223 protein-coding genes, 1 pseudogene and 1 riboswitch (2 of these 225 running past the window's edge) are annotated in these 225,658 nt (G+C 59.7%); of the genes and pseudogenes, 154 read left to right on the forward strand and 70 right to left on the reverse strand.

What is annotated here, in order from left to right:
- From M5G20_RS10585 to M5G20_RS10630, 10 genes are all read left to right on the forward strand, one after another.
- On the forward strand, nt 1-373 hold the end of the coding sequence (locus M5G20_RS10585) for an NAD(P)H-dependent glycerol-3-phosphate dehydrogenase (RefSeq protein ID WP_273919091.1). 653 nt of this gene lie to the left of the window's left edge; the window shows 373 of its 1,026 coding nt (coding positions 654-1,026); the start codon falls outside the window, past its left edge; it ends in the stop codon at nt 371-373.
- A gap of 30 nt (nt 374-403) precedes the next feature.
- Nucleotides 404-751: a DUF4389 domain-containing protein gene (locus M5G20_RS10590; RefSeq protein ID WP_056853113.1), complete on the forward strand. Its 348-nt coding sequence runs from the start codon at nt 404-406 to the stop codon at nt 749-751.
- Nucleotides 748-1,203, forward strand: a complete 456-nt coding sequence (sixA, locus tag M5G20_RS10595) for a phosphohistidine phosphatase SixA (RefSeq protein ID WP_273919092.1) — start codon at nt 748-750, stop codon at nt 1,201-1,203. The genes M5G20_RS10590 and sixA overlap by 4 nt, the downstream gene beginning before the upstream one ends.
- Nucleotides 1,204-1,373: 170 nt before the next feature.
- Complete coding sequence (locus tag M5G20_RS10600; protein ID WP_273919093.1) at nt 1,374-3,029, forward strand: AMP-binding protein; 1,656 nt, start codon at nt 1,374-1,376, stop codon at nt 3,027-3,029.
- A gap of 31 nt (nt 3,030-3,060) precedes the next feature.
- A complete protein-coding gene (locus tag M5G20_RS10605) occupies nt 3,061-3,504 on the forward strand; it encodes a hotdog fold thioesterase (protein ID WP_273919094.1) in 444 nt (147 codons plus the stop codon).
- Nucleotides 3,505-3,701: 197 nt separating this feature from the next.
- On the forward strand, nt 3,702-4,505 hold the full coding sequence (locus M5G20_RS10610; protein ID WP_273919095.1) for an alpha/beta fold hydrolase: 804 nt from the start codon (nt 3,702-3,704) through the stop codon (nt 4,503-4,505).
- Nucleotides 4,502-5,356 carry an alpha/beta hydrolase gene (locus M5G20_RS10615; RefSeq protein WP_273919096.1) on the forward strand — a complete coding sequence of 285 codons (855 nt, stop codon included), beginning with the start codon at nt 4,502-4,504 and terminating at the stop codon, nt 5,354-5,356. Before M5G20_RS10610 ends, M5G20_RS10615 begins: the two co-directional genes overlap by 4 nt.
- 50 nt (nt 5,357-5,406) lie before the next feature.
- The gene (locus tag M5G20_RS10620; protein ID WP_273919097.1) at nt 5,407-6,066 is read left to right on the forward strand and encodes a glutathione S-transferase family protein; all 660 of its coding nucleotides are present in this window, start codon (nt 5,407-5,409) and stop codon (nt 6,064-6,066) included.
- Nucleotides 6,067-6,074: 8 nt separating this feature from the next.
- Nucleotides 6,075-6,881: a DUF4892 domain-containing protein gene (locus M5G20_RS10625; protein ID WP_273919098.1), complete on the forward strand. Its 807-nt coding sequence runs from the start codon at nt 6,075-6,077 to the stop codon at nt 6,879-6,881.
- Nucleotides 6,882-6,949: 68 nt separating this feature from the next.
- Complete coding sequence (locus M5G20_RS10630) at nt 6,950-8,002, forward strand: AI-2E family transporter (protein ID WP_273919099.1); 1,053 nt, start codon at nt 6,950-6,952, stop codon at nt 8,000-8,002.
- Nucleotides 8,003-8,136: 134 nt separating this feature from the next.
- Here M5G20_RS10630 and M5G20_RS10635 read toward each other — a convergent pair whose 3' ends face one another.
- On the reverse strand, nt 8,137-9,453 hold the full coding sequence (locus tag M5G20_RS10635) for a putative porin (RefSeq protein WP_273919100.1): 1,317 nt from the start codon (nt 9,451-9,453) through the stop codon (nt 8,137-8,139).
- A 283-nt stretch (nt 9,454-9,736) separates the two neighbouring features.
- Here M5G20_RS10635 and M5G20_RS10640 point away from each other — a divergent pair, with 283 nt between their 5' ends.
- Nucleotides 9,737-10,861, forward strand: a complete 1,125-nt coding sequence (locus M5G20_RS10640; protein ID WP_273919101.1) for a GNAT family N-acetyltransferase — start codon at nt 9,737-9,739, stop codon at nt 10,859-10,861.
- 16 nt (nt 10,862-10,877) lie between these two features.
- Here M5G20_RS10640 and aqpZ read toward each other — a convergent pair whose 3' ends face one another.
- From aqpZ to M5G20_RS10665, 5 genes are all read right to left on the reverse strand, one after another.
- Nucleotides 10,878-11,576, reverse strand: a complete 699-nt coding sequence (aqpZ, locus tag M5G20_RS10645) for an aquaporin Z (RefSeq protein WP_273919102.1) — start codon at nt 11,574-11,576, stop codon at nt 10,878-10,880.
- Nucleotides 11,577-11,847: 271 nt separating this feature from the next.
- On the reverse strand, nt 11,848-13,680 hold the full coding sequence (locus tag M5G20_RS10650; protein WP_273919103.1) for an ABC transporter ATP-binding protein: 1,833 nt from the start codon (nt 13,678-13,680) through the stop codon (nt 11,848-11,850).
- Between the two features lie 92 nt (nt 13,681-13,772).
- A complete protein-coding gene (locus tag M5G20_RS10655; RefSeq protein WP_150734969.1) occupies nt 13,773-14,330 on the reverse strand; it encodes a peptidylprolyl isomerase in 558 nt (185 codons plus the stop codon).
- 3 nt (nt 14,331-14,333) lie between these two features.
- Nucleotides 14,334-15,137: an alpha/beta fold hydrolase gene (locus M5G20_RS10660; protein WP_273919104.1), complete on the reverse strand. Its 804-nt coding sequence runs from the start codon at nt 15,135-15,137 to the stop codon at nt 14,334-14,336.
- Between the two features lie 14 nt (nt 15,138-15,151).
- Complete coding sequence (locus M5G20_RS10665) at nt 15,152-16,075, reverse strand: LysR family transcriptional regulator (RefSeq protein ID WP_150734967.1); 924 nt, start codon at nt 16,073-16,075, stop codon at nt 15,152-15,154.
- Between the two features lie 50 nt (nt 16,076-16,125).
- Between M5G20_RS10665 and M5G20_RS10670 the strand changes: the two genes are divergently transcribed.
- The 3 genes from M5G20_RS10670 to M5G20_RS10680 all read left to right on the forward strand — a co-directional run bounded on the left by M5G20_RS10670 (nt 16,126) and on the right by M5G20_RS10680 (nt 18,299).
- A complete protein-coding gene (locus tag M5G20_RS10670; RefSeq protein ID WP_273919105.1) occupies nt 16,126-16,440 on the forward strand; it encodes a 3-phosphoglycerate kinase in 315 nt (104 codons plus the stop codon).
- Between the two features lie 149 nt (nt 16,441-16,589).
- Entirely contained in the window at nt 16,590-17,189 is a 600-nt protein-coding gene (locus M5G20_RS10675) for an FMN-dependent NADH-azoreductase (RefSeq protein WP_075948805.1), read from the forward strand.
- A gap of 243 nt (nt 17,190-17,432) precedes the next feature.
- Nucleotides 17,433-18,299, forward strand: coding sequence for a carboxylate/amino acid/amine transporter (locus M5G20_RS10680; protein WP_273919106.1), 867 nt, complete (start codon nt 17,433-17,435; stop codon nt 18,297-18,299).
- A 51-nt stretch (nt 18,300-18,350) separates the two neighbouring features.
- Here M5G20_RS10680 and M5G20_RS10685 read toward each other — a convergent pair whose 3' ends face one another.
- Complete coding sequence (locus M5G20_RS10685) at nt 18,351-19,238, reverse strand: LysR family transcriptional regulator (RefSeq protein WP_273919107.1); 888 nt, start codon at nt 19,236-19,238, stop codon at nt 18,351-18,353.
- Nucleotides 19,239-19,396: 158 nt separating this feature from the next.
- Here M5G20_RS10685 and M5G20_RS10690 point away from each other — a divergent pair, with 158 nt between their 5' ends.
- Nucleotides 19,397-20,041, forward strand: coding sequence for a hydrolase (locus tag M5G20_RS10690; RefSeq protein ID WP_150734964.1), 645 nt, complete (start codon nt 19,397-19,399; stop codon nt 20,039-20,041).
- Nucleotides 20,042-20,171: 130 nt separating this feature from the next.
- Here M5G20_RS10690 and M5G20_RS10695 read toward each other — a convergent pair whose 3' ends face one another.
- The gene (locus M5G20_RS10695; protein ID WP_273919108.1) at nt 20,172-21,470 is read right to left on the reverse strand and encodes a mechanosensitive ion channel family protein; all 1,299 of its coding nucleotides are present in this window, start codon (nt 21,468-21,470) and stop codon (nt 20,172-20,174) included.
- A gap of 192 nt (nt 21,471-21,662) precedes the next feature.
- Between M5G20_RS10695 and M5G20_RS10700 the strand changes: the two genes are divergently transcribed.
- A complete protein-coding gene (locus M5G20_RS10700) occupies nt 21,663-23,003 on the forward strand; it encodes a DEAD/DEAH box helicase (RefSeq protein WP_273919109.1) in 1,341 nt (446 codons plus the stop codon).
- A 67-nt stretch (nt 23,004-23,070) separates the two neighbouring features.
- Here the strand turns inward: M5G20_RS10700 and M5G20_RS10705 are convergent, their stop codons facing one another.
- Together M5G20_RS10705 and M5G20_RS10710 are read right to left on the reverse strand one after the other, a co-directional pair.
- Complete coding sequence (locus tag M5G20_RS10705) at nt 23,071-23,346, reverse strand: hypothetical protein (RefSeq protein ID WP_273919110.1); 276 nt, start codon at nt 23,344-23,346, stop codon at nt 23,071-23,073.
- Nucleotides 23,347-23,421: 75 nt separating this feature from the next.
- The gene (locus M5G20_RS10710; RefSeq protein ID WP_273919111.1) at nt 23,422-24,156 is read right to left on the reverse strand and encodes a DUF899 domain-containing protein; all 735 of its coding nucleotides are present in this window, start codon (nt 24,154-24,156) and stop codon (nt 23,422-23,424) included.
- Nucleotides 24,157-24,329: 173 nt separating this feature from the next.
- On the opposite strand from M5G20_RS10710, the gene M5G20_RS10715 reads away from it, so the two are divergent.
- On the forward strand, nt 24,330-24,719 hold the full coding sequence (locus M5G20_RS10715) for a transcriptional regulator (protein WP_273919112.1): 390 nt from the start codon (nt 24,330-24,332) through the stop codon (nt 24,717-24,719).
- 91 nt (nt 24,720-24,810) lie between these two features.
- On the opposite strand, the gene M5G20_RS10720 is transcribed toward M5G20_RS10715, so the two are convergent.
- From M5G20_RS10720 to M5G20_RS10730, 3 genes are all read right to left on the reverse strand, one after another.
- Nucleotides 24,811-25,671: a DUF6279 family lipoprotein gene (locus M5G20_RS10720; RefSeq protein WP_273919113.1), complete on the reverse strand. Its 861-nt coding sequence runs from the start codon at nt 25,669-25,671 to the stop codon at nt 24,811-24,813.
- Between the two features lie 77 nt (nt 25,672-25,748).
- Entirely contained in the window at nt 25,749-26,471 is a 723-nt protein-coding gene (locus tag M5G20_RS10725) for a TorF family putative porin (RefSeq protein WP_273919114.1), read from the reverse strand.
- Between the two features lie 205 nt (nt 26,472-26,676).
- Nucleotides 26,677-26,865, reverse strand: coding sequence for a hypothetical protein (locus M5G20_RS10730; RefSeq protein WP_172668627.1), 189 nt, complete (start codon nt 26,863-26,865; stop codon nt 26,677-26,679).
- A gap of 349 nt (nt 26,866-27,214) precedes the next feature.
- Between M5G20_RS10730 and M5G20_RS10735 the strand changes: the two genes are divergently transcribed.
- The 5 genes from M5G20_RS10735 to M5G20_RS10755 all read left to right on the forward strand — a co-directional run bounded on the left by M5G20_RS10735 (nt 27,215) and on the right by M5G20_RS10755 (nt 32,203).
- Entirely contained in the window at nt 27,215-28,051 is an 837-nt protein-coding gene (locus M5G20_RS10735; RefSeq protein WP_273919115.1) for a CvfB family protein, read from the forward strand.
- Between the two features lie 354 nt (nt 28,052-28,405).
- Nucleotides 28,406-29,851 carry an NCS1 family nucleobase:cation symporter-1 gene (locus tag M5G20_RS10740; protein ID WP_273919116.1) on the forward strand — a complete coding sequence of 482 codons (1,446 nt, stop codon included), beginning with the start codon at nt 28,406-28,408 and terminating at the stop codon, nt 29,849-29,851.
- 165 nt (nt 29,852-30,016) lie between these two features.
- Nucleotides 30,017-30,949, forward strand: a complete 933-nt coding sequence (locus M5G20_RS10745) for a DMT family transporter (protein WP_273919117.1) — start codon at nt 30,017-30,019, stop codon at nt 30,947-30,949.
- A gap of 92 nt (nt 30,950-31,041) precedes the next feature.
- Nucleotides 31,042-31,935 carry a putrescine utilization regulator PtrR gene (gene ptrR / locus M5G20_RS10750; protein ID WP_273919118.1) on the forward strand — a complete coding sequence of 298 codons (894 nt, stop codon included), beginning with the start codon at nt 31,042-31,044 and terminating at the stop codon, nt 31,933-31,935.
- Between the two features lie 139 nt (nt 31,936-32,074).
- Nucleotides 32,075-32,203, forward strand: a complete 129-nt coding sequence (locus M5G20_RS10755; RefSeq protein ID WP_007914492.1) for a PA1414 family protein — start codon at nt 32,075-32,077, stop codon at nt 32,201-32,203.
- A gap of 138 nt (nt 32,204-32,341) precedes the next feature.
- Here M5G20_RS10755 and M5G20_RS10760 read toward each other — a convergent pair whose 3' ends face one another.
- From M5G20_RS10760 to speB, 5 genes are all read right to left on the reverse strand, one after another.
- Nucleotides 32,342-32,593, reverse strand: a complete 252-nt coding sequence (locus M5G20_RS10760; protein WP_273919119.1) for an acyl carrier protein — start codon at nt 32,591-32,593, stop codon at nt 32,342-32,344.
- A 197-nt stretch (nt 32,594-32,790) separates the two neighbouring features.
- The gene (locus M5G20_RS10765) at nt 32,791-34,170 is read right to left on the reverse strand and encodes a sodium:solute symporter (protein WP_273919120.1); all 1,380 of its coding nucleotides are present in this window, start codon (nt 34,168-34,170) and stop codon (nt 32,791-32,793) included.
- Nucleotides 34,171-34,212: 42 nt separating this feature from the next.
- Entirely contained in the window at nt 34,213-35,724 is a 1,512-nt protein-coding gene (locus tag M5G20_RS10770) for a purine-cytosine permease family protein (RefSeq protein ID WP_273919121.1), read from the reverse strand.
- A gap of 54 nt (nt 35,725-35,778) precedes the next feature.
- On the reverse strand, nt 35,779-36,201 hold the full coding sequence (locus tag M5G20_RS10775; RefSeq protein ID WP_273919122.1) for a YybH family protein: 423 nt from the start codon (nt 36,199-36,201) through the stop codon (nt 35,779-35,781).
- A gap of 9 nt (nt 36,202-36,210) precedes the next feature.
- Nucleotides 36,211-37,161, reverse strand: coding sequence for an agmatinase (speB, locus tag M5G20_RS10780; RefSeq protein WP_056853080.1), 951 nt, complete (start codon nt 37,159-37,161; stop codon nt 36,211-36,213).
- Nucleotides 37,162-37,509: 348 nt separating this feature from the next.
- On the opposite strand from speB, the gene M5G20_RS10785 reads away from it, so the two are divergent.
- Nucleotides 37,510-38,403, forward strand: coding sequence for a LysR family transcriptional regulator (locus M5G20_RS10785; RefSeq protein ID WP_273919123.1), 894 nt, complete (start codon nt 37,510-37,512; stop codon nt 38,401-38,403).
- 5 nt (nt 38,404-38,408) lie between these two features.
- Nucleotides 38,409-39,005, forward strand: coding sequence for a tRNA-uridine aminocarboxypropyltransferase (locus M5G20_RS10790; RefSeq protein WP_273919124.1), 597 nt, complete (start codon nt 38,409-38,411; stop codon nt 39,003-39,005).
- A gap of 139 nt (nt 39,006-39,144) precedes the next feature.
- Here the strand turns inward: M5G20_RS10790 and M5G20_RS10795 are convergent, their stop codons facing one another.
- From M5G20_RS10795 to M5G20_RS10805, 3 genes are read right to left on the reverse strand one after another with little or no spacing between them, the layout of a single operon-like run.
- On the reverse strand, nt 39,145-40,509 hold the full coding sequence (locus tag M5G20_RS10795; RefSeq protein WP_273919125.1) for an HlyD family type I secretion periplasmic adaptor subunit: 1,365 nt from the start codon (nt 40,507-40,509) through the stop codon (nt 39,145-39,147).
- A gap of 9 nt (nt 40,510-40,518) precedes the next feature.
- A complete protein-coding gene (locus M5G20_RS10800; protein ID WP_273919126.1) occupies nt 40,519-42,678 on the reverse strand; it encodes a type I secretion system permease/ATPase in 2,160 nt (719 codons plus the stop codon).
- 18 nt (nt 42,679-42,696) lie between these two features.
- Complete coding sequence (locus M5G20_RS10805) at nt 42,697-44,055, reverse strand: TolC family outer membrane protein (protein ID WP_273919127.1); 1,359 nt, start codon at nt 44,053-44,055, stop codon at nt 42,697-42,699.
- Between the two features lie 595 nt (nt 44,056-44,650).
- Here M5G20_RS10805 and M5G20_RS10810 point away from each other — a divergent pair.
- Nucleotides 44,651-50,332 carry a retention module-containing protein gene (locus tag M5G20_RS10810; protein WP_273919128.1) on the forward strand — a complete coding sequence of 1,894 codons (5,682 nt, stop codon included), beginning with the start codon at nt 44,651-44,653 and terminating at the stop codon, nt 50,330-50,332.
- A gap of 187 nt (nt 50,333-50,519) precedes the next feature.
- On the opposite strand, the gene lapD is transcribed toward M5G20_RS10810, so the two are convergent.
- The 4 genes from lapD to M5G20_RS10830 form a co-directional block, all read right to left on the reverse strand.
- Nucleotides 50,520-52,460 (reverse strand): cyclic di-GMP receptor LapD, encoded by a 1,941-nt coding sequence (gene lapD / locus M5G20_RS10815; protein WP_273919129.1) that lies wholly within the window; start codon nt 52,458-52,460, stop codon nt 50,520-50,522.
- Nucleotides 52,461-52,482: 22 nt separating this feature from the next.
- Nucleotides 52,483-53,190: a cysteine protease LapG gene (gene lapG, locus M5G20_RS10820; RefSeq protein WP_273919130.1), complete on the reverse strand. Its 708-nt coding sequence runs from the start codon at nt 53,188-53,190 to the stop codon at nt 52,483-52,485.
- A gap of 659 nt (nt 53,191-53,849) precedes the next feature.
- A complete protein-coding gene (locus M5G20_RS10825) occupies nt 53,850-54,245 on the reverse strand; it encodes a YbaN family protein (RefSeq protein WP_273919131.1) in 396 nt (131 codons plus the stop codon).
- 10 nt (nt 54,246-54,255) lie between these two features.
- Nucleotides 54,256-54,843: a UPF0149 family protein gene (locus tag M5G20_RS10830; RefSeq protein ID WP_212626806.1), complete on the reverse strand. Its 588-nt coding sequence runs from the start codon at nt 54,841-54,843 to the stop codon at nt 54,256-54,258.
- 323 nt (nt 54,844-55,166) lie between these two features.
- Here M5G20_RS10830 and recQ point away from each other — a divergent pair, with 323 nt between their 5' ends.
- The 4 genes from recQ (at nt 55,167) to M5G20_RS10850 (ending at nt 60,001) form a co-directional block, all read left to right on the forward strand.
- Nucleotides 55,167-57,293, forward strand: a complete 2,127-nt coding sequence (gene recQ, locus M5G20_RS10835; RefSeq protein WP_273919132.1) for a DNA helicase RecQ — start codon at nt 55,167-55,169, stop codon at nt 57,291-57,293.
- 119 nt (nt 57,294-57,412) lie between these two features.
- The gene (locus M5G20_RS10840) at nt 57,413-57,847 is read left to right on the forward strand and encodes a MarR family transcriptional regulator (protein WP_150734939.1); all 435 of its coding nucleotides are present in this window, start codon (nt 57,413-57,415) and stop codon (nt 57,845-57,847) included.
- Nucleotides 57,848-57,974: 127 nt separating this feature from the next.
- Complete coding sequence (locus tag M5G20_RS10845) at nt 57,975-59,642, forward strand: FimV/HubP family polar landmark protein (protein ID WP_273919133.1); 1,668 nt, start codon at nt 57,975-57,977, stop codon at nt 59,640-59,642.
- 71 nt (nt 59,643-59,713) lie between these two features.
- On the forward strand, nt 59,714-60,001 hold the full coding sequence (locus M5G20_RS10850; RefSeq protein WP_150734937.1) for a SelT/SelW/SelH family protein: 288 nt from the start codon (nt 59,714-59,716) through the stop codon (nt 59,999-60,001).
- On the opposite strand, the gene M5G20_RS10855 is transcribed toward M5G20_RS10850, so the two are convergent.
- Both M5G20_RS10855 and M5G20_RS10860 read right to left on the reverse strand, forming a co-directional pair.
- On the reverse strand, nt 59,995-60,888 hold the full coding sequence (locus tag M5G20_RS10855; RefSeq protein ID WP_273919134.1) for a DMT family transporter: 894 nt from the start codon (nt 60,886-60,888) through the stop codon (nt 59,995-59,997). The two genes, M5G20_RS10850 and M5G20_RS10855, sit on opposite strands and share 7 nt — an antisense overlap.
- Before the next feature lie 115 nt (nt 60,889-61,003).
- Nucleotides 61,004-61,762 carry a helix-turn-helix transcriptional regulator gene (locus M5G20_RS10860; protein WP_273919135.1) on the reverse strand — a complete coding sequence of 253 codons (759 nt, stop codon included), beginning with the start codon at nt 61,760-61,762 and terminating at the stop codon, nt 61,004-61,006.
- Nucleotides 61,763-61,897: 135 nt separating this feature from the next.
- Between M5G20_RS10860 and M5G20_RS10865 the strand changes: the two genes are divergently transcribed.
- Complete coding sequence (locus tag M5G20_RS10865) at nt 61,898-62,713, forward strand: UDP-2,3-diacylglucosamine diphosphatase (protein WP_273919136.1); 816 nt, start codon at nt 61,898-61,900, stop codon at nt 62,711-62,713.
- Between the two features lie 125 nt (nt 62,714-62,838).
- Here the strand turns inward: M5G20_RS10865 and M5G20_RS10870 are convergent, their stop codons facing one another.
- Nucleotides 62,839-63,429: an HD domain-containing protein gene (locus M5G20_RS10870; RefSeq protein ID WP_273919137.1), complete on the reverse strand. Its 591-nt coding sequence runs from the start codon at nt 63,427-63,429 to the stop codon at nt 62,839-62,841.
- A gap of 18 nt (nt 63,430-63,447) precedes the next feature.
- Nucleotides 63,448-63,759 carry a DUF962 domain-containing protein gene (locus M5G20_RS10875; RefSeq protein WP_075948932.1) on the reverse strand — a complete coding sequence of 104 codons (312 nt, stop codon included), beginning with the start codon at nt 63,757-63,759 and terminating at the stop codon, nt 63,448-63,450.
- A gap of 159 nt (nt 63,760-63,918) precedes the next feature.
- Between M5G20_RS10875 and M5G20_RS10880 the strand changes: the two genes are divergently transcribed.
- Complete coding sequence (locus tag M5G20_RS10880; RefSeq protein ID WP_273919138.1) at nt 63,919-64,980, forward strand: AraC family transcriptional regulator; 1,062 nt, start codon at nt 63,919-63,921, stop codon at nt 64,978-64,980.
- On the opposite strand, the gene M5G20_RS10885 is transcribed toward M5G20_RS10880, so the two are convergent.
- On the reverse strand, nt 64,937-66,391 hold the full coding sequence (locus M5G20_RS10885; RefSeq protein WP_273919139.1) for a TrkH family potassium uptake protein: 1,455 nt from the start codon (nt 66,389-66,391) through the stop codon (nt 64,937-64,939). The two genes, M5G20_RS10880 and M5G20_RS10885, sit on opposite strands and share 44 nt — an antisense overlap.
- A gap of 121 nt (nt 66,392-66,512) precedes the next feature.
- On the opposite strand from M5G20_RS10885, the gene M5G20_RS10890 reads away from it, so the two are divergent.
- Nucleotides 66,513-67,079 carry an NAD(P)H nitroreductase gene (locus M5G20_RS10890; RefSeq protein WP_273919140.1) on the forward strand — a complete coding sequence of 189 codons (567 nt, stop codon included), beginning with the start codon at nt 66,513-66,515 and terminating at the stop codon, nt 67,077-67,079.
- 50 nt (nt 67,080-67,129) lie between these two features.
- On the opposite strand, the gene M5G20_RS10895 is transcribed toward M5G20_RS10890, so the two are convergent.
- From M5G20_RS10895 to M5G20_RS10920, 6 genes are all read right to left on the reverse strand, one after another.
- Nucleotides 67,130-68,467 (reverse strand): sensor histidine kinase, encoded by a 1,338-nt coding sequence (locus M5G20_RS10895; protein WP_273919141.1) that lies wholly within the window; start codon nt 68,465-68,467, stop codon nt 67,130-67,132.
- A gap of 174 nt (nt 68,468-68,641) precedes the next feature.
- Nucleotides 68,642-69,091, reverse strand: a complete 450-nt coding sequence (locus M5G20_RS10900; RefSeq protein ID WP_273919142.1) for a Spy/CpxP family protein refolding chaperone — start codon at nt 69,089-69,091, stop codon at nt 68,642-68,644.
- Between the two features lie 263 nt (nt 69,092-69,354).
- Nucleotides 69,355-70,032: a response regulator transcription factor gene (locus M5G20_RS10905; protein ID WP_056853056.1), complete on the reverse strand. Its 678-nt coding sequence runs from the start codon at nt 70,030-70,032 to the stop codon at nt 69,355-69,357.
- Between the two features lie 7 nt (nt 70,033-70,039).
- Nucleotides 70,040-70,453, reverse strand: coding sequence for a translation initiation factor 2 (locus tag M5G20_RS10910; RefSeq protein WP_273919143.1), 414 nt, complete (start codon nt 70,451-70,453; stop codon nt 70,040-70,042).
- Between the two features lie 109 nt (nt 70,454-70,562).
- On the reverse strand, nt 70,563-70,862 hold the full coding sequence (locus tag M5G20_RS10915) for a YciI family protein (protein ID WP_273919144.1): 300 nt from the start codon (nt 70,860-70,862) through the stop codon (nt 70,563-70,565).
- A 1-nt stretch (nt 70,863) separates the two neighbouring features.
- A complete protein-coding gene (locus M5G20_RS10920) occupies nt 70,864-71,460 on the reverse strand; it encodes a septation protein A (protein WP_273919145.1) in 597 nt (198 codons plus the stop codon).
- 87 nt (nt 71,461-71,547) lie between these two features.
- Here M5G20_RS10920 and M5G20_RS10925 point away from each other — a divergent pair, with 87 nt between their 5' ends.
- The 7 genes from M5G20_RS10925 to arfB all read left to right on the forward strand — a co-directional run bounded on the left by M5G20_RS10925 (nt 71,548) and on the right by arfB (nt 79,157).
- Nucleotides 71,548-72,411: a PHP domain-containing protein gene (locus M5G20_RS10925; RefSeq protein ID WP_273919146.1), complete on the forward strand. Its 864-nt coding sequence runs from the start codon at nt 71,548-71,550 to the stop codon at nt 72,409-72,411.
- A 13-nt stretch (nt 72,412-72,424) separates the two neighbouring features.
- On the forward strand, nt 72,425-73,054 hold the full coding sequence (locus M5G20_RS10930) for an L-threonylcarbamoyladenylate synthase (RefSeq protein WP_150735022.1): 630 nt from the start codon (nt 72,425-72,427) through the stop codon (nt 73,052-73,054).
- A 120-nt stretch (nt 73,055-73,174) separates the two neighbouring features.
- Complete coding sequence (locus tag M5G20_RS10935) at nt 73,175-73,873, forward strand: segregation and condensation protein A (RefSeq protein ID WP_173668881.1); 699 nt, start codon at nt 73,175-73,177, stop codon at nt 73,871-73,873.
- A gap of 11 nt (nt 73,874-73,884) precedes the next feature.
- The gene (gene scpB / locus M5G20_RS10940) at nt 73,885-74,862 is read left to right on the forward strand and encodes an SMC-Scp complex subunit ScpB (protein ID WP_212626816.1); all 978 of its coding nucleotides are present in this window, start codon (nt 73,885-73,887) and stop codon (nt 74,860-74,862) included.
- A 257-nt stretch (nt 74,863-75,119) separates the two neighbouring features.
- Entirely contained in the window at nt 75,120-76,337 is a 1,218-nt protein-coding gene (gene rluB / locus M5G20_RS10945; protein ID WP_273919147.1) for a 23S rRNA pseudouridine(2605) synthase RluB, read from the forward strand.
- Between the two features lie 850 nt (nt 76,338-77,187).
- The gene (locus tag M5G20_RS10950; protein WP_273919148.1) at nt 77,188-78,600 is read left to right on the forward strand and encodes an amino acid permease; all 1,413 of its coding nucleotides are present in this window, start codon (nt 77,188-77,190) and stop codon (nt 78,598-78,600) included.
- 143 nt (nt 78,601-78,743) lie between these two features.
- The gene (arfB, locus tag M5G20_RS10955; protein WP_273919149.1) at nt 78,744-79,157 is read left to right on the forward strand and encodes an alternative ribosome rescue aminoacyl-tRNA hydrolase ArfB; all 414 of its coding nucleotides are present in this window, start codon (nt 78,744-78,746) and stop codon (nt 79,155-79,157) included.
- Here the strand turns inward: arfB and M5G20_RS10960 are convergent.
- The 6 genes from M5G20_RS10960 to phhA all read right to left on the reverse strand — a co-directional run bounded on the left by M5G20_RS10960 (nt 79,154) and on the right by phhA (nt 83,562).
- Nucleotides 79,154-80,353: an MFS transporter gene (locus tag M5G20_RS10960; RefSeq protein ID WP_273919150.1), complete on the reverse strand. Its 1,200-nt coding sequence runs from the start codon at nt 80,351-80,353 to the stop codon at nt 79,154-79,156. The two genes, arfB and M5G20_RS10960, sit on opposite strands and share 4 nt — an antisense overlap.
- Before the next feature lie 99 nt (nt 80,354-80,452).
- Nucleotides 80,453-80,638: a hypothetical protein gene (locus tag M5G20_RS10965; RefSeq protein WP_273919151.1), complete on the reverse strand. Its 186-nt coding sequence runs from the start codon at nt 80,636-80,638 to the stop codon at nt 80,453-80,455.
- Between the two features lie 73 nt (nt 80,639-80,711).
- Nucleotides 80,712-80,843 carry a hypothetical protein gene (locus M5G20_RS10970; RefSeq protein WP_263597132.1) on the reverse strand — a complete coding sequence of 44 codons (132 nt, stop codon included), beginning with the start codon at nt 80,841-80,843 and terminating at the stop codon, nt 80,712-80,714.
- Nucleotides 80,844-81,116: 273 nt separating this feature from the next.
- Complete coding sequence (locus M5G20_RS10975; RefSeq protein ID WP_273919152.1) at nt 81,117-82,310, reverse strand: amino acid aminotransferase; 1,194 nt, start codon at nt 82,308-82,310, stop codon at nt 81,117-81,119.
- Nucleotides 82,310-82,666, reverse strand: a complete 357-nt coding sequence (locus tag M5G20_RS10980) for a 4a-hydroxytetrahydrobiopterin dehydratase (RefSeq protein WP_056853042.1) — start codon at nt 82,664-82,666, stop codon at nt 82,310-82,312. The genes M5G20_RS10975 and M5G20_RS10980 overlap by 1 nt, the downstream gene beginning before the upstream one ends.
- Before the next feature lie 104 nt (nt 82,667-82,770).
- On the reverse strand, nt 82,771-83,562 hold the full coding sequence (phhA, locus tag M5G20_RS10985) for a phenylalanine 4-monooxygenase (protein WP_075948913.1): 792 nt from the start codon (nt 83,560-83,562) through the stop codon (nt 82,771-82,773).
- Between the two features lie 368 nt (nt 83,563-83,930).
- Between phhA and M5G20_RS10990 the strand changes: the two genes are divergently transcribed.
- The 35 genes from M5G20_RS10990 to flhB all read left to right on the forward strand — a co-directional run bounded on the left by M5G20_RS10990 (nt 83,931) and on the right by flhB (nt 119,674).
- Entirely contained in the window at nt 83,931-85,490 is a 1,560-nt protein-coding gene (locus M5G20_RS10990) for a sigma-54-dependent transcriptional regulator (RefSeq protein ID WP_150734918.1), read from the forward strand.
- A 250-nt stretch (nt 85,491-85,740) separates the two neighbouring features.
- The gene (locus M5G20_RS10995; protein WP_150734917.1) at nt 85,741-86,481 is read left to right on the forward strand and encodes a flagellar basal body rod protein FlgF; all 741 of its coding nucleotides are present in this window, start codon (nt 85,741-85,743) and stop codon (nt 86,479-86,481) included.
- Between the two features lie 45 nt (nt 86,482-86,526).
- On the forward strand, nt 86,527-87,312 hold the full coding sequence (gene flgG, locus M5G20_RS11000) for a flagellar basal-body rod protein FlgG (RefSeq protein WP_008055493.1): 786 nt from the start codon (nt 86,527-86,529) through the stop codon (nt 87,310-87,312).
- Nucleotides 87,313-87,365: 53 nt separating this feature from the next.
- Complete coding sequence (flgH, locus tag M5G20_RS11005) at nt 87,366-88,061, forward strand: flagellar basal body L-ring protein FlgH (protein ID WP_075948910.1); 696 nt, start codon at nt 87,366-87,368, stop codon at nt 88,059-88,061.
- Between the two features lie 18 nt (nt 88,062-88,079).
- Entirely contained in the window at nt 88,080-89,189 is a 1,110-nt protein-coding gene (locus tag M5G20_RS11010) for a flagellar basal body P-ring protein FlgI (RefSeq protein WP_273919153.1), read from the forward strand.
- Between the two features lie 13 nt (nt 89,190-89,202).
- Entirely contained in the window at nt 89,203-90,492 is a 1,290-nt protein-coding gene (gene flgJ, locus M5G20_RS11015; RefSeq protein ID WP_273919154.1) for a flagellar assembly peptidoglycan hydrolase FlgJ, read from the forward strand.
- Nucleotides 90,493-90,516: 24 nt separating this feature from the next.
- Nucleotides 90,517-92,529: a flagellar hook-associated protein FlgK gene (flgK, locus tag M5G20_RS11020; RefSeq protein ID WP_273919155.1), complete on the forward strand. Its 2,013-nt coding sequence runs from the start codon at nt 90,517-90,519 to the stop codon at nt 92,527-92,529.
- A gap of 13 nt (nt 92,530-92,542) precedes the next feature.
- Nucleotides 92,543-94,135, forward strand: coding sequence for a flagellar hook-associated protein 3 (locus tag M5G20_RS11025; protein ID WP_273919156.1), 1,593 nt, complete (start codon nt 92,543-92,545; stop codon nt 94,133-94,135).
- 300 nt (nt 94,136-94,435) lie between these two features.
- On the forward strand, nt 94,436-95,365 hold the full coding sequence (locus M5G20_RS11030; RefSeq protein ID WP_075948905.1) for a ketoacyl-ACP synthase III: 930 nt from the start codon (nt 94,436-94,438) through the stop codon (nt 95,363-95,365).
- A 249-nt stretch (nt 95,366-95,614) separates the two neighbouring features.
- A complete protein-coding gene (locus tag M5G20_RS11035) occupies nt 95,615-97,060 on the forward strand; it encodes a flagellin N-terminal helical domain-containing protein (RefSeq protein WP_273919157.1) in 1,446 nt (481 codons plus the stop codon).
- A gap of 74 nt (nt 97,061-97,134) precedes the next feature.
- Complete coding sequence (locus M5G20_RS11040; RefSeq protein ID WP_273919158.1) at nt 97,135-97,485, forward strand: flagellar protein FlaG; 351 nt, start codon at nt 97,135-97,137, stop codon at nt 97,483-97,485.
- A gap of 81 nt (nt 97,486-97,566) precedes the next feature.
- Nucleotides 97,567-98,952 (forward strand): flagellar filament capping protein FliD, encoded by a 1,386-nt coding sequence (gene fliD / locus M5G20_RS11045; RefSeq protein WP_273919159.1) that lies wholly within the window; start codon nt 97,567-97,569, stop codon nt 98,950-98,952.
- Nucleotides 98,953-99,105: 153 nt separating this feature from the next.
- Nucleotides 99,106-99,495: a flagellar export chaperone FliS gene (gene fliS / locus M5G20_RS11050; protein WP_273919160.1), complete on the forward strand. Its 390-nt coding sequence runs from the start codon at nt 99,106-99,108 to the stop codon at nt 99,493-99,495.
- A 24-nt stretch (nt 99,496-99,519) separates the two neighbouring features.
- Entirely contained in the window at nt 99,520-99,816 is a 297-nt protein-coding gene (gene fliT, locus M5G20_RS11055; RefSeq protein ID WP_075948900.1) for a flagellar protein FliT, read from the forward strand.
- Between the two features lie 172 nt (nt 99,817-99,988).
- The gene (locus M5G20_RS11060) at nt 99,989-101,464 is read left to right on the forward strand and encodes a sigma-54 dependent transcriptional regulator (RefSeq protein ID WP_150704809.1); all 1,476 of its coding nucleotides are present in this window, start codon (nt 99,989-99,991) and stop codon (nt 101,462-101,464) included.
- A 128-nt stretch (nt 101,465-101,592) separates the two neighbouring features.
- Nucleotides 101,593-102,798: a sensor histidine kinase gene (locus tag M5G20_RS11065; RefSeq protein WP_273919267.1), complete on the forward strand. Its 1,206-nt coding sequence runs from the start codon at nt 101,593-101,595 to the stop codon at nt 102,796-102,798.
- A gap of 5 nt (nt 102,799-102,803) precedes the next feature.
- Nucleotides 102,804-104,195 carry a sigma-54-dependent transcriptional regulator gene (locus M5G20_RS11070; RefSeq protein WP_273919161.1) on the forward strand — a complete coding sequence of 464 codons (1,392 nt, stop codon included), beginning with the start codon at nt 102,804-102,806 and terminating at the stop codon, nt 104,193-104,195.
- Between the two features lie 141 nt (nt 104,196-104,336).
- The gene (fliE, locus tag M5G20_RS11075) at nt 104,337-104,666 is read left to right on the forward strand and encodes a flagellar hook-basal body complex protein FliE (protein WP_056853024.1); all 330 of its coding nucleotides are present in this window, start codon (nt 104,337-104,339) and stop codon (nt 104,664-104,666) included.
- A 15-nt stretch (nt 104,667-104,681) separates the two neighbouring features.
- Nucleotides 104,682-106,469 (forward strand): flagellar basal-body MS-ring/collar protein FliF, encoded by a 1,788-nt coding sequence (gene fliF, locus M5G20_RS11080; protein WP_273919162.1) that lies wholly within the window; start codon nt 104,682-104,684, stop codon nt 106,467-106,469.
- Nucleotides 106,462-107,481, forward strand: coding sequence for a flagellar motor switch protein FliG (gene fliG / locus M5G20_RS11085; protein WP_007983391.1), 1,020 nt, complete (start codon nt 106,462-106,464; stop codon nt 107,479-107,481). Before fliF ends, fliG begins: the two co-directional genes overlap by 8 nt.
- A 4-nt stretch (nt 107,482-107,485) precedes the next feature.
- Nucleotides 107,486-108,283 carry a flagellar assembly protein FliH gene (gene fliH, locus M5G20_RS11090; RefSeq protein WP_273919163.1) on the forward strand — a complete coding sequence of 266 codons (798 nt, stop codon included), beginning with the start codon at nt 107,486-107,488 and terminating at the stop codon, nt 108,281-108,283.
- Entirely contained in the window at nt 108,273-109,631 is a 1,359-nt protein-coding gene (gene fliI, locus M5G20_RS11095; protein ID WP_075948893.1) for a flagellar protein export ATPase FliI, read from the forward strand. Before fliH ends, fliI begins: the two co-directional genes overlap by 11 nt.
- A gap of 6 nt (nt 109,632-109,637) precedes the next feature.
- On the forward strand, nt 109,638-110,087 hold the full coding sequence (gene fliJ / locus M5G20_RS11100) for a flagellar export protein FliJ (protein WP_273919164.1): 450 nt from the start codon (nt 109,638-109,640) through the stop codon (nt 110,085-110,087).
- 155 nt (nt 110,088-110,242) lie between these two features.
- The gene (locus M5G20_RS11105; protein WP_273919165.1) at nt 110,243-110,542 is read left to right on the forward strand and encodes an STAS domain-containing protein; all 300 of its coding nucleotides are present in this window, start codon (nt 110,243-110,245) and stop codon (nt 110,540-110,542) included.
- A gap of 5 nt (nt 110,543-110,547) precedes the next feature.
- Nucleotides 110,548-112,254, forward strand: a complete 1,707-nt coding sequence (locus tag M5G20_RS11110) for an ATP-binding SpoIIE family protein phosphatase (RefSeq protein ID WP_273919166.1) — start codon at nt 110,548-110,550, stop codon at nt 112,252-112,254.
- A 30-nt stretch (nt 112,255-112,284) separates the two neighbouring features.
- Nucleotides 112,285-112,635: an Hpt domain-containing protein gene (locus M5G20_RS11115; protein WP_273919167.1), complete on the forward strand. Its 351-nt coding sequence runs from the start codon at nt 112,285-112,287 to the stop codon at nt 112,633-112,635.
- Between the two features lie 101 nt (nt 112,636-112,736).
- Nucleotides 112,737-114,092 carry a flagellar hook-length control protein FliK gene (locus tag M5G20_RS11120; RefSeq protein WP_273919168.1) on the forward strand — a complete coding sequence of 452 codons (1,356 nt, stop codon included), beginning with the start codon at nt 112,737-112,739 and terminating at the stop codon, nt 114,090-114,092.
- Nucleotides 114,093-114,265: 173 nt separating this feature from the next.
- The gene (fliL, locus tag M5G20_RS11125) at nt 114,266-114,766 is read left to right on the forward strand and encodes a flagellar basal body-associated protein FliL (protein WP_273919169.1); all 501 of its coding nucleotides are present in this window, start codon (nt 114,266-114,268) and stop codon (nt 114,764-114,766) included.
- A gap of 9 nt (nt 114,767-114,775) precedes the next feature.
- Nucleotides 114,776-115,744, forward strand: a complete 969-nt coding sequence (fliM, locus tag M5G20_RS11130) for a flagellar motor switch protein FliM (RefSeq protein WP_075948887.1) — start codon at nt 114,776-114,778, stop codon at nt 115,742-115,744.
- Between the two features lie 68 nt (nt 115,745-115,812).
- The gene (fliN, locus tag M5G20_RS11135) at nt 115,813-116,271 is read left to right on the forward strand and encodes a flagellar motor switch protein FliN (RefSeq protein WP_273919170.1); all 459 of its coding nucleotides are present in this window, start codon (nt 115,813-115,815) and stop codon (nt 116,269-116,271) included.
- On the forward strand, nt 116,272-116,718 hold the full coding sequence (gene fliO / locus M5G20_RS11140; protein WP_273919171.1) for a flagellar biosynthetic protein FliO: 447 nt from the start codon (nt 116,272-116,274) through the stop codon (nt 116,716-116,718). It abuts the gene before it with no gap.
- Entirely contained in the window at nt 116,718-117,476 is a 759-nt protein-coding gene (gene fliP / locus M5G20_RS11145; protein ID WP_273919172.1) for a flagellar type III secretion system pore protein FliP, read from the forward strand. Before fliO ends, fliP begins: the two co-directional genes overlap by 1 nt.
- Nucleotides 117,473-117,742, forward strand: a complete 270-nt coding sequence (gene fliQ / locus M5G20_RS11150) for a flagellar biosynthesis protein FliQ (RefSeq protein ID WP_008058625.1) — start codon at nt 117,473-117,475, stop codon at nt 117,740-117,742. The genes fliP and fliQ overlap by 4 nt, the downstream gene beginning before the upstream one ends.
- Before the next feature lie 3 nt (nt 117,743-117,745).
- The gene (fliR, locus tag M5G20_RS11155) at nt 117,746-118,531 is read left to right on the forward strand and encodes a flagellar biosynthetic protein FliR (protein ID WP_150734894.1); all 786 of its coding nucleotides are present in this window, start codon (nt 117,746-117,748) and stop codon (nt 118,529-118,531) included.
- A gap of 3 nt (nt 118,532-118,534) precedes the next feature.
- Nucleotides 118,535-119,674, forward strand: coding sequence for a flagellar biosynthesis protein FlhB (flhB, locus tag M5G20_RS11160; RefSeq protein WP_273919173.1), 1,140 nt, complete (start codon nt 118,535-118,537; stop codon nt 119,672-119,674).
- Here the strand turns inward: flhB and M5G20_RS11165 are convergent.
- Entirely contained in the window at nt 119,671-120,750 is a 1,080-nt protein-coding gene (locus M5G20_RS11165) for an RHS repeat-associated core domain-containing protein (protein ID WP_273919174.1), read from the reverse strand. The two genes, flhB and M5G20_RS11165, sit on opposite strands and share 4 nt — an antisense overlap.
- A 360-nt stretch (nt 120,751-121,110) precedes the next feature.
- Here M5G20_RS11165 and flhA point away from each other — a divergent pair, with 360 nt between their 5' ends.
- From flhA to M5G20_RS11235, 14 genes are all read left to right on the forward strand, one after another.
- Nucleotides 121,111-123,240: a flagellar biosynthesis protein FlhA gene (gene flhA / locus M5G20_RS11170; RefSeq protein WP_273919175.1), complete on the forward strand. Its 2,130-nt coding sequence runs from the start codon at nt 121,111-121,113 to the stop codon at nt 123,238-123,240.
- Nucleotides 123,241-123,251: 11 nt separating this feature from the next.
- The gene (gene flhF / locus M5G20_RS11175; RefSeq protein WP_150734889.1) at nt 123,252-124,577 is read left to right on the forward strand and encodes a flagellar biosynthesis protein FlhF; all 1,326 of its coding nucleotides are present in this window, start codon (nt 123,252-123,254) and stop codon (nt 124,575-124,577) included.
- A 116-nt stretch (nt 124,578-124,693) separates the two neighbouring features.
- Nucleotides 124,694-125,524, forward strand: coding sequence for a flagellar synthesis regulator FleN (gene fleN / locus M5G20_RS11180; protein WP_008001746.1), 831 nt, complete (start codon nt 124,694-124,696; stop codon nt 125,522-125,524).
- Nucleotides 125,521-126,261, forward strand: coding sequence for an RNA polymerase sigma factor FliA (gene fliA / locus M5G20_RS11185; protein ID WP_085716996.1), 741 nt, complete (start codon nt 125,521-125,523; stop codon nt 126,259-126,261). Before fleN ends, fliA begins: the two co-directional genes overlap by 4 nt.
- Before the next feature lie 166 nt (nt 126,262-126,427).
- Nucleotides 126,428-126,799, forward strand: a complete 372-nt coding sequence (locus M5G20_RS11190) for a chemotaxis response regulator CheY (RefSeq protein ID WP_003183998.1) — start codon at nt 126,428-126,430, stop codon at nt 126,797-126,799.
- A 19-nt stretch (nt 126,800-126,818) separates the two neighbouring features.
- Nucleotides 126,819-127,607, forward strand: coding sequence for a protein phosphatase CheZ (locus M5G20_RS11195; RefSeq protein WP_075948879.1), 789 nt, complete (start codon nt 126,819-126,821; stop codon nt 127,605-127,607).
- 54 nt (nt 127,608-127,661) lie between these two features.
- Nucleotides 127,662-129,932, forward strand: coding sequence for a chemotaxis protein CheA (locus M5G20_RS11200; RefSeq protein ID WP_273919176.1), 2,271 nt, complete (start codon nt 127,662-127,664; stop codon nt 129,930-129,932).
- A gap of 49 nt (nt 129,933-129,981) precedes the next feature.
- Nucleotides 129,982-131,112 carry a protein-glutamate methylesterase/protein-glutamine glutaminase gene (locus tag M5G20_RS11205; protein ID WP_273919177.1) on the forward strand — a complete coding sequence of 377 codons (1,131 nt, stop codon included), beginning with the start codon at nt 129,982-129,984 and terminating at the stop codon, nt 131,110-131,112.
- Entirely contained in the window at nt 131,112-131,852 is a 741-nt protein-coding gene (locus M5G20_RS11210; protein ID WP_273919178.1) for a flagellar motor protein, read from the forward strand. The genes M5G20_RS11205 and M5G20_RS11210 overlap by 1 nt, the downstream gene beginning before the upstream one ends.
- A gap of 12 nt (nt 131,853-131,864) precedes the next feature.
- A complete protein-coding gene (gene motD, locus M5G20_RS11215; protein ID WP_273919179.1) occupies nt 131,865-132,755 on the forward strand; it encodes a flagellar motor protein MotD in 891 nt (296 codons plus the stop codon).
- 40 nt (nt 132,756-132,795) lie between these two features.
- The gene (locus M5G20_RS11220; RefSeq protein WP_056853002.1) at nt 132,796-133,584 is read left to right on the forward strand and encodes a ParA family protein; all 789 of its coding nucleotides are present in this window, start codon (nt 132,796-132,798) and stop codon (nt 133,582-133,584) included.
- A gap of 5 nt (nt 133,585-133,589) precedes the next feature.
- Nucleotides 133,590-134,540 carry a CheW domain-containing protein gene (locus M5G20_RS11225; protein WP_273919180.1) on the forward strand — a complete coding sequence of 317 codons (951 nt, stop codon included), beginning with the start codon at nt 133,590-133,592 and terminating at the stop codon, nt 134,538-134,540.
- Nucleotides 134,541-134,581: 41 nt separating this feature from the next.
- Nucleotides 134,582-135,067, forward strand: coding sequence for a chemotaxis protein CheW (locus M5G20_RS11230; protein WP_007980742.1), 486 nt, complete (start codon nt 134,582-134,584; stop codon nt 135,065-135,067).
- A complete protein-coding gene (locus M5G20_RS11235; RefSeq protein ID WP_273919181.1) occupies nt 135,068-135,460 on the forward strand; it encodes a DUF2802 domain-containing protein in 393 nt (130 codons plus the stop codon).
- 133 nt (nt 135,461-135,593) lie between these two features.
- Here M5G20_RS11235 and M5G20_RS11240 read toward each other — a convergent pair.
- Nucleotides 135,594-135,716, reverse strand: a pseudogene (locus M5G20_RS11240) (EscU/YscU/HrcU family type III secretion system export apparatus switch protein); the annotation flags it as partial.
- A gap of 318 nt (nt 135,717-136,034) precedes the next feature.
- On the opposite strand from M5G20_RS11240, the gene M5G20_RS11245 reads away from it, so the two are divergent.
- The 6 genes from M5G20_RS11245 to M5G20_RS11270 are packed head-to-tail and all read left to right on the forward strand — an operon-like array spanning nt 136,035 to nt 144,371.
- Complete coding sequence (locus M5G20_RS11245) at nt 136,035-136,289, forward strand: PAAR domain-containing protein (protein WP_075948943.1); 255 nt, start codon at nt 136,035-136,037, stop codon at nt 136,287-136,289.
- A 9-nt stretch (nt 136,290-136,298) separates the two neighbouring features.
- Nucleotides 136,299-137,378, forward strand: a complete 1,080-nt coding sequence (locus M5G20_RS11250) for a hypothetical protein (RefSeq protein ID WP_273919182.1) — start codon at nt 136,299-136,301, stop codon at nt 137,376-137,378.
- A gap of 35 nt (nt 137,379-137,413) precedes the next feature.
- The gene (locus M5G20_RS11255) at nt 137,414-140,290 is read left to right on the forward strand and encodes a type VI secretion system Vgr family protein (protein WP_273919183.1); all 2,877 of its coding nucleotides are present in this window, start codon (nt 137,414-137,416) and stop codon (nt 140,288-140,290) included.
- Between the two features lie 2 nt (nt 140,291-140,292).
- Nucleotides 140,293-142,254, forward strand: coding sequence for a phospholipase D-like domain-containing protein (locus M5G20_RS11260; RefSeq protein ID WP_273919184.1), 1,962 nt, complete (start codon nt 140,293-140,295; stop codon nt 142,252-142,254).
- A gap of 3 nt (nt 142,255-142,257) precedes the next feature.
- Nucleotides 142,258-143,286 (forward strand): SEL1-like repeat protein, encoded by a 1,029-nt coding sequence (locus tag M5G20_RS11265; protein WP_273919185.1) that lies wholly within the window; start codon nt 142,258-142,260, stop codon nt 143,284-143,286.
- Nucleotides 143,287-143,306: 20 nt separating this feature from the next.
- Nucleotides 143,307-144,371, forward strand: a complete 1,065-nt coding sequence (locus M5G20_RS11270; protein WP_443218300.1) for an SEL1-like repeat protein — start codon at nt 143,307-143,309, stop codon at nt 144,369-144,371.
- A gap of 44 nt (nt 144,372-144,415) precedes the next feature.
- On the opposite strand, the gene M5G20_RS11275 is transcribed toward M5G20_RS11270, so the two are convergent.
- Together M5G20_RS11275 and fliK are read right to left on the reverse strand one after the other, a co-directional pair.
- Nucleotides 144,416-144,745: an EscU/YscU/HrcU family type III secretion system export apparatus switch protein gene (locus tag M5G20_RS11275; protein ID WP_273919187.1), complete on the reverse strand. Its 330-nt coding sequence runs from the start codon at nt 144,743-144,745 to the stop codon at nt 144,416-144,418.
- Entirely contained in the window at nt 144,742-146,316 is a 1,575-nt protein-coding gene (gene fliK / locus M5G20_RS11280; RefSeq protein WP_273919188.1) for a flagellar hook-length control protein FliK, read from the reverse strand. The genes M5G20_RS11275 and fliK overlap by 4 nt, the downstream gene beginning before the upstream one ends.
- A 198-nt stretch (nt 146,317-146,514) precedes the next feature.
- Here fliK and ccmA point away from each other — a divergent pair, with 198 nt between their 5' ends.
- The 23 genes from ccmA to phnP all read left to right on the forward strand — a co-directional run bounded on the left by ccmA (nt 146,515) and on the right by phnP (nt 164,613).
- On the forward strand, nt 146,515-147,150 hold the full coding sequence (ccmA, locus tag M5G20_RS11285; protein WP_273919189.1) for a cytochrome c biogenesis heme-transporting ATPase CcmA: 636 nt from the start codon (nt 146,515-146,517) through the stop codon (nt 147,148-147,150).
- Nucleotides 147,147-147,815 (forward strand): heme exporter protein CcmB, encoded by a 669-nt coding sequence (gene ccmB / locus M5G20_RS11290; RefSeq protein ID WP_007980754.1) that lies wholly within the window; start codon nt 147,147-147,149, stop codon nt 147,813-147,815. The genes ccmA and ccmB overlap by 4 nt, the downstream gene beginning before the upstream one ends.
- 78 nt (nt 147,816-147,893) lie before the next feature.
- Complete coding sequence (locus tag M5G20_RS11295; protein ID WP_212626847.1) at nt 147,894-148,649, forward strand: heme ABC transporter permease; 756 nt, start codon at nt 147,894-147,896, stop codon at nt 148,647-148,649.
- Nucleotides 148,646-148,822, forward strand: a complete 177-nt coding sequence (gene ccmD / locus M5G20_RS11300; protein ID WP_008055370.1) for a heme exporter protein CcmD — start codon at nt 148,646-148,648, stop codon at nt 148,820-148,822. Before M5G20_RS11295 ends, ccmD begins: the two co-directional genes overlap by 4 nt.
- Complete coding sequence (gene ccmE / locus M5G20_RS11305) at nt 148,819-149,274, forward strand: cytochrome c maturation protein CcmE (protein WP_273919190.1); 456 nt, start codon at nt 148,819-148,821, stop codon at nt 149,272-149,274. Before ccmD ends, ccmE begins: the two co-directional genes overlap by 4 nt.
- Before the next feature lie 3 nt (nt 149,275-149,277).
- A complete protein-coding gene (locus tag M5G20_RS11310) occupies nt 149,278-151,266 on the forward strand; it encodes a heme lyase CcmF/NrfE family subunit (RefSeq protein ID WP_273919191.1) in 1,989 nt (662 codons plus the stop codon).
- The gene (locus M5G20_RS11315; RefSeq protein WP_273919192.1) at nt 151,263-151,799 is read left to right on the forward strand and encodes a DsbE family thiol:disulfide interchange protein; all 537 of its coding nucleotides are present in this window, start codon (nt 151,263-151,265) and stop codon (nt 151,797-151,799) included. Before M5G20_RS11310 ends, M5G20_RS11315 begins: the two co-directional genes overlap by 4 nt.
- On the forward strand, nt 151,796-152,266 hold the full coding sequence (locus M5G20_RS11320) for a cytochrome c-type biogenesis protein (RefSeq protein ID WP_273919193.1): 471 nt from the start codon (nt 151,796-151,798) through the stop codon (nt 152,264-152,266). The genes M5G20_RS11315 and M5G20_RS11320 overlap by 4 nt, the downstream gene beginning before the upstream one ends.
- A complete protein-coding gene (ccmI, locus tag M5G20_RS11325; RefSeq protein ID WP_273919194.1) occupies nt 152,263-153,465 on the forward strand; it encodes a c-type cytochrome biogenesis protein CcmI in 1,203 nt (400 codons plus the stop codon). Before M5G20_RS11320 ends, ccmI begins: the two co-directional genes overlap by 4 nt.
- Before the next feature lie 13 nt (nt 153,466-153,478).
- Nucleotides 153,479-153,889, forward strand: a complete 411-nt coding sequence (locus M5G20_RS11330; protein ID WP_273919195.1) for a hypothetical protein — start codon at nt 153,479-153,481, stop codon at nt 153,887-153,889.
- A gap of 196 nt (nt 153,890-154,085) precedes the next feature.
- Nucleotides 154,086-154,919 (forward strand): phosphonate ABC transporter ATP-binding protein, encoded by an 834-nt coding sequence (gene phnC / locus M5G20_RS11335; protein ID WP_273919196.1) that lies wholly within the window; start codon nt 154,086-154,088, stop codon nt 154,917-154,919.
- 43 nt (nt 154,920-154,962) lie between these two features.
- Entirely contained in the window at nt 154,963-155,973 is a 1,011-nt protein-coding gene (gene phnD / locus M5G20_RS11340; protein ID WP_273919197.1) for a phosphonate ABC transporter substrate-binding protein, read from the forward strand.
- 132 nt (nt 155,974-156,105) lie between these two features.
- Complete coding sequence (gene phnE / locus M5G20_RS11345) at nt 156,106-156,888, forward strand: phosphonate ABC transporter, permease protein PhnE (RefSeq protein WP_212626853.1); 783 nt, start codon at nt 156,106-156,108, stop codon at nt 156,886-156,888.
- A 36-nt stretch (nt 156,889-156,924) separates the two neighbouring features.
- Complete coding sequence (gene phnF, locus M5G20_RS11350; RefSeq protein ID WP_273919198.1) at nt 156,925-157,629, forward strand: phosphonate metabolism transcriptional regulator PhnF; 705 nt, start codon at nt 156,925-156,927, stop codon at nt 157,627-157,629.
- A gap of 11 nt (nt 157,630-157,640) precedes the next feature.
- A complete protein-coding gene (gene phnG, locus M5G20_RS11355) occupies nt 157,641-158,090 on the forward strand; it encodes a phosphonate C-P lyase system protein PhnG (RefSeq protein ID WP_273919199.1) in 450 nt (149 codons plus the stop codon).
- A complete protein-coding gene (gene phnH / locus M5G20_RS11360) occupies nt 158,090-158,680 on the forward strand; it encodes a phosphonate C-P lyase system protein PhnH (RefSeq protein ID WP_212626856.1) in 591 nt (196 codons plus the stop codon). The genes phnG and phnH overlap by 1 nt, the downstream gene beginning before the upstream one ends.
- Nucleotides 158,680-159,756, forward strand: coding sequence for a carbon-phosphorus lyase complex subunit PhnI (locus M5G20_RS11365; RefSeq protein ID WP_273919200.1), 1,077 nt, complete (start codon nt 158,680-158,682; stop codon nt 159,754-159,756). The genes phnH and M5G20_RS11365 overlap by 1 nt, the downstream gene beginning before the upstream one ends.
- A complete protein-coding gene (locus M5G20_RS11370; protein WP_273919201.1) occupies nt 159,749-160,618 on the forward strand; it encodes an alpha-D-ribose 1-methylphosphonate 5-phosphate C-P-lyase PhnJ in 870 nt (289 codons plus the stop codon). The genes M5G20_RS11365 and M5G20_RS11370 overlap by 8 nt, the downstream gene beginning before the upstream one ends.
- Nucleotides 160,615-161,421: a phosphonate C-P lyase system protein PhnK gene (gene phnK / locus M5G20_RS11375; protein WP_273919202.1), complete on the forward strand. Its 807-nt coding sequence runs from the start codon at nt 160,615-160,617 to the stop codon at nt 161,419-161,421. Before M5G20_RS11370 ends, phnK begins: the two co-directional genes overlap by 4 nt.
- A gap of 28 nt (nt 161,422-161,449) precedes the next feature.
- Nucleotides 161,450-162,169 carry a phosphonate C-P lyase system protein PhnL gene (gene phnL / locus M5G20_RS11380; protein WP_273919203.1) on the forward strand — a complete coding sequence of 240 codons (720 nt, stop codon included), beginning with the start codon at nt 161,450-161,452 and terminating at the stop codon, nt 162,167-162,169.
- Nucleotides 162,159-163,304 carry an alpha-D-ribose 1-methylphosphonate 5-triphosphate diphosphatase gene (locus tag M5G20_RS11385; RefSeq protein ID WP_273919204.1) on the forward strand — a complete coding sequence of 382 codons (1,146 nt, stop codon included), beginning with the start codon at nt 162,159-162,161 and terminating at the stop codon, nt 163,302-163,304. The genes phnL and M5G20_RS11385 overlap by 11 nt, the downstream gene beginning before the upstream one ends.
- Nucleotides 163,304-163,873 carry a phosphonate metabolism protein/1,5-bisphosphokinase (PRPP-forming) PhnN gene (gene phnN / locus M5G20_RS11390; RefSeq protein ID WP_273919205.1) on the forward strand — a complete coding sequence of 190 codons (570 nt, stop codon included), beginning with the start codon at nt 163,304-163,306 and terminating at the stop codon, nt 163,871-163,873. Before M5G20_RS11385 ends, phnN begins: the two co-directional genes overlap by 1 nt.
- Nucleotides 163,864-164,613 (forward strand): phosphonate metabolism protein PhnP, encoded by a 750-nt coding sequence (gene phnP / locus M5G20_RS11395; RefSeq protein ID WP_273919206.1) that lies wholly within the window; start codon nt 163,864-163,866, stop codon nt 164,611-164,613. The genes phnN and phnP overlap by 10 nt, the downstream gene beginning before the upstream one ends.
- A gap of 18 nt (nt 164,614-164,631) precedes the next feature.
- Here the strand turns inward: phnP and M5G20_RS11400 are convergent, their stop codons facing one another.
- From M5G20_RS11400 to M5G20_RS11410, 3 genes are all read right to left on the reverse strand, one after another.
- The gene (locus M5G20_RS11400) at nt 164,632-165,084 is read right to left on the reverse strand and encodes a PIN domain-containing protein (RefSeq protein ID WP_273919207.1); all 453 of its coding nucleotides are present in this window, start codon (nt 165,082-165,084) and stop codon (nt 164,632-164,634) included.
- Nucleotides 165,081-165,548, reverse strand: a complete 468-nt coding sequence (locus M5G20_RS11405; protein WP_150734860.1) for a helix-turn-helix domain-containing protein — start codon at nt 165,546-165,548, stop codon at nt 165,081-165,083. Before M5G20_RS11405 ends, M5G20_RS11400 begins: the two co-directional genes overlap by 4 nt.
- Nucleotides 165,549-165,627: 79 nt before the next feature.
- Complete coding sequence (locus M5G20_RS11410) at nt 165,628-166,515, reverse strand: LysR family transcriptional regulator (protein WP_273919268.1); 888 nt, start codon at nt 166,513-166,515, stop codon at nt 165,628-165,630.
- 180 nt (nt 166,516-166,695) lie between these two features.
- Here M5G20_RS11410 and M5G20_RS11415 point away from each other — a divergent pair, with 180 nt between their 5' ends.
- Both M5G20_RS11415 and M5G20_RS11420 read left to right on the forward strand, forming a co-directional pair.
- On the forward strand, nt 166,696-166,908 hold the full coding sequence (locus M5G20_RS11415; RefSeq protein WP_273919208.1) for a type II toxin-antitoxin system HicA family toxin: 213 nt from the start codon (nt 166,696-166,698) through the stop codon (nt 166,906-166,908).
- On the forward strand, nt 166,908-167,312 hold the full coding sequence (locus tag M5G20_RS11420) for a type II toxin-antitoxin system HicB family antitoxin (protein ID WP_273919209.1): 405 nt from the start codon (nt 166,908-166,910) through the stop codon (nt 167,310-167,312). The genes M5G20_RS11415 and M5G20_RS11420 overlap by 1 nt, the downstream gene beginning before the upstream one ends.
- 78 nt (nt 167,313-167,390) lie before the next feature.
- Here the strand turns inward: M5G20_RS11420 and M5G20_RS11425 are convergent, their stop codons facing one another.
- The 9 genes from M5G20_RS11425 to gcl form a co-directional block, all read right to left on the reverse strand.
- Entirely contained in the window at nt 167,391-168,596 is a 1,206-nt protein-coding gene (locus tag M5G20_RS11425) for an MFS transporter (RefSeq protein WP_273919210.1), read from the reverse strand.
- Nucleotides 168,597-168,918: 322 nt separating this feature from the next.
- Nucleotides 168,919-169,914: a sulfate ABC transporter substrate-binding protein gene (locus M5G20_RS11430; protein WP_150734856.1), complete on the reverse strand. Its 996-nt coding sequence runs from the start codon at nt 169,912-169,914 to the stop codon at nt 168,919-168,921.
- A 93-nt stretch (nt 169,915-170,007) separates the two neighbouring features.
- Nucleotides 170,008-170,832, reverse strand: a complete 825-nt coding sequence (locus M5G20_RS11435) for an ion transporter (protein WP_075948489.1) — start codon at nt 170,830-170,832, stop codon at nt 170,008-170,010.
- Nucleotides 170,833-170,853: 21 nt separating this feature from the next.
- Nucleotides 170,854-171,768: an urea transporter gene (locus tag M5G20_RS11440; RefSeq protein ID WP_273919211.1), complete on the reverse strand. Its 915-nt coding sequence runs from the start codon at nt 171,766-171,768 to the stop codon at nt 170,854-170,856.
- 115 nt (nt 171,769-171,883) lie between these two features.
- Nucleotides 171,884-173,299, reverse strand: coding sequence for a pyruvate kinase (pyk, locus tag M5G20_RS11445; protein ID WP_273919212.1), 1,416 nt, complete (start codon nt 173,297-173,299; stop codon nt 171,884-171,886).
- On the reverse strand, nt 173,296-174,570 hold the full coding sequence (locus M5G20_RS11450; RefSeq protein WP_273919213.1) for a glycerate kinase type-2 family protein: 1,275 nt from the start codon (nt 174,568-174,570) through the stop codon (nt 173,296-173,298). Before M5G20_RS11450 ends, pyk begins: the two co-directional genes overlap by 4 nt.
- Nucleotides 174,571-174,748: 178 nt before the next feature.
- A complete protein-coding gene (locus M5G20_RS11455) occupies nt 174,749-175,636 on the reverse strand; it encodes a 2-hydroxy-3-oxopropionate reductase (protein ID WP_273919214.1) in 888 nt (295 codons plus the stop codon).
- Between the two features lie 199 nt (nt 175,637-175,835).
- Nucleotides 175,836-176,618 (reverse strand): hydroxypyruvate isomerase, encoded by a 783-nt coding sequence (gene hyi / locus M5G20_RS11460; protein ID WP_007971414.1) that lies wholly within the window; start codon nt 176,616-176,618, stop codon nt 175,836-175,838.
- 138 nt (nt 176,619-176,756) lie between these two features.
- Nucleotides 176,757-178,532 (reverse strand): glyoxylate carboligase, encoded by a 1,776-nt coding sequence (gcl, locus tag M5G20_RS11465; protein WP_150734850.1) that lies wholly within the window; start codon nt 178,530-178,532, stop codon nt 176,757-176,759.
- Between the two features lie 268 nt (nt 178,533-178,800).
- Between gcl and M5G20_RS11470 the strand changes: the two genes are divergently transcribed.
- Both M5G20_RS11470 and M5G20_RS11475 read left to right on the forward strand, forming a co-directional pair.
- Nucleotides 178,801-179,241 carry a GlcG/HbpS family heme-binding protein gene (locus M5G20_RS11470; RefSeq protein WP_075948483.1) on the forward strand — a complete coding sequence of 147 codons (441 nt, stop codon included), beginning with the start codon at nt 178,801-178,803 and terminating at the stop codon, nt 179,239-179,241.
- A 209-nt stretch (nt 179,242-179,450) separates the two neighbouring features.
- A complete protein-coding gene (locus M5G20_RS11475; protein ID WP_273919215.1) occupies nt 179,451-179,909 on the forward strand; it encodes an REP-associated tyrosine transposase in 459 nt (152 codons plus the stop codon).
- Between the two features lie 127 nt (nt 179,910-180,036).
- Here the strand turns inward: M5G20_RS11475 and M5G20_RS11480 are convergent, their stop codons facing one another.
- The gene (locus M5G20_RS11480; protein ID WP_150734848.1) at nt 180,037-180,642 is read right to left on the reverse strand and encodes a TetR/AcrR family transcriptional regulator; all 606 of its coding nucleotides are present in this window, start codon (nt 180,640-180,642) and stop codon (nt 180,037-180,039) included.
- A 134-nt stretch (nt 180,643-180,776) separates the two neighbouring features.
- Here M5G20_RS11480 and M5G20_RS11485 point away from each other — a divergent pair, with 134 nt between their 5' ends.
- Nucleotides 180,777-181,691, forward strand: coding sequence for a DUF808 domain-containing protein (locus M5G20_RS11485; RefSeq protein ID WP_273919216.1), 915 nt, complete (start codon nt 180,777-180,779; stop codon nt 181,689-181,691).
- A gap of 125 nt (nt 181,692-181,816) precedes the next feature.
- Here the strand turns inward: M5G20_RS11485 and M5G20_RS11490 are convergent, their stop codons facing one another.
- Both M5G20_RS11490 and M5G20_RS11495 read right to left on the reverse strand, forming a co-directional pair.
- The gene (locus M5G20_RS11490) at nt 181,817-182,605 is read right to left on the reverse strand and encodes an MlaA family lipoprotein (protein ID WP_273919217.1); all 789 of its coding nucleotides are present in this window, start codon (nt 182,603-182,605) and stop codon (nt 181,817-181,819) included.
- The gene (locus M5G20_RS11495) at nt 182,598-183,896 is read right to left on the reverse strand and encodes a serine/threonine protein kinase (RefSeq protein WP_273919218.1); all 1,299 of its coding nucleotides are present in this window, start codon (nt 183,894-183,896) and stop codon (nt 182,598-182,600) included. The genes M5G20_RS11490 and M5G20_RS11495 overlap by 8 nt, the downstream gene beginning before the upstream one ends.
- A 222-nt stretch (nt 183,897-184,118) precedes the next feature.
- Between M5G20_RS11495 and M5G20_RS11500 the strand changes: the two genes are divergently transcribed.
- The gene (locus tag M5G20_RS11500) at nt 184,119-184,487 is read left to right on the forward strand and encodes a hypothetical protein (RefSeq protein ID WP_273919219.1); all 369 of its coding nucleotides are present in this window, start codon (nt 184,119-184,121) and stop codon (nt 184,485-184,487) included.
- A gap of 124 nt (nt 184,488-184,611) precedes the next feature.
- Here M5G20_RS11500 and M5G20_RS11505 read toward each other — a convergent pair whose 3' ends face one another.
- Complete coding sequence (locus M5G20_RS11505; protein ID WP_273919220.1) at nt 184,612-186,207, reverse strand: glycoside hydrolase family 17 protein; 1,596 nt, start codon at nt 186,205-186,207, stop codon at nt 184,612-184,614.
- Nucleotides 186,208-186,301: 94 nt separating this feature from the next.
- Here M5G20_RS11505 and M5G20_RS11510 point away from each other — a divergent pair, with 94 nt between their 5' ends.
- The 4 genes from M5G20_RS11510 (at nt 186,302) to M5G20_RS11525 (ending at nt 189,567) form a co-directional block, all read left to right on the forward strand.
- Nucleotides 186,302-186,430: a hypothetical protein gene (locus M5G20_RS11510; RefSeq protein WP_273919221.1), complete on the forward strand. Its 129-nt coding sequence runs from the start codon at nt 186,302-186,304 to the stop codon at nt 186,428-186,430.
- A gap of 77 nt (nt 186,431-186,507) precedes the next feature.
- A complete protein-coding gene (locus M5G20_RS11515; protein ID WP_273919222.1) occupies nt 186,508-187,359 on the forward strand; it encodes a glycine betaine ABC transporter substrate-binding protein in 852 nt (283 codons plus the stop codon).
- Nucleotides 187,360-187,600: 241 nt separating this feature from the next.
- Nucleotides 187,601-187,912, forward strand: coding sequence for a DUF485 domain-containing protein (locus M5G20_RS11520; protein WP_056852967.1), 312 nt, complete (start codon nt 187,601-187,603; stop codon nt 187,910-187,912).
- Nucleotides 187,909-189,567, forward strand: a complete 1,659-nt coding sequence (locus M5G20_RS11525; protein WP_075948474.1) for a cation acetate symporter — start codon at nt 187,909-187,911, stop codon at nt 189,565-189,567. Before M5G20_RS11520 ends, M5G20_RS11525 begins: the two co-directional genes overlap by 4 nt.
- Before the next feature lie 405 nt (nt 189,568-189,972).
- On the opposite strand, the gene gltA is transcribed toward M5G20_RS11525, so the two are convergent.
- Entirely contained in the window at nt 189,973-191,262 is a 1,290-nt protein-coding gene (gltA, locus tag M5G20_RS11530; RefSeq protein WP_075948473.1) for a citrate synthase, read from the reverse strand.
- A gap of 363 nt (nt 191,263-191,625) precedes the next feature.
- On the opposite strand from gltA, the gene sdhC reads away from it, so the two are divergent.
- From sdhC to M5G20_RS11590, 12 genes are all read left to right on the forward strand, one after another.
- Nucleotides 191,626-192,000 (forward strand): succinate dehydrogenase, cytochrome b556 subunit, encoded by a 375-nt coding sequence (gene sdhC, locus M5G20_RS11535; RefSeq protein ID WP_273919223.1) that lies wholly within the window; start codon nt 191,626-191,628, stop codon nt 191,998-192,000.
- Complete coding sequence (sdhD, locus tag M5G20_RS11540) at nt 191,994-192,362, forward strand: succinate dehydrogenase, hydrophobic membrane anchor protein (protein WP_007977503.1); 369 nt, start codon at nt 191,994-191,996, stop codon at nt 192,360-192,362. Before sdhC ends, sdhD begins: the two co-directional genes overlap by 7 nt.
- Before the next feature lie 3 nt (nt 192,363-192,365).
- Nucleotides 192,366-194,138 carry a succinate dehydrogenase flavoprotein subunit gene (gene sdhA, locus M5G20_RS11545; protein ID WP_273919224.1) on the forward strand — a complete coding sequence of 591 codons (1,773 nt, stop codon included), beginning with the start codon at nt 192,366-192,368 and terminating at the stop codon, nt 194,136-194,138.
- A gap of 11 nt (nt 194,139-194,149) precedes the next feature.
- A complete protein-coding gene (locus M5G20_RS11550) occupies nt 194,150-194,854 on the forward strand; it encodes a succinate dehydrogenase iron-sulfur subunit (RefSeq protein ID WP_273919225.1) in 705 nt (234 codons plus the stop codon).
- Nucleotides 194,855-195,117: 263 nt separating this feature from the next.
- Nucleotides 195,118-197,949: a 2-oxoglutarate dehydrogenase E1 component gene (locus tag M5G20_RS11555; protein WP_273919226.1), complete on the forward strand. Its 2,832-nt coding sequence runs from the start codon at nt 195,118-195,120 to the stop codon at nt 197,947-197,949.
- Nucleotides 197,950-197,991: 42 nt separating this feature from the next.
- The gene (odhB, locus tag M5G20_RS11560) at nt 197,992-199,212 is read left to right on the forward strand and encodes a 2-oxoglutarate dehydrogenase complex dihydrolipoyllysine-residue succinyltransferase (protein WP_056852960.1); all 1,221 of its coding nucleotides are present in this window, start codon (nt 197,992-197,994) and stop codon (nt 199,210-199,212) included.
- Nucleotides 199,213-199,310: 98 nt separating this feature from the next.
- Complete coding sequence (lpdA, locus tag M5G20_RS11565) at nt 199,311-200,747, forward strand: dihydrolipoyl dehydrogenase (RefSeq protein ID WP_273919227.1); 1,437 nt, start codon at nt 199,311-199,313, stop codon at nt 200,745-200,747.
- Nucleotides 200,748-200,943: 196 nt separating this feature from the next.
- A complete protein-coding gene (gene sucC, locus M5G20_RS11570) occupies nt 200,944-202,110 on the forward strand; it encodes an ADP-forming succinate--CoA ligase subunit beta (RefSeq protein WP_007919879.1) in 1,167 nt (388 codons plus the stop codon).
- A complete protein-coding gene (gene sucD / locus M5G20_RS11575; RefSeq protein WP_003223019.1) occupies nt 202,110-202,991 on the forward strand; it encodes a succinate--CoA ligase subunit alpha in 882 nt (293 codons plus the stop codon). The genes sucC and sucD overlap by 1 nt, the downstream gene beginning before the upstream one ends.
- Before the next feature lie 366 nt (nt 202,992-203,357).
- Nucleotides 203,358-204,671, forward strand: coding sequence for a branched-chain amino acid transport system II carrier protein (gene brnQ / locus M5G20_RS11580; RefSeq protein ID WP_075948469.1), 1,314 nt, complete (start codon nt 203,358-203,360; stop codon nt 204,669-204,671).
- A 269-nt stretch (nt 204,672-204,940) separates the two neighbouring features.
- Nucleotides 204,941-205,678: a DUF599 domain-containing protein gene (locus tag M5G20_RS11585; protein WP_273919228.1), complete on the forward strand. Its 738-nt coding sequence runs from the start codon at nt 204,941-204,943 to the stop codon at nt 205,676-205,678.
- Nucleotides 205,678-206,079: an MAPEG family protein gene (locus M5G20_RS11590; RefSeq protein WP_273919229.1), complete on the forward strand. Its 402-nt coding sequence runs from the start codon at nt 205,678-205,680 to the stop codon at nt 206,077-206,079. Before M5G20_RS11585 ends, M5G20_RS11590 begins: the two co-directional genes overlap by 1 nt.
- A gap of 78 nt (nt 206,080-206,157) precedes the next feature.
- On the opposite strand, the gene M5G20_RS11595 is transcribed toward M5G20_RS11590, so the two are convergent.
- A complete protein-coding gene (locus M5G20_RS11595) occupies nt 206,158-206,403 on the reverse strand; it encodes a hypothetical protein (RefSeq protein ID WP_075948466.1) in 246 nt (81 codons plus the stop codon).
- A 161-nt stretch (nt 206,404-206,564) separates the two neighbouring features.
- On the opposite strand from M5G20_RS11595, the gene M5G20_RS11600 reads away from it, so the two are divergent.
- The 4 genes from M5G20_RS11600 (at nt 206,565) to M5G20_RS11615 (ending at nt 210,270) form a co-directional block, all read left to right on the forward strand.
- Nucleotides 206,565-207,041 carry a PaaI family thioesterase gene (locus tag M5G20_RS11600; protein WP_075948465.1) on the forward strand — a complete coding sequence of 159 codons (477 nt, stop codon included), beginning with the start codon at nt 206,565-206,567 and terminating at the stop codon, nt 207,039-207,041.
- Nucleotides 207,038-207,487, forward strand: a complete 450-nt coding sequence (locus tag M5G20_RS11605) for a PaaI family thioesterase (RefSeq protein ID WP_150734835.1) — start codon at nt 207,038-207,040, stop codon at nt 207,485-207,487. Before M5G20_RS11600 ends, M5G20_RS11605 begins: the two co-directional genes overlap by 4 nt.
- An 82-nt stretch (nt 207,488-207,569) precedes the next feature.
- Complete coding sequence (htpG, locus tag M5G20_RS11610; protein ID WP_273919230.1) at nt 207,570-209,474, forward strand: molecular chaperone HtpG; 1,905 nt, start codon at nt 207,570-207,572, stop codon at nt 209,472-209,474.
- 67 nt (nt 209,475-209,541) lie between these two features.
- Nucleotides 209,542-210,270, forward strand: coding sequence for a dienelactone hydrolase family protein (locus M5G20_RS11615; protein WP_273919231.1), 729 nt, complete (start codon nt 209,542-209,544; stop codon nt 210,268-210,270).
- 76 nt (nt 210,271-210,346) lie between these two features.
- Here the strand turns inward: M5G20_RS11615 and M5G20_RS11620 are convergent, their stop codons facing one another.
- From M5G20_RS11620 to purM, 5 genes are all read right to left on the reverse strand, one after another.
- The gene (locus M5G20_RS11620) at nt 210,347-211,207 is read right to left on the reverse strand and encodes a pirin family protein (RefSeq protein WP_273919232.1); all 861 of its coding nucleotides are present in this window, start codon (nt 211,205-211,207) and stop codon (nt 210,347-210,349) included.
- 62 nt (nt 211,208-211,269) lie between these two features.
- Nucleotides 211,270-211,686, reverse strand: a complete 417-nt coding sequence (locus M5G20_RS11625; protein WP_273919233.1) for an OsmC family protein — start codon at nt 211,684-211,686, stop codon at nt 211,270-211,272.
- A 145-nt stretch (nt 211,687-211,831) separates the two neighbouring features.
- Nucleotides 211,832-212,545 (reverse strand): DUF3108 domain-containing protein, encoded by a 714-nt coding sequence (locus M5G20_RS11630; RefSeq protein ID WP_273919234.1) that lies wholly within the window; start codon nt 212,543-212,545, stop codon nt 211,832-211,834.
- 8 nt (nt 212,546-212,553) lie between these two features.
- Complete coding sequence (purN, locus tag M5G20_RS11635) at nt 212,554-213,204, reverse strand: phosphoribosylglycinamide formyltransferase (protein ID WP_273919235.1); 651 nt, start codon at nt 213,202-213,204, stop codon at nt 212,554-212,556.
- The gene (gene purM, locus M5G20_RS11640; protein ID WP_008148639.1) at nt 213,204-214,262 is read right to left on the reverse strand and encodes a phosphoribosylformylglycinamidine cyclo-ligase; all 1,059 of its coding nucleotides are present in this window, start codon (nt 214,260-214,262) and stop codon (nt 213,204-213,206) included. The genes purN and purM overlap by 1 nt, the downstream gene beginning before the upstream one ends.
- Before the next feature lie 387 nt (nt 214,263-214,649).
- Here purM and M5G20_RS11645 point away from each other — a divergent pair, with 387 nt between their 5' ends.
- The 6 genes from M5G20_RS11645 to M5G20_RS11670 all read left to right on the forward strand — a co-directional run bounded on the left by M5G20_RS11645 (nt 214,650) and on the right by M5G20_RS11670 (nt 219,979).
- Nucleotides 214,650-215,711: a DUF2066 domain-containing protein gene (locus M5G20_RS11645; protein ID WP_273919236.1), complete on the forward strand. Its 1,062-nt coding sequence runs from the start codon at nt 214,650-214,652 to the stop codon at nt 215,709-215,711.
- Between the two features lie 36 nt (nt 215,712-215,747).
- A complete protein-coding gene (locus M5G20_RS11650; RefSeq protein ID WP_273919237.1) occupies nt 215,748-216,821 on the forward strand; it encodes an AI-2E family transporter in 1,074 nt (357 codons plus the stop codon).
- Nucleotides 216,822-217,040: 219 nt separating this feature from the next.
- A complete protein-coding gene (gene hda, locus M5G20_RS11655) occupies nt 217,041-217,745 on the forward strand; it encodes a DnaA regulatory inactivator Hda (protein ID WP_056852945.1) in 705 nt (234 codons plus the stop codon).
- A gap of 227 nt (nt 217,746-217,972) precedes the next feature.
- Nucleotides 217,973-218,605: a C40 family peptidase gene (locus M5G20_RS11660; protein WP_273919238.1), complete on the forward strand. Its 633-nt coding sequence runs from the start codon at nt 217,973-217,975 to the stop codon at nt 218,603-218,605.
- 165 nt (nt 218,606-218,770) lie between these two features.
- Nucleotides 218,771-219,307 carry a C40 family peptidase gene (locus M5G20_RS11665; protein WP_273919239.1) on the forward strand — a complete coding sequence of 179 codons (537 nt, stop codon included), beginning with the start codon at nt 218,771-218,773 and terminating at the stop codon, nt 219,305-219,307.
- Between the two features lie 18 nt (nt 219,308-219,325).
- Complete coding sequence (locus tag M5G20_RS11670) at nt 219,326-219,979, forward strand: O-methyltransferase (RefSeq protein WP_273919240.1); 654 nt, start codon at nt 219,326-219,328, stop codon at nt 219,977-219,979.
- 13 nt (nt 219,980-219,992) lie between these two features.
- Here M5G20_RS11670 and M5G20_RS11675 read toward each other — a convergent pair whose 3' ends face one another.
- Complete coding sequence (locus M5G20_RS11675; protein ID WP_273919241.1) at nt 219,993-221,306, reverse strand: PQQ-dependent sugar dehydrogenase; 1,314 nt, start codon at nt 221,304-221,306, stop codon at nt 219,993-219,995.
- A gap of 196 nt (nt 221,307-221,502) precedes the next feature.
- A riboswitch (cobalamin riboswitch) is annotated at nt 221,503-221,731 on the forward strand.
- 83 nt (nt 221,732-221,814) lie between these two features.
- Here M5G20_RS11675 and cobO point away from each other — a divergent pair.
- The 5 genes in view from cobO to cobD are tightly spaced (at most 10 nt apart) and all read left to right on the forward strand, a layout consistent with a single transcriptional unit that may run on beyond the window.
- On the forward strand, nt 221,815-222,426 hold the full coding sequence (gene cobO / locus M5G20_RS11680) for a cob(I)yrinic acid a,c-diamide adenosyltransferase (RefSeq protein ID WP_273919242.1): 612 nt from the start codon (nt 221,815-221,817) through the stop codon (nt 222,424-222,426).
- Nucleotides 222,427-222,436: 10 nt separating this feature from the next.
- Nucleotides 222,437-223,837 (forward strand): cobyrinate a,c-diamide synthase, encoded by a 1,401-nt coding sequence (locus M5G20_RS11685; protein ID WP_273919243.1) that lies wholly within the window; start codon nt 222,437-222,439, stop codon nt 223,835-223,837.
- A complete protein-coding gene (bluB, locus tag M5G20_RS11690; protein WP_273919244.1) occupies nt 223,834-224,484 on the forward strand; it encodes a 5,6-dimethylbenzimidazole synthase in 651 nt (216 codons plus the stop codon). Before M5G20_RS11685 ends, bluB begins: the two co-directional genes overlap by 4 nt.
- The gene (gene cbiB / locus M5G20_RS11695) at nt 224,481-225,389 is read left to right on the forward strand and encodes an adenosylcobinamide-phosphate synthase CbiB (RefSeq protein ID WP_273919245.1); all 909 of its coding nucleotides are present in this window, start codon (nt 224,481-224,483) and stop codon (nt 225,387-225,389) included. The genes bluB and cbiB overlap by 4 nt, the downstream gene beginning before the upstream one ends.
- Nucleotides 225,382-225,658: the start of a threonine-phosphate decarboxylase CobD gene (gene cobD / locus M5G20_RS11700; protein WP_273919246.1), read on the forward strand. The gene runs 716 nt beyond the window's last position; the window shows 277 of its 993 coding nt (coding positions 1-277); the start codon lies at nt 225,382-225,384; its stop codon lies off the right edge, out of view. The genes cbiB and cobD overlap by 8 nt, the downstream gene beginning before the upstream one ends.

The raw sequence follows: 225,658 nt of genomic DNA on the forward strand, positions 1-225,658 counted from the left end.
ACTGGCGGAAATGACCCGTTTCGCGGTGAATCAGGGCGCCAACCCGATGACTTTCCTCGGCCTGGCGGGCGTGGGCGATTTGATCGTGACCTGCTCGTCGCCAAAAAGCCGCAACTATCAGGTCGGCTTTGCCCTCGGTCAGGGCTTGAGCCTGGAAGAGGCGGTCAATCGACTGGGCGAAGTGGCCGAAGGCGTGAATACCCTCAAGGTGCTCAAGGCCAAGTCCCAGGAAGTGGGCGTGTACATGCCGCTGGTCGCCGGGTTGCATGCGATTCTCTTCGAAGGGCGCACGCTCGAACAGGTGATCGGATTGCTGATGCGCGGCGAGCCGAAAACCGATGTCGACTTTATTTCCACCAGCGGATTCAACTGAGCCCACCACCTAACCGGAACGGAGTGAGACATGAACGATCAGAAAGTTGAAGCCAAGTACGAATCCATTCTGCTGCGGGTGTTGTGGATGGTCGTTTTTGTGCTGGTCTGGCAAGTGGCGCAATTCATCCTTGGCGCCGTGGTGCTGGTGCAGTTGATCTATCGTTTGATTTACGGCGCGCCGAGCGCCAGTTTGATGAACTTCGGCGACAGTCTGAGCCAGTTCCTGGCGCAGATCGGTCGTTTCGGCAGTTTTCACAGCGACCAGAAGCCTTGGCCGTTCGCCGATTGGCCGACGCCGCGTACGCCGGAAGGTGAAGCGCCGCACGTCGTGGCGCCTGCTCCGCATCCGGCCCGAGATGAGGAACCCAAGCTATGAAACTCTGGGTATTGCGTCATGGTGAAGCCGTGCCACACGGCTCCCGCTCCCACGATTCGGAGCGGGAACTGACGGAGCACGGTCGACAGGAAGTGTTGAGCAGCGCTGCAAAGTTGATCGGACAACCGCTGACTGCCATTTACGCCAGCCCGTACCTGCGGGCACAGCAAACGGCGCAGCTGGTGCGCGAAGCATTGGGTTTCGAACCGGAAATCCGTACCGTCGAATGGCTGACCCCGGACACCGACCCGGACAAAGTGGCCGAGCAGATGGTTGCGGTAAGCGACGTGCTGCTGGTCAGCCACAACCCGCTGGTGGGGAATCTGCTGAGCTACCTGCAGCATGGCGCCGGGCATCCGCCGGAGAGGGTCAGCACCGCCGGGCTGGCAGAGCTCAGCGGTGGCGAACTGCTGGTCGGGTCAATGAAGCTCGACAGCATCAAGCATCCCTGAAAGCAACGGATCGCAACCTGCGACAGCTTCTACATTGGAGGGTGTGCCCTCAGTAGAGGGCTGCCGAAGGCTGCGATCCGTTGATCTGTTTTTTCCTTACAAATATTTAACCAAGCACTTGCTTGGTTGACTACGCTTGCTCCAGACCAAAAAAAACAGGAGCGAGTCGCATGTCTGCTGCCTTTCGTTTGCCGCTGGACGTTTTCTACGAGCGAGAGGCGCGTCATCCGCGCCAGCGCTTTTTGGTTCAGCCCATGGGTGGTGGGCAAGTCGAGACCCTGACCTGGGCTGACGTCGGTCATCAGGCCCGCTGTGCGGCACACTGGTTGCGAGCGCGGGAATTGCCTCAAGGCAGCCACATCGCCCTGATCTCGAAAAATTGCGCGCACTGGATCATTGCCGACCTCGCGATCTGGATGGCAGGCCATGTCTCGGTGCCGCTGTATCCGAACCTGACGGCCGAATCCGTGGCCCAGGTGCTGGAGCATTCTGAAGCGGCGCTGGCGTTCATTGGCAAACTCGACGACTGGCCCGGGATGTCGCGCGGGGTCAGCCCGGAACTGGTGACGATCAGCCTGCCGCTGCATCCGCCGGGCACCTTCGATTTCAGCTGGGCCGACCTGCAAGGCAGCTCGCCGATCCAGGACGACCCCAAGCCTGCCGCCGATCAACTCGCGACGATCATCTACACCTCCGGCACCACCGGCATGCCCAAAGGCGTGATGCACAGCTTCGGCAACCTGGGGTTCGCCACCACGCGCGGCACTTCGTTGTTTGGCCTTAACGAGTCGGACCGGCTGTTGTCCTACCTGCCGCTGTGCCATGTGGCCGAACGGATGTTCGTCGAACTGGCCTCTATTTATACCGGGCAAACCGTATTTTTTGCCGAGAGCCTCGACACCTTTCTCACCGACCTGAAACGTGCGCGGCCGACTGCGCTGTTTGGCGTTCCACGCATCTGGACCAAATTCCAGATGGGCGTGTACAGCAAGATCCCGGCAAAACGCCTCGATTTTTTGCTCGGTTTGCCGATTATCGGCAAGCGGGCAGGGCATAAGGTCCTCGCCGGGCTGGGGCTCGATGCGCTGCGCGTGGCCTTGTCCGGCGCGGCGCCGGTGCCTCTGACCTTACTGCTGTGGTACCGCAAACTGGGGCTGGACGTGCTGGAGGTCTACGGCATGACCGAAAGCTGTGGTTACTCGCACATCTGCCTGCCCGGCCAGAATAAACCCGGCTGGATCGGCAAGCCGTGCCCGGAGGTCGAAGTGCGCATTGAGGATTCAGGCGAGGTGCTGGTGCGCAGCGGCGCGACCATGCTCGGCTACTTCAAGGAGCCGCAGAAAACCGCTGACACCCTTACCGAGGACGGCTTTCTGCGTACCGGTGATAAAGGTGAAGAGGACGCCGAAGGCAACCTGCGCCTGACCGGGCGTCTCAAGGAAATCTTCAAGACCAGCAAGGGCAAATACGTGGCGCCGGCACCGATTGAAAATCGCCTGGCGGTGCATTCGCGCATTGAACAGGTGTGTGTGGTGGGGGATGGCTTGAGTGCGCCGTTGGGGCTGTGCGTGCTTTCGGCCGTCGGGCAACAGGAGGCGCGTGCAGGGCTGCATTCGAGCCTGGAAAAACTTCTCGAAGAGGTCAATGGCGCACTCGACAAGCACGAACGCTTGCGGCGTCTGGTGGTGGTCAAGGACAGCTGGGCGGTGGAAAACGGTTTTCTCACGCCGACCCTGAAGATCAAGCGCAACGTCATCGAAGCGGCTTACGGTGGGCACTTCGAAGAATGGAGCGAGCGCAGCGAAGCGGTGCTGTGGCAGGATTGAGTCACGAACAAAACCAATAAGGAAATCAGCGATGAGTCTGTGGCGCACCACCCCCAACATCGAACAGTTGAATGTAATCCAGAAAAACACCATCGGCGAAGTGCTGGACATCCGTTTCGAAGCCTTCGATGAAGAGTCGCTGACCGCGAGCATGGTCATCGACCACCGCACCCATCAGCCTTACGGTTTGCTGCACGGCGGTGCTTCGGTGGTGCTGGCCGAGTCCGTGGGCTCCATGGCCAGTTACTTGTGCATCGACGCCAGCAAGTTTTACTGCGTGGGCCTGGAAATCAACGCCAACCATTTGCGCGGCCTGCGCAGTGGGCGGGTGACGGCGGTGGCCAAGCCGATTCACATCGGGCGCACGACCCATGTCTGGGACATTCGGCTGACCAGTGATGAGGGCAAGGCCAGTTGCGTCTCGCGGTTGACCATGGCGGTGGTGCCGCTGGGTGAGAATCCGCCAGCGCGTTGAGCCATCTGTTGTGGCGAGGGAGCTTGCTCCCGTTGGGTCGCGAAGCGGCCCCAATCACCTTCACCCGGGCATCTGCTCGCTCGCCACAGGTTCATGGGTTTGACCGGACTGTCATCATTCCTGTCAGTTACGGTCATTGCCATTGGGTCCGCTCTTACGGACAATCAACACCTGTTCTCGCTCATGGATTTGCCGGTATGTCGCAACAGATATTTTTCGCCCACGCCAACGGGTTCCCTTCGGGCACCTACGGCAAACTGTTCGCGGCGCTGGCGCCCGAGTATCAGGTGACGCATCTGGAGCAGCACGCCCATGACCCGCGTTTTCCGGCGGACGACAACTGGTACAACCTGGTGGATGAGCTGATTCATCACCTCGAGCAGCAACCGGAACCGGTCTGGGGCGTCGGCCACTCGTTTGGTGGCGTACTGCACCAGCACGCCGCGCTGCGTTGTCCTCATTTCTATCGCGGGGTGGTGATGCTCGACTCACCCGTGCTGACCCGTACCGATCAATGGGTGATCCGCGCCGCCAAACGTTTCGGTTTCATCGATCGCCTGACCCCGGCCGGTCGCACCCTGGGGCGGCGCGAAGAATTCGCCGACCTGGACAGCGCCCGCCACTATTTCGCCGGTAAAACCTTGTTTCGCGGTTTCGACGCCGAATGTTTTGAAGCCTACCTGCAGCACGGTTTGCACAAGGTCGGAAACAAACTGCGCCTGCGGTTCGATCCTGCGACGGAAATCAGCATCTTCCGCGGGGTGCCACACACCAGCCCCGGCAGCACACGACAGTTGCAGGTGCCGCTGGCGGTGGTGCGCGGCCACAACAGCCGAGTGGTGATGCGCCATCACGTCAGTTCGGTCGGACGCCTGCCGCAGGGCGAAGTGCTGACCATGCCCGGTGGCCACATGTTTCCACTCGAGCGTCCGCAGGACACCGCCCGACTGCTGAAAAACCTGTTCAGCCGCTGGGACGCTCGCCAACAGGATTGCGCATGAGCAATGTCGTCGAAGAAGTCCGCCTGAGCCTGCCGCATATTGAGTTGGCGGCGCACCTTTTCGGCCCCGAAGACGGTTTGCCGGTGATTGCCCTGCATGGCTGGCTCGACAACGCCAACAGCTTCGCGCGCCTGGCGCCGAAGCTCAAAGGCTTGCGCATCATCGCGCTGGACATGGCCGGGCACGGTCATTCCGGGCATCGCCCGCCCGGCGCGGGTTACGCCATGTGGGACTATGCCCACGATGTGCTGCAAGTCGCCGAACAATTGGGCCTCAACCGCTTTGCGCTGCTGGGGCACTCCATGGGTGCGATCGCTTCCTTGATCATTGCCGGGTCGCTACCGGAACGTGTTACGCATCTGGCCCTGATCGATGGCGTCATTCCTCCTACAGACAAGGGCGAAAATGCTGCCGAACGCATGGGCATGGCCCTGCAAGCGCAGCTGGATCTGCGGGAAAAACGCAAACCGGTCTACGCTACCCTCGACCGCGCCGTCGAGGCTCGCATGAAAGGGCTGGTGGCGGTCAGCCGCGAAGCCGCCGAGCTGCTGGCACAACGTGGCTTGATGCCGGTGCCGGGCGGTTACACCTGGCGCACCGACAATCGCCTCACGCTGCCATCACCGCTGCGTCTTACGACCGAACAGGCGATGGCCTTCGTCCAGCGGCTCAGTTGTCCGGCAAAACTGGTGGTGGCTGCCGACGGTATGCTCGCCAGGCATCCTGAATTGCTGGAGCGTCTACCCTTTAGCCTTGAACAGCTGCCAGGCGGCCATCATTTGCACCTGAATGATGAGGCCGGTGCCGACCTTGTCGCAGACTGTTTCAATAGGTTCTTCGCCATTCCTTGACTTGCACCGGGCAACTGTCGAGGCTGGGCGGGTTGAAATGGGAGACAACCATGATAGATCTGTACACCGCTGCGACCCCGAATGGCCACAAGGTCTCTATCGTGCTCGAGGAACTCGGCCTGCCCTACACGGTGCATGCCCTGAGTTTCGACAAGAAGGAACAGAAGTCCGAGGACTTCCTCAAGATCAACCCCAATGGCCGGATTCCGGCAATTGTCGATCGCGCCAATGGCGATTTTGCCGTGTTCGAGTCCGGCGCCATCCTGATTTACCTCGCTGAAATGAGCGGCAAGTTGTTGCCAACCGACCCCAAGGGGCGTTCGGTGGTCATGCAGTGGCTGATGTTCCAGATGGGGGGCATCGGTCCGATGCAGGGCCAGGCCAACGTGTTTTTCCGTTATTTTCCGGAAAAACTCCAGGGTGCGATCGATCGCTACCAGCATGAAACCCGCCGCCTCTATGAAGTTCTCGACACGCGCCTGCAAGCCGTTGAGTTTCTGGCTGGCGAGTACAGCATCGCCGACATTGCGACCTTCCCGTGGGTACGTGGCTACGAGTGGTCGGGGGTATCGGTAGAGGGGCTGACGGCGTTGCAACGCTGGATGGCGACCATGGAAGCTCGTCCTGCGGTGCAGCGTGGCTTGCGGGTGCCGCAACGCGCCGATGAGGCGAGTGTCATCAAGGGTGCCCAGGCCATGCTGATCCGATGAGTCTATTCATGCGTTCCTTCAGTCTGCTGGCACTGTGCAGTTTCAGTCCCTTGTTGTTTGCCGCTGATGTGCCGGGAAGTCAGGATTTGCCGATCGTGCCGAGCATGGTCGATGCGCAGGTCGTCGACTATCGCCCTCCGGTCGAGATCGAGCGAATTTACCCGCTGGGGTCGATCCGCAAGATCAGCGGGCAGTTGCGTTTCGATGGCCAGGTCAGCGCCCGTGGCAATGCAACGTCGGTGACGTACGAGTTGCCACCGGAACATTCGTCCATCGAAGCATTCACGGCCGCTCGCGAAGCCTTGCAGAAACAGGACGCGCAGTTGCTGTTCTGGTGCCAGGCCCGTGATTGCGGCGAAAGCAGCCTGTGGGCCAACGAGGTGTTCGGCAACGCCAAGCTTTACGGTGCCGACAATGGGCAGGCTTATCTGCTGTTGCGCCTGGCGGCACCGAAAGACAACACCCTGGTGGCGCTCTACAGCATCACCCGCGGCAATCGCAAAGCCTACCTGCACGTCGAACAGTTTGAAGCCGCCGCGCCGCTGGGCGATTTGCTGCCGACCTCGGCGACCTTGCTGCGTGAACTCAAAAGCACCGGCGAACTCGACTTCCCCAAACTCACGGACGCACCGGATGACACCTGGCTGCGCTTGATCTCCCGCGGCCTGAACCTTGACACCACTTTGCGGGTCAGTGTTTCCGGGCCGACCGCCGAAGCCTGGCGGCAGGCGCTGATCGGTCAGGGCGTGCGTGCCGCGCGGCTGGAAACCGGCAGCGTCGAAGGCTCTGGCCTGCACATCCAGCTCTTGCGCTAGGCTTTACCCTGCGAACGCGTGCAGCGCGTTCGCCGACTCTTTTGCTGACTGTTTTTTCGAGACTTTAGATGATCAATAACGATCGGCTGTTGGTGCAGATCCTGCTCCTGGTGCTATTTGGCGCGAGCCTCTGGGTGATGGCGCCGTTCTGGTCGGCGTTATTCTGGGGCGCGGTGCTGGCGTTTGCCAGTTGGCCACTGATGCGCTTGTTGACCCGTTGGCTCAATGGTCGGGAATCCCTCGCGGCGGGGCTGTTGACCGTGGGCTGGATGGTGCTGGTGGCGGCGCCGTTGGTGTGGCTGGGTTTCAACCTGGCGGATCATGTGCGTGATGCCACGGCGTTCATCAAGGACGTACAGGTCGATGGCCTGCCGCAAGCGCCGGCCTGGCTGGGCGGCATTCCGCTGGTAGGCGGGCGTCTGGTGGGGATCTGGGACAGTATCGATCAGCAGGGCGCGGCCATGATGGCTTCGCTCAAGCCTTACTTCGGTCAGGTCGGCAACTGGCTGCTGGCGCGTAGCGCACAAATCGGCGGCGGCATTCTCGAACTGACCTTGAGTATTGTCTTCGTGTTCTTTTTCTACCGCGACGGGCCACGACTGGCGGCGTTTGTCCATGGCTTGCTGGAGCGCCTGATCGGCAAGCGCGCCGGATACTACATCGAATTGGTGGCGGGTACGGTGCAGCGGGTAGTGAACGGCGTGATCGGTACGGCCGCGGCCCAGGCCGTACTGGCACTGATCGGCTTCCTGATTGCCGGAGTGCCGGGGGCTTTGGTGCTCGGCATCGTCACGTTCATGCTCAGCCTGATCCCCATGGGGCCACCGCTGGTATGGATTCCGGCCACCGCCTGGCTGGCCTGGAAAGGCGAATACGGGATGGCGATTTTCCTCGGGATCTGGGGCACCTTCATCATCAGTGGCGTGGACAACGTGCTCAAGCCATACCTGATCAGTCGCGGCGGGAACTTGCCGCTGGTGATTGTGTTGCTAGGGGTGTTTGGCGGGTTGATTGCGTTTGGCTTCATCGGGCTCTTCATTGGTCCGACGTTGCTGGCGGTGGCGTACAGCCTGTTGACCGACTGGAGCAAAAGCCAGTCGCGGGTAGAGGATCGTCGCTGAATCGAGGCGATAGGGCGGGAGGTCAGTAAACAGACTCGCGCTGGTCCGGCGGACGGATGATGGGGACCGTCAGACCAACGCAAGGCTGAAAAAGCGTCTCGGGCTTCCTTGCCCGAGTCGTATGGCGGGGTGAATCAGAACTTCGCTTCAGCATCCAGTTGCAGGGTGTTGATGTCGGAGTCTTTGAGCGTGGCGTTGGTGTAGTCGGAGTTAGCCATGAAGTACGTCGCGCCGAGGTTGAAGTTCTTGTCCAGCTCGTAGCTCACTTTCAACTTGCTGCCACGCGAACCGGTGAAGCCGTTGGCGAAGTCGGAGTCGGTGAAAGCGCCAACCACGGAGTTACGCTGTACGTCGCGGTAGTTGTAGTCGATGGCAAAACCGTAGACCTTGGTCTTCACACCGGCCAGCCAGGCAGTATCCTGATCGTTGCTGGCGTCGTCGTTGTTGACGTACTGACCGTACAACGAGAGCGGCATTGGCAAGCCGCCGATATCGAGCTGACCAAAACCTTCGAACAGTTTGAACTGCTCGTTCGGGCTGTTGCCGTTGACGGCCAGTGCGGCCGGGATCGTGGTGCCGCCCGCGGTGATGTCGTCGTCGTTGTCGTAGCCGTAGACGCTGCCACCCAGGGTCAGTTTCAGGTTGTCGGTGATGCCGAAGCGCGCACCCAACTGGCCTGCGTACAGGCGCAGGTCGTGTTTGAATTGCACGCCGTCGCCGTCGACGTTGTCCTTGAGGGTGTAGTGACCGGCGCTACCGAACAGCTCGGTGCTGCCGCTCAGCGGGTACTTGTACGAGACCGACAGACCTTCAGGGCTGATATCGCCATCCCAGATCACGTCACCCATGCTCACCCATTGCTGTGGCATCTTGCCGCCAACGATGTGCAGGTTCTTGATGGCGTCAGGGTGGTAGTCGACGTAACCCTGGTCCAGCCAGATCTGCTTCTTGTCGAAGTAGTTGTCCAGGCTCTGGTTGGTGGAACGCGCGTCATCGTTGTTGCCGGTAGCGATGCGGATACCGGTGTCGACTTGCGGGTTGATTTGGGTGTAGGCACCCAGACGGGCACGAATACGCTGGCGGTCCTGGTCTTTGTTGTTCGAAACGCCGTCGTTGTGCACGTTTTCCTGACGGAAGCGCACGTCACCCTTGAATTGGGTCTTGGCAGCCCACGCCAGTTTCTGATCGAAAGAGCTCAGTTCGTTGGTTTTCTTCGCGGTGGCTGCGATCTGCTCGTTGGTCTCTTGCTGAGCCTGACGGGCGATTTGCTGTTCTTTCTGATCCCGGGCCAGTTCGGCTTGCAGTTCGCTGTACTGCGCGTTGGTAATCGAGCCGTTTGCCTTGAGCATGTCGAGCAGTTTGGCGTCGACTGCGGCACTGGCTGGAACACTCATGGCCAGCAACAGACCGCCACACAGGGCTGCCGCAGTTTTCGTGGAAGCAAGACGCATATCAATCTCCGAAGATGAGAGTGGATGGCTGAGCCATCCAGGGCACAACCGACCATTGATGGACGGAAAACAGTGGCCGGGTTAGAACCCGACGCTCTAAAAACAGGCGCCAGTATCGCGATGGTTTATTACAGGGCAGTGGCAATGTGATGTCATGTCGATGACGATACAAAGTCTTTGCGAACTATTGATTTAGAACGTTGTCGTCGAATTGATCGTGTGCAACGGAGGGCGATAGGCGATACTCGCGAAGCTTTCACGCCATCAATGAGTGAGATGTGTAATGCCGTTGCAACGCCTGGAAAGTCTGTCCGACATCGCCGCGCAAAGATGGGATGCGTTGGTGCCCGAGACACAGCCATTTCTATGCCACGCGTTCCTGAGTGCGCTGGAAGACAGCGGCAGCGTCGGGCCCCATTCCGGCTGGCAACCCGAGCATTTGCTGCACATCGAAGGTGATCGTCTGATCGCTGCCTTGCCCAGTTATCGCAAGTGGCATTCCTACGGCGAGTACGTGTTCGATCACGCCTGGGCGGACGCCTGCGAACGTGCCGGAATCGATTACTACCCCAAGCTTTTGACCGCCGTACCCTTCAGCCCGGTGAGTGGGCCGCGCTTGCTGGCCGCCCGCGTCGAGGACGGTTTCGAGCTACTGAAAAGCCTGCCGGGCTATCTTGAGATCGAACAGTTGTCCAGCGCTCACATCAACTTCACGGACCCTTTCACCGACGCCGCACTGGCCGGGCAGCCAGGCTGGCTGCAACGGGTCGGGTGCCAGTACCACTGGCAAAACCGCGGCTACCGGGACTTTCAGGATTTTCTTGATGCACTGAGCTCACGCAAGCGCAAACAGATGCGCAAGGAGCGGGAACAGGTGGCGGGGCAGGGGTTCGATTTCGAGTGGCTCGAAGGCCGGGAATTGACCGAGTCGTTGTGGGATTTCGTCTACGCCTGCTATGCCAATACCTACGCGGTGCGTCGGCAAAGGCCCTATCTGACACGAGCGTTTTTCAGTTTGTTGGCTGAGCGCATGCCGCAGTCCATACGCGTGGTGTTGGCCAGACAAGGCTCACGGCCGGTGGCGATGGCCTTCAGTCTGGTTGGGGGCGACAGTTTTTACGGGCGTTACTGGGGATGTCTGGCGGAGTTCGATCGCCTGCACTTCGAGACCTGTTTTTATCAAGGCATGGATTATGCGATTGCCCATGGCTTCCAGCGGTTCGATGCCGGCGCGCAGGGTGAGCACAAGTTGATTCGCGGGTTCGAGCCCGTCATCACGCACTCCTGGCATTACTTGCGTCATCCGGGATTGAAAGCGGCCGTGAAGGACTTTTTGCAGCAAGAGCGGATTGGGGTATTGGCCTACGCGGACGAGGCGAGGACGGCCTTGCCTTACCGGCAAGGCTGATCCTCGCGGTGCCCGGTCAGGTTTCTTCCTTGCCCAACCAGCGATAAAGCACACCACCGACGATTGCGCCGAGTAGCGGTGCCACCCAGAACATCCACAATTGCTGAATCGCCCAACCGCCGACGATCAGCGCCGGTCCGGTGCTGCGTGCCGGGTTGACCGAGGTATTGGTGACCGGGATCGAAATCAGGTGGATCAGGGTCAGGGCCAGGCCGATGGCGATCGGCGCAAGCCCCGCGGGCGCCCGTTTGTCGGTGGCGCCGAGGATGATCAGGATGAACATGGCGGTCATCACCAGCTCACAGACAAACCCCGCCGCCATCGAATAGCCGCCAGGGGAATGTTCGCCGAAGCCGTTGGACGCCAGGCCTCCCGCCAGCTCGAAACCGGGTTTGCCGCTGGCAATGAAGTACAGCAGGGCGGCTGCAATCACGCCGCCAATGACCTGCGCAATGATGTAGGCCGGCAGTTCCCTGGACGGGAAACGTCCGCCAACCACCAACCCCAATGACACCGCCGGGTTGAGGTGACAACCGGATATATGGCCAATGGCGAATGCCATGGTCAGTACCGTCAAGCCAAACGCCAGGGATACCCCCAGCAAACCGATACCGACATCCGGGAACGCAGCGGCCAGCACTGCACTGCCGCAACCACCCAACACCAGCCAGAAAGTACCTACCAACTCAGTCGCCGAACGTTTTAACAGAGACATAGGAGTGTGCCCTTTCGAGATTATGCAGCCTTGAGCATCCAGCCGATGGACTGCAGAACCATCTCCAGAACGTTGAAGTAAGTACAGCATGGTTTTTTCAGAATTCCAGCAGACATAAAAACCGCCAGCCTGCGTCGTTAACGGAGCCTGGCGGTTTTTTGGGTTTTTCAGGCATCACTCGACATCTGAAGCGAGCCTGCTCGCGATGACAGACGTATCTGTCGTCTGACTCACCGCTATCGCGAGCAAGGATCGGGTTTTGTTCAGGAGATCAATCAATCCCGACAAACCCACCCGTCTGATGCTGCCACAACCGCGCATACAACCCGCCCAACGCCAGCAATTCAGCATGGCTACCGGTTTCGGCGATCTTGCCGTTCTCCAGCACCACCAACCGGTCCATACGGGCAATGGTCGAGAGCCGGTGGGCGATGGCGATGACGGTTTTGCCCTGCATCAGGGTTTCGAGGCTCTCCTGGATGGCGGCTTCGACCTCCGAGTCCAGTGCCGATGTGGCTTCGTCCATGATCAGGATCGGCGCGTCCTTGAGCAAGACGCGAGCAATGGCGATCCGCTGACGCTGACCACCGGAGAGTTTCACCCCGCGCTCACCCACGTGGGCATCGAAACCGAGGCGGCCTTCAGCGTCCGACAGCGCCGGGATAAACCCGTCGGCCCGGGCCTTGTGTACCGCTTCCCAGAGTTCGGTATCGGTGGCGTCAGGTTTACCGTAAAGCAGATTGTCGCGGATCGAGCGGTGCAGCAGCGACGTGTCCTGGGTGATCATGCCGATCCGTTCGCGCAGGCTTTCCTGGCTGACATCGGCGATGTTCTGGCCGTCGATGAGAATCTTCCCGCCTTCGACGTCATAGAGACGCAACAGCAGATTGACCAGTGTTGATTTGCCGGCACCGGACGGTCCGATCAGGCCGATTTTCTCGCCGGGTTTGATCGTCAGGTTGAGCCCGCCGATGATCCCGCTCCGCTTGCCGTAGTGGAAGTCCACGTTCTCGAAACGCACTTCGCCCCTGGCCACGGCCAAGGGTTTGGCCTGGTCGCGGTCGGTGACGCTGACCGGTTGCGAGATACTCTGCAAACCGTCCTGGACCATGCCGATGTTTTCGAAAATACCGGTGACCACCCACATGATCCAGCCGGACATGTTGACGATACGGATCACCAGCCCGGTGGCCAGGGCGATGGCACCCACGCTGATCAACGACTGCGTCCACAGCCATAACGCGAGGCCGGTGGTACCAACGATCAACAGGCCGTTCATGCTGGTGATGACCACGTCCATGCTGGTGACCACACGGCCGGCCAACTGGGCTTTTTCGGTTTGTTCCTTGATCGCCTCGCGAGCGTATTGCTGTTCGAAGTTGGTGTGGGCAAACAGCTTCAGCGTGGTGATGTTCGTGTAGCCATCGACGATTCGCCCCATAAGCTTGGAGCGCGCATCGGAAGACACGACCGAGCGTTCCTTGACCCGTGGCACGAAGTAGTAAAGGGCGCTGATAAAGGCGACGATCCAGGTCAGCAACGGGATCATCAGGCGCCAGTCGGCTTCGGCGAACAGCACCAGTGAACTGATGGCGTAGATCAACACGTGCCAAAGCGCGTCCACCGCTTGCACGGCGGAGTCGCGCAGGGAGTTGCCGGTCTGCATGATGCGTTGGGCGATGCGCCCGGCAAAGTCGTTCTGGAAGAAATTCAGGCTCTGCTTGAGCACGTAACTGTGGTTTTGCCAGCGGATCAGGCTGGTCATGCTGGGGCTCAGCGTCTGGTGCACCAGCAAGTCATGCAGGCCGACGAACACCGGTCGCAGGATCAGCGCTACCACCACCATCCAGGTCAGTTCCAGACCGTGTTCCTTGAAGAAGTCAGCGTTGGGTGTGCCCTGGGCCAGATCGATGATGCGGCTCAGGTAACTGAACAGCGCCACTTCGATCAATGCGCCGAACAGGCCGACGATCAGCAGAGCGGCAAAACTCGGCCAGACCTGTTTGAGGTAATAGGTATAGAAGGGCAGAACGCGGTCCGGGGGGGCGGCTGTCGGAGGGTCGCGGAAGATGTCGATCAGTTTTTCAAAACGGCGATAAAGCATCGGTTATTTACCCGCGAACGGGCTCTCCTTCAACGGTTTTAGCGTTGCCGGCAGCACCGGCAACGGCTCGGACATCCTTGTCCAGCCTGGTTTCAGTCGATGCGTTTGGCCGACTTGATGAACACCGGGTCAGCCGGTACGTCTTTCATGCCGCTGCGAACGGTGGTTGGCGAATTGACAATGATGTCGACCACGTCCATGCCTTTGACCACTTTGCCGAACACTGCGTAGCCGTCACCCTGATCGAGGAAATCATTGTCCTTGACGTTGATGAAGAACTGGCTGGTGGCCGAATCCGGCACGGAGGTGCGGGCCATGGACAAGGTGCCACGAACGTTGACCAGGCCGTTGTTGTGCTCGTTCTTGATCGGCGCCTTGGTTTCTTTTTGCTGCATTTGTTGGGTAAACCCGCCGCCCTGGACCATGAAGCCCGGAATCACACGGTGGAAAATCGTGTTGTTGTAGAAGCCGCTGTCGACGTACTCAAGAAAGTTCTTGGTACTGATCGGGGCCTTGACCGGGTCCAGTTCGATTTCGATCTGGCCGTTGGTGGTTTCCAGCAAAACATGCGGCGCCTTGGCAGGCGTTGCGGCCATCAGGTTGGCGGCAAACAGAACGGAACCAGCGGCGAGGGCGATTTTTTTCAACATGGGTCAGTGATCCTGATGGGTGGTGTCGACTGCGGTGAGAAATTCGAGCAGCGTTTGATTGAAGCGTTCGGGTTGGTCCAGCGGGGTGGCGTGACGCGAATCGGCGATCACTGCCAGCCGCGCATCGGGCAGCAGTTTTACATAGTTTTCTTTCAGCGCGACCGGAGTGTAGTCGTGGTCGGCGGTGACGATGAGGGTTGGACAGGACACCTTCGACAGTCGTTCCTGTACACCCCAACCGACTATGGCATCGAAGCTGGCGAGATAAGCATGTTTGTCGTTTTTTGCCCAGCGTTCGGCCATTTTTTGTCGCAAATCTGCCTGCTCGGGTTTGGGGAACAGCTTGCCGCCCAGGGCTTTGCCGATGGTGCGCAGGCTGAGTACGCGCATCAGGCTCCAGCGCTTGAACCACTGCCAGTAATCATCGCGGCTACGCAGCTTGACCTCGGGCGCGCTATTGACGATGCACAGGCTTTTCAGCAGTTGTGGCTGATCGACACCGAGTTGAAAACCGATCATGCCACCCATCGATAGTCCCACATAATGTGTCGGGCCCAGGTTCAGATGCTCCATCAGCGCGACCAGGTCGGCACTGAAGCCGGCGATGCTGTAGCGCTCACGGGGTTTGTCGGAGCGCCCGTGGCCGCGCACATCCGGGACGATCACCCGGTAGCGGGCAGCCAGTGCGGGGATTTGTTTTTCCCAGTCCAGGGTGCTTGATCCCAGCCCGTGGACCAGCAGCAACGGCGTGCCGTGGCCGTATTCCTCATAGTGCAGGTTGCAACCTTCGTGTTCGAAATAGGCCATGCATACACTCCGTGTCAGGCTTGTTCAGGGGCGGCGAACGGTGCGTCCAGTGGTGCGGTGTCGAAGGTGCGCAGTAATTCGACAAGAATCTGCGTCGCGGGCCCGAGCGGTTTGTCCTTGTTCGAATACAGGTAAAAACTCGGGTTACGGCTGCCGCCCTGATCCAAAGGTAGCAGCTTGAGCGTGCCTTCCTTGAGTTCCCGTTCGATCATGTGCCGTGGCAACCAGGCGAACCCCAGACCGCTGCCGACGAACGTCGCTGCGGTGGCCAGGCTGCCGACGGTCCAGCGCTGTTCGGCGCCAAGCCAGCCGACGTCCCGTGGTTGCTGGCGACCGGAGTCGCGGATGACCACTTGCATGTGGCTTTCCAGATCCTGGAAATTCAGTTCGCGGTTGAGGCGATGCAGGGAATGTTCGGGGTGGGCGACCGCGACGAATTCGACCTCGCTCAATTCCGCCCCGAGGTAACCCGGAATGCTGAACCCGGTGATGGCCAGGTCGGCCACGCCTTCGAGCAGCACTTCCTCAACCCCCGACAATACTTCTTCGCGCAAGCGCACCCGGCAACCGCGGCTTTGCGGCATGAACGCGGTCAAGGCGCGGACGAGGCGGGCGCTCGGGTAGGCGGCGTCGACCACCAGGCGCACTTCAGCTTCCCAGCCTTGCTCCATGTGATGGGCCAGGTCTTCCAGTTGACTGGCCTGTTTCACCAGTTGCCGAGAGCGGCGCAGCAGCACGCCACCAGCTTCGGTCAGCACGGCTTTGCGCCCGTCGATGCGCAGCAAGGGCACGCCGAGCTGGTCCTGCATCCGCGCTACGGTGTAGCTGACAGACGATTGCGAGCGATGCAGCGCTTCGGCGGCCTGGGCGAAACCGCCGTGGTCGACCACGGCCTGAAGTGTTCGCCATTGATCAAGGGTCACGCGGGGCGCTTTCATGATGAGCTCCTCTTGTCCTAAGCTGGGCAGTTCTTATTGGAGACTGCTGAATGAAAAAAATGTGTTGTGTGCTGCTGGCGCTGCTGCCACTGACGGCGATGGCGTACCCGATCGATGTGAAAAAAGACCTCAACGGCCTGAAGATCGATTACGAAACCTTCGACACCGATAGCGATATCGGCTCCATTCGGGTGGCCAACTATGGCGACGTCGATGCGAGCTGCAAGGCGGTGTTCAGCAATGGCCCGGAAGCACCACGAACCCGCAAGATCGATGTACCGGCCGGCAAACACAAAAGCGCCACCGCCAAGTTCAACCGCAACATCATCAAGCTGCGTATCCAGTTGATTTGCACCCCGAAATAAAACAAACGGAGCAAACCTGACGGGCATGCTCCGCTTATAAACGAATTTATTGATGGGTTATAGCAATTATTTGCGCTTTTTCATCGATATGACTCTGTTTAACCTTCAGTCCATCGACTTACAGCATTCTCAGATGGAGCCTACATCCCATGTCCCGCGTTCTGATCATTGAAAGCAGTGCCCGTCAGCAAGACTCGGTTTCCCGTCAACTGACCCAGACCTTCATCAGCCAATGGAAAGCCGCTCACCCGAACGACCAGATCACCGTTCGTGACCTGGCCGTCAACCCGGTGCCGCATCTGGACATCAACCTGCTGGGTGGCTGGATGAAACCTGCCGAACAACGCAGTGACATCGAACAGGTTTCGCTGGAGCGCTCCAACCAGCTGACTGATGAACTGCTCGCCGCCGATGTGCTGGTCATGGCTGCACCGATGTACAACTTTGCCATTCCAAGCACCCTCAAAGCGTGGCTCGACCATGTGCTGCGTGCCGGTGTGACCTTCAAATACACCGAAACCGGCCCCCAAGGACTGCTCAGCGGCAAGCGCGCCTACGTCCTGACAGCCCGCGGCGGGATCTATGCCGGCAGCACGGCGGATCACCAGGAACCGTACCTGCGTCAGGTCATGGGTTTCATCGGGATTCACGACGTGACGTTCATTCACGCCGAAGGCATGAACCTGGGGGGCGACTTCCAGGAGAAAGGCCTGAACCAGGCCAATGCCAGACTTTCGCAAGTGGCCTGACCCGTTAATCGCCAGATAATCGCTGGATGGTCTAGTGACCTGGCGCACCCCTTCAAGCCTGTACGCGCATCGAACCTCCCTTTGCACTTATTGCTCCTGAGTGCAGTAGCCCGATTGAACGCTTTAGCGAGATCGGGCTTTTTTTTGCCTGCGATTTGGTGGGTGCACTCCTGCAGCGATCCGTGTGTCTCGCGATCACCGGCAAAACCCGTTATCGTCGCCGCCATTCAAAACGAGGCGAGCATGGGCTATCTACTTTTTGTCACGCTGATCCAGGCGTTTTCCTTCAGTTTGATCGGCGAATACCTGGCCGGACATGTCGACAGTTACTTCGCGGTGCTGGTACGCGTGGTGCTGGCGGGGCTGGTGTTCATTCCGCTGACGCGCTGGCGCTCGGTCGAGCCGGCGTTCATGCGCGGCATGTTGCTGATCGGCGCGCTGCAGTTCGGGGTGACCTACGTCTGCCTGTACCTGAGCTTTCGCGTGTTGACGGTACCGGAAGTGCTGCTATTCACCATCCTCACGCCGTTGCACGTGACCCTGATCGAAGATGCGCTGAACCGTCGCTTCAATCCGTGGGCGTTGGTCGCCGCACTGGTGGCGGTGGCAGGCGCGGCGGTGATTCGCTACGACCGGATCAATCCGGATTTCTTCATGGGTTTCCTGCTGCTGCAATTGGCCAACTTCACCTATGCCGCCGGGCAGGTGCTCTATAAGCATCTGGTCGCGCGACACCCCAGTGATTTGCCGCATTACCGACGCTTCGGTTACTTCTACCTCGGGGCCCTGGCCGTGGCATTGCCAGCATTTCTGCTGTTCGGCAAACAGAACTTCTGGCCAGAGGCACCGCTGCAATGGGGCGTGCTGTTGTTCCTCGGCCTTGTTTCGACCGCATTGGGGCTGTACTGGTGGAACAAAGGTGCTTGCCTGGTCAATGGCGGGACGCTGGCGGTGATGAACAACCTGCATGTGCCGGTGGGGTTACTGATCAACCTGCTGATCTGGAATCAGCATGAGGAGCTGGGAAGGTTGCTGCTCGGTGGCAGCGTGATTCTGATGGCGGTGTGGATCAGCCGATTGGGTATCCGCAAGCCATTGGCCGTCTACTAAACCCTGCAGGAGCGAGCTCGCTCCTGCAGGAAATTGGGTGATTTCAAAAAATCACTTTGGCGCCAGTTGTTCCAGTAGAAATTCAATAAATGCCCGGGTCTTTTGCGGCACCCGCCGCGCCGACGAATACACCGCATTGATGGTGATCGCCGGAGCCTGCCATTCGCACAGCACCGGGACCAGTCGCCCGGCTGCCAGCGCATCCTCAACGATGAAGTCGGGCAGCAAGGCGATGCCCATACCGGCTTCGGCGGCCTGGGCGAGCAGGTCGCCGTTGTTGGCGTGCAGGGGACCGGTGACGTTCACCCGCTGGGTTTCCTTGCCATTGCACAGTTGCAGGCTGACACCGCTCTGCAGATACCCGTAGTTCAGACATTGATGGGCGCGCAGCTCTTGCGGAGTGCGCGGCGTGCCCGCGCGCTCGAGATAAGCCGGGGACGCCACCATGATGCGCGGTGCGGGCGCCAGTTGCCGGGCGATCATCGTCGAGTCGGGCATGCTGGCGATGCGGATGGTCACGTCGAACCCGCCCCGCACGGGATCGACCTGCTGGTCGCTGAGCACCAGTTGCAGCTCAATATTCGGGTGCTGTTCATGAAACAGTGGAATCAACGGCCCCAACCGCCGAAGACCAAACGACATCGGCGCATTGACCCGCAACACACCGCGTAACTCGCCGATGCCGTCACGGGCGCGTTGCTCGGCTTCGTCGAGTGCCGCCAACACTTCACGTGCTGCGTCGAAATACTCGGCCCCGGCCTCGGTCAGGTGCAGGCTGCGGGTGGTGCGCTGCAGCAATTGCACACCGATGGCTTCTTCCAGTGCCTGAATCTGTTTACTGACTTTCGAGCGCGGCACATCCATGGCCCGGGCGGCTGCGGCGAAACCGTTCTCGCCCACCGTGACGACGAAGGCGCGCATGCATTCGATGCGGTCCATATTGTCCCTTTTTTAGAATCAATGATTCTCGATTTTAGGTAATTGTCCCTTTTATGCCTAGCCCCTAAAGTGACATCCAGGCCGACAACAACGCCGCTGAAGGCAAGGTCGACTCGGCCCACACCCATTCGAAGTATCGACATCAAAAGGAACGCGCCATGTCTATTCGTGAACTGCTCAACCCAACCAACTCCGCCCTGATCCTGATCGACCACCAGCCGCAAATGGCGTTCGGCGTTCAGTCCATCGACCGCCAGACGCTGAAGAACAACACCGTGGGCCTGGCCAAGGCGGCGAAGATCTTTAATGTGCCGACGATCTACACCTCGGTCGAAACCGAAAGCTTCAGCGGTTACATCTGGCCCGAGTTGCTGGCTGTGCACCCGGATCAACAGCCGATCGAGCGCACTTCGATGAACTCCTGGGAAGACAAGGCATTGGTCGACGCGGTGAAGGCCACCGGCCGCAAGAAGCTGATTATTGCCGCGCTGTGGACCGAGGTCTGCCTGACGTTCCCGGCACTGGAAGCTTTGGCTGAAGGCTATGAGGTGTACATCGTCACCGACGCCTCCGGCGGCACCACCAAGGAAGCGCACGACATGTCGGTGCAGCGAATGATTCAGGCCGGCGCGGTGCCGGTGACCTGGCAGCAAGTGTTGCTCGAATACCAGCGTGACTGGGCGCACAAGGACACTTACGAGGCGGTGATGGAACTGGTGCTGGAGCACAGCGGCGCGTATGGCATGGGCGTGGATTACGCCTACACCATGGTGCACAAGGCGCCGCAGCGGCAGGTGAAGTAACCCGCAATATCAGAAACGATGAAAATCCCTGTGGGAGCGAGCTTGCTCGCGATAGCCGACCATCAGACGACAATTTGTTGCCTGACACTCCCTCATCGCGAGCAAGCTCGCTCCCGCAATTTTTTGGCGGTTACATCAGACGTTTTTCGGGTTCTGGGATGTGGCTCGCACCAAGCACCGCCGGCAATAGCCCCGCACGCAAATCGGTACCACTCGGCTGCTGGTACAAGCTCAAGCCAAACTCCGGCAACACCGCCAGCAAGTAATCGAAAATATCCCCCTGAATCCGCTCGTAATCGGCCCACGCCGTGGTGCGGGTGAAGCAATAGATCTCCAATGGAATGCCCTGCGCGGAGGTTTGCATCTGCCGGACCATGCAGGTCATGTTCGGCTGGATCTCCGCGTGGCTTTTCAGGTAAGCCAGTGCATAGGCGCGGAACGTGCCGATGTTGGTCATGCGCCGACGGTTGGCCGACATGGCGGCGACGTTACCCTGGGCTTCGTTCCATGCCTTGAGTTCGGCTTGTTTGCGGGACATGTAGTCGGTCAGCAGATGAACCTGCGTCAGTTTCTGTTCTTCTTCATCGCGTAAAAAACGCACGCCGCTGGCGTCGATGAACAGACTGCGCTTGATCCGGCGGCCACCGGCGGCCTGCATGCCGCGCCAGTTCTTGAACGACTCGGACATCAGGCGCCAGGTCGGGATCGAGACGATGGTCTTATCAAAATTTTGCACCTTGACCGTATGCAACGTGATGTCCACCACATCGCCATCGGCGCCGACCTGGGGCATTTCGATCCAGTCGCCGACCCGCAGCATGTCGTTGCTGGTCAATTGCACACTGGCGACGAACGACAGCAGGGTGTCCTTGTAGACCAACAGAATCACTGCCGACATGGCGCCCAGACCCGACAGCAGCAACAGCGGCGAGCGGTCGATCAGCGTGGCGACGATGATGATCGCGCCAAACACGTACAAAACCATTTTCGTCAGTTGCACATAGCCCTTGATCGAGCGCGTGCGGGCATGTTCGGTACGGGCATAGATGTCCAGCAGCGCATTGAGCAGGGCGGTGACGGACAGCAGCAGGAACAGGAAGGTGAAGGCCAGTGCTACATTGCCGAGAAAATTCTGGGTGTTTTTACTCAGGTCCGGCACCAGGTTGAGACCGAACTGAATCACCAGTGAAGGCGTTATCTGCGCCAGGCGATGGAACACCTTGTTCTGGAGAAAATCGTTGATCCAGTGCAAGGCTGGTTGGCGACTGAGCATCTTGGCCGCGTGCAGAATCAGGTAGCGCGCCACCCGTCCGAGGAACAGGGCAATCGCCAGCAATAACAGCAGCGACAGGCTGGAATGCACCAGCGGGTGTTGATCGAGGGCGCCCCAAAGGTCCAGGAGGTTGATCCAGAGCTGTTTGATATCCATGGTCAAAAACGATTCTTCTGTTAGACGCGAAAGGCGATTAGAGCATTTAAGACGCTTTGTACTACGTTCGGGGACAAATCAGGCAACAAAAAAGCCACTGTTTACGGTCGATTGCATAAAGAAACTCGGCCTGAGCGCTCGAAACCGGTACCCTATGCAGCTGTTTTTTTGCATTTCTTCGAGGTAGCACCCGTGTTTTCCGAATTCGCCTTGCACGAACGCCTGCTCAAAGCCGTGGCCGAGCTTAAATTTGTCGAGCCAACGCCTGTGCAAGCAGCGGCCATTCCGCTGGCGCTCCAAGGGCGTGACCTGCGGGTGACAGCGCAAACCGGTAGCGGCAAGACCGCTGCATTCGTTTTGCCGATCCTCAATCGCCTGATCGGCCCGGCCAAGATCCGCGTCAGCATCAAGACCCTGATCCTGCTGCCGACCCGTGAACTGGCCCAGCAAACCCTGAAAGAAGTTGAACGCTTCTCGCAGTTCACCTTCATCAAGTCCGGCCTGATCACCGGCGGTGAAGATTTCAAGGTCCAGGCTGCCATGCTGCGCAAGGTGCCGGACATCCTGATCGGCACGCCGGGCCGGATGATCGAGCAACTGAACGCTGGCAACCTCGACTTGAAAGAAGTTGAGGTGCTGGTACTCGACGAAGCCGACCGTATGCTCGACATGGGCTTCGCCGACGACGTGCAGCGTCTGGTCGACGAGTGCACCAACCGTCAGCAGACCATGCTGTTCTCCGCCACCACCGGAGGTTCCGGCCTGCGCGAGATGATCGCCAAGGTCCTGAACAACCCTGAGCACTTGCAGCTCAACGCGGTCAGCCAGCTGAACGAAACCACCCGTCAGCAAATCATCACCGCTGACCACAACCAGCACAAAGAACAAATCGTTAACTGGCTGTTGGCCAACGAGACCTACCAGAAGGCCATCGTGTTCACCAACACCCGGGCCATGGCCGACCGCATCTACGGTCGTCTGGTGGCGCAAGAATACAAAGCGTTCGTGCTGCACGGCGAGAAAGACCAGAAGGATCGTAAACTGGCGATCGATCGCCTGAAGCAGGGCGGGGTGAAAATCCTCGTGGCCACCGACGTCGCCGCTCGCGGTCTGGACGTGGACGGGCTGGACCTGGTGATCAACTTCGACATGCCGCGCAGCGGCGACGAATACGTACACCGCATCGGTCGTACCGGTCGCGCCGGCAACGATGGCCTGGCCATCTCGCTGATCTGCCACGGCGACTGGAACCTGATGTCGAGCATCGAGCGCTACCTCAAGCAGAGCTTCGAGCGTCGCACCATCAAGGAAGTCAAAGGCACCTACGGCGGACCGAAAAAGGTCAAGGCTTCGGGCAAGGCCGTCGGCGTGAAGAAGAAAAAGACCGACGCCAAGGGCGACAAGAAAAAAGCCGCCGCCAAGACCCCGACCAAGCGCAAGAGCGCCAATCGGCCGAAAAGCGATTCACTGGTGAGCAAGGACGGCATGGCACCGCTCAAGCGTCGCAAGCCGGAAGCGCCGGCGGCTGAATAAGTCGTTTTAACCCGCTCATGAAAAACCCGGACATTCTCCGGGTTTTTTTAGATCAAAAGATCATGTCTTAACTCTCGGCTTTTTTCTGCGCCGATCCCAACTCCTTCAGACGCTGATCAATCAACTGGCACTTGTCCGGCAGATCTTTGGAAGCGGTCCCTAGATCCATCTTCTGCAACTCATCGTTGATCTCCTTTGCCTTGGCCGGATTCTGTTCGGTGAGTTTGGTGACTTCCTTGGCCAATTGTTCGCGTTTGGCCGTAGCCTCTTCGGGTGTACAGGCCCAGGCGGGCAGGGCGCAAGCGAGGGTGGCAGCGAGGGTGAGTTTGATCAGGGTTTTCATAGGTCAGGCCTCAGTTCCGGTTAAGGCGGGTTAACCGGTTGAGGCCTGAAAGATGAAAAAAGTTCAGGCGCATTTTCAGCCGCTGTGGCAGCAACTTGCCGGGGCAGTGTCGCCATACTTGTCGTGATGTTTCACCCACTCCATGATCTCCTCTTCGTTGCGCCCCTTGGGCGTCAAATCAAGGTAGTTGTAGGCACCTACCAACATGTCCAGGCCTCGGGCATAGGTTGAGTAGGTGTGAAAAATTTCGCCAGCATCGTTGCGATAAAACACGCTGAGGCCTGGGAGTTCTTCCTCGGAGCCGTCAGTTTTTTCGTAGTTGTAAGTCGCCTTTCCGGCGGCGACGTCTTCGGCTCTGGCCGAGACGCCAAAGTCGTAGTTGAAGTCGCAGCCTTCTGACGAAACCCAATCAAACTTCCAGCCCATGCGTCGCTTGAACGCCTGAAATTCGGCGAACGGTGCGTGGGACACCGCCACCACGGCCACGTCATGGTGGGCCAGGTGCAGGTTGGCGCCGTCGATGTGGTCGGACAGGAATGAGCAGCCAGGGCAACCTTCGTCCCAGCCGTCGGCAAACATGAAGTGGTAAATGACTAACTGGCTGTGGTCGCCAAACAGGTCAACGAGCTTCAGTTCGCCATTGGGGCCCTGAAAGTGGTAGTCCTTGTCGATTTTCACCCAAGGCAACGCGCGGCGTTCGGCGCTGAGTTTGTCTCGTTCGCGCGTGAAGGCTTTTTCGTGGGCCAGGTGCTGTTTGCGAGCGGCGAGCCATTCTTCCCGGGACACGACGGGATGATTCTGGACGTTCATGGTGATTTCTCCTGCGTGGGGCTTGGAGGTGGCTTACACAGCCTAGTCGTTCGGCTGGCCGGGAATTCGACATGCCGCCGGTCGGTCGCCGCGAAAAAATCGTGTGAACGGCCGTCGGGCTTACCGGTCACAACCTATGAAGGCCCCAACTCTCGGGCACCGGAGGTTGCAGGATGACGACTTACAACTGGGATTTGATTGAACGCCTGTTGCACGAAGTGCAGCGCGGTGAAGCCAGCTTTACCCCACGGCCCTATGCCGAGCAGTACGCGGCGGAAAAAGCGGCGGAAGGAGAGCAGACGGAGAACCTGGACCATCTGAAAGCGGTGGCGGGGGAGTACGAAAAGTTACTGCTGGAGCGGGGCTACATCGAGTCTCGGCCGCAAGAGCAGGGCGGCACCGGTTCCAATTACATCCTGACGCCCCGAGGCTCAAGTTTATTGAGCCTGATCGACAGCAGCATTCCAGGCAATGACCATCCGCGGCAGGTGCTGGACGAGCAAGAAGATGCGCTGGATGAGCTGACGTTCGACGAAGTGGCTTCAAAGGCGCAGATCGCCTGAACAAAAGATCGCAGCCTGCGCCAGCAACTGCAGCGTCACTCGCCCCCTGTACGTGTTGCCGCAGGCTGACATCTTTTGATCTTTATCCCCGCTACGCCGCTTTCAGGCATTTCAGATTGCTGAAATCCTTCTTCACCCCTTCAATCTTTGCCTGCAAACGCTGACGTTGCTCCGGTGTGCTTTCTGCCATCAGGTCAACGAACAGTGAACGCGCCTGGGCCTCGGTTTTGGCAAAGGCCTGACGATATTCCTGTGTCCATAAACGCTCTCGATCGACCAGAAGCGTCTCGATTCGCTGTGGGAATTCCGGACTCTGGCGTTGGGCCACCGCTGCGCTGAACTGCTTCTGCCAGTGAACGCGGTTGGCGATCCATTGCGTATTCTGGTCGCCCAAGGCTTTTGACCAGGCCGCTACCCGCTGACGTTGGGTCGGACTAAGCGGGCCGAGCCAGTCATTCAGGCGCTTTTCCATGCGGTCGCCACGTTCCTTGATCTGCTGATCGAGAGATGGTTTGAGGTATTGCTGATCACGCTTGCGCTGGTCCTTGGCGAACGCTTCGTTCATTTCCGCGACCTGTTGGTCATCCAGACCTTGCAGTAATTCCACGGCTGACGGAGTGATTTCCCGCGCCGTTTCGGCGATTGCCTGCCTGGCTTCGGTTGCACGGGCCTGCAGCGAGGCATCGGTGACCTGATGGCTGGCGACCATGCTTTGCAAACGGTCGAGCCAATCGAGATAGCCGGGCATTTGCGTGGTGCAGTGCCAGCTCAAGTGTTCCTTGAGACGTTCGTTGAACCAGCTTTTTTGCTCGCCGTTCATGTCTAGGTAGTCGCCGAGCGTCCAGGGAATGATCACGTCGAGATTGCGATAGGCCAGGCCCATGCGGCTGCACGCGCCGAGGGTGAGGCTGAACAAGAGCACAAAAGTGATGTATTTCAACCAGCGAGACATGGGCGAATCCTTGCGAAAGCCTGGCTTCGGGATCTGATTCTCATGTGAACGCAAGATGAGGCCGGCAGTTCAGCCAATCAATAGAAGCTGCGTTCGGCGCTGAGGGTGACGAGTCCGTCACATTGGCTGTTGTGCCCTGAATAGGCCGAACAATAGCTGCCGCTGAGGCTGGAGTCGCTGTAGATCAGATTAAGGTCGATGCCCATGAAAGGCCGGGACAGTTTCACCGACCAATCAGTGAAACTGCCTACGTAGCCACCGTCCACCGCCACCGGCGCATTCAACTGGTGGGTGGTGTACTTCATGCTGATTCCGATGCCGAAAGGCTGATTGCCGCTGAGGTCGGCGAACAGGGTGCTGTTCTGTTTATCCGGGTCGTTGCTCAAGGCAATGCCGAAACGACTGCCCAGCAAGGTCAAACCACCAAACAGTTCCTGGCTGTCGAGGGTATCCACTTCGGGGTAGCTGTAGTGAATGATCCCCACCTCGTAGCCCAAGGTTTGATCGAAAGGTTGTTTAAAACCTGCGTAGGAATCGATTTCGAGATTTTTCCCCGGGGTGATTCCCATGCTGGGTGACCACTGGCCGAAGTAGAAACCGCTGTCATGCGCCAGGTCCAGGCCAGCATGGAATGAACCGGCGGCGGAGGGTTTGACCAGGCCCTGGGCCATGCTGCGACTGGGGCTGGTGCCGAGCTTCAGGTCGAAATCCCCCAGCTCGCGCTGGAACACTTGTCCATGGGCGAAGGGGCAAGCCAATAGGCCGCCGAGCAGTAATGATAAACAGGAGGATTTGAGCATGCGTCACTCCATGAACAGCGAGTGCGGGCGGTTTGGCCTGCTGGAACGCTTGATCTAGACGCGTGCAAGCATACCGACGAATGACAGCCATCGAGGGCCGTTCGTCGAATTTTGAGATATTGGAGGTGTACGGGGAGGGGCAGCAGGGTTCCAGTCCAGGCGCTTCGAAGCTCAAAGCGCCCAGGGACCAGGTGACGCGTGGTTTTTACTTCTTGCCCAGCGTGATCTGCTTGGACGGGCCGAACGTCTGGCCGCTGACGCCTTTGGCAATTTGCTGGATTTCACCGCCGGATTTGAGGAATGCAGCGATCTGGCTGTTGATCGATTCGCTGGTTTCGACGGCTGGAGCTGGCTTTGCTTTGCTGTTGGATGCTTTTACGCGCATGGCGGCCATTAACCTGTAGAAAATTAACTTGGCCAGGCATCGTACAGGAAATACCCGCAATTTGCTTGGCAAATATCCTGTGCGGGATTCGGCGCAGGAGCAAAATAAATAGCCGGTTATTGTTAGTATATTTCCCGTAAGTCGCTGTTTTAAATAAAAACAGGTCTCTGAAAAAGCGCTTTATGCACTGCGCGGGCAGGCGCGAAAGTCGTCGGTTCGGTCAGACGAGCGGCCAGTTGTCAGCGCAAAACCCGGAAAAATTAAGGCCTGCGCAGGTTTTTATCCTGCCGCCAGACCAGCCACCGAACGTGGCCCGCAAAAACGGGTAGAATGCCGCCACGTAATGAGGGTATTGGACATGGCTTTAGTCGGGCGTTACAACAGTTTGCAAGTGGTTAAACACACTAACTTCGGTTTATATCTGGACGGTGGCGCGGACGGCGAGATTCTTTTGCCGAACCGTTATATTCCAAAAGATATTCCAAGCGAAGATGAAGACTGGCTCAACGTATTTGTATATTTGGACAGCGATGACAAACTCATCGCAACTACTGAAAAGCCGAAAGTTCAAGTCGGTGAATTTGCCAGTTTGAAAGTTGTGGAAGTCAACAGCATCGGTGTGTTCCTGGATTGGGGCCTGCCGAAGGATCTGTTGCTGCCGTATTCGGAAGAGAAACGCCAGATGACGGCTGGTGAATACGTCGTGGTGCATGTCTACCTCGACAAACACACCCGCCGTATAACCGCGACGGCGCGTCTGGACCGCTACCTGGACAAGACCCCGGCCAATTACACGCCGGGTCAGGAAGTTGACCTGCTGGTTGCCGAAGCCACCGATATGGGCTTCAAGGCAATCATCAACAACAAGCACTGGGGCCTGATCCACAAGAACGAAATATTCAAGTTCATGCGCGCCGGTAAAGAAGAGAAGGGCTTCATCAAGGAAGTTCGCACCGACGGCAAGATCAGCCTGAGCCTGCAACCGGTCGGCCAGGAAGCGGCCACCAGCCTGAACTCGAAGATCCTCGCCAAGTTGCGCGAAAACAACGGCACTCTGCCAGTCAGCGACAAGAGCGACCCGACTGTCATCAGCAGCCTGTTCGGGGTCAGTAAAGGTAACTTCAAGAAAGCCATCGGTGCGTTGTACAAGAATGGCCAGATTGTCATCCATCCCGATCGCATTGAACTGAGCTGATTTTGCAGTACAGCCAGCACACCTGAGTGCTGGCGCCGCTCCCACGAATTTGCTCAGCACCAGCCGGGACAATGTGGGAGCGAGCCTGCTCAATTGATTGTGCAGCAGTCACTCATCCTCCATGTATACAAAAACTGTGCACCGTTTATAAGCGCGGATGCCCTGTGGGTGGGCACAAATATCCCTCAATGCTCCCGGTTTGACCCTCGCTAAACCACCCGAAAGCCCCGATCCGTCACACCTTTCCTGCATATGGCACGCATTCTGCGTAGCGGCTCGTATACAAACCATGCCGACTCCCGTACGCAGTGTGCTTGTCACATCGACTCGGGGGCGCTTTCGAGGAGCTCCGCGATGACCGAGCAAATGCCCAACGGCTACAGCCCGCGCTTGTACAACCAGGACTTGGGACCGCTGCCGCAGAAATGGAATTGGTACAACATCTTTGCGTTCTGGATGAGCGACGTGCACAGCGTTGGCGGCTATGTGTTTGCGGCCAGCCTGTTTGCGCTGGGGCTGGCCAGTTGGCAGGTGTTGATCGCGTTGCTCGGCGGTATCTGTATCGTTCAGTTGATCGCCAATCTGGTGGCCCGACCCAGCCAGCAAGCGGCAGTGCCCTATCCGGTGATCTGTCGATTGGCTTTCGGCGTGTTCGGGGCGAATATTCCGGCGGTTATTCGCGGGTTGATTGCCGTGGCCTGGTACGGCATTCAGACGTACCTGGCGTCCAGTGCGCTGATTATCGTGGTGTTGCGCTTCTTCCCTTCGATGGCTGCCTACACCGAACCGCACTTCGCCGGTTTGTCCTACCTCGGCTGGTTCGGATTCCTCAGCCTTTGGTTTGTTCAGGCGCTGGTGTTCTGGGCCGGGATGGAGTCGATCCGTCGCTTCATCGACTGGGCCGGGCCGGTGGTGTACGGGGTCATGTTCATGCTGGCGGGGTGGATTGTCTGGCAGGCCGGGTGGAGCAACATCAGTTTCACCCTCGCGGAAAAATCCCTGTCGGGTTGGGAAGCCTTCGGACAAGTGATCGTGGCCATGGCCTTGGTGGTGTCGTACTTCTCAGGTCCGACCCTGAACTTCGGTGATTTCAGTCGTTACTGCCGGAGTATGAATGACGTGCGTCGCGGCAACTTCTGGGGCCTGCCGGTAAATTTTCTCGCGTTCTCCCTGGTGACCGTGGTGATAGTTTCCGGGACCTTGCCGGTGTTCGGTGAGATGCTTCACGACCCGATCGCCACCGTGGCGCGCATCGACAACAGTGTGGCCGTGTTGCTCGGCGCATTTGCCTTTGTCACTGCGACCATCGGCATCAACATCGTTGCCAACTTCGTTTCCCCGGCTTTCGATTTCGCCAACGTCGCCCCGAGCAAAATCAGCTGGCGCGCAGGCGGCATGATCGCGGCAGTGGCGTCGATCTTCATTACGCCATGGAACCTGTTCAACAACCCGGAAGTGATTCACTACACCCTCGATGTACTGGCGGCGTTCATCGGCCCGTTGTTCGGCATCCTGTTGGTGGATTACTACCTGATCAAAAAACAACAGATTGACGTCGATGCGCTGTTCAACGACGGCCCGAGTGGGCGCTATTACTACAGCGGCGGAGTCAACTGGACGGCGGTCAAGGCACTGGTTCCGGCCACGCTGATGGGGGTGGCGATTACCTTCACCCCGGTTCTGCAACCGATGGCCAATTTTGCCTGGTTCACCGGTTGTTTCCTCGGTGGCGTGCTGTTTTTCATTCTGGCCAGACGTGAACAAGCTCAGCAGCCCGTTGCGCTGGCCACGGCGGGATGACGCAACCCGCTACATAAAGGTCTGTGACAGGCGGCAATTTCTGGCCATCTGGTTAATAATCGACAGCATGAAAATTCGCCCCGACACCGCTTGGTCAACAAGCAGGCCGGGGTTTTGCTTTTACTGTCGAGCCACTGCCATGTTCTGTATTGACGAGGTTTCAAGGTGAGCGCCAGCCGGCGCAGCGCCGATCGATTTGCCCTGCAAGTGATGGTGGGGTTGTGCCTGGTCTGGGGTGTCCAGCAGGTGATGATCAAGTGGGCAGCGCCCGACATCGCGCCGGTCATGCAGGCGGCGGCACGGTCGGGCATTTCTGCATTGCTCGTAGGATTGTTGATCTGCTGGAAGGGCGGCTGGGATCAGGTCGGCGCTACGTGGCGAGGCGGGCTGTTGGCCGGTGCCTTGTTTGGCGTGGAGTTTTTCTTTATCTCCGAAGGCCTGCAACTGACCACGGCGGCGCACATGTCAGTGTTTCTCTATACCGCGCCGATTTTCACCGCGCTGGGCGTGCATTGGTTGCTGCCCAGTGAACGATTGAGACCGCTGCAATGGCTGGGGATTATCCTGGCGTTCATCGGGATCGGCATCGCGTTTGCCGGTGGGGTTTCCTGGGACAACCTTGACCGCCGCATGCTGCTCGGCGATGCACTGGGCGTGCTGGCGGGGGCGGCTTGGGGCGCGACGACCGTGGTGGTGCGCGCTTCGCGTTTGTCGGAGGCGCCGGTGACGCTGACATTGTTCTATCAGTTGATTGTCGGCTTCGTCGGCCTGGTATTGATCGCGCTGCTCAGCGGCCAGATCAGCCATGTCAGCCTGACCACCGTGGCGGTGGCCAGCGTGCTGTTTCAAGGCGTGGTGGTGTCGTTCTTCAGCTATCTGATCTGGTTCTGGCTGTTGCGCCGGTATCTGGCGGCAAACCTGGCGGTGTTTTCGTTCATGACGCCGCTGTTCGGTGTCACGTTCGGCGTGTTGCTGTTGGGTGAAGAACTGAGCCTGAACTTTATGATCGGCGCGGTGCTGGTGTTGCTGGGCATCACCTTTGTCAGCGCAGAGCAGTGGGTTCGCCGCCGGTTGCGCAAAGTACTGGGGCAAAGCTGAACAGGGCAGGTCGACGACCGTCAAGCCGGGAGTGATTGACTTTCTTTATCAAAGAACAATAGTGGGTGACTTGTTCTTATTTGGAGAAAGGTGTGGAATTCAGCCAATTGCGGATCTTCCAGGCGGTGGCGGAAGAAGGCTCCATCACCCGGGCCGCTGAACGCCTGCACCGGGTGCCATCCAACCTGTCGACACGGCTCAAGCAACTCGAAGAGCAACTTGGCGTTGAGTTGTTCGTGCGCGAGCGTCAGCGGTTGCAGTTGTCGCCTGCGGGAAAAGTCCTGCTGGACTACACCGCCAAACTGTTCGCCCTGCACAATGAAGCCAACGCGGCGGTGCAGGGGGGGCAACCGGCTGGCGAATTCGTGCTCGGCACCATGTACAGCACCGCCGCCATTCACCTGCCGGCGTTGTTGGCGCGCTACCACCGGCGGTATCCGGCGGTGAACCTGCAAGTGCAGTCCGGACCCAGCGGTGAACTGCTGGAAGGTTTGCTCACCGGCCGCCTCGATGCGGCGCTGGTGGACGGGCCGCCAGAGCTGGCCGTGATCGACGGCGTGCTGTTGTGCGAGGAGCGGCTGGTGCTCATCAGCGAGGCCGACCACCCGCCGGTGCTCAGTGCGCGGGACGTGGAAGGGCGTTCGGTGTTCACCTTTCGTCAGGGCTGCTCCTATCGGATGCGACTGGAATCCTGGTTCTCCCACGATCACGCGGTCATGGGCCGGGCGATGGAAATCGAGTCTTACCCGGGGATGCTCGCGTGTGTGATTGCCGGCTCCGGCGTGGCGTTGATGTCGGAGTCGATGCTCGCCAGCCTGCCGGGCCGCGAAAGTGTGGCGGTGCATCCATTACCCGAGCCTTTTGCCAGCGCAACCACCTGGCTGATGTGGCGCAAGGGCATGGTCGGGGCCAACCTGAACGCGTGGATCGAGGAACAGCGAGCGCTCTATCCGTCGGCGCAAAGCCAGGCCCGGGCGATAGCGTGATTTAATGGTGATCGATTGTGATCTATTCAGTAACAGATCATTGCCACTTTCGGCGAGCATTGCTCAGGACTTCGGACTATTATCAGTGCGAAGGGGCTACAGAATTTTGGCCGCTCGGCACTACCCTGAAGGGGGCATCATGAAAGAGAAAATCCAAAACTGGCTGCACGACCTGGGTGTCGCACTCGGTTTGATCGAACCGCCTCTGCAACCTGTGCCCATCCGTACAGATGACGAACAGCGCCGTCGCCAGCAGCGCCGTCGATAAGTCCATCAAGGGCTGAGAAGATCGCAGCCTTCGGCAGCGCCTACGGGTGCTGCACAGATGCTGCGATTGTCGGTGCACCAGCAGGTGCTGCCGCAGGCTGCGAGCCTGGCGGTCGAAAGGCTCACGCAGGGTGGCAGGTCAATGCCGCCCGATCTCCATCAAAAACCGACTCAAGTCATTTGCCGTCCTGGCGGTCTTGAGCATCCGGTCTTCTTCGGCAGTGAAGGCCGTCAAACCGAACTCGTCTTCCAGATGGAAGATCAGGTCCTCGATATCCGCTTTATCCAATCCCAATTGCACCAGACTGGTGTTGTCGTCGAAGTCGTCCCGACCTTCGAGCGAGCGGCTGATGAATCGATGCACGGCTGCACGTACGGCGGCTTTGTTCATGAGGGTTCTTCGAGGGCGAAAGGTTTGTCGTCCCTGTTGTCGGGTTCCTGCTATTGAGTACAGCAGGCTTCAGCCGGCAGACGTCGCCACTGGTCTTTCATGAGATGGATGGACGGCATTTTCTGCAGGCGAAAAAAAACGGGTGTGGCAACCGACGCCACACCCGTCGAAGAAAGCATCAAGTCGTTATGTTCAGATCAAACGGCGCTGGCCAGTGTCGCGGGGCGACGGGACAGCAGGCTGACCAGCACGAAGCTCACCAGGCTGACACCGAGGCTGAAGTAGATCGGCGAGTTGGCGTCCATGCCGTCCTTGAACATGAAGATCAGGGCGGTAACAAAGCCCATCGCCATGGCGGTGATTGCTCCGGCCGTGGTGGCGCGCTTCCAGAAGATTGCACCCATGAGCGGGATCAACATGCCGCCTACCAGCAGATTGTAGGCCAGCGTCAGTGCGCTGATGACGTCATTGACGACCAGAGCGATGCCCAGCACAACGAGGCCGGTCAGCAGGGTGAACAGGCGGTTGGTGCTGATGTTCGACTCTTTACCGCCGCGCAGTTTCGGCAGCAGGTCTTCGGTCAGGGTCGTGGACGCTGCCAGCAAGCCGGCGCTGGCGGTGGACATCATGGCCGCCAGTGCAGCAGCGATCACCAGGCCCCGAATGCCGTCTGGCAGCGAGACTTTGACGATAGCGGCGAAAGCGTTGTTGACGTTGTCCAGGTCCGGGATCAGCACGTGAGCAGCCATGCCGATCAGTGCGCAAACCAGACCGTAGATGATGCAGTAGATACCGGCTGAAGTACCGGCGTACTTCGCCACTTTTTCGCTCTTGGCGGTGAATACCCGTTGCCAGATGTCCTGACCGATCAAAATGCCGAAAAAGTAGATCATGAAGTAGGTGATGATGGTGTCCCAGCCAATGCTGGTGAAGTTGAAGCTGGCGGCCGGCAGTTGCGCGACCAGTTGGTCCCAGCCCCCCACGCGGTATAGACAGATCGGCAACAGCAGGAACATCAGGCCGACGGTCTGGATACCGAACTGCACGATATCGGTCAGGGTCAGCGACCACATGCCGCCGATGGTCGAATAGATGACGACGATCCCGCCACCCACCAGTATGGAGACCCAGAAAGGCAGATCGAACAGTACTTGCAATACGGTGCCGATGGCCAGGATTGAGACCACGCCGATCATCAGGGCGTAGGCCAGCATGATGGTCGCACTGGCGGTACGGGCCATTGGGTTATAGCGTTTTTCCAGCACCTGGGTGACGGTGAACACTTTCAGTTTGAGCAAGGGTTTGGCCAGGAACAGGTTCAGCGCGATGATCCCGCAACCCAGCGCGGCACAGAGCCAGAAACCGGAGATGCCGTGTACGTAGCCCAGACGCACGGTGCCCACAGTGGACGCGCCGCCGAGGACCGTGGCAGCCATGGTGCCCATGTACAGGGTCGGGCCGAGGTTTCGACCCGCAACCAGGTAGTCTTCATGGGTCTTGGCCTTGCGCATGCCGCAGTAGCCGAGTATCAGCATTGCGGCGGCGTAGATGAGTACGACGATTAAATCCAAAGCCATGATGGCGTGTCTCCGATTGTCTTTTTTATGTGAGGCTAAAAATCAGGCGACTTGCTGCATCGCCGGTTCAACGAGCGGGTCCGTGCTCTTGTTGCGTGAATCATTCGGGCCGAACACCGCGTTCGCTTCCGGGAACATCTTGAGCAACACCAGGTACATCACCGAGGCCAGGCCCAGGGTCACCGGCAAGCTGATGTCGATGCCATCGGCCAGGTTGCCCAGCGGGCCGACGAACTGCCCCGGCAAGTTGACGAAGCACAGGCCGATGGCCGCGCTCGGGATCCAGGCGCCCAAACCGCGCCAGTTCCAGCCGTGGGTGAACCAGTAGCGGCCACCTTTCTCGCCACGGGTAAACACTTGCAGGTCATCCGGGCAGTAGAAGCCGCGACGCACCAGCAGGCCGATGATCATGATCACCATCCATGGCGTGGTGCAGGTGATGATCAACACGGCGAAAGTCGACACGCTCTGCACCAGGTTCGCCGCAAAGCGACCGATGAAAATGAAGGCAATCGACATCACACCGATCAGCAGCGTGGCCTTGACCCGCGACAGCACCCGAGGAAACACGCTGGACATGTCCAGCCCGGTGCCATACAGCGAGGTGGTGCCGGTGGACATGCCACCGATCACCGCAATCAGGCACACCGGCAGGAAGAACCAGGTGGGCGAAACTGCCAGCAAGCCGCCGACATAGTTGTTGGCCGCAATGTAATCCGGTGCCTTGATCGCCACGATGGTCGCGGTGGCGAGGCCGAACAGGAACGGGATCAGCGTCGCCAGTTGCGCGGCAATCACCGAGACCATGATCCGGCCCTTCGGCGTTTCACGCGGGATGTAGCGCGACCAGTCGCCGAGGAACGCACCGAAGGAGATCGGGTTGCTCATGGCGACCAGTGCTGCGCCGATGAACGCCGCCCAGAAACCTGCCTGACCCATGGCCACGGTGCCGGCGTACTGACTGTCGAACGCCGGGGCGAAAGCGAAGATGCCCAGCAGGAACAGCAGGCTGGCCGCCCACACCGCGATGCGGTTGACCCACAACATGAAACGGAAACCGTAAATGCACACCGTCAGCACCAACAGTGCGAACAGACCGTAGGCCAGGCCCAGGGTCAGGTCGGTTTCCGGCAGGTCGATCAGGCGTTTGGCGCCGCCCACCAGTGCGTCGCCCGAACTCCAGACGGAGAGCGAGAAGAACGCGATAGCGGTCAATAACGACAGGAAAGAGCCGACGATCCGCCCGTGCACGCCAAAGTGTGCGCCGGAAGACACGGCATTGTTGGTGCCGTTGATCGGGCCGAACAGGCCCATCGGCGCGAGGATCAATGCACCAAGCACCACGCCCAGCACGATCGCCCAGACGCCGGCCTGAAAGGACAGGCCGAACAGTACCGGGAAGCTGCCGAGCACAGCGGTGGCAAAGGTATTGGCGCCGCCGAAGATCAAGCGAAACAGGTCGCTGGGCCGGGCGGTACGCTCATTGTCCGGAATCTGTTCGACCCCGTTTGTTTCGATGCTGCTAAGGCTTTTGTCGTTGTTGTTGTTATTCATGATCTGCTCCGATCATAAAGGCGCGCTCATCGTGTGTGAGCGTCACCTGTTTGGCTAAGGGGGTGGCAGCCCTTCCGGCATTGCGGACAAATGTTCGTGGCAGGCCAGCCATAGGCCTTGTTGTTCTTGGCCAGACGCTTGTTTCTTGAAAACAATCGTCTCGCGCTCCTGGCTGAAGTGTTGCTCCCCTTGCATGCGCAACTCGGTGGCCACGTCATGGATGAAAATCGCCACGTCACCCTGCAGGCTGACGAAGGCGTTGCTCGACGTGCACGACAGCACTTCGAAGCCATCCTCGGTACGCCAGCTGTCCCACAACGCCTGATAGGCATCGCGCGACAGCAGCGGTTGTTCGAGGGTGTAGAAGACGAAGCTGGCATCGACGCTGAACGCGCCGAAGTAGGCTTCGCGATCGTTACGGGCGAAGGCGGAGACCAGATCGGCAGCCGCTTTCAAAACCTGATCACGTTCGTTCATCACCGATCCTCAGCGATGGACCACGCCCGGCAGTACGCAGAGCATTTCGTACAGCAGGTTGGCGGCCAGCAGCGAGGTGTTACCGGTGGTGTCGTAAGCGGGCGAGACTTCTACCAGATCGCAACCGATCAGGTCGAGGCCTTGGCAGCCGCGAACGATCTCGATCGCCTGAATGGTCGTCAGACCACCGATTTCCGGGGTGCCGGTACCTGGCGCCCAGGCCGGGTCGATGCCGTCGATGTCGAAGCTCAGGTACACCGGGCCGCCACCGACTTTCTCGCGAACTTCGGCCATCAATGGCGCGAGGGATTTGTGCCAGCACTCTTCGGCCTGGACCACACGGAAGCCCTGGTTACGGCTCCAGTTGAAATCGTCAGCGGTGTAGCCCTGGGCGCGCAGACCGATTTGCACAACGCGGTCCGGGTCAATCAGGCCTTCTTCGACGGCGCGGCGGAAAGTGGTGCCGTGGGCGATTTTCTCGCCGAACATGTGATCGTTCACATCGGCGTGGGCGTCGATGTGCACCAGGCCGACCTTGCCGTGCTTTTTATGGATGGCACGCAGGATCGGCAGGGTGATGGTGTGGTCGCCACCCAGGGTCAGCGGGATTACGTCGTGTTCGAGGATGTTGTCGTAGGATTCTTCGATGATCCGTACGGCATCCAGCAGGTTGAACGTGTTGATCGCCACGTCGCCGATGTCGGCAACCGACAGCGAGTCGAACGGTGCGGCACCGGTGGCCATGTTGTACGGGCGGATCATCACCGATTCGGCGCGGATGTCACGCGGCCCGAAACGGGTGCCGGGGCGCAGCGAAGTGCCGATGTCCAGCGGCACGCCAACGAAGGCAGCGTCGAGGCCGGCAGCAGTAGGAACATGGGGGAGTCGCAGCATGGTGGCGATGCCGCCGAAGCGCGGCATTTCGTTGCCGCCCAGTGGTTGGTGAAGAATCTTGTCCACGGGTAGGGCCTCATCGTCGTTGTTTTATTTATTGGGTTACGCCGTTCACGGAAGGGACGGGCGAACCTTGTGGCGCCGATTCTGCGAAATGTAGTGGCCGGAAAGAATCGCTACGGGCAAATACTTAGTTCAGATTTTTCTAAACTAATGGCGAGCGCGGAGATAGACTTCGCGGCTTGAGAGATGCGTGGCGTGGGCGGGCCTTTCGCCAGCAAGCCGGCCCCTGCAGGTACAGCGATCAGGTCCGGAGCAACGCAAATCTGTAGGAGGCGGCTTGCTGGCGATCGGTTGCGCAGTAACCGCCCCTCAAGCAAAGCAGACTCAACTGACACTGTGTTCGGAGCCCTCATGGCCAACGCTTTACCCGACCTGAAACTATTGCGCATCTTCGTCAGCGTGGTGCGCCATCAGGGATTTGCCAACGCCCAGCAAGAGCTCAACCTCTCGACGTCGGCCATCAGCACCTACATGAGCCAGCTTGAATCGGCGCTGGGCCTGGTGCTCTGTCATCGCGGCCGGGGCGGTTTCAGCCTGACCAGCAAAGGCGAATTGTTCCATCAGGAAACCCTGCGCCTGCTGGGCGAGCTGGAAGGTTTCGAACAATACGCCGCCGCGCTCAAGGGCGAACTACGCGGCACGCTGAACCTCGGGGTGATCGACTCCACTGTCAGCGACAAGGCCTTGCCGTTCGCTGAAGCCATCGGCGCCTACAGCCAGGAACACCCGGCGGTGCACTTGCACCTCTCGGTCATGAGCCCTTATGAATTGCAGCTCGGCGTGCAGGACAACCGCCTCGACCTGGCCATTGGCGCGTTCTCCACGCGCATGAGCGGCCTGGTGTACATGCCGCTTTATCGCGAGCAGCACTGGCTGTATTGCAGCTCGCGGCATCCGCTGTTCAATGAGCGGCGCATCCCCGAGCAAGTCATCACCCAACAGCGCATGGTCGGTCGCGGCTACTGGAGCCAGGCCGAACTGGCCCGCCACGGCTTCAAGCACAGCGCCGCCACGGTGGAAAGTATGGAGGCGCAACTGATTTTGGTGCTGTCCGGCGCCTACATCGGCTACCTGCCGGAGCACTACGCCCAGGCCTGGGCCGACAAGGGCGATTTGCGCGTGTTGCTGCCGGCGACCTTCGGCTATCAGGCGCCATTCTCGATGATCGTGCGCCGGGGCCGCAGTCGAGAGCCGTTGATCCAGACTTTCCGCGATCTGCTCAAAGCACAACTGAATCAGGCGTAAAGACGATGTCCAGAATTCAATGCCCACGTTGCCTGCGTCCGCAAAGCCATTGCCTGTGCCCGCTGATTCCCAGCCTCGACAGCCGCACCCGGGTGCTGTTGTTGCAGCATCCGAGTGAAGTCAATCATGCGTTGAACACCGCACGACTGGCAGCGCTCGGGTTGCAGAAGGCCGAGCTGATCGTCGGTGAGGTGTTTGAGGATTTGCCGGCGCTGCTGAATCAGCCAGGTTATCGGGCGCGGCTGTTGTTTCCCGGCGAGGACGCGCAACCGATGCAGGCGTATACCGCCGCCGATGAGCCGCTGTTGCTGGTGGTCCCGGACGGCACCTGGCGCAAGGCGCGCAAGATGCTGCACCTCAATCCGCTGCTGGCGGCGCTGCCTCGGGTGACGCTGGCCGAGGGCGGCGTGTCCCGCTATCGACTGCGCAAGGCACCGGGACCGGGAGCATTGTCGACAGTAGAGGCAATTGCGCAGGCGTTGGAAACCCTCGAGGCACCGGCAACGTTTGCGCCGTTGCTGAAGCCGTTCGAGGCTTTGATCGAGGGGCAGATTGCGGCGATGGGGGAGGAAACTTTCCAGCGTAATCATGCTGACAGATGATCGTTGTATGCGCCGGCCTCTTCGCGAGCAGGCTCGCTCCCACTGTTGATTGGGTTCCTTAAGACGAAACGCGAACAACTGTGGGAGCGAGCCTGCTCGCGAAGGCGGCGGCTCAATCACCGAAGCTCTCAGGGCAAGACTACCTTTCCCGCATCGCCTCGGTCCTGGCTTTCAGTACCGGCTTCAGCAAGTAATCCAGCACGGTCTTTTCCCCGGTAATGATATCCACCGTCGCCACCATCCCAGGAATGATCAGCAGCGGTTTCACGTCCCCGCCCAGATGGTTTTTATCGGTGCGCACCTGGATCAGGTAGAAGCTGTTGCCCTTGTCATCGGTGATGGTGTCGGCGCCGATCAACTCCAGCTTCGCACTCAAGCCACCGTAGATTGTGTAGTCGTACGCGGTGAACTTGACCATGGCTTTCTGGCCCGGATGCAGGAACGCAACGTCCTGTGGCCGGACCTTGGCTTCGATCAGCAGGTTGTCTTCCAGCGGCACGATTTCCAGCATGTCGCTGCCGGGCTGGACCACGCCGCCGATGGTGTTGACCTTCAATACCTTGATGATGCCTTTGACCGGCGAGGTCACGGTGGTGCGGGTCACGCGGTCGTCGATGGCGATGCTCGATGCAGTGATTTTCGACAGGTCGGTGCGCTTCTCGTTGAGCTCCTTGGCCGCGTCCGAGCGGAAGGACTGTTCCGATTCGTCGATCTTGCTCCTGATCTCGGCAATCGCCGATTCCGCTCGGGGAATCGCCAGGGTCGTGGCGTTCAGCGAGCCACGGATTTCCACGGCGCTGCGCTTGAGTCGCAGGATCTCCACCGGCGACACGGCGCCGGTCTTGACCAGGGGCTCGGACATATTCATCTCCTGATTGACCAGCGCCAGGCTCGAGCTGTACTGACCGGCTTTCGAGCGGAATTCCGCCAGTTCCTGGGTTTTTTGCCTCAGTTGTTCTGACAGTGTGCGTTGCTCGCTGGCCAGTCGGCGTTGCCGTTGTTCGTACAAAGAGCGCTCGTCCTCGGCCACTTGCGGCGCCTTGGCGATCACTTCGTCCGACAGCTTGAAGGGGCGGCCTTCCGCTTCCGCCGACAGCCGTTCGACCTGCGCGGTCAGTGCATAACGATCGACTTCGCTTTCGCCCTTGTTCGACAGGTAGCGCGTGTCATCGAGACGCAGCAAGGTGTCGCCCTTGTTCACCATTTGCCCTTCGCGCACGAAGATCTCAGTGACGATGCCGCCCTCCAGGTTCTGGATCACCTGGACCTTGCTCGACGGTATCGCCTTGCCTTCGCCCATCGTCACTTCCTGCAACACCGCAAATTTGGCCCACACCAGCGCGCTGATCAGCAGCGCGGCCGCCAGCCACACGGTCACCCGCGACCAGCGCGGCGAGTCCTGCAACGAGGCGCCGGCGGTTTCCGGCATGAATTCAGCCTCGGCGCTTTTGCCGAAACTGTCGAAGTAGCCGCGATCTTTGGAAGAATCCGATGAAGCAGACATGGGCGACTCCTAGACCGCGGCAGAGCCGACGCGGCCCTTGCGCAATGCATCGATGACCGCTTCTTTCGGCCCGTCGGCGACGATCCGCCCGTTGTCGAGCACCACCAGCCGATCCACCAGGCTGAGCATCGATGTACGGTGTGTGACCAGCAGCACGGTTTTGCCCTGGACCCAGTTGTGGAGCTTTTGCCGCAGAACATCCTCGCTGCTGTTGTCCATGGCGCTGGTGGGTTCGTCGAGCAACATGATCGGCGGGTCGAGCAGCAGCGCCCGGGCCAGCAACACGGCCTGGCGTTGCCCGCCGGACAGTAGCTGTCCGCGCTCGCCGACGGGCCGGTCGAAGCCTTGCGGGTGTTGCCGGGCCAGTTCGGTGACGCCGGTGAGTTCGGCGACTTCGAGCATGCGGGCGTCGCTGATGTAGCGTGCGCCGAGGGTCAGGTTGTCGCGCAGGCTGCCGGCCAGCAGCGGCAAATCATGGGCGACATAACCGATCTGATGGCGCAGGTCGGCCACGTCCAGTTGCCGCAGGTCCAGGCCATCGAGCAGGAGCTGGCCTTCTTCCGGCTCATAAAAACCCATCACCAGTCGCCCCAGCGTGCTTTTGCCCGAACCGCTGCGGCCGATGATGCCGATGCGTTCGCCGGGTTTGACGCTGAAACTGATGTTGGCCAGCGCCGGCGCGGCCTGGCCGTTGTAGTGGAACGTCACGCCGACCACATCCAGTGCGCCTTGCAGTTGCGTGCGTTCGAGAGGCCGTTGCCGGGCATCGCGCTCCTGGGGCAGCGACATCAGTGCATCGGTACTTTTCATGGTCAATTGCGCTTGCTGGTAGCGGGTGATCAGCCCGGCGATTTGCCCCAGCGGTGCCAGCACGCGACTGCCGAGCATGTAGGTCGCCACCAGTGCGCCGACACTGAGGTTGCCGGCGATGATGCTGTAGACCCCGGCCACGATGGTGGCCATGCCGGAAAACTGCTGGATGAACAGCGTGCCGTTGGTGGCCAGTGCCGAGAGGTTGCGGGCATGGCTGTCGAGGCGGGTGAGGGCGCCGTGGGTGCTTTCCCATTTGTGCTGGCGCTCACTTTCGGCGCTGCATGCCTTGAGGGTTTCCAGGCCGCCGAGGGTTTCGATCAACAGCGCCTGGCGTTCGGCGCCGAGGCTCAAGCTTTTCTGCACGGTGTCACGCAGGCGTGACTGAATGATCATGGCGAAGATGATGGTGATCGGAAACGCCAGCAGCGGTATCACCACCAGCCAGCCGCCGAGCAGGCCGATCACCACCAGCATCAGCAATGCGAAGGGCAGGTCGATCAGGCTGGTCAGGGTCACGGCCGTGAGAAATTCCCGCAGGCCCTGGAAGTCATGGATGCTCTGGGCAAAGCCGCCGATGGTCGCTGGCCGCGCTTTCATCGCCATGCCGGTGATGCGCTCGAACAGGGTTGCCGAGAGAATCACATCGGTCTTCTTGCCGGCGGTGTCCAGCAAATGCACGCGCACCACCCGCAGCACCAGTTCGAAACCGGTGCCGATCAGCAGGCCGATGGACAACACCCACAAGGTCGAAGTGGCCTGGTTCGGCACTACGCGGTCGTAGGTCTGCATCACGAACAGCGGCACCATCAAGCCCAGCAGGTTGATCAGGAAGCTGGCGAGGATCGCATCGCTGTACAGCCATTTCGACAGTTTCAGGGTGTCGCGAAACCAGGCCTGTACCCGGGGCACCAGTGGCGAGCGCAGGTCTTCGAGTTCGTGCCGTGGCCGGGCGAACAAGGCCTGTCCGCTGTAATGTTCGGCCAGCTCTTGCGGGCTGATCCATTGTTCGCCGCCGTCGGCTTCGCTGGGCAGGATCAGCACCCGGCCGTCTTCGCCATAACGGCGCAGGACAGCGGTGCGTCCGTTGGTGAGCAGCAGCATCACCGGCAGGTTGAGCGGGGAGATGTCTTTCAGGTCGCGGCGCAGCAGGCGCGCCTGCAAGCCGGCCCGGGCTGCGGCGCGGGGCAGCAGGTCCAGGCTCAGGCGTTGGTGTGCCATTGGCAGCCCGGCACTCAGGCTGGCGCGACTGACCGTCGCGCCGTGGAGTTTGCAGAGGATCAGCAGACCATCCAGGAGCGGGTCATCGAAGCTCAGGCGCGGATCGACACCAGTGTTGCCGGGTTCCATGCTGGTCACATTGATTGCTCCCGTGCACTACTTCAATTCAGGCAGACGGGCTTGGCTTTTCACTTCGGTCTGGGCGATGGCATCGGCCGGTAGAACGACCCGCTGTTTGCTCAACAGCTGGCCCATGTTCGCCAGCACCCGGTACATCGAAAACTCTTCGGTGTAGCGCACTTCGGTGTAGCGGCGGTTGGCGTTGTAGAGCTCGTTTTCGCTGTCCAGCAGATCGAGCAGGGTGCGTTGGCCGAGGCCGAACTGATCCTGATACGCCACGCGTACGCGTTTGCTGGTGTCGGCGTATTCACGGGCGGTCGGGGTTTGCTTCTTGGCGTTGACCATGGCGTTCCAGGCCAGATTGATGTTTTCGTTGAGCTGGCGCAGGGCGTTGTTGCGAATATCCATCGCCTGATTGATCTTGTGCGCATCCGATTGCAGGCGCGCCTTGTCGCTGCCGCCGCGGAACAGGTTGTAGTTCATCACCACGCCGACCCGCCATTCGTTGTCATGGCCTTCTTCGCCCGCGATGTTGTTGTTCGCGCCCACTGCCGCCTCGGCGTCGAAGCGTGGATAGAACGGCGACTTGGCGACTTCGTACTGGCTCTCGGCCGATTGCACGTCGGCCTGGGCGGATTTCAGGTACGGGTTATTTTCCACCATGCTTTGCTGAGCTTCCTGCAGCGTGGCCGGCAGTTCGCCGCGGGTCGACGGCGGTGTTTCCAGCTCATCGGGCAGGCGTCCGACCACAGCAGCGAAGTTCGATTCGGCGTCCGCCAGGTCAACTTCGGCGGTGTCGAGGTTGTTCTCCGCCAATGCCCGACGCGCGGTGGACTGGTCGGCGTCAGCGTTGCTGCCGACGCCGCGCTCGGTGCGCAGGCCGATCTGATCGTTGACGCGCAAGTGAGCCTGCAGGTTGTTCTTGGCCAGCGTCACCAGTTCACGGCGCTTGAGCACTTCAAGGTAGACCTCGATGGTACGCAGGGCCAGATCCTGGGCGGTGCCCTGGGCGTAATAGGCTCGGGAGTTGACCACGCCTTTGGTGCGTTCGACTTCGTTGGCCGTGTTGAACCCGTCGAAGAGCATCTGCCGCAGACGCAGTTCCGACTGGGTGTAATTGAGGATTTCGGTGTGATGGTTACCGAACGCGCGGGTGTTGGTGTTATCGCTGTACCCGCGCCCGTACGCAGCATTCAAGTCCACCGATGGATAAAAGCCCCCCTTTGCGACCTTCACGTCTTCATCAGCCGACAAACGGCTGTCTACCCGCGACGCCAGTTCCGGGTGGGTGGCGATAGTGCTCTGGATGGCTTCGGTCAATGACATGGCGTGAGCTTGAGACGTGCAGGCCATGGCCAATAAAACTGCGCTGCAGAGGGGGGTTAAAAGGCGCATGGTGCATCTCCCTGGAGTCCTGATGGTTCTTTATCAGTCGCCAATTATTTGACGACATTTATAGGTAAACCGTTTCACGCGTTTTACAGAAGAGCTAAGAACATTCTGGAGAGAACCTAAGAAGTATTTCTCATAAAACTTATGCCAAAAAAAACTTATGCGCTCTGCCAAATCCAAGACATTGTTCAATTCGAAAGCCCTTGTTTTATGAGCTTTAGGGCGCTCATCGGGGGCTTGATGGAAAGTTCCAATCCACTTATCGACATGGGCGGAGAAGTGCTGGAGGGGAGGGATGCGGAGCGGTTTGGAGTGACGGTTTTCTGTCACTCGGCTGGTTCAAAACCGTTACGCAATGCTCACAGGGCGAACTGTTTTTGATCGGGATTCCGATGCCATTGATTGCAAAGGGATTTGAACTCGAAAACTTCACCATCGCCGGTGAGCAACACGCAGGGCGAGATCGTCGCCAGGGCCGTGGCTAACTCAGGTTGCGCCACTGACCGGTAGACGATCCGCCCGGCAGCCCGCTTGAGCCGTGTGCATGTTCTTCGCAACAAAAAGGTGCCGACAGCGGTTGGCAGCGGAGGAAATGCACATGGCTACGCTCATCGGTACTGTCAGCAAGATCATCGGTCAGGTGTTCGCGGTAGCGAGCGACGGCACGCGGCGTGTCCTGGTCGAGGGCGACCGGCTGTTCGCCGGTGATCAACTCAATACCGGAGCCGAAGGCGCGGTGGCGGTGCGTTTGCAAAATGGCCAGGAGCTAACCCTCGGCCGCGGCAGCAGCCTGCAAATGAACCCACAGTTGCTGGCCCATCAAACGCCTCACGTGAACACTGCCGAAGCGGTGACGCCCAGCCAGGCGCAACTGAGCGATGTCGAACAACTGCAAAAAGCCATTGCCGCCGGTGACGACCCGACACAAACCGCCGAAGCCACGGCGGCCGGGCCATCGACCGGCGCACCGGGTGGTGGGGCAGGGGGCGGGCACAGTTTCGTGATGCTCGAAGAAGTCGGTGGGCGCGTCGACCCGAACATCGGTTTTCCCACTGCCGGGTTCAATGGCATTCCCGAGTTTCCGGAAGAACGCCTCGCCGGCGATATTGATCCCGACGGTGATCCGGCGGCGGTGACTGCCCCCGTGCTGCCGCCCGTGCTGCCGCCAGTGGTTACCCCGCAGGTTCCCCCGGCGGCAGACAATCCGGTCACGCTCAACGGTCTGTCGGTGGAGGGCGGTGAACTGTCCGTCAAGGAGGCTAGCCTCGCCACTGGCTCGGCCAGCAATCCAGGTGCCCTGACACAGAACGGCACCTTCACCATTAACGCCCCCGACGGTTTGAGCAGCCTGAGCATCGGCGGGATCAACGTGATCAGCGGCGGTGTGGCCAGTGGTTTCCCGCAGTCGATTTCCACCCCGTTGGGCAGCACCCTGACCATCACCGGTTACAACCCGGTCACCGGCGTGGTGAGTTACAGCTACACCCTCAATGGCAGCGAAACCCACACCACCGGTGACGGCACCAGTCTCAGCGAACACTTCACCGTGGTGGCCAGTGACAGCGATGGCGACACCGCTACCGGGTCGCTGGACATCAACATCACCGACGATGTGCCCAAAGCCATCGACGACGATAACGGCGTGGCGTCGGAAACCCAGTTGACGCTCAACGGCAACGTGCTGACCAACGATGTGCAAGGCGCGGACCGTGTGCCGGTCGGTGAAAACTCCGGGCCGATCACCCCCGGCACGTTCATCGGTACCTATGGCACCCTGGTGCTGAATGCCAATGGCACTTACACCTACACCCTGAACACCAGCGACCCCGATTTCAAAGCCCTGAACGGCGGCGGCAACGGCACCGAGACGTTCACCTACACCCTGACCGATGCCGACGGCGACAGCAGCACCGCCAACCTGGTGCTGAACATCCACAACAACGATGATGGGGTGACGATCAACGGCCTCGACGTCGAGGGCGGTGAACTGACCGTCTACGAGAAAAACCTCACGGACGGCACCAGTCCCAACACTGCGGCGCTGACCCAAAATGGCACCTTCACCGTCACTGCACTCGATGGCCTGCAAACCCTGACCGTGGGTGGAATCACCGTGGTCAGCGGTGGCGTGGCCGTCGGTTTCCCGCAATCGATCACCACTCCATTGGGCAGCACCCTGACCATCACCGGGTTCAACCCGGAAACCGGCGTGGTCAGCTACAGCTACGCCCTGGTCGACAACGAAACCCATCCGGATGCCGAGGGCACCAACAGCATCACCGAGAACTTCAACGTCGTCGCGACCGACACCGATGGCAGCACCGCGTCCGGGCAGATCAACGTCAACATCGTCGATGACTTGCCAACCGCCAAGCCTGACGCGGACTCCGTACAGGAAGGCGGCACCGTCAGCGGCAACGTGCTGGACAACGACATCGGTGGCGCCGACGGTCTGGGCGCGGTGATCGGCGTGCGTGCCGGTGGCAATACCTCGACTCCGGCAGTCGGCGGTCTCAATACACAGATCAACGGCAACTACGGCTACCTGACCCTCGACGCCAATGGCAACGCGGTCTATCACAGCAACCCGAACGCCGTGAGCGGCCCGGGTGCAGTGGATGTGTTCACCTACACCGTGCGCGATGCCGATGGTGATCAAAGCACCACGACCATCACCATCGACGTCTACAACAGCTGCCTGCAAGCGGTGAGCGACAGCGACGTCACCGTCTACGAAAAAGCCCTCGACCTGAACAAGGATGGGCTGGATCTGGCGCCGGGCACAGTCGTTGGCAGTCAACCGGGCAGCACCGGTGAAACGGCGTCCGGCACCTTGGTCGGTTCGGTCAGCGGTGCCGTGGGGGCGATTACCTACGCACTGGTCGGCAGCGCTACCGGGGCTCACGGGCAAATTCAGCTCAATCCGAATGGCACCTACACCTACACGTTGACCTCGCCACCGAGCACCAATCCAAACGCCAACGATGGGCCAAACGTCACCCAGGAAACCTTCACCTACCAGGCCACTGATTCCCTCGGCAACGTGGTCACCAGCACCATCGTGGTCAACATCGTCGATGACGTGCCCACCGCGAAAGCCGATGTTGATTCGGTACAGGAAGGCGGCACCGTCAGCGGCAACGTGCTGGACAACGACATCGGCGGCGCCGACGGTCTGGGCGCTGTGATCGGCGTGCGTGCGGGCAGCAATACCTCGACCCCGGCAGTCGGCGGTCTCAACACGCAGATCAACGGCAACTACGGCTACCTGACCCTCGACGCCAATGGCAACGCGGTCTATCACAGCAACCCGAACACCGTCAGCGGCCCGGGTGCGGTGGATGTGTTCACCTACACCGTGCGCGATGCCGATGGCGATCAAAGCACCACGACCATCACCATCGACGTGTACAACAGCTGCCTGCAAGCGGTCAGCGACAGCGACGTCACCGTCTACGAAAAAGCCCTCGACCTGAACAAGGATGGGCTGGATCTGGCGGCTGGCAGCGTTACCGGCAGCGAACCGGGCAACACGGGTGAAACCGCGTCCGGCACGCTGGTCGGTTCGGTCAGCGGCGCTTCTGGCGCGATCACCTACACCCTGGTCGGCAATGCCAGCGGCACGTTCGGGCAAATCCTGCTCAACCCCAACGGCACTTACACCTACACCCTGACCTCGGCACCGAAAACTACCCCGGGCGCCAACGATGGCCCCAACACCCTGAGCGATACGTTTACCTACAAGGCTACCGATGCGCTGGGCAACACCACCACCAGCACCATCGTGGTCAACATTGTCGATGACGTGCCCAAGGCCGTGGCTTCGGAGCGTTCGGTGGCGGCGGTCGAGATCGACTCCAACCTGCTGCTGGTGATCGATGTGTCCGGCAGCATGGCTGACGCATCCGGTGTGCCAGGCCTGTCGCGGCTGGCGCTGGCCAAGCAGGCGATCAGTGCTCTGCTCGACAAGTACGACGACCTCGGCGACGTTAAAGTGCAGATCGTGACGTTCAGCAGCAATGCCACCGACAAGACGTCGGTGTGGGTCGACGTGGCGACCGCCAAGTCGATCGTCGCCGGCCTCACGGCGGGCGGCGGCACCAACTACGACGCGGCGGTGGACGTGGCGCAAGACGCGTTCAACACCAACGGCAAGCTGACAGGCGCACAGAACGTCGGCTACTTCTTCTCCGACGGTAAACCCAATGAAGGTTCGATCGGGACGCAAGACGAGGCGAACTGGAAAGAGTTCCTCACCGAGAATCAAATCAAGAACTACGCGATCGGCCTGGGCAAAAACGTCGACAATGATTCCCTCGATCCGCTGGCGTATGACGGCACCGGCACGGGCACCAATACCGGCGCCGTGATCGTGACTGACCTTGGCCAACTCAATTCAGTGCTCTCGGGCACGGTGATTGGCGCACCGGTCACCGGTTCGCTGCTGGGCGAGGGTGGGTCGTTCGGAGCGGATGGCGGCTTCATCAAAACCATCACCGTCGACGGCACCACCTACACCTACGATCCGAAAGGCAACAGCAACCAGGGTTCGCTGAACTTCAGCGGCGGCGCCAACCACGGCACGTTCAACACGACCAACAACACCCTGAGCATCGCCACCGATAACAAGGGCACGCTGGTGGTGAACCTCGACACCGGCGAATACAACTACGTGTCGCAGAAAACCACTTCGGTGGTGCTCACGGAAAACATCGGTTTCACGCTCAGCGACAACGACGGCGATCTCGCCAGCTCGACACTGGTGATCAAAGTCATCCCGAACGCCGCACCGGTGGCCACCGATGATCACATCATCACCAACGTGCTTTCGGGCAGCGTGACGGTGCCGGGTGAATTGCTGCTGGCCAACGATACCGACGCCGATGGCGATCCGCTCAAAGCCTCGCCAACCACGTTCAATACGGGCTGGATCGCCAAAGGTGCCGACTTCACCGGGACCGGCGCGATCGACTTCTCCGGCAACGGCGTCAAGCCAAGCAACCAGAGCCTGAGCAATGTGCGCGGCTCGTTCGCGGCCAATACGGCGTCCATGACGGCCCTGTTGGTGATCAGTGGTTACCTGGGCCCGGTTACTGCGGCCAACACCAACGATCAGGACCGTATCACCGTCAACCTCAAGCAAGGCGAAACCCTCAACCTCGACCACAACCTGGCCGCCGGCCATATCACCATGGAGTACTCCATCAACGGCGGTGCCTGGATCGCCCTCGCCGATGGCCAGACGATTACGGCGAACGCCGATGGCGTTTACCAGATTCATGTCACCAACATTGCCAACGTCGGTGGCGGCAGCGGTGCAGGCAAAGCGGAAGACTATCAGCTGACCATGAAGCTCGATTATTCCGGCGCCCACGACGTTACCCCGGATTACCACGGCACCTACACCGCCAGCGACAACCATGGCGGTAGCGACAGCGCCAACCTGAGCATCAGCTATCAGGACGGTCACACCCTCACCGGGACCGCGGGCAACGACACACTGGTGGCGGGCGCCGGTGACAACATCATCAATGCCGGTGACGGCAATGACGTGCTCACCGCGGGCAACGGTAACAACACGCTGCATGGCGATGCGGGCAATGACTTGTTGTTCAGCGGCGCGGGCAACGACGTGCTCGATGGCGGTATCGGCAACGACACCGCCAGCTTCGCCCATGCCACCGCCGGGGTGACGGTCAATCTCGGCCAGCTCGGGCCGCAGAACACCTTCGGCGCTGGCACCGACACCCTGACCGCCATCGAAAACCTGGTCGGTTCGGACTTCAACGACAACCTTACCGGCGACAACAACAGCAACATCATCACCGGCGGCCTGGGCAACGACATACTCAAGGGCGAGGGCGGCGATGACTTCCTGATCGGTGGCCTGGGCAACAACACCCTGACCGGCGGCAGCGGCGCGGACACCTTCCAGTGGCTCAAGGGCAACAGCGGCCACGATGTGATCACTGACTTTACGCCGGGCACCGACAAACTCGACCTGTCGCAACTGCTGCAAGGGGAAAACGGTACCGCCGCGTCGCTCGATGATTACCTGCACTTCACCGTCAGCGGCAGCGGCGCGTCACTGGTCACCAGCATCGACGTCAGCGGCATGGCCGGCGCGGCGCCAAACCAGACCATCGACCTGGCCGGCGTCGACCTGGCCAGCCATTACGGCGTCACACCGGGGGCGGGCGGGATGATTGCGGGGGCGGACACGGCGACCATCATCAACGGCATGCTCAATGATCATTCGTTGAAGGTGGATACTGTCTGATCTGAAAAGCGGGCTACTCGCAATTGCGTTGGATCAGTCAACTTCAACTGTTGAATGTGAAACCGCAATCGCGAGCAAGCTCACTCCCACAGGGTTTTCAGTGAACCGGGATTGGGTGTTCGCCGCGAATACCTGTGGGAGCGAGCTTGCTCGCGATGAACGATAACGCGGTGTATTGGAAAAAAACTCACATCGGCTCCGGCGGCCCGATCAATCGTCCCATCACGCCGAACACGCCCAACTCCCTGATCGCGTCCAGCTCACCCCGGGTCTCGACCATTTCCGCTATCAACGGCAGGTCAATGCTGTTGGTCGCGCGGAAAATCGCGTCGATAAACAGCCGTTTGTCCGGCTGCTCGTCAATGTGCCGGATATAGGTCCCGTCGATTTTCAGATACGCCAGGCCCAGCTGGGTCAGGTTGCCGATCTGGCTGAAGCTGCCGCCGAAATGCTGCAGGCCGATGCGGTAGCCGGTGTCGAGCAGGCTATGGCTCAATCGTTGAAGTTCGTCGGGAGGCGGCAGTTGGCGTTCGTCGATTTCCAGGGTCAGCAGCGGTGCCAGTTCCGGCAGTGATTCGAGCATGTCGAAGATCAATTTCAGTTGCGACTGGTCGCGCAAGGTAGCGCCGGACACACTCAAAGCGAGCGGCCGTCGATTGACCGCAAGGTAGTCGAAGGTCGCTTCGAGCATCGCCAGGTCTAATCGTGCCGACCAACCGAAACGCTCGATCCATGGCAAAAACTGTCCGGCAGCAATCGCCTGGCCCTGCGGGTCGAGCAGGCGAGCGACGACTTTGTGATGCAGCACCTCACGGGTGTCGGCGCATTGCACCACCGGTTGAAAGTACAGCTGCAATTTGCCTTGGGTCAGGGCGTCGTCGATCCAGGTGCGCCAGTCGTGATGGGATTGTTTCGGAGTGCTTTCGCCGTGGCTCACAAGCGCCCAAGGACGTTCGGGACGTTGGCGGGCTTCAGTCAGCGCCTGATCAAGGCGCAACAGCACATCGGTGGCGGCTTCGCCGGGGTGGTACGCGACGACACCCAGATGGGCGACGGGCATGCAATCGCTGGCACCGGTCAGGCGCAGGTTTTCCAGAGTGGCACTGATCTCGGAGGCCAGGCGCGTCGCCTCTTCGGTCCCCAGACCTGGTGTGAGCAGGCTGAACTCCCCCCCGCGATTGCGTGCGGCCAACCAGGTGCGTCGCTGCGGCAACCGCGTCAGGCGCTTGAGCAATTCAGCGACCGCGCCGATCAAGGCATCGGTACGCTGGCCGCCCAGACGTTGGTTGAGGCCGTTGAGGTCGTTGAGCCGCAGCATCAACAAATGACCCTCACAGCTTTGTTCGGCGACCAGCAAATGGTCAGCCAATTGTTCATCCAGCAAGCGCCGATTGGCCAGCCCCGTCAGGCTGTCCTGATAAGACTCGCTGCGCAGCTTCTCACTGCGCGCCGCCTCTTCGCTGAACAACGCCTTGAGCTTCTCGATCATCTGGTTCATCGCCAGTACTACACGTTTGAGCTCCGGCGTGCGTGGCAACTCAGGAAGGCTCAAGAACTCGCGTTTACTGATGGCTTCGGCCTGGCGGACCATGCTGTCGAGCGGACGAAGTTGGCGCCGCAACAGCCAGCCACCGAACACTGCACTGAGTAATCCGCACACCAGTAACCAAATCAGGCTGCCCAGGGTGCTGTCCCAGAGTTTGGCCAGGGCGAACTGCGGATTGCTCAGCACTTCGACCCGCGCCACCTGCTCCCAGCCGCGCATGATCAGCGCATCGCCGCCTTCATGACGCAGATTCACCAGGCTGACAAACCAGTCAGGCACACCCTTGATCTGCGTCGAGGCGCTGCGCTCTATCAGAACTTGCTGGTTATCGATGCTGATGATACGGATGTTGCTGAAATAACCGCTGTCGAAAATCGAACTGACCATCAACTCCATCATCGCCGGGTCATCGACTTGGGCAGTCAGCGATAAACCCAGGGCGGTGGCGGCATCCTGGGCGTGCGCGCGCAACTGGCCGAGGGTCTGCTCGCGGGAGCTTTCCAGGCCGACAAAAAAACTGCCGCTGAACGCCACCAGCAAAAACAGGCAGATGGCGAGAAACAATTGATTGCGCAGTTTCATGAATCGCTCCTTGCTGTAGCGACTAGCCCTCGCCCACGGCGAACCCTTCAGCTTTCATCTTTTGCAGAACGTCTTGCCAGCGCGAGAGTTTTTTTGAATCGCTGCTGCGTTGACCACCGTTTTTGCCCGGCAGATACAGGCCTTCGGCATTGAAGGCGTACACCGGCAACAGGTCTTTGCGCTGCGAGGCGGGGCGGATTTCGCCGATCAGATTGTCCAGCACCAGTGGTTCGGCGGTGGGGCTGCTGTAGAACGTCAGCACCATGTGTGCCTGGTTCTGAGCCAGTGCCTTGACGTAGGTGATGCGCAATTTTTCGCTGGGAATGCCGAGCTGGCGCAAGCTGAAATATTTTGCCAGCGCGTAGTCTTCACAGTCGGCGGCACCCTTGATCAGGGCCTCGACGGGCGTGGCCCAGTAATCGGTCTGGCGCCAGATGCGGGTGTCGTCCTGAAAATTCAGTTGCTGATTGAAGAAGCGATTGACCGCACTCAACTGCTCGCGCTCCGATGCGTCGCGTTCGCTCTGCAGCATCTGGCTCCAGGCTTCGATTCGCCCGCGCGCGGGGCCGAGGGTGCCGTAGCGCTTTTCGGCGATTTGCAGGATCTGCGCAAAATCCCAATTGGCCTGGACGCTGCTCAATCCTGCCAGCAGGAAAGCGGTCAGCAGCAGCCATCCGCCGAACCGAAGTCGGGGCGTTTGCCATCCTGGACTACGCGGACCGCGGGGCATGTCAGGCTGCTCGGGTGCAGATTGGTGAAGTCTAGGTGGTGTTTGTTGAAAGGTGGGGGCTGGTCGTCGGGTCGAGGCAGTCTGGTAGCCGACTTGTCTTTTTTATCCGTTGCTGCGGGTATGGCGGCTTATGGTTTCGGTGATGACGGCCTACCAGCCAACCAGTCTTTACCAGATACCCCCGATCCAACTGTAGGAGCCGGCTTGCTGGCGATGGCGGTGTTTCAGTCGACATCATCGCGGCTGACATACCGCCATCGCCAGCAAGCCGGCTCCTACAGGAAAGATGCGCACGAACCAGATAAACAGGCCGGCCGGCAGGCCGCCTCGCGGTGCGGTGGCGGTATTCGCCCCCTCGTGAGGCCGAGTGGAGGTTCTGCGCAGTGGGCAACCCGGCATGGATGCCGGGTTAGCCGCCCCCGGCCATGGATGGCCGATGGCGGCGGGCCCACGGAGCAGGACCGGAGCGAGGGCATGCCGAGCCACAGCGAGGCACCGAACGAAAGGGGCAAAAGCGCTTGGTTACTTGGCGCTCTTCCAAGTAACCCGCCGTAAGGGCGGAACCCTAGGTGGCCATAACCACAGCAACGGATATGTACACAAACCCAAACCCAAACCCAAACCCAAACCCAAACCCAAACCCAAACCCAAACCAGCCCTCAAATCTTACGCAAAGTCTTCTGCCTGAGAATATAGATCGTCACCAACACCGCACTCGTCAGCATGAACCCCCGGGCCCAAACCATCGGCACCAGATAGCAGGAAAACAGAATGCTCACCCACATCAACCCAATGGCATAAACCTTACCCTTGAGTGGAATGCCATTGCCTTCGAGGTAATCACGAATCCACGGCCCAAGCCGCGGATGATCCACCAGCCACTGATAAAAACGCGGAGAACTGCGGGCGAAACAGGCGGCCGCCAGCAACAGGAAAGGCGTCGTGGGCAATACCGGCAGGAAAATCCCGATCACCCCCAACGCTACGCTCAGCCAGCCGATGGCCAGCAGCACGTAGCGCAACATCAGGGAGCGGTTGCCTATGGGGTTGTCCATAGGCAGGACCTTAGTGGTGGCGTGGCTTGAGGATCGCCGGTTTCTCGTCTGGTGCGTTGCACAGCAGGTACAGCGCAGTCAGGGCTTCCGGGATCTGCACGATCATGTCGTCCATCAGGTTGGCGTCGGCGGCAATGTCGGAGAACTCCGGTTGCTCGTCGAACAGGCCCGAACCGACCATGATCGGCAGCAGCATTTCGCTGACTTCGTCTTCGGCGGTTTCGAACCAGGCTTCTTCGCGAAGGAACACGCCCTCCATGAAACCGATGCACCAGCCGCGCAGCTCGGAGTCGTCCGGGTCTTCGCCCAGGTCCAGGTCGCACGGCAACTCGAATTCTTCATCGGAGGCCAGTTGGCGAGCGATGTGGGCCTTGAGGCCGATCAGAGTGGCTTCGATCTCTTCGCGTTGAGCTTCGCTGCTGTAGTGCGGCTCTTCGGCGAAGAGGGCGTCGATCCATTCACGTTCGGGAACGTCTTCGGAACAGATCGACAGCGCGGTGAGGTAGCCGTGGGCGGCCACATAGTCCAGCGCCTCGTCATGCAGTTCATCGGCGTCGAGGAAGACTTGCAGGCGGGTTAGTTGCTCAGCGAAGGACATTAAAGGACTACCTTGGGGAATGTTCGATGCGGGAATTCTAGGCCTTCTTGAGCGCTTGGGCCAGCCGCGCAGCATATTTGCACGCCGCTTCTCCCTGTAGGCGATGCCGAACGCTGTTTCTGCAGGCGATCGTGTTGCTCCCTCTTATCAGCGGTGCCCTGCGCGAGGTAGGCCTCGGGTATACTCGCGCGTTTTGTGATGCCCTGCTGGTTTCACGGCTGAGATGTGAAGCGTCATGCAACGCGCACTTACGATTTGTCAGTGCAGCGTCGCGGGTTCTGAACCAGCCTTGCAGGGATGTTTCGGTGATTTTTGGAGTTTCTATGCTCGAGCAGGCTCAACGCGTCCTCAAGGACATCTTCGGCTACGACAGTTTTCGTGGCCGTCAGGGTGCAATCATTGAGCGCGTGGCCAGTGGCGGCGATGCCCTGGTGCTGATGCCTACCGGTGGCGGTAAATCCCTGTGCTTCCAGGTCCCGGCGCTGTTGCGCGAAGGCCTGGCGGTGGTGGTGTCGCCACTGATCGCGTTGATGGACGACCAAGTGGCGACCCTCGAAGAACTGGGGGTGGCCGCCGCAGCGTTGAACTCCACCCTCAGCGCCGAACAACAGCGAGACCTGGCGGCCCGAATCAAGCGCGGTGAAGTGAAAATGCTTTACCTCGCCCCGGAGCGCCTGGTGCAGCCGCGCATGTTGAACTTCCTGCAAGGGCTGAACATTGCCCTGTTCGCCATCGACGAAGCGCACTGCGTGTCGCAATGGGGGCATGATTTCCGTCCGGAATACCTGCAACTGGGGCAGTTGGCGGAAATGTTTCCCGACGTGCCGCGCATCGCCCTGACCGCCACGGCAGACAAGCGCACCCGGGAAGAAATCGTCACCCGCCTGCATCTGCAAAATGCCGAACGCTTCCTGTCGAGCTTCGACCGCCCGAACATTTTTTACCGCATCGTGCCCAAGGAACAGCCGCGCAAGCAGTTGCTGGCGTTCCTCGCCGAGCGCCGCAGTGATGCAGGCATCGTTTACTGCCTGTCACGGAAAAAGGTCGAGGAAGTGGCCGCGTTCCTCAGCGAACAAGGTTTCCCGGCGTTGCCGTACCACGCAGGCCTGCCCAACGATTTGCGCGCGCACAACCAGAAGCGCTTCCTCAACGAGGAAGGCCTGATCATGGTGGCCACCGTGGCGTTTGGCATGGGCATCGACAAACCCAACGTGCGCTTCGTCGCGCACCTGGATTTGCCGAAATCCCTGGAAGCCTACTACCAGGAAACCGGACGCGGCGGCCGTGACGGCTTGCCGGCGGACGCCTGGATGGCCTACGGCCTGCAAGATGTGGTGATGCTCAAGCAGATGCTGCAGAACTCCGAGGGGGACGAACGCCACAAGCGCCTGGAGCAGCACAAGCTCGACGCGATGCTGTCGCTGTGCGAAGAAACCCGCTGCCGCCGCCAGACTTTGCTGGCCTATTTCGATGAAGATATGCCCGAGCCGTGCGGCCATTGCGATAATTGCGTCGATGGCGTGCAGACCTGGGACGCTACGGAGCCGGCGCGTCAGGCGCTCTCGGCGATCTACCGCACCGGCCAGCGTTATGGCGTCGGGCATCTGGTGGATGTCCTGCTCGGCAAGGACAATGAAAAGGTCCGCAGCTTCGGCCATCAGCACCTGTCAGTGTTCGGCGTGGGCAAGGCGCGGGCCGAGGGCGAGTGGCGCTCGCTGTTCCGCCAGTTGGTGGCTCGCGGTCTGGCCGATGTTGACCATGAAGGCTATGGCGGCTTGCGTCTGAGTGACAGCTGCCGGCCGCTGCTCAAGGGTGAAGTGACCCTGGAACTGCGCCGCGACCTGAAGGCGCAAACCACCGCCAAGAGCAGCAAGAGCCAGGCGAGCCAGTTGGTGCGTGGCGAAGAACGCGAACAGTGGGAAGCGTTGCGTGCGCTGCGACGTAAACTCGCCGAAGAACATGGCGTGCCGCCGTACGTCATCTTCCCCGATTCGACCTTGCTGGAAATGCTGCGCAGCCAGCCGACTTCGCTGGCGGAAATGGCCACGGTCAGCGGTGTCGGCGCGCGCAAGCTGGAGCGTTATGGCGAAGCCTTCCTCGAAGTGCTCGGTGGCCAGGCCGAGGCGCCGAAGGTGGTGGCCGACGTACGCCACGAACTGATCACGCTGGCCCGCGCGGGCATGACGCCGGTGCAGATCGCCGGGCAACTGCAATGCTCGGAAAAGAACGTCTACACCATGCTTGCCGAAGCGATCGGCAAACAGCAGTTGTCACTGGAACAGGCGCTGGATCTGCCCGAAGAGTTGATGGGCGAAGTGCAGGACGCATTCCTCGACGGCGAGGGTGAGTTGCCGCCGGTCTCAGAGATTTCCGAACTGTTTGCAGGCCGAGTGCCGGAAGGGGTCTTGTACTGCGTTCGGGCTGCATTGCAGTCGGAATTCGAAATTTGAGTCATGGGTTCTACTGATGTAACGATTCACTACAGAACAAGCCTTGCCTACAGCCAAGGCTCATGCTTAGCTGACTAATAATTAGTATTTCTCTATTTCAGTCTAATCATGAGTGTTATATGCCGTTAACCGATCAACACCGCTTTGGCATGCAACTGGCCCAGATGTCGCGCGGCTGGCGTGCCGAACTGGACCGCCGTCTTGCCGGTCTCGGATTGTCCCAGGCGCGCTGGCTGGTGCTGTTGCACCTGGCACGCTTCGAACAAGCTCCGACCCAGCGTGAACTGGCACAAAGCGTGGGCGTGGAAGGGCCGACCCTGGCTCGTCTGCTCGACAGCCTGGAAAGCCAGGGGCTGGTTCAGCGTCAATCGGTGCTGGAAGATCGTCGGGCGAAAAAAATCGTCCTCTGCGCCCCGGCGCGCCCTCTGATCGATCAAATTGAAACCATTGCCACCCAACTGCGCCATGAGCTGTTCGAAGGTGTCGATGAGGCGGATTTGCGGATCTGCATGCGGGTTCACGGGCACATCCTGGCCAACCTTGAAAAGTCTTGAGGCACAACCTTTCGCCGGGTTTTTGAGATAGCGCGTCGAGCCGACTATAAGAACTACTGCGCAATATCGTGTTCGTACCGGATGTGCGAACGCGTGCAGATTGGTTTTGGTTAGTTAAGGGATGCTCATGCTAGAGAGTTGGCGAGTCGTTGTTCGGTATTGCGCCACGTGTTTGCTGGGCGGTGCCGCTGTCACTTGGTCGGCATTGGCGCCGGCACTGGGCCTGGGTGATATCACTTTGCATTCGGCGCTGAATCAGCCGCTGCGCGCCGAAATCGCTTTGGTCGATGCCGCTGGTCTGGAAGAGAGCGAACTGTCCGTCAGCCTGGCAACAGCCGACGAGTACAGTCGCGCAGGCGTCGACCGCGTGTTCTTCCTTAACGACTTGAAGTTCACGCCGATCCTGCGCGGCAAGCGCCATGTGATCCGGGTGACGTCCAGCAAACCCGTCAATGAACCTTTCCTGAATTTTCTTGTGCAGCTCAATCAGCCCAACGGACGTTTGCTGCGCGAGTACACCGTGCTGATTGATCCTCCGGGTACGCCGGGCATTGTCCCGATCGATGAAGAACCGGAGATCGAACGCAGCGCTTCTGCCTTTCCGAGTGTCCAGCCCGCCACCCCGGCTGCACCTGCGGCAAAGAAACCGGCACCCAAACCCGCCGTGGTCCCTGCCACTGACCCGCTGGCCGAGCAACTGGCCGCCAGCGTGCTGCAAGTCCAGCAATTGCAAGCCACCCTCGAAGAGCTCAACGGGAAGCTGCGAGCACAGGATGAGCAGATTGCCAGCGAGAAAAAGCAGGTCATCGAACTACAGACCCGATTGGCAGAGGTGCAAAACGCCGCAGCGGAGCCAGCGGCGCCGGCTGTGGTAGCGCCAGCGCCGATCGCGGTTGAGCAGCCCAGAACGAACTGGCTGTTGATTGGCGGATTGCTGGCGCTGGCGGGGTTGGTGTTGCTTGGCTGGTTCATGCGGCGAAGACAGCAATCGGCGCAGGCCCCAATCGAGACTTCGGCACCGCAGGCGCCGCTGCCGCCTCAGCCTGCGCAACCGCAGATCGCTGCAGCAGCGCTTTCATCGATTCCCGCCCACAGTGATGAACTGCCGGTCAGCGATGTGTTCGAGGAAGTGGCGGTCTATCTGGCCTATGGTCGATTTACCGAGGCTGTCGATTTGTTGCGAGAGGCGATGGCCAAAGAGCCGGAGCGTACTGATCTTGCCGTGCAATTGCTGGAAGTGCTCGGCAAACAGGGCGATGCCGCGGCCTACGATGCGCAGGAAGCCAAGCTGCGAGACGCCGGGTTCGATGGACAAAAGCTCCAGGACATCCGCGCTAGCCATCCAAAATTGAACCCCATTGCGCCGCCGCAGTCCGCTGTCGTCACGCCGCTGGTGACAGCGCCCCTGGATGAGTCCCCGTTGGACCCGGATGACCTGGCGATGGATTCGAACTGGGACTTGATCGAGCTCATCGACACGGCTGCGCCGCACGCGCCATTAACGAGCGATCCAGCATTGCCTGAACCCGAGATTGATTGGGAAATCGAACCTGCCTCGCAGTCTCTGGACGACAGTTTTCTCGACGAATTCCGCGAGCCAGACTCTTCGCTGGAGCTTGAGCCGCTCAACCTGGAACCGGTCGAACCCGACAATGCCGAAAAACTGGAGCAGGCCCAGACCTGCATCGATGACGGCGATCTCGACAGTGCCATCGCTCTGCTCAACGAATTACTCAGGGACGCCGAGGAACCGCTGAAACAGACGGCTCGCAGTCTGCTGGCCGGTATTCGCTGAAAATCCAAAGATCGCAAGCGATGAAGATGATTATGATAGCGGCGCCCGCTGACTCAAGAGATTTGCCTGTCATGACCGTTAGCAAACCGGAAATCATCATCACCTATTGCACCCAGTGCCAGTGGCTGTTGCGAGCCGCCTGGCTGGCGCAGGAACTGCTCAGTACCTTTGGCGACGACCTGGGCAAAGTGTCCCTGGTGCCCGGAACGGGCGGGGTCTTTCATGTTTTTTGTGACGATGTGCAGATCTGGGAGCGCAAGGCTGACGGTGGCTTCCCCGAGGCCAAGGTGCTCAAGCAGCGGGTCCGCGATCAGATTGATCCGGACCGCGACCTGGGGCACAACGACCGCACTCAGTGAGACGCCGCTTCCGCCGCTACGGCTTTCCTGCTTGAACCGCCAGAGAGCCTGCTCGACACCACAATCGCGACAATGATCAGCGCGCCGCCGAACAGCATGCGCAGGGTCGGGTTTTCATTGAACAGCAGCCAGGCCATGGTGATGCCATAAACCGGCTCGAGGGCAAAGACCACCGCAGCGGTCCGCGCCTTGATCACCGCCAGGCTGGCAACAAAAAGGCTGTGGGCGACACCGGTGCAGAACACACCGAGCAGGCCGATCCACAACCAGTCGATGGCGCGCACCTCGCTCAAGTGCGGCGCCGCCGCCGGCAGCAGGCACAAGCCGACCACCACGTTCTGACACAACGCTGCCTGCACCGGCGGGATGCGTGCCGAGCTTGCGCGATTGGTCAGGGATAAGAGGGAGAACAGCAGCCCCGAAAGCACCGACCACAGCAGGCCGGTCGTGGCGCCGCTGGCCAGATCGAACTCAGGCGTGACCAGCACCAGCCCGACGCTGACCAACGCCACCAGTACGATCTCATTGGCGCGGATTCGCTCACGGAAAATCAGCCCTTCGAGGATCACGGTAAAGGCCGGGAAACTGGCAAAGCCCAGAGTCGCGATGGCCACGCCGGCGACTTTCACGGAAATGAAGAAACTCACCCAGTGCCCGGCCAGCAACAAGCCGCTGAGCAACAGTCGACGCACATCCAGCGCCGCGAGTCGTTGCCAGCGGGTATTGCTGGCAAAACGGGCAAAAAATGCCAGTGCCAACACCGCGAACGCAGCCCGACCAAAGACGATGATCGCCGGTGACGCGGCGGCGAGTTTGCCGAACACACCGGTCAGGCCGAACATCAGAGCGCCAATGTGCAGGGCACCAAGGGCGGTACGGGGAGTCATGGCTATCCTTAAAAATATCAATCCGGTCGACAGCATGCCGAGCCTGCAGGCGCTGCCTTCGGCAGCTCTTGCATTGAACGCGCAAACCCCCGTCATGTCTGTCGTCGGACTATTGTTATTTGTCGCCAGCCTCGCGCCGCAGTTTTCCCGGTGATGTGCCGAACTCCCGTAGCACGGCGGCAGCAAAGGCACTTTGGGAACTGTAACCAACCCGCGCAGCAATCTCGCCGATGGGCAGGTCCGAACTGCGCAACAACGCGACAGCCTTGTGCAGGCGTCGACTGCGAATGTAGTCCATCGGCGTCTGACCGCATTCGGCGACGAACCGCGCATGCAGGCGAGCGCTGGAGAGACCGGCCACCCGGGCCAGGTCGGCGACTTGCAGCGGGTAGGCGGCGTACTGGTCAATGTGCGCATTCAGCGCGGCGTACGGAAGGCGCCGACCGCCGAGGCTATCCGGCCTGGCGTTGTTCAGGCTGGCCAGCAACAGCACCGCACCTTGTTGCGCAATCAGCGGATCATCCACCTGACTGTTGGCCAGCCAGCTGACCAATTGGCTTTGCCCGGCATCCAGCGACAAGCGGCCGGCGTTGTCGAGCAAGCGACGACTGGCTTCGGCATGCTCGCCCAGGGATTGGCCAATCCATTGATCGTCGGGTACGTCCAGGACCAGGCAGCGGCTGCCATTGGAACTACCGCAGGCGTGATGAAACCCGGACGGAATCACCACGAAGCTTTGCTGAACCACCTGACTGCCGCGCCCGTCGACTTCGAAATCCAGTGCGCCGGACAACCCGAACACCAATTGCGCGTGTTCGTGGCTGTGGACGATCAGGTCTTCGGTGTATTGGCGCAGGGTGAGGATCGGTCTCATCGCGGGTCTCCCGGTTCTGGGCGCCAGTCTACACCGGCACGGCTTGAGCGCGCTGTCACAAGACTGACTTGGCGCTGTCATGGGCCATTAACCCGACCGGCGCAAGCTTGCCAAAACTTGTCCTGAGGGTTGCCCATGACCAGCGCCGAGCTCGCCAAACCCAGCCGTAAGCAACGTGTCCGGACCTTGTGGATTTCCGACGTGCACTTGGGCACGCGCGATTGCCAGGCCGAGCATTTGTCACAGTTTCTCAAGGGCTATCACGCGGACAAGATTTACCTCGTCGGCGACATCATCGACGGCTGGAAACTGCGCGGCGGCATGTATTGGCCACAGGCGCACACCAATGTCATCCGCCGCCTGCTGACCATGAGCAAACGCGGGACCGAGGTGATTTATGTCACCGGCAACCACGACGAATTCCTGCGCCGCTATTCGAAACTGATTTTGGGCAACATCCAGTTGGTCGATGAAGCGGTGCATGTGACCGCCGATGGCCGACACCTGCTGGTGATCCACGGCGACCAGTTTGATGTGATTACCCGCTATCACCGCTGGCTGGCTTTTCTTGGCGACTCAGCCTACGAATTCACCCTGACCCTCAACCGCTGGCTCAACCATTGGCGCGCGCGTTACGGCTACGGCTACTGGTCGCTGTCGGCGTACCTCAAACACAAAGTGAAAACCGCCGTCAGCTTTATCAGCGACTTCGAGGAAGCCATCGCCCATGAATGCGTCAAGCGTGAGCTGCATGGCGTGGTGTGCGGGCACATTCACCATGCCGAGATCCGCAAGGTCGGCGAAGTGGATTACCTCAATTGCGGCGACTGGGTGGAGTCGTGCACGGCGCTGATCGAGCATTGGGACGGCACGATCGAGTTGTATCGCCTGGCGGATGCGCAGGCGCGTGAGGCGCAGTTGAAATCAGCCAAGGTCGCGGAACTGGCTTAAGGCTCAGAGGCGCCATCGCTAGCAGGCTCGCTCCTACAGTTGATCATTTTCTCCTGGAAGAACTCGGTCACATGTGGGAGCGAGCCTGCTCGCGATTGGACCGCGAAGCGGTCCCACCGGATCTGTCAGACCGGCGAATGCTCTTCCATCGCTGCTTTGTAAATCGAGTTTTTCGGCTGCGCAAACAACCGCTCCATCATCGGCTCGAAAAAGCTCAGCGGCAGCGTGTCATAGGACGGGTCGAACGCCGCAGCATCGTACTTGGCGCAAAATTCGATGGTCGCCTGGTACTGCGGGTGGTCGCGGAATTGCTCACGCAAATGCCGGTCCATGCCCAGGTGATGGAAGAAGTAGTAGCCCTGGAAAATCCCGTGTTTCTCTACCATCCACACATTCTCGGCGCTGACGAACGGCTTGAGGATCGCTGCGGCAATATCCGGGTGGTTATAGGAACCCAGGGTGTCGCCGATGTCGTGGAGCAGGGCGCACACCACATACTCTTCATCGCGGCCATCACGCCAGGCGCGGGTGGCGGTTTGCAGGGAGTGGGTCAGGCGATCCACCGGAAAACCGCCAAAATCACCTTCCAGTAACTTCAAGTGCGCCGTAATACGGGCCGGCAACTGGCGGGCGTAGGCACTGAAATCCGCGGCGATGATTGCCCAGTCTTCCTGGGTGCCGTCTTTCATGTGGGTAAAGCGAGCGTTGGCATTCATTGGCAATCCTCGGGTGATCTAGAACGGCACGCGTCCCAGGATCATGTCGCGATACATGACGAAATCACCGAGCAGGCTGTAGAAAGGGTGCTGAAACGTAGCGGGACGATTCTTCTCGAAGAAGAAATGCCCGACCCACGCAAAGGTGTATCCGGCCAACGGCAAGGCCCACAACAGCATCCACGCGCCTCGGCCGATGGTCAGCGCCAGAATGAAAATAACCAGTGTCGTGCCGATAAAGTGCAATCGTCGGCAGGTACTGTTGCTGTGTTCGCTGAGGTAATACGGGTAGAACTCAGCGAAGCTGTTGAAACGCTTGATGTTTTCCACGACTGCGATCTCTGTGGTTATTGTTCTGACTGCAAGTTGTTCTGCGGGTAGCTTATTTGAGTCTAGAGTGATCATTGGCATCAGCCAGTGACAATGGGCGCCACTTTAGTATCCTTCGGAAATGGGCCGTAGCACGTGGCCATCATGTAAGACACCGACATGAGCGAAAGAACGACTTCTGCAAGCTGGGCGATGGGGATTGTCAAAGCACTGGAAATGGACGGCCTGGATTGCCGGGTACTGTTCAAGCAGCTAGGGCTCGACTATGCGGCACTGGATGATCCGGATGCGCGCTTCCCGCAAGATTCCATGACGCGACTCTGGCAACGTGCGGTTGAGCTGTCCGGCAACCCGGCGATTGGCCTGAACATGGGCAAGGTGGTGCGACCCGCTCAGTTTCATGTGGCTGGCTACGCCTTGATGTCCAGCCAGACCCTGGCCGAAGGTTTCAAGCGCCTGGTGCGTTACCAGCGGATCATTGCCGAAAGCGCCGACCTGAGCTTTCGCCTGCTGGATGAGGGTTATGCGCTGATCCTGACGGTGCATGGCGACCATTTACCGCCGACCCGTCAAAGCGCGGAGGCCTCGCTGGCTTGCGCCCTGGCACTGTGCGGCTGGTTGACCGGGCGCACGCTGCACCCGCGCAAGGTGCTGGTGCAGGGCGATCAACCGGCCAATATCGAACCCTATAAACAAGCCTTCCATGCGCCGCTGGTATTCAACGCACCGTACGATGCGCTGATCTTCGAACGTGCGGACATGGAAGCGCCGCTGCCGACCGCCAATGAGGCCATGGCGTTGTTGCATGATCGTTTTGCCGGTGAATACCTGGCGCGGTTTTCCGAGAGTCGCGTCACCCACAAGGCGCGGCAGGTGCTGTGCCGATTGCTGCCCCAGGGCGAACCCAAGCGTGATGCCGTGGCGCAGACGCTGCACCTGTCGCAACGCACGCTGCAGCGACGCTTGCAGGAAGAGGGCACGAGTTTTCAGACGTTGCTCGACGACACCCGGCGCGAACTGGCCGAACAGTATTTGGCGCAACCCAGCATGACGTTGCTGGAAATTGCCTACCTGCTGGGCTTCGCCGACCCGAGCAATTTCTTCCGCGCCTTCCGCCGCTGGTTCGACGCCACGCCCGGGGAGTACCGGGCGCGGCTGCTGCAATCGCCAGCGATGGTCAATGGCGCCAGAACGCCGGAATACACAACACAAACACCGTAATGATCTCGAGCCGGCCAAGGAGCATGCCGAACGAGAGAATCCACTTGGCGGCGTCCGGCAGGGTGGCGAAGTTGCCTGCCGGGCCGATGGTCTCGCCCAGGCCGGGGCCAACGCCGGACACGGTGCTGGCGGCGCCGGTCAGGGCCGTCATCCAGTCCACGCCCAGCAGTGACAGCAACAGCGCGATCACGCAGATGGTAATGGCGAAGAAGAACGAGAAGGTCAGGATCGAACGGACGATTTCTTCGTCGAGCCGGTGACCGTTGTACTTCTGCTTGATCACCGCGCGCGGGTGAATCAGTTGGTTAAGGTTGGCCTTGAGCAGGATGTAGGCCACCTGGAAACGGAAAATCTTGATCCCGCCGGCGGTCGAGCCGGAGCAGCCGCCAACGAAGCCCAGATAGAAGAACAGCATCAGCGAGAAATTGCCCCACAGGCTGTAGTCCCCCAGCGCGAAGCCGGTGGTGGTCACCACCGATGTCACGTTCAGCGCCACATGCCGCAACGCTTCCAGCCAGTGCAGCTGGGTGGTCCACCAATACCAGGTGCCGAGCACCAGCCAGGTCACCAGCAACATGCCGAGCAAGCCTTGCACCTGCTGATCCTTGATCAGCGCCCGGCGGTTACCGCGCAGGGTCGCCACGTACAAGGTGAACGGCAGGCTGCCAAGAATCATGATGACGATCGCTACCCAGTGCACCGCCGGTTGCGTCCACTTGGCCAGGGATTGGTCCGAGGTGGAGAAACCGCCGGTGGAGATCGCTGACATCGCATGGTTGATCGCATCGAACGGACTCATCCCGGCCCACCAGAACGCCAGGCTGCCGAATATGGTAATGCCGACATAGGCTGCCACGATCAGGCGCGCCACCATGTGCGAGCGAGGCATGACTTTCTCGGAACGGTCCGACGACTCGGTCTGAAACAGGCGCATGCCACCGATACGCAGCAGCGGCAGAATCGCGACCGCCATGCCGATAAACCCGATGCCGCCGATCCAGTGCAGCAATGAGCGCCACATCAGGATGCCGGGGGACATGTCGTCCAGATGATTGAGCACCGTCGCCCCGGTGGCGGTGATGCCGGACATGCTTTCGAAGAACGAGTCGGTGTAGCTGATGTGCTGGGTCAACAAAAAGGGCAGCGCGGCAAAGATACAGACCAGCAGCCAGCTGCTGACGGTCAGCAGGTACATGTCCCGTGGCCGCAGGTGTACGTGTTCGGGGCGCCCGGGGATGACCAGGGCGAGGCCGGCGACAAAGGTGATCATGCTGGCCCAGAGGAACGACGGCAGGTCACCGGTGCGTTCGAAGATCACCAGCGTGGCCATGGGCACGACCATGGCGATGGCCAGGGTGATCAGGAAGATGCCGATGATGAAACCAATGAGACGTAAGGTCGGCAACGCCATGAAGTCCGCTCGGGCTGAAATAGGGAAGGGCGCCATTCTACCTGCGAGGCAGGGCATGTAAACCGCACTGCCAGAGTAGTTACCGCTAGAATAGCCGCACAATTTTTTTTGGAGGTGGCCGATGCAGGCTCTCGACGCTTTGCTCAACCGTGTTTCCGTTCCACGACTGCTTGATCCCGCGCCCACTGCCGAGCAGCGCGAAGTGTTGTTCGGCGCAGCCATGCGCGCACCGGACCATGGTCACTTGCAACCTTGGCGGTTCCTGACGGTAGAGGGCGCAGCGCGCGAGCAAATGGGCGAGTTGCTGGCAGAAGCCGCGAAGCTGCAGGACGGTGAAGTCACTGAGGCTGCCATCGACAAGGCCCGTAACGGCCCGTTACGCGCACCCTTGGTAGTTGTGGTGATCGCGCGTGTGCAAGAACACGTCAAGTATCCGAAGTCCGAGCAATTGCTGGCGGCGGGATGTGCGGCCCACGGGATTTTGCTGGCGGCTTACGCGCAAGGCATCGGCGCGGTCTGGCGCACCGGCGACCTGGCGTACTCGCCGCATGTGGCCAAGGGCCTTGGCCTGGCGGAAGGCGAAGAGGTGATTGCCTTCCTGTACCTCGGCACACCGCAGAAAGAACCGCGGGTGGCGGAGAAGGTGGATCTGGCCGAGTTCGTCAGCGCCTGGTCCGGTAAAGCCTGATACTGCAAAACCCGCAGGAGCAAGCTTGCTCCTACAGTAGTTGTGCGGTGTTACGCCATCGCCCCCGGCACCAACGGAAATTCCAGGCTGGCAATAAACCCGCCCTCCGGGTGATTGGCCAGTACCAGGCTGCCGCCATGGCGCTCCGCCGCACGTCGTGCGATGGCCAGGCCCAGGCCATGGCCGGCGGCTGTCTGGCCGGGGGCACGATAGAACGGTTCACCGAGCTGATTCAAATGCTCGGCGTTTACCCCCGGCCCGTGATCGCGCACGGTCACGACAATTTTCTCGCCGTTGCGCAGCGCCTGCATTTCAATCGGCAGCCCCCCTGACGGATTGAAGCGCTGGGCATTGCGCAGCAGGTTGTCCACGGCGCGCTCGATCATGGTCGGCCAGCCCGTGAGGTTCAACTGCGGTTCAGCCTCCAGATGGACGAGCTGGTCGGGCACACCCAGTTGAGCATCCTTTTGCAGGGCATGGAGCAGCGCATTGAGATCCACGTCTTCAGCGCTGGCGTTATCGGCATCGACGCGCGCCAATACCAGAATCTCGCTGATCAACGCTTCGAGCCGGTCGCATTCGCGGGTCAGGCGCGGCCAGAGCTTTTCCCGTTCTTCGGGCGTGGCCCGTTCGGCCAATGCCAGCGCAATGCGCAGGCGGGCGAGGGGCGAGCGCAGTTCGTGGGACACGTCACGCAGCAACTGCCGCTGACTGCCGATCAGGCTTTGCAGGCGGGCGCCCATGCGGTTGAAGTCATTGGCCAGCACGCCGAATTCATCACGGCGGTTGGCCAGTTTGACCAGGCTGTTCTGTTGATAGGTAGTTTGTCCCAGGTCATGCACGGCGCCGCGTAAACGACTGAGCGGGCGGGTGATGGACAGGGTGACGAACAGGCTGAACAGGGTCAGCACCACCAGCGCGATACCCAGCGCACTCAAGGGCCAGAGCAGGCTTTCGCGGTGCCAGGCGTCCAGCTCCGGGTGCGGTATGCGGTAGATGAACAGGTAGGTGTCACCGGTTTTTTCGCTGGTGAACTCGTCGGTCAGGCGCCGCCATGGCAGGCGTCGGTCATCATTGTTCTGTCGCGCCTCAAAGGCGGCCGCACGTTTGGGGAAGGTACCGCGCACCACCGGATCGCCGCTCTCATTGAGCACCTGGACGTCGACGTGATACTGGTGTTTGCGTTCATGCAGAAGGTCCTGGGCAGCGTCCTCACCCTGGGATTCGTAGGTTTGCGTCCATTGTTCGGCCAAGGTGTTGAGGCCCGGATGGCGGCTGAGAATCCACGCATCCTGGTTGAGCATGTGCCCGAGCAGAATGGAAAGCCCTGCAACCAGAGCGATCGCCAGCCAGAAGCTGGCCAGAATCCGCCAGAACAATGAGCGCACAGATAATCCTCGAACTGACACAAACCTGTGTGGGAACGAGCCTGCTCGCGAAAGCGTCGGCACATTCAACATCAACGTGGCTGAAAGAACGCTATCGCGAGCAAGCTCGCTCCTACAGTAGATCAAAAACATCAAACCCAACGGTATTCAGCCGTTGGGTCCGGGGTTAACGCATTATTGCGCTTTTTGCGGCTGTTGCGCTTTCCAGGCCTTGAATTCAGCCCATTCGGCGCGACGCTCAGCCTTCTTTTTCTGGATTTCGTCGAATTGCTTCTGTTGATCCGGTTTCAGCAAGGCGCGTACATCCGCCTCGGCTTTTTTGTGGTTCGCGGCCATTTCGTCTTTCATGGCTTTCTGGTCGGCTGGCGAGAGTTTTTCCAGGTACTTGTCGACCACTTGCTTACGCTCGTGCATCTGCTCGCCCATGATCTTGCGAATCTGCTCGCGCTGTTCGCGGCTCAGGTCCAGCTGGCTGTACGGGCCTTTACCGTGCATGCCATGCATCTGACCGCCGTGGCGCGGGCCGTCCATCGGGCCACCCATCGGGCCGGCGCCTTCAGGCATGGCCATGGCTACGGTCGGCAGAGCGGCGGCGAACATCAGAGCGATAAGAGTCTTGCGCATGGTGAATCTCCTTGTCTCATTCCCGGTACGTTCCGGATGAGTACAGATTACGCAGATCAAGGTCAGCGGCGGTCAGCGGTAGGTAAAGCTTGAGTAAAGAAGATTTCATCAATGGCTGACATAACGCCATGTGGGGATAGTGGTCTGTGGCGAGGGAGCTTGCTCCCGCTGGGCTGCGAAGCGGCCCCAAAGATAGACTGCTGCGCAGTCAACGGGAGCAAGCTCCCTCGCCACAGGTTGCACCATGCCGGCTTTTTTTCGCTTTACAGGCTGTAGTAATAGCCGCGGCTGCGCAGGGCCACGATGCGCGGACGGCCATCCGGGTGCGGGCCGATTTTTTTGCGCAGGTTGCTGACGTGCATGTCCAGGCTGCGGTCATACAGGGTCAGCTTGCGGCCGAGGGCGATTTGCGCGAGTTCCTGTTTGTCCAGTGGTTCGCCGGGTTGCTTGAGCAAGGCTTCGAGCAGACGGCTTTCGGACACCGTCAGGGTCAGTTCCTTCTCATCGATGCTGACTACACCGCGCACCGGGCTGAAACACAGGTCGCCCAGTTCCAGCTGACTGGACACCGCGGCCGGATGGCTGCGACGCAACACGGCGCGCAGCCGGGCGGTCAGCTCACGCGGGTCGCAAGGTTTGGCCAGGTAATCGTCGGCACCCAGTTCCAGGCCGAGGATGCGGTCCAGAGGTTCGCCGCGCGCCGAGAGCATCAGCACGGGTAAATCCGGGTGATCGCTGCGTAACTGCTTGAGCAGTTCCAGGCCGCTGCCGTCGGGCAGCATCACATCCAGCACCACGGCCGCCGGCGAGGTTTCAGCCAGTGCACGACGGGCACTCTGGCCATCGTGGCAGGCGCGGACCTGAAAGCCTTCCTGACTCAGCCAACTGCTCAGGAGCTCACACAGCTCCTGGTCATCATCAATTAGTAACAGCTCGCTCATGACTCACTCAATTTAGCCATTGTCGACGTTTTCGCCTTGCACCACTGGCGAAGATACCGCAGAGCAGGGCCAATAGCGCTACCCCGGCGCCGATAACGAACCACTGCTGCTGATCAGTCAGCAACCGAGGCAGCACGCTGCCGGCCTGGGCTTCCTTGAGTTGCAGCTTCAGACGCTGGTTCTCCTGGCGCAACCGGGCCAGCTGGGCGCTTTCACGTTCGCCATCGGCATTCTGCAATTGTTTGCTCAGTTCTTCTCGTTGCCGTTCGCTTTCTTTCAAGCGTTGCTGCAACTCGTTGATCTGGCTGCCGGCGCTCAGGGACAAAGGCGTCGAACCGCCGCCCTCGGCGCTATCTTCTCCGTGGGCGGGGGCCATGATCGATAACGTGACCAATAACAGACACAACGGACCTTTGCGCATCGCGACTCCTGATTCCAATACGAGTATTGGGAAGTTGTCGGCCGGCAAACGAGAATAATGAGCGATTGAGAACGCGATGAACCGATAAGGTTCATCGCGTGAGAGGGCGTTACGGCAGGACTTGCTTGAACGGCTTGACCAGAACGTTGGCGTAGACGCCTGCGGCGATGTACGGATCAGCATCGGCCCAGGCCTGGGCGGCGCTCAGGGAATTGAATTCGGCGACGATCAGGCTGCCGGTGAAACCGGCTGCGCCCGGATCATTGCTGTCGACAGCCGGATGCGGGCCGGCCAGAACGATGCGACCTTCACCCTTGAGCACTTGCAGACGCTCAAGGTGCGCAGGCCGTGCGGCCAGGCGGGCTTCCAGGGAGTTGGCGACGTCTGTGGCAATGATTGCGTAAAGCATGTCAGTCCTCGATTTTTGGCGTTGTGGTATCGGCGTCGTGCAGATGACGGGACAGGTAGATGCCCTGGCCAATCAGGAACAGCAAGGTCATGCCCAGGCTGCCGAAGACCTTGAAGTCGACCCAGTAGCTCTGGAAGGTGAACGCGACGAACAGGTTGGCGGCACCGCAAAACAGGAAAAACACGATCCAGGCGATGTTCAGGCGTGTCCAGACCGGGTCCGGCAAAGTCAGCGCGTGGCCCATGATGCGTTTGATCAGCAGGCGATCACCGATAAAGTGGCTGCCGATGAAACCCAGGGCGAACAGCCAGTTGACCACCGGCGCCTTCCACTTGAGGAAGGTTTCGCTGTGGAAGGCCAGGGTCAGGCTGCCGAAGACCAGGCAGGCGATTAGGGTCAGCCACTGGCTCTTCTCCAGCTTGCGCTGTTTGATGAACAGCGTGCCGTAGACCACCAGCGAACTGATGATCAGCATCGCGGTGGCACTGTAAATACCGCCTACAGTTACCTCATGGCCGGCGATATCGACGACCCGTGGATCAATTTTGAAAACGATGAAAAACAGCAGGAGCGGGATGAAATCGATGAATTGTTTCACAGTGGCAGCCAGAAGCAGGATGTGGCGGCATAATAACAAACATATGGGCGCGCGATAGCGCCAGCTGATTTGAGGTTACAAAGCCCTGTGAATGTTGATTTGCACTGCCATAGCACGGCCTCCGATGGCGCCCTGGCGCCTGCGGTACTGGTTGCGCGTGCGTTCGAGAAAGGCGTGCGAGTCCTGGCCCTGACCGATCACGACACCCTCGAAGGCATCGCTGAGGCCCGGGAAGCGGCGAACGCGCTGGGGATGCAACTGGTCAACGGCGTCGAATTGTCCTGCACCTGGGGTGGCGCGACCATTCATGTTCTGGGCTACGGTTTTGATGTCAATGCCGCACCGTTGGTCGAAGCGATTGCCAAATTGCACGATGGCCGCTGGCTACGGTCCGAAGAAATAAGTCGCAAACTGGCGTTGAAGGGCATGCCGGGGGCGCTGGAAGGCGCCCGGGAAATCCAGCAGGAGCTGGGGGACAGTGGCAACGCACCGGCCCGCCCGCACTTTGCCGACTGGATGGTACGCGAAGGTTTGGTAAAGGATCGCGCCGAAGCGTTCCGCAAATGGCTGGGCGCCGGCAAATTGGGGGACGTCAAGCAACACTGGCCGACCCTGGAAGAAACCGTCGACACCCTGCGCGCGGCCAAGGCCTGGGTCAGTCTGGCCCACCCTTGGCATTACGAGTTCACTCGCAGCAAGCGTCGTCGCCTGATTGCCGACTATATTCAAGCAGGCGGCCACGCGATCGAAGTGGTCAATGGTTACCAGCCCGCCGACCAAGTGGGCAGCCTGGCCATTCTTGCCCGCGAGTTCGGTCTGCTGGTCAGCGCTGGCAGTGATTTCCATGGCCCAGGCGGGTGGTCGGAAATCGGTGAGTACCGCCCGCTCCCGGAGGATCTGCCACCCCTGTGGTGTCGATTCAAACATGACCCAGTTATTGCCGCCGTCTGAACAGGTAGAGAATGTGAGTCAATTTTTCCAGATTCATCCGGAAAACCCGCAAGCGCGCCTGATTAAACAGGCTGTCGAGATCATTCGTAGCGGCGGGGTGGTGATTTATCCCACGGACTCCTCCTATGCAATCGGTTGCCAGATTGGTGACAAGGTCGCCGTGGAACGCGTGCGCCGCTTGCGTGGGCTGGACGACAAACACAACTTTGCGCTGATCTGCAGCGACCTGTCGCAACTGGGCCTGTTCGCCAAGATCGACACCGGCACCTTCCGTATTCTCAAGGCTCACCTGCCAGGGCCATACACCTTCATTCTCAACGCCACGCGTGAAGTGCCGCGGCTGTTGCTGCACCCGAAAAAACGCACCATCGGCTTGCGGGTGCCCAGCCATCCGATCGCGTTGGCCTTGTTGGATCAACTCGGCGAACCGCTGATGAGCGTGAGCCTGATCATGCCCGGCGAGACTGACCCGATGTTTGATCCTTACGAAATGCGCCAATTGCTCGAGCATCAGGTCGACCTGATCATCGACGGCGGTTTCGGCGGGATCAAGGCGTCCACGGTGATCAACCTCGCCGACGGCGAACCGGAAGTGATCCGCGTCGGTTGCGGCGATCCAGCGCCGTTCATGGCCGAGGCGTAGATGTCTGCAGTAGAACCCGTCGACAGTCAGGCCGGAGCCCAGCAAGAGCTGCCGTTCGCCATGGTCTATGGCCAGGCGGTCATGGAAATGCCGCTGGACCTGTACATCCCGCCGGATGCCCTGGAGGTCTTTCTCGAGGCGTTCGAAGGTCCGCTCGACCTGTTGCTGTACCTGATCCGCAAACAGAACATCAACATCCTTGACATCCCGGTGGCGGAAATCACCCGCCAGTACATGGGTTATGTCGAGTTGATGCAGTCGGTGCGCCTGGAGCTGGCGGCGGAATACCTGGTGATGGCCGCGATGCTGGCCGAGATCAAGTCGCGGATGTTGCTGCCGCGGGCCGAAACCGTCGAAGAAGAGGAAGACGACCCGCGCGCCGAACTGATCCGCCGCTTGCAGGAGTACGAGCGTTTCAAGGCCGCCGCCGAAGGCATCGACGGCCTGAGCCGCGTCGGTCGCGATGTGCTGGTGCCCAAGCTCGACGCCCCTGAGGCGCGGGCGCGCAAGCTGTTGCCGGATGTGCGTTTGTCAGAGTTGTTGATGTCCATGGCCGAAGTGTTGCGCCGTGGCGACATGTTTGAAAGCCATCAGGTCAGCCGTGAGGCGCTATCGACCCGCGAACGCATGAGCGATGTGCTGGAGCGGCTCAAGGGCGGCGGTTTCGTGCCGTTTGTCGAGCTGTTCACCGCTGAAGAAGGGCGCCTGGGGGTTGTCGTGACGTTCATGGCCATCCTCGAACTGGTCAAGGAATCCTTGGTCGAGTTGGTGCAGAATGAGCCGTTCGCCGCGATCCATGTGCGAGCCCGAGCCGAATAACGAGTTTAATCATGAACCTGAGTGAACCCCGCGAGCTGGCGCCATTGCTTGAAGCCTTTCTGTTGGCCTCGGGAAAGCCGCAATCCCTGGAACGACTGTTCGAACTCTTCGAAGAAGGCGAGCGGCCGGATCCGGCGGTTTTCAAGAAGGCCCTGACCATTCTGGGTAAATCCTGCGATGGCCGTGCGTACGAGCTCAAAGAAGTGGCTTCCGGCTACCGCCTGCAAATTCGCGAGAAGTTCTCGCCGTGGGTCGGCCGATTGTGGGAAGAGCGGCCGCAGCGTTATTCGCGGGCCATGCTCGAAACCATCGCGCTGATCGCCTATCGACAGCCGATCACCCGGGGCGAAATTGAAGATGTGCGGGGCGTGGCGGTCAACAGTCAGATCGTCAAGACGCTGATGGAGCGCGAATGGATTCGCATCGTCGGCTACCGCGACGTGCCGGGCAAACCGGCGATGTTCGCCACCACCAAGGCGTTTCTCGATCACTTCAACCTGAAAAACCTCGACGACCTGCCACCGCTGGCGGAACTGCGCGAGCTGGAACCCGATCCGGTGCTCGACTTTGACGACGCACCTGTGCCGGCATCGTTGCAAGAACTGGCAGACGCCAGCGCCGAACCGGAAGAGCCGAAGGAAGAAACCAGCTTCCACACGCTGTTGCTGGAACTGGACAGCATGGAAGAGGGGATCAAGACCGACTTCGACGACTTGTTGCGTGATGGTGAGCTGCCGGCGATTGATCCGGAGCAGCCTGACGTCGAAGCGGTACAGGTGGATTTGCCGGTTGAGCCTGAAGCAGAACCTGAAGCCGAGCCTGAGCAAGAAGACGACATCCTCGGCGTTGCCGAAGCCCGCGAAAAACTCCTGGCCGCCGTTGCGGCCCTGGAACAGCCGAAACCCGAGCCAGAACTGTCCGACGAAGAAGCCGAAGCCCTGGCCCTGGCCGAAGCCATCGAGGCCGAACGCCGCGAATTCGAAGACTGATCCTGTAGGAGCCGGCTTGCTGGCGATGGCATCACCGCGGTTCCTCAGGTTCACCGTGTGGATGCCATCGCCAGCAAGCCGGCTCCTACAGAAGGTTGGCAACCCTCGTGATCACCGGCCGGCGGAAAAGCCAATAACCTTGCATTCATCAGCTAGTCTCTGATGCGCAAACGCGTTCATGCGCGTATGATTCGCGACCCTTCGGCGATCCCTTCGCCCGAGTACCCTGTTTTCAGAACACACCGGGAGGTGCCCAGATGAGTATCAAAGACCAGAAAGACGACCAGGAAATCGGCCCAGCAGGCGAAAAACTGCAGAAAGTCCTCGCCCGTATCGGCGTCGGCTCGCGCCGTGACGTGGAAGCCTGGATCAGCCACGGCCGCATCAAGGTCAACGGCAAAGACGCCACCCTTGGCCAGCGCGTCGACATGCACGACGCCATCACCATCGATGGCAAGGTGATCAAGCGCGAAGAAGCTGCCGAGTCGGTCCGCCGCGTGATCATGTACAACAAGCCCGATGGCGAGATCTGCACCCGTGTCGACCCGGAAGGTCGTCCGACCGTGTTCGACAAGATGCCAAAGCCGAAAGAAGGCCGCTGGATCAACATCGGTCGCCTCGACATCAACACCACCGGTTTGCTGATGTTCACCACCGACGGTGAGCTGGCCAACCGCCTGATGCACCCTTCCTACGAAATGGACCGTGAATACGCGGTACGTGTGCGTGGCGAAGTCGATGACGAGATGATCGAGCGCCTGAAGGCTGGTGTTGTTCTCGAAGACGGCCCGGCCAAGTTCACCGACATCAAGCAGGCACCTGGTGGTGAAGGTTTCAACCACTGGTATCACTGCGTGGTGATGGAAGGTCGCAACCGCGAAGTTCGTCGCCTGTGGGAATCCCAGGGTCTGGTGGTCAGCCGTCTGAAGCGCGTGCGTTTCGGGCCGGTGTTCCTCAACTCCGACCTGCCGATGGGCCGCTGGCGCGAAATGAGCCAGTACGAAGTCGACATTCTGAGTGCAGAAGTTGGCTTGACGCCGGTCGCGATGCCGCAGATGAACGCCAAGAGCAAAGACAAGCTTGACCGGATGCAGCGCAAATCGTCGCGGCCGATGGCCAAGACCGAGCGCGTGCGCACCCTGCGTCCAGCCGCTGGCGCCGCCGCACCGGCCGCGCCACGCGCAAGCCGTGAGCCGCAGATCGAAGGTGAGCGCCCGGGTCGCAAGCCAGCGGCCCGTCAGGACGGTGAGCGCGGCCCGCGTACGCCGCGTCCGGCCAATGGCCGTACCGAGCGTGGCGAAGGTCGTGGTACGCCGGTAGCGGATCGTCCAGCCGACACCAAGCGTCCGGCCAAGCCGGCGCCGAAGCGTCCTGGCATCAGCCTGGTTGACGGTGACAAGCCATCGGGCAAGCGCCGCGGTGCACCGGCCGGTTCGGGCCAGCGTCCTGGTTTTGGTCGTCGCAAGCCTGAGTAATCGGTGAGCGCTTCATAAAAAACGCCAACCCTCGGGTTGGCGTTTTTTTGTGCCTGGTTTTAGCTCTGTGGTGTTTTCGAGGTCGCCTTCGCGAGCAGGCTCGCTCCCACAAGGGATCGCATTTCTATGGAACAACCCGGTCTCCTGTGGGAGCGAGCCTGCTCGCGAAAGCGCCAGTCGCCACACCGGATATTGCGAAGTGGAAAGACTGAATTACGCCATGTAAAGAAAACCTGACGGAATTCGCAGATTAGTCCCGTGAAACCTCAGCTTCGCGGATGTCGTAAGAAAATTTTTACGATCAGATCTCTCCGGAGCTTCTCCCACCCCTCTAACTCGCTTGTTTCCGCGCCCCATGCAAGGTGTTATGCGCGCCATGCCTGTCGTGCAGGTGCATAACAAAAAGGAGGCGCAATGAACGCCGCAATCCGTTTCCAGTTCTCCGCCCGGGGTGTTTTTTCTGTCGCCCCCGCCAATGATCCGCAAGGGTCTGACCCTTTATTTGCAGCCGCTCGAGTCTCTCGGGGCGGACACAGGCAATCCCGGCAATAGACACGCTTGTCCAGCGGGTCTGGCAGCAGGGGGTTAGCGGTGTACAATGCGCGCGTTTTACCTGTGACCTCCTGCGCATCTGCGCAATTCTCAAGGCTATCCGCCTTGTTCACTCCGCCGCGTCACGAGCGTGTCGGGTTCGATTTCGTCACAGATAAAAACAAACAGGTGACGCATGACCGTTGTAAATACGCTGAACTCCTGGTGCCTGCGCTGGGGTTTGATCGGTGCCGCTTAACGCCTTTCTTGAGCAGCAACGTCTTCTGAACATCATCAAACCTTGCGTGAGACCCTTTTCATGAGTGGACAAAACTCGCATTCAGGCGAGCTGAAACGCGGCCTGAAAAATCGCCACATTCAACTGATCGCCCTCGGTGGCGCGATCGGTACCGGTTTGTTCCTCGGCTCGGCCGGGGTACTGAAATCCGCCGGCCCATCGATGATTCTCGGCTACGCCATTTGCGGCTTCATTGCCTTCATGATCATGCGCCAACTGGGCGAAATGATTGTCGAAGAGCCGGTGGCTGGTTCCTTCAGCCACTTCGCGCACAAGTACTGGGGCGGTTTTGCCGGGTTTCTGTCGGGCTGGAACTGCTGGATCCTGTACATTCTGGTAGGCATGTCCGAGCTGACCGCGGTCGGCAAATACATCCACTACTGGGCACCGGACATCCCGACCTGGGCTTCCGCCGCTGCCTTCTTCCTGCTGATCAATGTGATCAACCTGGCCAACGTCAAAGTGTTTGGCGAAGCCGAGTTCTGGTTTGCGATCATCAAGGTCGTGGCGATTGTCGGCATGATCGGCCTGGGCAGCTACCTGTTGGTCAGCGGTAACGGCGGCCCGCAAGCGGCGGTCAGCAACCTGTGGACCCACGGCGGCTTCTTCCCCAATGGCATCAGTGGTCTGGTGATGGCCATGGCGATCATCATGTTCTCCTTCGGCGGCCTGGAAATGCTCGGTTTCACCGCAGCCGAAGCCGACAAGCCGAAAACCGTGATCCCGAAAGCCATCAACCAGGTGATCTACCGGATCCTGATTTTCTACATCGGTGCACTGGTCATCCTGCTGTCGTTGACGCCTTGGGACAGTCTGCTGACCACACTGAACGCCTCCGGTGATTCCTACAGCGGCAGCCCGTTCGTGCAGGTGTTCTCGATGCTGGGCAGCAACACCGCCGCGCACATCCTCAACTTTGTGGTCCTGACCGCGGCGTTGTCGGTGTACAACAGCGGCACCTACTGCAACAGCCGGATGCTGCTGGGCATGGCCGAGCAGGGCGATGCGCCGAAAGCGCTGGCGAAGATCGACAAGCGCGGCGTGCCGGTACGTTCGATCCTGGCTTCGGCTGCGGTGACGTTGATCGCGGTTCTGCTGAACTACCTGATTCCGCACAGCGCGTTGGAACTGCTGATGTCGCTGGTGGTTGCGACCCTGGTGATCAACTGGGCGATGATCAGCTTCTCGCACTTCAAGTTCCGCCAGCACATGAACAAGACCAAACAAACGCCGCTGTTCAAGGCCCTGTGGTACCCGTACGGGAACTACGTCTGCCTGGCGTTCGTGGTGTTCATCCTTGGCGTGATGCTGTTGATCCCGGGGATTCAGATATCGGTATATGCGATTCCGGTGTGGGTCGTGTTCATGTGGGTCTGCTACAACATCAAGAACAAGCGCAGTGCACAGCGTGCAATGCAAGCCGCTGTGGAGTAATTCTCCGCACAAACAACAAACCCGGCCATGTGCCGGGTTTGTTGTTTTCAAGGATCACACAGACGCCATCGCGAGCAGGCTCGCTCCCACAGTGGTGATGTCATTCGCGGTATCCTGCACGTTCTGAATACGGACGCTTTTCCATGCTGGTGATTTCCAACAATGTGCATCTGCCGGATGCCGAGATCGAGCTGACCGCCATTCGTGCCCAGGGCGCGGGTGGGCAGAACGTCAACAAGGTGTCGAGCGCCGTGCACCTGCGCTTCGACATTCCGGCCTCGTCCTTGCCCGAGTTCTACAAGGAACGGCTGCTGGCGCTGCGCGACAGCCGCATCACCAGCGATGGCGTGCTGATCATCAAGGCCCAGCAATACCGGACCCAGGAGCAGAACCGCGCCGATGCCCTGGAGCGTTTGGTCGACCTGATCCAGAGCGCCACCAAGGTCGAAAAGAAACGCCGCCCGACCAAGCCGACACTCGGTTCAAAGACGCGGCGGCTCGAATCCAAAAGCAAGCGCGGCAATATCAAGGCCGGGCGCGGCAAGGTCGACTTCTAACGCGTGTCGCGGGTTTCACGCTGCTTCGGTGCCTGACGGTACAAGTACACGCTGAGCGCCAGGCCGCTGAGTGCCGCCAGTGCGGCGAACAGGAAGATCGAAGCAAAGCCGAACCCGGCGGCAATCGCACCGGCCAGTGGTCCGGTGATCCCCAGCGACAGGTCGATGAACAGCGAATAAGCCCCCACCGCAGCGCCACGGCTGGAGGCGGGTACGAGGTTGACCGCTTCCACCCCCAGCGCCGGGAACACCAGCGAGAAACCGAAACCGCTCAATGCCGCACCTGCCAGCGCCCAGTGCGCGTCCGGTGCCAACCACAGCAGCAACAGGCCCAGGGTTTCCACCGACAAACAGGCAATCGCCACGCGAAAGCCGCCGAGGCGGTTGATCAGGTTGCCGAACAACAGGCGCGCGCCGATGAAGCTGGCGCCAAACAGGCTCAGGCACAGCACCGCGTTGTCCCAGTGCTGTGTGGCGTAATACAGGGTGATGAACGTGGCGATGGTGCCGAACCCGATGGAGCCCAAGGCCAGGCCACAGCCGTGGGGCAACACTCGGCCAAGCACATGCATGAAAGGCAAGCGCTCGCCGACAACGATCGGCGCGGCGGTTTTCGGCCAGGCCAGCAGCAGGCCAAAAACGGCCAGCAGCACGATACTCACGCCCATGCTCCACAAGCCCATTTTGCTGACCAGCAAAACACCCAGCGGCGCACCGATCGCCAGTGCGCCATAGCTGGCGATGCCGTTCCATGAGATGACCTTGGCGGTATTCGCCGCGCCCACCCGGCCGATGCCCCAGCCAATCGAACCGGACCCCACCAGGCTTTCGGCGCTGCCGAGGACCAGGCGGCCGATCAACAGGCTGATCAGGCTGAGCATCGGCAGGCTTTGGGTCCAGGCTGAAATCAGCATGAACACACCACTCAAGCCACAACCGGCCAGGCCATACATGACTGCCAGCTTGCTGCCTTTGTTGTCGATGATCTTGCCGGCGTACGGGCGGCTGAGCAGGGTGGCCAGGTATTGCACGCTGATGACCAGACCCGCGATCACCGCGCCGAAACCCAGGTCGCTGTGGACATAACCGGGCAATACGGCCAAAGGAATGCCGATGTTCAGATAGCCGATAAAAGTGAAAAGGACGATGGATACAACTTGCAGCGTGACCGCCATGGGGCGCTGGTTTTCAGGCATGGGTAAAGGTCCACGGTAAAGCAGGATAGATAGGCTGCTTATGATAGCGGTGCTGGCTGTCGTGGGTTGTGAAAAAGTAAAACTATTTGCCGGGCGGTGTCACTCGGGCTTGGCAGGGGCTACCAGTTGCGTTGTGACCAGTGCGGCCAAGGCATTTTCTTGCGTGCCGAAGCGGGCCAGCAAAGCGGCTTGTTTCTCGGGAGGGAGGCGATTCCAGATCTCGATCATTTTCTCGGCGGTACCGATCAGGACGCTGGCCTGGGCTTCGCTAAATTCATCGGTCATGGCTAAGGGCTCGTTTCAGGCAGTGTGGAAAGCGCATGTTAGCGCTTTCCACACGGTCTGTACGGCGGGTGTTTCAGTCTTCGCTGTCAGCCTGGCGGCTGTCAGGTGCTTCTTTGGGCTCGGGCTGTTGGGCACCGGCTTGTTGCGTGGTCGTCTGCTCAGGTACGTGCAGGCTTGGGAAGGGGAGATTAGGAATCTCGTGCATGGTTGCGCTCCTCGCTAAGTCTGTTGATAGATCTGGTAGATCCGCGCTTTTAAAAAAGCCTGGGCAGGATACAGCAGTAAAAATGACAATCGGACTTTTATATCCATCTGTTTCGACGGATGGGATTGTCTAGACATGACTGGAGGAGCGACCCAAAACAAATGGGGGAGCGAGCCTGCTCGCGAAAGCGGAGTGTCATTCAGCGGTGAAGTTCACTGATAGATCGCATTCGCGAGCAGGCTCGCTCCCACAGGGGCTTGCCGGGCCTGAAGGTTACTTGCAGACGCTGGCAATCGCCTCGGCCAGCAAATCCAGGCGCGTGGCATCAATCCCCGCCACGTTGGCCCGGCCCGAGCTGACCATGTACACGCTATGATGATCGCGCAGGTTCTTCACTTGCTCCGGCGACAGGCCGGTATAGGAGAACATCCCGCGCTGCACGCCAATGTGGGCAAATCGCTCGCGCAAACCGTGGGGCTCGAGTGCCTCGACCAGGCCGCTGCGCAGTTGGGCGATACGCAGGCGCATGGCTTCCACTTCGTCGGCCCACAGGCGTTTGAGCTCCGGGTCGCCGAGGATGGTTGCCACGACGGCAGCGCCATGGTCCGGCGGCGTCGACCACAAGTTGCGGGCGATGTTGGCCAATTGGCTGCGGATATCGGTGAGCTTGTCGGCGGTTTTCGCGCAGACAATCAGCGCGCCGGTGCGGTCGCGGTACAGGCCGAAGTTCTTCGAGCAGGAACTGGTGATCAGCACTTCCGGCAACTCAGCGGCGAACAACCGGGTCGACCAGGCGTCCTGCTCCAGACCATCGCCGAAGCCCTGGTAGGCGAAGTCGATCAGCGGCAGCAGTTGACGTTTGCGCACGACTTCGAGCACCCGGCGCCAATCGTCGTGGGACAAGTCGAAGCCGGTCGGGTTGTGGCAGCAGGCGTGCAGCAACACCACGTCGCCCTTGGGTGCTTCGTTGAGCACCGCGAGCATCGCGTCGACATCCAGACGGTTGTCACTGCCCACGTACGGGTAGTGGCTGACCTTGACCTTGGCCGCCGCGAAAATCGTTTCGTGGATCGGCCAGGTCGGATTGCTCAACCACACGCCACGGCCGGGCAGGCACTGGGCAATGAAGTCGGCGCTCAGGCGCAGCGCGCCAGTGCCGCCCGGGGTCTGGGTGGCGCCGGCCCGCTGTTGCGCGATCAACGTCGAGTCGGCGCCAAGCACCAATTCGTTGATCGCTTTGCCAAATGCAGGTTCGCCGTGACCGCCGATGTAAGTCTTGGTGGTTTGACGCTCCACCAGACGCGCCTCGGCCAGTTTCACCGACTGCGGAATGGGCGTCAGGCCTTGGGCGTCTTTATAGACACCCACGCCAAGGTCGAACTTGCGCGGGTTCGGGTCCTGCGCATAGGCCTCCATCAGGCCCAGGATCGGGTCGCCGGGCACGCGGCCAATGGCGTCGAAGTGCATTACTTGCGGCCCTCGGCGTCCTTGGCAACGATGTCAGTGCGCGCGGCCATGATGAAGTCGTTGCGGTGCAGGCCTTTGATCGAATGGCTCCACCAGGTCACGGTGACTTTGCCCCACTCGGTCAGCAGGCCCGGGTGGTGACCTTCGGCCTCGGAGATTTCACCGACGGCGTTGGTGAACGCCAGGGCGTGCTTGAAGTTCTTGAACAGGAAAATCTTTTCCAGCTGCATGATGCCGTCGCGGACTTCGATGTTCCAATCCGGGATCTGCTTGATCAGGATCGGCAATTCTTCGTCGCTGACTTGTGGAGCATCGGCGCGGCAGGCTTCGCAATGGGCTTGGGTGAGTGCGGTCATGATGTATTCCTGAAATCGAATGTTGGGAAATCGGCCGTCAGTAGCACCACGCTAATGCAAAGCGTGGGTTTACGACAGGCTCACTTGATCTTAAAAGTCGCGGTTCACGCAGCTTTTGGTTTTGGCGGAAATTTCGGTGCGTGCAGACCCATCTGCATCGCTTGCTTGACCATGCCCATGATGTCTTCGTGGGCGAGATCGAACAGACGCTTGAGGTTCGGCAGTGCGAAATACAGAGGTTGCAGGATGTCGATGCGGTACGGCGTGCGCATGCATTCCAGCGGATCGAACGGCTGATGCTCAGGCTCGTCCGACAGGCAGTAAACGGTTTCTTTCGGCGAGGACAGAATGCCGCCGCCGTAGATACGCTGGCCTTGCGGAGTATCGACCAGGCCGAACTCGATGGTCATCCAGTACAGACGCGCCAGGTACACGCGTTCTTCCTTGGACGCCTGCAGGCCAAGTTTGCCGTAGGTGTGGGTGAATTCGGCGAACCAAGGGTTGGTCAGCAGTGGGCAGTGGCCGAAGATCTCGTGGAAAATATCCGGCTCTTGCAGGTAATCCAGCTCTTCGCGGGTACGAATGAAGGTGGCCACCGGAAACTGCTTGCTGGCGAGCAATTCAAAAAAGGTCTGGAAGGGGATCAGTGCCGGCACGCGGGCGACCTGCCAACCGGTGGTTTCACCGAGGACCTTGTTGATCTCGCCCAATTGCGGAATGCGGTCGTGGGGCAGACCGAGTTTTTCGATACCGTCCAGGTACTCCTGGCACGCACGCCCTTCGATCACTTTCAGTTGGCGAGTGATCAGCGTGTTCCACACCGCGTGTTCCTCGGCGGGGTAGTCGATAAAACCTTGCGCATCGGGCTCGCGAGCCACGTATTGCGTCTGCTTCATGCTGCTCTCCTGCTAGGGGATTCGTTCTTGTTATGTGCTGCTATGGACCTAGGAATACCCCAAGGATTGCGTTCGTGCAGCAGGTGGTTCGAGGTGTGCGTAGGAAAATTCGCTGATATCCGTAAAATTTTCGTTACGAATGGGCGGTCATCGCGTAGATGCTGAGATTTTCGGGTTTGAAATCCGCCGTGCCTGTCACATAATCTTGACGACTATCTGCGTGTCTCGACAGAAAAGTCGGGCTAAACCTGTGGGAGCCAGCCTGCTGGCGATAGCGGCGAGTCATTCAACATCAATATTGCCTGATGCGATGCCATCGCCAGCAGGCTGGCTCCCACAGGTCAATCATCGTTTATCAGGTCTTTCATATGCGTATCAAAGTCCACTGCCAAAACCGCATCGGCATCCTTCGCGACATTCTCAACCTGTTGGTGGAGTACGGCATCAACGTCGCTCGCGGTGAAGTGGGCGGTGAGCATGGCAACGCCATCTACCTGCACTGCCCGAACCTGATCAACATTCAGTTCCAGGCGTTGCGTCCGAAATTCGAAGCAATTGGCGGGGTATTTGGCGTCAAGCGTGTAGGGCTGATGCCCAGCGAGCGTCGGCACATGGAACTCAATGCGTTGCTTGGCGCCCTGGAGTTTCCGGTGCTGTCGATCGACATGGGTGGCTCCATCGTGGCGGCCAACCGGGCGGCGGCGCAGTTGCTGGGTGTGCGGGTCGATGAAGTGCCAGGGATGCCGTTGTCGCGCTACGCCGAGGATTTCGACTTGCCGGAACTGGTGCGCGCCAATAAATCGCGAATCAACGGGTTGCGGGTCAAGGTCAAGGGCGACGTGTTCCTGGCCGACATCGCGCCGCTGCAATCGGAGCATGACGACAGCGAAGCCATGGCCGGTGCCGTGCTGACGCTGCACCGCGCCGACCGGGTGGGTGAGCGCATCTATAACGTACGCAAGCAGGAGTTGCGCGGTTTCGACAGCATCTTTCAAAGTTCGAAAGTGATGGCGGCGGTGGTGCGCGAAGCGCGGCGGATGGCGCCACTGGATGCGCCGCTACTCATAGAAGGTGAAACCGGTACTGGCAAAGAACTGTTGGCGCGTGCCTGCCACTTGGCGAGTCCGCGCGGGCAGTCGCCGTTGATGGCGCTCAATTGCGCCGGCTTGCCGGAGTCCATGGCCGAGACGGAATTGTTCGGTTATGGCCCCGGTGCCTTCGAAGGGGCGCGGGCCGAGGGCAAGCTCGGGCTGTTGGAGCTGACGGCGGGCGGTACGTTGTTTCTCGATGGCGTCGGGGAAATGAGCCCGCGCTTGCAGGTGAAACTGCTTCGCTTCTTGCAGGACGGATGCTTCCGTCGTGTCGGCAGTGATGAAGAGGTGTATCTGGATGTGCGGGTGATCTGCGCGACCCAGGTCGACTTGTCCGAGTTGTGCGCGCGCGGCGAGTTTCGCCAGGACCTTTATCACCGCTTGAACGTGCTGTCGCTGCACATTCCGCCGCTGCGCGAATGCCTCGATGGTTTGACGCCGCTGGTGGAGCATTTCCTCGATCAGGCCAGTCGGCAGATCGGTTGCCCGCTGCCGAAACTGGCGCCAGCGGCCATGGATCGCCTCAGTCATTACCATTGGCCGGGCAACGTTCGGCAGCTGGAAAACGTGCTGTTTCAGGCGGTTTCCCTGTGCGAGGGCGGGACGGTCAAGGCCGAGCACATTCGTCTGCCGGACTACGGCGTGCGTCAGCCGCTTGGCGATTTCTCGCTGGAGGGCGGGCTCGACGAGATTGTCGGACGCTTCGAGAAAGCGGTGCTGGAGCGGTTGTACTCCGAGCACCCGAGCAGTCGGCAGTTGGGTAAGCGGTTGGGGGTTTCTCATACCACCATTGCCAACAAGTTGCGTGATTATGAGGTCGGCAAAGACAACACCTGACTCTGTGGTGAGGGAGCAAGCTCTCTCACCACGGGTGTTTGTGTTGCTTCAACTGGTCAAGCCTTGCCACTTACCGGCATAACACCGCCGGTTTTTCGTCTCTGATACAAACCCCCCAATCCCGCTCAATCCCCTCAAGTCCTTTGTTTGCCGGGCCTCGCGCCGTGAAAAACAAGTTGGTCTGCAAATTGCTTATGCCCTCGTCAGTACAGCAGTGGGCGGCAAACGTCCGGCAGGCAGAGGAAAGATTGTGGACAAGTACCTTTATGTGGCAATGACCGGCGCCAGCCAGAATGCACTGGCGCAGAAGGCTCATGCCAACAACCTCGCGAACATCTCCACCAACGGCTTCCAGAAAGACCTGGAGCAGGCGCGTTCGATGCCGGTGTTCGGCGACAGCTTTCCGGCGCGTGCGTTTGCCATGTCCGAACGCCCGGCCACCGACTTCTCTCCCGGCTCGCTGGTGCAAACCGGCCGCGACCTCGATGTCGCCGTGCAAGGCAACGGCTGGCTGGCGGTGCAGAACCCCGATGGCGGCGAAAGCTACGTGCGCACCGGCAGCCTGGTGGTTGACGCGTTGGGCGTGCTGCGTGCCGGCAACGGCATGCCGGTGATCGGCAACGGCGGCCCGATTGCCGTGCCGCCCGAGCAGCAGATCGAAGTCGGCGAGGACGGCACCATCAGCATCCGTGCGATGGGTGAAGGCCCGCGAGTGATGGCGGAAGTTGACCGCATCAAGCTGGTCAACCCGGACTTCAAGAACATGACCAAGGGCCTGGACGGTTCGATCCACACCAAGGACGGCAGGCCGGCGCAAGCCGATGCCAACGTCAAACTGGTGTCCGGTTTTCTTGAGTCGAGCAACGTCAACGCCGTGGACGAAATGACCTCGGTACTGGCCTTGGCCAAGCAGTTCGAACTGCACATCAAGATGATGAACACCGCCAAAGAAGACGACCAGGCCATGGCTCGGGTCTTGCAGATCAGCTAATTACCAGAACGTCGCGCCGTAAAACAGGCGCACGAGGAGAATCGAATGCTTCCGGCTCTATGGGTTGCCAAAACCGGTCTGTCCGCCCAGGACACCAACCTGACCACCATTTCCAACAACCTGGCCAACGTGTCGACCACGGGTTTCAAACGTGACCGCGCCGAGTTCCAGGACTTGCTCTATCAGATCAAGCGTCAGCCAGGCGCCCAGTCGACCCAGGACAGCGAACTGCCGTCGGGCCTGCAACTGGGTACCGGTGTGCGCATTGTCGGCACGCAGAAGAACTTCAACGCCGGCAGCCTGCAAACCACCGAGCAGCCGCTGGACATGGCCATCGACGGTCGCGGTTTCTTCCAGATCCTGCAACCGGACGGCACCACGTCCTATACCCGCGACGGTACCTTCCACCTGGACTCCAACGGCCAGATCGTCAACGCCAGCGGCTTTGCCCTGGAACCGGCGATTGTCATTCCGAACGACGCCCAGACCTTCACCGTCGGCAAGGACGGCACCGTGTCCATCACCGTCGCCGGCAACCCGGCTTCCCAGGTGATCGGCAACCTGCAAACTGCCGACTTCATCAACCCGGCCGGCCTGCAAGCGGTGGGTAACAACCTGTTCCTGGAAACGGCCGCCAGTGGTGCACCGCAAGTCGGTACCCCGGGCCTGGCCGGTTTCGGTACCACCCTGCAGAACACTCTTGAAACGTCCAACGTCAGCACCGTTGAAGAGATGGTCAACATGATCACCACTCAGCGCGCCTACGAGATGAACTCCAAGGTGATCTCCACCGCCGACCAGATGCTCTCGTTCGTAACGCAGAATCTGTAATCAAGTCTATGAGGCGGTCATGCGACCGCCTGCAACACCGTGAGGTAAGGGTCATGAATCGCTTCGTTTCTGTTCTGGCATTGAGTGGGATCACTGTGCTCGCCGGCTGTGTCGGTCCGACACCCAAGCCCAATGATCCTTACTACGCCCCGGTGTTGCCGCGCACGCCGTTGCCGGCTGCGGCGAACAACGGTTCGATCTACCAGGCCGGTTTCGAGCAGAACCTCTATAGCGACCGCAAGGCGTTTCGCGTGGGTGACATCATCACCATCACGCTGAACGAGAGGACCCAGGCCAGCAAAAACGCCAACTCGCAAATTGGCAAGAACAGCAAGGCCAGCATCGGCCTGAGCTCGCTGTTCGGCTCCACCCCCAGCACCAACAACCCGTTCGGCAGTGGCGACCTGAGCCTCGACGCCGGCTACGAAGGCGACCGCTCGACCAAAGGTGACAGCAAGGCCGCGCAGGGCAACACCCTGACCGGTTCGATCACCGTGACCGTGGCTGACGTGTTGCCCAACGGCATCATCGCGGTACGTGGCGAGAAGTGGATGACGCTGAACACCGGTGATGAACTGGTGCGAATTGCCGGGCTGGTGCGCGCTGACGATATCTCCACCGACAACACCGTGTCGTCGACCCGTGTCGCCGATGCGCGCATCACCTATTCGGGCACCGGTTCGTTTGCCGATGCGAGTCAGCCAGGCTGGTTCGACCGTTTCTTCCTCAGCCCGCTGTTCCCTTTCTAGGTGGCTTTCCAGTTGAGCATGTTGAACTTTAGACACCTGATGGTGGCTGCCCTGATGCTGTCCGCATCCTTCAGCGCTCAAGCCGAGCGGCTGAAGGACATCGCCAGCATTTCCGGCGTGCGTTCCAACCAATTGATCGGCTACGGCCTGGTGGTCGGGCTTAACGGCACCGGTGACCAGACGACGCAAACCCCGTTCACCCTGCAAACCTTCAACAACATGCTTTCGCAATTCGGCATCAAGGTGCCGCCGGGTTCGGGCAACGTGCAGTTGAAGAACGTCGCGGCGGTGTCGATCAGTGCCGACCTGCCGGCGTTCGCCAAACCGGGACAGCAGATCGACATTACCGTAGCGTCCATCGGTAACTCCAAGAGCCTGCGTGGTGGCACCTTGCTGCTGACGCCGCTCAAGGGTATCGACGGCAACGTCTATGCGGTGGCCCAGGGTAACCTGGTGGTGGGCGGTTTCGATGCCGAAGGCCGCGACGGTTCGAAAATCACGGTCAACGTTCCGTCGGCCGGTCGCATCCCTGGCGGTGCGTCGGTTGAACGAGCCGTGCCGAGCGGTTTCAACCAGGGCAACAGCCTGACCCTGAACCTCAATCGATCCGACTTCACCACGGCCAAGCGCATCGTCGACAAGATCAACGACATGCTCGGCCCTGGCGTGGCGCAAGCCATCGACGGCGGGTCGATCCGCGTGACTGCGCCGCTCGATCCGAGCCAGCGTGTCGACTATCTGTCGATCCTCGAAAACCTCGAAATCGATCCGGGCCAGGCGGTGGCGAAAGTCATCATCAACTCCCGTACCGGCACCATCGTGATCGGTCAGAACGTCAAGGTTTCCCCGGCCGCCGTCACTCATGGCAGCCTCACCGTGACCATCACCGAAGACCCGATCGTCAGCCAGCCCGGCCCTCTGTCCAATGGCCAGACCGCCGTGGTGCCGCGCTCGCGGGTCAACGCCGAGCAGGAAGCCAAGCCGATGTTCAAGTTCGGCCCGGGCACCACCCTCGACGAAATCGTCCGTGCGGTGAACCAGGTCGGCGCAGCGCCGGGTGACCTGATGGCCATCCTCGAAGCTCTGAAGCAGGCCGGCGCGTTGCAAGCCGACCTGATCGTGATTTAAGGACGGCGATCCTATGGACATGTTCAAGAGTGGGCGGGTCAGCAGCAGCGATTCGGGTGCGTTTTCCGACCTGAACCGACTGAACCAGCTCAAGGTCGGCGACAAGAACAGTGACGCCAACATGCGCAAAGTGGCGCAGGAATTCGAATCGCTGTTCCTCGGCGAGATGCTCAAGTCCATGCGCTCGGCCACCGAAGCGCTGGGCAAGGACAACCCGCTCAACACCGCCGAGGCCAAGCAGTATCAGGAAATGTACGACCAGCAACTGGCCGTTTCCATGTCCCGCGAGGGCGGTGGCATCGGGCTCGCGGACGTGCTGATGCGACAGATGTCGAAGAACAAACCGCTGGCGCCTGGTGAAGCGGCGACGTTGTCCGCTGCCAAGCAGGAGGCTGCGAAAGCCGCTGCGCATACGCCGATCGCGGCGGGCACGGTGGCGGTCAACGGGCCGCTGTCGCGAGTCAACGGTCAGCGTCCGTTGTGGGCTTCACGCTCGGTCAGTGCACCGACAGGCGAGGGTGCTCACATCAATGACATGGCATTGATCAATCAGCGGCGCCTGGCATTGCCACCGAAACTGGCTGATCGCTTGCTCGCCGGTCTGGTGCCTTCCGCCACGCCGACAGCGACGGCGAGTGCGGCCGTCAACAAGACGGCATTGCCGGAGCGCACCGTTATCTCCGGTACCGGGCCTTTGTATAACGGTGACTGGTTGGCCAATGCGCAGGCGGCAGCGAACGGCGGCTTGCAGATTCACGGTCGCGCCATCGCGCAGATTCCACTGGCGCCAGCGAAAAAAGCGTTCAGCTCAGCAGACGAATTCGTCAACACCATGCTGCCGATGGCCAAGGAAGCGGCCGAGCGCATTGGTGTCGATCCGCGTTACCTGGTGGCCCAGGCTGCCCTGGAAACCGGCTGGGGCAAATCGGTCATGCGCGCCCAGGACGGCAGCAGCAGTCACAACCTGTTCGGCATCAAGGCCAGCAGCAGTTGGAAGGGGGATTCGGCGCGAGCGATCACCAGCGAATTCCGAAATGGCGAGATGGTCAAGGAGACGGCCGAGTTCCGTTCCTATGCCTCTTACAAGGACAGTTTCCATGACCTTGTGACGTTGTTGCAGACGAATAATCGCTATCAAGATGTCGTGAAGTCGGCCGATAACCCAGAACAGTTTGTACGCGAGTTGCAAAAGGCCGGTTACGCAACCGACCCGGACTACGCAAGCAAGATTTCGCAGATAGCCAAGCAGATGACGAGTTACCAGAACTACGCTGCGGCGGGCGTTTCCACCACGCCTTTATAGGCATAAGGTCATAAGGTCTGAACCATGAGTTTGCTCAACATCGGAATGTCGGGTTTGTCCGCTAGCCACGCTTCGTTGGTGACTACCGGTAATAACATTTCCAACGTCGATACCGTCGGGTACTCGCGCCAACAAACCGTGCAGAACAGCAAAAATTCTATTCAGCACGGCAATGTGTTCATTGGCACCGGTACTACGCTGGCCGATGTGCGTCGGGTGTACAACAGCTACCTCGATGCGCAGTTGCAGACCACTACCTCACTCAACAGCGATGCCCAGGCCTATCTGGGACAGGCGACCCAGGTCGACAAGTTGCTGTCCGACAGCGGCACCGGTGTGACCAAGACCTTGCAATCGTTCTTCGCGTCCTTGCAGACCCTGGCCGGCAACTCCAACGACAACGCCGCACGCCAGGCATTGTTGACCAATGCTCAGGGCCTGAGCAGCCGCTTCAACGCGATCTCCCAGCAGTTGAAACAGCAGGGGTCGTACATCAACGATCAGTTGGGCTCGATGGCCGAACAGGTCAACAAACTGGCGTCGACCGTCGCGGCCTACAACAAAAAAATCGCCGAAGTCAGCGGTTCGGGTGGCACCCCCAACGAACTGCTGGACCAGCGCAACGAAACCATTCGCCAGCTCAACGAGCTGGTCGGTACTCAGGTGACTGAAACCGAAGGCCGCCTCGATATCTATCTGGGCAGCGGCCAGCCACTGGTGGTCGGTGATACGGTCAACACATTGCGCGTGGCGCCGGATCCTGCCGATCCCACTCGTTCCGCGATCATCATGGATCGCAATGGCTCGTCGGTGGATATCACGTCGGTGATGAGCGGCGGCGAGATGGGCGGTCTGGTGCGTTATCGCAACGAAGTGCTGACGCCAGCCGTCAATGGCCTGGGTCGCATCGCCATGGTCGTGGCCGATCAGGTCAACAAGCAGTTGGGCCAGGGCCTGGATCAGAACGGCAACTTCGGCGCGAATCTGTTCAACAACATCAACAGCTTGAAAGCCATCAGCGAGCGCAGCATCGCCAACGCCGGCAACAACCCGGCATCCGGTAACCTGAACGTCACCATCAAGGACACCAGCAAACTGGCGGCCAGTGATTATCAGGTGACCATCACCGCGACCGGTTACAACGTGCGTCGCCTGTCGGATAACTCCGACATGGGCAACTTCGCTTTTGCGACACCGCCTGCCGCCGATCCGGTTATCGATGGTTTCAGCCTGAGCATCAATTCGGGCACCGTGGCCGTCGGCGATTCGTTCAAGATCACCCCGACCCGCAGCTCTGCCGCCGACATGACCACGGTCATGACCGACACCAAGACCCTGGCCACGTCCGCGCCACTGACGTCGACCAAAGCGTCGGGCAATGACGGTACCGGTGCTGTCAGCCAGCCGAACCTGACAACGTCTCTGGATATCTACGATCCGGTCCAGCGCCTGGAAGTGCAGACGGCGGTCAAGGCTTCGATGCCTGTTCGCATGCTGATGACCAGCGCCACGGCGTATGAAGTGTTCGACTCCAAGGGCAACAGCATTGGTACGGGCAACATCGTCCCCGGTCAGAACAACGACCTGAACATTGCCGTGCCTTACACCGATGCCGGCGGCAACGCCAAAACCTTCAATGTGGCAATGACGGTCAGCGGTAGCCCAGCCTCGGGCGACAGTTTCAACATTGCCATGACGGCGGCCGACAGCACCGACAACCGCAACGCGCAGTCGCTGCTCGCCCTGCAAACCAAGGCTACGATCGGCGCCAGCGCCACCAGCCCGGGCGTGAGTTTTACTGAAGCTTATGGTGGTCTGGTGACGACCGTGGGTTCCCTCACCAAGCAAGCTCAGCTGGATGGCACGGCCACCGACACCATTCTGACCGGTGCGCGCAATGCCCGTGACTCGCTGTCGGGCGTCGACCTCGATGAAGAGGCGGGCAACCTGACCAAATACCAGCAGTACTACACGGCCTCTTCGCAGATCATCAAGACTGCGCAGGAAATTTTCAGCACCCTGATCAATGCCCTTTAAGGAGCCGTAGAACATGCGCATTTCTACCGCACAGTATTACGCCACGACGGCCGCCAACTATTCTCGCAACCTCCAGAATGTGATGAAGACGGCCGAGCAGGCCAGTAGCGGCGTCAAGCTCGAAACGGCGGCGGATGATCCTGTCGGTGCGGCCCGTCTTCTGCAACTTGAGCAGCAGAAAGCCATGCTGGGTCAGTACACCACCAACATCAGCGCGCTGGGCACCGCCCAGGCGCAGGAAGAAAGCGTGCTGGACAGCATCAATAATGTGCTGCAAAAAGTCAGCGAGTTGGCGATTCGGGCGGGTGGTGGTTCGTTGAACGACGATGATCGCAAGTCCATCGCCGCTGAACTCAAACAGTCCGAAGAGCAATTGCTGAGCCTGATGAACAGCAAGGACGCCAACGGCAAGTTCATTTTCTCCGGTGCCAGCAATAACACTCAGCCGTTCGTGCGCAATAGTGACGGCACTTACAGCTATCAGGGCGACCAGACCCAGCTGGAATTGAAGATCGGCGATTCGATGTCCCTGGGGCTGAACGATACCGGTTGGGAAGTTTTCCAGCAGGCGATCAACGCCGCTCGCAGCACCACCACCATGACTGCGCCGGCCGTCAATGACGGGCGGGTTGACTTGTCCCCGGGTCTGGTCAGTTCCGGCCCGGCCTTCGATGCGAGTTTCCGCAACGGCCAGCCTTACACCATGGCGTTCACCAGCAGTACGCAGTTTGTGATTACCGATGCTCTGGGTAATGACGTGACGGCTGAGGCAACCGGTGGCGGCAAGTTTGATCCGAATGTCAAGGGTGGTTCCGACGTCAACTTCCGTGGCGTGACCTTCAAGCTGGACATCACTTTCCAGGCTGGCGACACTCCGGCTGACTCGGCTTCCGCTGATGCGGTGATCGCCGGTCACAGCTTCCAGTTGGCGGCCAAGCCGGACAGCTTCGTCGCCAATCGTGCCCCGGGTAATGCCTCGACAGCGATCATCACCCAGACCGCGGTGACCAATGCTGCCGATTACCAGAGCTTCTTCCCGGAAGGCGGAGCGGTGCTGAAGTTCACGGGGCCCGGGACCTTCGAGCTCTATACCCGCCCTTTGACCAGCACCAGCACTCCGGTCACCACCGGGACTGTGGTGGCTGGCGTGGCGACCGCGGCTGGTGTGAGCTTCACTTTGGGTGGTACACCGCCTACGCCAGCGGCAGGCGATCAATTTGATATCGCGGTCAATACCCACCAGACCCAGAACGTACTCGATACTATTAGTCAGCTGCGTTCGGCGCTTGATGCGCCAACCCAAGGCAACCCTGTCGCCCAACGTTTTCTGGAAGACACCGTTGCTTCAGCCATTGCCAACCTGAATAACTCGAAAAACCAGGTCGACCTGGCGCGCGGCGCGATCGGTGCACGGGGTAATGTGATGGATATGCAGGCAGACCAGAATACGAGCTCCGGTCTGATCAACGAATCGTCGGGCAACGCGATCAAGAATACCGACCCGGCCGAAGTGCTGACACGCCTGACCTTGCAGCAAACCATGCTGAACGCCGCGCAACTGGCGTTCGCCAAGGTTTCCCAGTTGAGCCTGTTCAACAAGCTTTGAGTCGGTCTTGACCGCTCGCGGCCAGTCCCTGTCATAGGGGGCTGGCTTTTTTTTGCTTTTTTTTCAGCCGGTGGCGGAGCTGAAGAGGCGGGATCTGGACCATAAAATCAAATAAAGCACCGATCTCTGAGTGACCCGTCAGTCAAAACGCGCATCTTCACTGTATCCTGTCTGCGGGCGGTGAAAGGTGGCGGACTGTTCAAGGCGTTTGCTTGAGCGCCGACGATGCCAGGCCCTGACTGTAGACGCCCTCGATTCAGCGAGCGGCGATGTTCAGCTGTTTATTATTGGGAAGCCATAATGATTGGCATAAAAAATATTGCGAGTTACGTGCCGGCAACCGGGGTTGATAACTACGCCCAGGGTGCAAAGTTCGACAAGGATGAAACCTTCATCCTTGGCAAGATCGGTTCGGCTTTTCTGCCGCGCATGGATGCCGATCAGGAAACGTCCGACCTGTGTGTCGAAGCCGCCAACGCGCTGTTCGCCGCCAGTCCAGCGCTCAAGCGTGAATCCATCGACTGCCTGATCGTCGTCACCCAGAACGGTGATGAAGAAGGGCTGCCGCACACCGCTGCGATCGTTCAGGACAAGTTGGGCCTGCCGACCCACGTTGCCGCTTTCGATATTTCCCTCGGCTGTTCCGGCTACGTGTACGGCATCTACGCGATCAAAGGCTTCATGGAAGCGGCGGGGCTGAAAAACGGCCTGCTGATCACCGCTGACCCGTATTCGAAGATCGTCGACCCGGAAGACCGCAACACCACGATGCTGTTCGGCGATGCCGCCACCGCGACCTGGATGGGCGAAAACGCTGTCTGGCAGCTGGGCAAGTCGAAGTTCGGTACCGACGGTTCCGGCGCGCCGCACCTGAAAGTCACCGACGGTGTGTTCTTCATGAATGGCCGCCAGGTGTTCAACTTTGCCTTGCTCAAAGTCCCGGCGCATTTGCATGAGCTGCTGGACGAGTCGAATCTGCAAGCTGGCGACATCGATGCTTTCTGCATTCACCAGGGCAGCGCGGCCATCGTCGATGCCGTGGCGCGTCGTTTCGAAGAAGGCGAGCCGGAGAAGTTCGTCAAGGACATGCTCGAAACCGGCAACACGGTTTCATCGAGCATTCCACTGCTGTTGCAGAACCACGTATTCGATTCCAAATGGACGCGCGTGGCGATCAGCGGCTTTGGCGTGGGCCTTTCGTGGGGATCGGCGATTCTTTATCGCGGCTGATCAACCCAAACGCAGGCACAAAAAAACGCCCGGCAACCCACGTTGCCGGGCGTTTTGCGTTTTTCTGGCGCCGATTTTTTGTCTGTAAAGCCTTGAAAATAAAGGGCTGGCACGCTGCCATTAAAAAATTCGAAAAAACCCCTCAAGCAAACGGGTCCCACGACGATAACTATTACGTAGGTTCTCTAGGCCAAACCCGACGGATGTCAGGGCCGGAAGCCGAAGTATCCATCCAACGAGGATTTCGTCATGGCTTTAACAGTAAACACCAACCTTGCATCGCTGAACGTTCAAAAGAACCTGACCCGTTCCTCCGACGCTCTGCAAACTTCGATGCAACGCCTGTCTTCCGGCCTGCGTATCAACAGCGCTAAAGATGACGCTGCTGGCCTGCAAATTTCCAACCGTCTGACCAGCCAGATCAACGGCCTGCAGACCGCTATCAAGAACGCCGGTGACGGTATCTCCATCGCGCAAACTGCTGAAGGCGCGATGCAAGAGTCCACCAACATCCTGCAGAAAATGCGTACCCTGGCTCTGGCTTCCGCGAACGGCTCGCCAAGCGCTGAAGACCGTAAGTCGAACAACGCTGAATACCAGGCACTGACTGCTGAACTGACCCGTATCGCTACCACCACTACCTTCGGTGGTCGTAACCTGCTGGACGGTTCTTTCGGTACTACCCAGTTCCAGGTAGGCGCCAACGCCAACCAGACCATCAACATGTCTCTGGGCGACGTATCGGCTAACAACATCGGCTCCCAGCAGCTGAAGTCCGTGGCTATCGCACCAAGCGCTACCGGCGTTGCCGGCGGTGCACTGGCTATCACCGGTGGTGGCCAGACCGCTAACGTAACTGTTGCTGCAGGCCAGTCTGCCAAGGCTACCGCTGCTCAACTGAACGGCGCTATCGGTGGCCTGTCGGCTACTGCCAGCACTGAAGCCCAGTTCACTGTAAACACCGCTGCGATCCTGGCTGCTACCCCTGCCAGCGCTAACTTCACTATCCAGGTAGGCAGCGGCACCGCAGTCAACATGGTTGGTGTTACTGACACCGCAGGCCTGGCTGACCAACTGAAGTCCAACGCTGCGAAGCTGGGTATCAGCGTTAACTACAACGCCACCACCAACAACCTGGAAGTCAAGTCGGATACCGGTGAGAACATCACCCTGAACGCTGGCGACGCCGGCGCAATCGCTGGTATCAGCGTTGCCGCGAAAAACGGTGCTGGTGTTTATGGTGCTGCTGTTCCTGCTGCCGCTACCGCCATCCAGGTGACCGGTGCCGTATCCCTGAACTCCACCAACAGCTACTCGCTGAGCGGTGCTGGTGCAACCGGTCTGTTCGTTGCTGCCGGTACTACCGTCAGCTCGGCCAAAACCACCGTCAACAACACTGACGTGACCACTGCTACCAACGCGCAAAACGCTGTTGATGTGATCACCCAGGCTATCGCCAACATCGACTCCCAGCGTGCTGACCTCGGTGCTGTACAAAACCGTTTCGACAGCACTGTGGCCAACCTGCGCAGCATCTCGGACAACTCCACTGCTGCTCGTGGCGTGATCCAGGACGTCGACTTCGCGTCGGAAACTGCTCAGCTGACCAAGCAACAAACCCTGCAACAGGCTTCCACCGCGATCCTGTCCCAGGCTAACCAGCTGCCATCCGCTGTACTGAAGCTGCTTCAGTAATTCCAGCGCTTGGTGACTGACGGAAGGGCGCGTTTACGTGCCCTTTCGTCTTTTCCGTGATGAGGAGATTTAGCATGGACATGAGCGTCAAGTTGAACCTGTCTTATCCGGCCGTTGCGCCGCAGAGCGCAGTGTCGAGTGTTACCGCCAATCAGGATCAGCCCAAGGTTGAAGCTGTTGCGTCATCGGGCTCAGAGCCCAAGCGTGACGACCTGCAAAAAGCCGTGACCGATATCCAGGAATTTGTCCAGGCTGCCCAGCGCAAACTGGATTTTTCCATTGATGATTCCTCCGGCCGGATCGTGGTCAAGGTTATCGCCACCGAGACCGGTGACGTGATTCGCCAGATCCCCTCGGAAACCGCATTGAAACTGGCACAAAGCCTATCGGACGCCAGTAGTTTGTTGTTTGACGACAAAGTCTGAACTGGCATGAATTTTGTTGCTGTCGCTGATTAAGATGCGCTTAGTCAAGAAGTCGGCAGCCACTGGATAAGGAGAGAGATGATGGCGGGTACAACGGTTAGCGGTATTGGTTCGAATATCGATACCCAGTCGATCGTGAAGTCTTTGGTGGACGCGGAACGAGCGCCCAAGCAAACGCAGATCAACAATCAGACGCTGAAAGCAACCACCTCGCTGTCGTCCATCGGCAAAATCCAGGCAGCGCTGGACGCCTTCCGCAGCGCGTTGGAAAACATGAAAACCGCATCCAGCTTCAGTGGCTTGAGCGGTACGTCTTCCGATGAAAAAGTCGCGACGGTGACCACCGGTAACGGCGCGGCGGCGGGTAGTTTCTCGCTGACGGTGTCTCAGATGGCCACGGCTTCCAAGATCTCCACCAAGGTTTTTGCGGGCGGCGCTTCTTCTGTGGTCAATGCCGGTACAGTACCGAGCACGATGACCATCAAGCAGGGCAGTGACAGCTTTGATATCAGTATTCCTGCTGGCGCGACGTTGCAGCAGGTACGTGATTCGATCAACTCGCAATATGCCAACAAGGGCTTGAGCGCCAACATCCTGACCGACGCCAACGGCTCGCGAATGGTGCTGACCTCAACCAATACCGGTGTCGGTTCCGATCTGACCGTGACGGGGAACTCCGGCCTGGAAGCCGGTACTTCGGTGCTCGCTACACCGCAGAATGCCAAGTACGTCCTCGATGGCGTGGCCATGGAGTCCAAGTCCAACACGATCGCCGACGCCGTGAGCGGGATCACTGTCAAGTTGACCGGTGTTTCCACCATTCCTAACGGTGGCAGCGTGGTGTCGCCTACCACGATTACCGTGGCGGCCAGCACATCGACACTGAAGTCGGCAGTCAAAGGATTTGTCGATACCTACAATGCGCTGATCAAGGCGTCCAATGCCGAGACTCAGGTCACCACCAATGCCGATGGCTCGGTAACGTCGGGCGCGCTCACTGGTGATGCTTCTTTGCGTTCATTGATGTCAGCGGTGCGCACAGAGCTGAACGCGATGGGTGGGACGGGGCAGTTGAAGTCGCTGGCTCAGTTCGGCGTTAAAACCGATCAGAAGACCGGGATGCTCTCCGTCGATGACAAATTGTTCGACGCAGCGGCCCTGACTAACGCCGCCGACATCAACGGTATCTTCACCGGCGACAAAGGTTTGCTGGCCCGTATGAAGAGCGCCACCGATAGCTTCGCCCTGAGCAAGACCGGTGTGTTTGCTGCCCGTTCGGCTACCCTGACCGACAGCCTGAACGATCTGAAAAAGCAGCAGGATTCCCTCGATGCACGGATGGCCAGCCTGCAAACCAGCCTGACCGCCAAGTACACCGCCATGGACTCCCTGGTAGCCAAGCTGCGTGCCCAGAGCGACAGCATCATGACCACGCTTAATGCGCTCAATAATCCGAAAGACAACTGATTCGGATCAGGTATAAAAAACCCAGGCTGTCTGTTAGGGCAGTGCCTGGGTTTTTTCTTTGGTGGTCGGACTGGGTTAAAGTTATGTGCTGCTCAGTCGACATAATGATCAGAGCCATCCTTTTTCAGTTGTTGTCTGTCACGAGGTAGAAACATGAACCCCATGAGAGCCCTTCGCCAATACCAGAAGGTCAATTCCCATGCTCAGATCTCTGAAGCCAATCCTCATCGCCTGGTACAGTTGCTGATGGAGGGTGGTCTGGACCGTATGGCTCAGGCCAAGGGCGCGATGGAGCGGGGCGACATCGCACTCAAGGGGTTGATGATGGGCAAGGCCGTGGACATCATCATCGGCCTGCGCGATGGCTTGAATCCGGAAAAGACTGATGACCCGGCCTCGTTGCAGCAGCTCGACAATCTTTACGCCTACATGATGACGCGGCTGATGGAAGCCAATCGGGACAACAATGCCGAAATCATCGACGAAGTCTCCGGTCTGCTGGAAACCCTGAAAAGCGGCTGGGATGCCATTGCCAATCAATAGGCCCAAAAGCCTGAGGATGACGTCATGAGTCAAGCACTGCAGCGGATCGAAGAAACCCGTGAAGCCCTGGTCGACGCCCTGGCGGCGCGAAACTGGGATGCCATCGGTGAGCTGGATGCAGCTTGCCGGGAGTGCGTCGATGAGGTGCTCAGCGAAGCGCCGATCGATGAAGACGCGGTGCGTGCGAATCTGGAAGGGTTATTGGCGGTGTACAAAGACTTGCTGACGGCGACGATGGGCGAGCGTCAGGCGATAGTCGACGAGATGTCGCAGATCAACCAAGCACAAAAGGCATCAAAGGTTTACCATCTGTTTGGTTAATTGACGCCAGTTAATCCAAACAAAGTGCGCCATAAATTTGACTGTGCACGGTTTTTTGACTTAACTAGTGGCTGTTCCAGATTTCAGTCGTCTTCAGGCATATGTATGCCTGCAAGCGTTTAGCTTGCCCCAGCATTTTGGGCATCGAGTTGACTAGGGAAGTTGCTATTGCATGTGGCGTGAAACCAAAATTCTGCTGATTGATGACGATAGCGTCCGCCGCCGCGACCTGGCGGTGATTTTAAATTTTCTCGGTGAAGAAAATTTACCCTGCGGTAGCCATGACTGGCAGCAGGCTGTCGGCTCTTTGTCGTCTAGTCGAGAAGTAATCTGTGTCCTCATCGGGACGGTCAATGCTCCTGGTGCGCTTCTGGGCTTGCTAAAGACACTGTCGACATGGGATGAGTTCCTTCCGGTTTTGCTAATGGGCGATAATTCTTCCATTGACTTGCCTGAAGACCAGCGTCGGCGGGTCCTTTCGACCCTCGAAATGCCGCCGAGCTACAGCAAATTGCTCGACTCCCTGCACCGTGCCCAGGTCTATCGCGAGATGTACGACCAGGCCCGCGAGCGCGGTCGTCATCGCGAACCCAATCTTTTCCGCAGCCTTGTCGGCACCAGTCGGGCGATTCAGCACGTCCGTCAGATGATGCAGCAAGTAGCCGACACCGATGCCAGCGTGCTGATCCTTGGTGAGTCCGGTACCGGCAAGGAAGTGGTTGCGCGCAACCTGCATTACCATTCCAAGCGCCGTGAAGCGCCGTTCGTACCGGTCAACTGCGGGGCGATCCCGGCCGAGTTGCTGGAAAGTGAATTGTTCGGCCACGAGAAGGGCGCTTTCACCGGCGCGATCACCAGCCGTGCGGGACGCTTTGAACTGGCCAACGGCGGCACGCTGTTCCTCGATGAAATCGGCGACATGCCGCTGCCGATGCAGGTCAAGCTGCTGCGCGTATTGCAGGAGCGCACCTTCGAGCGCGTGGGCAGCAACAAGACCCAGAGCGTCGACGTGCGCATCATTGCCGCGACCCACAAGAATCTCGAAAGCATGATCGAGATCGGCACCTTCCGCGAAGACTTGTACTATCGCCTGAACGTGTTCCCGATCGAGATGGCGCCGCTGCGCGAGCGCGTCGAAGATATTCCGCTGTTGATGAACGAGCTGATCTCGCGCATGGAGCACGAGAAGCGCGGTTCGATTCGCTTCAACTCTGCTGCCATCATGTCCCTGTGTCGTCATGGCTGGCCGGGCAACGTTCGCGAGCTGGCGAATCTGGTGGAACGGATGGCGATCATGCACCCGTACGGTGTGATCGGCGTGGTCGAGCTGCCGAAGAAGTTCCGCTACGTCGACGACGAAGACGAGCAATTGGTCGACACCCTGCGCAGTGATCTCGAAGAGCGCGTGGCGATCAATGGGCACACGCCGGACTTCAGTGCTGGCGCCATGTTGCCGCCAGAGGGGCTGGACCTGAAGGACTACCTGGGGGGTCTGGAGCAGGGGCTGATTCAACAGGCGCTCGATGATGCCAACGGCATCGTGGCGCGTGCTGCCGAACGCCTGCGAATTCGACGCACCACGCTGGTGGAGAAGATGCGCAAGTACGGCATGAGTCGCCGCGATGGTGATGAACAGGCGGATGATTGACGCCCGTTTTTCAAGTCATTCATTAATAGGCGGTTTTTTTTAGGCACGGGTATTGCTACATCCCTCGCAACGTTCCGTTTCACTGACGGTCAGCCAAGCGAGAGAACACGATGCCCCAAGCCGCCCAGATGTCTCATGTCCCTGACGCCCTGGGGCAATCATCGTCCGTAGAGCAGGCCAGCCGGCTTGGCCTCGAGCAGGCGTTCGCACTGTTCAACCAGATGTCGAGTCAATTGACCGACTCCTACAGCATGCTTGAGGCGCGGGTTACCGAGCTCAAGGGTGAACTGGCGGTCGTCAGTGCCCAGCGCATGCAGGAGCTGGCGGAAAAAGAACGCCTGGCCAACCGTCTGCAAAACCTCCTCGATCTGTTGCCCGGTGGCGTCATCGTCATCGACGCTCAAGGCATCGTGCGCGAAGCCAATCCGGCGGCTTGCGAGTTGCTCGGCCTGCCGCTCGAAGGTGAGCTGTGGCGCCATGTCATTGCCCGCTGCTTTGCGCCGCGTGAAGACGATGGTCATGAAGTTTCCCTGAAGGACGGCCGACGCCTGTCGATTGCCACGCGTTCGCTGGACGCCGAGCCCGGGCAACTGGTGCTGCTCAACGACCTGACTGAAACCCGCCATCTACAGGATCAACTGGCTCGGCATGAGCGCCTGTCGTCCCTGGGGCGCATGGTTGCCTCGCTGGCCCATCAGATTCGTACTCCCTTGTCCGCTGCGTTGCTCTACGCCAGCCATTTGACTGAGCAAGCGTTGCCGGTCGAGACCCAGCAACGTTTCGCCGGACGTCTCAAGGAACGCTTGCACGAGCTGGAGCATCAGGTGCGCGACATGCTGGTGTTCGCGCGCGGCGAGTTGCCGTTGACCGATCGCGTCACCCCCAGGCAATTGATGCAGTCGCTGCAGGCCGCGGCACTGACCCACGTGCAGGATCTGCCGATTCGCTGGCAATGCGACAGCCATGTCGGCGACCTGCTATGCAATCGCGACACCCTGGTCGGCGCCATCCTCAACCTTATCGAAAATTCCATTCAGGCCAGTGCCGGCGACGTGCGCTTGAAAGTGCATCTGTATGCCCGCGACGACCAGTTGCGCGTGTGTGTCAGCGATAGCGGCAGCGGAATCGACGGCGCTGTGCTGGCGCGTCTGGGTGAGCCGTTTTTCACCACCAAGGCCACCGGAACCGGGCTCGGCCTGACCGTGGTCAAGGCCGTTGCCCGTGCTCATCAGGGAGAATTGCACCTGCGTTCGCGGATCGGTCGCGGCACGTGCGCGCAGGTGATCCTGCCGCTTTTTGTCAGCGAAAGAAGCAACGCTCAGGGAGCGGAGTGAAGGTCATGGGTATCAAGGTTCTACTGGTCGAGGATGACCGCGCGCTACGCGAGGCGCTGGCCGATACGTTAGTGCTCGCCGGTCACGATTACAAAGCCGTTGGTTGCGCCGAGGACGCCTTGGTGGCGGTCGAAACCGAGGCGTTCAATCTGGTGGTCAGCGACGTCAACATGCCGGGCATGGACGGGCATCAACTGCTCGGGCTGCTGCGGGCGCGTCAGCCGCAACTGCCGGTGTTGCTGATGACCGCGCACGGTGCTGTGGAGCGGGCGGTCGACGCCATGCGCCAAGGCGCGGCTGATTACCTGGTCAAGCCGTTCGAGGCCAGGGCCTTGCTCGATCTGGTGGCGCGGCATGCGCTGGGCAGTCTCGGCGCCAGCGACAGCGAAGGGCCGATTGCTGTCGAGCCGGCCAGTGCGCAATTGCTGGAATTGGCCGCGCGAGTGGCGCGCAGTGATTCCACGGTGTTGATCTCCGGTGAGTCCGGCACGGGCAAGGAAGTGTTGGCGCGCTACATTCACCAGCACTCGCACCGCGCCAGCCAGCCGTTCATTGCGATCAACTGCGCGGCGATTCCGGACAACATGCTCGAGGCCACGCTGTTTGGTCACGAGAAGGGCTCGTTCACCGGCGCCATTGCGGCGCAAGCCGGCAAGTTCGAGCAGGCTGATGGCGGGACCATCCTGCTCGACGAAATCTCCGAAATGCCCCTCGGTCTGCAAGCCAAGCTGTTGCGCGTGTTGCAGGAGCGCGAGGTTGAGCGAGTCGGTGCGCGCAAGCCCATCACGCTGGATATTCGTGTGGTCGCCACCACCAACCGGGATTTGGCCGGGGAAGTCGCGGCGGGGCGTTTCCGTGAAGATCTCTATTATCGACTGTCGGTTTTCCCGCTCGCCTGGCGACCGCTGCGCGAACGCACCGCCGATATTCTGCCGCTGGCCGAGCGGCTGCTGGTCAAACACGTCAATAAAATGAAGCATGCCGCGGCGAGACTGTCACCGGAGGCCCAGGCGTGTCTGATCGGTTACCCCTGGCCGGGCAATGTGCGCGAACTGGATAACGCAATTCAACGCGCGTTGATCCTGCAACAGGGCGGCGTGATTCAGCCTCAGGATTTCTGCCTGGCCGGGCCGGTGGCCTGCGCGCCGCTGCCGACCCTGGCGCCAGCATCGACAACGATGCGGACGGTGGAAGTTGACGCGGAATCCGCCGGGGCGTTGGGCGATGACCTGCGACGTCGCGAGTTCCAGATGATCATCGACACCCTGCGCACTGAGCGCGGCCGCCGCAAGGAAGCCGCCGAGCGCCTGGGCATCAGCCCGCGCACCTTGCGCTACAAGCTGGCGCAGATGCGCGATGCCGGAATGGATGTCGAGGCGTATTTGTTCGCCACCTGACCCGGTCCCGGCAGCAGCGCGGCTCAAAATCCGCAAATGGCTTTTGTAGGACGCAGGCACGGAGCTGGCACCCTTGTTGCTAACACCTCATTACCCGCCGAGTGAGTGTCAAAAAATTGCGGGTCGCCAAAGAGAGAAATCATGAGCCAAGGTATTGAATTCAATCGGTTGATGCTGGATATGCGTGCCATGCAAATGGACGCCATGTCTGCGCCGAAATCGACTGCCGCCGTCCCTGAACTGAATGGCAGCAGCTTTTCCGACATGCTCGGTCAGGCCGTCAATAAAGTGAACGACACGCAGCAGGCTTCCAGTCAGTTGGCCAGTGCCTTCGAGATTGGCAAGAGCGGCGTTGACCTGACGGACGTGATGATTTCTTCGCAGAAGGCCAGCGTGTCTTTCCAGGCGTTGACCCAAGTGCGTAACAAGCTGGTTCAGGCTTACCAAGACATCATGCAGATGCCGGTTTAAGGACGAGATTGAGTCATGGCAGAAGCAGTCGCCGATAACGTTCCGGCCAAGGCCACTCCAATAGACGGCAAACCGCCGTTGTTTGGTTTGTCCTTCCTGGAAAACCTCTCCGAGATGACCATGCTGCGTCAGGTAGGCCTGTTGGTCGGCCTGGCTGCGAGCGTGGCGATTGGCTTTGCCGTGGTGTTGTGGTCCCAGCAGCCGGACTACCGTCCGCTGTATGGCAGCCTTGCCGGGATGGACGCCAAACAGGTCATGGACACCCTGGCCGCCGCTGATATTCCTTACACCGTTGAACCGAATTCCGGTGCCTTGCTGGTCAAGGCTGAAGACCTGTCCCGCGCGCGCCTCAAGCTCGCGGGCGCTGGTGTCACTCCCAGCGATGGCAACATCGGTTTCGAGATTCTCGATAAAGAGCAAGGCCTGGGCACCAGCCAGTTCATGGAGGCCACCCGTTATCGTCGCGGCCTCGAAGGTGAACTGGCCCGGACCATTTCCAGCCTGAACAACGTCAAGGGCGCCCGCGTGCACCTGGCGATTCCGAAGAGTTCGGTGTTCGTGCGCGACGAGCGCAAGCCGAGTGCTTCGGTACTGGTTGAGCTGTATTCCGGTCGCTCGCTGGAGCCGGGCCAGGTCGTGGCCATCGTCAATCTGGTGGCGACCAGTGTTCCTGAACTGAGCAAGTCGCAGATCACCGTCGTCGACCAAAAGGGCAACCTGCTCTCCGATCAGGCGGAAAACTCCGAGTTGACCATGGCCGGCAAGCAATTCGATTACAGCCGCCGCATGGAAAGCATGCTCACCCAGCGTGTGCATAACATCCTGCAACCGGTGCTGGGCAACGATCGCTATAAAGCCGAAGTCTCGGCCGATGTTGACTTCAGCGCTGTCGAGTCGACGTCCGAACAGTTCAATCCGGATCAACCGGCGCTGCGCAGCGAGCAGTCGGTCAACGAACAACGTACCGCCAGCAATGGCCCGCAAGGTGTACCGGGTGCCCTGAGCAACCAGCCACCCGCGCCGGCCTCTGCGCCGCAAACCACCGCTGGCGCCGCGCCTGCTGCCGGCATGGTGCAGCCAGGTCAGCCGCTGATCGATGCCAACGGCCAGCAAATCATGGACCCGGCCACCGGTCAGCCCATGCTCGCACCGTACCCGGCGGACAAACGTCAACAATCCACCAAGAACTTCGAACTCGACCGTTCCATCAGCCATACCAAGCAGCAACAGGGCCGTCTGAATCGCCTGTCGGTGTCGGTGGTGGTGGATGACCAGGTCAAGATCAACCCGGCCAACGGTGAAACCACCCGCGCGCCGTGGACTGCCGACGAATTGGCGCGTTTCACGCGTCTGGTTCAGGACGCGGTCGGTTTCGATGCCAGCCGTGGTGACAGCGTCAGCGTGATTAACATGCCGTTCTCGGCTGATCGCGGCGAAGTGATCGCCGACATTCCGTTCTACTCCCAGCCTTGGTTCTGGGACATCGTCAAGCAAGTGCTGGGTGTCCTGTTCATTCTGGTGCTGGTGTTCGGCGTGTTGCGTCCGGTGCTCAACAACATCACCGGCGGTGGCAAGGACAAGCAACTGGCCGGCATTGGCAGTGATGTCGAGTTGGGTGGAATGGGCGGCCTGGACGGCGAACTGACCAACGACCGCGTCAGCCTCGGCGGCCCGCAAAGCATCCTGTTGCCGAGCCCGAGCGAAGGCTATGACGCACAGTTGAACGCAATCAAGAGTCTGGTGGCAGAAGACCCGGGTCGTGTGGCCCAGGTCGTGAAAGAGTGGATTAACGCAGATGAGTGATAACCGAGCCGTTGCCGCCAAGTTGTCCAAGGTCGACAAAGCCGCGATTCTGCTGCTGTCCCTTGGTTCCACCGATGCCGCCCAGGTACTGCGCCACATGGGGCCTAAAGAAGTCCAGCGTGTGGGTGTGGCCATGGCGCAAATGGGGAACGTGCACCGCGAGCAGGTCGAACAGGTCATGAGTGAGTTCGTCGACATTGTCGGCGACCAGACCAGCCTGGGCGTCGGCTCCGACGACTACGTACGTAAAATGCTCACCCAGGCACTGGGCGAAGACAAGGCCAACGGCCTGATCGACCGCATCCTGCTGGGCGGCAACACCAGCGGCCTCGACAGCCTGAAATGGATGGAGCCGCGCGCCGTCGCCGATGTGATCCGCTACGAGCACCCGCAGATCCAGGCAATCGTCGTGGCCTACCTCGACCCGGATCAGGCCGGTGAAGTGCTCGGCAACTTCGACCATAAGGTGCGCCTGGACATCATTCTGCGGGTGTCCTCGCTGAACACCGTGCAGCCAGCGGCCCTGAAAGAACTCAACCAGATTCTCGAGAAGCAGTTCTCCGGCAACTCGAACGCATCGCGTACCACCCTGGGTGGCATCAAGCGTGCGGCGGACATCATGAACTTCCTCGACAGTTCGATCGAAGGCCAGCTCATGGACTCGATCCGCGAAGTCGACGAAGACCTGTCCGGTCAGATCGAAGACCTCATGTTCGTGTTCAACAACCTGGCCGATGTCGACGACCGCGGTATCCAGGCATTGCTGCGCGAAGTGTCCTCCGACGTGCTGGTACTGGCCCTCAAGGGTTCCGACGAAGGCGTCAAGGAGAAGATCTTCAAGAACATGTCCAAGCGTGCGGCCGAGCTGTTGCGCGACGACCTCGAGGCCAAAGGCCCGGTGCGCGTCAGCGACGTGGAAACCGCACAGAAAGAAATCCTCACCATCGCCCGCCGTATGGCCGAAGCCGGAGAAATCGTTCTCGGTGGCAAGGGCGGCGAGGAAATGATCTAACACCATGGCCAAGCATGATGATTCACCCACTGACCTGATCCGGGCCAGGGATGTCAGTGGTTTCGATACCTGGGCGCTGCCCAGCTTCGACCCGCCCGCACCCGAGCCGGAACCGGAGCCGGAACCCGAACCGCCGGAAATGGAAGAAGTGCCGCTGGAGGAAGTCCAGCCACTGACCCTCGAAGAACTCGAAAGCATTCGTCAGGAAGCCTATAACGAAGGCTTCGCGGTGGGTGAAAAAGAAGGTTTCCACAGCACCACCCTCAAGGTTCGCCAGGAAGCCGAAGTGGCGCTGTCGGCGAAGATTGCCGGGCTGGAACAGCTGATGGCGCACCTGTTCGAGCCGATCGCCGAACAGGACACACTGATTGAAAAGTCCTTGGTCGACCTTGTGCAGCACATCACCAAACAGGTGATTCAGCGCGAACTGGCCATCGACTCGACGCAGATCGAACACGTCATGCGCGAAGCGCTCAAGCTGTTGCCGTTGGGCGTGGGCAATGTGCGGCTGTACATCAATCCGCAGGATTTCGAGCAGGTCAAGGCCTTGCGCGAACGCCACGAAGAGACCTGGCGCATCGTCGAGGATGAGGCGCTGTTGCCGGGCGGCTGCCGGGTCGAGACCGAACACAGCCGTATCGACGCCTCGGTGGAAACCCGGGTCAAGCAGATTATGGACAAGCTGTTCGATCAGCTCCACGAACAGGCCTTGCACCCCGCTGCGCCGGACGTGAGTCTGGAACTGCCGGTCGAAAAAAAGCCGGCCGCCATCGCCGATCCGGACATTCCCGATGCGCCTTGAACGCACCAGTTTCGCCAAGCGCCTGGGCAGCTACGCCGAGGCCACGGAACTGGCGGGCGCACCGATTCTCGAAGGCCGCCTGTTGCGCATGGTCGGCCTGACCCTCGAAGCTGAAGGCTTGCGCGCGGCCATGGGCAGCCGTTGCATGGTCATCAATGACGACAGCTATCACCCGGTGCAGGTGGAAGCCGAAGTCATGGGCTTTTCCGGCAGCAAAGTCTTTCTGATGCCGGTCGGCAGTGTCGCCGGGATCGCCCCCGGCGCCCGCGTCGTTCCCCTTTCCGATACCGGCCGCTTGCCGATGGGCATGAGCATGCTCGGGCGCGTGCTCGATGGCGCCGGTCGTGCGCTGGACGGCAAGGGCGGGATGAAGGCCGAAGACTGGGTGCCGATGGACGGCCCGACCATCAACCCGCTCAAGCGCGAACCGATCAGCGAGCCGCTCGACGTAGGCATTCGTTGCATCAACGGCATGTTGACGGTCGGTCGCGGTCAGCGTCTTGGTCTGTTCGCCGGTACCGGTGTCGGTAAATCCGTGCTGTTGGGCATGATGACCCGCTTCACCGAGGCCGACATCATCGTCGTCGGGCTGATCGGCGAGCGGGGTCGTGAAGTTAAAGAGTTCATCGAGCACATCCTCGGTGAAGAAGGACTCAAGCGTTCTGTGGTCGTGGCGTCCCCGGCGGACGATGCGCCATTGATGCGGCTGCGCGCCGCGATGTACTGCACGCGCATCGCCGAATATTTTCGCGACAAGGGCAAGAACGTCCTGTTGCTGATGGATTCGCTCACCCGTTTCGCCCAGGCCCAGCGGGAAATTGCCCTGGCCATCGGCGAGCCGCCGGCGACCAAGGGTTATCCACCGTCGGTGTTCGCCAAGCTGCCGAAACTGGTGGAGCGCGCCGGTAATGCCGAGAAGGGCGGCGGTTCGATCACGGCGTTCTATACCGTGCTGTCCGAAGGCGATGACCAGCAGGACCCGATTGCCGACTCGGCGCGGGGCGTGCTCGACGGCCACATCGTGCTGTCGCGGCGACTGGCCGAAGAAGGTCATTACCCGGCCATCGATATCGAGGCGTCCATCAGTCGGGTCATGCCGGCGGTGGTGTCGCCGGAGCACATGACCCGTGCGCAGTATTTCAAGCAATTGTGGTCGCGTTATCAGCAGAGTCGTGATCTGATCAGTGTCGGCGCCTATGTCGCCGGTGGTGATCGCGAGACCGACCTCGCCATCTCCCTGCAACCGCAATTGGTCAAATATCTGCGTCAGGGCCTCAACGACAGCATCAGCCTGGGCGAAAGCGAAGCCTATCTCGCCTCGATCTTCGCGCCCGCGGCGGGCGGTTAACCGGTCATGGCCCAGACTCGGGCAGGGCGCCTGGCCCCCGTGGTGGAAATGGCCGAGAAGGCCGAGAAAACCGCGGTCCTGCGTCTGGGGCACTTTCAGGGGCAGGTGCGTCTGGCTGAAAGCAAGCTCGCCGACCTGGAGGCGTTTCGTCTCGACTATCAAGAACAATGGATCGTGCGCGGCAGCAGCGGCGTATCAGGTCAATGGCTGCTCGGGTACCAGGGGTTTCTCGCGCAATTGGGCACGGCCATCGATCAGCAGCGGCAAAGTCTGGCCTGGCACCAGAACAACCTGAACAAGGCGCGGGACACCTGGCAGAAAGCGTTTGCCCGGGTCGAAGGCTTGCGCAAACTGGTGCAGCGATACGCCGATGAAGCACGGGCCATCGAAGACAAGCGCGAACAGAAGCTGCTGGATGAGTTGTCACAGCGTTTGCCGCGGCAGGATGCGTATTGAAAAGATCGCCGCCTTCGACACCTCCTGCATTGACCGTGCGTAAATCCGATACTGCAGGTTGCGGTCTCTTGATCCCGTCCTCCTGCCTTGCCCGAACCTCTAGCCAATGCTAAACCTTGTACAAGCAGGTTCACCAATGACAAGGAAGCCATGACATGTCAGTCGTTACAGAAATATCCCCTGATGGCCAGAAGCTGACGATATCGGTCAAAGGACGATTCGATTTCGCCAAACATCAGGAATTTCGTGAGTCCTACGAAGACAAAGACCTTGGCGAGGTCGTGATCGACCTCAAAGAGGCAACTTACCTCGACAGCTCTGCGTTGGGCATGTTGCTGCTGTTGCGTGATCACGCCGGTGGTGAAAACTCCGATATACGCGTGGTGAACAGCAGTACTGACGTGAGGAAAATTCTCGCCATCTCCAACTTCGACAAACTGTTCGACATCAGTTGAGCGCCGTGCACGCTGCGCTTGAATCGTTGACGATCCTCATCGCTGAAGACAGCGCGGCGGATCGCATGCTGTTGTCGAGTATCGTCCGCCGTCAGGGCCACGAAGTACTGACGGCAGCCAACGGTGCCGAAGCGGTCGAAGCGTTTCGTCAGCAGCGCCCGCAACTGGTGTTGATGGACGCCATGATGCCGGTGATGGACGGCTTCGAGGCAGCACAGCAGATCAAGGCACTGGCCGGGGAAACCCTGGTGCCGATCATCTTTCTGACTTCGCTGTCCGAGAGCGAAGCGCTGGCTCGCTGTCTGGAGGCTGGTGGCGACGACTTTTTGGCAAAGCCTTACAATCAGGTGATCCTCGCCGCCAAAATCAAGGCGATGGATCGCTTGCGGCGGTTACAGGCAACCGTGTTGCAACAGCGCGACCAGATCGCCCGGCACCACGATTACTTGCTCAATGAGCAACGGGTGGCCAAGGCCGTATTCGACAAGGTGGCCCATTCTGGTTGCCTGAACGCTGCCAATATCCGCTATCTGCAATCGCCTTACGCCCTGTTCAACGGTGATTTGTTGCTGGCCGCTTATACGCCCGCGGGCGACATGCATGTACTGCTCGGCGATTTCACCGGCCACGGTTTGCCCGCGGCGGTGGGCGCCATGCCGCTGGCCGAGGTCTTCTACGGGATGACGGCCAAGGGTTACGGCTTGGCCGAAACCCTGCGCGAGATGAACGCCAAGCTCAAACGCATCCTGCCGGTGGACATGTTCTGCTGCGCAACCATGCTGTGCCTGAGTTTCCAGCGCTGTTCGGTGGAGGTCTGGAACGGCGGGATGCCCGACGGTTACTTGCACAGCATCGCCAGTGGCGAGCGCACGCCGATGACAGCGCGGCATTTGCCGTTGGGTGTGCTGAGCGCGCAAACATTCGACGACCGCACTGAAGTGTTCCCGATGGCGCTGGGTGATCGGGTGTTCCTGTTGTCCGACGGGGTCATCGATACCTGCGATGCCAGCGAGCAGTTGTTCGGTGTGGAGCGTCTGCAACGGGTTTTTGCCGCCAATCGTGAACCGGATGCGTTGTTCGAGGAAATTGGCCAGGCCTTGCGGGACTTTGGCGGTGAGACGCGTGACGATGTCAGCATGGTTGAAATCAGCCTGCTTGAGTCGTCGCAGCTGATTGCGCCGGTGCCGGTGTATTCCGATAGCGGTCAATCGTGCCCGCTGGACTGGTCGGTGAGTTTCGAGTTTCGCGCGCAGACGCTAAAACGCTTCAATCCGCTGCCGTACCTGTTGCAATTGCTGCTTGAGGTGCATGGTCTGCGGGCGCAAAGCGGGGCGCTCTACAGTGTGTTGGCCGAGTTGTATTCCAATGCCCTGGAGCATGGTGTCCTCGGCCTGGACTCCAGCCTCAAGCGCGATCTTTCCGGTTTTACCCGTTACTATCAACAGCGCAACACCCGCCTGGACGAACTGCAGGACGGCTTCGTGCGGGTGCATCTGCAGGTCACGCCGCAAGGCGAGGGTGGTTGCCTGGTGATCCGCGTCGAGGACAGCGGCAAGGGATTTGACGTCGGGCGCGTGCTGGCGCGACCGGTTGATCCTGTCCGTCTGTCGGGGCGTGGTGTGAGTTTGATCCGTCAACTGGGTCGCAACGCCAGTTGGTCCGACAATGGTCGCAGTGCCCGCGTGGAGTTTTTCTGGGAGGCTCTGGCATAATCCGCGCATTCTTGATCAAGGAGTGAGCAAGTGGCTGACAAACATCTGGACCTGGACGTGCTGAGCGCGTTGCGGGAAATCATGGAGGATGGGTTTTCGACATTGATCGATACCTTCCTCGCGGATTGCGAAACGCGCCTGCAAGTGTTGCGTCAGGCGAGTACGGCTGAGCAATTGATCGCGACTGCCCACAGTTTCAAAGGCAGTAGCAGCAACATGGGCGCCGTCAGGCTTGCCGAGCTCTGTGGTCAGCTCGAGCGGGATGCCAACATTTCTCCGAGCGCCGATTTTGGCCAATCGATCGCCGACATCGATAGCGAGTTCGCCATTGTGCGGCCTCTCTATGAAACTGAACGACAGCGATCCCCGGCAGCCAGTTGACGCTTTCCACGCCTTTCGTCGTCCTCTGGCGAAACTGGCGCGACCCTTGCAGTTAACTCTTCCAACTGTACCTACGATCCCAGTGCAGCGGAGACCGTTAAATGCCCGTTACCCCCAATAATTTTCTTCAGGCCGTCGCGCCGGCCAAGGCACCGGTTGCGTCCGCCAATTCCACGGCGTTGACCGCTGAGCCCGGGGACAAGGCTTCCAGCTTCGCTCAGGTGTATGCCAGGCAAGCCCAGAACAAGCCTGCCGCAGCGGCTGACGGCCCCGTCAAAACGGTACGTGACAAGGCTGCGGACAGCGCCGGCAAGAAGGACGTCGTCGACGACAAATCTGCCGCCGCGCAACCCGAGGTTGCCGATAGCGGCAAAACCTTGCCCGCCGACAAACCGGCGCAGGCCGACGGCCAGGCAGCCAGCGACGATACGGCCGATACCGTGCAAACCCCGGTGGTCGATGCCGCGCCGGTTGATCCGGCGCTTGATCCTGCGTTGCTGCTGGCGGCTCAACCCGTCGTAGCTACGCCTGCACCAGCTACGGCCCCGGTTGTGGATGCTGCCCAGTTGGCGGATGACGCACCGCTTGCCGCGCCGGTTGCCGCCGCGCCGGTGGCTGTCACCCCAGACAGCGAATTCGATCCAGAGGCCGATCCGCTCGATGCATTGCCGGCCTTGCGCATGGCCATGGAGCAAAGCGGCCACGTTTCCGCCTCCAGCCAGGCGCAGCCTAAAGCGGCATCGACCAGTGCCCAGGCCCAGGCCGATGGTGAGCAAACCGCCGCACAGAACTTTGCCGCCGGCATGGCCAGCATGCTCGAGGTGCAGGGCGACAAGGACAGCACCAGCCAGGGCGGCGAAAAGGCCTTCAGCGGTTTGATCGATGACGGTCTCAAGGACCTGAAATCCGCCAGCAGCGATACCCGGGTCGACGATTTCGCCAACCGTCTGGCGGCATTGACCCAGGCCGCCACGCCGAAGACCGCCAACGCCTTGCCGGTCAATCAGCCGATTGCCATGCATCAGAACGGTTGGACCGAAGAGGTGGTGAACCGCGTCATGTACCTGTCCAGCGCCAATCTCAAGGCGGCAGACATCCAGTTGCAACCGGCTGAACTGGGGCGTCTCGACATTCGCGTCAACATGGTTCCGGATCAGCAGACCCAGGTGACCTTCGTCAGCGCACACCCAAGTGTCCGCGAAGCGCTGGACGGGCAGATGCATCGCCTGCGTGACATGTTTGCCCAGCAGGGCATGGGCCAGGTTGACGTCAACGTATCCGACCAGAACCGTGGTTCGCCGGATCAAGGGCAGAATCAGCAGGCGCAGAGCGGTCGTACAAATGCCAGTGGTGGTCGTCTTGACTCGATGGATGACGACATCGCTGCAAGTGTCGCTGAAGTTGCAGCTCCGGTAACCAGCGTGATCGGCTCCAGCGCAGTCGATTATTACGCCTGATTGAGCCTCAAAACCGATCCTGCGGGAGCGAGCAAGCCCGCTCCCGCAGTGATTTGTGAGGGTGTGCAAGCGGCGTCTTGCTCCACCCATCTCCCTCGCAACACTTCTGGCATAACACTTGCTCTTGCCTTGCCGTGCGACTGTGAAAACCCGAATAGTGACGGATTATTGGCATGGCGAAGAGCGACGCAGCAGTAAAAGACCCCGCAACCAAAGGCAAACTCAAGCTGATTATCTTGATCGTGGTGGCCCTGCTGCTGGCGATCGGTTTGTCCGTGGGGGCGACCTGGTACTTCATGCACAGCGCCCAGAGCAAGCCTGCCGCCGCGGTCGAAACCGCCCCGCAGGGCAAGCAGCCGGCGATTTTCGAACCGATGGCGCCGGCGTTTGTCGCCAACTACAACCAGAACGGCCGTCAGCGCTACATGCAGGTGAGCATCACCATGCTTGGCCGCAACCAGGCCGATCTGGAAGCGCTCAAGGTGCACATGCCGGTGATCCGCAACAACCTGGTCATGCTGTTCTCCGGGCAGGATTTCGCCACGCTTGCGTCGCCGGTCGGCCAGGAAATGCTGCGCCAGAAAGCCACGGCCAGCGTTCAGGAAGTGGCGCAGAAAGAGCTCGGTAAAGTGGTTATCGAACAATTGCTTTTCACTAATTTCGTACTGCAGTAGGAACACGACATGGCCGTGCAGGACCTGCTGTCCCAGGATGAAATCGACGCGCTGTTGCACGGCGTGGACGATGGTCTGGTACAGACCGATAACGTTGCCGAGCCCGGCACCGTCAAAAGCTACGACCTGACCAGTCAGGATCGCATCGTCCGTGGACGCATGCCGACCCTGGAAATGATCAACGAACGTTTCGCCCGCTATACGCGCATCAGCATGTTCAACATGTTGCGTCGCTCGGCGGACGTGGCGGTCGGTGGCGTGCAGGTGATGAAGTTCGGCGAGTACGTGCACTCGCTGTACGTGCCGACCAGCCTCAACCTGGTCAAGATCAAACCGTTGCGCGGCACCGCGCTGTTCATCCTCGACGCCAAACTGGTGTTCAAGCTGGTGGACAACTTCTTCGGGGGCGACGGCCGTCACGCCAAGATCGAAGGGCGTGAATTCACTCCGACCGAACTGCGTGTGGTGCGCATGGTGCTGGAGCAGGCCTTCGTCGACTTGAAGGAAGCCTGGCAGGCGATCATGGAAGTGAACTTCGAGTACATCAACTCGGAAGTGAACCCGGCCATGGCCAACATCGTCGGGCCGAGCGAAGCCATTGTGGTGTCGACCTTCCACATCGAACTCGATGGTGGTGGCGGCGACCTGCACGTGACCATGCCTTACTCGATGATCGAGCCGGTGCGCGAAATGCTCGACGCCGGCTTCCAGTCGGACCTCGACGACCAGGACGAGCGCTGGGTCAATGCCCTGCGCCAGGACGTGCTGGATGTCGACGTGCCGATCGGTGCCACGGTGGCTCGCCGCCAGTTGAAACTGCGCGACATCCTGCACATGCAGCCGGGTGACATCATCCCGGTGGAAATGCCGGAAGACATGATCATGCGCGCCAACGGCGTGCCGGCCTTCAAGGTCAAGATGGGCTCGCACAAAGGCAACCTTGCGTTGCAAGTGATCGAGCCGATCGAGCGTCGTTGATCGACGTTCAACACATTCGCTTTTAACTGACGGCTTCCCCTCCAAAGGTGGCCCGCCGAGGACAAATGATGGCAGACGATATGAATACCCAGGACGACCAGGCGCTGGCTGACGAGTGGGCTGCGGCCCTGGAAGAAACCGGTGATGCCGGTCAGGCTGATATCGACGCGTTGCTGGCGGCCGATGCTGCCGGCTCCTCGAACAATCGCCTGCCCATGGAAGAGTTCGGCAGCGTGCCAAAGAACAACGATCCGGTGAGCCTGGATGGGCCGAACCTGGACGTGATTCTTGATATCCCGGTATCGATTTCCATGGAAGTGGGCAGCACCGACATCAACATCCGCAACCTGCTGCAACTCAACCAGGGTTCGGTGATCGAGCTCGATCGTCTGGCCGGTGAGCCGCTGGACGTGCTGGTCAATGGCACGCTCATCGCCCATGGCGAAGTGGTCGTGGTCAACGAGAAGTTCGGCATCCGCCTGACCGACGTGATCAGCCCAAGCGAACGCATCAAGAAGCTGCGCTGAGTGAAAAGGTTTCTCGGGGTTCTTCTGACGTTGCCATTGAGCGTGCTGGCAGCGGAGCCTGTCGCGACTGCCACCACGGCTGCTGCGCCTGTAGCGAGCAGCGGTGTGGCCGGGCAATTGACGCAACTGGTCTTCGGCCTGCTGCTGGTGCTGGGGTTGATCTTCTTCCTCGCCTGGCTGTTGCGCCGGGTTCAACAGGCAGGCCCGGCCGGCAAGGGCCAGGTGATCGAGCTGATCGGTTCCCGCGCCCTCGGCCCGCGTGATCGGCTGATGCTGGTACAGGTCGGCAACGAGCAGATCCTGCTCGGCTTGAGCCCCGGCACCATCACCGCATTGCATGTGCTCAAGGAGCCGGTGCAAGTGCCGGGCACGACCGAAAAGTCGACACCTGAGTTTGCCCAGCGCCTGCTGGAGATCCTCGGTAAAGATCAAAAGGATAAGAAGTAATGGGTGCGCTGCGCATCGTCTTGACGCTGGCCTTGATGCTGACCGCTCCTTTGGCGTTCGCCGCCGATCCGCTGTCGATCCCGGCGATCACGCTGGGCACCAACGCCGAAGGTGCGCAGGAATACTCAGTCAGCCTGCAAATCCTGCTGATCATGACTGCGCTGAGTTTCATTCCGGCGTTCGTCATGCTGATGACCAGCTTCACCCGGATCATCATCGTCTTCTCGATCCTGCGTCAGGCCCTGGGCTTGCAGCAGACACCGTCGAACCAGATCCTCACGGGCATGGCGCTGTTCCTGACGTTGTTCATCATGGCGCCGGTGTTCGACCGGGTGAACCAGGACGCCTTGCAGCCGTACCTCGCGGAAAAAATGACCGCTCAGGATGCCGTGGCCAAGGCGCAGGTGCCGATCAAGGACTTCATGCTGGCCCAGACCCGCACCAGTGATCTCGAGCTGTTCATGCGCCTGTCCAAGCGCACGGACATCGCTTCGCCGGATCAGGCGCCGCTGACCATTCTGGTGCCGGCGTTCGTGACCTCCGAGCTGAAAACCGCGTTCCAGATCGGCTTCATGATTTTCATCCCGTTCCTGATCATCGACCTCGTCGTGGCCAGTGTGCTGATGGCCATGGGTATGATGATGCTGTCGCCGCTGATCATTTCCCTGCCGTTCAAAATCATGCTGTTCGTGCTGGTCGATGGCTGGGCGCTGATCATTGGCACCCTGGCCAGTAGCTTCGGCGGTGTTTCGCCATGACGCCTGAAGTTGCGGTCGATATCTTCCGCGAGGCGCTGTGGCTGACCACGTTGATGGTCGCGGTGCTGGTGATTCCGAGCCTGCTGGTAGGCCTGATCGTGGCGATGTTCCAGGCCGCGACACAGATCAACGAGCAGACCCTGAGCTTCCTGCCGCGCCTGCTGGTGATGCTGGTGACGCTGATCGTCGCCGGACCATGGCTGGTGCAGACGTTCATGGAGTACATCCTGCAGTTGTACGGCAGTATTCCGCAGGTCATCGGCTAAGCCATGTCGTCGCTATTGCAACTGACGGACACCCAGATCAGCACCTGGGTGGCGACGTTCATGTTGCCGCTGTTTCGTGTCGGCGCCTTGCTGATGGTCATGCCGGTGTTCGGTACGTCGCTGGTGCCCAAGCGCATCCGCCTGTATTTCGCCCTCGCGATCACCGTGGTCATCGCGCCCAACCTGCCGCCCATGCCGCCGGTGAATGCGCTGGATTTGAGCGGGCTGCTGCTGATTGCCGAGCAAATCCTCGTCGGCGCGATCCTCGGTTTCTCCTTGCAGCTGTTCTTTCAGGCGTTCGTGGTGGCGGGGCAGATTGTCGCCATCCAGATGGGCATGGGCTTCGCCTCGATGGTCGACCCCACCAACGGTGTATCGGTAGCGGTGATCGGGCAGTTCTTCACCATGCTGGTGACGCTGATGTTCCTGGCGATGAATGGGCATCTGGTGGTGTTCGAAGTGCTGACCGAAAGCTTCACCACGCTGCCGGTTGGCAGTGGCCTGATGGTCAATCATTACTGGGAGCTGGCCGGCAAGCTTGGCTGGGTCCTCGGCGCGGCGTTGCTGCTGGTACTGCCAGCGATCACGGCGTTGCTGGTGGTCAACATCGCGTTCGGCGTGATGACACGGGCGGCGCCGCAACTGAATATTTTCTCCATCGGCTTCCCGCTGACCCTGGTGCTTGGGCTGTTTATCGTCTGGGTCGGGCTGGCGGACATTCTCAATCAGTATCAACCGCTGGCCACCGAGGCCTTGCAGTTTTTACGCGAACTGGCACAGGCGCGCTGAGTCATGGCTGAGAGCGAAAGCGGTCAGGACAAAACAGAAGATCCCACGGAGAAAAAGAAAAAGGACGCCCGGGAGAAGGGTGAGATCGCCCGTTCCAAGGAGCTCAACACCCTGGCGATCATGCTGGCCGGTGCCAGTGCGTTGCTGATATTCGGCGGAGCGCTGGCCCAGGAAATGATGGACCTGATGCGCCTGAACTTTTCCCTGTCGCGAGAGGTGGTGCTGGACCAGCGCTCAATGGGCACCTATCTGCTGCACTCTGGACAGATCGCCCTGCTGGCCATTCAGCCGGTGATGATCACCTTGTTGCTGGCGGCGCTGATCGGCCCGATTTCCCTGGGCGGCTGGCTGTTTTCCGCCGGTACCATGGCCCCCAAGTTCAGCCGCATGAACCCCGGCGCCGGGCTCAAGCGCATGTTCTCGGCCAAGGCGATTGCCGAACTGCTCAAGGCGCTGGCGAAGTTTTTCGTTGTTCTGTTCGTGGCCCTGCTGGTGTTGTCGGCGGACATCGACGACTTGCTGCGCATCGCCCATGAACCGCTGGATCGGGCAATCATCCACAGCCTGCAAGTGGTCGGTTGGAGCTCCCTTTGGATGGCCTGCGGGTTGATCATCATCGCGGCGGTCGACGTGCCGATCCAGCTGTGGGAAAGCATCAAGAAGCTGAAAATGACCAAGCAGGAAGTGCGCGACGAGCACAAGGATCAGGAAGGTCGGCCTGAGGTCAAGCAACGCATTCGCCAGCTCCAGCGGGAAATGTCCCAGCGGCGGATGATGGCGGCGATTCCCGACGCCGACGTGGTCATCACCAACCCGACCCACTACGCCGTAGCCCTCAAGTACGACCCGGACAAGAGCGGCGCGCCGATGCTGATCGCCAAGGGCAGCGACTTCCTGGCGCTGAAGATTCGAGAGATTGCGGCGGCCAACGAGATCCTGTTGCTGGAATCGCCGGCCTTGGCGCGGTCGATTTACTACTCGACGGAACTTGAGCAGGAAATTCCGGGCGGGTTGTATCTGGCGGTGGCGCAGGTGTTGGCGTACGTCTATCAGATTCGCCAATACCGCGCGGGCAAAGGCAAGCGGCCGGAGCCGCTTAAAGATGATTTGCCGATTCCGGCGGATTTGCGGCGGGATACTTAATCATCGAAGTTCGGATCCAGGGCATCCTCTAGTTCTCTATTCATTCTTTCAAGCGTCCTCAGCAGCTCCTTCGCTTTCGTATTTACTTCGGAGGATTGCTGACGAATCTGACGCAATTGTTGAATGCCAGTTGTTGGTCGCGCATTTTCCCATTGGTTGACTACGCCAGAGGCGTTCACTTCTGGCTGTAGGGTTCTCTGGAGGGCTGATCGATTGATGGTGCTCCCAGTCGGAGATGAGTTGACGACGTCAATGGAATTTAGGGTTGGTAGAGGTGCGGAGAATGCGTCTGATGCGGACTGAGGCGGGGGGGTGGGAGTATCAACGAAATAAGCTGGATGTCGTGCAGATTGGGATGCCCCGACTGGTCGAGCAATAACTGTTTTTGAAGGCGCACCGCTTACAGTTCCTTGAACTCCAGGAGTAGCGCGGGAATAGAGAGCTGGTGGAGAAAGGGGGCTCGCTCGAATTGGTAAGATGTTCGTGGGAGGCGCTCCGTTCGGGGTGGCATCGAACAGTTTCACTAGGTTCCCTACACCTCCTACATGTCCAGTTGGATCTGCCTGATTCACTGGATCGCCCAAGCAATACACATACGAGTTCAATCCACCTTTACCAAATGGACTCCAGCTGTCCGGACTATTAAACCGCATCAACACCGGATTGAACGCCCGATACCCATTCCCCAGCAAATAACATCCGGTCACCGGATCTGGCCGTTCCCCGTTGAACCCCAGCAAGCTGAGCAATCCACTGAGCAACGAACGATGGCCGTAAGGCGAGTAGGCGATAGATTGTGGTTGCTGGTCTTTCTTGAGGGAGTGCAACACCGAGCGTTGCAGGTCTGTGAGCAGCAGCGTGGTATCGACTAAATCGCCCAGGCGTTGTTGCTGCGCCAACAACAGGTCACCGTGCTGAATAATCGATTGCTGCATCGCCCCGTGAATCTCGGTAGCCATCCGTCTTTTGCAGTAGAAACGCTGATGTGCCGGTGTATCAGGCTGTGTCTGGTGGATCAGTCGATCCAGTGGGTCGTAGCGATATTGACAAAGCAGGGTTGTGGGTGGGGAGGTCATTGGCTCACTCCGCAGGCGAAAGGATTGAGAGCTGAGTATCTACGCAGGTGCCGAGGTTGAGTACTAGCAGAACTGATAGGTGCCCTGAGAGATTCGCTGGCAGTGTCGGCCTCTTCGCGAGCAGGCTCGCTCCCGCTTTTTATCTCTGTTGTGCGGAGAATATGTGGCCAGCGCAAATCTCCTGTTGGAGCGCGCCGGCTCCGGGTGGCGTTCCGACAAAAGCGCCCGTGCTGATGCCACACATTTCAGTTAAAACCCCCTACCTCGAAAACCCGGCAAAAGTTGGAAGGCTTCTTGCAATAGCCGCCCCGAGCCTGCTTCAGGCGTCAAAAGTTTGCTTCAAAGGAACGGGGAATACCGGTGGATCGCTCTCAGTTAATCAACAGTGCCCGCACGAACATGGCAGACCTCAGTCGAGGCAATCTGGGCGTGCCGCTGTTGCTGCTGGTCATGTTGGCAATGATGATGTTGCCCATTCCGCCGTTCCTGCTCGATGTGTTCTTCACCTTCAACATTGCCCTGTCCATCGTCGTGCTGCTGGTTTGCGTCTACGCCTTGCGGCCGCTGGATTTCGCGGTGTTCCCGACCATTCTGCTGGTGGCGACGCTGTTGCGACTGGCATTGAACGTGGCTTCGACGCGGGTGGTGATGCTCCACGGTCAGGACGGCCATGCCGCTGCCGGTAAGGTGATCCAGGCTTTCGGTGAGGTCGTGATCGGCGGTAACTACGTGGTCGGTATCGTGGTGTTCGCGATTTTGATGATCATCAACTTCGTCGTTGTGACCAAGGGGGCCGGGCGGATCTCCGAGGTGAGCGCGCGCTTCACCCTCGATGCAATGCCCGGCAAACAGATGGCCATCGACGCCGACCTCAACGCTGGCCTGATCGACCAGAACCAGGCCAAGGCCCGTCGTACGGAAGTGGCCCAGGAGGCCGAGTTCTACGGCTCGATGGACGGTGCCAGCAAATTCGTGCGCGGTGACGCCATCGCCGGTTTGCTGATTCTGTTCATCAACCTGATCGGCGGTATCGCTGTCGGTATCTTCCAGCACAACATGTCGTTCGCTGACGCCGGCAAGGTCTACGCCTTGCTGACCATTGGTGACGGTTTGGTGGCGCAATTGCCATCACTGCTGTTGTCCACCGCTGCCGCGATCATGGTGACCCGTGCTTCCGGTTCCGAAGACATGGGCAAGCAGATCAACCGCCAGATGTTCGCCTCGCCCAAAGCGCTGGCGGTATCCGCTGGTTTGATGGCAGTGATGGGGCTGGTGCCCGGCATGCCGCATTTCTCGTTCCTGAGCATGGCGGCGCTGGCGGCGGGTGGCGCGTACCTGTTCTGGCGCAAGCAGAACATCGTCAAGGTCCAGGCCCTGCAAGAGGTCAAGCGTCAACAAGAGTTGCTGCCATCGCCGGCCCGCGCCCAGGAAACCAAGGAGCTGGGCTGGGATGACGTGACGCCGATTGACATGATCGGCCTGGAAGTCGGTTACCGCCTGATTCCATTGGTGGACCGCAACCAGGGGGGACAATTGCTGGCGCGGATCAAGGGGGTGCGCAAGAAGCTGTCCCAGGATCTGGGCTTCCTGATGCCCACCGTGCACATCCGCGACAACCTCGACCTGGCACCGAGTGCCTATCGCCTGACCCTGATGGGCGTGATCCTGGCCGAGGCCGAGATCTACCCGGATCGCGAACTGGCGATTAACCCGGGACAGGTCTACGGCACACTCAACGGCATTACCGCCAAAGATCCGGCTTTCGGTCTGGAGGCGGTCTGGATCGAAATCAGTCAGCGCGCCCAGGCACAATCCCTTGGCTATACAGTGGTCGATGCCAGTACAGTAGTGGCCACGCACTTGAACCAGATTCTGTACAAGCACTCCAGCGAGCTTATCGGGCACGAAGAAGTGCAACAATTGATGCAATTGCTGGCAAAAAACTCGCCGAAACTGGCTGAAGAGCTGGTGCCGGGTGTGTTGTCGCTGTCGCAACTGCTCAAGGTTCTGCAAGCGCTGCTGGCCGAACAGGTGCCGGTGCGTGACATCCGCAGCATTGCCGAAGCCATCGCTAACAATGCTTCCAAGAGTCAAGATACCGCCGCATTGGTGGCCGCGGTACGCGTCGGCGTAAGCCGCGCAATCGTGCAAAGCATTGTAGGCACTGACTCCGAGCTCCCAGTGATCACCCTGGAGCCAAGGTTGGAACAAATATTGCTCAATAGTCTGCAGAAGGCAGGACAAGGCTCGGAAGAGGGCGTTCTGCTGGAGCCAAGCATGGCTGAAAAGCTGCAACGTTCGCTGATCGATGCGGCGCAGCGCCAGGAGATGCAAGGTCAACCGGTGATTCTGCTGGTGGCCGGTCCGGTACGCGCGATGCTCTCGCGATTTGGCCGACTGGCAGTCCCGGGTTTGCACGTGTTGGCTTATCAGGAAATCCCTGACAACAAGCAAGTGACCATCGTTGCGACAGTAGGGCCCAACGGCTGAGGTAGTGGTTTATGCAAGTTAAGCGTTTTTTCGCCGCCGATATGCGTCAGGCCATGAAACTGGTTCGTGATGAGCTGGGCGCTGATGCGGCCATCATTGGCAACCGCCGCATTGCCGGTGGTGTCGAGCTGACGGCTGCCCTGGATTACAAGCTGTCGGCGCTGGCGCCACGCGTGCCGAACATGGAGCTCGAAGACGAGTTGCGCAAGACCCAGTCGCGCATCGTCACCGCCCAGGCCGAGTTAAGCCTGCGCAGCGACGGCGAAAGCGACAACGCCACCAATCGCCAATTGTTCGCCGGTTTGCCGCTCACCGCAGCCGAGCCGCTGATCGAACCGACCTACGCCGAGCCTCGCCGCCCTGCGCCAGCACCGGCTCCGGCGGCCGCGATGGATTCCCGGGTATTTGACTCGATGCGTTTCGAGCTCAACAGCCTGCGCGAGCTGATGGAAGTACAGCTGGGCTCCCTGGCGTGGAATCAGCTGCAAGGCAGCAGCCCGGGCCAGGCCAACCTCTGGCGTCGTCTGCAACGTATCGGTTTGTCCGGGCCGTTGTCGCGCGACCTGCTGGCGCTGATCACCGACATTCAAGAACCCCGTCAGGCCTGGCGCATGTTGCTGGCGCACCTGGCGCGGATGATCGCCACGCCGGAAATCGAGCCGCTGGAAGAGGGCGGAGTGATTGCCATGGTCGGCCCTGCCGGCATGGGCAAGACCACCACTCTGGCCAAACTGGCGGCCCGTTACGTGCTCAAGTACGGCGCGCAGAATATCGCGCTGGTGAGCATGGACAGCTACCGCATCGGTGCCCAGGAGCAGCTCAAGACCCTCGGTCGGATTCTCAATGTGCCGGTGACCCACGTCGATCCGGGGCAATCGCTGGTGCAGGCGCTGGAACCCCTGCTGCGCAAGCGTGTGGTGCTGATCGATACCGCCGGCCTTCAGGCCAGCGATCCAGCTCTGCGCATGCAGCTCGAAAGCCTGGCCGGACGAGGCATAAAATCAAAAAATTATCTGGTCCTGGCAACCACCAGCCAGAAACAGGTTCTAACCGCCGCTTATCACAGTTACAAGCGTTGCGGGCTTGCTGGCTGCATCCTGACTAAACTGGATGAAACGGCAAGCCTGGGCGAAGTGCTGAGCCTGGCCATCAGCCATGAATTACCGGTGGCCTACCTGACTGATGGCCCGCGGATTCCGGATGATTTGCATCTGCCGCGTCGTCATCAACTGGTCAGCCGCGCCGTCAGCGTGCAAATGCAGGAAGAACCCAGCGAAGAAGCCATGGCTGACATGTTCGCTGATATCTACCACAGCCCCACCAAGCAGGTAGGCTGAGGTAACAATGAATAGTTTTTGTACCTACATCGATGGTCTGCCATGCATTGTTCGGTTTACGAACGCGCAGCCAGTAATGTGGCCTCCGTCTATGCAAGACAAGGTAAAGAAATAACATGGGCAGCATGCATCCCGTACAGGTGATCGCGGTGACCGGCGGCAAAGGTGGCGTCGGGAAAACTAACGTGTCAGTGAACTTGTCCCTGGCTTTGGCTGAACTTGGCCGGCGCGTCATGTTGCTGGACGCCGACCTGGGGTTGGCGAACGTCGACGTTCTGTTGGGCCTGACACCCAAACGTACCCTGGCCGACGTGATCGAAGGTCGCTGCGAGCTGCGCGACGTCCTGTTGCAGGGCCCAGGCGGCATTCGCATCGTTCCCGCCGCGTCCGGCACCCAGAGCATGGTTCACTTGAGCCCGGCGCAACACGCCGGCCTGATCCAGGCCTTCAGCGACATCGGCGACAACCTCGACGTGCTGGTGATAGACACCGCTGCGGGTATTGGTGACTCGGTAGTCAGTTTTGTCCGTGCGGCCCAGGAAGTGTTGCTGGTGGTCTGCGACGAGCCGACGTCCATCACCGACGCCTACGCCCTGATCAAACTGCTTAACCGCGACTATGGCATGAACCGCTTCCGCGTCCTGGCCAACATGGCCCAGAGCCCGCAGGAAGGGCGCAACCTGTTCGCCAAGCTGACCAAGGTCACGGATCGCTTCCTCGACGTCGCCCTGCAATACGTCGGCGCCGTGCCTTATGACGAAAGCGTGCGCAAGGCCGTGCAAAAACAGCGTGCCGTTTACGAAGCGTTCCCGCGCTCCAAGTGCTCGCTGGCCTTCAAGGCGATCGCGCAGAAGGTCGACACCTGGCCGCTGCCCGCCAACCCGCGCGGGCATCTGGAGTTCTTCGTCGAGCGCCTCGTGCAACAAACGGCAGGACCCGTGCTATGACAGCCAGCGGCTACAACCTCTACAAGAAATCGGCACGCGATTCGCAGTACGAGCTGATCGAGCGTTACGCGCCGCTGGTCAAACGCATTGCCTACCACTTGCTGGCGCGTCTGCCGGCCAGTGTCCAGGTCGAAGACTTGATCCAGGCCGGGATGATTGGCCTGCTGGAAGTTTCGACCAAATACGACGCCAGCAAAGGTGCAAGTTTCGAGACGTACGCGGGCATCCGCATCCGCGGCGCCATGCTCGATGAAGTGCGCAAGGGTGACTGGGCACCACGCTCGGTCCACCGCAATACCCGCATGGTCAGCGACGCCATCCGCTCGATTGAAGCTAAAACAGGCCGTGACGCTAAAGATCACGAAGTTGCGGCCGAACTCCAATTGAGTCTCGACGATTACTACGGGATTTTGAACGACACCCTGGGCAGCCGTTTATTCAGTTTCGACGACCTGTTGCAGGACGGCGAACACGAAGGGCTGCACGAGGATGGCGCGAGTGCTCATCTCGAGCCGTCACGCGACCTGGAAGATGAACGCTTTCAGGCAGCGCTGGCGGACGCGATTGCCAATTTGCCGGAGCGTGAGCGACTGGTGTTGGCGCTGTACTACGACGAAGAGTTGAATCTCAAGGAAATCGGTGAGGTCCTGGGGGTCAGCGAATCGCGGGTCAGCCAGTTACATAGCCAGTGCGCGGCCCGTTTGCGGGGGCGTTTGGGAGAGTGGCGAGCGCGCTGAAGGCAGTGTGGGGGCACTGCGACGTGGCTGGTGGGGTGATGAACCGCGCCGGTCTCGCTTCGCTGTACTCCAGACAGTCATTGAGTGCTTTGCCAGATTGATTGAAATGGCGCGTCCAGGTGCTGGGCGCGTTTTAGTCTGCTTGGAGGTCGAATTGGACAAGAACATGAAAATCCTCATCGTTGATGACTTCTCAACGATGCGGCGGATCATAAAAAACCTGTTGCGTGACCTTGGGTTCACCAACACGGTCGAGGCCGACGATGGCACTACCGCCATTCCGGTACTCAACAGCGGGAGCATCGACTTTCTGGTGACCGACTGGAACATGCCAGGCATGACCGGCATCGATCTGCTGCGCCACGTGCGTGCCGATGAAAAGCTCAAGCACCTGCCAGTGCTGATGGTGACCGCTGAAGCCAAGCGCGAGCAAATCATCGAAGCGGCCCAGGCCGGTGTAAACGGCTATGTGGTCAAACCCTTCACGGCCCAGGCGTTGAAAGAAAAAATCGAGAAGATTTTCGAACGCATCGGTTGAACTGCGCCACGGGGGAGCTATGGGGCATAACGAATCTTCGCAGGGCGATTTTGAATCGACCCTGAAAAAACACGCCGTCGAACTGGTCGCGAGCCTTGAAAAAGGCAGGTTTGGCGATGCTGTGCAATTGATCCATGAGCTCAACCAGACCCGTGACCGCGGCCTGTATCAAGAAGTGGGCAAGCTCACCCGCGAGCTGCATAGCGCGATCGTCAATTTCCAGATTGACCCGCACATGCCGCAAGCCGAGGAGGTGTCACAGATCACCGACGCCACCGAGCGTCTGGGCTATGTGGTCAAGCTGACCGAGGCCGCGGCCAACCGCACCATGGATCTGGTGGAAAACGCCACGCCGCTGGTCAACAGCCTGGCCGACGAAGCCCAGGCCTTGAGTACGGATTGGGGGCGGTTCATGCGTCGCGAAGTCGGCGCTGAAGAGTTCCGCGAACTGGCCCGGCGCGTCGACGGGTTCCTGGCACGCAGCAGCACAGACAACCGTGCCGTGTCGGGCAACCTCAACGACATTCTGCTGGCCCAGGATTATCAGGACCTCACAGGTCAAGTGATCAAGCGTGTGACCCAATTGGTCACCGAAGTTGAGAGCAACCTGCTCAAGCTCGTACTCATGGCCAGCCAGGTGGACCGCTTTGCGGGCATCGAACATGACCGTGAAGCAATGCTTGCGGAAAAAGATCCACAAAAACATCTCTCTCAGGGTGAAGGTCCGCAGATTCATGCCGATAAAAGAGAAGACGTTGTGTCCGGTCAGGACGATGTGGACGATTTGTTATCCAGCCTGGGATTTTAGCGTTTTAGAATTTTAGGTTTTTTGGGTTTTTAGACCTGTAGGAGCACACCATTAATGAGCTTCGGCGCCGATGAAGAGATCCTTCAGGATTTCCTGGTTGAGGCCGGCGAGATTCTAGAGCAACTGTCCGAGCAACTGGTCGAGCTGGAAAGCCGTCCGGATGATGCGGATTTGCTCAATGCAATTTTTCGCGGTTTCCACACTGTAAAAGGGGGCGCCGGCTTCCTCCAGCTCAACGAGCTGGTGGAGTGCTGCCACATCGCCGAGAACGTGTTCGACATCCTGCGCAAGGGTGAGCGTCGCGTTGACTCGGAACTGATGGACGTGGTTCTAGAAGCGCTGGACGCGGTGAACGGCATGTTCAGCGAAGTCCGCGAACGCAGCCCGATCACGGCTGCTACACCGGAATTGCTCGCGGCACTGGCCCGTCTGGCCGAACCGCAATCGGCCGACGAGGTTGCACCTGCACCTGTCGCCCACGTGGTTGAAGAGCCTGCCGCTGAAAGCGAGTCGGGTGATATCACCGACAATGAATTCGAACAACTGCTGGACTCGCTGAACGCCGTCAAGGCCCAGGCCGAGGCGCCGACGGCTGCTCCGGCACCTGCCAGCGATGCAGCGGCCAGTGACGAAATCACCGACGCCGAGTTCGAGTCGTTGCTCGACCAGTTGCACGGTAAAGGCCAGTTCGCGGTTGATGCCGTGGCACCGGCCGGCTCTGCCGCGCCGCAGGCTCCGAAAGCCGCGGGCGACAGCTCTGACATCACCGACGACGAATTTGAAGCACTGCTCGACCAGCTGCACGGCAAGGGTAACTTTGCCGTTGATGCGCTGGAATCGGCCATCGCTTCCGTGCCGACTCCTGCCGCGCCAACCGCTGCGGCGGCCGGTAGCGATCTGATCACCGATCACGAATTCGAATCGCTGCTCGACGAACTGCACGGCAAAGGCAAGTTCACTGAAGTGGGCGCGACCGCAGGATCGGCTACCGGTGCCAGCGCATCGGTTGCAGCGCCGGTCGCCAAGGCTGCGGCACCGAAACCGGTGGCCAAGGCCCCTGAGCCGAAAGCCGAAACACCCGCGCCTGCCGCCGGTGCTGCACCGGCCCCGGCCCGTGCACCGGCCGCACCACCGGCGGAAAAACCGGCCAGCGAAGCCGAGACCACCGTGCGGGTCGACACCGCTCGCCTGGATGAAATCATGAACATGGTGGGCGAACTGGTGCTGGTGCGTAACCGCCTGGTCCGCCTCGGTGCCAACAGCGCCGACGAAGCCATGTCCAAAGCCGTGTCCAACCTCGACGTGGTCACGGCCGACCTGCAAACCGCGGTCATGAAGACCCGGATGCAACCGATCAAGAAGGTCTTCGGGCGCTTCCCGCGTCTGGTTCGCGACCTGGCTCGCCAGCTCAAGAAAGAGATCAACCTGGAACTGGTCGGCGAAGAAACCGACCTCGACAAGAACCTCGTCGAGGCCCTGGCCGACCCGCTGGTCCACTTGGTGCGCAACGCGGTCGACCACGGTATTGAATCGCCGGAAGAACGCGAAGCATCGGGCAAGGCCCGTGGCGGCAAGGTCATCCTGGCCGCAGAGCAGGAAGGCGACCACATCCTGCTATCGATCTCCGATGACGGCAAGGGCATGGACCCGAACGTCCTGCGTTCCATCGCGGTGAAACGCGGTGTGATGGACAAGGATGCGGCCGATCGCCTGAGCGACACCGAGTGCTACAACCTGATCTTCGCCCCGGGCTTCTCGACCAAGACCGAGATCTCCGACGTGTCGGGTCGTGGCGTGGGCATGGACGTGGTGAAAACCAAGATTTCGCAGCTCAACGGTTCGATCAACATTTTCTCGGCCAAAGGCCAGGGATCGAAGATCGTCATCAAGGTGCCGTTGACCCTGGCAATCATGCCGACGCTGATGGTCATGCTCGGCAACCAGGCGTTCGCGTTCCCGCTGGTGAACGTCAACGAAATCTTCCACCTCGACCTGTCGACCACCAACGTCGTGGACGGCCAGGAAGTGGTGATCGTGCGGGACAAGGCACTGCCATTGTTCTACCTCAAGCGCTGGCTGGTCAGCTCCGCCGCTCACGAAGAGCAGCGCGAAGGCCATGTGGTGATCCTTTCGGTGGGCACCCAGCGGATCGGCTTCGTCGTCGATCAACTGGTGGGCCAGGAAGAAGTCGTCATCAAGCCATTGGGCAAAATGCTCCAGGGAACCCCGGGCATGTCGGGCGCCACCATCACCGGTGACGGTCGCATTGCGCTGATTCTCGATGTTCCGAGCATGCTCAAGCGTTACGCCGCACGGCGTATTTGATTCTGGTGGAGCGGGGCGACTGAGCCTCGCTCCGTCTAACGGAGTGTTTATGGCAGTCAAAGTCCTGGTGGTGGATGATTCGGGGTTTTTCCGCCGCCGCGTCTCGGAAATTCTTTCAGCGGATTCGAATATCCAGGTTGTCGGTACGGCGACCAACGGAAAAGAGGCGATCGATCAGGCACTGGCCCTCAAGCCGGACGTGATCACCATGGACTACGAGATGCCCATGATGGACGGCATCACCGCGGTGCGGCACATCATGCAGCGCTGCCCGACCCCGGTCTTGATGTTTTCCTCGCTGACCCATGAAGGCGCCCGGGTGACCCTCGATGCGCTGGACGCCGGCGCGGTGGACTTCCTGCCGAAAAATTTCGAAGACATCTCGCGCAACCCCGAGAAGGTCAAGCAACTGCTGTGCGAAAAAATCCTGAGCATCTCGCGCAGCAATCGTCGCGTCAGCACTTACAGCGCACCGGCCCCTATGGCCGCTCCCGCTCCGACACCTGCGCCTTCAAGCGTCGGCAGTTACGGCAGCAGCGCGCCTGTACGCCCGGCGCCGGCAACTATTGCGCCGCGTGCCCATGCGCCGATGGCGTCGTCGCCCGCGCCGAAACGCAAAGCCTACAAACTGGTGGCCATCGGCACGTCCACTGGCGGTCCGGTTGCCTTGCAGCGGGTCCTGACCCAGTTGCCGGCCAACTTTCCGGCGCCGATCGTACTGATCCAGCACATGCCCGCCGCCTTCACCAAGGCGTTCGCCGAGCGCCTGGACAAACTGTGCCGAATCAGCGTCAAGGAAGCCGAGGATGGCGACATCCTGCGTCCGGGCCTCGCCCTGCTCGCGCCGGGCGGCAAGCAAATGATGATCGATGGCCGTGGCGCGGTGAAAATCCTGCCGGGCGACGAGCGTTTGAATTACAAACCGTGCGTCGATATCACCTTCGGCTCGGCGGCCAAGTCCTACGGTGACAAAGTTCTGGCGGTCGTGTTGACCGGCATGGGCGCCGACGGTCGTGAAGGCGCGCGCCTGCTCAAGCAGGGCGGCAGTTCGATCTGGGCGCAGGATGAAGCCAGTTGCGTGATCTACGGCATGCCGATGGCCATCGTCAAAGCTGAACTCGCCGACGCGGTGTACAGCCTGGACGATATCGGCCGGCACATCGTCGAGGCATGTATCTGATGGATGTTCTGAGCCTTATCGGCATCATCATGGCGTTCGTCGCCATCATCGGTGGCAACTACCTCGAAGGCGGCCATCTCGGTGCACTGGCCAACGGCCCCGCGGCGTTGATCGTACTCGGCGGGACCATCGGCGCGGCCCTGCTGCAATCACCAATGAGCGCCTTCAAGCGTGCCATGCAGATTCTGGCGTGGATTCTGTTTCCGCCGCGTGTCGATCTGGCCGGTGGCATCGATCGTGTCGTCAACTGGAGCCTCACTGCACGCAAGGAAGGCTTGCTGGGCCTGGAAGGGGTGGCCGACGCCGAAGCCGACAATTACTCGCGCAAAGGCCTGCAACTGTTGGTGGACGGCGCTGAACCGGAAGCGATTCGCAGCATTCTCGAAGTGGATTTCTACACCCAGGAAAGCCGCGACATCGAAGCTGCCAAAGTCTTTGAGAGCATGGGCGGTTATGCGCCGACCATCGGTATCATCGGTGCGGTCATGGGCCTGATTCACGTCATGGGCAACCTCGCCGATCCATCGCAACTGGGCAGCGGCATCGCCGTGGCGTTCGTCGCCACCATCTACGGCGTGGCCAGTGCCAACCTGGTGCTGCTGCCGATTGCCGCCAAACTCAAATCCATTGCGTTGCGCCAATCGCGTTATCGCGAAATGTTGTTGGAAGGGATCCTGTCGATCGCCGAAGGTGAAAACCCACGCTCCATTGAGTTGAAGCTGCAAGGCTTCATGGACTAAGGGAATAACCTCATGGCTCGTCGTCGACATCAGGAAGAACACGTTAACCACGAGCGCTGGCTGGTGTCCTACGCGGATTTCATCACGCTGCTGTTCGCTTTTTTCGTGGTGATGTACTCGATCTCTTCGATCAACGAAGGCAAGTACAAAGTCATTTCCGAGGCGCTGATCGGCGTTTTCACCGACAGCGATCGCGCACTCAAGCCGATCCCCATCGGCGAAGAACGACCGAAAACCGTGACCCCGGCCAAGCCGCTGGTCAAGGACAGTGAGCAGGTCGATGCTGGTGTCGCCGGTGCCAGCGATCCGCTGAAAAGCATCGCCGATGACATCAGCGCGGCATTTGGCGATCTGATCCAGTCCAACCAGATGACCGTGCGCGGCAACGAGTTGTGGGTCGAGATCGAGCTTAACTCCAGCCTGCTGTTCGGCAGCGGCGACGCCATGCCCAGCGACATCGCCTTCAATATCATCGACAAGGTCGCGGCCATCCTGAAGCCGTTCGACAACCCGATCCACGTCGAAGGCTTCACCGACGATCAGCCGATTCGAACCGCGCAGTACCCGACCAACTGGGAACTGTCATCGGCGCGCTCGGCCAGCATCGTGCGCATGCTGGCGATGCAAGGGGTGAACCCCGGTCGACTGGCATCGGTGGGCTACGGCGAGTTCCAGCCGGTCGCCAATAACGCCACGGCGGAAGGCCGGGCGCGTAACCGTCGCGTGGTGCTGGTGGTGTCGCGCAATCTCGATGTACGCCGCAGCCTGACCGGTACCGGTACGGCTAAAGCGCAACCGGATGCCGCGTTGAAGCGTGCTGGCACACAAACTGCACCGACCCCGGTCAAGTCGCCGGTACGAGAGAGCGCCGTCAATTCTCCGTCACCCGCATTAACACGTTGAGCTATTTCCCGGTCGACACCGCCCGGGTGGAACAATCCGTATGAGAGTCTGGGCAGTCGCCAATCAAAAGGGTGGTGTCGGTAAAACCACTTCCTCCATCGCTTTAGCCGGTTTGCTGGCAGAGGCGGGCAAGCGCGTGGTCGTGGTCGACCTGGACCCCCATGGCTCGATGACCAGCTATTTCGGTTACGACCCCGATAGCCTCGAGCACAGCAACTACGACCTGTTCCTGCACAAGGGCAACGTTCCCCAGGGTTTGCCCGGCCAGCTGTTGCTGTCCACCAGCGACCCACGCATTTCCCTGTTGCCTTCGAGTACGGCGCTGGCGACCCTTGAGCGCCAGTCGCCGGGGCAGAGCGGCCTGGGGCTGGTGATTGCCAAGAGCCTGGCGCAGTTGTGGCAAGACTTCGATTACGCCGTGATCGACAGCCCGCCGCTGCTGGGCGTGCTGATGGTCAATGCCTTGGCGGCGAGCCAGCAACTGGTTATTCCGGTGCAGACCGAACACCTGGCGGTCAAAGGCCTGGAGCGCATGGTCAACACGTTGGCGATGATCAACCGTTCCCGCAAACAGGCATTGCCATTCACTATCGTGCCGACCTTGTTCGACCGTCGCACGCAAGCCTCACTCGGCACGCTGCGTGTGCTGCGTGACAAGTTTCCGGAAGAGATCTGGCAAGGCTACATCCCGGTGGACACCCGCCTGCGCGATGCCAGCCGGGCCGGGCTGACGCCGTCGCAATTCGACGGCAAGAGTCGTGGTGTCCTCGCTTACCGCGCGCTGCTCAAGCATTTGCTGGCGGCACAACTTGTTCCGCAGGTGGCTTGATGTCCATGAACCGGCCACTGAAGCTCACATCTCGCCCGCAACTGGCGTTGCAGTCGTATCTGGACAACCTTCTTCAAGAGGTGACCGAGGAACTGTTGCCGCCTGTTGAAGCGTTGCCTGAGGTGGCCCAAGCCGAAGCGGTAATCGATGAGTTCCAGGCTGCGGTACTTGAAGAACAGGCCCGTGATGCCGAGCAGGCCAGGCTTGCTGCCGAGCCTGTCGCCAGAGCCGCTGCACTGGTGGACATGCCGGCGCGTCCGGCTGTTGCCGTGATCGAAGCGCCTGCACCGATCCTGTCGCCGGTCTCGACCATCGCGCCATTGCTGCAAACACTGGTCACGCCTGTTGCCCAAGTGCTGCAGGCGCCGGAGCCAACAGTCGTCGAAGTCCGGCAAGCCCTGGTTGCGCCGGTGGTCGAAGTTCATCTGCCGCCCGCCATCACACCGCCCCCGGTGGAAACCGACGGTCGTCCGTACTGGGCTGCCGAGCCGTTCGAGTGCCTGTTGTTTGATGTTGCCGGGTTGACCCTGGCGGTGCCGCTGGTATGCCTGGGCTCGATTTATTCTTTGGCCGGACACGAGTTGACGCCGTTGTTCGGTCAACCGGAGTGGTTCCTCGGCATTCTGCCGAGCCAGGCCGGCAACCTGAAAGTGCTGGATACCGCACGGTGGGTCATGCCCGACCGTTATCGCGACGATTTCAAGCAGGGCCTGCAATACGTCATTTCCGTCCAGGGCTATGAATGGGGGCTGGCGGTGCATCAGGTCAGCCGCTCGTTGCGTCTGGATCCGAACGAAATCAAGTGGCGCAGTCACCGTGGTCAACGGCCATGGCTGGCGGGCACGGTGATTGAACACATGTGTGCGTTGCTCGACGTTTCCGCGCTGGCCGAGTTGATTGCCAGCGGTGGGGCAAAGCACATGGGCGGCAGCAAGCCGACCCACAAAACTACATAACAGAACAACACCGCTAGGGCGGTTTCTTGAGGGGTCAGGGTATGAATGACAAGGCAACGGCGGCAAAAGGTTCCGAAGATCCGATCCTGCAATGGGTCACCTTCAAGCTGGATAACGAGACCTACGGCATCAACGTGATGCGCGTTCAGGAAGTCCTGCGCTACACCGAAATCGCCCCGGTCCCGGGTGCCCCGAGCTACGTGCTGGGCATCATCAACCTGCGCGGTAACGTGGTCACCGTGATCGACACCCGCCAGCGCTTCGGCCTGATGAATGCCGAGATCAGCGACAACACCCGTATCGTCATCATCGAAGCCGACAAGCAAGTCGTCGGGATCATGGTCGACAGCGTGGCCGAAGTGGTTTACCTGCGTCAGTCGGAAATCGAAACCGCGCCGAACGTCGGTAACGAAGAATCCGCCAAGTTCATTCAAGGCGTGTGCAACAAGAACAACGAACTGCTGATCCTGGTCGAACTGGACAAGATGATGAGCGAAGAAGAATGGTCGGAACTGGAGAGTATCTGATTGATTCTTGAGGTTGCGGTCATTGTCCTGTTCCTGTTTTGGGCAGGCACGCTGGCAATGTTCCTGGCGTACATTCGCGCTCAGAAGCAGATCGCCGCACAACAGGCCCAAGCTGACGTGCTGCGCGATCAGCGCATCAAGGACCTGGGCAAGCGTGTTGACGACTATCAGAATGGCAACGTGCGCATGGGTGAAGACCTGCATGAGCTACGCGCGATCGTCGCGCCATTGCCGGACAAACTGGTCCAGCTGGAACAACGCGATCCCACCAGCCTGTCGTTCGCCCAGGCGGCGCGACTGGTCGGGATGGGCGCGAGCATCGACGAACTGACCCAGTCCTGCGGCTTGACCCAGGCTGAGGCGGAGTTGATGAGCAAGCTTCACAAGAACTGATTTTGGCGTACTGGCTGAAATCGCTTTCGCGAGCAGGCTCGCTCCCGCAGGGATTCGTGGATGGACACAATATTCGTGTCCACTGAAGATCCATTGCGGGAGCGAGCCTGTTCGCGATGAGGCCTTTGAAACCTCAGTAATCATCCCCGCGTTCGGTCACATCCTTCTCGACCATCGGCGCATCCGGATCCTGGCCTGCCGGAAACTTGCCTTTGAGATTCCACGCAAACGCGATGATCTCGTCAATCGTCAAGTAGCGATTCATCACAAAACCCGCCTCGTTTGCCGTTTTCTGATTCTCGGCGTTTTAGTGACGCCTCACGCCAAACCCTCATCCAGACTCGGTCCTAGGACGCAGGCTACACGTCCTAGGACGTGGGCTACATGAATCAAGGAATGGGCCGACTTGTGACACTTTACGGCCATCAGTAACGTTCGGCGGTCGCAATGGCTAACTGTTTTGAGCTGATGCGATGGCGTGGGTGGAATCGATCCGGGAACTCTCGATCTGCCATGACTTCATTCAATCCTGGCGCGTCTCCTGGCCGCCCAGCTTCAAACACGGACGTCCTTCTTGCGCCCCATCATTGTGATCAACGACCCGACCTCTGAAGGAGGACAAGTGCTTGAGGGTTCTCCCTCGACTTTCATCAATGATCTTGCCGTGGCGAGGCTCGGCGATCGCGTTTCCTGTGCCCATGGTGAATGCACCATTGTCAGTGGCGACGAAACCCTGCAGGTCGACGACAGAGCGGTCGCTCGCGAAGGGGATTCAACCGCCTGTGGTGCGACGCTGGTTGCTACGCAGAACGACACCGGTGTTCTCTAAGGACTAGAGATGACAACCCGCACAAGTATTTACGATCGCATCTCCGAGCGGCGATTGGCCCAGGAGAACAGACAGCGCCAGTTTGAGGCTGTGTTTCCCACGGTCGATTTCAACGCCTCCTGCGCCAGCATGGTCCGGGCCTGGATCTGGTTGCCCTGTGGGGTATTTGATTCACCGTTACCCGCCAGTGAGCTGTCTGGCATGTTTGGCGGCTTCACTCACGATTCACGCCTGATCAATGCGTGCGGCCTGCGTCAACCCATCAGCCGTTTGGCGACCCCCGCTGCGGGTAGACCGGAAGTCGGGGCTTTCAATCGCTGCAGCGAGCTTCTCCACGCAGCTTTGAATCAATGGTCAACAGCCTTGCGGGCGTCTATCGACTGGTCCAACACCCAGGTCGTGTTGTTTGTTCCTGATGCAGTGAGTGCCCTCGATTGGTTTGATCGAGTTGTGTACCTCTGGCCGCCTGAACTGTCGCCCATGCGTGGTTTTGACCTACAGATGCAAGCGCCAGCGCAGTGGCTGGCAGCGTTGCCTGGAAGCCGGGCCGCCGCACAATTTCTCCTGTGCCTGAGCGTCGATTCCTGGGCCTGTGAAGAACGAGTAACAGCCTGTGCGGCAGATGAGGTGGCGGGCGAAGCGGTTTGCGCGGTGTTGTTGCGTCGTCAGCCGCAGCAGCTGGAACGAACGACCGTGGACTGCCCAACACTGTTCGCGCCGATCAGTCTGGATCACGGCTCGCCCAGCTCCCGGGCATGCAACGACACTCAGGCATTTGAACAAATGATGCTGAAACTGGGTGAGCGAACGGGCATCGATCCGACGCGGGTAAACGTGCTGATCGGTGAGAGTGCGCTTGATCGCCAAGGCATCGGCCAGTTGCGTCAATACGCCGGGGATTGCTTGCCTCGTTTGGATCTCAATCAGCCGACTTGCATCAACCCGATTCGCGCCCGGTTTGGGACTGTGACACAGCAATGGGTGCAAATAGGCTTCGCCGGACTTATCGCCAGTGCGGACGCTGATTGCGTTGTCTGGTTGCTGGATCGTACTCAGCTCAACCAGCCGCAAGGTTGGCTGATTGGCTGAAACTTCAAGGACAGTTGAAACAGGGAGTTTCAAGAGTGAATTCCATTACTGACATCGCACTGGCTTCGGTTGATTCGTCGCTGAGCCAGGCCGGACGCCTGTTGCACATCACGACGCCGCAGGGGCAACAACTGTATGCGCTGCGTGCCCATGCTCAGGAACGATTGGGGCGTGTGCCTCGTTACACGGTCGACGTGATCAACCAATCCACGGCATTCGATCCGGAGCAACTCATCGGTCAAGCGGTGCAATTGAGCATCAAGCTGGATGACGGCAGTCTGAGTCCCCGGCATGGCTGGATAGAAAGCGTGCGTTACCTTGGCAGCGACGGCGCTTTCGAGGATTGGCAACTGGTCTTTGCTCCCTGGTTCAGTCTGCTGGAGCATCGGATGGATTGCAGGATCTGGCAGGAAGTGAGCCTTCCCGACATTTTCGCTCAGGTGTTCCAGCACTACAGCCAGGCGCGTGATGCTTATCGCTTCGAGCTGTCACAGGAATATCCGCTGCTGTCCTATGTCACCCAGTTCAACGAAAGCGATGCCAATTTCGTGCAACGCTGGTGCGAGCAAGAAGGTTTGTTCTGGTATGTGGAACATGAGGTGGACAGGCACTGCATCGTATTTACCGATAATAACTTGCACCTGCCGACGCTTGACCCTGCGACCCTGCGGTTCCATACGCAACACGCAGCAGACCGGCTGGACAGCGTCACTCAGTGGAGCCCCGGTGCCCGGTTGCTCAATGGAGTGGTGCAATCCAGCAGCAACGACTATTTCTCTCATGCCCGAGCACAGTTCACGCAAGTACGCGCTCTGTCTGCGGCATCGGCGCCGCCCGATCTCCAGCGATATCAATATCGGGGGCAATACGCCTGGCAGAGTCATGATCGAGGCAACTGGCTCGGCCGGGTGCAGATTGAGCAGGACGAATCAGCGGCCAGGCGCATCCATGGACAAGGTGGCGTGCGACATATGCAACCGGGCCGAGGCTTCAAGCTGACCCAACACCCGTTGTACGCATACAAGACCGGTAAGGACTGCCAGTTCCTGATCATCGCCGTCGAGTTCTATGCCCAAAGCAACCTGCCAATAGGCAAAAATCGACCCCGGCCGCCCGGTAGCCTGAAATCTCCTTTCGAACCTGAGGACGTGCGGACACCGCTTTCCCTGGATAGCGAAGGTTTTTACCTGAACCGGTTTGAGGCCCAGCGTCTGGACGTGGCCTATCGCAGCCCGTTCGATCATGCGAAACCTGCCAATCCCGGCCCGCAGACGGCCGTCGTCGTGACCCCGAGCGGTCGCGAAGTCTTTACCGACAGCCTTAACCGGATTTGCGTGCGCTTCCATTGGGACCGGCTGGTCAAGGATGGCGAGCTGGGCTCATGCTGGTTGCGCATGATGCAGGCCAGCAGTGGTGAGGGCTGGGGCAGTGTGAACGTACCTCGCTCGGGGGAGGAGGTCGTGATCACCTTTCTCGACAATGACATCGACCGACCCTTGGTGATGGGCCAGGTCTACGGAGGACATAAGCCCGCCTGGCACTCCAGTGGTTTGATGAGCGGCTATAGAAGCCAGGAAATCCAGGGGCGTGGGTACAACCAGTGGGTGATGGACGACTCCACCGAACAGGTTCGGACCCAGATTCACAGCAGTCATGGGCACAGCCAGCTGAACCTTGGTTACCTGATCGATCAGCAAGGTAATCAGCGTGGCGCCTTGCGTGGCAGCGGTTTTGAGTTGCGCACGGATGCCTACGGGGCCTTGCGTGCACAACAGGGGTTGTATCTCAGCACATGGCCGCGCAACAACGCTCAGGGCGGCCAGCTTGATATTCAGGAAGTCCGCAAGCAACTGACTGACGCACAAGAGCGGGTCAAGGCACTCTCCGGCTTGGCTCAGCAACACAATGCCTTGCCGATGCCGGGAGGCATCGACAGCCTTGATCAACTGAACGCTGACACGCAAATGCGCTACGGCAGCGCAGACAGGGGCCTGGCGAGCAACGACCGGCAACTGCGCAATGGCGGCGACACGGCTGCGGCAATCAGTAGCGGCGGGCGGGGCCAGACGTCTGGCTACCACAAGCCGCTGTTGATCGCCTCGGCCCCTGCCGACATCGTCACAGCGACACCCCAAAATACCCACCTGCACAGCGGCAAGCAGTTGACGCTCTCGACCGGCGAAGACATCAACCTCGCCAGTGGTCAATCGTTACTGGCCAGCGTGGCACACAGCATCAGCCTGTTCGCCCAGGCCGCGGGCGCCAAACTGTTTGCGGCCAAAGGAAAAATCGAAATACAGGCGCAGAGCGAATCCATCGAGCTCACCGCCCAGGACTGCGTGCGCATTACGTCCACGGCCCGTAGCGTCGAGATCGCCGCGCAGGATGAAATCCTTCTCACCAGCGGTGGTGCCTACATCCGTATCAAGGAGGGCAACATCGAAATCCATGCGCCCGGCAGCGTGGACGTCAAGGGCGTGAAAAAAACCTTCAGCGGCCCGGCGCAACTCAATCGCGACAGCCCGGCGTGGCCCACGGCCTCGCTCAGGCAATCGCTCGCATTGATGGCGGGTCAAAGCAGTGTCGCAGGTTTTCAGCCTTGGGCAGGCATGCCTTACAAGGTGTTCGCCGATGGCGCACCGGCGGGGAACGGCGTCATGGATGCCAGCGGCCAAATCGCCGTTGATCATCATGTCACCACCGGCCGTTACCGCATCGAGCTGGCTAACGGGGTCAAGTACGAAGTGCCGGTGGCCGGCGACTACACGAATGATCCGGACAACGCCGAACGGGCGAATCAGGGTTTTCAACGCCATTCGAGCCAGACACATCCCGAGATCACGCCCCCGGACGACGCCAGTCAGTTCCGCCATGCCTATACCCAACTGAACTCGCCGAAGCCGGAGGCTTGAAGATGACCATCCCCACGATCACTGTCCCGATCGCCACCAGTAAAACCATGTCATGCCAGCTCAACCTGCCGTGGTTCGTGCAGAACACCGAATACCATCCGGTGCCCGCGACATTCGAACCTCTGGTGAATGGCGAGCGTGCATTCGGCGCGGTCTATGACGCCATCCTCGCCGCTAAAAGCAGCGTGGAAATCATCTGCTGGGGCTTTCAGCCTTCGATGTATTTCAAACGGGGCGATACCCGCTCGCTGTGCATTGGTGATCTGCTGATCCAGAAAGCCAACGAAGGCGTTCAGGTGCGGATCCTGTGCTGGTACGACACGTTGCGTGTCGCCCAGACTTCGGAAAACTCAACCCCGGGTGACAACGTTTCCAATTGGTTTGGCAAGTTCAGGCAAAACCGAAACGACGCGCAAGTCGAGTATGACAAGTTGTGGTATCGCCAGATCCGGCTCGCTTATACCGGCGCTGAAACCGGGCCGATCGAACTGGGACAACGCTTCTTTCGCATGCTGAGGTGGGGGAACGATCCCGGCCTGGGCATCAAGAATATCGAATTCGTCACGCGCGACTTTGGCTTGCTGGACCGGGCAGAAATTGCCTGGCGCCTGGCGGTGAATGCCCTGGATGAAAATCGCGACATGACCAACAAAGTCATGAGTTCGGTGGCGATGTTTGCCGAGCCGAGCCATCACCAGAAGATGGTGCTGGTGGATTACGAAAAACCGGAGGATGCCGTCGGGTTCGTGATGGGGCACAACACGCTGGATGCCTATTGGGACGACGATCATCACAGCCATGAACGGCATCATCCGCAATTCGGGCGCAACGGCGAGACGCCCAGGCAGGACATTTCCAGCCGTGTGTCCGGCCCGATGCTGGAATTTCTGAATCACAATTTTTGTACTGCCTGGAAAAAAGAAACGCGCATTGACCTGCTGGGGCCTCGTCGACACATCGCCCGGCAACTGCGCCTGCGTCCCGGGCATGGCACACCGGTCATGGCGCAGGTACTCAGAACCCAGAGTCAGGACAACAAGAGAGACATCGAGAAGCTCTACCTGCAGGCCGTCAACAACACGACTCAATTCATCTACATCGAGAACCAGTATTTCCGCTGGCCGCCGCTGGCTGAAAAAATCAAAAGCGTCGTGAAAAATCTTTTGGACTGGGGGCGCGATCTCGAAAAGGACGGGCCGGTGTATCTGTTCGTTGTGACGAACTCCAACAGCGAGGCCATCGGTGATGGCTCGGTCAATACATTTCGCATGCTGAAACAGTTGGGCCGCCCGGAACTGATGCCGGGCATCGCCAGGGCTGAACGGCATGACGAATTGCTGGCCGACATCGCCCAGGCCAAACAAACCGAACGCGTGGCTGCGGTGAATGCCCGCCTTTTCAAAGAGAAATACGACACCGGCCATGACGAACCGGCGGCTCAGTACTACGAGATGTTGAAAGAAAATCATCAGCGAGCTCGCGCCAAGGTCGCGCAGCTTGAAAAAGAACTGCCAGAGAAGCTTCAGGCCGTGATCTCCCCCTCAGAAATCCCCGGCCTGAAAGTCCACATTTGTACCTTGGTAGCCCCCGATTCCCCACCCGATAACTGGATGGATGTGTATGTGCACAGCAAGTTGATGATCGTCGACGATGTGTTTACTACATTGGGTTCCGCGAACATCAACACGCGCAGTATGCAGGTGGACAGTGAGTTGAATATTTGCATTGAGGATCCTGCGGTGACCAGGCCGTTAAGGGAGCATTTGTTTGGGGTGCATACGGGAGACGAAATGATCGGGGCTCACATGGCTGAAACGTTCAAAAAATGGAAGGAGATTCTCGTAGAAAACAACTCCCGAAGAGTGCCGCCGCTACAAAGAGAAACTGTGGTTATTTCGAAGCCGCCGGTTGCATCATTGGTTGAGTTTCTGCAAGAGAGTCCTGTTCAGAAGAATTGGGACTAAGTTATGAGAAACATAGCCATTTTGTTGTTGTGTTTTTTAATGTTGGCTTGTTCAAAAAAGGAAGAAAGCATGCCCGATACCTCGCAGATCGATTTTGCCTACAGTAGGTTGGAGTTTAAGTGCGTATATGAGCGTGATTTTTTACCGCCGTTGAATCAGGATGCGGACATGCTATATCGGTACAGTCTTTTCTTGGAGAAGCGTACGGGGCAGAAGGATTACGACAAGATTGCCCGTTATTACCGTATAGCGGCAGCTCACGATCACTATAAGGCCGCGACCAATTTGCAATTCCTGCTTTCTATCGGACAAGCACGCTCCCCTGATGCCAGTAAAGAGGTCATTGATCTGGCCGAGTATTACATTGCTCAAGGAATTCCTGGGGCTTATTACGATATGGCGCATTACCTGGAGTTGGGTTATGGCGTCAAACAGGATGTTGCGACCTCTAGGGTCTACTTTCGGCGGGCGGCCGACCTGGGGAATCCGGGTGCTCAGTATTATATTGGTAGGCTTTTGTCCTCTGTGCCCAATACGGCCGGAATTATGTTGGCAATGTACAAGTGTGCGATGGAACAAGGTAATCGATTGGCGGCTAGAAATTACTCAAGCTACTTGAAAGTCACCGGGAATTATCAACAGGCACTTCACGGCTATCAGGTTGCTACCCGAAATGGCGACGATCTTAGTGCATACAGTCTCGCTAATGCATTCAAAGGACCACCTGTTTCTAATGAGCTACATTATTTGGCTTTACAGCAAGATGACGAACGCGTCGATCGATACAATAAAATCAGCGATTTCCTCTCGCGTCACGAACACCTCGGGGCAAAAATCCCCGACCTGGATGACATCGTCCCACTCCCACCCGCAACCCTCCCCGAGTGGGACGGCACATTCCAATGGAAGCGAGAGCGTGACTCCGCTGTCCCCATCATTCCATCAGCAGAGTTGATCGAAAAACTCAGTGCCGAAAAGGGACTGGATCCCGCCACCGGCTTGCCGCTGCCAAAAAACACCGAGAACACATGAATTCACCGCCGGATGAAAATATGCCGGAAAATCTAATAAGGATTTGGGTGAGGGCAATCAGGCTACTTCTGACATTGTTCAGTCTCTTGACGGTCATGGCCTGTTCAAAAAAAGACGAGCAGATGTCTGAAGTTGCGTCGGCGGACGTTGCCTACAGTAGGTTGGAATTTAAGTGCGTATATGAGCGCGATTCGTTGCCTATATTGAACCCGGATGCGGACACCTTCTATCGGTATGGACTTTACTTGGAGAAACGTAAGGGGCAGAAGGATTACGATGCGATCGCCCGCTATTATCGTGTCGCGGCTGCACACGATCACTATAAGGCCGCGACTAATCTGCAGTTCCTGCTGTCGACCGGACAAGCAGGCTCTCCTGATGCCAGTAAAGATGTCATCGATTTGGCCGAATATTTTATCTCCATAGGTATCCCTGGTGCGTTTTACAATATGGGGCATTATCTGGAGTTGGGTTATGGCGTCAAACAGGATGTTGCTGCGTCCAGAGTGTACTTTCGTCGAGCAGCCGACTTGGGGAGCCCGGATGCTCAGTATTACGTAGGCAGGCTTCTGTCCTATGTACCTAATACAGCCGAAACCATGCTGGCGATGTATAAATGCGCAATGGAACAAGGTAATGGTATAGCGGGAAGAAGATACTCAATTTCTTTGAAAAACGCAGGGCGTCATCAGGAGGCTTTGCAAGGTTTTCAATTAGCGATTCGCAATGGAGATAACAGCAGTGCCAGTCGGCTGGCGAGTGCATTCGAAGGGCCGCCAGTGACCGACGAACTGTACTACCTGGCTGTAGAGCAAGATAAAGAACGCATCGATCGATACAATAAAATCAGCGATTTCCTCTCGCGCCACGAACACCTCGGAGCAAAAATCCCCGACCTGGATGACATCGTCCCACTCCCACCCGCAACCCTCCCGGAGTGGGACGGCACCTTCCAATGGAAGCGAGAGCGTGACTCCGCTGTCCCCATCATTCCATCAGCAGAGTTGATCGAAAAACTCAGCGCCGAAAAGGGACTGGATCCCGCCACCGGCTTGCCGCTGCCGAAAACCGCCGGGGATTTTTAAGGCCTGATATCTGAATCAACGCATGGCGACTAGCCATTCGAACCTCAATAATCATCCCCGCGCTCAGTCACATCCTTCTCGACCATCGGCGCATCCGGATCCTGGCCTGCCGGAAACTTGCCTTTGAGATTCCATGCAAACGCAATGATCTCGGCAATCGTCCGGTACAAGTCCTCCGGAATGCTGTCGCCCAATTCCATGCGTGCGAGCAGTCTCACCAGCTCGGCGTTTTCGTAGATCGGCACTTCATAGTCGCGGGCGATCCGCAGGATTTCTTCCGCCAGCTCTTCGTCGCCCTTGGCGGTGAGGGTCGGGGCGTGGATGCCGTCGTATTTGAGGGCGATGGCCTGCCGTGGGGTGTTGGGGTTTTTCATGCGGTTTCGTCGACCCAGCGTTGTTCGAGGCGGGTTTGTGGGCCTTGGGGTGGTTTGCCGTGATGGCAATCGAGATCGCCGACGTTCAGCCCGCAATCGAGCATGCGCGCGCGCAATGCCGCCAGATTGCTCTCGATCAGGCTGGCGGTATACGGCCGTTCGGCCCACAGCTGACTGGACAGGCTGCCCTTGATCAACTGCGCCTGGACCTGCATCGGTCCCAGCGGCTCCATGTCGAAGGCCAGTTCGACCCGCCACAATGGTTGTTTCGGTTCGCGCTCGTCGCGGCGTTCCTGGGGTTGTTCTTTATCCGGCGCGTCTTCGCGCTGGAACTTGATTTGCAATGGCACGATGTCTTGCAGGTTGCGCATCGGCACTTCCAGCTGCCAGGTGCTCATCAGGCGACCGTCGCTGGTGACGCCGGTTTGTTCCAGGCTCGACAGCTGATGGCTTTGCAGGCGGGAAACCGCTGCGGCAGCCAGGCGCAGCAAGTGCTCGAGGTCGTCTTCGCCGTCTGCGCTTTGCAGCATCCGCTCGGGCAGCGGAAAACCGGTGGGTGGCGGCTTGGCACTGACCTGGCCGAGCATGCCGAGCGCATTGCGCACGAAACTCGGCATCGCCTGGGCCAGCGTGTTGGCGGCGATGATTGCTCCGAGATTGGTACTGGCCGGCAGGCTTGGGGTCAGTTGCGCGATCAGCTTCAGCAGGTCGCCTTTCATGTCGGGGGCCAGCGCAGGGTTCTGGCCGGTCAGCAGTTTCGATTCGAGGAACGCACCGCTGCCGGCCAGCGCCAGCGCCAGACCTTTGGGGGTGCTCAGTTGGTGGACGTCCGGCAGGCCGGCGAGCAGTTTATCCACGGCCGCGCGCAGGTCGCTGGAGGTCTGGTTCGAGGGCGGCAGGTTTTGCAGGAGCTTGAGCAAACCCTCCAGCGAGCCTTGGCGGCTGGTCTGGCTGAGCAATTGCTGGGTCACCGCCAATTGCTCCTGACGACTGCTCAACGGTACGAATTTCAGTGTTTGCGTGTCCTGCACTTGCGCACTGAGCAAAGTGCCGATCCGCAGCGGCTGCGGGCTGTCGACGCTGAGAGTGCTGCCGCTGAGCGCGGTGTTGAGCAGGCTGACCATCGAGCGAAACACCGTCGGCTGCCCCGGCATTTGCGGCAACACCTGGGAAGTCAGCACTTTGCCCTGCAACAGCGTACCGACCGGCAATTGCGCGGTGTCGAGGCGGGTGAGGGTGGCGACACTGGAGGCAATGGCCTGCTGCACGGTGATCGCCAGGTTGCCGGCCGATGGCTGGGTGACGGCTACGTGGGTGCCCTGGGCCAGCGGTTGGTTACTGGTGGCCTGGACCGTGGTCTGGCGACCGCTTTCGAGGGTGACCTTGAGCAGCAGTTGAAAGGTCTGATCCGCCTGTTTGAGCGACAGCACTTCGGCCTTGGCGGTCTGGCCCGCCGTGATCAGGCCTTCGATGGGCGTCAACAGCTTGAGCAACTCGCCGCTTACTACCTGCGGGCGCGCAGAGGTCGGGGTGGTCTGCGGTAGCGGGAGGATGTTCATTTCGCCTGTCATACGCGGTCACAACCTTGGGAAAATGCACGCTTTAGAGTCGGAGCTGGCATGTATAATGCCGCGCAGTTGTATACAGAGTGCCGGAAACATTGCAATTATTTGACGCAGCTCGCTAGTCCGGGCCGCCAATACATTTATTCTGCATCTCTTTAACGGCCGCGCCAGAGCCGACTTGAACCGTATAAGGCCCGTGAACCCTTGACCAGTCCTGTCCTGCAAACCGTTGCCCTCGCCTGTGAGCGAGACCTTCGGCTGCTTTTTGAAAATCTCGATTTGAGACTGGCCAGTGGCGAAATGGTGCAGATCAGCGGTCCCAATGGCAGTGGCAAGACCAGCCTGTTGCGGTTGCTGTCCGGCCTGATGCAGCCGACCGCCGGTCAAGTGTTGCTCAACGGCCAGCCTTTGAACGAGCAACGCACGGAGCTGGCGCGCAACCTGCTGTGGATCGGCCACGCCGCTGGCATCAAGGACCTGCTGACCCCGGAAGAGAACCTGAGCTGGCTTTGCGCCCTGCATCAACCGGCGACCATGGAGGCTATCTGGCAGGCCCTGGCGGCGGTCGGTTTGCGCGGTTTCGAAGACGTTCCCTGCCACACATTGTCCGCTGGCCAGCAACGCCGCGTTGCACTGGCCCGCTTATATCTGGACAGCCCGCCGCTGTGGATTCTCGATGAGCCGTTCACGGCCCTCGACAAGCAAGGCGTGGCGCAACTGGAAGAACACCTGGCGGGTCACTGCGAACGCGGTGGCATGGTGGTGTTGACCACTCACCACACGCTGAGCCGGATGCCGACCGGTTATCGCGACATTGATCTGGGGAAATGGGCCGTATGAGTGTTTTCGGCCTGCTGGTCGCCCGTGAGGCCCGTTTGCTGTTCCGCCGTCCCGCGGAGCTGGCTAATCCGCTGGTATTTTTTGCGATTGTGGTTTCGCTGTTCCCGTTGGCGGTCGGTCCTGAGTCTCAATTGTTGCAAACCTTGTCCCCGGGACTGGTGTGGGTGGCAGCGCTTTTATCGGTCTTGCTCTCGCTGGACGGGCTTTTCCGCAGTGATTTCGAAGACGGATCCCTTGAACAGTGGGTCCTTTCGCCGCACCCCCTGGCTCTTCTGGTTTTGGCCAAGGTGCTGGCACACTGGGCCTTTTCCGGCCTGGCGCTGGTTTTGCTCGCGCCCTTGCTGGCGTTGATGCTCGGTTTGCCAGCCGCCTGTCTGCCGGTGTTGCTGCTTTCGTTGTTGCTGGGTACACCGGTGTTGAGCCTGCTCGGTGCGGTGGGCGCAGCCCTGACGGTGGGTTTGAAGCGCGGCGGTCTGTTGCTGGCGTTACTGATTCTGCCGTTGTACATCCCGGTGTTGATCCTTGGCAGTGGCGCCTTGCAGGCAGCCTTGCAAGGCATGCCGGCGACCGGTTATCTGCTGTGGCTGGGTAGCCTGACCGCCCTGGCGATAACGCTTACACCTTTTGCAATAGCTGCTGGCCTGAAGATCAGCGTCGGCGAATAATGAGGTCTGATCAAAATTTGATCAGTAAAGACCCTTGGCTGTTTCGTAATGACGAACAGCAACCGTGATGGAAACAGTATGAACTGGACGTGGTTTCACAAGCTCGGCTCGCCCAAATGGTTTTACGGCATCAGCGGTAAAATGCTGCCATGGCTGAGCGTGGCGGCGTTGCTGCTGATCGGTGTTGGCGTGGTCTGGGGCCTCGCATTCGCGCCGCCGGACTACCAGCAAGGCAACAGCTTTCGCATCATCTACATTCACGTTCCGGCCGCCATGCTGGCGCAGTCCATCTACGTGATGCTGGCCGTGTGCGGCGTTGTCGGGCTGGTCTGGAAAATGAAACTGGCCGACGTCGCCCTGCAATGCGCGGCGCCCATCGGCGCCTGGATGACCGCCGTGGCGCTGGTCACCGGGGCGATCTGGGGCAAACCGACCTGGGGCTCGTGGTGGGTCTGGGATGCACGCCTCACGTCGATGCTGATTCTGCTGTTCCTGTACTTCGGTCTCATTGCGCTCGGCAACGCCATCAGCAATCGTGACAGCGCGGCCAAGGCTTGCGCGGTGCTGGCGATTGTCGGCGTGATCAACATCCCGATCATCAAGTACTCGGTGGAGTGGTGGAACACCCTGCACCAGGGCGCGACCTTCACCCTCACCGAAAAACCGGCAATGCCCGCCGAGATGTGGCTGCCATTGCTGCTGACGGCGCTGGGTTTCTATTGTTTCTTCGGCGCGGTCCTGCTGCTGCGCATGCGCCTCGAAGTGCTCAAGCGCGAGGCGCGGGCCAGTTGGGTGAAAGCCGAAGTGGAAAACAGCCTGGAGGTCGTTCGATGAGTTTTGCGTCATTCGGCGATTTCCTCGCCATGGGCCATCACGGCCTGTATGTCTGGTCGGCCTATGGCATTTGCCTGGCGGTGCTGGCCCTCAACGTGGCGGCGCCGATCCTGGCCCGCAAGCGGTATCTGCAACAAGAGGCGCGTCGTCTGCGCCGGGAGAACGGCAAGTGAATCCGCTGCGTAGAAAGCGTCTTATCATCATTCTGGCGATTCTGGTCGGAGTCGGCGCTGCTGTCGGCCTGGCCCTGAGCGCCCTGCAGCAGAACATCAATCTGTTTTACACACCGACCCAGATCGCCAACGGCGAGGCCCCGCAAGACACGCGCATCCGCGCTGGCGGCATGGTTGAGGCAGGTTCCCTGAAACGTTCCGGCGACTCGCTGGACGTGAAGTTTGTCGTCACCGACTTCAACAAATCCGTGACCATCACCTATCGTGGCATCCTCCCGGATCTGTTCCGCGAAGGGCAGGGCATCGTTGCCCTGGGCAAACTCAACGCCGATGGCGTGGTGGTGGCCGATGAAGTGCTGGCCAAGCACGACGAAAAGTACATGCCGCCGGAAGTGACCAAGGCGTTGAAAGACAGCGGTCAATCGGCTCCAACGCCCGCGAAGGAGGGTTGATCCATGACATCCGGCATCTTTATTCCCGAGCTGGGCCATTTGGCCATGATCCTGGCGCTGTGTTTCGCGCTGGTTCAGGCCGTGGTGCCATTGGTCGGTGCCTGGCGCGGTGACCGTTTCTGGATGAGCCTGGCCCAGCCGGCCGCGTGGGGGCAATTCGCGTTCCTGCTGTTCGCCTTCGGTTGCCTGACTTACGCCTTCATGGTCGACGACTTCTCTGTGGCCTATGTTGCCAACAACTCCAACAGTGCGTTGCCGTGGTACTACAAGTTCAGCGCGGTGTGGGGCGCCCACGAAGGTTCGTTGCTGTTGTGGGCACTGATTCTCGGCGGCTGGACCTTCGCGGTGGCGGTGTTCTCCCGGCAGTTGCCGCAAGTCATGCTGGCCCGCGTGCTGGCGGTGATGGGCATGATCAGCACCGGTTTCCTGCTGTTCCTGATTCTCACGTCGAACCCGTTCAAACGCATCCTGCCGCAAGTGCCCGGCGATGGCGCTGACCTTAATCCGTTGCTGCAAGACATTGGCCTGATCGTGCACCCGCCGATGTTGTACATGGGCTACGTTGGCTTCTCCGTGGCGTTCGCCTTCGCTATCGCCGCGTTGATGGGCGGTCGTCTCGATGCCGCGTGGGCGCGTTGGTCGCGTCCGTGGACCATCGTTGCCTGGGCGTTCCTCGGCATCGGCATCACCCTCGGCTCGTGGTGGGCCTACTATGAACTCGGCTGGGGTGGCTGGTGGTTCTGGGACCCGGTGGAAAACGCCTCGTTCATGCCTTGGCTGGTGGGCACCGCGTTGATTCACTCGTTGGCGGTCACGGAAAAACGTGGCGTGTTCAAGAGCTGGACAGTATTGCTGGCGATTGCCGCCTTCTCGTTGAGCCTGCTGGGCACCTTCCTCGTGCGTTCCGGCGTGCTGACCTCGGTGCACGCCTTCGCTTCCGACCCGGAGCGCGGCGTGTTCATCCTGATCTTCCTGCTGTTCGTGGTCGGTGGTTCGCTGACGCTGTTCGCCTTGCGCGCTCCGGTGGTCAAGAGTCAGGTCGGCTTCAACCTCTGGTCCCGGGAAACCCTGCTGCTGGGCAACAACCTGGTGCTGGTGGTGGCCGCGTCGATGATCCTGCTCGGCACCCTGTACCCGTTGATTCTCGATGCGATGACCGGCGCCAAGCTGTCGGTCGGCCCGCCGTACTTCAATGCGCTGTTCATTCCGTTGATGGCGTTGCTGATGCTGGTGATGGCGGTCGGTGTGGTCGTACGCTGGAAAGACACCCCGGTGAAATGGCTGCTGGGCATGCTGACCCCGGTGCTGCTTGGCAGCGCCGCGTTGGCCGTGGTGGCGGGCGTTGCCTACGGCGATTTCAACTGGGCGGTGCTGGCGACTTTCATGCTCGCGGCCTGGGTGTTGCTGGCCGGTGTGCGTGACATCTTCGACAAGACGCGCCACAAAGGCCTGATCAAAGGCTTGCCGACCCTGACCCGCAGCTACTGGGGCATGCAGGTGGCGCACCTGGGCATTGCCGTGTGTGCGCTGGGCGTGGTGCTGTCGAGCCAGAACAGTGCCGAACGCGACCTGCGCCTGGCGCCCGGCGAATCCATGGACCTGGGTGGTTACCAGTTCGTCTTCGAAGGCGCCAGGCACTTCGAAGGCCCCAACTTCACCTCCGACAAGGGCACCGTACGGGTGATTCGCGACGGTAAGGAAATCAGCGTGCTGCACCCGGAGAAACGCCTCTACACCGTGCAGAATTCGGTGATGACTGAAGCCGGGATCGACGCCGGTTTCACCCGCGACCTCTATGTCGCACTGGGTGAACCGCTGGGCGATGGCGCCTGGGCGGTGCGCGTGCACGTCAAACCGTTCGTGCGCTGGATCTGGTTCGGCGGTCTGCTCACCGGTTTCGGCGGATTGCTGGCGGCGCTGGATCGCCGATATCGAGTCAAGGTGAAAAGCCGCGTGCGCGAAGCACTGGGCATGTCGGGAGCCACTGCATGAGACGTTGGTTGATGTTGTTGCCACTGGCGATTTTTCTGGTGGTTGCCGTGTTCCTCTATCGCGGTTTGTACCTGGACCCGGCCGAGCTGCCTTCGGCGATGATCGGCAAGCCGTTCCCGGAGTTTTCCCTGCCGGCCGTGCAGGGCGACAAGACCCTGACCCGCGCTGACATCGTCGGTAAACCGGCCCTGGTCAACGTCTGGGGCACCTGGTGCATTTCCTGCCGGGTCGAGCACCCGGTGCTGAACAAACTGGCCGAGAAGGGCGTGGTGATCTACGGCATCAACTACAAGGACGTCAACGCCGATGCCTTGAAGTGGCTGGCGGAATTCCACAACCCGTATCAACTGGACATCCGCGACGACGCCGGCACCCTGGGCTTGAATCTTGGTGTCTATGGCGCCCCGGAAACCTTCTTCATCGACGCCAAGGGCATCATCCGCGACAAGTTCGTCGGTGTGATCGACGAGCAGGTCTGGCGCGAAAAACTGGCGGCCAAGTATCAGGCACTGGTCGACGAGGCCAAGCCATGAAGCGCTGGTTGGCTGCTGTTATTCTGGGCTTGAGCATGGTTGGCGTGGCGCACGCGGCCATCGACACCTATGAGTTCGCCAAGGAAGGTGATCGCGAGCGCTTTCGCGAACTGACCAAGGAACTGCGCTGCCCCAAGTGTCAGAACCAGGACATCGCCGATTCCAACGCACCGATCGCCGCCGACCTGCGCAAAGAAATTTTCCGCATGCTCGGCGAGGGCAAGGACAATCAGCAGATCATCGACTTCATGGTCGATCGCTACGGTGATTTCGTCCGCTACAAGCCCGCCCTCAATGCCAAGACTGCTTTGCTCTGGTTCGGTCCTGCCGGCCTGCTGCTGGGTGGTTTTGTGATCATCGCGGTGATCGTCCGCCGTCGTCGCGTGCAACGCGCTGACACCCCGGACACGCTTTCTGCCGAGGAGCGCAAGCGCCTCGATCAACTGTTGGATAAAAACCAAGAATGATTGATTTCTGGCTCGCTGCAGGTCTGCTCCTCCTGGTGGCCCTGAGTTTTCTGTTGATTCCCGTTCTGCGCAGCCGTCGCGCCCAGCTCGAAGAGGATCGTACTGCCCTGAACGTGGCGCTGTATCAAGAGCGCGTGGCTGAGTTGCAGACTCAGCAGGAAGAGGGCGTGCTCGACACCGCGCAAATGGACGTCGGCCGCGCCGAAGCGGCCCGTGAATTGCTGGCCGACACCGAAGGCGTTGCCGCGCCGCGTGTGACCCGTCTGGGTAAAGCGGCGCCACTGCTGGCGGCGATCCTGGTGCCGGTTCTGGGGTTGGGGTTGTACCTGCATTTCGGTGCCAGCGACAAAGTCGAGCTGACCCGGGAATTCTCCCAGGCGCCGAAGTCGATGGAAGACATGACCCAGCGCCTGGAACGTGCGGTGGCGGCACAGCCGGACTCCGCAGAGGCGTTGTACTTCCTGGGTCGCACCTATATGACTCAGGATCGTCCGGCGGATGCGGCGAAGATTTTCGAGCGCACCGTGAACCTGGCCGGGCGTCAGCCTGAGTTGTTGGGGCAGTGGGCGCAGGCGTTGTATTTCGCGGATGGCAAGAAGTGGTCGGACAAGATTCAGGCGCTGACTGACGAAGCGTTGAAAGCCGATCCGAAAGAAGTCACCAGCCTCGGGTTGCTAGGCATCGCCGCGTTCGAAAGCGAGCGTTATCAGCAAGCGATCGATTACTGGAATCGCCTGCTGGAGCAACTGCCAGCGGACGATAAATCGCGGATCGCGCTGCAAGGCGGGATTACCCGCGCCACCGAGAAGCTGGTGGCCAGTGGCGGCAAGGTGGCCGAAGCGCCTGTGACCAAGGTTGCTGCGTTGCTCAAGGTGCGGGTTGATCTGGCGGCCGAATTGAAAGCCAGGGTCCAGCCCGGTGACAGCGTATTCATCTTTGCCCGCGCCACCTCCGGCCCACCCGCGCCGCTGGCGGCCAAGCGCCTGACGGTGGCTGACCTGCCGGCAACCGTCGAACTGGGCGATGCCGACGCAATGATGCCGCAGTTGAAACTGTCGAACTTCCCTGAAGTCCAACTGGTTGCGCGCATCTCCCGCGCTGGCCAACCGACGGCTGGCGAGTGGATCGGTCGCAGCCAACCTTTGGCCAGCAGCACCACCGCGCCGCAAAAACTGACCATCGACAGCCCGGATAAATAACAGGAACGCCATCATGACCGCCATCGCTCGTATCACCTTGCTCAGTGTTGTTTTAGGGCTGAGCGCTTGTGCGGTCCAACGGCCTGCGGTGGAGCAGCCGACACGGCCACCGATTCCGCCATCGCAGCCTAGCACCAAGCCTGCTCCTTCGACCGCGCCGAGCAAACCGACCACTCCGGCCAAGCCTGCCAAACCGCTGCCACGGACTTCGGCGAGTTTTGCGCCGCCGCCGGGGGGCAATAGTCACTGGGACCCCAAAATGGGTGTCTATGTGCTCGACGATCAACCGAACACGTTCTACCGCCAGCGTACCTATTACCGTTGGGATAATGGCTGGAGCCGGTCGATCAGTCCGAAGGGGCCCTGGGAGGAGACGGATATTCATGGGGTGCCGGGTGGTTTGGGGCGGCAGTTCGGGCAGTGATGCAAAAGGCGACCTTCGGGGTCGCCTTTTTTGTGGGTGCTGACTTATCGGCTCCACCGCTCAACCTTTCACAAAACCTTCATCAAACAGTTATTCCAGCGACTTGTGCGAGTCATAGGGCTGACATGCCTGGTGCCTAAAGTCGGTTGAACTCATATGCAGCCACGGACGGCTGTTCAACCAGACAGAGAAGCCCATGAACGCAGCTATCCATGTCGATCATCTGAACAAGACCTTTGCGCGTAAAACCGCACTGGTCGACCTCGAACTGACCATCGCGGCCGGTGAGATGGTCGCGCTGATCGGCGCGTCCGGCTCCGGCAAGTCCACGTTGCTGCGCCATCTCGCGGGCCTGGCCTGTTGCGACAAAAACAACGGCGGCAGTGTCAAGGTACTGGGCCAGGAAGTGCAGGCGTCTGGCCGTTTGAATGGCAAGGTGCGCCGCTTGCGTGCCGACATCGGCTACATCTTCCAGCAGTTCAACCTGGTCAACCGTTTGAGCGTGCTCGACAACGTACTGCTCGGCTGCCTGGGTCGCATGCCGCGCTGGCGTGGCAATTTGGGCCTGTTCAATGCCGAAGAAAAACGGTTCGCCATGGAGTCCCTGGACCGGGTCGGCCTGGCTGATCTGGCGGCGCAGCGCGCTTCGACCCTGTCCGGTGGTCAGCAGCAACGCGTGGCCATTGCCCGAGCGCTGACCCAGCGAGCCGAAGTGATTCTGGCGGATGAGCCGATCGCCTCCCTCGACCCCGAGTCGGCGCGCAAGGTCATGGAAATCCTCGCCGACATCAACCGCCGTGACGGCAAGACCGTGGTGGTGACCCTGCATCAAGTTGACTACGCCACCCGCTATTGCCCGCGTGCCGTGGCGCTCAAGGGCGGACGTATCCATTTCGATGGTCGCGCCAGCGAACTGAGTGGTCAGTTCCTCAACGATTTGTATGGTGCCGATATCGACACCAGCCTGATGTGCTCTGACCACATCCGCGCCAACGAGACCACGCCCCGGCTGGTACTGGCCCGCGCATAAACATCCCTCAATTCCCAACCGTTCACCCTCAGGAAATCCTTCCATGTTGAACCGTATCGGTCGTGTTTTTGCTGGCGCAGCACTGCTCGCCAGCTGCGTAATGGGCACCGCCCAGGCTGAAGAAAAAGCCATCAACTTCGGCATCATGTCCACCGAGTCCTCGCAGAATCTCAAGAGCATCTGGCAGCCGTTTCTGGATGACATGCACAAGAAAACCGGCCTGAAGATCAACGCCACGTTCGCGTCAGACTATGCCGGGCTGATCCAGGGAATGCGCTTCAACAAGGTCGATGTTGCCTGGTTGGGCAACAAGGCTGCCATTGAAGCGGTGGACCGCTCCAACGGCGAAATCTTCGCCCAGACCGCAGCCGCCAGTGGCGCCGCCGGTTACTGGAGCGTATTGATCGCGCGCAAGGACAGCCCGATCAACTCCGTTGACGACATGCTGAAGAACGCCAAGAGCCTGACCTTCGGCAACGGTGATCCGAACTCCACTTCCGGCTACCTGGTGCCGGGCTATTACGTGTTCGCCAAGAACAACATCGATGCCGCCACGGCGTTCAAACGCACCCTCAATTCCAGCCATGAAGTGAACGCCTTGAGCGTGGCCAAAGGGCAACTGGATGTGGCGACTTTCAACACCGAAAGCTGGGATCGCCTGGAAGTCACCCAGCCTGATAAAGCCGCGCTGCTGAAAGTGATCTGGAAGTCGCCGCTGATCCCCGCCGACCCGCTGGTGTGGAGCAAGGCGCTGAGCGACAGCGAGAAGCAGAAGATCCGCGATTTTATCTTCAGCTACGGCGACACCGACGCCGAGAAGGCCGTGCTTGCCGGCATGCAGCTGGGCAAGTTCCTGAAGTCGAACGACGACCAGTTGTTGCCGATCCGTCAGCTGGAGCTGTTCAAGCAGCGCACCACGATCAGCGCCGACACCAAGCTTGAAGCCGCCGACAAGGCCAGGAAACTGGCCGACATCGACGCCGAACTGGCCAAGCTGCAAGAGCGCATCACCTTGCTCGAGAAGAGCGAGAAAAAGACCGCCAACGCCGGTTGATCCATGTGGGAGCGAGCCCGCTCGCGATGACGATGTGTCAGTCGACATCGCAGGTGCATGTGCCGGCCTCATCGCGAGCAGGCTCGCTCCCACAGGTTTTTGTACTCGGCATAACTTTTTCAGAGAATCCTCATGACCACTCTGCACGCTGAAGCCGTCGGCAAACGTACCTGGCCGCAGTACGCCGGTTGGGGCCTGTTTCTGGTCCTGCTCGCCTGGGCCTGGCACGGCGCTGAAATGAATCCGATGGCGCTGTACCGCGATTCGGGAAACATGGCGACGTTCGCCGCCGATTTTTTCCCGCCTGACTTCCACGAATGGCGCTCGTACCTCAAGGAAATGATCGTCACCGTACAGATCGCTCTGTGGGGCACGGTGCTGGCGATTGTCTGCTCGGTGCCGCTGGGCATCCTCTGCTCGGAAAACATCACCCCTTGGTGGATTCACCAACCACTGCGCCGGGTGATGGACGCGTTCCGTTCGATCAACGAAATGGTGTTCGCCATGCTGTTCGTGGTGGCGGTCGGCCTCGGCCCGTTTGCCGGCGTTCTCGCGCTGTGGATCAGCACCACCGGCGTACTCGCCAAGCTGTTCGCCGAAGCGGTCGAAGCCATCGATCCAGGTCCCGTCGAGGGCGTTCGCGCGACCGGTGCCAGCGCGCTGCAAGAGGTGATCTACGGTGTGATTCCGCAAGTGATGCCGTTGTGGGTTTCGTACGCGTTGTACCGCTTCGAGGCCAACGTGCGCTCGGCGACGGTGGTGGGCATGGTCGGTGCCGGCGGGATCGGCGTGATCCTGTGGGAAAACATCCGCGCCTTCCAGTTTGTTCAGACCTGTGCGGTGCTGCTGGTGATCATCGTCGTCGTCAGCCTGATCGACATCCTCTCGCAACGCCTGCGCAAGCAGTTCATCTGATTTTCGGAGGGGTGCCTGCGGGCGCTTTTTTAAAGCATGCAGTTGTCTAGACAAGATGAACCGGTGTACCGCGAACTCGCCGACATCCTGCGTCGTGAACTGGGTGACTACCGCGCCGGAGACTTCCTGCCGGCCGAGGTGCAGTTGGCCGAACGCTTCGGCGTCAACCGCCACACCCTGCGCCGTGCCATCGATGAGCTGGTGTTCGAAGGCAGCCTGTTACGCCGCCAGGGCAAAGGCACGCAAGTCCTGGAGCGGCCGCTGATTTATCCGATGGCCGCTGACAGTGCCTACAGCCAGTCGCTCTCAGCCCAGGGTTTGGGCGTCGAAGCCGTGCTGCTCAAGCGCCGTTACTGCTTTGCCAGCCGTGAAGAGGCGCAGCAACTGAGCATCGTTGAAATGGCGCCGATGATCGAGTTGCAGACCTTGCGCAAGCTCGACGGCCAACCGGTCAGCCTGATCCGCCATCGTTACTGCGCCAGCCATGCACCGCTGCTGGCGGACTACACCGGTGGTTCGCTGCGCCATTACCTGAGCGAACGGGACATGCCCCTGACGCGCACCCAAAGTTTGATCGGCGCCCGCCTGCCCAACCGCGAAGAAGCCGCGCTTTTGATGATGCCCCGGCATTTGCCGGCGCTGAGTGTGTTCACCCTTTCCCGCGATCGCGATGGCCGTGCGGTGGAGCTGGCCCAGTCCACCAGCCGTTCGGATCGCTTCCAGTACCAGGTTGTCACCTGATGGAGAACGCCATGCAAAACCCTGTTCCTCACACCGAACGCCAGCACTGGATCGGTGTGCTGGCCCGCGCCCGTCGCGATGAATTGCAGCCCTTCGAAGACGCACTGCGCGACATCGAATACCAACTGATCCGCGCCCCGGAAATCGGCATGACCCTGGTGCGTGGCCGCATGGGCGGCAACGGTGCGCCGTTCAACGTCGGCGAAATGAGCGTGACCCGTTGCGTGGTGCGCCTGGCCGACGGCCGTACCGGCTACAGCTACCTGGCGGGGCGCGACAAGGTCCACGCCGAACTCGCCGCCCTGGCCGACGCCCATTTGCAGGGCGCGCAACAGCGTCACTGGCTGACGGACATGATCACGCCGCTGGCGCACGCACAGGCCGGGCGCCGGGCACAAAAAGAGGCGGAAACCGCCGCCACCAAAGTCGAATTCTTCACCCTCGTGCGAGGAGAAAACTGATGAGCGCACAGCTTTTGCAACCGGCGTTCGCCGACCCGGTGCTGGATGCCCAGCGCGGTTTTCGCGCGGCACTGAAAGCCCTGGCCGGCCCCGGTTTGATCCGGACGCTGCAAGCCTCGCCGAGCCTCGAAGGGCTGGAACCCGCGACCTACGCTTTGTGCCTGGCGCTGCTGGATGTCGACACGCCGCTGTGGCTGGCGCCGACCTTCGACACCCCGTTGATCCGCGCCAACCTGGCTTTTCACTGTGGTTGCCCGCTGACCGCCAGGCGCGAAGACGCACGGTTCGCCTTGCTTGGCGCCGACGATCTGCTCGACCTGAGCGGCTTCGATCACGGTAACGATCGCTACCCCGATCAGTCCTGCACGCTGCTGGTTCAGCTGCCAACGCTCGACGGCGGGGCAGGGTTGCTGTGGCGCGGACCGGGGATCGAAACCGAACACGGCGTGGCGCTGCCGGTGGCCGATGGCTTCTGGGCCGAGCGTGAACGCCGCAACGAATTCCCCCGGGGCCTGGACCTGTTTTTCGCTGCCGGCCATGACCTGATCGGTTTGCCGCGCAGCACCCGCATCGCAGAGGAGCGTGCCTGATGTACGTAGCCGTCAAGGGTGGCGAACAGGCCATCGACAATGCCCATCGTTTGCTGGCGAAAAAACGTCGGGGCGATCCGTCGGTCACTGAGCTGAGCGTCGAGCAGATTCGTCAGCAACTGCCGCTGGCAGTGGCGCGGGTGATGAGCGAAGGCTCGCTGTATGACGAAGAGCTGGCCGCGCTGGCGATCAAACAAGCGGCGGGGGACATGGTGGAGGCGATTTTCCTGCTGCGCGCTTATCGCACCACGTTGCCGCGCTTCAGCCCGAGCCTGCCGATCGACACGCAAGACATGCAGCTCAGCCGACGCCTCTCTGCCACGTTCAAAGACGTACCGGGCGGGCAACTGCTGGGGCCGACCTTCGACTACACCCATCGCCTGCTGGACTTTGCGCTGCTCGCCGAAGGTGAGTACCCGGGGCCGCAAACAACGGCGAATGCCAGCCTTGAACCGTGCCCTCGAGTGCTGGGTTTGCTGGCCAGGGAAGGCCTGATCAAGAACGAATCCGACAACGGCGAATCGGTCGCGGACATCACTCGCGACCCATTGGAGTTCCCTGCCAGCCGTGCCCAGCGCCTGCAAGCGTTGGCCCGCGGCGACGAAGGTTTCCTGTTGGCGTTGGGTTACTCGACCCAGCGTGGCTATGGCCGCAATCACCCGTTTGCCGGGGAGATTCGTATCGGCGATGTCGAGGTCTGGATCGAGCCTGAAGAGCTGGGTTTCCCGATCAACCTGGGCAGCATCGAAGTCACCGAGTGCGAGATGGTCAACCAGTTCGTCGGCTCGGCCACGGAGCTGGCGCAATTCACTCGCGGTTATGGCCTGGCCTTTGGGCATGCCGAGCGCAAGGCCATGGGTATGGCGCTGGTCGACCGTGCGCTGCGTGCCGATGAGTACAACGAAGAAATCGTCTCGCCGGCACAGCAGGAAGAATTCGTGCTGATGCACTGCGACAACGTCGAAGCGTCCGGTTTCGTCTCGCACCTCAAATTACCTCACTACGTGGACTTCCAGGCCGAACTGGAACTGATCCGCAAACTGCGCAAGCCTGCCGAGGGCCAAAGCCATGAATGACCTTAAGGCCCCCGTGCGCGACGCGGCGTACAACTTTGCCTACCTCGACGAACAGACCAAACGCATGATCCGTCGCGCCTTGCTCAAGGCCGTGGCGATCCCCGGTTATCAGGTGCCGTTCGGCGGTCGCGAGATGCCGCTGCCTTACGGCTGGGGCACCGGCGGCATGCAATTGACCGCCGCGATTCTTGGCGATGACGACGTGCTCAAGGTCATCGACCAGGGCGCGGACGACACCACCAACGCCGTGTCGATCCGTCGCTTCTTCGCCCGCACCGCTGGCGTTGCAACGACCGAAAGTACCCCGGACGCGACAGTGATCCAGACCCGCCACCGTATCCCGGAAACGCCGTTGCACGCCGATCAGATCATGGTTTACCAAGTACCGATTCCCGAGCCGCTGCGCTTTATCGAACCGTCGGAAACCGAGACCCGGACCATGCACGCCCTCAACGATTACGGGGTCATGCACGTCAAGTTGTACGAAGACATCGCCACCTTCGGCCACATCGCCACGGCCTATGCCTACCCGGTGATGGTCGATGAGCGCTACGTGATGGACCCGTCGCCGATCCCTAAATTCGACAACCCGAAACTCGACATGAGCCCGGCATTGATGCTGTTTGGCGCCGGTCGCGAGAAGCGTCTATACGCGGTGCCGCCGTACACCAAAGTCACCAGCCTCGACTTCGAGGATCACCCCTTCGAAGCGCAGAAGTGGGAACAGTGCTGCGCCATTTGTGGCAGCCGTGAATCGTTCCTCGACGAGCTGATTCTCGACGATGCCGGCACCCAGAGCTTCGTCTGTTCCGACACGTATTACTGCGCCCAGCGCGTCAGCCAGCAGGAGCAGGGCCAATGAACCAGGCGCTGAAAAACGATTTGTCCGTGTCCACCGAACCCTTGCTGCAAGTACGCGACCTGTCGCTGTTGTACGGTCCGGAGAAGGGCTGCCAGGACGTCAGTTTTGATTTGTACCCGGGTGAAGTCCTGGGGATTGTCGGCGAGTCCGGCTCGGGAAAATCCACGTTGCTCTCGCTGCTCAGCGGGCGCCTGCCTCCGCAACGCGGTGGCATTGGCTACCGCGACAAACAAGACCAATGGCTGGACCTCTACAGCGCCAGCGAAGCCGAACGCCGCACCTTGCTGCGCACCGAGTGGGGCTTCGTCGAACAGAACCCGCGTGACGGTTTGCGCATGGGCGTGTCCGCCGGGGCCAACATTGGCGAGCGCCTGATGGCCCAAGGCGTACGCAATTACCAGCAATTGCGCGGTGCCGGACTCGACTGGCTGAGTCAGGTGGAAATCGATCCGCAGCGCATCGACGACTTGCCCCGGACCTTTTCTGGCGGCATGCAGCAGCGCCTGCAAATCGCCCGCAATCTGGTGTCGAGCCCGCGTCTGGTGTTCATGGACGAGCCGACCGGTGGCCTCGATGTGTCGGTGCAAGCGCGCTTGCTCGACCTGTTGCGCGGCCTGGTGCGGGAGCTGGATCTGGCGGTGGTGATCGTTACCCACGACCTGGCGGTGGCGCGTTTGCTGGCCGATCGCTTGATGGTGATGCGCCGCTCGCGGGTGGTGGAAACCGGGCTGACGGACCAGATCCTCGACGATCCGCAGCACCCTTATTCGCAACTGCTGGTGTCTTCGGTGTTGCAGCCGTGAAGCCCCGTCCAACTGTGGAAATCGAGCGATGAATACCTTGATCGAGGTCCGTGACCTCTCGAAAACCTTCACCCTGCATCAGCAGAACGGCGTGGTCCTCAACGTGCTGCGCGGGGTGGATTTCAGTGTGGCGGGCGGTGAATGCCTGGTGCTGCACGGCCAGTCCGGCGCCGGTAAAAGCACGTTGCTGCGCACCGTGTATGGCAACTATCTACCGGCCGGCGGCAGCATCCGCGTGCAGCATGACGGCCAGTGGCTGGAACTGGTGGGCGCCGAGCCTCGGGACATTCTGCAGGTGCGCCAGCGCACTTTGGGTTACGTCAGCCAGTTCCTGCGGGTGATCCCGCGCGTGGCGTGCCTGGACGTGGTGATGGAGCCTGCCCTGGCCCGTGGCTGGTCGAAACAGCTCGCGCAATCGCGCGCCGAATGGCTGCTCAGCCGCCTGAACATTGCGCAACGCCTTTGGCAACTGGCGCCCGGCACGTTCTCCGGGGGAGAGCAGCAACGGGTCAATATCGCCCGCGGCTTCATGGTCGCGTGGCCGGTGATGTTGCTCGACGAACCGACCGCTTCGCTGGACGACAACAATCGTCAGGTGGTGCTGGAACTGATGAACGAAGCCAAAGCCGCCGGTGCCGCGCTGATCGGCATCTTCCACGACCGCATCGCCCGTGAAGCGGTTGCCGATCGCCATCTCGACATGACCCCTGCTGCAGTCAGCCAAGAGGAATACGCCGATGCCCGTTGAACAGATCCTCAGCAATGCGCAACTGGTCACCGCTGACCGGGTGTTCTATGGCACGGTGTTGCTGCGCGACGGTGTGATCGCCGAGGTCAACGAAGGCCCGAGCCGTTTGCCTCAGGCCTTGGACCTCAACGGCGATTACCTGCTGCCCGGTCTGGTGGAATTGCACACCGACAACCTGGAACGCCACATGACTCCGCGTCCCGGCGTCGATTGGCCGTCGGTGCCGGCGGTGCTCAGCCATGACGCCCAGATCATCGCGGCGGGCATCACTACGGTGTTCGACGCGGTGTCCATTGGCGACGTGAACCCCAAGGGCAATCGCATGCAGAAACTGCCGGCGATGCTCGACGCCATTACCAAAGCCTCCAGCGCCGAATTGACCCGGGCTGAACACCGTCTGCACCTGCGCTGCGAGTTGTGCCATCCGGACACCTTGACCGTGTTCCGCGATCTGGTGGAAAACCCGCTGGTGCAATTGGTGTCGGTGATGGACCACTCGCCGGGTCAGCGCCAGTTCGTGCTCGAATCCAAGTACCGTGAGTACTACATGGGCAAATACCACCTGACGACGACGCAAATGGATGAGTTCATCACGTTGCAGATGGCCAACTCGCGCACTTACAGCGACCGGTATCGCGCGGCGATTGTCGAGCACTGTCTGGCCCTTGGCCTGTCGGTGGCCAGTCATGATGACGCGACGCTGGCGCACGTCGAAGAGTCGGCGCGCTACGGCATGACCATCGCCGAGTTTCCGACGACGGTCGAAGCGGCGAAGGGTTGTCGCGACCACGGCATGAACGTGTTGATGGGGGCACCGAACATCGTGCGCGGTGGTTCGCACTCGGGTAACGTGGCCGCCGCTGACCTGGCTGCCTTGGGCTTGCTGGACATTCTGTCCAGCGACTACTACCCGGCGAGCCTGTTGCAATCGGCATTTACGCTGGCTGCGCAGAGCGAGCGGATCGGTTTGGCCGAGGCGGTGCGCATGGTCAGTCTGAACCCGGCCCGGGCGGCTGGTTTGACTGATCGCGGCGAGATTGCCCCGGGGATGCGCGCCGATCTGGTACAGGCCCGCAGTCAGGATGGTTTGCCAGTGGTCCAACAAGTATGGCGACAAGCGACGAGGGTGTTTTGATGGCAGGCAGGTTGATCTATCTCATCGGGCCTTCCGGTTCGGGCAAGGACAGCCTGCTGGATGCTGCGCGCGGGCGCTTGGCCGAGCGTGGCTGCCGCATCGTGCGACGGGTCATCACCCGCTCGGCGGAAGCGGTCGGCGAGGCGGCGCTGGGTGTCAGCACGCAGCAGTTCGCCGAGATGGACGCTCAGGGCGCGTTTGCCCTGAGCTGGCATGCCAATGGCCTGTCCTATGGCATCCTGCGGGAAATCGACGACTGGCTGGCCGCTGGCAATGACGTGCTGGTCAATGGCTCGCGCGGGCATTTGCCCAACGCCCGCGAGCGCTATCCGCACATGCTGGTGGTGTTGTTGACGGTGGACCAGGCTGTGTTGTGCGAGCGCTTGCTGGCGCGAGGACGGGAATCCGTGGCGGAAATCGATGCGCGGCTGGCGCGCAATGACCGCTTCAACAAACGCGTCCTTGCCGACAACGATTCCACGCTGCTGGTGCTCGACAACTCCGGTGCACTGGAGAATACGGTGCAACGCTTGCTCGCCAGCATCGACGAGCAATCGGCATGCGCCTGACGTTGTTGGGTACCGGTGATGCGCGGCAGGTCCCGGTCTATGGCTGTGAGTGCGCGGCCTGTACGCGCTCACGCATCGACGAGCGCTGGCGACGTCAACCGTGCTGCGCGCTGGTCGAGTGCGGCGATCAGCGCTGGTTGATCGACAGCGGCCTGCCAGACCTGACCGAACGCTTTGCGCCGCGCAGCTTCAACGGCATCTTGCAGACGCACTACCACGCCGATCACGCCCAAGGCCTGCTGCACTTGCGTTGGGGGCAGGGGCTGGTGATACCGGTGCACGGGCCGGCCGATCCGCAAGGCTTGGCCGACCTCTACAAACACCCTGGCATTCTTGATTTCAGCCAACCGTTCGACAGCTTCGAAACCCGCACCTTCGGCACACTCAATGTCACCGCGCTGCCGTTACAGCATTCAAAACCCACCTTCGGCTATCTGCTCGAAGGCGACGGGCGACGCATCGCCTACCTGACAGACACCGTGGGCCTGCCACCGGACACCACGGCGTGGTTGCAACGTCAAGCGCTGGACCTGCTGGTGCTCGACTGCTCAATGCCACCACAACCCCAGGCACCGCGTAACCACAACGACCTGAACCTGGCCTTGCAGTGCATTGAAGAGCTCAAGCCGGAATCGGCGGTGTTGACCCATGCGGGGCACACATTCGATGCGTGGTTGATGGCGCATCGGGGGGCGTTGCCGGGTAATGTCAGTGTCGGGTTTGATGGATGTGTGTTGTAGCGTCCTCGGTGTCTCTTCTTAAAGCATCGTTCGGTAATCGTTCAGCGTTTTGGCTGACTGAACCAAACCTTGTCGAAACATAAGGTCGAGGTAAGTGCTGATATCCATGGGCGGCATCTTCAGCTGTTTTCGTTGGCGTTGAGCCGCAGAGACCACTGCGGCGGGATCCAGGTCAAAGAGGTTGCTAACGAACTCATCGGGGTGCTGGGCTTCGATGTCATAAACTCCCAAAGCCGAGCAGGGAAAATCTTTTGGAACGGCCACATCCATCAGTTCAGATGTTCGATTCAGTTGCTCTATCGTCAGGTCCGGTCGGTTTTTCAGAAGATTGCGTTTCCATTCGTTGTGTATCTCCATCGACCATTTCGCCCGAAACCGACCGGAGAGCGCAAGCCACATAAGAAAGTCTCTCAAGGGCGCAGGGTAAAGCACGCAAGCGTCATATACAGCGGTAAAAGCGGAGTGCCTCACTCGTATCCTTTCCTTAACGCCTGTGCCTGCTCGGCGAGTAGCATCATTGCCTGCTCGCTGGCTGCATTGCGCCGGGTTTTATAGTCCATCAAATCGGCGAAACGCACACGTCGGTGCTTGCCGGTTTTGTGGTAGGAGAGTTCGCCGGACTCTAGCAGTTTGATCAGGTGCGGGCGTGAGACGTTGAGCAAGTCCGCCGCTTCCTGTGTGGTCAGTTCTGCGTGGACCGGAACCACTTTGACGGCATTGCCCGCCGCTAACTCAGCGAGGATATCGACCAGCAGCCGCAGTGCCGAGGTCGGTAGTTCGACGTTGTGAGCTTCATTTTGCTCGTCGAAAATCTGGATGCGCTGGGTTTCGATTTGGGTGCAGAGATAAGCTGCGAGCGCGTGCTGTCCTGCCTTGGCAATTTGTACCTCGTGTTCTGCAGGCAAATGGATCGGTGGATGAATGACTGTCGACATGGCCGTTTCCAATATTCTGAATAATCGATGCCATCAGGCTATGCGAATTAATCGAAATTCGCAATAAACGAAACGTCACTCACGCCTCCTTCACCAACAACCCCTGCACATACTCCACAAACGCCCGTGCCTTGGCGCTGGCCATTCTGCCGGTGGGGAACACGGCCCACAGGTCCTGATTCGGCAGGGTCCATTCACTCATGACTTCTCGAACCGCACCGCTGGCGAGTTCCGGGGCGAACATCCATTCCGAGGCCATGGTCAGGCCTTGGTGGGACAGCACGGCGGCACGCAGTCCTTCAGCAGCGCTGATGCGGATCCGGCCGTTGATGGTCACTGATTGCTCTTCTCCAGCCTTGTTGAACAGCCAGTTGGCATGGCCGCCCAGGGTGTAGACGATTGCCTGATGCTTGCTCAGGTCTGTGGGGCAGGTGGGTTCACCGAATTTTTTGAAGTATGTCGGCGTACCCAGTACCACGCGCCGGCATTCGGAAATCTTGCGGGCGGTGAGTCCGGAATCGCTCAGGGTGCCCATGCGCAGGGCGATATCGACGCCTTCTTCCACCAGATTGACGTTGCGATCATCGAGCATCAGGTCGATGTTCAGCGCCGGGTTCTGCTCAAGAAATGGCCCAAGGTGCGGCACGATATGCATCCGGCCGAAAGTCACGGCAGCGCAGATGCGCAGGTTGCCAGTCAGTCCGCCGGCTGTCCCGCGAGCAGCGTTGTCGGCCTCGTCGGCTTCTTCGAGGGCGCGTTTGGCCCGCTCGAAAAACGCCAGCCCGGCCTCGGTGGGCGTCAGGCCGCGTGTTGAGCGCAACAGCAGTCGCACCGCCAGCCGCGATTCGAGTTGCGCGATGGTTTTCGACACGGCCGGCTGGCCGATATTCAAGCGTCGGGCCGCCGCGGAAAACGAACCGGTTTCCACCACGTAGACGAAGGTTTCCATTGCGCCAAGGCGGTCCATTTGCAGTCCCAAGTAAAAATCCAGTGTGGAAGCGATGTTCTCAGATCGCGCCGCAGATCGCCTTCAGCATCGCCTCATCACACGTTGCAATACAACCGAGCGTCGTGCTTTGGATTTTTGTGCTTGAGTAAAGATAACTCTAGAGTTATTTTTGTTTGAGTCGAAGCAAGGAGGCGGGTGGTGCAGAGCAGGCTATTGATCAAGGAATTGATAGAGGCGGGTTGGACCCTGGATCGGGTCACTGGCAGTCATCACATCTTCACTCACCGTTACAACCCGTACACGATTCCCGTTCCTCATCCGAAAAAGGATTTACCCATCGGGACGGTCAAAAGCATCAGGAGGCGAGCCGGGCTGTACTGCCCGACAGCCAGTTACGCAGGAGATCCATAATGCAATATCCAATCTGTATCGAATGGGGCGACGAGAACACTGCCATCGGTATCCAGATCCCCGATATTCCTGGTGCGGTGACGGCCGGGGATACCTTTGAAGATGCTTACAACGCAGCGGTCGAGATCGCTCACATCATGCTGCAGGAGATCGCGGCGGACGGCGATACGATTCCGATGCCGACATCAGCGGCGGTGCATCGCGGTAATCCGGAATTTGCCGAAATGGGCTGGGGGATGCTGGAGTTGGACATCTCGCCCTACATGGGCAAGACCGAGAAGGTGAACGTCACGCTGCCCGGCTATGTGATCCAGCGCATCGACCGGTATGTGCGTGAGCACAATGTCAAAAGCCGCTCGTCCTTCCTGGCGGATGCGGCCATGGAGAAGCTGGTTCGGCAGTAAATGTTAAACGTCAGCGCAATCGCGAGCAGGTTCTTCTTGAACCCTGTGGGAGCGAGCCTGCTCGCGAAGCTTTTTCAGTCAGGCCGTCGCCAGTGAAGCCTTCTGCGAAACACTCAGAAATCGCAGCAACGCCAACAGCGGAAAAGCGCTGCCGACAATCACGATCCACAACCAGCCTCCGTGTTCGTACACCGGGCTGGCCACCGAAGAGCCGAATGCGCCGCCGATGAAGATGCTGGTCATGTACAGCGCATTAAGGCGGCTGCGGCTTTTGGCGTCGAGGGCGTAGACCGCGCGTTGGCCGAGGACCATGTTCATCTGCACGCAGAAGTCGAGCACCACGCCGGTCACGGCCAGGCCGATGACGCTGTAGACCGGGTGGATGAAGGCGGGCAAAAAGCTCAAGCTGGCGAACAGCAGCGCCAGCAGAGAGGCAACACGGGTATGGCCGGCGTCGGCGAGGCGACCGGCGATGGGGGCGGCGATGGCGCCGATCGCTCCCACCAGGGCGAAGATCGCAATCTGGCTTTGCGACAAGCCGTGATTGCGCGCCAGTTCCAGCGGCACGGCGGTCCAGAACAGGCTGAACGTGGCGAACATGCAACCCTGATAAAACGCCCGTTGGCGCAACACCGGTTGCTTGCGCAACAGCGTCCACAACGAGCCCAGCAATTGGCTATACGACGCACTGTGATCAGGCTGACGCTTGGGGATGGTCACCGCCAGGACGATGCTGATGGCTGCCATCAACACGGCAGCGATCATAAACATTGCGCGCCAGCCGAAATGGTCGGCGACGACGCTGGACACCGGACGCGCCAGCAAAATCCCCAGCAACAATCCGCCCATGATCCCGCCGACAACCCGGCCACGGGATTCCTCCGGCGCCAGGTGCGCAGCCAATGGAATCAATATCTGCACCGACACCGAACTGAACCCTACCAACAGCGAGATCAGCAAGAACACATTCGGCTGGTCGGTGAATGCCGCGCCGAGCAGGCTGGCAATCGCCACCAGTGTGGTGATGATCATCAGCCGGCGGTTCTCCAGCAGATCACCCAGCGGTACCAGGAAAAACAAGCCCAGCGCATAGCCGATCTGGGTCAGCGAAACAATCAGGCTGGCCATGGTGTTGGTCAGGCCGATGTCAGGCGCGATCAGGCCGATGATCGGTTGCGCATAGTAGATGTTGGCAACAATGGCGCCGCAGCAAAAAGCGAACAGCAGCACCATGCCTCGGGTCATTGTCGCGGTGCCGTGGGGCACCTGAGTCGCTGGGTTCATAACGTGTCTCGCTGTACAGAATGGAATGCGCGCAGGCTAATGGCCTGGCCGAAACGGCGGAAGAGAGATTGGAGTGATAGCAGTCATTCCATTGCGGAATGAGTGGCGAACGTGCGTGGCGTCAGCCGATCGGTGTTATCTCAGAAGAAGCGAGGCCGATGATACATTCACTTACAGCTTGTTCGATAGCGTGCGTCGAAACAGACGTTTAAACCTGCAGGAGCCGGCTTGCTGGCGATTACGGTGCGTCGGGCGACAACGGTGTCGTCCTGGCGTACGAATCGCCAGCAAGCCGGCTCCTGCAGGCAATTAAGCGTTGTACTTAGTTCGTATAAATCTGGTCGAAAATCCCGCCATCGTTGAAGTGGGTTTTCTGCACGGTGCGCCAGTCACCGAAGGTTTTCTCCACCGACAGGAAGTCCACTTTCGGGAAGCGGTCGGTGTACTTGGCGAGTACGGCCGGGTCACGCGGGCGCAGGTAGTTGGCGGCAGCGATTTCCTGGCCTTGCGGCGACCACAGATATTTCAGGTATTCCTCGGCGGCGGCGCGTGTGCCTTTTTTGTCGACGGTTTTGTCGACGACCGATACCGGTGGCTCTGCTTCGGCGGAGACGCTTGGGTAGATGACTTCGAACTGGTCGCGGCCAAATTCGCGGGCGATCATTTCCGCTTCGTTTTCAAAGGTCACCAGCACGTCGCCGATCTGGTTGGTCATGAACGTAGTGGTCGCGGCACGGCCACCGGTATCCAGTACAGGTGCTTGCTTGAACAGTTTGCCGACGAAGTCTTTTGCCTTGTTTTCGTCGCCGCCGTTTTTCAGCACGTAGCCCCAGGCCGACAGGTAGGTGTAGCGACCGTTACCCGAGGTTTTCGGGTTCGGCACGATGACTTGCACGCCGTCCTTGAGCAGGTCTGGCCAGTCTTTCAGGGCTTTCGGGTTGCCTTTGCGGACGATGAACACGGTGGCCGACGTGAAGGGCGCGCTGTTGTTCGGCAGGCGGGTGACCCAGTTGTCCGGGATCAGTTTGCCGTTGTCCGCCAGGGCGTTGATGTCGGTGGCCATGTTCATGGTGATCACGTCAGCCGGCAGGCCGTCGATGACTGAACGCGCCTGTTTGCTGGAGCCGCCGAAAGACATCTGCAGGGTGATGTTTTCATTGTGCTCGGCTTGCCAATGCTTCTGGAACGCAGTGTTGTAGTCCTTGTAGAAATCGCGCATCACGTCGTAGGAAACGTTGAGCAGGGTGGGGGCGGCGTGAGCCACGCTGGTCAGGGCCAGGCCAGCGGCCAGAAGTGAGGCGCCAAAGAGTTTTTTCACTGCGAATTCCTTGTTCTATCTAGAAAATGAGGCAATTTTCCAGCGACTATAGCCGGGCTTGCATAGGCCTTTAAAGATTAAAAAGCACTTTGCTTATTCCAGTTTCTTGAACAGTGCATTGCCGCAACGGGAACAGAAAGCGGCGCCGTGTTCGTGGCTGTTTTTCCGGCACACCGGGCAGTCGTGTTGCAGCTGTTCACCGCGCATGGCGTTGGCCAGTTCGGCGGTGAAAATCCCGGTGGGCACCGCGATGATCGAGTAGCCAGTGATCATCACCAGCGACGAAATCACCTGGCCCAGCGGCGTCTTCGGCACGATGTCGCCGAAGCCCACGGTGGTCAGGGTCACGATAGCCCAATAGATGCCTTTGGGAATGCTGGTGAAGCCGTGCTCCGGGCCTTCGATCACATACATCAGTGTGCCGAACACCGTCACCAGGGTGCAGACGCTGACCAGAAATACCACGATCTTCTGCTTGCTGCCCCGCAACGCCGACATCAAATAATTGGCTTGCTTGAGATAAGGGCTGAGCTTGAGCACACGGAAAATCCGCAGCATCCGAATGATCCGGATGATCAGCAAGTACTGCGCATCGGCGTAATACAGCGCGAGGATCCCGGGCACGATCGCCAGTAAGTCCACCAGTCCATAAAAACTGAAGGCATAGCGCAAAGGCTTGGGCGAGCAGTACAGGCGCAGGATGTATTCGCCGAGGAAGATGACAGTAAAACCCCACTCGATGTAGGCGAGCACATCGGCGTAGTTTTTGTGAATGCTGTCGATGCTGTCGAGCATCACGATCACCAGGCTGGCGAGGATGATCAACAGCAGAATGCCGTCGAAACGCCTGCCGGCCTTGGTGTCGCTCTGGAAAATCATGACGTAAAGCTCTTCACGCCAATTTTTGCTGCTGTCCATGGAAAACGCCTGACTCAATGATCAGCGCAGCCTAGGTTGATTTTCCTCCAGAGTGCAAGGCGTACGGGTGATCGTGGCCTTGGCCAACAGTTGCACCGCACTGCGAACCAGCCAGCAGGTGAGAATGAATGGCGCGGTCAGCGTGGGCAGACCGATGGCGGCAAACATCGGTGTCAGCACCAGTGCCAAGGCAATGCCGACCAGCGGCAACCACGGCTGCTGGCGTTGTGAGCTGAGGGCGAGGGCGGCGAGCACCGCGTTATAGCCGCCGAGGCCAATCAAGGCGCTGTAGAAATCCTGATGCAACAGGCTCCAGCCGATGCCTGCGACGGCTGCCAGCAACGCCCAAAAGAATGCGCGGCGATCAGCGATCAGCAATCCCGCGGCAATCATCGCTCCGGCCAGCGGATGACCGAGGAACATTACCTGACCGATGCTTTTCAGTGGTGCGGCGAGCATGTTTAGCGTGCTGACTTCGATCAGACGCGCTGAAGTCGATGGCTCGGCGAAGCACAACAGCAACCAGCTCAGCACGACGAAGGGCGCGGTGCAGGCCGGCAGGTATTGGCTGACCCGCACGCGTTTGAGCCACTGTTGCGTGATCATCGCGCTCAGGCCGCCGGCGGCCAGAATCAGCGGCGGCATCATTGCCGACCAGGGAAAATACAGGCTCAGCAACAGGCCGAGCAGGACGCCGTTGTAGCTGAAAAGCCCGGCCTGGCGATCAGCCTTGGCATAGTTGCGGCGTTGCGCGGTGAGCAGTCCGGCGACACCGCCGAGCAATGCACCGCCGAGCAAGGCAGGCGCGGTAAACAGGATGGCGCAGAGGCACAGCAGGCCGCACAGCGGATTGCGCTGGAGGAATATTTGACTGAAACCGTTGAGCAAAGCTTCCGCCCAGTCGGGGCAGTGGGTGTTGAAGTGGTTGGCAGGCATGGCAGTTCTAAAATTCAGTGGAACAGGGTCGCCTGCATCGCTGGCAAGCCAGCTCCTACAGAAATACGCTGTCCCTGTAGGAGCCGGCTTGCTGGTGATGAGGCCGGTGGGCGCTCTAGATCAATGTCTCGATACGCAAGGAGTTAGTCGACCCCGGTTGCCCAAACGGCACACCCGCGGTGATCAACAACGTATCGCCTCGCTGCGCCATGCCCTGGGCTTGAGCGATCTCCAGCGCCGTCGAGCACACTTCATCAACCTGACGCAGGCGATCGTTGACCACCGAGTGCACGCCCCATGCCACGGTCAGGCGACGCGCGGTTTGCAGGTTCGGCGTCAGGTTGAGGATCGGCACCGTCGGGCGTTCACGTGCGGCGCGCAAACTCGAGCTGCCTGACTCGCTGTAGTTCACCAATACCGCCACCGGCAGCACGTTGCTGATACGACGAATCGCACAGCTGATGGCATCGGATACCGTGGCCTCGGCTTTTGGCCGGCTGACGTCCAGTTGCGCCTGATAGTCCGGGCCGTTTTCCACCTGGCGGATGATCTTGCTCATCATCTGCACGGCTTCGAGCGGGTATTCGCCGGACGCGGTTTCTGCCGACAGCATCACCGCGTCCGCACCTTCAGCCACGGCGTTGGCCACATCGGTGACCTCGGCGCGGGTTGGGGCCGGTGAGAAGCGCATGGACTCCAGCATCTGCGTAGCCACCACCACCGGTTTGCCAAGTTCGCGGCAGGTGCTGATGATGTTCTTCTGGATCTGCGGCACGCTTTCGGCAGGCACTTCCACGCCCAGGTCACCACGAGCGACCATGATGGCGTCACTCAACTCGGCGATCTCGCGCAGTTGCTCAACGGCCGATGGCTTCTCGATCTTGGCCATCAAAAACGCTTTGTCGCCGATCAACGTGCGGGCTTCGCGGATGTCGTCCGGACGCTGCACAAATGACAGCGCCACCCAATCCACACCCAACTCCAGACCGAAGCTCAGGTCGCGACGATCCTTGGCGGTCAGCGGGCTGAGGTCGAGCACCGCTTGAGGCACGTTCACGCCTTTGCGATCCGACAGTTCGCCGCCGTTGAGCACCGTGGTGTCGATGGCGTCGGCGTACTTGGTGACCACACGCAGGCGCAGCTTGCCGTCGTCCAGCAGCAAGTCCATGCCGGGCTCCAGCGCCGCAATGATCTCGGGATGCGGCAGGTTGACCCGGCGCTCGTCACCCGGTGTGGCATCCAGGTCCAGGCGCAGGGCCTGGCCACGTACCAGTTGCACCTTGCCTTCAGCGAACTTGCCGACCCGCAGTTTCGGGCCTTGCAGGTCCATCAGAATGCCCAGTGGGTAATTGAGCTGGCGCTCGACTTCACGAATCCACTGATAACGCTGGGCGTGGTCGGCATGATCGCCGTGGCTGAAATTCAGGCGGAAAATATTGACCCCGGCCTGCACCAGCTCACGGATGTCGTCGATGCCGTCGGTGGCCGGGCCGAGGGTGGCGAGGATTTTGACCTTTTTATCAGGCGTCATGATGTTGGGCTCTCGAGGATCAGAATGGCGCGGAAGTCGTTGACGTTGGTGCGGGTCGGCTCGGTGACGATCAGTGCGTCGAGCGCCTCGAAATAGCCATAGCCATTGTTGTTGTCCAGCTCGTCGCTGGCGCTCAGGCCGAGGGCGGCAGCGCGGGCGTAGCTGTCCGGGGTCATGATCGCCCCCGCGTTGTCTTCTGAGCCGTCGATGCCATCGGTGTCACCGGCCAGCGCGTAGACGCCGGGCAGACCTTTGAGGCTGTCGGTCAGACTGAGCAGGAACTCGGCATTGCGTCCGCCCCGGCCATTGCCGCGCACGGTGACGGTGGTTTCCCCGCCGGAAAGAATCACGCAGGGCGCTGCCAGCGGCTGGCCGTGCAGGACGATCTGTCGGGCGATGCCGGCGTGGACTTTCGCCACGTCACGGGATTCGCCTTCCAGGTCGCCGAGGATCAGCGGACTGAAGCCCGCCTGACGGCATTTCACCGCCGCCGCTTCAAGCGATTGCTGAGGCTTGGCGATCAACTGGAAATGACTGCGGGCCAGGCTCGGATCGCCGGGTTTGACCGTCTCCGATTCCGGGCTTTGCAGCCAGGTGCGCACCGAGGCCGGCACGTCGATGTTGTAGCGCTTGAGGATCGCCAGTGCTTCGGCGGACGTGCTCGGGTCGGCCACGGTGGGGCCGGAGGCGATGACCGTGGCGAGGTCGCCCGGTACATCGGAAATCGCATAGGTATAAACCGTGGCAGGCCAGCAGGCTTTGCCCAGACGGCCGCCCTTGATCGCCGAGAGGTGCTTGCGCACGCAGTTCATCTCGCCGATGGTCGCGCCGGATTTGAGCAGGGCTTTGTTGATCGACTGCTTGTCGGCCAGGGTGATGCCGACCGCCGGCAATGCCAGCAGTGCCGAGCCGCCGCCGGAAAGCAGGAAGATCACGCGGTCGTTTTCCGTCAGGTCGCTGACCAGCTCGAACACGCGCTTGGCCACGGCTTGACCGGCAGCATCAGGCACCGGATGCGCGGCTTCGACCACTTCTATCTTTTCGCATGGGGCGCCGTGACCGTAACGGGTCACCACCAGACCGGATACTTCACCCTGCCAGCTGCGCTCGACCACCTGGGCCATGGCGGCGGCGGCTTTGCCGGCACCGATGACGATCACACGACCTGTGCGGTCGGCAGGTAGATGGGCTTCGAGGACTTGCTGCGGATGGGCCGCGTCAATGGCTGTGGCAAACAGCTCGCGCAGCAGTTGTTGCGGATCGACCGACATGGCGGGCTCCCGGAATTCTTGTTATTGGGATTGACGTTGAAGCGGTGGTGCATGGATCGCTGGCAAGCCAGCTCCTACAGGGAATGGGGGAGCATCTGTAGGAGCTGGCTTGCCAGCGATCCAGTCGCCTCGGTGTTTCAGATACACCGAGGCGATTTTGTCGCGAGCAAGCTTGCTCCTACTTGCGAATCGAGAAATTCGCCATGTGTTCCAGGCCCTTGATCAGCGCCGAGTGGTCCCAGTTGCTGCCACCGATGGCCGCGCAGGTGCTGAACACTTGCTGGGCGTTGGCGGTGTTCGGCAGATTGATGTTCAGTTCCTTGGCACCTTGCAGGGCCAGGTTCAGGTCCTTCTGGTGCAGGCTGATGCGGAAGCCCGGATCGAAAGTGCCCTTGATCATGCGCTCGCCGTGCACTTCGAGGATCTTCGACGAAGCGAAACCGCCCATCAGCGCTTCACGCACCTTGGCCGGATCGGCACCGTTTTTCGCAGCGAACAACAGCGCTTCAGCCACGGCCTGGATGTTCAGCGCGACGATGATCTGGTTCGCCACTTTCGCGGTCTGACCGTCGCCGTTACCACCGACCAGGGTGATGTTCTTGCCCATCGCCTGGAACAGCGGCAGGGCGCGTTCGAAGGCATCGGCATCGCCGCCGACCATGATGCTCAAGGTCGCCGCCTTGGCGCCGACTTCACCGCCGGACACCGGCGCGTCGAGGTACTGGGCGCCTTTTTCGTTGATCCTGGCGGCGAAAGCCTTGGTGGCGGTCGGCGAGATCGAGCTCATGTCGATCACCACTTTGCCTTTGCCGATACCGGCGGCAATGCCGTCGGCGCGGAACAATACGTCATCGACCTGCGGGGTATCCGGCACCATGACGATGATGAATTCGGCTTCCTGGGCGACTTCTTTCGGGTTCGCCAGGGCAACGGCGCCAGCGGCGACCAGGTCAGCAGGCGCGGCGTCGTGATGCGCCGACAGGAACAGGCTGTGACCGGCTTTCTGCAGGTTCGCCGCCATTGGGTGGCCCATGATGCCGGTGCCGATAAATCCGATTTTAGCCATGAGAAAATCCTCTTGTTTTTGTGTAGCCAAATAATGTGTCTGGCACCTACTGTGGCGAGGGAGCTTGCTCCCGCTGGGGGGCGAAGCACCCCCAAACCGGCCACTGTGGTGTGTCAGGCAAAATCGGTTTGCAGGGTTTACGACTGCTTCGCAGCCGAGCGGGAGCAAGCTCCCTCGCCACAAGGGTTTTGCCGTGTGCTCAGATTGCGTTGTGGGTTTTCAGCCAGCCCAGGCCCGCTTCGGTGGTGGTCAGCGGCTTGTATTCGCAACCGACCCAACCCTGATAGCCGATGCGATCCAGGTGTTCGAACAGGAAGCGGTAATTGATTTCACCGGTGCCTGGTTCGTTCCGCCCCGGGTTGTCCGCGAGCTGTACATGGTTGATCTCGCCCAGGTGCGATTGCAGGGTGCGGGCCAGGTCGCCTTCCATGATTTGCATGTGATAGATGTCGTATTGCAGGAACAGGTTGGCGCTGCCGACCTGCTCGCGAATCGACAGGGCTTGCGCCGTGTTGTTCAGGTAGAAGCCTGGAATGTCACGGGTGTTGATCGCTTCCATCACCAGTTTGATACCTGCCGCTTGCAGCTTGTCGGCCGCGTACTTGAGGTTGGCGACGAAGGTTTTCTCGACGGTGGCGTCGTCAAAACCCTGTGGACGAATACCGGCCAGGCAGTTGACCTGGGTGTTGCCCAGCACTTGCGCGTAAGCGATGGCCAGATCGACACCGGCGCGGAATTCTTCAACGCGGTCCGGCAGGCACGCGATACCGCGTTCGCCCTTGGCCCAGTCACCGGCCGGCAGGTTGAACAGCACTTGGGTCAAGCCGTTGGCGTCGAGCTTGGCCTTGATTTCGGCGGAGCTGAAGTCGTATGGGAACAGGTATTCGACACCACTGAAACCGGCCTTGGCGGCCGCTTCGAAACGGGCAAGAAAGTCCTGTTCGGTGAACAGCATGGACAGGTTGGCTGCGAAACGCGGCATGGTGGTCTCCCAATTATGTGTGAGCTTCCCCTGTAGGAGCCGGCTTGCTGGCGATGGCGGTGAATCAATCGACATAGATGTGTCTGACACATCGCTATCGCCAGCAAGCCGGCTCCTGCAAGGGGAGCGATCAAGCAATTAATCCAGCAACGAAATCGCGGTCGGTGCGTCGTTGCCGACCAGCGCCAGGTCTTCGAATTCGTTGACGGCGTTGATCTCGGTGCCCATGGAAATGTTGGTCACCCGTTCCAGAATAATCTCAACGATGACGGGCACCTTGAACTCTTCGATCAGCTCCTGGGCCTTGCGCAGGGCAGGCTGGATCTGGGCCGGTTCGAACACCCGCAGTGCCTTGCAACCGAGGCCTTCGGCAACTGCGACGTGGTCGACACCGTAACCGTTGAGTTCCGGCGCGTTGAGGTTATCGAAGGACAGCTGCACGCAGTAGTCCATGTCGAAACCGCGCTGTGCCTGACGGATCAGACCCAGGTACGAGTTGTTCACCACCACATGAATGTACGGCAGCTTGAACTGCGCGCCCACCGCCAACTCTTCGATCATGAACTGGAAGTCATAGTCCCCCGACAGGGCTACCACTTTACGGTTCGGATCAGCCTTGACCACGCCCAGCGCTGCCGGAATGGTCCAGCCCAGAGGGCCTGCCTGACCGCAGTTGATCCAGTGACGCGGCTTGTAGACGTGCAGGAACTGCGCGCCGGCAATCTGCGACAGACCGATGGTGCTGACGTAGCAGGTGTCTTTGCCGAACACCTGGTTCATCTCTTCGTAAACGCGCTGCGGCTTGACCGGCACGTTGTCGAAGTGAGTCTTGCGCTGCAGGCTGGCTTTGCGCTGCTGGCAGTCTTGCAGCCAGGCGCTGCGGTTTTTCAGCTTGCCGGCGGCTTGCCATTCGCGAGCGACTTCGATGAACACGGTCAGCGCGGCAGCGGCGTCGGACACGATGCCCAGGTCCGGTGTGAACACGCGGCCGATCTGCGTGCCTTCGATGTCGACGTGAATGAACTTGCGGCCTTCGGTGTACACGTCGACCGAACCGGTGTGACGGTTGGCCCAACGGTTACCGATGCCCAGCACCACGTCGGATTTCAGCATCGTGGCGTTGCCATAACGATGCGAAGTTTGCAGGCCGACCATGCCCACCATCAGCGGGTGATCGTCCGGAATCGTGCCCCAGCCCATCAGGGTCGGGATAACCGGGATACCGGTCAGCTCGGCGAACTCGACCAGCAGGTCGCTGGCGTCGGCATTGATGATGCCGCCACCGGCCACCAGCAGTGGGCGTTCAGCCTGATCCAGCAAGGCCAGAGCCTTCTCGACTTGAACGCGGCTGGCGGTCGGCTTGGCCAGCGGCAGTGGCTGGTAAGCGTCGATGTCGAATTCGATTTCAGCCATCTGCACGTCGAACGGCAGGTCGATCAGTACCGGGCCTGGGCGGCCGGAGCGCATTTCATAGAAGGCTTTCTGGAATGCGTAAGGCACCTGGCCCGGTTCCAGAACGGTGGTTGCCCACTTGGTGACTGGCTTGACGATGCTGGTGATGTCGACAGCCTGGAAGTCTTCCTTGTGCATACGGGCGCGGGGTGCCTGGCCGGTGATGCAGAGGATTGGAATCGAGTCGGCCGAGGCGCTGTAGAGCCCGGTGACCATGTCGGTACCGGCAGGGCCGGAAGTGCCGATGCACACGCCGATGTTGCCGGCCTTGGTGCGGGTGTAGCCCTCGGCCATGTGCGAGGCGCCTTCAACGTGGCGAGCGAGGACGTGATCAATGCCGCCGACTTTTTGCAGGGCGTTGTACAGCGGGTTGATGGCTGCACCCGGGATGCCAAAAGCGGTATCAACCCCTTCACGGCGCATCACCAGAACGGCGGCTTCGATTGCTCTCATTTTGCTCATGGTTTTGTGCCTCTTTACGTTTTGTAATTGTATACAAGTGGCTTTGCGCAGAGTGTATTCACGGCGGACGGCGCAGGTCAATCCATTTTCTCAAGCGACCGTTTCATTCGTCGGAAGCCCAATCTACTGTGGCTTTTCGTCGCATGTGGCGTTTTTCGAAAATTATTGTATACAAAAAAATTATTCATTGTGTTCTATTTGTTGCATCGATCTGCGGCACAAACGCGCAGCTCCACGACTTTCCGAAAAACAAAATGAGGACGGCACCATGAGCGCTTTAACCTTGAAAGTCGCAGTCAATCTGGTCAACGAGGCCATCACCGCAGGGCGTGCAATCTCCGCAGCGCCCTTGACCATCGCCGTGCTGGATGCCGGCGGACACCTGATTACTCTGCAACGCGAAGACGGCGCCAGCCTGCTGCGTCCGCAGGTCGCCATCGGCAAAGCCTGGGGCGCCATCGCCCTGGGCAAGGGCTCACGGCTGCTGGCACTGGACGCCCAACAACGCCCGGCCTTCATCGCCGCATTGAATAGCCTGGGGCAGGGCAGCGTCGTGCCGGCACCGGGCGGCGTGTTGATCCGCGATCACGCGGGGAATGTGCTGGGGGCGGTGGGAATCAGCGGGGATCTGTCGGATGTTGATGAGCAGTGTGCGATCACCGCGATCGAGGCGTTGGGGTTGAGGGCGGATGCGGGGGTTGTGGCTTGATCTTCGGCGACTGAACTAACGTCATCGCTGGCAAGCCAGCTCCCACAAGGACTGGGGTGTTCATATATTTTGCGGACACCATCAGACCTGTGGGAGCTGGCTTGCCAGCGATTGTAATCTGCCCGACACATCCAGCTAAAAGTGTGTATTACCGTTCAGAGTTTCCAGGTCTAGCCTTTTCATGAGTTCATCATTGGAGAGGCAACGGAATGCCAAATTTCCCCGCATCAAACCGTCTGCGAACAGGGCGCTATGCCGAGCCCAGTCGAATCTATTTGCTGACAACCAACACGCTGGATCGTGAGCCGATTTTTTCCGACTTCGCTTTGGGCAGGTTCGTGGTTCATCAATTTCGCCGGGCACAGAATCTTGGATTGGCAAAATCACTGGCCTGGGTGGTCATGCCCGATCATTTTCATTGGCTGGTCGAACTGGAAAACTCCTCACTGCGCAGACTAATGCGCGAGACAAAGTCGCTTGTTACTCGAGAAGTGAATTTTTTCAGCAACAGGAACGGGCCGCTTTGGCAGCAAGGCTTTCACGACCGTGCGTTAAGGCGGGAAGATGATCTGGTGAAGATGGCGCGCTACGTAGTGGCCAACCCCTTGCGGGCTGGTCTGGTCGAGAAAATTGGTGATTACCCGCTGTGGGACGCCATCTGGGTTTGAGTCAAAATCGAGTCGCCTTCATCGCTGGCAAGCCAGCTCCCACATAGAAGTGTGTCGTTCACAAAATTGGGTTCAACACAAAAAGCTGTGGGAGCTGGCTTGCCAGCGATGGGGCCACCGCGGTCTATCAGTCCGGCTCGCAGCCTTTGAGCACCAACCGAATAATCGTCTGCGCCGCCGCTTCGTAATCCTCTTCATCCAGCTTGGCCTTGCCAGTGATGGCGGTGATTTGCCAGTCGAAGTCGGCGTAGGTCTGGGTCGCGGCCCAGATGCTGAACATCAGGTGATTGGGGTCGATCGGGGCGATTTGGCCGCGGTCGATCCAGCTCTGGATGCACTCGATGTTGTGCTTGGCCTGGCCGTTGAGTTGTTCGACCAGGTCGGCGCTCAGGTGCGGGGCGCCGTGCATGATTTCGCTGGCGAACACCTTGGAGGCAAACGGCAGGTCGCGGGAGATGCGGATTTTCGAGCGGATGTAGCCGCTCAGCACTTCGCTGGGTACACCGTCGGGGTTGAACGGCGTCGAGGCTTGCAGGATCGGTTCGATGATGCTTTCCAGGACCTCGCGGTAGAGGTTTTCCTTGGATTTGAAATAGTAGTAGACGTTGGGCTTGGGCAATCCCGCCTTGGCTGCGATATCGCTGGTTTTGGTCGCAGCGAAGCCCTTGTCGGCAAATTCTTCACTGGCGGCACGCAGGATCAGTTGTTTGTTGCGCTCGCGGATGGTGCTCATAAACCAAGGGGTTCCTTGCCTGTTCTGGCGGTTGCGCATGGTAGCACCGGCCTTCGGCAACGCTCAAGAATGCTCCATGCGGCGCTCGGCCACGCTATGCTGCACCGCATTCACTCAAGAAGGAAACCCGATTCATGGCAGGAAGCAGCTTGCTGTTGCTGATCGACGACATCGCCGCCGTGCTGGACGATGTGGCGTTGATGACCAAAATGGCCGCCAAGAAGACTGCTGGCGTGCTGGGCGATGATCTGGCGCTCAATGCCCAGCAGGTCAGCGGCGTGCGTGCCGATCGGGAAATTCCCGTGGTATGGGCGGTAGCCAAGGGCTCGTTCATCAACAAGCTGATTCTGGTGCCATCGGCGCTGGCCATCAGCGCGTTCATCCCGTGGCTGGTCACGCCGTTGTTGATGCTGGGTGGTGCTTACCTGTGTTTCGAAGGGTTCGAGAAGCTCGCCCACAAGTTCTTGCACAGCAAGGCGCAAGATCAGGCCGAGCATGCCGAACTGGTCGAGGCGGTAGCGGACCCGGCGGTGGACCTGGTGGCGTTCGAGAAAGACAAGATCAAGGGCGCCATCCGCACCGATTTCATTCTTTCGGCAGAAATCATCGCCATCACCCTGGGTGTCGTGGCCGATTTGGCGCTGACCCAGCAAGTCATCGTGCTTTCAGGTATCGCCATCGTCATGACCGTCGGCGTTTACGGGCTGGTGGCCGGCATCGTCAAACTGGATGACTTGGGTCTGTGGCTGACCCAGAAACCCGGGCAGATGGCCAAGAGCATCGGCAGCGGGATTTTGCGCGCGGCGCCGTACATGATGAAAAGCCTGTCGGTGATCGGCACGGCGGCGATGTTCCTGGTGGGCGGCGGCATCCTGACCCACGGCGTGCCGGTGGTGCATCACTGGATCGAAAGTGTCAGCGCAGGGGCAGGCGGCGCCGGGTTTGTTGTGCCGACGTTGCTCAATGGAGTGGCGGGGATTGTGGCGGGGGCGGTGGTGCTGACGGGGGTTATGGCCGTCAGCAAAATCTGGAAAGCCTTGAAAGGCTAAGAACCAGCAATAACCCATGTGGGAGCGAGCCTGCTCGCGATAGCGGTGTAACAGTCAACACAGGTGTTGAATGTTATGGCCTCATCGCCAGCGGGCTCGCTCCCACAGTTTTTTGCGTAGCCGAACTACTCGGCAATCTGCAACTTGCGCGCCTCGGTGTAAACGTACCGCACCTTCTCGTACTCGAACGGCGAGTTCATCTGACCGTAGCGGAAACTGGTCTGATAGCGCTTGTCGACACCGCGCAGAATCCAGACCTCTGGATGGTTGGAGCTGACTTCGGCAACGTTGAGGAAGTTGATTGCGTTCTCGGCGCTGTAGTCGACCAACAACCCGCCCGTGTCACGCAGGTTGGACGGGCCGAGAATTGGCAGCACGAAGTAGGCACCGCCCGGAACACCATAGAAACCAAGGGTCTGGCCGAAGTCTTCACTCTGGCGCGGCAGGCCCATGGCGGTAGCCGGGTCCCACAAGCCGGCGATGCCGATGGTGGTGTTCAGCAGTAACCTTGCTGTGGTTTCCATCGAACGCTGGCCCTTGAACTGCAACAGGCTGTTCAGCAGGTTCGGCACGTCACCCAGGTTGTTGAAAAAGTTACTGACGCCGGTGCGCAAGAAGCTCGGCGTGATGTAGCGATAGCCATCGACCACCGGCAGGAACACCCATTGGTCGAACCGGTAGTTGAAGTGATAAACGCGGCGGTTCCACTCTTCCAGCGGGTCGTAGACGTTCAGCGCGCTGAGCGTTGAGCGTTCGAACTCACGCTGATCCAGCCCCGGGTTGAATTTGAGCTTGCTCAATGGTTCCTTGAAGCCGTCATCATCGATGACGACCGGGGCGTTGGCTTTGCTGTTGTCGGCATTGGCAACGCCTGCACAGAGTAACGCAGCGATAAGCAGGAGGTATTTAGCCACGGAAGAACTCCAGCATGGCGTCGCTGTTGACGCGGTAGTTAATGTTGCCGCAATGGCCGCCCAACGGGTAAACGGTCAAGCGATCGCCGAAGGTCTGGCGCAGGAAACCGAGGTCACCCGGACCGAGGATCACGTCGTCAGCGTTGTGCATGACGGCAATTTTCGGGCTGTCGCGCAGATAATCCTTCAGCGCGTACAAACTCACCTGGTCGATCAGTTGCAGCAGGCTGCCGCCGTCGGTACGGGCACGCCACATCGGGATGACCTGATCGGTGATGTAGCAGTCGAAGTCGCATTGCAGCGCACGCTTGAAGTACGGCGAGAGACTGGTGCCTTCTGTAATCGGCGTTTTAGGCGGGGTGATCAAGCCGCGGCGGTTGATCAGGTCCGACGTGAAGGCGATATCGGCCGCGGAGAACCGGAACGAGGTGCCGATCAGCATCGCCATCTGCTCGTTGGTCAGGTGCTGCTTGGACTGCTGGAAGTCGTAGAGCAGCGCGTCGTTGAGGTCGATGTAGCCCTTCTGCTGGAAGTAACGGGTCAGCTTGTTCAGGACCAACTCATAGAACGTGGTGGTGTTGTTGATGCCCTTGACCTCCGTCTGGACCAACCGGTCAAGGTTGGTGATCGAGGTGTAAAGGTTGACCGGAGGGTTGAGCAGCAGGACTTTCTTGAAGTTGAAGCTGCGGCGGGTTTCGTCCAGGTGCGCAACGAACGCGGCATCCAGCGCACCCAGGCTATAGCCGGTCAGGTAGTAATCGGTGACTGGCAGCGTGGGGTTTTGCGCACGTACCGATTGCATCACCCGGTACATGTCTTCGGCGTCGTCCTTGGAGATGCCTGGTGTGGCAAAGCGCGAGGCGGAGCTCATGAAGTCGAAGCTGGTGGGCGACGACAATTGCACCACGTGGTAGCCGGCCTTGTAGTAGAGCTTTTTCAGGTATTCGTTCAGGCTGCTGTCATAGCGCGCGCCGGTGCCGGCGATCAGGAATATCAGCGGTGCGGCTTTATCTTGTGTGGCGATGCGATAGGTCAGTTTCTTCACGGCCCAGAAGTTGTCGGGCAGTTCGAATGCGCGCTCCGGGCGCAAGGTCAGGGTGCGGTCGGACTGATTGATGTCATCGTCCAGCGGCAGCTCAGGGCGCAAGTCCGGTGGTGTCGTGGCAATGGTTGCCTCGAACGGGTTGGTCAGGGGATAGCCATAACTGGCGGCGTCTATATCGACCGCCAGTGCGGACGCACTCAAGATAAGGCCGCCAAACAGGGCGGCGAAGCGCAAGGAACGGAGCATGACTAGATCCCTTAGAAAAGGTGCCGAATGAAATTCGAAGCTATGACCACTGGATTCGCGCCAAAGTGCCACGCATCGGCACCAAACAGGCCTAATTCGAAGTAATAGTAGCTGGACGATACACTTTGCAGCGATTGAATGACCAGTTAACAGTTGTTATCGCTTGCGTAAGGCTGTCGGGGGATTAAGCTGGCCGCCGTTTTTCGTTTATTGGAGTGCTTCATGTCCCGCCGTCTGCCTGTGGTTCTGCTGCTCGTTTTGCTGCCTCTATGGCTGGCCGCCAGTTATGGCGCGCGCTACGGCTTCATGGAGGATGCGCAGTGGGTCGGCATCTGCGTGGATGAAGCGAGCAGATGGGAATGCCAGGTTCGTTCGAACCTGGGGCTGATGATTCACTTCAAGATTCTGGGCTATGGCGCACTGGCCGCTGCCATCATCGGCTTTGTTGTACCGGGGCGGGCAGGGTGGTGGCTGGCGGTGCTGGCGCTGGCGTTGGGGTTTCCGGCACTGGCGTTGTACAACACGACACTGGCTGTTTTTGCGGTGGTGATTGCGGGGTTGCGGTTGGTCAGGGCGCCTCGTAGCGCCTGACAGTCAGCTTTCGCGAGCAGGCTCGCTCCCACCTTTGATCTACGTCGAACAGGAATGGCGTTCACTGAAGATCTACTGTGGGAGCGAGCCTGCTCGCGATGAGGTCATTGGCTTCGCTGAACGGTTAAGCCTTGCGAATTCGCAGGCAGCGCCACAACGCAACAACCATCAACACACTCACCAACGCCCAACCCCAGGCTTGCTGATTCTGCAACCCTTCCTGGAACAACTGCGGCGCAATGCCCGCTCCAATAATGAAGGTCAGCAGCGCAATTTCCCGGCGTGGCACGCTCACCGGGCGGCACAGATACACCAGGGCTGGCACGATGAAGGCGACGCTCGGGAAGCTGCGATAGCGCGGATCGAATACCAGTTCCAGCATGCTCACCGCAGCAGCAAACCCGATCACGGCCACCAGCCAGCCGGCTCGACGTTCCAGTGCGTTGAACGCCTGTGCTCGCCATCCCGTGCGAGGGCTCAAGGTCAGCGCGGCGTGCACCAGTACCAACAGGTTCAGCGCCGTCAGCAATGCCACCCACAACCATTCACTGGTGAAGCGCGTGGTGACGCGCGCAAGGTCGCCCCACACACCGAGAGAGCATGCAGCCACGGCGGCAAACAACGGTAGAACCAAGGCTGCGCGGGTGCTGCGAACGCGGCCGCCCAGCATAAGCGTACCGAGGAAGATCAAGCCACCGACCACCAGCCACTGCGACCAGTACGGCACGTTTGTCACCGGACCGGCCAGCACGCCCTTGTCCTGTCGATCGGCGTCGAACAATCCCCAGTAACCACCCACTGCACCTTCGCTGGCGCGTTTCCACGGCTGGTCGAAGGCTTCGATCAAGTTGTAGCGCCAGCCTTGCTGCTCGGCCATGGTGACGAAACCGCGAATGAATTTGGCTTCGTTAACCCGGCCAGGCAGTGCGGTTTCGCGCTGACGACCTTCGCTCGGCCAGCCTGTTTCGCCAATCATCACGTCTTTGGGCGCGAACTTGTTGCCGAACACCTGGCGCACTTCGGCAACGTGTTGCAGCGCGGCATCGATGTTCGACGGATCATCTTCCCAGTACGGCAACAAGTGGATGGTCAGGAAGTCCACAGCCGGGGCGATTTCCGGGTGCTTGAGCCAGAACTCCCAGACGTCTGCATAGGTGACAGGCTGCTTGACCTGACTTTTCACCTTGTTGATCAGTCGAGCCAATTGTGGCCCGGTGATCTCTTTGCGCAGCAGTGTTTCGTTGCCGACGATCACGGCGGTCACCACGTCGGCGTTGGCGTTGGCCGACGCAATCAACAGGTCGACTTCTTTTTCGGTGTCCACCGGGTTGCTGTTGACCCAGGCACCGATCATCAGCCTCAAGCCATGTTTGCGCGCCAGGTCGGGCAGGGCTTCAAGGCCGGTCATGGAGTAGGTGCGGATGCATTCGAAGCTTTTGGACAGCAGCGCGAGGTCCGCGTCCATGCGCTCGGGGCGCAGGTTGAATGGCACGTCGAACGGCGATTGGTCTTTATCGAATGGGGTGTAGGAGGCGCATTGCAGCTTGTGCGTCGCACTGGCGACGTCCGGCAGGATCACCGGTTTACCGATGCCGTACCAAAAGCCACACAGGGCAAAAAGCCCCAGCAGGCAGGCGAATAGATAAGCAAAAAAAGGAAAGCGTGATGTCGCGGGCATGATCAGGCCGTCTGGGAGCAAAGCGGCGCATGTTACCTGCATTTGTTCCGTGCCTGGTGGCTCGCATAATGTTGACATGCAAAGTTCGGGCGGATTGTCCGGTGCGTTTGTCGCCCTCCGGGTTAATGGCGTTCTGATGTCGTTTCTCGATGCCTTGAGGTCGCTGGCAGAGCAGGTCGCTGATAGCGTCAGGTTGATTATCGAAGGCGTCAGTACCCTCGTTGATATCGCGCTGATGATCGATCGGGTTTGCAGTGAGGCGTGATGGGGGCGCTGTGCACCATAACAATACGTTGACGCGACTCGGCATCCGTCGAGCGCAGCACTTTCGGGGAAGTAACGATGAAGATGCGACGACTTTTAGGCGCAGGTGCCGCACTGGTACTCGCGATTGGCTCAACATTCGCCAATGCCGAGAGCAAGACCCTGAGCATCGGTTACGTTGACGGCTGGTCCGACAGCGTCGCGACGACTCACGTCGCGGCTGAAGTAATCAAGCAGAAACTCGGGTACGACGTGAAGCTGCAAGCCATCGCCACCGGGATCATGTGGCAGGGCGTGGCCACCGGCAAACTCGACGCCATGTTGTCGGCCTGGCTGCCAGTGACCCACGGTGATTACTGGGCCAAGAACAAGGATCAGGTTGTCGACTACGGTCCGAACTTCAAAGACGCAAAAATCGGTTTGATCGTGCCGGATTACGTCAAGGCCAAATCGCTTGAAGACCTGAAGACCGATGACAGCTTCAAAAAACGCATCGTCGGTATCGACGCCGGTTCAGGCGTGATGCTCAAGACCGAGCAGGCCATCAAGGATTACGATCTGACCGGTTACCAGCTCAAGGCCAGTTCCGGCGCCGGCATGATTGCCGAGTTGACCCGTGCCGAGAAAAAGAACGAATCCATCGCCGTGACCGGTTGGGTGCCGCACTGGATGTTCGCCAAGTGGAAGTTGCGTTTCCTCGAAGACCCGAAAGGCGTGTATGGCGCGGCTGAGACTGTAAACAGCATCGGCAGCAAAGAACTGGCAACCAAGGCACCGGAAGTGGCCAAGTTCCTGAAGAACTTCCAGTGGGCATCGAAAGACGAAATCGGCGAAGTCATGCTGGCAATCCAGGAAGGCGCCAAGCCTGACGCAGCAGCGAAAGATTGGGTCGCCAAGCACCCGGACCGCGTGGCGGACTGGATCAAGTAATTACATAGAGCACGCTTGACCCTGTGGGAGCGAGCCTGCTCGCGAAGCGGTCTGTCAGTTGACCAAGATGTCGACTGACCTGACGCCTTCGCGAGCAGGCTCGCTCCCGCATTTATTTATTCTTGCTGGATTTTGGCAACTACGTCATGTCGTTCTAATACTAAGGTCGTCTGGAACCTGCCCCGCAGCCGCATAGAGTGGATACCGTTCCAACTAAATCTGTGCTGCGAGGATAAAAACAATGAACGACAGCATTTACCTCTCGATTCAAAACAGCCCGCGCTTCAAGGAGCTGGTTAGCAAGAGGGAACGATTCGCCTGGATTCTATCGGCGATCATGCTAGGGCTTTACTCCGGATTCATCCTTTTGATTGCTTACGGGCCGCATGTACTGGGGGCGAAAATCAGTCCTGAGTCATCGATTACCTGGGGCATACCGATCGGTGTCGGGCTGATTATTTCGGCTTTCATACTGACCGGCATCTACGTGCGACGCGCCAACGGCGAATTCGACGACCTGAACAATGCGATTCTCAAGGAGGCTCAGCAATGATCCGGCGTCTAATGGCTCTTTTGAGCATCGCAGCTTTCGCACCTGGCGCCTGGGCGGCTGACGCCCTGACCGGTGCCGTACAAAAGCAACCGCTGAACGTCGCCGCGATCCTCATGTTCGTGGCGTTTGTCGGCGCAACGTTGTACATCACTTACTGGGCGTCCAAGAAAAACAACTCGGCCTCCGACTATTACGCGGCGGGTGGCAAGATCACCGGTTTCCAGAATGGTCTGGCGATTGCCGGTGACTACATGTCCGCGGCGTCCTTCCTGGGTATTTCCGCGCTGGTGTTCACCTCCGGCTACGATGGCCTGATCTACTCGATCGGCTTCCTGGTGGGCTGGCCGATCATTCTGTTCCTGATCGCCGAGCGTCTGCGTAACCTGGGTAAATACACCTTCGCCGACGTGGCGTCCTATCGCCTCGGGCAAACCCAGATTCGCTCGCTGTCCGCTTGCGGTTCGCTGGTGGTGGTGGCGTTTTACCTGATCGCGCAAATGGTCGGTGCCGGCAAGCTGATCCAGCTGCTGTTCGGTCTCGATTACCACGTCGCGGTGATCCTGGTCGGTATCCTGATGTGCGCCTACGTGTTGTTCGGCGGCATGCTGGCAACCACCTGGGTGCAGATCATCAAGGCTGTCCTGCTGCTATCCGGCGCTTCCTTCATGGCGCTGATGGTGATGAAACACGTGAACTTCGACTTCAACATGCTGTTCTCCGAGGCGATCAAGGTTCACCCGAAAGGTGAGGCGATCATGAGCCCGGGCGGTCTGGTGAAAGATCCGATTTCGGCGTTCTCGCTTGGCCTGGCACTGATGTTCGGTACCGCTGGCCTGCCGCACATCCTGATGCGCTTCTTCACCGTGAGTGACGCAAAAGAAGCTCGCAAGAGCGTGCTGTACGCAACCGGTTTCATTGGCTACTTCTACATCCTGACCTTCATCATCGGCTTCGGCGCGATCTTGCTGGTCAGCACCAACCCGGCCTTCAAAGATGCGGCTGGCGCACTGTTGGGCGGTAACAACATGGCGGCGGTGCACCTGGCCAACGCGGTCGGTGGCAGTATCTTCCTGGGCTTCATCTCGGCGGTGGCGTTCGCGACCATCCTGGCAGTGGTTGCCGGTCTGACCCTGGCCGGAGCTTCGGCGGTGTCTCACGACCTGTACGCCAGCGTGATCAAGAAAGGCAAAGCCAACGAAAAGGATGAAATCCGCGTTTCGAAAATCACCACCATCGCTCTGGCGGTGCTGGCGATCGGCCTGGGTATTCTGTTCGAAAGCCAGAACATTGCGTTCATGGTGGGCCTGGCGTTCTCCATCGCGGCGAGTTGCAACTTCCCGGTTCTGCTGCTTTCCATGTACTGGAAAAAGCTGACCACCCGCGGTGCGATGATCGGCGGCTGGTTGGGTCTGGTGAGTGCTGTTGGCTTGATGATCCTCGGGCCAACCATCTGGGTGCAGATCCTGCATCACGAGAAGGCTATCTTCCCGTATGAGTACCCGGCGCTGTTCTCGATGATCATTGCTTTTGTCGGGATCTGGTTCTTCTCGATTACCGACAAGTCGACTGCGGCTGATAACGAGCGCGCGCTGTTCTTCCCGCAGTTTGTTCGTTCGCAGACTGGGTTGGGGGCGAGTGGGGCTGTTTCGCACTAAGGCTTGATGCTTTTATATAAGTAACGCAGTTGTACGAGATGCCCCGGTCGAAAGATCGGGGCATTTTTTATTGGGCGGTTATCGATCTGGATTTGATGGGGGCTGGCTCTACTATAGGCGCGAGCCTGACAGCCGCCCAGTCACTACCAGATGTACCCGCCCCCTGTGGGAGTCAGCCTGCTGGCGATGACGATCTGACAGTCGAGCTGATTCCGCGGTTGCATCAGATCAAAAGATCGCAGCCTCGTTGCACTCGACAGCTCATACAGGGAAAGGCATTCGAACTAACGACCAGCCCGGTAGGGCTCCTCGCATTGACTGAGTAAGCCGGCACAAACAAAAACGGCCCCTATATAAATAGAGGCCGTTCCCGGTGCAACTCAACACGCTACAGCAAGACTGATCTTACTTGCGGTCTTCCAGCTTGGTGATGTCACGCGACTCGTAGCCGGTGTACAGCTGGCGCGGACGGCCAATCTTGTACGGGCTGGAGAGCATTTCTTTCCAGTGGGAGATCCAGCCGACGGTCCGCGCCAGGGCGAAGATCACGGTGAACATGCTGGTTGGAATGCCGATCGCCTTGAGGATGATCCCCGAGTAGAAGTCGACGTTCGGGTACAGCGAGCGTTCGATGAAGTACGGGTCGGTCAGGGCGATCTCTTCCAGGCGCATGGCCAGTTCGAGTTGCGGATCGTTCTGGATACCCAGTTCCTTCAACACTTCGTCGCAGGTCTGCTTCATCACGGTGGCGCGTGGGTCGCGGTTTTTGTAAACGCGGTGACCAAAGCCCATCAATTTGAACGGGTCGTTCTTGTCCTTGGCCTTGGCGATGTACTTGTCGATGTTCGAGACATCGCCAATTTCATCGAGCATGGTCAGAACGGCTTCGTTGGCGCCGCCGTGGGCAGGGCCCCACAGTGCGGCGATACCGGCGGCGATACAGGCGAACGGGTTGGCACCCGAAGAACCTGCCAGGCGTACGGTGGAAGTCGATGCGTTCTGCTCGTGGTCGGCGTGGAGGATGAAGATCCGGTCCATGGCCTTGGCGAGTACCGGGCTGATCGGTTTGATCTCGCACGGGGTGTTGAACATCATGTGCAGGAAGTTTTCCGCGTACGTCAGGTCGTTGCGCGGGTACATCATGGGTTGGCCCATGGAGTACTTGTAAACCATCGCTGCCAGGGTCGGCATCTTGGCAACCAGACGGATCGCGGAGATTTCGCGATGCTGCGGGTTATTGATGTCCAGGGAGTCGTGATAGAACGCCGAGAGGGCGCCGACTACGCCGCACATCACAGCCATCGGGTGAGCGTCGCGACGGAAGCCGTTGAAGAAGGTCTTCAGCTGCTCGTGAACCATGGTGTGGTTCTTCACGGTGCTGACGAACTGGGCCTTCTGTTCTGCAGTCGGCAGTTCGCCATTGAGCAGCAGATAGCAGGTTTCCAGGTAGTCCGACTTTTCAGCCAGCTGTTCGATCGGGTAGCCGCGGTGCAGCAGGATGCCGTTATCGCCGTCGATATAGGTGATCTTCGACTCGCAAGAGGCGGTCGACATGAAACCAGGGTCAAAGGTGAAACGGCCCGTGGCCGTCAGGCCCCGAACATCGATAACATCGGGACCAACGGTGCCGGTTAAAATGGGCAGCTCGACGGGGGCTGCGCCCTCGATGATCAACTGCGCTTTTTTGTCAGCCATGTGGCCTCCTATTTATGCTTGAAATCATCAGACAGACCCCCCACGCAGGGCCCGCACCACTATAGTGAGATAAATTCGAATGTCAATTTGCCTAAAGTCTTGCTCCAGAAGGCTTTAACCGTACTTTTTTCTCGAAATTGCCTGCCATTTACGCCTTTTATGTCCGTTGCGCAATCCGCTGTTTGGGTTAGGTCTTTGCGTTGTCATTAGTAGCCTAACTGTCTATACTCGGCCACCGACCGCCAAGGGCTTTTGGGCCTGCTTTATTGGGGGTCGCATCCCTGGGTGGTGGTTACCTGACCAGTGCACTCCCCAACAACTTTGCCCTGATTGTTAGGGGCTCTTCAGTGTGAAAAAAAAGCCGTGAAAAGCCAACGACCTGTAAACCTAGACCTAAGGACCATCAAACTCCCCATCACCGGCGTTACGTCGTTTCTTCACCGTGTTTCCGGCATCATCCTCTTCCTGGGCCTTGGCTTCATGCTTTATGCATTGGGCAAGTCTTTGGGTTCCGAGGAAGGTTTTGCCGACGTGAAGGCATGCTTGACCAGCCCGCTGGCCAAGTTCGTAGCATGGGGCCTCCTGTCCGCTCTGCTGTATCACCTGGTAGCCGGTGTGCGCCACTTGATCATGGATATGGGCATCGGTGAGACGCTGGAAGGCGGCACGCTGGGCTCGAAAATTATCATCGCCGTTTCCGTGGTGTTGATCGTTCTGGCAGGAGTTTGGATATGGTAACCAGCGTTACGAACCTTTCGCGTTCCGGTCTTTATGACTGGATGGCGCAACGTGTGTCTGCGGTCGTTCTCGCGGCTTATTTCATCTTCCTGATCGGATACCTCGCTGCGAACCCGGGCATTGGCTATGACCAATGGCACGGCCTGTTCGCCCACAACGGGATGCGTATCTTCAGTCTGCTGGCCCTTGTGGCCCTGGGCGCTCACGCCTGGGTCGGCATGTGGACCATCGCGACCGACTACCTGACGCCAATGGCGCTGGGCAAGTCCGCGACTGCAGTACGTTTCCTTTTCCAGGCAGTATGCGGCGTTGCGATGTTCGCTTACTTCGTCTGGGGTGTGCAGATTCTCTGGGGTATCTGATTCATGGCTAACATTCCAACGATTTCTTTCGACGCCATCATTATTGGTGGTGGCGGTGCCGGCATGCGCGCTGCGCTGCAACTGGCGCAGGGCGGTCACAAGACTGCCGTGATCACCAAGGTTTTCCCGACCCGTTCGCACACTGTATCCGCCCAGGGCGGCATCACCTGCGCCATCGCGTCGGCTGATCCGAACGATGACTGGCGCTGGCACATGTACGATACCGTCAAGGGTTCCGACTACATCGGTGACCAGGACGCTATCGAATACATGTGTCAGGAAGGCCCGGCCGCAGTTTTCGAACTGGACCACATGGGTCTGCCGTTCTCCCGTACCGAGCAAGGTCGTATCTACCAGCGTCCGTTCGGTGGTCAGTCCAAGGACTACGGTAAAGGCGGCCAGGCTGCGCGTACTTGCGCGGCATCCGACCGTACCGGTCACGCCCTGCTGCACACCCTTTATCAAGGCAACCTGAAAGCCGGTACCACGTTCCTGAACGAGTACTACGCGGTTGACCTGGTGAAAAACGCTCAAGACGAATTCGTCGGCGTTATCGCCATCTGCATCGAAACCGGTGAAACCACCTACATCCGCGCCAAGGCTACCGTTCTGGCCACCGGCGGTGCAGGTCGTATCTACGCGTCCACCACCAACGCCCTGATCAACACCGGTGACGGCGTCGGCATGGCTCTGCGTGCTGGCGTTCCGGTACAAGACATCGAAATGTGGCAGTTCCACCCGACCGGCATCGCCGGCGCCGGTGTACTGGTTACAGAAGGTTGCCGTGGTGAGGGTGGTTACCTGATCAACAAGCACGGCGAGCGTTTCATGGAGCGTTATGCTCCGAACGCCAAAGACCTTGCCGGTCGTGACGTCGTTGCCCGTTCGATGGTTAAAGAAATCATCGCCGGTAACGGTTGCGGTCCGAATGGCGACCACGTAATGCTCAAACTCGACCACTTGGGCGAGGAAGTGCTGCACAGCCGTCTGCCAGGCATCTGCGAACTGTCGAAGACATTCGCGCACGTTGACCCGGTGGTTGCTCCGGTTCCGGTAGTTCCGACTTGCCACTATATGATGGGCGGCGTTGCCACCAACATTCATGGTCAGGCGATCACTCAGGACGCTGACGGCGTTGATTCCATCATCCCTGGCTTGTTCGCAGTGGGTGAAGTGGCTTGCGTATCGGTTCACGGTGCCAACCGTCTGGGCGGCAACTCGCTGCTCGACCTGGTGGTCTTCGGCCGCGCTGCCGGCCTGCACCTGGAAAAAGCACTGACCGACGGCATCGAATACGACGAAGCCACCGACGCCAACATCGAAGCCGCCCTGGCGCGTCTGTCCGCTCTGAACGAGCGTACCGAAGGCGAAGACGTGGCGACCCTGCGTCGCGAACTGCAAAACTGCATGCAGAACTACTTCGGTGTATTCCGTACCGGCGAATACATGCAGAAGGGTATTGCCCAGTTGGCTGACCTGCGCAAGCGCATCGCCAACGTCAAGATCAACGATAAGTCGCAGGCGTTCAACACCGCGCGTATCGAAGCTCTGGAACTGCAGAACCTGCTGGAAGTGGCTGAAGCTACCGCCATTGCTGCCGAAGTGCGTAAAGAGTCCCGCGGCGCTCACGCCCGTGAAGACTTCGAAGATCGCGACGACGAAAACTGGCTGTGCCACACCCTGTACTTCCCGGGTGACAAGCGCGTGACCAAGCGTGCTGTGAACTTCTCGCCGAAGACTGTTCCGACTTTTGAACCTAAGATTCGGACTTATTAAGGGTGGCCGCCATGTTGCAAGTCAGCGTTTATCGTTACAACCCTGATCAGGACGCCGCGCCGTTCATGCAGGAATTCCAGGTTGATACCGGTGGTAAAGACCTGATGGTGCTTGACGTACTGGCCCTGATCAAAGAGCAGGACGAAGGTTTCTCCTATCGTCGCTCTTGCCGTGAAGGCGTTTGCGGTTCCGATGGCATGAACATCAACGGCAAGAACGGCCTGGCCTGCGTCACGCCGCTGTCTGCGGTTGTAAAAGGTAACAAGTTGATCGTTCGTCCTCTGCCAGGTTTGCCGGTTATCCGTGACCTGGTCGTCGATATGAGCATCTTCTACAAGCAATACGAGAAGGTTAAGCCATTCCTGCAGAACGACACGCCGGCTCCGGCCATCGAGCGTCTGCAGTCCCCTGAAGAGCGCGAAAAGCTCGACGGTCTGTACGAGTGCATCCTGTGCGCTTGCTGCTCGACCTCTTGCCCGTCCTTCTGGTGGAACCCGGACAAGTTCCTGGGTCCAGCTGCTTTGCTGCAAGCGTACCGCTTCCTGGCAGACAGCCGCGATACCAAGACGACCGAGCGCCTGGCTGCGCTGGATGACCCGTTCAGCGTATTCCGCTGCCGGAGCATCATGAACTGCGTCAACGTATGTCCGAAAGGCCTGAACCCGACCAGGGCCATCGGTCACATCCGTAACATGCTGCTGCAAAGCGGCGTGTGATTCAGCTGCTGCAAATGTAGTACCCGCTGTACCTGTGGATGCTACGGCGCAGGCTTCAACCGGCGCCGTAGTTTTAACCTGAGCAGCAGCTTATAAGGCTGCGGCTCTTATTTTGAAGAAATGAGACAAGCAGGGGCATCCGGGCTGGTACCCGGACTATCAGCGTGATCCTAGGTGGCTTGTTTTGGTCGCTGCATTCGGACTTCTGCAAGTTTGCTCGGTGTCGACGCCGGTGGTGTTCCCCTAACCGAGGGTGACCAAGCATGCAAGAAAGCGTGATGCAGCGCATGTGGAACAGCGCCTACCTGTCCGGTAGTAACGCTGCCTATGTGGAAGAGCTCTACGAGCTCTACCTGCACGACCCTAACGCTGTGCCAGAAGAGTGGCGCACCTACTTCCAGAAGTTGCCCGCTGACGGCAACTCTGCCACCGATGTTTCGCACTCCACAATTCGCGATCATTTCGTCTTGCTGGCAAAGAACCAGCGCCGCGCCCAACCGGTTTCCGCCGGCAGCGTGAGCAGTGAGCACGAGAAGAAGCAAGTTGAAGTGCTGCGATTGATCCAGGCCTACCGTATGCGTGGCCACCAGGCAGCCCAGCTTGACCCGCTGGGGCTGTGGCAGCGTCCTGCACCTGCAGACCTGTCGATCAATCATTACGGCTTGACCAATGCCGATCTTGATACGACCTTCCGTGCCGGCGACCTGTTCATCGGCAAAGAGGAAGCGAGCCTACGCGAAATTCACGAAGCGTTGCAGCAGACATATTGCCGCACCATCGGCGCTGAATTCACGCACATTACCGATTCCGAACAGCGTCAGTGGTTCCAGCAGCGTCTGGAAAGCGTGCGCGGCCGTCCGACGTACTCCGCCGACATCAAGAGTCATCTGCTTGAGCGCGTGACTGCCGGTGAAGGCCTGGAAAAATACCTGGGCACCAAATACCCGGGTACCAAGCGTTTCGGTCTGGAAGGCGGCGAGAGCCTGATTCCGATGCTCGACGAGTTGATCCAGCGTTCCGGTTCCTACGGCACCAAGGAAATCGTCATCGGCATGGCCCACCGTGGTCGTCTGAACGTGTTGGTCAACACCTTCGGCAAGAACCCGCGCGAGTTGTTCGACGAGTTCGAAGGCAAGAAAAAGGTCGAACTGGGTTCCGGTGACGTTAAATACCACCAGGGCTTCTCGTCCAACGTGATGACCACCGGCGGTGAAGTTCACCTGGCCATGGCCTTCAACCCGTCCCACCTGGAGATCGTATCGCCAGTGGTCGAGGGCTCGGTACGTGCTCGTCAGGATCGTCGTAACGACGCTACCGGCGAGAAAGTTCTGCCGATCTCCATCCACGGTGACGCTGCTTTCGCAGGTCAGGGCGTGGTGATGGAAACCTTCCAGATGTCGCAGACCCGCGGTTTCAAAACCGGCGGTACCGTGCACATCGTGATCAACAACCAGGTCGGTTTCACCATCAGCAACCCGCTGGACTCGCGTTCCACCGAGTACGCCACCGATGTCGCGAAAATGATCCAGGCGCCGATCCTCCATGTGAATGGTGATGATCCGGAAGCCGTATTGTTCGTGACCCAGCTGGCCATCGACTACCGCATGCAGTTCAAGCGTGACGTGGTGATCGATCTGGTTTGCTACCGTCGTCGCGGCCACAACGAGGCCGACGAGCCAAGCGGCACCCAGCCGATCATGTATCAGCAGATCACCAAGCAGCGCACCACCCGTGAGCTGTATGCCGATTATCTGACCCAGGGCGGTGTGCTCGACGCCGAGCGTGTTCAGGCTAAAGTCGACGAATACCGCAACGCGCTGGACAACGGTCTGCACGTAGTGAAAAGCCTGGTCAAAGAGCCGAACAAAGAGTTGTTCGTGGACTGGCGTCCGTATCTGGGCCACGCCTGGACCGCGCGTCACGACACTCGCTTCGACCTCAAGACCTTGCAGGAACTGTCCGCCAAGCTGCTGGAAATTCCGGAAGGCTTCGTGGTTCAGCGCCAGGTCTCGAAAATCTACGAAGACCGTCAGAAGATGCAAGCCGGCGGCCTGCCGATCAACTGGGGTTACGCCGAAACCATGGCGTACGCGACCCTGGCGTTCGAAGGTCACCCGATTCGCATGACGGGTCAGGACATCGGTCGCGGTACGTTCTCGCACCGTCACGCTGTCTTGCACAACCAGAAAGACGCGGGCACCTACATTCCGCTGCAGAACCTGTTCGACGGTCAGCCACGTTTCGACCTGTACGACTCGTTCCTGTCCGAGGAAGCGGTGTTGGCATTCGAATACGGCTACTCGACCACCACGCCGGATGCGTTGGTGATCTGGGAAGCTCAGTTCGGCGACTTCGCCAACGGCGCCCAGGTGGTTATTGACCAGTTCATCACCAGTGGCGAGCACAAGTGGGGCCGCCTCTGCGGTCTGACCATGCTGCTGCCGCACGGTTATGAAGGTCAGGGTCCGGAGCACTCGTCGGCTCGTCTCGAGCGTTACCTGCAACTGTGCGCCGAGCACAACATTCAGGTAGCTGTACCGACCACACCGGCTCAGATTTATCACTTGCTGCGCCGTCAGGTGATTCGCCCACTGCGCAAGCCATTGATCGTTCTGACTCCGAAGTCGCTGCTGCGTCATAAACTGGCCATTTCGACCCTGGAAGATCTGGCCGAAGGTTCGTTCCAGACCGTGATCCCGGAAATCGATACCCTGGACCCGAAAAAGGTCGAGCGCGTTGTTCTGTGTAGCGGCAAGGTCTACTACGACCTGCTGGAAAAACGCCGTGCCGAAGGCCGTGACGATATCGCCATCGTGCGTATCGAGCAGCTGTACCCATTCCCTGAGGACGACTTGAAAGAAGTCCTGGCTCCTTATACCAACGTCAAAGCTGCCGTTTGGTGTCAGGAAGAGCCAATGAACCAGGGCGCGTGGTACTGCAGTCAACACCACATGCGTCGCAGCATCAGCAACCTCAACAAGTCTCTCGTACTCGAGTACGCGGGCCGTGAGGCTTCTGCTGCACCGGCATGCGGTTATGCATCGATGCACGCTGAGCAGCAGGAAAAACTGCTGCAAGACGCCTTTACTGTTTAACGCCTTCGCGCACCTGAAACCGAATTTAAGGACCCACAGATAATGGCTATCGAAATCAAAGCCCCCACTTTTCCGGAATCGGTTGCCGATGGCACCGTTGCCACCTGGCACAAACAACCGGGCGACGCTGTAAAGCGTGACGACCTGATCGTCGACATCGAAACCGACAAGGTTGTGCTGGAAGTGTTGGCCACTGCTGATGGCGTGCTGGGCGCTATCGTCAAGAACGAAGGCGACACCGTTCTGTCCGACGAAGTCCTGGGCTCCATCGAAGCCGGCGGCGCTGCTGCTGCCCCGGCGGCCGCTGCTGCTCCGGCCGCTGCACAAGCTGCTGCCCCGGCTGCCGAAGGCGAAGACGATCCTGTTGCTGCACCGGCTGCTCGCAAGCTGGCTGAAGAAAACGGCATCAACATCGCTTCCGTTGCCGGCACCGGCAAAGGCGGTCGTGTGACCAAGGAAGACGTGGTGGCAGCTGTTGCCGCCAAGAAAGCTGCTCCGGCTGCCGCGCCTGCCAAGGCTGCTGCTCCTTCGGCTGCCGCTCCTGTGTTCGCCGCTGGCGACCGCATCGAGAAGCGCGTACCGATGACCCGCGTTCGTGCCACCGTGGCCAAGCGTCTGGTTGAAGCTCAGTCGAACATGGCGATGCTGACTACGTTCAACGAAGTCGACATGACCGAAGTCATGGCTCTGCGTTCGAAGTACAAGGATCTGTTCGAGAAGTCCCACAATGGCGTGCGCCTGGGCTTCATGTCGTTCTTCGTGAAAGCGGCCACCGAGGCGCTGAAACGCTTCCCGGCTGTCAACGCTTCGATCGACGGCGGCGACATCGTTTATCACGGCTACGCTGACGTCGGCGTTGCAGTTTCCAGCGATCGCGGCCTGGTTGTACCGGTTCTGCGTAACGCTGAACTGATGAGCCTGGCTGAAATCGAAGGCGGCATCGCCACCTTCGGCAAGAAAGCCCGCGACGGCAAATTGTCGATGGACGAAATGACCGGTGGTACTTTCACCATCACCAACGGTGGAACTTTCGGTTCGATGATGTCGACCCCGATCGTCAACCCGCCACAAGCCGCTATCCTGGGCATGCACAACATCATCCAGCGCCCAATGGCCATCAATGGCCAGGTCGTTATCCGTCCGATGATGTACCTGGCTCTGTCCTACGATCACCGTCTGATCGATGGCAAAGAAGCTGTGACCTTCCTGGTGACCATCAAGAACCTGCTGGAAGATCCGGCTCGTCTGTTGCTGGATATCTGATAGAAGCAGCCATGAGTTGCAAGCTCGAGCTGTCGGAAAACCCGCAGCCTGGCTTGCAGCTTGTGGCTTGAAGCTTTTCGCAAAAGAGGATTTTTTGAATGTCGCAGAAATTTGACGTAGTAGTGATCGGCGCTGGCCCTGGCGGCTATGTGGCTGCCATCAAGGCTGCCCAACTGGGCCTCAGCACTGCTTGCATCGAGAAGTACACCGACAAGGAAGGCAAGCTGGCGCTGGGCGGTACCTGCCTGAACGTCGGCTGCATTCCATCCAAGGCTCTGCTGGACAGCTCGTGGAAATTCCACGAAGCCCAGGACGGTTTCGCGATCCACGGTATCAATCACGCTGGCGTGACCATGGACGTGCCGGCAATGGTTGGCCGTAAAGCCAACATCGTCAAAGGCCTGACCTCCGGCGTTGCGACCCTGTTCAAAGCCAACGGTGTGACCTCGATCCAGGGTCACGGCAAGCTGCTGGCCGGCAAGAAAGTTGAAGTCACCAAGCCAGATGGCTCGGTAGAAATCATCGAAGCCGAAAACGTCATCCTGGCTCCAGGTTCGCGTCCGATCGACATTCCGCCAGCTCCGGTTGACCAGAATGTGATCGTCGATTCGACTGGCGCTCTGGAATTCCAATCCGTACCTAAGCGTCTGGGCGTGATCGGCGCTGGCGTAATCGGTCTGGAACTGGGTTCGGTCTGGTCGCGCCTGGGTGCGGAAGTGACCGTCCTGGAAGCCCTGGACACCTTCCTGATGGCCGCCGACGCAGCCGTTTCCAAGGAAGCGCTGAAAACCCTGACCAAACAGGGTCTGGACATCAAGCTGGGCGCTCGCGTGACCGGTTCGAAAGTGAACGGCGACGAAGTCGTTGTGAACTACACCGATGCCAACGGCGAACAGAACATCACTTTCGACAAGCTGATCGTAGCCGTTGGTCGCCGTCCGGTGACCACTGATCTGCTGGCTGCCGACTGCGGCGTGACCCTCGACGAGCGCGGTTTCGTGCACGTTGATGATCACTGCGCTACCACCGTACCGGGCGTCTACGCCATCGGTGACGTGGTTCGCGGCATGATGCTGGCGCACAAGGCGTCCGAAGAAGGCATCATGGTTGTCGAGCGCATCAAGGGCCACAAGGCCCAGATGAACTATGATTTGATCCCTTCGGTTATTTATACTCACCCGGAAATCGCGTGGGTTGGTAAAACCGAGCAGGCCTTGAAAGCTGAGGGCGTTGACGTTAACGTCGGCACCTTCCCGTTCGCAGCCTCCGGCCGTGCCATGGCTGCCAACGATACCGGTGGTTTCGTCAAGGTTATCGCAGATGCCAAGACAGACCGCGTACTGGGCGTCCACGTGATTGGCCCAAGCGCTGCCGAACTGGTTCAGCAGGGTGCGATCGGTATGGAATTCGGCACCAGCGCTGAAGACCTGGGCATGATGGTTTTCTCCCATCCGACCCTGTCTGAAGCCTTGCACGAAGCTGCTCTGGCAGTGAATGGCGGCGCCATCCACATCGCCAACCGCAAGAAGCGTTAAGACAATAAGAAACCACGGCGGAATGGCCCGTCGTGAGCCTTGCATGCAAGACTCACCGCGGAATATCCGCTGGACGCAGTCTTGCATGGCCGCACCGGGTATCCGGAAAGGCTATGCAAGCAGCAGTCACAGGTGGTGCGGCACTTGAATGAGTGCAGCACCGAATGCGCAGTACCTAACGAAGACGGTAATAAGCATGAATCTTCACGAGTATCAGGGTAAGCAGCTGTTCGCTGAGTACGGCCTGCCAGTTTCCACCGGTTACGCGGTAGACACCCCGGAAGCAGCAGCAGAAGCTTGCGACAAAATCGGCGGCAGCGAGTGGGTTGTCAAAGCCCAGGTCCACGCCGGTGGTCGCGGTAAAGCGGGCGGCGTCAAGCTGGTTCGCAGCAAAGAAGACGCCAAAGCCTTCGCACAGCAGTGGCTGGGCAAGCGTCTGGTGACTTACCAGACTGACGCCAATGGTCAGCCAGTCACCAAGATCCTGGTTGAATCGTGCACTGATATCGCTAAAGAGCTGTACCTGGGCGCTGTCGTTGACCGTTCGAGCCGTCGTATCGTGTTCATGGCTTCCACCGAAGGTGGCGTGGACATCGAGAAAATCGCTCACGACACTCCAGAAAAAATTCTGAAAGCCACTATCGATCCACTGGTTGGCGCTCAGCCATTCCAGGGTCGCGAGCTGGCATTCCAGCTGGGTCTGGAAGGCAAGCAAGTTGCTCAGTTCGCCAAGATCTTCGTAGGTCTGGCCAAGCTGTTCAAGGATCACGACCTGGCCCTGCTGGAAGTGAACCCGCTGGTGATCAAGGCTGACGGCGATCTGCACTGCCTGGACGCCAAGATCAACATCGACGCCAACGCCATGTACCGTCAGCCTAAGCTGAAGACTTTCCACGATCCGTCGCAAGACGATCCGCGCGAAGCGCACGCTGCCAAGTTCGAACTGAACTACGTAGCGCTGGAAGGCAACATCGGTTGCATGGTCAACGGTGCTGGCCTGGCCATGGGTACCATGGACATCGTCAACCTGCATGGCGGCAAGCCAGCCAACTTCCTCGACGTGGGCGGCGGTGCTACCAAAGAACGCGTTACCGAAGCATTCAAAATCATTCTGTCCGACACCAACGTCGCTGCAGTACTGGTTAACATCTTCGGCGGCATCGTTCGTTGCGACATGATTGCCGAAGGCATCATCGGTGCAGTGAAAGAAGTCGGCGTGAAAATCCCGGTTGTTGTTCGCCTTGAAGGCAACAACGCTGAGCTGGGCGCTAAAGTACTGGCAGAAAGCGGTTTGAACATCATCGCTGCTACCAGCCTGACCGACGCTGCTCAACAAGTTGTCAAAGCTGCGGAGGGCAAATAATGAGCGTCCTGATCAATAAAGACACCAAAGTTATCTGCCAGGGTATTACCGGTTCGCAAGGTAGTTTCCACACCCAGCAAGCCATCGAGTACGGCACCAAGATGGTCGGTGGTGTAACTCCAGGCAAAGGCGGCACCGAGCACCTGGGCCTGCCAGTGTTCAACACCGTGAAAGACGCTGTAGCTGCCACTGGCGCCACCGCCAGCGTGATCTACGTTCCGGCTCCTTTCTGCAAAGACTCGATCCTGGAAGCTGCTTTCGGCGGCATCAAGCTGATCGTGTGCATCACCGAAGGCATTCCTACCCTGGACATGCTGGACGCTAAAGTTAAGTGCGACGAGCTGGGTGTTACCCTGATCGGCCCTAACTGCCCAGGCGTGATCACCCCAGGCGAATGCAAGATCGGCATCATGCCAGGTCACATTCACTTGCCAGGCAAGGTCGGTATCGTTTCCCGTTCCGGCACCCTGACCTACGAAGCTGTGAAGCAGACTACTGACGCCGGTTTCGGTCAGTCGACTTGCGTCGGCATCGGTGGTGACCCGATCCCGGGTTCGAACTTCATCGACATCCTGAAGCTGTTCCAGGAAGACCCGAAGACCGAAGCGATCGTCATGATCGGTGAGATCGGCGGTTCGGCTGAAGAAGAAGCGGCTGCCTACATCAAGGCACACGTGACCAAGCCGGTTGTTTCCTACATCGCTGGTGTGACTGCTCCTCCGGGCAAGCGCATGGGCCATGCTGGCGCAATCATCTCTGGCGGCAAAGGCACTGCAGACGAGAAATTCGCTGCGCTGCAAGACGCAGGCGTTAAAACCGTGCGTTCGCTGGCAGACATCGGCAAAGCCCTGGCTGAGCTGACGGGTTGGGCTGTCAAGTAAGCCTCGCGCCTAACTGACGCTTCACCAAACAAAGGCCACCTTCGGGTGGCCTTTGTGCGTTAAGGGCAGATACAAGCTTCAAGCGACGAGCTATAGGCAGCAACTCAGCCTTGAAAGCATAAAACTTGCAACTTGCAGCCGCTCCTCTTACATAAACGCGACACAGAGATGTCGCGTATCGGATAGTTCGCCCTTTAACAGTGCGTTTATGACCCAAATTCGTTAGGCTACGCGCCATTTTTGCGTCTGCGGCCCACAAGGCAGCAACGCGCTAAAAGGGTCGGTCTTATACGGACTGACAGCATTTCCCTCACCCATAGGGAAATCCCTCTCTAAATTCCGATTCAGTAGTGTGGTATTTCCTTAATGAAAGTGTTGAAAGGCCAGGACATCCTGGCACTTGGTTTTATGACGTTTGCCCTGTTCGTCGGGGCTGGCAACATCATCTTCCCGCCGATCGTCGGTTTGCAGTCCGGGCCTAATGTCTGGATGGCGGCGCTGGGCTTTCTGGTCACAGCGGTCGGTCTGCCGGTGATCACTGTTGTGGCGCTGGCCAAGGTGGGCGGCGCCATGGACGCACTGAGCAGTCCGATCGGTAAAGTCGCCGGTGGCCTGCTGGCAGCGGCGTGCTACCTAGCGGTCGGCCCGCTGTTCGCGACACCGCGTACAGCGACCGTATCTTTCGAAGTGGGTCTGGCGCCATTGACCGGCGAGAGCCCCTTGGCGCTGTTCCTCTACAGCTCGGTGTACTTCCTGCTGGTGTTCTTCATTTCGTTGTATCCGGGGCGTTTGCTGGACACTGTTGGACGCTTCCTCGCGCCGCTGAAGATCATCGCGCTCGCCGTGCTGGGCATCGCTGCATTCGCTTTGCCGGCCGGTGACATCGGCCACGCCACCCCTGAATACGTTGCAGCACCGTTCTCCCAAGGCTTCATCAATGGTTACCTGACCATGGATACCCTGGGCGCCCTGGTGTTCGGCATCGTCATCGTCAACGCCATCCGTTCCCGCGGTGTTGAATCGCCAGCGCTGATTACCCGTTACGCGATCATCGCCGGGCTGATTGCCGGTGTAGGTCTGGCGCTGGTTTATGTCAGCCTGTTCCGCCTCGGTTCGGGCAGCCACGAAGTGGCCGCCGGCGCTACCAATGGCGCTGCTGTATTGCACGCCTACGTACAGCACACATTCGGTTCGTTGGGCAGTGGCTTCCTTGCGGTGCTGATCTCCCTGGCGTGCCTGGTGACCGCGGTCGGCCTGACCTGTGCCTGCGCTGAGTACTTCAGCCGCGTGGTGCCGCTGTCCTACAAGACCCTGGTGATCATTCTTGCTGCGTTCTCGCTGCTGGTGTCCAACTTGGGCCTGACCAAGCTGATCGCATTCTCGATCCCGGTGCTCACCGCGATCTATCCGCCATGCATCGTTCTGGTGGCGCTGAGCTTCTGCAAGGACTTCTGGCATGAGCAGGGTCGTATCCTCGGTCCGGTCATGCTGGTGTCGTTCATTTTCGGCCTGATCGACGCCCTCAAGGGTGCCGGCCTGGCAGACTGGATGCCGAGTCAAATGGCGCATCTGCCGTTGAGCGAGCAGGGCCTGGCCTGGCTGGTGCCGTCGGTGATGACAATGGTGGTTGCCGTGGTTTGCGATCGTCTCCTGGGCAAGCGCGAAGAAGCTTTGGCTTAAGTGTTGCCGGCCCGCCATAAGCGGGCCCGACAGGCAGAAATAGAAATGCCCCGTATCAATCGATACGGGGCATTTTTTTATGAGGGGTGCGGTGTCTTTTTTCTTGGGCTAACGTCGAACGACGAAGCGCTACAAAACCCTTTGTGGGAGCGAGCCTGCTCGCGATGGCGTCGATAGATTCAATAGTGTTGCCGACTGACCCTGCGCAATCGCGAGCAAATTTGCTCCACAGGGATCGTGTACTGCGCAAATACATCACAAGGACCCGCATGTCGTTCATCCAAGCCAACCTGATCCATATTCTGGCGGCCATCTGGTTTGTCATCTGCTGGGGTGGTTACACCCGCTATGCCACATGGAAAGGCCGTGACACCGCGTGCCTGGCCAGTGTTCTGCACCTGTATCGCGAAGACTGGATGCGCCGCATGCTGCTGCGTGACAACCGTATCGCGGATGCCAGCGTGATCGGCAATCTGGAGCGCAACGCGTCGTTCTTCGCTTCCAGCACGCTGATTATCCTGGCTGGTATTCTCACGGTGCTCGGGGCGTCCGAGCGGGCGGTATCGCTGTTGGCGGATATCCCGATGGTGCAACAGGCCTCCCAGGGCATGTCGGAAATCAAGCTGCTGTGCCTGGCGCTGGTGTTCGTCTATGCGTTCTTCACGTTCAGCTGGTGCATGCGTCAATACAACTTCGCGGCGATTCTGGTGGGCTCTGCGCCCATGGTCGGCGAACGTCATGTCTCCGAGCAGGAGCGCAAAGCTTTTGCCGCCCGCGCGGCGCGTGTCATCTCGATGGCCGCCAACCAGTTCAACTTCGGCCTGCGCTCCTACTACTTCGGCATGACCATGCTGGCCTGGTTCGTCAGCCCGTGGTTGTTCATGTTAATGAGTGCCGGTGTGGTGTTCGTGTTGTATCGCCGCGAGTTTCACTCCGACGTTCTCGACGTGATGGTCTATACCCCTACAGAGGCGCCATTGCCCGAAGTGAATAAAGAGGTTGCTTGATGAGTATTCCATTCTGGTGTGTGTTTATCAGTGCCGTGCTGATTTACGTGGCGCGCATGCCCGTGACCACAGCCATGAAAGAGCAGGGCGGGTACAACAACCACTTGCCACGCCAACAGCAGGCGCAACTCACCGGATTGGGTGCGCGGGCGGTGGCGGCGCATCAAAATAGTTTTGAGGCATTCATATTGTTTGCGGTGGGGGTGCTGATGGCGCATACCACGCAGACAGCTGGATGGCTGATTGACCTGCTGGCGATCATCTTCGTGATCTCGCGAGTTATCTATTTGGTATGTTACTGGAAGGACCTGACGTGGCAGCGCAGTCTGGTATGGCTAGTGGGATTAGTTTGTTCGTTGTTGTTGATGATTAGTCCGACTTTTCGAACGCTTTTGCTCTAACGTTGGCACTGCAACAGAAAATGCAGGCAAAAGAAAACCCGCACTTGGCGGGCTTCTTTTATCACGCTAAAAACCGAATTAATTCTTAGGTGCTTCCGGAGCAGCTTCTTTAGCCGCTTCTGCATTCGATTCAGCCTGATCTTTGGCAGCTTCGGCGTTTTCTTTCGCCGCGTCGTTCACTTTATCCTGAGCTTTGCTCATGTCTTGCTGAGCTTGCTCAGCATGTTCGGCAGCATCTTGAGCTTTGTCCTCGGATTTTTTATCGCAGGCGGCGAGACCGAGGGAAGCGGTCAACATCAAGGCAATAGCTAAAGTCTTACGCATGGGGTGTTTCTCCTTATGGAAAATGTTCTATCTGGCCTTAAGAGCCCGGGCGTCAGGGTTAAGTTCCTCAAATTCTTCAGATATATAAGTTTGTTCTAATGCGGAACTTTTACCCGGACCGCTACTGCACTGTCTGACTATTAAACAAGAGTTTTTATCAAATGGCCGAAAACCCCGTTTTTGAGCGCGCGACGCGATTTCTATCGGCGCTGAGGCATTGTCAGGTACTCGGCTTGCGGGTTCACAGCGCCAGTACCGAAGGGCTCACGGTGGTGCTGCCTTACGGCCCGCAGATCGTCGGCAACCCACAGACAGGCGTCATTCACGGCGGTGCCCTGACATCGCTGATGGACACGGCATGCGGCATGTCCACGCTTTGCGTGCTGCCCGAGTTCGAAGTTTGCCCAACCCTCGATCTGCGCATCGATTACATGCACGCCGCCGAGCCGCATAAAGATGTCTACGGCTTCGCCCAGTGTTACCGGGTCACCACCGATGTGATTTTCGCCCGTGGCTTTGCCTATCAGGACGATCCCGAACAGCCCATCGCCCATGTGGTGGGCACTTTCATGCGCATGGGCAAGGCCATCAAGGGCACCCAAAACTTTGGCGGCGTGATCAAGGGAGCGGGGCAATGAGCGATTTCAAACGACAGCTTCAAGACGCCCACGAGAAAGGCGACTACGCGCCGCTGCTGCAACTCATTCCCTATGCCGGGCTGATCGGGGTCGAGTGTTCACGGGTGGGGGATGAATTGCTGTTTCGTCTGCCGGCCAACAAGGACAACATTGGTAATCCTTTATTGCCAGCCATCCATGGCGGCGTGATTGCCGGTTTCATGGAGTTGTCCGCTGCACTGCACCTGCTGATTGCTACCGGCTCGCCCGGTGTACCGAAGATCATCGACTTCTCCCTCGATTACCTTCGCGCCGGGCAATTCCGCGATACCTGGGCTCGATGTCAGGTTTGCCGGCAGGGGCGTCGGGTGGCCAACGTGGCGATTACCGCCTGGCAAACCACCGAAGGCGAACCCATCGCCACGGCCCGGGCGCATTTCAAACTCGAGGAGCCCTTGAAATCCTGAACTCAGCCCCCAACTCTGATGACAACCCGCCGCAGACCGCTCAAGGTCGCGGCCAATGCCATCTGATTGGAGTTTGATGACCATGAGTGTGGAAACTCAAAAGGAAACCCTGGGCTTCCAGACCGAGGTGAAGCAACTGCTGCACCTCATGATCCATTCGCTGTATTCCAACAAGGAAATTTTCCTTCGCGAACTGATCTCGAACGCCTCTGACGCTGTAGACAAACTACGTTTCGAAGCGCTGTCCAAGCCAGAACTGCTGGAAGGTGGCGCCGAACTGAAAATCCGCGTGAGCTTCGACAAGGACGCCAAGACCGTCACCCTCGAAGACAACGGCATTGGCATGAGCCGCGAGGATGCGATCACGCACCTGGGCACCATCGCCAAATCCGGTACCGCCGATTTCATGAAACACCTGACCGGCGACCAGAAAAAAGACTCGCACCTGATCGGTCAGTTTGGTGTGGGTTTCTACTCCGCATTCATCGTCGCTGACAAAGTCGACGTGTACAGCCGTCGTGCCGGCAGCGCCGCCAGCGAAGGCGTGCACTGGTCGTCCAAAGGCGAGGGCGATTTCGAAGTGGCAACGGTTGATAAAGCCGAGCGCGGTACTCGCATCGTTCTGCACCTGAAATCCGGTGAAGACGAGTTCGCCGATGGCTGGCGTCTGCGCAACATCATCAAGAAATACTCCGATCACATCGCTTTGCCGATCGAGCTGCCGAAAGAAGTGGCCGCTGCCGAAGGCGAAGAGCAACCGGCTGTTGAATGGGAAACCGTCAACCGCGCCAGTGCCCTGTGGACCCGTCCGCGTACCGAGATCAAGGACGAGGAATATCAGGAGTTCTACAAGCACATCGCTCATGACTTTGAAAACCCGCTGAGCTGGAGCCACAACAAGGTTGAAGGCAAGCTGGAATACAGCTCGCTGCTGTACGTACCGGCCCGAGCTCCGTTCGACCTGTACCAGCGTGAAGCGCCGAAAGGCCTGAAGCTCTACGTGCAGCGTGTGTTCGTCATGGACCAGGCCGAATCGTTCCTGCCGCTGTACCTGCGATTCATCAAAGGCGTGGTCGACTCCAATGACCTGTCGCTGAACGTGTCGCGGGAAATCCTGCAGAAGGACCCGATCATCGACTCCATGAAGTCGGCGCTGACCAAGCGCGTTCTCGACATGCTGGAAAAACTGGCGAAGAACGAGCCTGAGCAATACCAGGGCTTCTGGAAAAACTTCGGCCAGGTCATGAAAGAGGGCCCGGCAGAAGATTTCGCCAACAAAGAGAAAATTGCCGGCCTGCTGCGTTTCGCATCGACCAACGGCGATGACGGCGAGCAAATTGTCGGCCTGGCCGAGTACCTGGCACGCGCCAAGGAAGGTCAGGACAAGATTTACTACCTCACCGGCGAAACCTACGCACAAGTCAAAAACAGCCCGCACCTGGAGGTCTTCCGCAAGAAAGGCATCGAAGTGCTGCTGCTGACCGACCGTATCGATGAGTGGCTGATGAGCTACCTCAACGATTTCGACGGCAAGAGCTTTGTCGACGTGGCGCGTGGTGACCTGGACCTCGGCAACCTGGACTCGGAAGAGGACAAGAAAGCCGCGGAAGAAGTCGCCAAGTCCAAAGAAGGTCTGGTTGAGCGTCTGAAAACTGCGCTGGGTGAATCCGTCGCTGAAGTGCGGGTTTCCCACCGTCTGACCGACTCCCCGGCGATTCTGGCCATCGGCGAACAGGACCTGGGCCTGCAAATGCGTCAGATCCTCGAAGCCAGCGGTCAGAAGGTTCCGGATTCGAAGCCGATCTTCGAATTCAACCCGGCTCACCCGCTGATCGAGAAGCTCGACAACGAGCAGAGCGACGAGCGCTTCGGCGACCTGTCGCACATTCTCTTCGATCAGGCAGCCCTGGCAGCTGGCGACAGCTTGAAAGATCCGGCGGCGTACGTGCGTCGTCTGAACAAGCTATTGGTTGAGCTGTCGGCTTAATCAGGTTTTAGAAAAACCCGCTTCGGCGGGTTTTTTCATTCTGGTGTTCACCAATCAGGAGTCAGAAATGAGCCAAATCACTGTACGTTCGGTTGCCTATCAAATTGATGGCCAATCCTATGAAAGCCGTCTGGCGTTCGACGCCGATCACAAAGGCCCGCTTCCGGGGCTGTTGATGGCGCCGAACTGGATGGGTGTCAGCGCCGGTGCTGAAGAGATCGCCAAATCGGTGGCAGCCAAGGGCTACGTGGTGCTGATCGCGGACATCTATGGCCAATCGATCCGCCCGCAGAACAACGACGAGGCGGGCGCGGCGATGATGCCGTTGAAAAATGACCGGGCATTGCTGCGCAAGCGCATGCAGGTGGCGTTCGAACAGTTGCAGAGTCAGGGTGAGGCGGCGGTCGATACCTCGAAGCTCGCGACTTACGGTTTCTGCTTTGGTGGTTGCTGTGCCCTGGAGTTTGCCCGTACCGGCGCACCGGTGAAGGCGGCGGTATCGTTCCACGGTACGCTGGACACACCGAATCCGGCCGATGCGAAGAACATCAAGGGCAAGGTGCTGGTACTGCACGGCGCGTCTGATCCATTGGTGCCGAAAGAGCAATTGCCAGCGTTCGAAGATGAAATGAACGCGGCCGGTGTGGATTGGCAGTTGCTGAGCTACGGCGGCGCGTTCCACTCGTTCACCGATCCGCATGCGAATGTGCCGGGAATGATGATGTATGACGCGAAAATTGCCGCACGGGCGTTCACGTCGATGCATAACTTGCTGGATGAAGTGTTCAAGGGCTGACCATGATTTGGTCGGTGTGAGCGCCGGCGCCTTCGCGGGCAAGCCCGCGAAGGCGGCCTGACAGTCTATAGAAAAGCTAAGGCAGTTCGATCCTGTCAACTTCCCCCGGCACCGTCGGCCAATCCCCGGCCGCCCAGCGTCGGCGTGCTTCATCGATGGCTGCCGGATCGCTCGCGACAAAATTCCAGTTGATCCGCCGCGGCCCATCCAGTGGCGCGCCACCCAACAGCACCGCATGCGTGTCGCTGTCAGCAGACAGGGTCATTTCCTCTCCGGCAGGCAAAACCACCAGCGAATGCGGCTCTATCAATTCGCCATCCAGTTGCACCTCACCGCTCAACACATACAGCGCACGTTCTTCATGCTCGGTGGGAATCAGCAGCGTCGTCGCCGTTTGCAGGTGCAGTTCGGCGTACAGCGTGGGCGAGAGCACCGGCACCGGCGACTCCAGGCAAAAGCCAGACCCGGCAATCATGCGGATCTTCACCCCAAGGTTGTCGCTGACCGGGAGCGTAGCCGCCGGGTGATGGCTGTAATGCCCCGGGCCTTGTTCGTGATCTTTCGGGGACGCCAGCCAGATCTGCAAACCGTGCATCCTGAATCGTTGGTCCCATAGCGGCTGTGGCGTGCGTTCAACGTGGGCGATGGCGCTGCCGGCAGTCATCCAGCTGACATCGCCAGCATTGACCACCTGATCGGAGCCGAGGCTGTCCTTGTGCTGGATCTGCCCGTCGAACAAGTAGGTGAGGGTCGACAGCCCGATATGCGGGTGCTGTCGGATGTTCATGCCTTTGCCCGCCGGATATTCGGTTTCGAGCATGTGGTCGAAAAACACGAAGGGCCCGACATTGCGGCATTTGGCTGACGGCAACGGGCGAAGAATCGGTTGGCCTTCGACATCTTCGGCGCGGGGGCGGATCACGAGCGGAGTGTTCATGGTGCATTCCAGGCTGAGCGGGTAATGCGTTCGAGCATAACCCGCTTGCGCCGCCGTTGCCGCTATTGGCTGAACGCGCCTTCAGACAGATGGGTTTCGATGCTGACTTCGCTGGTGGTCATCAACTTGTGGATCGGGCAGCGATCAGCGACGCGGTGCAGCTCTTCGCGCTGGGCGTCGGTGAGCACGCCCTTGAGCGTCAGTTTGACGTGCAGCGCGTACTTGCCTTTCTGTTCCTGGCTGTTGTCGCGCTTGACCTCCACGCCGACGCCGGTGAGCGGGATGTCTTTCTTCTTCGCGTAGAGCTTCAGGGTCAGGGCCTTGCAGGCGCCAAGTGCCGCGTCGAAATAGTCGTGGGGTTCCGGTGCCGAGCCTTCGCCGCCAGCCGTGACGGGCACGTCGGCGAAAAGTTCGTGGTCATCGATCTGGACGCTGTGGCGAAAACCTTCGGCGGAAACGGTATTGACGGTGACAGTCATGGAGAACCTCGCAAGCGACAGGAAAAGTCATTCGATCAAAAAAGACCTTGAAGTTATAGAGCGTTGTGCCGCCCGTGCGTTCCTGCTTTTTATAATCTTCAAAGAAAAGCCCCGCAATGGCGGGGCTTCTTCATGTCGATCCGGATCAGCTGCCTTTGACAGCCTTACCGTTGACGGTGCCGTCCAGGAGCATGATGTTGTACTCCTTGCCGTCGGTTTCGACCTGTTGCAGGCGGACCAGCAAGTGGTCCCAATCCTTGGCGAACCAGAGCACGGTGATGCGCTTGCTTTGTGTCGGATCGCGCACGCGCTCGACCTTGATTGCGTCGATCTGGCCAGCCTTGGTGTCGACTTTTTCCGAACCGAGCACGCGGAAGTCATAAGTATCGACTTCGCCATCATCGACAACCTGATAGCTCATGCTCTTTTTACCGGCAGCCACGTCATGTTGCAGCGCCAGCTGATAGGTGGATTTGTCGAGCATGCCGCGGTTCAGCGGGATATTGACCGCGTCGCCACGATCAGTACCGGTGACCTTTTTGGCTGTCCAGTCGAAGTCCAGATCTGCCTTCTTGGCTTTGCCCAGGCCACCGCGTTCGAAGTGATAGGACTGTGGCAGCAGGGTGTCCTTGTCGACGGTCAGGGTGCTTTCTTCGGACAGGCTGGCGATCATCATCGACGCCTTGAAGTTGAGCTTCCAGACGCCGTTGGCTTCCTTGGTCAGGCTGCGTTCGGCGGTACCGCTCATGGGCAACTGCTTCCAGTCGGCGGTGTAGCTGGCGGAGAAAGGTTGAAGGTCTGCGGCCTGCGCGAATGGCAAGGTAAGCAGAGCGCAAGCGAAGAGCAGGGCGCGACGCATAAAATCTCCTAGGTTCGAATCAAGTGGCCGCTGGCCGCGAGTAACTGTCCATCCAGTAAAGCACCTTGATCACTGAGTGATAACCGGCCTTCGGCAAACCAGCGTACGGCCATCGGGTAGATCAGGTGTTCCTGAACATGGACTCGCTGCGCCAGACTTTGCGGCGAGTCATGCAACTCTACCGGTATTACTGCCTGTACGACCAGTGGTCCGCCATCGAGTTCCTCGGTGACGAAGTGTACGGAGCAGCCGTGTTCGGTGTCGCCGGCCTCCAGCGCGCGCTGATGAGTGTGTAACCCTTTGTATTTGGGTAGCAGCGAGGGATGGATATTGAGCAGGCGACCCTGGTAATGACGCACGAAGTCAGCGCTGAGAATGCGCATGAAGCCGGCCAGTACCACGAGTTTGGGGTTGAAGGCGTCGATCAGTTCGATCAGCGCGGCATCGAAGGCCTCACGACCTTCGAAAGCCTTGTGATCCAGCGAGCGGGTGGCGATACCCGCATCACTGGCGCGTTGCAGGCCATAGGCGTCGGCACGGTTGGAAATCACCGCAGCGATGCGGACCGGGCTGTCGCCGGTCCGCGTGCTGTCGATCAAGGCCTGCAAGTTACTGCCGGTGCCGGACAACAGCACCACCACATCACAGGTCTGGGACATCAATGAGCCTTGAGGTTCTTCAGTTCAACCTGAGCCGCGCCTTCGGCAGCGGTGGAGATCTGACCGATGACCCATGGCTGCTCGCCGGCTTCACGCAGAACGTTCAGGGCGGTTTCGACGTGCTCTTGAGCCACGCAGATAACCATGCCCACGCCGCAGTTCAGCACGCGGTGCATTTCGTTCTCGTCGACGTTGCCTTTTTCTTGCAGCCAGTCGAACACCGCCGGGCGGGTCCAGCTCGCCACGTCAACCACGGCCTGAGCGCCTTTTGGCAGAACGCGCGGGATGTTGTCCAGCAGGCCGCCACCGGTGATGTGGGCCATGGCTTTGACAGCGCCGGTTTCCTTGATCAGCTTGAGCAGCGGCTTCACGTAGATACGGGTCGGGGCCATCAGCAGATCGGTCAGCGGTTTGCCGTCGAGCTGGATGTTTTCGATGTCGGCACCGGACACTTCGATGATCTTGCGGATCAGCGAGTAACCGTTGGAGTGCGGGCCGGAAGACGGCAGGGCGAGCAGGGCATCACCGGCAGCGACTTTGGAACCGTCGATGATTTCGGATTTTTCCACGACGCCGACGCAGAAGCCGGCCAGGTCGTAGTCTTCGCCTTCGTACATGCCCGGCATTTCAGCGGTTTCGCCGCCAACCAGGGAGCAACCCGACAGTTCGCAACCAGCGCCGATGCCGGTGACGACCTGGGTCGCGGTTTCGACGTTCAGTTTGCCGGTGGCGTAGTAGTCGAGGAAGAACAGCGGCTCGGCGCCGCAGACCACCAGGTCATTGACGCACATGGCGACCAGGTCGATGCCGATGCTGTCGTGCTTGTTCAGGTTCAGTGCCAGGCGCAGCTTGGTGCCGACGCCGTCAGTACCGGAAACCAGCACAGGCTGCTTGTAGCCGGCCGGGATTTCGCAGAGGGCGCCGAAACCGCCCAGGCCGCCCATGACTTCCGGGCGCGCAGTGCGCTTGGCGACGCTCTTGATGCGTTCGACCAATGCTTCACCGGCGTCGATGTCTACACCGGCGTCCTTGTAGCTCAGGGAGGGTTGCTTGCTCATGATCCAGGCCTTTAGGGGGGATTCAGGGGTAACGACCGAGTCCAGCGGGGCCGCCGAAATCGACGAGGGCGATTGCCTCACGCGAATTTCGAAAGAGCCCGGCTGTTGCCGGTCTGCGAAGGCGCGCGATTTTATCAGGCTTGAAGGGCAGCGGCCATCCTCAGGCCGACGGCAGGGGCCATATCAGTCTAAAAAAACCTTAATTGTTCCCGGTTGATGGCATCCTGCTGACCTGTGCAAGGTATCGCCATTAACCGTCTATCGTTATGACTGTGCGAAAAAACTAACCTGGGGCGTGTGAATGTTTTGCGCCGGGCGATGGTCACAGCCTTGCTCGATCGTCTTCATGCGGTCTGTTCCAGCCGCTCTTGTCGTCAGGAATCTTCCATGCGCTTTTGTAAATTCTTGTTTGTGGGCTGTTTGTCGTTGATCAGTCTTGTCAGTCATGCCGAAACCGTCAAAGGCCTCTACCAAGTGCGTGAGCCGGTCAATGGGCAGGCGCCGGAAGAGCGCGATCAAGCGACCCAGCGTGCGCTGGATACGCTGGTGCTGCGCCTGACCGGGGATCCCAAGGCGGCGCAAAATCCAGGGTTGGCGGCGATTCGCAAAGACCCGCAACAAATCATCAGTCAGTACGGCTTTGATGCCGGGCCACCGGAAGTGCTTAAGATCGATTTCGATCCAGCCTCCACCGAGCAGGCATTGCGGCGAGCCGGGCTGGCCATGTGGGGCGCCAACCGACCATCGATCCTCGGTTGGTGGTTGAGCGATTCCACGGAGGGTTCGAGCCTGGTGGGCGACGGTCAGGCCAGTGCCGCTCCGTTGCGCCGAGCGGCGCAGCATCGTGGCTTGCCGCTGCGGCTGCCGCTTGCCGATTTGAACGAACAGATCGTCGCCACGGCGCCGAATCTGGAAAGTGCTGATCCGGCCCCACTGCGTAGTGCGTCGGAACGTTACAATGCCGACGCTTTGCTCGCGGTGCATGCCCGGGAAGAGGGTGGGCAGTGGCAAGCCAAGTGGCGGTTGTGGTTGGGCGATCAAAAGGAAGCGGGCAGCGTTCAGGGGGCTGATCAGGCTGCCGTGGCGGATGCTGTGATGCTGGCGGTCAATGAGCGGCTGGCGCCTCGGTTTGTCGCCAAGCCGGGTGCATCGTCCCAGCAGTTGCTGGAAGTACAAGGCATGAACCTTGAGCGCTATGCGGCGCTTGGGCGTTTGCTGGAACCTTTTGCCGGGCGCCCGCAAAGTGTCGACGGCGACCGGATTCTGTATCGGGTCAATGGCAGCACCGATCAATTGCGTGCCCAACTGTCGCTGGCGAAATTGCAGGAGGTAACGGCGGCACCGGTCACTGAAGCTCCGGTGGTTCCGGCTCAGCCTGCAGCGGACGGTTCGGCCCCTGCGGTAGCGCCAACCCCGGCACCGACTCCGCAACTGCGTTTTCGCTGGTAGATTTTCTTTCTTTATATAGAAGCAATGGAGTGGTTCATGGCCGATACGCGGCGTTGGTTCTGGTTGGGTGGAGTTGTACTGCTCTGCGCGTTTGTCTGGCTGTTGCATCCGATCCTCACGCCGTTCCTGGTGGCGTTGTTGTTGGCTTATCTGTTCGATCCGCTGGTAGACCGGCTGGAAAAGGCCGGGCTGTCCCGGACCTGGGGCGTCGTGGCGGTCTTTGCGCTGTTTACCCTGATCTTGACTGCGTTGCTGTTGGTGCTGGTGCCAATGCTGGCCAAGCAGCTTTTGCGTTTGTACGAATTGGCGCCGCAGATGCTCGACTGGTTGCAGCACACCGCGCTGCCGTGGACGCAATCGAAGTTTGGTTTGTCGGATGGCTTCTGGAAGTTCGACAAGCTCAAGGCCGCCATCAGCGAACACATGGGCCAGACCAGCGACATTGTCGGCGTGGTCTTGAGTCAGGCGACGGCTTCCGGGCTGGCTTTGATTGGCTGGCTGGCGAATCTGGTGCTGATCCCGGTGGTGAGTTTCTACTTGCTGCGCGATTGGGATCTGATGATGGCCAAGATCCGGAGCCTCCTGCCCCGTGATCGTGAAGAGCGCATTGTGTCCCTGGCCGGCGAATGCCATGAAGTGCTGGGGGCGTTCGTGCGTGGGCAGTTGCTGGTGATGGTGGCGCTGGGCGCTATCTATGCGGCGGGCCTGATGCTGGTAGGGCTGGAACTGGGGCTGTTGATCGGTCTGATTGCCGGTCTGGCAGCGATTGTGCCGTACATGGGGTTTGTGATCGGTATTGGCGCGGCGCTGATTGCCGGGCTGTTCCAGTTCGGCGGTGATCTGTATCCGATGGTCGGCATCGTCGCGGTGTTCATGGTGGGTCAGGCGCTGGAAGGAATGGTGCTGACGCCGCTGCTGGTGGGGGATCGAATCGGCTTGCACCCGGTGGCGGTGATCTTCGCGATTCTGGCCGGTGGTGAGTTGTTCGGGTTTACCGGTGTTCTGCTGGCGCTGCCGGTGGCGGCGGTGATCATGGTGCTGGTGCGCCATGTGCATGATTTGTATAAAGATTCTGAAATCTACAGTGGTGTTGACGAGCCCGAACTCTAACGGGGGACGCGGGCATCCCGGATCGCTCCCGGGAAGCCCCGCTCCCGGCGCCGGTTTGTTGCCCGCAGCGCCAAAGAAACTGTCATAAAACCGGAGCGTCAACGCAAACCTTTGATTTTGCTTGTGGTCTGTCGCATTGTGCGGTCGGCTTCACGGGTATAAACTTCGCAAACTTTACACAGAGGCCACTAACGGTTCCTTTGGAACTGTTCAGTCAGCATGAAACCGATTCAGCTGCCCCTAGGTGTGCGTCTGCGTGACGACGCCACCTTTATCAACTACTACCCAGGCGCCAATGCCGCTGCACTCGGCTATGTCGAGCGGCTGTGCGAAGCCGACGCCGGCTGGACCGAGAGTCTGATCTATCTTTGGGGCAAGCATGGGGTAGGGCGCACGCATCTGTTGCAGGCCGCATGCCTGCGATTCGAGCAGATGGGTGAACCGGCGGTGTATCTGCCGTTGGCCGAGTTGATGGACCGTGGCATCGAAATCCTCGACAACCTTGAACAGTATGAGCTGGTCTGCCTGGATGACTTGCATGCAGTCGCCGGCAAGGCGGATTGGGAAGAGGCGCTGTTCCATCTGTTCAATCGTCTGCGTGACAGCGGCCGGCGTCTGCTGATCGCTGCATCGACTTCACCGCGCGAGCTGCCGGTGAAACTGGCGGACCTCAAATCCCGCCTGACCCTGGCGCTGATCTTCCAGATGCGCCCGCTCTCCGATGAAGACAAACTGCGTGCCCTGCAACTGCGTGCATCCCGTCGCGGCCTGCACCTGACCGACGAAGTCGGGCATTTTATTTTGACCCGCGGAACCCGCAGCATGAGCGCGCTTTTCGATTTGCTCGAACAACTCGATCAGGCCTCGCTTCAAGCCCAGCGCAAGCTGACAATTCCCTTCCTTAAAGAAACGCTGGGTTGGTAGCGAAACCCGGTGAATTCAAGGTCTGAAGCGATTTCTGGCATATTTCAGGCGCCAGAAAATCCGCTTTCCTGCACGGTTGCAGGCTGCGTCAACATTCAAAATAGGCTTAAGCGCTTAGATGTTAACGAGAAACCGATAAGTCACAAAAAGTTCGATTGAATTTGCAAATGAGGATGATAGCGGGCATAGTCTCGGCTTCTTTACAACTATCAGCCACGGTCGTGCCCATGCTAAATCGCTTTGCACCCCTCGTGCCTCTCGCACTCGTTACCCTGTTGTTCGGTTGCGCTGCCCACACTCCAGTGGCCCAGCAAGCGCAGCAACAGCAGGTGAAAAGCTCCGTTACCGCTCAGTCTTCCGCTCTTTATCAGGAAGAACTCGCGACCGAAAAAGAACTGGCCGACTTCGCCGATGGCAAGTCCTACCAGCTGCCGGTTCTGGCAGACAGCATCCTTGAACGCGGCATGTCGCTGATCGGTACCCGTTACCGTTTCGGTGGTACCTCTGAAGCCGGCTTCGATTGCAGCGGATTCATCGGTTACCTGTTCCGTGAAGAAGCCGGCATGAACCTGCCGCGCTCCACCCGCGAAATGATCAACGTGGACGCACCACTGGTGTCGCGCAGCAAGCTCGAGCCGGGCGATCTGCTGTTCTTCGCAACCAATGGTCGCCGCGGTCGCGTCAGCCATGCCGGGATCTATCTGGGTGACAACCAGTTCATCCATTCCAGCAGCCGCCGCAGCGGTGGTGTCCGGATCGATAGCCTGGGCGACAGCTACTGGAGCAAGACATTCATCGAAGCCAAGCGTGCACTCGCCATGGCGCCAGGCGCGGCTCCAATCGTCACCGCTCGCAAGTAAGCGGACAATTTGTAAGGTGAACTTAAAGTCTTACTTGAAGTTTGCCTGATAAGCGCTAGAATTCTGATCTATCAATGATGGCAAACCGCCTGCGTACTGCGCAGGCGGTTTTCTTTTCTGCGTCCCGGCAGAAAAAAGCCGCAGCCAGATCAGGATGCTCTGCTTATGTCGACGTCGGCCCGCCTCGCAATTATGCTTCTCGCAGCGCTGCTCAGCGCTTGCGCCAGCCGCACACCGCCACCCGCGCCGGTGGTCAGGGCACCTATCGTTTTCGGTCCTTCCCAATCGTTCTCACCTGAAGCGGAAGACGTGCTGTTTCGCGCGTTGGGCCTGGTGGGCACGCCTTATCGCTGGGGTGGCAATACGCCGGATTCGGGCTTTGATTGCAGTGGCTTGATTGGCTATGTGTACCGCGATGTCACCGGCATTTCCTTGCCGCGTACCACGCGCGAGATGATCACCATGCAGGCCGCCAACGTTGGCAAGGAAGGCTTGCAGACCGGTGACCTGATCTTCTTCGCCACCAACGGCGGCTCCCAGGTCAGCCATGCCGGGATTTACGTCGGCGAAGGGCGATTCGTCCATGCGCCGGCCACCGGTGGCACGGTAAAGCTCGACAGCCTGTCCAAAGCCTATTGGCAGAAAGCCTACCTGAGTGCCAAGCGCGTCTTGCAGCCGGAGCATCTGGCGCGCAATCCCTGATTTTCGGAGGTTGTCGTCATGACTGCTCGCACGCTCAACCTCGACGATTCGTTGTACCAATACCTTCTGGATGTATCCCTGCGCGAGACGCCACTGCTCAAGCGCTTGCGCGACGAAACCCAGGCGTTGCCGATGGCGCGCTGGCAGGTAGCGCCCGAGCAAGGGCAGTTTCTCGCGTTGTTGGTGAAGCTCATCGGTGCGCGGCGATTGCTGGAGATCGGCACCTTCACCGGTTACAGCGCCCTGTGCATGGCGGCGGCATTGCCGGATGAGGGCTCGCTGATCTGCTGCGACATGCCGGGTGACTACAACGCCATCGCACGTCGCTACTGGGAAGAAGCCGGTTTGAGTACGCGCATTGATCTGCGCCTGGCGCCTGCGCTGGAAACGCTCGGTACGCTGGATCAGCCTGGCGAATTCGATCTGGTTTTCATCGATGCCGACAAGGCCAACTACCCGGCCTATCTGGAGCACGCGCTGCGGTTGCTTCGGGGCGGTGGGCTGGCGGTGTTTGATAACACCCTGTGGAGCGGTCGGGTGCTGGAAAGCAATCCGCAGAGCGCAGACACCCGCGCGATCCAGGCGCTCAATCGAGCGTTGAAGGATGACGCGCGGGTAGATCTGTCGTTGTTGCCGCTGGGGGATGGGCTCACGCTCTGTCGTAAACGCTAACGATCGCAGCCGTTTATTGAGTCGCGGACACCCGCCACACCTTGTTTCCAACATCATCGGCCACCAGCAAGCCCCCCTGCTGATCAATCACCACACCCACCGGCCGGCCCATGGCTTTTTCTTCGTCGTTGAGAAAACCGGTGAGCACATCAATCGGTTGTCCCGTCGGCTTGCCTGCGCTAAATGGCACGAAAATCACTTTGTAACCGCTGTGCGGTTTGCGGTTCCATGAGCCGTGCTGGCCGATAAAGGCGCCTTCCTTGAATTGCGCCGGCAATGTGTTGCCTTCGGCGAACGTCAGCCCCAGCGACGCGGTGTGCGGGCCGACTGCGTAGTCCGGCGCGATCGCCTTGGCCACCAGATTCGGGTTTTGCGGTTCGACGCGTACGTCGACGTGCTGGCCGTAATAGCTGAACGGCCAGCCGTAAAACCCGCCGTCCTTCACTGAGGTAATGTAATCGGGCACCAGATCGCTGCCGATTTCATCCCGCTCGTTGACCGCCGTCCACAGTGCGCCGCTTTGCGGCTCCCACGCCATGCCGTTCGGATTGCGCAGGCCGGAGGCAAAAATCCGGTGATTACCGGTGGCGCGATCCACTTCCCAGATCGCCGCACGTCCTTGCTCCTGATCCATGCCGTTTTCGCCGACGTTGCTGTTCGAGCCTACCGTGACGTACAGCTTGCTGCCGTCCTGGCTGGCAATCACATTTTTGGTCCAATGGTGATTCAGTGTCCCGCCCGGCAGGTCGACGACTTTGATCGGTTGCGACTTGATGGCAGTGTCGCCGGTTTCGTAGTGAAAGCGCAGCAAGCGATCCGTGTCGGCCACGTACAGGTCGTTGCCCACCAGCGTCATGCCGAATGGCGAGTTGAGGTTTTCCAGGAACACCGTGCGGGTCTCAGCGATGCCGTCGTGATTGCTGTCGCGCAGCAGCGTGATGCGGTTCGGGCTCGGTACGCCTGCTCCGGCGCGGCTCATGACTTTCTTGGTGATCCAGCCCTTGATGCCTTTGGTGTCATCGGGCTTGGGCGGGGCGTTGGTTTCGGCGACCAGGACGTCGCCATTGGGCAGCACGTACAGCCAGCGTGGGTGATCGAGATTATCGGCAAATGCGCCGACTTGAGTGCCGCTGGCCGCCACGGGTTTTGCACCGTCCGGCCAGCCGATAGCCGGGGCTATGTTCATCGTCGGGAATAGCGTTTTGTTGGGTTCGGGCAACTTGGGTGACGGACCGGTGCCGTCGGAGACTTGCAGGCTGGAGGTTTCGCCGCAAGCGACGAGCCCTCCGGCGAGAGCGACAACGAATACGAGCTCGGATGTGCGCATTGCGGATCTTCCCTATGGATGCCTTGATTTAACCATAGAGAAGCCTGGCCGCTGGTTGGTTCAACCCTTCAGCCGCGAGCCTGCTTCAACAGCACGGCCATGCCGGGATAAGAATGGCCTGTCTGGTTATTGATCGGCGGCGGTTATTCATCTGTGCGCCCGGTCTTCAATTGACGCTCCACCCCCAACCCTCTAACCTTCGCGGCTTGTTTCAGGTGCTCTGTGGCTTGGGTCGACAGAGTGAAACAGGGAAGTCGGTGAGCGAGCGCTTCAGAAGTGAAGTGTCGCAATCCCGACGCTGCCCCCGCAACGGTAAATGGGTGAAAGGCTGCGCCTTGGCCACTGTGTCGACAGACATGGGAAGGCGCGCAGTCTGGCGCAAGCCGCTCATGAGTCCGGAGACCGGCCTGATCCATCCAAGCGGCATCACGGTGGGCGATGCCAGGCTTCTTGCCGTCTATTCTTGTGCCTGCCCGCCGTTATTCCAGCCTCAACGGAGAGCTCCCCCATGACTGATACCCCCGATCGTGACGAACGTCATCTGGCGCGCATGCTGCGCAAAAAAGCCGTGATCGACGAGCGCATTGCCAACTCGCCGAACGAGTGCGGCTTGCTGCTGGTGCTGAGCGGCAACGGCAAAGGCAAGAGCAGTTCGGCCTTCGGCATGCTCGCGCGATCCATGGGCCATGGCATGCAATGCGGCGTGGTGCAATTCATCAAAGGACGTCACAGCACCGGCGAAGAATTGTTTTTCCGACGCTTCCCCGAGCAGGTGCGTTTTCATGTGATGGGCGAGGGCTTCACTTGGGAAACCCAGGATCGTCAGCGTGATATCGCCGCCGCCGAAGCGGCCTGGGCCGTGTCGCAGGAACTGCTGCGTGATCCGTCCATCGGCCTGGTGGTGCTGGACGAATTGAACATCGCCCTCAAGCACGGTTATCTCGATCTGGATCAGGTGCTCAGCGATTTGCAGGCGCGTCCGCCGATGCAACACGTGGTGGTCACCGGTCGCGGCGCCAAGCCGGAAATGATCGAGCTGGCTGACACCGTCACCGAGATGGGCATGATCAAGCACGCCTTCCAGGCCGGAATCAAAGCGCAAAAAGGCGTGGAACTGTGAGTCGCACTGTATGAATAGCGCTCGCCAATGCCCGGCAGTATTGATTGCCGCGCCGGCCTCCGGTCAGGGCAAGACCACGGTCACCGCCGCACTGGCCCGTTTGCATCGCAACCAGGGGCGCAAGGTGCGCGTGTTCAAATGCGGCCCGGACTTTCTCGACCCGATGATTCTCGAGCGCGCCAGCGGTGCGCCGGTTTATCAATTGGATATGTGGATGGTCGGCGAGCAGGAAAGTCGTCGCCTGTTGTGGGAAGCCGCCGCTGAAGCCGATCTGATTCTGATCGAAGGGGTGATGGGGCTGTTTGACGGTACGCCGTCGAGTGCCGATCTGGCGCGCCACTTCGGTGTGCCGGTGCTCGCTGTCATCGATGGCACCGCCATGGCCCAGACCTTTGGTGCGCTGGCCCTCGGGCTGGCGCGTTATCAGCCGGACTTGCCGTTTGCCGGTGTCCTGGCCAATCGCGTCGGCACCCTGCGTCACGCGCAATTGCTTGAGGGCAGCCTGACCGAAGGCCTGCGCTGGTATGGCGCCTTGTCCCGGGAAACCGGAATCGAATTGCCGAGTCGGCACCTGGGGTTGGTACAGGCCAGCGAATTGAACGACCTCGATGTGCGCCTTGATGCGGCGGCCGATGCTTTGGCCAGCAGTTGCGAAGTCGCGTTGCCGCCAGCGGTGCAGTTCGCCGCCCCCGATGTGATCGCAGCCGAGCCGTTGCTGGCGGGTGTGCGCATTGCCGTGGCCCGTGATGAAGCGTTTGCCTTCACCTATGGCGCCAGTCTCGATGTGTTGCGGGCGATGGGCGCTGAGTTGCGGTTTTTCTCGCCGATCCGTGACGCGCAGTTACCGGAGGCCGACAGCTTGTATCTGCCAGGCGGTTATCCGGAGTTGCATCATGTGGTGCTGGCGCAAAACACCTCGATGCTGAACGCCATCCGCGCGCACCATGCCGCGGGTAAGCCGTTGCTGGCCGAATGTGGCGGCATGCTTTATCTGCTCGATTCGTTGACTGATGTCGAAGGCATCCGCGCCGAGCTGGTCGGTTTGCTGAGCGGTGACGCGGTGATGCAAAAGCGCCTGGCCGCGTTGGCCCTGCAGGCGGTTGAACTGCCGGAAGGCTCGCTGCGCGGGCATACCTATCATCACTCGCTGACGACCACCGAACTGACGCCGATTGCCCGGGGCTTGAGTCCTAATGGCGGGCGTGGAGCCGAAGCGGTTTATCGTGAGGGGCGAATGACGGCCTCTTATGTGCATTTTTATTTTCCGTCGAATCCACAGGCGATCGCCGCGCTTTTCGCACCCGACCTTGAAGCCGCCATCGCTGGCAAGCCTGCTCCTACAGTGAGCAGTGTGATACCTGAAGAAATGCAATCCCCTGTGGAAGCTGGCTTGCCAGCGATGAGGCCATGACAGACAACGCCTTCTCCGAAGCCGAACGCGCAGCCGTCTACCGAGCCATCGCCGAACGCCGCGACATGCGTCACTTCAGCGGCGGCACCGTCGAGCCCGAGTTGCTGCGACGCCTGCTCGAAGCCGCGCATCAGGCGCCCAGCGTTGGCCTGATGCAGCCATGGCGTTTCATCCGCATCAGCGATCGCGATTTGCGCGGCAAGATCCAGGCGCTGGTGGAAGACGAGCGCATCCGCACCGCCGAAGCCCTCGGCGAGCGCACCGACGAATTCATGCAGCTCAAGGTCGAAGGCATCAACGACTGTGCCGAGGTGCTGGTGGCTGCACTGATGGAGGATCGCGAGCGGCATATCTTCGGGCGTCGTACGCTGCCGGAAATGGACTTGGCGTCGTTGTCCTGCGCGATCCAGAACCTCTGGCTGGCGTCCCGTGCCGAAGGATTGGGCATGGGCTGGGTTTCATTGTTCGAACCGCAAGCGCTCGCGGACCTGTTGGGCTTGCCCGCGGGTGCCAAGCCATTGGCGATCCTGTGCCTGGGGCCGGTCAAGGCATTCTATCCGGCACCGATGCTGGTGCTCGAAGGTTGGGCGCAGGCGCGTCCGCTGAGTGAAATGTTGTATGAAAATTATTGGGGAGTGAGTCAATGAGTGTGGCGTTGTTGAGTGTCGCCGCGGTGGCGCTGGATGCGCTGCTGGGCGAACCCAAACGCTGGCATCCGCTGGTGGCGTTCGGCCGTTTTGCCGAGCGCATCGAGCAACGTTTCAACGGCGGTGGCCGTGGCTGGCGCAGTCATGGCGTCACTGCGTGGGTGATCGCCGTGTTACCGCTGACATTGTTGGCCACGGCATTTTCCTGGGCGCCTTATGTCGGCTGGATGGTCGAGATTCTCGCGCTGTATTGCGCCCTCGGCATGCGCAGCCTTGGTGAACACGTCGAGCCTGTGGCGAAAGCCCTGCGAAGCAATGATCTTGAAGAGGCACGCAAACGCGTGAGCTATCTGGTCAGCCGTAAAACCAGTGAGCTGGATGAAACCGAAGTCGCCCGTGCCGCCACCGAATCGGTACTGGAGAACGGCAGCGACGCGGTGTTCGCCGCCTTGTTCTGGTTTGCCGTGGCCGGTGCGCCAGGCGTGGTGCTCTATCGGTTGAGCAATACGCTGGATGCGATGTGGGGCTATCGCAACGAACGTTTCGAACGCTTTGGCTGGGCGGCGGCGAAGATCGACGACGTGCTCAATTACATTCCTGCGCGACTGGTGGCGTTGACCTACGCGCTGCTGGGCAAAACCCGCCTGGCCCTGAAATGCTGGCGCACCCAGGGCCGGACCTGGGACAGTCCGAATGCCGGTCCGGTGATGGCGGCGGGGGCGGGTGCGCTGGGCGTCGAATTGGGCGGGCCGGCGATTTATCACGGCGAACTGCATGAGCGTCCGCAACTGGGCGAAGGCGTGCCGGCGGATGCCGACGCCATCGACCGAGGCTGGCAATTGGTCCAGCGCGGGGTATGGTTATGGCTGCTGATTCTCTGCGTGGGGGCTGAATTTTATGCTTGAACACGGTGGCCGGTTGCGCAAGGCGGCGTTCGAATACGGCATCGAGGAAGCCGATTGGCTCGATCTGTCCAGTGGCCTCGCGCCCTGGCCGTTTCCTGTCCCTGAAATATCGTTGCGGGCGTGGGCGCGGTTGCCGGAAACCGACGACGGACTGGAACAGGCCGCTTGCGATTATTACGGCACCTTGCAGGCATTGCCGGTGGCCGGTTCGCAAATGGCCATCCAGTTGCTGCCGCGTTTGCGTCGGGCCGGCAAGGTCGGCGTGCTCT

Origin of the sequence: Pseudomonas sp. TNT2022 ID1044, from assembly GCF_028656895.1 — a bacterium.
GTDB lineage: Bacteria > Pseudomonadota > Gammaproteobacteria > Pseudomonadales > Pseudomonadaceae > Aquipseudomonas > Aquipseudomonas reinekei.

Excerpts from the sequence above, each read along its gene's own strand:
- M5G20_RS10590 (WP_056853113.1), top strand. The coding sequence starts at position 404 with ATGAACGATCAGAAAGTTGAAGCCAAGTACGAATCCATTCTGCTGCGG.
- sixA (WP_273919092.1), top strand. The coding sequence starts at position 748 with ATGAAACTCTGGGTATTGCGTCATGGTGAAGCCGTGCCACACGGCTCC.
- M5G20_RS10600 (WP_273919093.1), top strand. The coding sequence starts at position 1,374 with ATGTCTGCTGCCTTTCGTTTGCCGCTGGACGTTTTCTACGAGCGAGAG.
- M5G20_RS10605 (WP_273919094.1), top strand. The coding sequence starts at position 3,061 with ATGAGTCTGTGGCGCACCACCCCCAACATCGAACAGTTGAATGTAATC.
- M5G20_RS10610 (WP_273919095.1), top strand. The coding sequence starts at position 3,702 with ATGTCGCAACAGATATTTTTCGCCCACGCCAACGGGTTCCCTTCGGGC.
- M5G20_RS10615 (WP_273919096.1), top strand. The coding sequence starts at position 4,502 with ATGAGCAATGTCGTCGAAGAAGTCCGCCTGAGCCTGCCGCATATTGAG.
- M5G20_RS10620 (WP_273919097.1), top strand. The coding sequence starts at position 5,407 with ATGATAGATCTGTACACCGCTGCGACCCCGAATGGCCACAAGGTCTCT.
- M5G20_RS10625 (WP_273919098.1), top strand. The coding sequence starts at position 6,075 with ATGCGTTCCTTCAGTCTGCTGGCACTGTGCAGTTTCAGTCCCTTGTTG.
- M5G20_RS10630 (WP_273919099.1), top strand. The coding sequence starts at position 6,950 with ATGATCAATAACGATCGGCTGTTGGTGCAGATCCTGCTCCTGGTGCTA.
- M5G20_RS10635 (WP_273919100.1), bottom strand. The coding sequence starts at position 9,453 with ATGCGTCTTGCTTCCACGAAAACTGCGGCAGCCCTGTGTGGCGGTCTG.
- M5G20_RS10640 (WP_273919101.1), top strand. The coding sequence starts at position 9,737 with ATGCCGTTGCAACGCCTGGAAAGTCTGTCCGACATCGCCGCGCAAAGA.
- aqpZ (WP_273919102.1), bottom strand. The coding sequence starts at position 11,576 with ATGTCTCTGTTAAAACGTTCGGCGACTGAGTTGGTAGGTACTTTCTGG.
- M5G20_RS10650 (WP_273919103.1), bottom strand. The coding sequence starts at position 13,680 with ATGCTTTATCGCCGTTTTGAAAAACTGATCGACATCTTCCGCGACCCT.
- M5G20_RS10655 (WP_150734969.1), bottom strand. The coding sequence starts at position 14,330 with ATGTTGAAAAAAATCGCCCTCGCCGCTGGTTCCGTTCTGTTTGCCGCC.
- M5G20_RS10660 (WP_273919104.1), bottom strand. The coding sequence starts at position 15,137 with ATGGCCTATTTCGAACACGAAGGTTGCAACCTGCACTATGAGGAATAC.
- M5G20_RS10665 (WP_150734967.1), bottom strand. The coding sequence starts at position 16,075 with ATGAAAGCGCCCCGCGTGACCCTTGATCAATGGCGAACACTTCAGGCC.
- M5G20_RS10670 (WP_273919105.1), top strand. The coding sequence starts at position 16,126 with ATGAAAAAAATGTGTTGTGTGCTGCTGGCGCTGCTGCCACTGACGGCG.
- M5G20_RS10675 (WP_075948805.1), top strand. The coding sequence starts at position 16,590 with ATGTCCCGCGTTCTGATCATTGAAAGCAGTGCCCGTCAGCAAGACTCG.
- M5G20_RS10680 (WP_273919106.1), top strand. The coding sequence starts at position 17,433 with ATGGGCTATCTACTTTTTGTCACGCTGATCCAGGCGTTTTCCTTCAGT.
- M5G20_RS10685 (WP_273919107.1), bottom strand. The coding sequence starts at position 19,238 with ATGGACCGCATCGAATGCATGCGCGCCTTCGTCGTCACGGTGGGCGAG.
- M5G20_RS10690 (WP_150734964.1), top strand. The coding sequence starts at position 19,397 with ATGTCTATTCGTGAACTGCTCAACCCAACCAACTCCGCCCTGATCCTG.
- M5G20_RS10695 (WP_273919108.1), bottom strand. The coding sequence starts at position 21,470 with ATGGATATCAAACAGCTCTGGATCAACCTCCTGGACCTTTGGGGCGCC.
- M5G20_RS10705 (WP_273919110.1), bottom strand. The coding sequence starts at position 23,346 with ATGAAAACCCTGATCAAACTCACCCTCGCTGCCACCCTCGCTTGCGCC.
- M5G20_RS10710 (WP_273919111.1), bottom strand. The coding sequence starts at position 24,156 with ATGAACGTCCAGAATCATCCCGTCGTGTCCCGGGAAGAATGGCTCGCC.
- M5G20_RS10715 (WP_273919112.1), top strand. The coding sequence starts at position 24,330 with ATGACGACTTACAACTGGGATTTGATTGAACGCCTGTTGCACGAAGTG.
- M5G20_RS10720 (WP_273919113.1), bottom strand. The coding sequence starts at position 25,671 with ATGTCTCGCTGGTTGAAATACATCACTTTTGTGCTCTTGTTCAGCCTC.
- M5G20_RS10725 (WP_273919114.1), bottom strand. The coding sequence starts at position 26,471 with ATGCTCAAATCCTCCTGTTTATCATTACTGCTCGGCGGCCTATTGGCT.
- M5G20_RS10730 (WP_172668627.1), bottom strand. The coding sequence starts at position 26,865 with ATGGCCGCCATGCGCGTAAAAGCATCCAACAGCAAAGCAAAGCCAGCT.
- M5G20_RS10735 (WP_273919115.1), top strand. The coding sequence starts at position 27,215 with ATGGCTTTAGTCGGGCGTTACAACAGTTTGCAAGTGGTTAAACACACT.
- M5G20_RS10740 (WP_273919116.1), top strand. The coding sequence starts at position 28,406 with ATGACCGAGCAAATGCCCAACGGCTACAGCCCGCGCTTGTACAACCAG.
- M5G20_RS10755 (WP_007914492.1), top strand. The coding sequence starts at position 32,075 with ATGAAAGAGAAAATCCAAAACTGGCTGCACGACCTGGGTGTCGCACTC.
- M5G20_RS10760 (WP_273919119.1), bottom strand. The coding sequence starts at position 32,593 with ATGAACAAAGCCGCCGTACGTGCAGCCGTGCATCGATTCATCAGCCGC.
- M5G20_RS10765 (WP_273919120.1), bottom strand. The coding sequence starts at position 34,170 with ATGGCTTTGGATTTAATCGTCGTACTCATCTACGCCGCCGCAATGCTG.
- M5G20_RS10770 (WP_273919121.1), bottom strand. The coding sequence starts at position 35,724 with ATGAATAACAACAACAACGACAAAAGCCTTAGCAGCATCGAAACAAAC.
- M5G20_RS10775 (WP_273919122.1), bottom strand. The coding sequence starts at position 36,201 with ATGAACGAACGTGATCAGGTTTTGAAAGCGGCTGCCGATCTGGTCTCC.
- M5G20_RS10785 (WP_273919123.1), top strand. The coding sequence starts at position 37,510 with ATGGCCAACGCTTTACCCGACCTGAAACTATTGCGCATCTTCGTCAGC.
- M5G20_RS10790 (WP_273919124.1), top strand. The coding sequence starts at position 38,409 with ATGTCCAGAATTCAATGCCCACGTTGCCTGCGTCCGCAAAGCCATTGC.
- M5G20_RS10795 (WP_273919125.1), bottom strand. The coding sequence starts at position 40,509 with ATGTCTGCTTCATCGGATTCTTCCAAAGATCGCGGCTACTTCGACAGT.
- M5G20_RS10805 (WP_273919127.1), bottom strand. The coding sequence starts at position 44,055 with ATGCGCCTTTTAACCCCCCTCTGCAGCGCAGTTTTATTGGCCATGGCC.
- M5G20_RS10810 (WP_273919128.1), top strand. The coding sequence starts at position 44,651 with ATGGCTACGCTCATCGGTACTGTCAGCAAGATCATCGGTCAGGTGTTC.
- lapD (WP_273919129.1), bottom strand. The coding sequence starts at position 52,460 with ATGAAACTGCGCAATCAATTGTTTCTCGCCATCTGCCTGTTTTTGCTG.
- lapG (WP_273919130.1), bottom strand. The coding sequence starts at position 53,190 with ATGCCCCGCGGTCCGCGTAGTCCAGGATGGCAAACGCCCCGACTTCGG.
- M5G20_RS10825 (WP_273919131.1), bottom strand. The coding sequence starts at position 54,245 with ATGGACAACCCCATAGGCAACCGCTCCCTGATGTTGCGCTACGTGCTG.
- M5G20_RS10830 (WP_212626806.1), bottom strand. The coding sequence starts at position 54,843 with ATGTCCTTCGCTGAGCAACTAACCCGCCTGCAAGTCTTCCTCGACGCC.
- recQ (WP_273919132.1), top strand. The coding sequence starts at position 55,167 with ATGCTCGAGCAGGCTCAACGCGTCCTCAAGGACATCTTCGGCTACGAC.
- M5G20_RS10840 (WP_150734939.1), top strand. The coding sequence starts at position 57,413 with ATGCCGTTAACCGATCAACACCGCTTTGGCATGCAACTGGCCCAGATG.
- M5G20_RS10845 (WP_273919133.1), top strand. The coding sequence starts at position 57,975 with ATGCTAGAGAGTTGGCGAGTCGTTGTTCGGTATTGCGCCACGTGTTTG.
- M5G20_RS10850 (WP_150734937.1), top strand. The coding sequence starts at position 59,714 with ATGACCGTTAGCAAACCGGAAATCATCATCACCTATTGCACCCAGTGC.
- M5G20_RS10855 (WP_273919134.1), bottom strand. The coding sequence starts at position 60,888 with ATGACTCCCCGTACCGCCCTTGGTGCCCTGCACATTGGCGCTCTGATG.
- M5G20_RS10860 (WP_273919135.1), bottom strand. The coding sequence starts at position 61,762 with ATGAGACCGATCCTCACCCTGCGCCAATACACCGAAGACCTGATCGTC.
- M5G20_RS10865 (WP_273919136.1), top strand. The coding sequence starts at position 61,898 with ATGACCAGCGCCGAGCTCGCCAAACCCAGCCGTAAGCAACGTGTCCGG.
- M5G20_RS10870 (WP_273919137.1), bottom strand. The coding sequence starts at position 63,429 with ATGAATGCCAACGCTCGCTTTACCCACATGAAAGACGGCACCCAGGAA.
- M5G20_RS10880 (WP_273919138.1), top strand. The coding sequence starts at position 63,919 with ATGAGCGAAAGAACGACTTCTGCAAGCTGGGCGATGGGGATTGTCAAA.
- M5G20_RS10885 (WP_273919139.1), bottom strand. The coding sequence starts at position 66,391 with ATGGCGTTGCCGACCTTACGTCTCATTGGTTTCATCATCGGCATCTTC.
- M5G20_RS10890 (WP_273919140.1), top strand. The coding sequence starts at position 66,513 with ATGCAGGCTCTCGACGCTTTGCTCAACCGTGTTTCCGTTCCACGACTG.
- M5G20_RS10900 (WP_273919142.1), bottom strand. The coding sequence starts at position 69,091 with ATGCGCAAGACTCTTATCGCTCTGATGTTCGCCGCCGCTCTGCCGACC.
- M5G20_RS10905 (WP_056853056.1), bottom strand. The coding sequence starts at position 70,032 with ATGAGCGAGCTGTTACTAATTGATGATGACCAGGAGCTGTGTGAGCTC.
- M5G20_RS10910 (WP_273919143.1), bottom strand. The coding sequence starts at position 70,453 with ATGCGCAAAGGTCCGTTGTGTCTGTTATTGGTCACGTTATCGATCATG.
- M5G20_RS10915 (WP_273919144.1), bottom strand. The coding sequence starts at position 70,862 with ATGCTTTACGCAATCATTGCCACAGACGTCGCCAACTCCCTGGAAGCC.
- scpB (WP_212626816.1), top strand. The coding sequence starts at position 73,885 with ATGAACCTGAGTGAACCCCGCGAGCTGGCGCCATTGCTTGAAGCCTTT.
- rluB (WP_273919147.1), top strand. The coding sequence starts at position 75,120 with ATGAGTATCAAAGACCAGAAAGACGACCAGGAAATCGGCCCAGCAGGC.
- M5G20_RS10950 (WP_273919148.1), top strand. The coding sequence starts at position 77,188 with ATGAGTGGACAAAACTCGCATTCAGGCGAGCTGAAACGCGGCCTGAAA.
- arfB (WP_273919149.1), top strand. The coding sequence starts at position 78,744 with ATGCTGGTGATTTCCAACAATGTGCATCTGCCGGATGCCGAGATCGAG.
- M5G20_RS10960 (WP_273919150.1), bottom strand. The coding sequence starts at position 80,353 with ATGCCTGAAAACCAGCGCCCCATGGCGGTCACGCTGCAAGTTGTATCC.
- M5G20_RS10965 (WP_273919151.1), bottom strand. The coding sequence starts at position 80,638 with ATGACCGATGAATTTAGCGAAGCCCAGGCCAGCGTCCTGATCGGTACC.
- M5G20_RS10970 (WP_263597132.1), bottom strand. The coding sequence starts at position 80,843 with ATGCACGAGATTCCTAATCTCCCCTTCCCAAGCCTGCACGTACCTGAG.
- M5G20_RS10975 (WP_273919152.1), bottom strand. The coding sequence starts at position 82,310 with ATGCACTTCGACGCCATTGGCCGCGTGCCCGGCGACCCGATCCTGGGC.
- M5G20_RS10980 (WP_056853042.1), bottom strand. The coding sequence starts at position 82,666 with ATGACCGCACTCACCCAAGCCCATTGCGAAGCCTGCCGCGCCGATGCT.
- phhA (WP_075948913.1), bottom strand. The coding sequence starts at position 83,562 with ATGAAGCAGACGCAATACGTGGCTCGCGAGCCCGATGCGCAAGGTTTT.
- M5G20_RS10990 (WP_150734918.1), top strand. The coding sequence starts at position 83,931 with ATGCGTATCAAAGTCCACTGCCAAAACCGCATCGGCATCCTTCGCGAC.
- flgG (WP_008055493.1), top strand. The coding sequence starts at position 86,527 with ATGCTTCCGGCTCTATGGGTTGCCAAAACCGGTCTGTCCGCCCAGGAC.
- flgH (WP_075948910.1), top strand. The coding sequence starts at position 87,366 with ATGAATCGCTTCGTTTCTGTTCTGGCATTGAGTGGGATCACTGTGCTC.
- M5G20_RS11010 (WP_273919153.1), top strand. The coding sequence starts at position 88,080 with ATGTTGAACTTTAGACACCTGATGGTGGCTGCCCTGATGCTGTCCGCA.
- flgJ (WP_273919154.1), top strand. The coding sequence starts at position 89,203 with ATGGACATGTTCAAGAGTGGGCGGGTCAGCAGCAGCGATTCGGGTGCG.
- flgK (WP_273919155.1), top strand. The coding sequence starts at position 90,517 with ATGAGTTTGCTCAACATCGGAATGTCGGGTTTGTCCGCTAGCCACGCT.
- M5G20_RS11025 (WP_273919156.1), top strand. The coding sequence starts at position 92,543 with ATGCGCATTTCTACCGCACAGTATTACGCCACGACGGCCGCCAACTAT.
- M5G20_RS11030 (WP_075948905.1), top strand. The coding sequence starts at position 94,436 with ATGATTGGCATAAAAAATATTGCGAGTTACGTGCCGGCAACCGGGGTT.
- M5G20_RS11035 (WP_273919157.1), top strand. The coding sequence starts at position 95,615 with ATGGCTTTAACAGTAAACACCAACCTTGCATCGCTGAACGTTCAAAAG.
- M5G20_RS11040 (WP_273919158.1), top strand. The coding sequence starts at position 97,135 with ATGGACATGAGCGTCAAGTTGAACCTGTCTTATCCGGCCGTTGCGCCG.
- fliD (WP_273919159.1), top strand. The coding sequence starts at position 97,567 with ATGGCGGGTACAACGGTTAGCGGTATTGGTTCGAATATCGATACCCAG.
- fliS (WP_273919160.1), top strand. The coding sequence starts at position 99,106 with ATGAACCCCATGAGAGCCCTTCGCCAATACCAGAAGGTCAATTCCCAT.
- fliT (WP_075948900.1), top strand. The coding sequence starts at position 99,520 with ATGAGTCAAGCACTGCAGCGGATCGAAGAAACCCGTGAAGCCCTGGTC.
- M5G20_RS11060 (WP_150704809.1), top strand. The coding sequence starts at position 99,989 with ATGTGGCGTGAAACCAAAATTCTGCTGATTGATGACGATAGCGTCCGC.
- M5G20_RS11065 (WP_273919267.1), top strand. The coding sequence starts at position 101,593 with ATGTCTCATGTCCCTGACGCCCTGGGGCAATCATCGTCCGTAGAGCAG.
- M5G20_RS11070 (WP_273919161.1), top strand. The coding sequence starts at position 102,804 with ATGGGTATCAAGGTTCTACTGGTCGAGGATGACCGCGCGCTACGCGAG.
- fliE (WP_056853024.1), top strand. The coding sequence starts at position 104,337 with ATGAGCCAAGGTATTGAATTCAATCGGTTGATGCTGGATATGCGTGCC.
- fliF (WP_273919162.1), top strand. The coding sequence starts at position 104,682 with ATGGCAGAAGCAGTCGCCGATAACGTTCCGGCCAAGGCCACTCCAATA.
- fliG (WP_007983391.1), top strand. The coding sequence starts at position 106,462 with ATGAGTGATAACCGAGCCGTTGCCGCCAAGTTGTCCAAGGTCGACAAA.
- fliH (WP_273919163.1), top strand. The coding sequence starts at position 107,486 with ATGGCCAAGCATGATGATTCACCCACTGACCTGATCCGGGCCAGGGAT.
- fliI (WP_075948893.1), top strand. The coding sequence starts at position 108,273 with ATGCGCCTTGAACGCACCAGTTTCGCCAAGCGCCTGGGCAGCTACGCC.
- fliJ (WP_273919164.1), top strand. The coding sequence starts at position 109,638 with ATGGCCCAGACTCGGGCAGGGCGCCTGGCCCCCGTGGTGGAAATGGCC.
- M5G20_RS11105 (WP_273919165.1), top strand. The coding sequence starts at position 110,243 with ATGTCAGTCGTTACAGAAATATCCCCTGATGGCCAGAAGCTGACGATA.
- M5G20_RS11120 (WP_273919168.1), top strand. The coding sequence starts at position 112,737 with ATGCCCGTTACCCCCAATAATTTTCTTCAGGCCGTCGCGCCGGCCAAG.
- fliL (WP_273919169.1), top strand. The coding sequence starts at position 114,266 with ATGGCGAAGAGCGACGCAGCAGTAAAAGACCCCGCAACCAAAGGCAAA.
- fliM (WP_075948887.1), top strand. The coding sequence starts at position 114,776 with ATGGCCGTGCAGGACCTGCTGTCCCAGGATGAAATCGACGCGCTGTTG.
- fliN (WP_273919170.1), top strand. The coding sequence starts at position 115,813 with ATGGCAGACGATATGAATACCCAGGACGACCAGGCGCTGGCTGACGAG.
- fliP (WP_273919172.1), top strand. The coding sequence starts at position 116,718 with ATGGGTGCGCTGCGCATCGTCTTGACGCTGGCCTTGATGCTGACCGCT.
- fliQ (WP_008058625.1), top strand. The coding sequence starts at position 117,473 with ATGACGCCTGAAGTTGCGGTCGATATCTTCCGCGAGGCGCTGTGGCTG.
- fliR (WP_150734894.1), top strand. The coding sequence starts at position 117,746 with ATGTCGTCGCTATTGCAACTGACGGACACCCAGATCAGCACCTGGGTG.
- flhB (WP_273919173.1), top strand. The coding sequence starts at position 118,535 with ATGGCTGAGAGCGAAAGCGGTCAGGACAAAACAGAAGATCCCACGGAG.
- M5G20_RS11165 (WP_273919174.1), bottom strand. The coding sequence starts at position 120,750 with ATGACCTCCCCACCCACAACCCTGCTTTGTCAATATCGCTACGACCCA.
- flhF (WP_150734889.1), top strand. The coding sequence starts at position 123,252 with ATGCAAGTTAAGCGTTTTTTCGCCGCCGATATGCGTCAGGCCATGAAA.
- fleN (WP_008001746.1), top strand. The coding sequence starts at position 124,694 with ATGGGCAGCATGCATCCCGTACAGGTGATCGCGGTGACCGGCGGCAAA.
- fliA (WP_085716996.1), top strand. The coding sequence starts at position 125,521 with ATGACAGCCAGCGGCTACAACCTCTACAAGAAATCGGCACGCGATTCG.
- M5G20_RS11190 (WP_003183998.1), top strand. The coding sequence starts at position 126,428 with ATGAAAATCCTCATCGTTGATGACTTCTCAACGATGCGGCGGATCATA.
- M5G20_RS11195 (WP_075948879.1), top strand. The coding sequence starts at position 126,819 with ATGGGGCATAACGAATCTTCGCAGGGCGATTTTGAATCGACCCTGAAA.
- M5G20_RS11200 (WP_273919176.1), top strand. The coding sequence starts at position 127,662 with ATGAGCTTCGGCGCCGATGAAGAGATCCTTCAGGATTTCCTGGTTGAG.
- M5G20_RS11205 (WP_273919177.1), top strand. The coding sequence starts at position 129,982 with ATGGCAGTCAAAGTCCTGGTGGTGGATGATTCGGGGTTTTTCCGCCGC.
- M5G20_RS11210 (WP_273919178.1), top strand. The coding sequence starts at position 131,112 with ATGGATGTTCTGAGCCTTATCGGCATCATCATGGCGTTCGTCGCCATC.
- motD (WP_273919179.1), top strand. The coding sequence starts at position 131,865 with ATGGCTCGTCGTCGACATCAGGAAGAACACGTTAACCACGAGCGCTGG.
- M5G20_RS11220 (WP_056853002.1), top strand. The coding sequence starts at position 132,796 with ATGAGAGTCTGGGCAGTCGCCAATCAAAAGGGTGGTGTCGGTAAAACC.
- M5G20_RS11225 (WP_273919180.1), top strand. The coding sequence starts at position 133,590 with ATGAACCGGCCACTGAAGCTCACATCTCGCCCGCAACTGGCGTTGCAG.
- M5G20_RS11230 (WP_007980742.1), top strand. The coding sequence starts at position 134,582 with ATGAATGACAAGGCAACGGCGGCAAAAGGTTCCGAAGATCCGATCCTG.
- M5G20_RS11250 (WP_273919182.1), top strand. The coding sequence starts at position 136,299 with ATGACAACCCGCACAAGTATTTACGATCGCATCTCCGAGCGGCGATTG.
- M5G20_RS11260 (WP_273919184.1), top strand. The coding sequence starts at position 140,293 with ATGACCATCCCCACGATCACTGTCCCGATCGCCACCAGTAAAACCATG.
- M5G20_RS11265 (WP_273919185.1), top strand. The coding sequence starts at position 142,258 with ATGAGAAACATAGCCATTTTGTTGTTGTGTTTTTTAATGTTGGCTTGT.
- M5G20_RS11270 (WP_443218300.1), top strand. The coding sequence starts at position 143,307 with ATGCCGGAAAATCTAATAAGGATTTGGGTGAGGGCAATCAGGCTACTT.
- M5G20_RS11275 (WP_273919187.1), bottom strand. The coding sequence starts at position 144,745 with ATGAAAAACCCCAACACCCCACGGCAGGCCATCGCCCTCAAATACGAC.
- fliK (WP_273919188.1), bottom strand. The coding sequence starts at position 146,316 with ATGACAGGCGAAATGAACATCCTCCCGCTACCGCAGACCACCCCGACC.
- ccmB (WP_007980754.1), top strand. The coding sequence starts at position 147,147 with ATGAGTGTTTTCGGCCTGCTGGTCGCCCGTGAGGCCCGTTTGCTGTTC.
- M5G20_RS11295 (WP_212626847.1), top strand. The coding sequence starts at position 147,894 with ATGAACTGGACGTGGTTTCACAAGCTCGGCTCGCCCAAATGGTTTTAC.
- ccmD (WP_008055370.1), top strand. The coding sequence starts at position 148,646 with ATGAGTTTTGCGTCATTCGGCGATTTCCTCGCCATGGGCCATCACGGC.
- M5G20_RS11310 (WP_273919191.1), top strand. The coding sequence starts at position 149,278 with ATGACATCCGGCATCTTTATTCCCGAGCTGGGCCATTTGGCCATGATC.
- M5G20_RS11315 (WP_273919192.1), top strand. The coding sequence starts at position 151,263 with ATGAGACGTTGGTTGATGTTGTTGCCACTGGCGATTTTTCTGGTGGTT.
- M5G20_RS11320 (WP_273919193.1), top strand. The coding sequence starts at position 151,796 with ATGAAGCGCTGGTTGGCTGCTGTTATTCTGGGCTTGAGCATGGTTGGC.
- ccmI (WP_273919194.1), top strand. The coding sequence starts at position 152,263 with ATGATTGATTTCTGGCTCGCTGCAGGTCTGCTCCTCCTGGTGGCCCTG.
- M5G20_RS11330 (WP_273919195.1), top strand. The coding sequence starts at position 153,479 with ATGACCGCCATCGCTCGTATCACCTTGCTCAGTGTTGTTTTAGGGCTG.
- phnC (WP_273919196.1), top strand. The coding sequence starts at position 154,086 with ATGAACGCAGCTATCCATGTCGATCATCTGAACAAGACCTTTGCGCGT.
- phnD (WP_273919197.1), top strand. The coding sequence starts at position 154,963 with ATGTTGAACCGTATCGGTCGTGTTTTTGCTGGCGCAGCACTGCTCGCC.
- phnE (WP_212626853.1), top strand. The coding sequence starts at position 156,106 with ATGACCACTCTGCACGCTGAAGCCGTCGGCAAACGTACCTGGCCGCAG.
- phnF (WP_273919198.1), top strand. The coding sequence starts at position 156,925 with ATGCAGTTGTCTAGACAAGATGAACCGGTGTACCGCGAACTCGCCGAC.
- phnG (WP_273919199.1), top strand. The coding sequence starts at position 157,641 with ATGCAAAACCCTGTTCCTCACACCGAACGCCAGCACTGGATCGGTGTG.
- phnH (WP_212626856.1), top strand. The coding sequence starts at position 158,090 with ATGAGCGCACAGCTTTTGCAACCGGCGTTCGCCGACCCGGTGCTGGAT.
- M5G20_RS11365 (WP_273919200.1), top strand. The coding sequence starts at position 158,680 with ATGTACGTAGCCGTCAAGGGTGGCGAACAGGCCATCGACAATGCCCAT.
- M5G20_RS11370 (WP_273919201.1), top strand. The coding sequence starts at position 159,749 with ATGAATGACCTTAAGGCCCCCGTGCGCGACGCGGCGTACAACTTTGCC.
- phnK (WP_273919202.1), top strand. The coding sequence starts at position 160,615 with ATGAACCAGGCGCTGAAAAACGATTTGTCCGTGTCCACCGAACCCTTG.
- phnL (WP_273919203.1), top strand. The coding sequence starts at position 161,450 with ATGAATACCTTGATCGAGGTCCGTGACCTCTCGAAAACCTTCACCCTG.
- M5G20_RS11385 (WP_273919204.1), top strand. The coding sequence starts at position 162,159 with ATGCCCGTTGAACAGATCCTCAGCAATGCGCAACTGGTCACCGCTGAC.
- phnN (WP_273919205.1), top strand. The coding sequence starts at position 163,304 with ATGGCAGGCAGGTTGATCTATCTCATCGGGCCTTCCGGTTCGGGCAAG.
- phnP (WP_273919206.1), top strand. The coding sequence starts at position 163,864 with ATGCGCCTGACGTTGTTGGGTACCGGTGATGCGCGGCAGGTCCCGGTC.
- M5G20_RS11405 (WP_150734860.1), bottom strand. The coding sequence starts at position 165,548 with ATGTCGACAGTCATTCATCCACCGATCCATTTGCCTGCAGAACACGAG.
- M5G20_RS11410 (WP_273919268.1), bottom strand. The coding sequence starts at position 166,515 with ATGGACCGCCTTGGCGCAATGGAAACCTTCGTCTACGTGGTGGAAACC.
- M5G20_RS11420 (WP_273919209.1), top strand. The coding sequence starts at position 166,908 with ATGCAATATCCAATCTGTATCGAATGGGGCGACGAGAACACTGCCATC.
- M5G20_RS11425 (WP_273919210.1), bottom strand. The coding sequence starts at position 168,596 with ATGAACCCAGCGACTCAGGTGCCCCACGGCACCGCGACAATGACCCGA.
- M5G20_RS11435 (WP_075948489.1), bottom strand. The coding sequence starts at position 170,832 with ATGGACAGCAGCAAAAATTGGCGTGAAGAGCTTTACGTCATGATTTTC.
- M5G20_RS11440 (WP_273919211.1), bottom strand. The coding sequence starts at position 171,768 with ATGCCTGCCAACCACTTCAACACCCACTGCCCCGACTGGGCGGAAGCT.
- pyk (WP_273919212.1), bottom strand. The coding sequence starts at position 173,299 with ATGACGCCTGATAAAAAGGTCAAAATCCTCGCCACCCTCGGCCCGGCC.
- M5G20_RS11450 (WP_273919213.1), bottom strand. The coding sequence starts at position 174,570 with ATGTCGGTCGATCCGCAACAACTGCTGCGCGAGCTGTTTGCCACAGCC.
- M5G20_RS11455 (WP_273919214.1), bottom strand. The coding sequence starts at position 175,636 with ATGGCTAAAATCGGATTTATCGGCACCGGCATCATGGGCCACCCAATG.
- hyi (WP_007971414.1), bottom strand. The coding sequence starts at position 176,618 with ATGCCGCGTTTCGCAGCCAACCTGTCCATGCTGTTCACCGAACAGGAC.
- gcl (WP_150734850.1), bottom strand. The coding sequence starts at position 178,532 with ATGAGCAAAATGAGAGCAATCGAAGCCGCCGTTCTGGTGATGCGCCGT.
- M5G20_RS11470 (WP_075948483.1), top strand. The coding sequence starts at position 178,801 with ATGAGCGCTTTAACCTTGAAAGTCGCAGTCAATCTGGTCAACGAGGCC.
- M5G20_RS11475 (WP_273919215.1), top strand. The coding sequence starts at position 179,451 with ATGCCAAATTTCCCCGCATCAAACCGTCTGCGAACAGGGCGCTATGCC.
- M5G20_RS11480 (WP_150734848.1), bottom strand. The coding sequence starts at position 180,642 with ATGAGCACCATCCGCGAGCGCAACAAACAACTGATCCTGCGTGCCGCC.
- M5G20_RS11485 (WP_273919216.1), top strand. The coding sequence starts at position 180,777 with ATGGCAGGAAGCAGCTTGCTGTTGCTGATCGACGACATCGCCGCCGTG.
- M5G20_RS11495 (WP_273919218.1), bottom strand. The coding sequence starts at position 183,896 with ATGCTCCGTTCCTTGCGCTTCGCCGCCCTGTTTGGCGGCCTTATCTTG.
- M5G20_RS11500 (WP_273919219.1), top strand. The coding sequence starts at position 184,119 with ATGTCCCGCCGTCTGCCTGTGGTTCTGCTGCTCGTTTTGCTGCCTCTA.
- M5G20_RS11505 (WP_273919220.1), bottom strand. The coding sequence starts at position 186,207 with ATGCAGGTAACATGCGCCGCTTTGCTCCCAGACGGCCTGATCATGCCC.
- M5G20_RS11510 (WP_273919221.1), top strand. The coding sequence starts at position 186,302 with ATGTCGTTTCTCGATGCCTTGAGGTCGCTGGCAGAGCAGGTCGCTGAT.
- M5G20_RS11515 (WP_273919222.1), top strand. The coding sequence starts at position 186,508 with ATGAAGATGCGACGACTTTTAGGCGCAGGTGCCGCACTGGTACTCGCG.
- M5G20_RS11520 (WP_056852967.1), top strand. The coding sequence starts at position 187,601 with ATGAACGACAGCATTTACCTCTCGATTCAAAACAGCCCGCGCTTCAAG.
- M5G20_RS11525 (WP_075948474.1), top strand. The coding sequence starts at position 187,909 with ATGATCCGGCGTCTAATGGCTCTTTTGAGCATCGCAGCTTTCGCACCT.
- gltA (WP_075948473.1), bottom strand. The coding sequence starts at position 191,262 with ATGGCTGACAAAAAAGCGCAGTTGATCATCGAGGGCGCAGCCCCCGTC.
- sdhD (WP_007977503.1), top strand. The coding sequence starts at position 191,994 with ATGGTAACCAGCGTTACGAACCTTTCGCGTTCCGGTCTTTATGACTGG.
- sdhA (WP_273919224.1), top strand. The coding sequence starts at position 192,366 with ATGGCTAACATTCCAACGATTTCTTTCGACGCCATCATTATTGGTGGT.
- M5G20_RS11550 (WP_273919225.1), top strand. The coding sequence starts at position 194,150 with ATGTTGCAAGTCAGCGTTTATCGTTACAACCCTGATCAGGACGCCGCG.
- M5G20_RS11555 (WP_273919226.1), top strand. The coding sequence starts at position 195,118 with ATGCAAGAAAGCGTGATGCAGCGCATGTGGAACAGCGCCTACCTGTCC.
- odhB (WP_056852960.1), top strand. The coding sequence starts at position 197,992 with ATGGCTATCGAAATCAAAGCCCCCACTTTTCCGGAATCGGTTGCCGAT.
- lpdA (WP_273919227.1), top strand. The coding sequence starts at position 199,311 with ATGTCGCAGAAATTTGACGTAGTAGTGATCGGCGCTGGCCCTGGCGGC.
- sucC (WP_007919879.1), top strand. The coding sequence starts at position 200,944 with ATGAATCTTCACGAGTATCAGGGTAAGCAGCTGTTCGCTGAGTACGGC.
- sucD (WP_003223019.1), top strand. The coding sequence starts at position 202,110 with ATGAGCGTCCTGATCAATAAAGACACCAAAGTTATCTGCCAGGGTATT.
- brnQ (WP_075948469.1), top strand. The coding sequence starts at position 203,358 with ATGAAAGTGTTGAAAGGCCAGGACATCCTGGCACTTGGTTTTATGACG.
- M5G20_RS11585 (WP_273919228.1), top strand. The coding sequence starts at position 204,941 with ATGTCGTTCATCCAAGCCAACCTGATCCATATTCTGGCGGCCATCTGG.
- M5G20_RS11590 (WP_273919229.1), top strand. The coding sequence starts at position 205,678 with ATGAGTATTCCATTCTGGTGTGTGTTTATCAGTGCCGTGCTGATTTAC.
- M5G20_RS11595 (WP_075948466.1), bottom strand. The coding sequence starts at position 206,403 with ATGCGTAAGACTTTAGCTATTGCCTTGATGTTGACCGCTTCCCTCGGT.
- M5G20_RS11600 (WP_075948465.1), top strand. The coding sequence starts at position 206,565 with ATGGCCGAAAACCCCGTTTTTGAGCGCGCGACGCGATTTCTATCGGCG.
- M5G20_RS11605 (WP_150734835.1), top strand. The coding sequence starts at position 207,038 with ATGAGCGATTTCAAACGACAGCTTCAAGACGCCCACGAGAAAGGCGAC.
- htpG (WP_273919230.1), top strand. The coding sequence starts at position 207,570 with ATGAGTGTGGAAACTCAAAAGGAAACCCTGGGCTTCCAGACCGAGGTG.
- M5G20_RS11615 (WP_273919231.1), top strand. The coding sequence starts at position 209,542 with ATGAGCCAAATCACTGTACGTTCGGTTGCCTATCAAATTGATGGCCAA.
- M5G20_RS11620 (WP_273919232.1), bottom strand. The coding sequence starts at position 211,207 with ATGAACACTCCGCTCGTGATCCGCCCCCGCGCCGAAGATGTCGAAGGC.
- M5G20_RS11625 (WP_273919233.1), bottom strand. The coding sequence starts at position 211,686 with ATGACTGTCACCGTCAATACCGTTTCCGCCGAAGGTTTTCGCCACAGC.
- M5G20_RS11630 (WP_273919234.1), bottom strand. The coding sequence starts at position 212,545 with ATGCGTCGCGCCCTGCTCTTCGCTTGCGCTCTGCTTACCTTGCCATTC.
- purN (WP_273919235.1), bottom strand. The coding sequence starts at position 213,204 with ATGTCCCAGACCTGTGATGTGGTGGTGCTGTTGTCCGGCACCGGCAGT.
- purM (WP_008148639.1), bottom strand. The coding sequence starts at position 214,262 with ATGAGCAAGCAACCCTCCCTGAGCTACAAGGACGCCGGTGTAGACATC.
- M5G20_RS11645 (WP_273919236.1), top strand. The coding sequence starts at position 214,650 with ATGCGCTTTTGTAAATTCTTGTTTGTGGGCTGTTTGTCGTTGATCAGT.
- M5G20_RS11650 (WP_273919237.1), top strand. The coding sequence starts at position 215,748 with ATGGCCGATACGCGGCGTTGGTTCTGGTTGGGTGGAGTTGTACTGCTC.
- hda (WP_056852945.1), top strand. The coding sequence starts at position 217,041 with ATGAAACCGATTCAGCTGCCCCTAGGTGTGCGTCTGCGTGACGACGCC.
- M5G20_RS11660 (WP_273919238.1), top strand. The coding sequence starts at position 217,973 with ATGCTAAATCGCTTTGCACCCCTCGTGCCTCTCGCACTCGTTACCCTG.
- M5G20_RS11665 (WP_273919239.1), top strand. The coding sequence starts at position 218,771 with ATGTCGACGTCGGCCCGCCTCGCAATTATGCTTCTCGCAGCGCTGCTC.
- M5G20_RS11670 (WP_273919240.1), top strand. The coding sequence starts at position 219,326 with ATGACTGCTCGCACGCTCAACCTCGACGATTCGTTGTACCAATACCTT.
- M5G20_RS11675 (WP_273919241.1), bottom strand. The coding sequence starts at position 221,306 with ATGCGCACATCCGAGCTCGTATTCGTTGTCGCTCTCGCCGGAGGGCTC.
- cobO (WP_273919242.1), top strand. The coding sequence starts at position 221,815 with ATGACTGATACCCCCGATCGTGACGAACGTCATCTGGCGCGCATGCTG.
- M5G20_RS11685 (WP_273919243.1), top strand. The coding sequence starts at position 222,437 with ATGAATAGCGCTCGCCAATGCCCGGCAGTATTGATTGCCGCGCCGGCC.
- bluB (WP_273919244.1), top strand. The coding sequence starts at position 223,834 with ATGACAGACAACGCCTTCTCCGAAGCCGAACGCGCAGCCGTCTACCGA.
- cbiB (WP_273919245.1), top strand. The coding sequence starts at position 224,481 with ATGAGTGTGGCGTTGTTGAGTGTCGCCGCGGTGGCGCTGGATGCGCTG.